The organism is uncultured Roseobacter sp. (assembly GCF_947499265.1).
GTDB lineage: Bacteria > Pseudomonadota > Alphaproteobacteria > Rhodobacterales > Rhodobacteraceae > Roseobacter.
Window position 1 is genome coordinate 172,349 of record NZ_CANMNK010000006.1, and the last position, 230,686, is coordinate 403,034.

At 59.0% G+C, this 230,686-nt stretch carries 205 protein-coding genes, 2 pseudogenes and 2 riboswitches (2 of these 209 cut by a window edge); of the genes and pseudogenes, 127 read left to right on the forward strand and 80 right to left on the reverse strand.

Going from position 1 to position 230,686, the window contains the following annotated elements; genetic code table 11:
• Window positions 1-62: the final stretch of an EamA family transporter gene (locus tag Q1A63_RS25680; protein WP_366524378.1), read on the forward strand. The gene continues 145 nt to the left of window position 1, outside the view; 62 of the gene's 207 nt are visible here — the last part of the coding sequence; its start codon lies beyond the left edge, outside the window; its stop codon occupies window positions 60-62.
• Between the two features lie 504 nt (window positions 63-566).
• Here the strand turns inward: Q1A63_RS25680 and Q1A63_RS17165 are convergent.
• Window positions 567-974, reverse strand: a complete 408-nt coding sequence (locus tag Q1A63_RS17165) for a helix-turn-helix domain-containing protein (protein WP_298972948.1) — start codon at window positions 972-974, stop codon at window positions 567-569.
• 139 nt (window positions 975-1,113) lie between these two features.
• On the opposite strand from Q1A63_RS17165, the gene Q1A63_RS17170 reads away from it, so the two are divergent.
• The 3 genes from Q1A63_RS17170 to Q1A63_RS17180 all read left to right on the forward strand — a co-directional run bounded on the left by Q1A63_RS17170 (window position 1,114) and on the right by Q1A63_RS17180 (window position 5,604).
• On the forward strand, window positions 1,114-2,346 hold the full coding sequence (locus Q1A63_RS17170) for an FAD-dependent oxidoreductase (protein ID WP_298972949.1): 1,233 nt from the start codon (window positions 1,114-1,116) through the stop codon (window positions 2,344-2,346).
• Between the two features lie 7 nt (window positions 2,347-2,353).
• Window positions 2,354-3,493: an FAD-dependent monooxygenase gene (locus tag Q1A63_RS17175; protein WP_298972952.1), complete on the forward strand. Its 1,140-nt coding sequence runs from the start codon at window positions 2,354-2,356 to the stop codon at window positions 3,491-3,493.
• Between the two features lie 416 nt (window positions 3,494-3,909).
• Window positions 3,910-5,604, forward strand: a complete 1,695-nt coding sequence (locus Q1A63_RS17180) for an ABC transporter ATP-binding protein (RefSeq protein WP_299632284.1) — start codon at window positions 3,910-3,912, stop codon at window positions 5,602-5,604.
• A 223-nt stretch (window positions 5,605-5,827) separates the two neighbouring features.
• Here Q1A63_RS17180 and Q1A63_RS17185 read toward each other — a convergent pair.
• A pseudogene (locus tag Q1A63_RS17185) lies at window positions 5,828-5,991 on the reverse strand (integrase); the annotation flags it as partial.
• 522 nt (window positions 5,992-6,513) lie between these two features.
• Between Q1A63_RS17185 and Q1A63_RS17190 the strand changes: the two are divergent.
• The 6 genes from Q1A63_RS17190 to Q1A63_RS17215 all read left to right on the forward strand — a co-directional run bounded on the left by Q1A63_RS17190 (window position 6,514) and on the right by Q1A63_RS17215 (window position 14,112).
• Window positions 6,514-7,209, forward strand: a complete 696-nt coding sequence (locus Q1A63_RS17190; RefSeq protein WP_298972957.1) for a hypothetical protein — start codon at window positions 6,514-6,516, stop codon at window positions 7,207-7,209.
• The gene (locus tag Q1A63_RS17195; protein WP_299632285.1) at window positions 7,202-8,248 is read left to right on the forward strand and encodes a hypothetical protein; all 1,047 of its coding nucleotides are present in this window, start codon (window positions 7,202-7,204) and stop codon (window positions 8,246-8,248) included. Before Q1A63_RS17190 ends, Q1A63_RS17195 begins: the two co-directional genes overlap by 8 nt.
• Window positions 8,245-9,927: a peroxidase gene (locus Q1A63_RS17200; RefSeq protein WP_299632286.1), complete on the forward strand. Its 1,683-nt coding sequence runs from the start codon at window positions 8,245-8,247 to the stop codon at window positions 9,925-9,927. Before Q1A63_RS17195 ends, Q1A63_RS17200 begins: the two co-directional genes overlap by 4 nt.
• 30 nt (window positions 9,928-9,957) lie before the next feature.
• Window positions 9,958-11,301: a cytochrome P450 gene (locus Q1A63_RS17205; RefSeq protein ID WP_298972962.1), complete on the forward strand. Its 1,344-nt coding sequence runs from the start codon at window positions 9,958-9,960 to the stop codon at window positions 11,299-11,301.
• An 11-nt stretch (window positions 11,302-11,312) separates the two neighbouring features.
• On the forward strand, window positions 11,313-12,104 hold the full coding sequence (locus Q1A63_RS17210; RefSeq protein ID WP_298972964.1) for a glutathione S-transferase family protein: 792 nt from the start codon (window positions 11,313-11,315) through the stop codon (window positions 12,102-12,104).
• Window positions 12,105-13,176: 1,072 nt separating this feature from the next.
• Window positions 13,177-14,112 (forward strand): hypothetical protein, encoded by a 936-nt coding sequence (locus Q1A63_RS17215; protein WP_299632287.1) that lies wholly within the window; start codon window positions 13,177-13,179, stop codon window positions 14,110-14,112.
• A gap of 782 nt (window positions 14,113-14,894) precedes the next feature.
• On the opposite strand, the pseudogene Q1A63_RS17220 reads toward Q1A63_RS17215, so the two are convergent.
• Together Q1A63_RS17220 and Q1A63_RS17225 are read right to left on the reverse strand one after the other, a co-directional pair.
• Window positions 14,895-15,377 (reverse strand): annotated as a pseudogene (locus Q1A63_RS17220) (acyl-CoA dehydrogenase family protein).
• A complete protein-coding gene (locus Q1A63_RS17225; protein WP_298972968.1) occupies window positions 15,377-15,721 on the reverse strand; it encodes an acyl-CoA dehydrogenase family protein in 345 nt (114 codons plus the stop codon). Before Q1A63_RS17225 ends, Q1A63_RS17220 begins: the two are co-directional and overlap by 1 nt.
• Between Q1A63_RS17225 and Q1A63_RS17230 the strand changes: the two genes are divergently transcribed.
• The 3 genes from Q1A63_RS17230 to Q1A63_RS17240 all read left to right on the forward strand — a co-directional run bounded on the left by Q1A63_RS17230 (window position 15,714) and on the right by Q1A63_RS17240 (window position 19,213).
• Window positions 15,714-15,992: a hypothetical protein gene (locus tag Q1A63_RS17230; protein WP_298972971.1), complete on the forward strand. Its 279-nt coding sequence runs from the start codon at window positions 15,714-15,716 to the stop codon at window positions 15,990-15,992. The genes Q1A63_RS17225 and Q1A63_RS17230 overlap by 8 nt on opposite strands.
• A 238-nt stretch (window positions 15,993-16,230) precedes the next feature.
• The gene (locus tag Q1A63_RS17235) at window positions 16,231-17,883 is read left to right on the forward strand and encodes a peptidase domain-containing ABC transporter (RefSeq protein WP_299632288.1); all 1,653 of its coding nucleotides are present in this window, start codon (window positions 16,231-16,233) and stop codon (window positions 17,881-17,883) included.
• A complete protein-coding gene (locus Q1A63_RS17240) occupies window positions 17,867-19,213 on the forward strand; it encodes an HlyD family type I secretion periplasmic adaptor subunit (protein WP_298972976.1) in 1,347 nt (448 codons plus the stop codon). The genes Q1A63_RS17235 and Q1A63_RS17240 overlap by 17 nt, the downstream gene beginning before the upstream one ends.
• A 13-nt stretch (window positions 19,214-19,226) precedes the next feature.
• Here Q1A63_RS17240 and Q1A63_RS17245 read toward each other — a convergent pair whose 3' ends face one another.
• From Q1A63_RS17245 to Q1A63_RS17255, 3 genes are read right to left on the reverse strand one after another with little or no spacing between them, the layout of a single operon-like run.
• Window positions 19,227-20,276 carry a hypothetical protein gene (locus tag Q1A63_RS17245; protein ID WP_299632289.1) on the reverse strand — a complete coding sequence of 350 codons (1,050 nt, stop codon included), beginning with the start codon at window positions 20,274-20,276 and terminating at the stop codon, window positions 19,227-19,229.
• A 13-nt stretch (window positions 20,277-20,289) separates the two neighbouring features.
• A complete protein-coding gene (locus tag Q1A63_RS17250) occupies window positions 20,290-21,615 on the reverse strand; it encodes a toxin-activating lysine-acyltransferase (protein WP_298972979.1) in 1,326 nt (441 codons plus the stop codon).
• On the reverse strand, window positions 21,608-23,422 hold the full coding sequence (locus tag Q1A63_RS17255) for a hypothetical protein (protein WP_298972981.1): 1,815 nt from the start codon (window positions 23,420-23,422) through the stop codon (window positions 21,608-21,610). Before Q1A63_RS17255 ends, Q1A63_RS17250 begins: the two co-directional genes overlap by 8 nt.
• A gap of 183 nt (window positions 23,423-23,605) precedes the next feature.
• On the opposite strand from Q1A63_RS17255, the gene argS reads away from it, so the two are divergent.
• The 9 genes from argS to Q1A63_RS17300 all read left to right on the forward strand — a co-directional run bounded on the left by argS (window position 23,606) and on the right by Q1A63_RS17300 (window position 34,797).
• Window positions 23,606-25,339, forward strand: a complete 1,734-nt coding sequence (argS, locus tag Q1A63_RS17260) for an arginine--tRNA ligase (RefSeq protein WP_299632290.1) — start codon at window positions 23,606-23,608, stop codon at window positions 25,337-25,339.
• 161 nt (window positions 25,340-25,500) lie between these two features.
• Complete coding sequence (locus Q1A63_RS17265; protein ID WP_298972986.1) at window positions 25,501-25,653, forward strand: hypothetical protein; 153 nt, start codon at window positions 25,501-25,503, stop codon at window positions 25,651-25,653.
• A 121-nt stretch (window positions 25,654-25,774) separates the two neighbouring features.
• Window positions 25,775-27,043, forward strand: coding sequence for a hypothetical protein (locus tag Q1A63_RS17270; RefSeq protein WP_299632291.1), 1,269 nt, complete (start codon window positions 25,775-25,777; stop codon window positions 27,041-27,043).
• 82 nt (window positions 27,044-27,125) lie between these two features.
• Window positions 27,126-29,111, forward strand: a complete 1,986-nt coding sequence (locus tag Q1A63_RS17275; RefSeq protein ID WP_299632292.1) for an SPASM domain-containing protein — start codon at window positions 27,126-27,128, stop codon at window positions 29,109-29,111.
• Window positions 29,112-29,119: 8 nt separating this feature from the next.
• Window positions 29,120-30,334 carry a glycosyltransferase gene (locus tag Q1A63_RS17280; RefSeq protein WP_299632293.1) on the forward strand — a complete coding sequence of 405 codons (1,215 nt, stop codon included), beginning with the start codon at window positions 29,120-29,122 and terminating at the stop codon, window positions 30,332-30,334.
• Complete coding sequence (locus Q1A63_RS17285) at window positions 30,331-31,365, forward strand: radical SAM protein (RefSeq protein ID WP_298972997.1); 1,035 nt, start codon at window positions 30,331-30,333, stop codon at window positions 31,363-31,365. The genes Q1A63_RS17280 and Q1A63_RS17285 overlap by 4 nt, the downstream gene beginning before the upstream one ends.
• Complete coding sequence (locus Q1A63_RS17290; RefSeq protein ID WP_298972999.1) at window positions 31,358-33,004, forward strand: pyridoxal-dependent decarboxylase; 1,647 nt, start codon at window positions 31,358-31,360, stop codon at window positions 33,002-33,004. The genes Q1A63_RS17285 and Q1A63_RS17290 overlap by 8 nt, the downstream gene beginning before the upstream one ends.
• Window positions 32,998-33,801: a hypothetical protein gene (locus Q1A63_RS17295; RefSeq protein ID WP_298973002.1), complete on the forward strand. Its 804-nt coding sequence runs from the start codon at window positions 32,998-33,000 to the stop codon at window positions 33,799-33,801. Before Q1A63_RS17290 ends, Q1A63_RS17295 begins: the two co-directional genes overlap by 7 nt.
• 66 nt (window positions 33,802-33,867) lie before the next feature.
• The gene (locus Q1A63_RS17300; protein WP_298973004.1) at window positions 33,868-34,797 is read left to right on the forward strand and encodes an NAD-dependent epimerase/dehydratase family protein; all 930 of its coding nucleotides are present in this window, start codon (window positions 33,868-33,870) and stop codon (window positions 34,795-34,797) included.
• 87 nt (window positions 34,798-34,884) lie between these two features.
• Here Q1A63_RS17300 and Q1A63_RS17305 read toward each other — a convergent pair whose 3' ends face one another.
• Window positions 34,885-36,156, reverse strand: a complete 1,272-nt coding sequence (locus Q1A63_RS17305) for a hypothetical protein (RefSeq protein ID WP_299632294.1) — start codon at window positions 36,154-36,156, stop codon at window positions 34,885-34,887.
• Window positions 36,157-36,624: 468 nt separating this feature from the next.
• On the opposite strand from Q1A63_RS17305, the gene Q1A63_RS17310 reads away from it, so the two are divergent.
• On the forward strand, window positions 36,625-37,830 hold the full coding sequence (locus Q1A63_RS17310; protein WP_299632295.1) for an MFS transporter: 1,206 nt from the start codon (window positions 36,625-36,627) through the stop codon (window positions 37,828-37,830).
• A 314-nt stretch (window positions 37,831-38,144) separates the two neighbouring features.
• On the opposite strand, the gene Q1A63_RS17315 is transcribed toward Q1A63_RS17310, so the two are convergent.
• Together Q1A63_RS17315 and Q1A63_RS17320 are read right to left on the reverse strand one after the other, a co-directional pair.
• Window positions 38,145-38,885: a class I SAM-dependent methyltransferase gene (locus Q1A63_RS17315; protein WP_299632296.1), complete on the reverse strand. Its 741-nt coding sequence runs from the start codon at window positions 38,883-38,885 to the stop codon at window positions 38,145-38,147.
• A 225-nt stretch (window positions 38,886-39,110) separates the two neighbouring features.
• A complete protein-coding gene (locus Q1A63_RS17320; protein ID WP_298973012.1) occupies window positions 39,111-39,611 on the reverse strand; it encodes a MarR family transcriptional regulator in 501 nt (166 codons plus the stop codon).
• Between the two features lie 54 nt (window positions 39,612-39,665).
• Between Q1A63_RS17320 and Q1A63_RS17325 the strand changes: the two genes are divergently transcribed.
• The 6 genes from Q1A63_RS17325 to Q1A63_RS17350 all read left to right on the forward strand — a co-directional run bounded on the left by Q1A63_RS17325 (window position 39,666) and on the right by Q1A63_RS17350 (window position 44,570).
• The gene (locus tag Q1A63_RS17325) at window positions 39,666-40,685 is read left to right on the forward strand and encodes a YHYH protein (protein WP_299632297.1); all 1,020 of its coding nucleotides are present in this window, start codon (window positions 39,666-39,668) and stop codon (window positions 40,683-40,685) included.
• A gap of 18 nt (window positions 40,686-40,703) precedes the next feature.
• Complete coding sequence (locus Q1A63_RS17330; RefSeq protein ID WP_299632298.1) at window positions 40,704-40,919, forward strand: cytochrome b/b6 domain-containing protein; 216 nt, start codon at window positions 40,704-40,706, stop codon at window positions 40,917-40,919.
• Between the two features lie 165 nt (window positions 40,920-41,084).
• Window positions 41,085-41,972 carry a YghX family hydrolase gene (yghX, locus tag Q1A63_RS17335; protein WP_299632299.1) on the forward strand — a complete coding sequence of 296 codons (888 nt, stop codon included), beginning with the start codon at window positions 41,085-41,087 and terminating at the stop codon, window positions 41,970-41,972.
• A 123-nt stretch (window positions 41,973-42,095) separates the two neighbouring features.
• Complete coding sequence (locus tag Q1A63_RS17340) at window positions 42,096-42,557, forward strand: hypothetical protein (RefSeq protein ID WP_299632300.1); 462 nt, start codon at window positions 42,096-42,098, stop codon at window positions 42,555-42,557.
• A gap of 1 nt (window position 42,558) precedes the next feature.
• Window positions 42,559-43,218 (forward strand): response regulator transcription factor, encoded by a 660-nt coding sequence (locus Q1A63_RS17345; protein WP_298973018.1) that lies wholly within the window; start codon window positions 42,559-42,561, stop codon window positions 43,216-43,218.
• Window positions 43,215-44,570: a HAMP domain-containing sensor histidine kinase gene (locus Q1A63_RS17350; RefSeq protein WP_298973020.1), complete on the forward strand. Its 1,356-nt coding sequence runs from the start codon at window positions 43,215-43,217 to the stop codon at window positions 44,568-44,570. Before Q1A63_RS17345 ends, Q1A63_RS17350 begins: the two co-directional genes overlap by 4 nt.
• A gap of 4 nt (window positions 44,571-44,574) precedes the next feature.
• On the opposite strand, the gene Q1A63_RS17355 is transcribed toward Q1A63_RS17350, so the two are convergent.
• The 8 genes from Q1A63_RS17355 to Q1A63_RS17390 form a co-directional block, all read right to left on the reverse strand.
• Window positions 44,575-45,579, reverse strand: a complete 1,005-nt coding sequence (locus tag Q1A63_RS17355; RefSeq protein ID WP_298973022.1) for a hypothetical protein — start codon at window positions 45,577-45,579, stop codon at window positions 44,575-44,577.
• Between the two features lie 446 nt (window positions 45,580-46,025).
• Window positions 46,026-46,988 (reverse strand): YHYH protein, encoded by a 963-nt coding sequence (locus Q1A63_RS17360; protein ID WP_298973024.1) that lies wholly within the window; start codon window positions 46,986-46,988, stop codon window positions 46,026-46,028.
• A gap of 23 nt (window positions 46,989-47,011) precedes the next feature.
• Window positions 47,012-47,653, reverse strand: a complete 642-nt coding sequence (locus Q1A63_RS17365; protein ID WP_298973025.1) for a PEBP family protein — start codon at window positions 47,651-47,653, stop codon at window positions 47,012-47,014.
• A 687-nt stretch (window positions 47,654-48,340) separates the two neighbouring features.
• Entirely contained in the window at window positions 48,341-49,624 is a 1,284-nt protein-coding gene (locus Q1A63_RS17370) for a TRAP transporter large permease (RefSeq protein WP_298973026.1), read from the reverse strand.
• Between the two features lie 9 nt (window positions 49,625-49,633).
• Window positions 49,634-50,161 carry a TRAP transporter small permease gene (locus tag Q1A63_RS17375; RefSeq protein WP_298973028.1) on the reverse strand — a complete coding sequence of 176 codons (528 nt, stop codon included), beginning with the start codon at window positions 50,159-50,161 and terminating at the stop codon, window positions 49,634-49,636.
• Between the two features lie 75 nt (window positions 50,162-50,236).
• Window positions 50,237-51,217 carry a TRAP transporter substrate-binding protein gene (locus Q1A63_RS17380; protein ID WP_298973030.1) on the reverse strand — a complete coding sequence of 327 codons (981 nt, stop codon included), beginning with the start codon at window positions 51,215-51,217 and terminating at the stop codon, window positions 50,237-50,239.
• Window positions 51,218-51,565: 348 nt separating this feature from the next.
• Window positions 51,566-52,081 (reverse strand): redoxin domain-containing protein, encoded by a 516-nt coding sequence (locus tag Q1A63_RS17385; RefSeq protein ID WP_299632301.1) that lies wholly within the window; start codon window positions 52,079-52,081, stop codon window positions 51,566-51,568.
• Window positions 52,082-52,209: 128 nt separating this feature from the next.
• Complete coding sequence (locus Q1A63_RS17390; protein WP_298973035.1) at window positions 52,210-52,911, reverse strand: GntR family transcriptional regulator; 702 nt, start codon at window positions 52,909-52,911, stop codon at window positions 52,210-52,212.
• A gap of 193 nt (window positions 52,912-53,104) precedes the next feature.
• Between Q1A63_RS17390 and Q1A63_RS17395 the strand changes: the two genes are divergently transcribed.
• Together Q1A63_RS17395 and Q1A63_RS17400 are read left to right on the forward strand one after the other, a co-directional pair.
• Window positions 53,105-53,848 (forward strand): SDR family oxidoreductase, encoded by a 744-nt coding sequence (locus Q1A63_RS17395; protein WP_298973037.1) that lies wholly within the window; start codon window positions 53,105-53,107, stop codon window positions 53,846-53,848.
• Window positions 53,849-53,869: 21 nt separating this feature from the next.
• Window positions 53,870-54,181 (forward strand): cupin domain-containing protein, encoded by a 312-nt coding sequence (locus Q1A63_RS17400; protein ID WP_298973038.1) that lies wholly within the window; start codon window positions 53,870-53,872, stop codon window positions 54,179-54,181.
• 217 nt (window positions 54,182-54,398) lie between these two features.
• On the opposite strand, the gene bluB is transcribed toward Q1A63_RS17400, so the two are convergent.
• Both bluB and Q1A63_RS17410 read right to left on the reverse strand, forming a co-directional pair.
• Entirely contained in the window at window positions 54,399-55,106 is a 708-nt protein-coding gene (gene bluB / locus Q1A63_RS17405; RefSeq protein ID WP_298973040.1) for a 5,6-dimethylbenzimidazole synthase, read from the reverse strand.
• Window positions 55,107-55,149: 43 nt separating this feature from the next.
• Window positions 55,150-55,344, reverse strand: a riboswitch (cobalamin riboswitch).
• A gap of 412 nt (window positions 55,345-55,756) precedes the next feature.
• Window positions 55,757-56,719, reverse strand: coding sequence for a VPLPA-CTERM sorting domain-containing protein (locus tag Q1A63_RS17410; RefSeq protein ID WP_298973042.1), 963 nt, complete (start codon window positions 56,717-56,719; stop codon window positions 55,757-55,759).
• Between the two features lie 218 nt (window positions 56,720-56,937).
• Here Q1A63_RS17410 and Q1A63_RS17415 point away from each other — a divergent pair, with 218 nt between their 5' ends.
• The 6 genes from Q1A63_RS17415 to Q1A63_RS17440 are packed head-to-tail and all read left to right on the forward strand — an operon-like array spanning window position 56,938 to window position 60,982.
• On the forward strand, window positions 56,938-57,327 hold the full coding sequence (locus Q1A63_RS17415) for a Fur family transcriptional regulator (RefSeq protein WP_298973044.1): 390 nt from the start codon (window positions 56,938-56,940) through the stop codon (window positions 57,325-57,327).
• A 29-nt stretch (window positions 57,328-57,356) separates the two neighbouring features.
• Entirely contained in the window at window positions 57,357-57,998 is a 642-nt protein-coding gene (locus Q1A63_RS17420) for a DUF2796 domain-containing protein (protein ID WP_298973046.1), read from the forward strand.
• 14 nt (window positions 57,999-58,012) lie between these two features.
• On the forward strand, window positions 58,013-58,714 hold the full coding sequence (locus Q1A63_RS17425) for an ABC transporter ATP-binding protein (RefSeq protein ID WP_298973048.1): 702 nt from the start codon (window positions 58,013-58,015) through the stop codon (window positions 58,712-58,714).
• Window positions 58,711-59,961: an ABC transporter permease gene (locus Q1A63_RS17430; RefSeq protein WP_298973051.1), complete on the forward strand. Its 1,251-nt coding sequence runs from the start codon at window positions 58,711-58,713 to the stop codon at window positions 59,959-59,961. Before Q1A63_RS17425 ends, Q1A63_RS17430 begins: the two co-directional genes overlap by 4 nt.
• A gap of 17 nt (window positions 59,962-59,978) precedes the next feature.
• Window positions 59,979-60,482 (forward strand): DUF3299 domain-containing protein, encoded by a 504-nt coding sequence (locus Q1A63_RS17435; protein ID WP_299500207.1) that lies wholly within the window; start codon window positions 59,979-59,981, stop codon window positions 60,480-60,482.
• 29 nt (window positions 60,483-60,511) lie between these two features.
• The gene (locus Q1A63_RS17440; RefSeq protein WP_298973057.1) at window positions 60,512-60,982 is read left to right on the forward strand and encodes a DUF3299 domain-containing protein; all 471 of its coding nucleotides are present in this window, start codon (window positions 60,512-60,514) and stop codon (window positions 60,980-60,982) included.
• 36 nt (window positions 60,983-61,018) lie between these two features.
• On the opposite strand, the gene Q1A63_RS17445 is transcribed toward Q1A63_RS17440, so the two are convergent.
• Entirely contained in the window at window positions 61,019-61,201 is a 183-nt protein-coding gene (locus tag Q1A63_RS17445; RefSeq protein ID WP_298973059.1) for a hypothetical protein, read from the reverse strand.
• A 70-nt stretch (window positions 61,202-61,271) separates the two neighbouring features.
• Here Q1A63_RS17445 and Q1A63_RS17450 point away from each other — a divergent pair, with 70 nt between their 5' ends.
• On the forward strand, window positions 61,272-62,177 hold the full coding sequence (locus Q1A63_RS17450; protein WP_299632302.1) for a LysR substrate-binding domain-containing protein: 906 nt from the start codon (window positions 61,272-61,274) through the stop codon (window positions 62,175-62,177).
• A gap of 392 nt (window positions 62,178-62,569) precedes the next feature.
• On the opposite strand, the gene Q1A63_RS17455 is transcribed toward Q1A63_RS17450, so the two are convergent.
• Window positions 62,570-63,307, reverse strand: coding sequence for an NAD(P)H-dependent oxidoreductase (locus Q1A63_RS17455; protein WP_299632303.1), 738 nt, complete (start codon window positions 63,305-63,307; stop codon window positions 62,570-62,572).
• A 95-nt stretch (window positions 63,308-63,402) separates the two neighbouring features.
• Here Q1A63_RS17455 and Q1A63_RS17460 point away from each other — a divergent pair, with 95 nt between their 5' ends.
• Window positions 63,403-64,287, forward strand: coding sequence for a LysR family transcriptional regulator (locus Q1A63_RS17460; RefSeq protein ID WP_299632304.1), 885 nt, complete (start codon window positions 63,403-63,405; stop codon window positions 64,285-64,287).
• A gap of 90 nt (window positions 64,288-64,377) precedes the next feature.
• Here Q1A63_RS17460 and Q1A63_RS17465 read toward each other — a convergent pair whose 3' ends face one another.
• Window positions 64,378-65,763, reverse strand: coding sequence for a DUF3179 domain-containing (seleno)protein (locus Q1A63_RS17465; protein ID WP_299632305.1), 1,386 nt, complete (start codon window positions 65,761-65,763; stop codon window positions 64,378-64,380).
• Window positions 65,764-66,010: 247 nt separating this feature from the next.
• Window positions 66,011-66,565, reverse strand: coding sequence for a hypothetical protein (locus tag Q1A63_RS17470; protein WP_298973067.1), 555 nt, complete (start codon window positions 66,563-66,565; stop codon window positions 66,011-66,013).
• A gap of 307 nt (window positions 66,566-66,872) precedes the next feature.
• Between Q1A63_RS17470 and Q1A63_RS17475 the strand changes: the two genes are divergently transcribed.
• The 4 genes from Q1A63_RS17475 to Q1A63_RS17490 all read left to right on the forward strand — a co-directional run bounded on the left by Q1A63_RS17475 (window position 66,873) and on the right by Q1A63_RS17490 (window position 74,382).
• A complete protein-coding gene (locus Q1A63_RS17475) occupies window positions 66,873-67,139 on the forward strand; it encodes a hypothetical protein (protein WP_298973068.1) in 267 nt (88 codons plus the stop codon).
• Window positions 67,140-67,239: 100 nt separating this feature from the next.
• Complete coding sequence (locus tag Q1A63_RS17480) at window positions 67,240-69,699, forward strand: M10 family metallopeptidase C-terminal domain-containing protein (protein ID WP_298973069.1); 2,460 nt, start codon at window positions 67,240-67,242, stop codon at window positions 69,697-69,699.
• A 424-nt stretch (window positions 69,700-70,123) separates the two neighbouring features.
• Window positions 70,124-71,287, forward strand: coding sequence for an efflux RND transporter periplasmic adaptor subunit (locus Q1A63_RS17485; RefSeq protein WP_298973070.1), 1,164 nt, complete (start codon window positions 70,124-70,126; stop codon window positions 71,285-71,287).
• On the forward strand, window positions 71,284-74,382 hold the full coding sequence (locus Q1A63_RS17490; protein WP_299632306.1) for an efflux RND transporter permease subunit: 3,099 nt from the start codon (window positions 71,284-71,286) through the stop codon (window positions 74,380-74,382). Before Q1A63_RS17485 ends, Q1A63_RS17490 begins: the two co-directional genes overlap by 4 nt.
• A 94-nt stretch (window positions 74,383-74,476) precedes the next feature.
• On the opposite strand, the gene Q1A63_RS17495 is transcribed toward Q1A63_RS17490, so the two are convergent.
• A complete protein-coding gene (locus tag Q1A63_RS17495) occupies window positions 74,477-75,358 on the reverse strand; it encodes a LysR family transcriptional regulator (RefSeq protein ID WP_298973074.1) in 882 nt (293 codons plus the stop codon).
• A gap of 132 nt (window positions 75,359-75,490) precedes the next feature.
• Here Q1A63_RS17495 and Q1A63_RS17500 point away from each other — a divergent pair, with 132 nt between their 5' ends.
• The 4 genes from Q1A63_RS17500 (at window position 75,491) to Q1A63_RS17515 (ending at window position 80,201) form a co-directional block, all read left to right on the forward strand.
• Window positions 75,491-75,970, forward strand: a complete 480-nt coding sequence (locus Q1A63_RS17500; protein WP_298973077.1) for an ester cyclase — start codon at window positions 75,491-75,493, stop codon at window positions 75,968-75,970.
• Window positions 75,971-76,155: 185 nt separating this feature from the next.
• Entirely contained in the window at window positions 76,156-76,362 is a 207-nt protein-coding gene (locus Q1A63_RS17505) for a hypothetical protein (protein WP_298973079.1), read from the forward strand.
• A gap of 264 nt (window positions 76,363-76,626) precedes the next feature.
• A complete protein-coding gene (locus tag Q1A63_RS17510; RefSeq protein ID WP_298973081.1) occupies window positions 76,627-78,603 on the forward strand; it encodes a tetratricopeptide repeat protein in 1,977 nt (658 codons plus the stop codon).
• A 197-nt stretch (window positions 78,604-78,800) separates the two neighbouring features.
• Window positions 78,801-80,201, forward strand: coding sequence for an IgGFc-binding protein (locus Q1A63_RS17515; RefSeq protein ID WP_299632307.1), 1,401 nt, complete (start codon window positions 78,801-78,803; stop codon window positions 80,199-80,201).
• Between the two features lie 133 nt (window positions 80,202-80,334).
• Here Q1A63_RS17515 and Q1A63_RS17520 read toward each other — a convergent pair whose 3' ends face one another.
• On the reverse strand, window positions 80,335-81,615 hold the full coding sequence (locus tag Q1A63_RS17520; RefSeq protein WP_298973084.1) for a CAP domain-containing protein: 1,281 nt from the start codon (window positions 81,613-81,615) through the stop codon (window positions 80,335-80,337).
• Between the two features lie 341 nt (window positions 81,616-81,956).
• Between Q1A63_RS17520 and Q1A63_RS17525 the strand changes: the two genes are divergently transcribed.
• Entirely contained in the window at window positions 81,957-82,835 is an 879-nt protein-coding gene (locus tag Q1A63_RS17525; RefSeq protein WP_298973086.1) for a 1-acyl-sn-glycerol-3-phosphate acyltransferase, read from the forward strand.
• A gap of 106 nt (window positions 82,836-82,941) precedes the next feature.
• Here Q1A63_RS17525 and Q1A63_RS17530 read toward each other — a convergent pair whose 3' ends face one another.
• Together Q1A63_RS17530 and Q1A63_RS17535 are read right to left on the reverse strand one after the other, a co-directional pair.
• Entirely contained in the window at window positions 82,942-83,916 is a 975-nt protein-coding gene (locus tag Q1A63_RS17530; protein ID WP_298973089.1) for an endonuclease/exonuclease/phosphatase family protein, read from the reverse strand.
• 310 nt (window positions 83,917-84,226) lie between these two features.
• Entirely contained in the window at window positions 84,227-84,493 is a 267-nt protein-coding gene (locus Q1A63_RS17535; RefSeq protein ID WP_298973485.1) for a hypothetical protein, read from the reverse strand.
• Here Q1A63_RS17535 and Q1A63_RS17540 point away from each other — a divergent pair.
• From Q1A63_RS17540 to Q1A63_RS17550, 3 genes are all read left to right on the forward strand, one after another.
• Entirely contained in the window at window positions 84,411-86,051 is a 1,641-nt protein-coding gene (locus Q1A63_RS17540; RefSeq protein WP_299632308.1) for a di-heme-cytochrome C peroxidase, read from the forward strand. The two genes, Q1A63_RS17535 and Q1A63_RS17540, sit on opposite strands and share 83 nt — an antisense overlap.
• Before the next feature lie 383 nt (window positions 86,052-86,434).
• The gene (locus Q1A63_RS17545) at window positions 86,435-88,123 is read left to right on the forward strand and encodes a calcium-binding protein (protein WP_299632309.1); all 1,689 of its coding nucleotides are present in this window, start codon (window positions 86,435-86,437) and stop codon (window positions 88,121-88,123) included.
• An 82-nt stretch (window positions 88,124-88,205) separates the two neighbouring features.
• Window positions 88,206-89,087 (forward strand): oxygenase MpaB family protein, encoded by an 882-nt coding sequence (locus tag Q1A63_RS17550; protein WP_299632310.1) that lies wholly within the window; start codon window positions 88,206-88,208, stop codon window positions 89,085-89,087.
• Between the two features lie 121 nt (window positions 89,088-89,208).
• Here the strand turns inward: Q1A63_RS17550 and Q1A63_RS17555 are convergent, their stop codons facing one another.
• Complete coding sequence (locus Q1A63_RS17555) at window positions 89,209-90,201, reverse strand: MBL fold metallo-hydrolase (RefSeq protein WP_299632311.1); 993 nt, start codon at window positions 90,199-90,201, stop codon at window positions 89,209-89,211.
• 120 nt (window positions 90,202-90,321) lie between these two features.
• Complete coding sequence (locus tag Q1A63_RS17560) at window positions 90,322-91,281, reverse strand: LuxR C-terminal-related transcriptional regulator (protein ID WP_299632313.1); 960 nt, start codon at window positions 91,279-91,281, stop codon at window positions 90,322-90,324.
• Between the two features lie 160 nt (window positions 91,282-91,441).
• On the opposite strand from Q1A63_RS17560, the gene Q1A63_RS17565 reads away from it, so the two are divergent.
• On the forward strand, window positions 91,442-92,512 hold the full coding sequence (locus Q1A63_RS17565) for a glycerophosphodiester phosphodiesterase family protein (RefSeq protein ID WP_299632314.1): 1,071 nt from the start codon (window positions 91,442-91,444) through the stop codon (window positions 92,510-92,512).
• Window positions 92,513-92,736: 224 nt separating this feature from the next.
• Here the strand turns inward: Q1A63_RS17565 and Q1A63_RS17570 are convergent, their stop codons facing one another.
• The 5 genes from Q1A63_RS17570 to Q1A63_RS17590 all read right to left on the reverse strand — a co-directional run bounded on the left by Q1A63_RS17570 (window position 92,737) and on the right by Q1A63_RS17590 (window position 99,148).
• Window positions 92,737-93,819, reverse strand: coding sequence for a pyridoxal-phosphate dependent enzyme (locus tag Q1A63_RS17570; protein WP_299632315.1), 1,083 nt, complete (start codon window positions 93,817-93,819; stop codon window positions 92,737-92,739).
• A gap of 203 nt (window positions 93,820-94,022) precedes the next feature.
• Window positions 94,023-95,255 carry an AraC family transcriptional regulator gene (locus Q1A63_RS17575; RefSeq protein WP_299632316.1) on the reverse strand — a complete coding sequence of 411 codons (1,233 nt, stop codon included), beginning with the start codon at window positions 95,253-95,255 and terminating at the stop codon, window positions 94,023-94,025.
• 83 nt (window positions 95,256-95,338) lie between these two features.
• Window positions 95,339-97,213 (reverse strand): serine hydrolase, encoded by a 1,875-nt coding sequence (locus Q1A63_RS17580; protein ID WP_299632317.1) that lies wholly within the window; start codon window positions 97,211-97,213, stop codon window positions 95,339-95,341.
• Between the two features lie 296 nt (window positions 97,214-97,509).
• Window positions 97,510-98,454, reverse strand: coding sequence for a pyridoxamine 5'-phosphate oxidase family protein (locus Q1A63_RS17585; RefSeq protein WP_298973108.1), 945 nt, complete (start codon window positions 98,452-98,454; stop codon window positions 97,510-97,512).
• Between the two features lie 73 nt (window positions 98,455-98,527).
• Window positions 98,528-99,148 (reverse strand): glutathione S-transferase family protein, encoded by a 621-nt coding sequence (locus Q1A63_RS17590; RefSeq protein ID WP_298973110.1) that lies wholly within the window; start codon window positions 99,146-99,148, stop codon window positions 98,528-98,530.
• A gap of 128 nt (window positions 99,149-99,276) precedes the next feature.
• Between Q1A63_RS17590 and Q1A63_RS17595 the strand changes: the two genes are divergently transcribed.
• Window positions 99,277-100,155 carry a LysR family transcriptional regulator gene (locus tag Q1A63_RS17595; RefSeq protein ID WP_298973112.1) on the forward strand — a complete coding sequence of 293 codons (879 nt, stop codon included), beginning with the start codon at window positions 99,277-99,279 and terminating at the stop codon, window positions 100,153-100,155.
• 93 nt (window positions 100,156-100,248) lie between these two features.
• On the opposite strand, the gene Q1A63_RS17600 is transcribed toward Q1A63_RS17595, so the two are convergent.
• Window positions 100,249-101,334 carry a glycosyltransferase family 61 protein gene (locus Q1A63_RS17600; RefSeq protein ID WP_298973114.1) on the reverse strand — a complete coding sequence of 362 codons (1,086 nt, stop codon included), beginning with the start codon at window positions 101,332-101,334 and terminating at the stop codon, window positions 100,249-100,251.
• Between the two features lie 290 nt (window positions 101,335-101,624).
• Here Q1A63_RS17600 and Q1A63_RS17605 point away from each other — a divergent pair, with 290 nt between their 5' ends.
• Window positions 101,625-103,211 carry a hypothetical protein gene (locus tag Q1A63_RS17605; protein ID WP_299632318.1) on the forward strand — a complete coding sequence of 529 codons (1,587 nt, stop codon included), beginning with the start codon at window positions 101,625-101,627 and terminating at the stop codon, window positions 103,209-103,211.
• Window positions 103,212-103,240: 29 nt separating this feature from the next.
• Entirely contained in the window at window positions 103,241-104,035 is a 795-nt protein-coding gene (locus Q1A63_RS17610) for an FkbM family methyltransferase (protein WP_298973117.1), read from the forward strand.
• Between the two features lie 17 nt (window positions 104,036-104,052).
• Here the strand turns inward: Q1A63_RS17610 and Q1A63_RS17615 are convergent, their stop codons facing one another.
• Entirely contained in the window at window positions 104,053-104,268 is a 216-nt protein-coding gene (locus Q1A63_RS17615) for a hypothetical protein (RefSeq protein ID WP_298973119.1), read from the reverse strand.
• 28 nt (window positions 104,269-104,296) lie between these two features.
• A complete protein-coding gene (locus Q1A63_RS17620; RefSeq protein WP_299632319.1) occupies window positions 104,297-106,198 on the reverse strand; it encodes a glycosyltransferase family 2 protein in 1,902 nt (633 codons plus the stop codon).
• 227 nt (window positions 106,199-106,425) lie between these two features.
• Between Q1A63_RS17620 and Q1A63_RS17625 the strand changes: the two genes are divergently transcribed.
• Entirely contained in the window at window positions 106,426-107,235 is an 810-nt protein-coding gene (locus Q1A63_RS17625; RefSeq protein ID WP_298973121.1) for a hypothetical protein, read from the forward strand.
• 2 nt (window positions 107,236-107,237) lie between these two features.
• A complete protein-coding gene (locus Q1A63_RS17630) occupies window positions 107,238-108,128 on the forward strand; it encodes a hypothetical protein (RefSeq protein WP_298973123.1) in 891 nt (296 codons plus the stop codon).
• A 49-nt stretch (window positions 108,129-108,177) separates the two neighbouring features.
• On the opposite strand, the gene Q1A63_RS17635 is transcribed toward Q1A63_RS17630, so the two are convergent.
• A complete protein-coding gene (locus Q1A63_RS17635; protein WP_299632320.1) occupies window positions 108,178-109,275 on the reverse strand; it encodes a hypothetical protein in 1,098 nt (365 codons plus the stop codon).
• Window positions 109,276-109,425: 150 nt separating this feature from the next.
• On the opposite strand from Q1A63_RS17635, the gene Q1A63_RS17640 reads away from it, so the two are divergent.
• Window positions 109,426-110,133, forward strand: a complete 708-nt coding sequence (locus Q1A63_RS17640; protein WP_299632322.1) for a class I SAM-dependent methyltransferase — start codon at window positions 109,426-109,428, stop codon at window positions 110,131-110,133.
• 107 nt (window positions 110,134-110,240) lie between these two features.
• On the opposite strand, the gene Q1A63_RS17645 is transcribed toward Q1A63_RS17640, so the two are convergent.
• A complete protein-coding gene (locus Q1A63_RS17645) occupies window positions 110,241-111,554 on the reverse strand; it encodes a sulfatase-like hydrolase/transferase (protein ID WP_299632323.1) in 1,314 nt (437 codons plus the stop codon).
• A gap of 539 nt (window positions 111,555-112,093) precedes the next feature.
• Between Q1A63_RS17645 and Q1A63_RS17650 the strand changes: the two genes are divergently transcribed.
• The 3 genes from Q1A63_RS17650 to Q1A63_RS17660 all read left to right on the forward strand — a co-directional run bounded on the left by Q1A63_RS17650 (window position 112,094) and on the right by Q1A63_RS17660 (window position 115,436).
• Window positions 112,094-113,128: a transporter substrate-binding domain-containing protein gene (locus tag Q1A63_RS17650; RefSeq protein WP_298973130.1), complete on the forward strand. Its 1,035-nt coding sequence runs from the start codon at window positions 112,094-112,096 to the stop codon at window positions 113,126-113,128.
• Between the two features lie 90 nt (window positions 113,129-113,218).
• Complete coding sequence (locus tag Q1A63_RS17655; RefSeq protein ID WP_299632324.1) at window positions 113,219-114,343, forward strand: ABC transporter permease subunit; 1,125 nt, start codon at window positions 113,219-113,221, stop codon at window positions 114,341-114,343.
• Between the two features lies 1 nt (window position 114,344).
• On the forward strand, window positions 114,345-115,436 hold the full coding sequence (locus tag Q1A63_RS17660) for an amino acid ABC transporter permease (RefSeq protein WP_299632325.1): 1,092 nt from the start codon (window positions 114,345-114,347) through the stop codon (window positions 115,434-115,436).
• Between the two features lie 22 nt (window positions 115,437-115,458).
• Here Q1A63_RS17660 and Q1A63_RS17665 read toward each other — a convergent pair whose 3' ends face one another.
• Window positions 115,459-115,818 (reverse strand): MerR family transcriptional regulator, encoded by a 360-nt coding sequence (locus Q1A63_RS17665; protein WP_298973138.1) that lies wholly within the window; start codon window positions 115,816-115,818, stop codon window positions 115,459-115,461.
• 71 nt (window positions 115,819-115,889) lie between these two features.
• Between Q1A63_RS17665 and Q1A63_RS17670 the strand changes: the two genes are divergently transcribed.
• The gene (locus Q1A63_RS17670; protein WP_298973140.1) at window positions 115,890-116,141 is read left to right on the forward strand and encodes a zinc ribbon domain-containing protein; all 252 of its coding nucleotides are present in this window, start codon (window positions 115,890-115,892) and stop codon (window positions 116,139-116,141) included.
• Between the two features lie 48 nt (window positions 116,142-116,189).
• Here Q1A63_RS17670 and Q1A63_RS17675 read toward each other — a convergent pair whose 3' ends face one another.
• Together Q1A63_RS17675 and metC are read right to left on the reverse strand one after the other, a co-directional pair.
• Window positions 116,190-116,828 carry a VOC family protein gene (locus tag Q1A63_RS17675; protein WP_298973143.1) on the reverse strand — a complete coding sequence of 213 codons (639 nt, stop codon included), beginning with the start codon at window positions 116,826-116,828 and terminating at the stop codon, window positions 116,190-116,192.
• Window positions 116,829-116,831: 3 nt separating this feature from the next.
• A complete protein-coding gene (gene metC / locus Q1A63_RS17680) occupies window positions 116,832-118,016 on the reverse strand; it encodes a cystathionine beta-lyase (protein WP_298973145.1) in 1,185 nt (394 codons plus the stop codon).
• A 105-nt stretch (window positions 118,017-118,121) separates the two neighbouring features.
• On the opposite strand from metC, the gene Q1A63_RS17685 reads away from it, so the two are divergent.
• Window positions 118,122-120,530: a molybdopterin-dependent oxidoreductase gene (locus Q1A63_RS17685; RefSeq protein ID WP_298973146.1), complete on the forward strand. Its 2,409-nt coding sequence runs from the start codon at window positions 118,122-118,124 to the stop codon at window positions 120,528-120,530.
• On the forward strand, window positions 120,496-121,266 hold the full coding sequence (locus Q1A63_RS17690; RefSeq protein ID WP_298973148.1) for an IclR family transcriptional regulator: 771 nt from the start codon (window positions 120,496-120,498) through the stop codon (window positions 121,264-121,266). The genes Q1A63_RS17685 and Q1A63_RS17690 overlap by 35 nt, the downstream gene beginning before the upstream one ends.
• Before the next feature lie 16 nt (window positions 121,267-121,282).
• Here Q1A63_RS17690 and Q1A63_RS17695 read toward each other — a convergent pair whose 3' ends face one another.
• Entirely contained in the window at window positions 121,283-121,690 is a 408-nt protein-coding gene (locus tag Q1A63_RS17695; RefSeq protein ID WP_298973150.1) for a rhodanese-like domain-containing protein, read from the reverse strand.
• A 123-nt stretch (window positions 121,691-121,813) separates the two neighbouring features.
• Between Q1A63_RS17695 and Q1A63_RS17700 the strand changes: the two genes are divergently transcribed.
• From Q1A63_RS17700 to Q1A63_RS17725, 6 genes are all read left to right on the forward strand, one after another.
• Window positions 121,814-123,088, forward strand: a complete 1,275-nt coding sequence (locus Q1A63_RS17700; RefSeq protein ID WP_298973151.1) for an FAD-binding oxidoreductase — start codon at window positions 121,814-121,816, stop codon at window positions 123,086-123,088.
• A 4-nt stretch (window positions 123,089-123,092) separates the two neighbouring features.
• Window positions 123,093-125,180, forward strand: coding sequence for a hydantoinase/oxoprolinase family protein (locus tag Q1A63_RS17705; RefSeq protein WP_299632326.1), 2,088 nt, complete (start codon window positions 123,093-123,095; stop codon window positions 125,178-125,180).
• Window positions 125,177-126,823 (forward strand): hydantoinase B/oxoprolinase family protein, encoded by a 1,647-nt coding sequence (locus tag Q1A63_RS17710; protein ID WP_299632327.1) that lies wholly within the window; start codon window positions 125,177-125,179, stop codon window positions 126,821-126,823. Before Q1A63_RS17705 ends, Q1A63_RS17710 begins: the two co-directional genes overlap by 4 nt.
• A 6-nt stretch (window positions 126,824-126,829) precedes the next feature.
• On the forward strand, window positions 126,830-127,582 hold the full coding sequence (locus Q1A63_RS17715) for an SDR family oxidoreductase (protein WP_299632328.1): 753 nt from the start codon (window positions 126,830-126,832) through the stop codon (window positions 127,580-127,582).
• Window positions 127,583-127,589: 7 nt separating this feature from the next.
• Window positions 127,590-129,506, forward strand: coding sequence for a propionyl-CoA synthetase (locus Q1A63_RS17720; RefSeq protein WP_299632329.1), 1,917 nt, complete (start codon window positions 127,590-127,592; stop codon window positions 129,504-129,506).
• A 110-nt stretch (window positions 129,507-129,616) separates the two neighbouring features.
• Entirely contained in the window at window positions 129,617-130,354 is a 738-nt protein-coding gene (locus tag Q1A63_RS17725; protein ID WP_299632330.1) for an amino acid ABC transporter ATP-binding protein, read from the forward strand.
• A gap of 249 nt (window positions 130,355-130,603) precedes the next feature.
• Here Q1A63_RS17725 and Q1A63_RS17730 read toward each other — a convergent pair whose 3' ends face one another.
• Window positions 130,604-132,529, reverse strand: coding sequence for a calcineurin-like phosphoesterase C-terminal domain-containing protein (locus tag Q1A63_RS17730; RefSeq protein ID WP_299632331.1), 1,926 nt, complete (start codon window positions 132,527-132,529; stop codon window positions 130,604-130,606).
• A gap of 316 nt (window positions 132,530-132,845) precedes the next feature.
• Between Q1A63_RS17730 and Q1A63_RS17735 the strand changes: the two genes are divergently transcribed.
• From Q1A63_RS17735 to glnT, 9 genes are all read left to right on the forward strand, one after another.
• A complete protein-coding gene (locus Q1A63_RS17735) occupies window positions 132,846-133,580 on the forward strand; it encodes an OB-fold-containig protein (protein ID WP_299632333.1) in 735 nt (244 codons plus the stop codon).
• Window positions 133,581-133,617: 37 nt separating this feature from the next.
• A complete protein-coding gene (locus Q1A63_RS17740; RefSeq protein ID WP_299632334.1) occupies window positions 133,618-135,309 on the forward strand; it encodes a flotillin domain-containing protein in 1,692 nt (563 codons plus the stop codon).
• Between the two features lie 352 nt (window positions 135,310-135,661).
• On the forward strand, window positions 135,662-135,997 hold the full coding sequence (locus tag Q1A63_RS17745; RefSeq protein ID WP_298973474.1) for a GFA family protein: 336 nt from the start codon (window positions 135,662-135,664) through the stop codon (window positions 135,995-135,997).
• A gap of 217 nt (window positions 135,998-136,214) precedes the next feature.
• Window positions 136,215-137,366 carry a helix-turn-helix transcriptional regulator gene (locus Q1A63_RS17750; protein WP_298973176.1) on the forward strand — a complete coding sequence of 384 codons (1,152 nt, stop codon included), beginning with the start codon at window positions 136,215-136,217 and terminating at the stop codon, window positions 137,364-137,366.
• Window positions 137,367-137,445: 79 nt separating this feature from the next.
• Entirely contained in the window at window positions 137,446-138,078 is a 633-nt protein-coding gene (locus Q1A63_RS17755) for an XRE family transcriptional regulator (protein WP_298973178.1), read from the forward strand.
• 97 nt (window positions 138,079-138,175) lie between these two features.
• Window positions 138,176-139,048: a glutamine amidotransferase family protein gene (locus tag Q1A63_RS17760; RefSeq protein ID WP_298973180.1), complete on the forward strand. Its 873-nt coding sequence runs from the start codon at window positions 138,176-138,178 to the stop codon at window positions 139,046-139,048.
• 3 nt (window positions 139,049-139,051) lie between these two features.
• A complete protein-coding gene (locus tag Q1A63_RS17765; protein WP_298973182.1) occupies window positions 139,052-139,732 on the forward strand; it encodes a protein GlxC in 681 nt (226 codons plus the stop codon).
• Window positions 139,732-141,060 carry an FMN-binding glutamate synthase family protein gene (locus Q1A63_RS17770; protein WP_298973184.1) on the forward strand — a complete coding sequence of 443 codons (1,329 nt, stop codon included), beginning with the start codon at window positions 139,732-139,734 and terminating at the stop codon, window positions 141,058-141,060. The genes Q1A63_RS17765 and Q1A63_RS17770 overlap by 1 nt, the downstream gene beginning before the upstream one ends.
• A gap of 16 nt (window positions 141,061-141,076) precedes the next feature.
• The gene (glnT, locus tag Q1A63_RS17775; protein WP_298973187.1) at window positions 141,077-142,384 is read left to right on the forward strand and encodes a type III glutamate--ammonia ligase; all 1,308 of its coding nucleotides are present in this window, start codon (window positions 141,077-141,079) and stop codon (window positions 142,382-142,384) included.
• Between the two features lie 197 nt (window positions 142,385-142,581).
• On the opposite strand, the gene Q1A63_RS17780 is transcribed toward glnT, so the two are convergent.
• Window positions 142,582-144,201 carry an EAL domain-containing protein gene (locus Q1A63_RS17780; RefSeq protein ID WP_298973190.1) on the reverse strand — a complete coding sequence of 540 codons (1,620 nt, stop codon included), beginning with the start codon at window positions 144,199-144,201 and terminating at the stop codon, window positions 142,582-142,584.
• 302 nt (window positions 144,202-144,503) lie between these two features.
• On the opposite strand from Q1A63_RS17780, the gene Q1A63_RS17785 reads away from it, so the two are divergent.
• Window positions 144,504-144,710: a hypothetical protein gene (locus Q1A63_RS17785; RefSeq protein WP_298973191.1), complete on the forward strand. Its 207-nt coding sequence runs from the start codon at window positions 144,504-144,506 to the stop codon at window positions 144,708-144,710.
• A 246-nt stretch (window positions 144,711-144,956) separates the two neighbouring features.
• On the opposite strand, the gene Q1A63_RS17790 is transcribed toward Q1A63_RS17785, so the two are convergent.
• From Q1A63_RS17790 to Q1A63_RS17800, 3 genes are all read right to left on the reverse strand, one after another.
• The gene (locus Q1A63_RS17790) at window positions 144,957-147,266 is read right to left on the reverse strand and encodes a DUF6851 domain-containing protein (protein ID WP_299632335.1); all 2,310 of its coding nucleotides are present in this window, start codon (window positions 147,264-147,266) and stop codon (window positions 144,957-144,959) included.
• 490 nt (window positions 147,267-147,756) lie between these two features.
• Entirely contained in the window at window positions 147,757-148,212 is a 456-nt protein-coding gene (locus Q1A63_RS17795) for a hypothetical protein (protein WP_299632336.1), read from the reverse strand.
• Window positions 148,209-149,285, reverse strand: coding sequence for a 2-oxoglutarate and iron-dependent oxygenase domain-containing protein (locus tag Q1A63_RS17800; protein ID WP_298973197.1), 1,077 nt, complete (start codon window positions 149,283-149,285; stop codon window positions 148,209-148,211). The genes Q1A63_RS17795 and Q1A63_RS17800 overlap by 4 nt, the downstream gene beginning before the upstream one ends.
• A 279-nt stretch (window positions 149,286-149,564) precedes the next feature.
• Here Q1A63_RS17800 and Q1A63_RS17805 point away from each other — a divergent pair, with 279 nt between their 5' ends.
• From Q1A63_RS17805 to Q1A63_RS17835, 7 genes are read left to right on the forward strand one after another with little or no spacing between them, the layout of a single operon-like run.
• Complete coding sequence (locus Q1A63_RS17805; protein ID WP_298973200.1) at window positions 149,565-150,650, forward strand: extracellular solute-binding protein; 1,086 nt, start codon at window positions 149,565-149,567, stop codon at window positions 150,648-150,650.
• Window positions 150,651-150,655: 5 nt separating this feature from the next.
• On the forward strand, window positions 150,656-151,726 hold the full coding sequence (locus tag Q1A63_RS17810; protein ID WP_299632337.1) for an ABC transporter ATP-binding protein: 1,071 nt from the start codon (window positions 150,656-150,658) through the stop codon (window positions 151,724-151,726).
• The gene (locus Q1A63_RS17815) at window positions 151,723-152,706 is read left to right on the forward strand and encodes an ABC transporter permease subunit (RefSeq protein ID WP_298973204.1); all 984 of its coding nucleotides are present in this window, start codon (window positions 151,723-151,725) and stop codon (window positions 152,704-152,706) included. The genes Q1A63_RS17810 and Q1A63_RS17815 overlap by 4 nt, the downstream gene beginning before the upstream one ends.
• Entirely contained in the window at window positions 152,703-153,500 is a 798-nt protein-coding gene (locus Q1A63_RS17820; RefSeq protein ID WP_298973206.1) for an ABC transporter permease subunit, read from the forward strand. The genes Q1A63_RS17815 and Q1A63_RS17820 overlap by 4 nt, the downstream gene beginning before the upstream one ends.
• Before the next feature lie 12 nt (window positions 153,501-153,512).
• The gene (locus Q1A63_RS17825; RefSeq protein WP_298973208.1) at window positions 153,513-154,127 is read left to right on the forward strand and encodes a cysteine hydrolase; all 615 of its coding nucleotides are present in this window, start codon (window positions 153,513-153,515) and stop codon (window positions 154,125-154,127) included.
• Window positions 154,124-154,846 carry a hypothetical protein gene (locus Q1A63_RS17830; RefSeq protein WP_298973210.1) on the forward strand — a complete coding sequence of 241 codons (723 nt, stop codon included), beginning with the start codon at window positions 154,124-154,126 and terminating at the stop codon, window positions 154,844-154,846. The genes Q1A63_RS17825 and Q1A63_RS17830 overlap by 4 nt, the downstream gene beginning before the upstream one ends.
• A gap of 15 nt (window positions 154,847-154,861) precedes the next feature.
• Window positions 154,862-155,107 carry a hypothetical protein gene (locus Q1A63_RS17835; RefSeq protein ID WP_298973212.1) on the forward strand — a complete coding sequence of 82 codons (246 nt, stop codon included), beginning with the start codon at window positions 154,862-154,864 and terminating at the stop codon, window positions 155,105-155,107.
• A 42-nt stretch (window positions 155,108-155,149) separates the two neighbouring features.
• Here the strand turns inward: Q1A63_RS17835 and Q1A63_RS17840 are convergent, their stop codons facing one another.
• From Q1A63_RS17840 to Q1A63_RS17870, 7 genes are read right to left on the reverse strand one after another with little or no spacing between them, the layout of a single operon-like run.
• The gene (locus tag Q1A63_RS17840; RefSeq protein ID WP_298973216.1) at window positions 155,150-155,938 is read right to left on the reverse strand and encodes an MBL fold metallo-hydrolase; all 789 of its coding nucleotides are present in this window, start codon (window positions 155,936-155,938) and stop codon (window positions 155,150-155,152) included.
• Window positions 155,935-156,105: a hypothetical protein gene (locus Q1A63_RS17845; RefSeq protein WP_298973218.1), complete on the reverse strand. Its 171-nt coding sequence runs from the start codon at window positions 156,103-156,105 to the stop codon at window positions 155,935-155,937. Before Q1A63_RS17845 ends, Q1A63_RS17840 begins: the two co-directional genes overlap by 4 nt.
• On the reverse strand, window positions 156,102-156,533 hold the full coding sequence (locus Q1A63_RS17850; RefSeq protein ID WP_298973220.1) for a hypothetical protein: 432 nt from the start codon (window positions 156,531-156,533) through the stop codon (window positions 156,102-156,104). Before Q1A63_RS17850 ends, Q1A63_RS17845 begins: the two co-directional genes overlap by 4 nt.
• Entirely contained in the window at window positions 156,523-157,767 is a 1,245-nt protein-coding gene (locus Q1A63_RS17855; protein ID WP_298973221.1) for an agmatinase family protein, read from the reverse strand. Before Q1A63_RS17855 ends, Q1A63_RS17850 begins: the two co-directional genes overlap by 11 nt.
• Complete coding sequence (locus tag Q1A63_RS17860) at window positions 157,748-158,515, reverse strand: ATP-binding cassette domain-containing protein (RefSeq protein ID WP_298973223.1); 768 nt, start codon at window positions 158,513-158,515, stop codon at window positions 157,748-157,750. The genes Q1A63_RS17855 and Q1A63_RS17860 overlap by 20 nt, the downstream gene beginning before the upstream one ends.
• Entirely contained in the window at window positions 158,512-159,324 is an 813-nt protein-coding gene (locus tag Q1A63_RS17865) for an ABC transporter permease (protein WP_298973225.1), read from the reverse strand. Before Q1A63_RS17865 ends, Q1A63_RS17860 begins: the two co-directional genes overlap by 4 nt.
• A 54-nt stretch (window positions 159,325-159,378) precedes the next feature.
• On the reverse strand, window positions 159,379-160,425 hold the full coding sequence (locus Q1A63_RS17870) for a putative urea ABC transporter substrate-binding protein (protein ID WP_298973228.1): 1,047 nt from the start codon (window positions 160,423-160,425) through the stop codon (window positions 159,379-159,381).
• Between the two features lie 79 nt (window positions 160,426-160,504).
• Window positions 160,505-160,610: riboswitch (guanidine-I (ykkC/yxkD leader) on the reverse strand.
• Window positions 160,611-161,023: 413 nt separating this feature from the next.
• Here Q1A63_RS17870 and Q1A63_RS17875 point away from each other — a divergent pair.
• The 10 genes from Q1A63_RS17875 to Q1A63_RS17920 all read left to right on the forward strand — a co-directional run bounded on the left by Q1A63_RS17875 (window position 161,024) and on the right by Q1A63_RS17920 (window position 171,404).
• Window positions 161,024-161,527, forward strand: a complete 504-nt coding sequence (locus Q1A63_RS17875) for an RNA polymerase sigma factor (protein WP_298973229.1) — start codon at window positions 161,024-161,026, stop codon at window positions 161,525-161,527.
• On the forward strand, window positions 161,524-162,300 hold the full coding sequence (locus tag Q1A63_RS17880) for an anti-sigma factor (RefSeq protein WP_298973231.1): 777 nt from the start codon (window positions 161,524-161,526) through the stop codon (window positions 162,298-162,300). The genes Q1A63_RS17875 and Q1A63_RS17880 overlap by 4 nt, the downstream gene beginning before the upstream one ends.
• Window positions 162,301-162,676: 376 nt before the next feature.
• Window positions 162,677-163,585 carry a PEP-CTERM sorting domain-containing protein gene (locus Q1A63_RS17885; RefSeq protein WP_298973234.1) on the forward strand — a complete coding sequence of 303 codons (909 nt, stop codon included), beginning with the start codon at window positions 162,677-162,679 and terminating at the stop codon, window positions 163,583-163,585.
• A gap of 216 nt (window positions 163,586-163,801) precedes the next feature.
• Window positions 163,802-165,685, forward strand: coding sequence for an SLC13 family permease (locus Q1A63_RS17890; protein WP_298973236.1), 1,884 nt, complete (start codon window positions 163,802-163,804; stop codon window positions 165,683-165,685).
• Window positions 165,686-165,821: 136 nt separating this feature from the next.
• Window positions 165,822-166,940 (forward strand): extracellular solute-binding protein, encoded by a 1,119-nt coding sequence (locus Q1A63_RS17895; RefSeq protein WP_298973238.1) that lies wholly within the window; start codon window positions 165,822-165,824, stop codon window positions 166,938-166,940.
• A 79-nt stretch (window positions 166,941-167,019) separates the two neighbouring features.
• Window positions 167,020-168,126, forward strand: coding sequence for an ABC transporter ATP-binding protein (locus Q1A63_RS17900; RefSeq protein ID WP_298973241.1), 1,107 nt, complete (start codon window positions 167,020-167,022; stop codon window positions 168,124-168,126).
• Window positions 168,123-169,502, forward strand: a complete 1,380-nt coding sequence (locus tag Q1A63_RS17905; protein WP_298973244.1) for an ABC transporter permease — start codon at window positions 168,123-168,125, stop codon at window positions 169,500-169,502. The genes Q1A63_RS17900 and Q1A63_RS17905 overlap by 4 nt, the downstream gene beginning before the upstream one ends.
• A complete protein-coding gene (locus Q1A63_RS17910; protein WP_298973247.1) occupies window positions 169,499-170,365 on the forward strand; it encodes an ABC transporter permease subunit in 867 nt (288 codons plus the stop codon). The genes Q1A63_RS17905 and Q1A63_RS17910 overlap by 4 nt, the downstream gene beginning before the upstream one ends.
• 9 nt (window positions 170,366-170,374) lie before the next feature.
• Window positions 170,375-171,061: a hypothetical protein gene (locus Q1A63_RS17915; protein WP_298973249.1), complete on the forward strand. Its 687-nt coding sequence runs from the start codon at window positions 170,375-170,377 to the stop codon at window positions 171,059-171,061.
• 52 nt (window positions 171,062-171,113) lie between these two features.
• Window positions 171,114-171,404, forward strand: coding sequence for a hypothetical protein (locus Q1A63_RS17920; RefSeq protein ID WP_298973252.1), 291 nt, complete (start codon window positions 171,114-171,116; stop codon window positions 171,402-171,404).
• Here Q1A63_RS17920 and Q1A63_RS17925 read toward each other — a convergent pair.
• Window positions 171,386-171,949 (reverse strand): tetratricopeptide repeat protein, encoded by a 564-nt coding sequence (locus Q1A63_RS17925; protein ID WP_298973255.1) that lies wholly within the window; start codon window positions 171,947-171,949, stop codon window positions 171,386-171,388. The two genes, Q1A63_RS17920 and Q1A63_RS17925, sit on opposite strands and share 19 nt — an antisense overlap.
• A 79-nt stretch (window positions 171,950-172,028) precedes the next feature.
• On the opposite strand from Q1A63_RS17925, the gene Q1A63_RS17930 reads away from it, so the two are divergent.
• Window positions 172,029-172,955, forward strand: coding sequence for a CehA/McbA family metallohydrolase (locus tag Q1A63_RS17930; RefSeq protein WP_298973257.1), 927 nt, complete (start codon window positions 172,029-172,031; stop codon window positions 172,953-172,955).
• A gap of 61 nt (window positions 172,956-173,016) precedes the next feature.
• Window positions 173,017-174,042 carry an ABC transporter ATP-binding protein gene (locus Q1A63_RS17935; RefSeq protein WP_298973259.1) on the forward strand — a complete coding sequence of 342 codons (1,026 nt, stop codon included), beginning with the start codon at window positions 173,017-173,019 and terminating at the stop codon, window positions 174,040-174,042.
• On the opposite strand, the gene Q1A63_RS17940 is transcribed toward Q1A63_RS17935, so the two are convergent.
• Both Q1A63_RS17940 and Q1A63_RS17945 read right to left on the reverse strand, forming a co-directional pair.
• Entirely contained in the window at window positions 174,039-175,742 is a 1,704-nt protein-coding gene (locus Q1A63_RS17940) for an iron ABC transporter permease (RefSeq protein WP_298973267.1), read from the reverse strand. The genes Q1A63_RS17935 and Q1A63_RS17940 overlap by 4 nt on opposite strands.
• 3 nt (window positions 175,743-175,745) lie before the next feature.
• The gene (locus tag Q1A63_RS17945; RefSeq protein WP_298973269.1) at window positions 175,746-176,726 is read right to left on the reverse strand and encodes an ABC transporter substrate-binding protein; all 981 of its coding nucleotides are present in this window, start codon (window positions 176,724-176,726) and stop codon (window positions 175,746-175,748) included.
• Between the two features lie 104 nt (window positions 176,727-176,830).
• Here Q1A63_RS17945 and Q1A63_RS17950 point away from each other — a divergent pair, with 104 nt between their 5' ends.
• Window positions 176,831-177,769, forward strand: coding sequence for an alpha/beta hydrolase (locus tag Q1A63_RS17950; protein ID WP_298973272.1), 939 nt, complete (start codon window positions 176,831-176,833; stop codon window positions 177,767-177,769).
• Between the two features lie 569 nt (window positions 177,770-178,338).
• Entirely contained in the window at window positions 178,339-178,974 is a 636-nt protein-coding gene (locus tag Q1A63_RS17955; RefSeq protein ID WP_298973274.1) for a transglutaminase-like cysteine peptidase, read from the forward strand.
• Window positions 178,975-179,124: 150 nt separating this feature from the next.
• Here Q1A63_RS17955 and Q1A63_RS17960 read toward each other — a convergent pair whose 3' ends face one another.
• The 4 genes from Q1A63_RS17960 to Q1A63_RS17975 all read right to left on the reverse strand — a co-directional run bounded on the left by Q1A63_RS17960 (window position 179,125) and on the right by Q1A63_RS17975 (window position 184,199).
• Window positions 179,125-179,601, reverse strand: coding sequence for a hypothetical protein (locus tag Q1A63_RS17960; protein WP_298973276.1), 477 nt, complete (start codon window positions 179,599-179,601; stop codon window positions 179,125-179,127).
• Between the two features lie 195 nt (window positions 179,602-179,796).
• On the reverse strand, window positions 179,797-180,552 hold the full coding sequence (locus Q1A63_RS17965) for a choice-of-anchor K domain-containing protein (RefSeq protein WP_298973278.1): 756 nt from the start codon (window positions 180,550-180,552) through the stop codon (window positions 179,797-179,799).
• Window positions 180,553-180,957: 405 nt separating this feature from the next.
• Entirely contained in the window at window positions 180,958-183,180 is a 2,223-nt protein-coding gene (locus Q1A63_RS17970; RefSeq protein ID WP_298973280.1) for an NADP-dependent isocitrate dehydrogenase, read from the reverse strand.
• A 110-nt stretch (window positions 183,181-183,290) separates the two neighbouring features.
• Entirely contained in the window at window positions 183,291-184,199 is a 909-nt protein-coding gene (locus Q1A63_RS17975) for a LysR substrate-binding domain-containing protein (RefSeq protein ID WP_298973283.1), read from the reverse strand.
• Window positions 184,200-184,314: 115 nt separating this feature from the next.
• Between Q1A63_RS17975 and Q1A63_RS17980 the strand changes: the two genes are divergently transcribed.
• Genes Q1A63_RS17980 through Q1A63_RS18005 form a run of 6 tightly spaced genes read left to right on the forward strand, consistent with a single transcriptional unit; the run spans window position 184,315 to window position 190,615 of the window.
• Complete coding sequence (locus Q1A63_RS17980) at window positions 184,315-185,376, forward strand: dipeptidase (RefSeq protein ID WP_298973287.1); 1,062 nt, start codon at window positions 184,315-184,317, stop codon at window positions 185,374-185,376.
• 53 nt (window positions 185,377-185,429) lie between these two features.
• The gene (locus tag Q1A63_RS17985) at window positions 185,430-187,025 is read left to right on the forward strand and encodes an ABC transporter substrate-binding protein (protein ID WP_298973289.1); all 1,596 of its coding nucleotides are present in this window, start codon (window positions 185,430-185,432) and stop codon (window positions 187,023-187,025) included.
• Window positions 187,026-188,099: an ABC transporter permease gene (locus tag Q1A63_RS17990; RefSeq protein WP_298973290.1), complete on the forward strand. Its 1,074-nt coding sequence runs from the start codon at window positions 187,026-187,028 to the stop codon at window positions 188,097-188,099.
• 13 nt (window positions 188,100-188,112) lie between these two features.
• A complete protein-coding gene (locus Q1A63_RS17995; RefSeq protein WP_298973292.1) occupies window positions 188,113-189,021 on the forward strand; it encodes an ABC transporter permease in 909 nt (302 codons plus the stop codon).
• Window positions 189,021-189,878, forward strand: coding sequence for an ABC transporter ATP-binding protein (locus Q1A63_RS18000; RefSeq protein ID WP_298973294.1), 858 nt, complete (start codon window positions 189,021-189,023; stop codon window positions 189,876-189,878). The genes Q1A63_RS17995 and Q1A63_RS18000 overlap by 1 nt, the downstream gene beginning before the upstream one ends.
• A complete protein-coding gene (locus Q1A63_RS18005) occupies window positions 189,875-190,615 on the forward strand; it encodes an ABC transporter ATP-binding protein (RefSeq protein WP_298973476.1) in 741 nt (246 codons plus the stop codon). Before Q1A63_RS18000 ends, Q1A63_RS18005 begins: the two co-directional genes overlap by 4 nt.
• Before the next feature lie 72 nt (window positions 190,616-190,687).
• Here Q1A63_RS18005 and Q1A63_RS18010 read toward each other — a convergent pair whose 3' ends face one another.
• The 9 genes from Q1A63_RS18010 to Q1A63_RS18050 form a co-directional block, all read right to left on the reverse strand.
• A complete protein-coding gene (locus Q1A63_RS18010) occupies window positions 190,688-193,636 on the reverse strand; it encodes an EAL domain-containing protein (protein WP_298973296.1) in 2,949 nt (982 codons plus the stop codon).
• A 449-nt stretch (window positions 193,637-194,085) separates the two neighbouring features.
• A complete protein-coding gene (locus Q1A63_RS18015) occupies window positions 194,086-194,625 on the reverse strand; it encodes a flavodoxin domain-containing protein (protein WP_298973299.1) in 540 nt (179 codons plus the stop codon).
• Between the two features lie 214 nt (window positions 194,626-194,839).
• Window positions 194,840-196,123 (reverse strand): amidohydrolase family protein, encoded by a 1,284-nt coding sequence (locus tag Q1A63_RS18020; protein ID WP_298973301.1) that lies wholly within the window; start codon window positions 196,121-196,123, stop codon window positions 194,840-194,842.
• Entirely contained in the window at window positions 196,123-197,067 is a 945-nt protein-coding gene (locus Q1A63_RS18025; RefSeq protein WP_298973304.1) for an ABC transporter permease, read from the reverse strand. The genes Q1A63_RS18020 and Q1A63_RS18025 overlap by 1 nt, the downstream gene beginning before the upstream one ends.
• A 1-nt stretch (window position 197,068) precedes the next feature.
• Window positions 197,069-198,118: an ABC transporter permease gene (locus Q1A63_RS18030; RefSeq protein WP_298973305.1), complete on the reverse strand. Its 1,050-nt coding sequence runs from the start codon at window positions 198,116-198,118 to the stop codon at window positions 197,069-197,071.
• Window positions 198,108-199,640 (reverse strand): ABC transporter ATP-binding protein, encoded by a 1,533-nt coding sequence (locus tag Q1A63_RS18035; protein WP_298973308.1) that lies wholly within the window; start codon window positions 199,638-199,640, stop codon window positions 198,108-198,110. The genes Q1A63_RS18030 and Q1A63_RS18035 overlap by 11 nt, the downstream gene beginning before the upstream one ends.
• A 6-nt stretch (window positions 199,641-199,646) precedes the next feature.
• Window positions 199,647-200,663, reverse strand: a complete 1,017-nt coding sequence (locus Q1A63_RS18040; RefSeq protein ID WP_298973310.1) for a BMP family protein — start codon at window positions 200,661-200,663, stop codon at window positions 199,647-199,649.
• Between the two features lie 147 nt (window positions 200,664-200,810).
• Window positions 200,811-202,406, reverse strand: a complete 1,596-nt coding sequence (locus Q1A63_RS18045; RefSeq protein ID WP_298973312.1) for a gamma-glutamyltransferase family protein — start codon at window positions 202,404-202,406, stop codon at window positions 200,811-200,813.
• Between the two features lie 119 nt (window positions 202,407-202,525).
• A complete protein-coding gene (locus Q1A63_RS18050) occupies window positions 202,526-203,602 on the reverse strand; it encodes a DUF2793 domain-containing protein (protein WP_298973315.1) in 1,077 nt (358 codons plus the stop codon).
• Between the two features lie 416 nt (window positions 203,603-204,018).
• Between Q1A63_RS18050 and Q1A63_RS18055 the strand changes: the two genes are divergently transcribed.
• Window positions 204,019-204,537 carry a FecR family protein gene (locus Q1A63_RS18055; RefSeq protein ID WP_298973316.1) on the forward strand — a complete coding sequence of 173 codons (519 nt, stop codon included), beginning with the start codon at window positions 204,019-204,021 and terminating at the stop codon, window positions 204,535-204,537.
• Window positions 204,534-206,360 (forward strand): adenylate/guanylate cyclase domain-containing protein, encoded by a 1,827-nt coding sequence (locus Q1A63_RS18060; protein ID WP_298973318.1) that lies wholly within the window; start codon window positions 204,534-204,536, stop codon window positions 206,358-206,360. Before Q1A63_RS18055 ends, Q1A63_RS18060 begins: the two co-directional genes overlap by 4 nt.
• Window positions 206,361-206,366: 6 nt before the next feature.
• Here the strand turns inward: Q1A63_RS18060 and Q1A63_RS18065 are convergent, their stop codons facing one another.
• The 4 genes from Q1A63_RS18065 to dctP all read right to left on the reverse strand — a co-directional run bounded on the left by Q1A63_RS18065 (window position 206,367) and on the right by dctP (window position 210,622).
• Window positions 206,367-207,146, reverse strand: a complete 780-nt coding sequence (locus Q1A63_RS18065) for an IclR family transcriptional regulator (RefSeq protein ID WP_298973320.1) — start codon at window positions 207,144-207,146, stop codon at window positions 206,367-206,369.
• Between the two features lie 14 nt (window positions 207,147-207,160).
• Entirely contained in the window at window positions 207,161-208,516 is a 1,356-nt protein-coding gene (locus Q1A63_RS18070; RefSeq protein ID WP_298973322.1) for a TRAP transporter large permease, read from the reverse strand.
• On the reverse strand, window positions 208,516-209,187 hold the full coding sequence (locus Q1A63_RS18075; protein ID WP_298973324.1) for a TRAP transporter small permease subunit: 672 nt from the start codon (window positions 209,185-209,187) through the stop codon (window positions 208,516-208,518). Before Q1A63_RS18075 ends, Q1A63_RS18070 begins: the two co-directional genes overlap by 1 nt.
• Window positions 209,188-209,389: 202 nt before the next feature.
• Entirely contained in the window at window positions 209,390-210,622 is a 1,233-nt protein-coding gene (dctP, locus tag Q1A63_RS18080; RefSeq protein WP_298973326.1) for a TRAP transporter substrate-binding protein DctP, read from the reverse strand.
• A gap of 107 nt (window positions 210,623-210,729) precedes the next feature.
• Here dctP and Q1A63_RS18085 point away from each other — a divergent pair, with 107 nt between their 5' ends.
• The 8 genes from Q1A63_RS18085 (at window position 210,730) to Q1A63_RS18120 (ending at window position 219,745) form a co-directional block, all read left to right on the forward strand.
• On the forward strand, window positions 210,730-212,325 hold the full coding sequence (locus Q1A63_RS18085; RefSeq protein WP_298973330.1) for a choline dehydrogenase: 1,596 nt from the start codon (window positions 210,730-210,732) through the stop codon (window positions 212,323-212,325).
• An 86-nt stretch (window positions 212,326-212,411) separates the two neighbouring features.
• Window positions 212,412-214,574: an esterase-like activity of phytase family protein gene (locus Q1A63_RS18090; RefSeq protein ID WP_298973333.1), complete on the forward strand. Its 2,163-nt coding sequence runs from the start codon at window positions 212,412-212,414 to the stop codon at window positions 214,572-214,574.
• Between the two features lie 127 nt (window positions 214,575-214,701).
• Window positions 214,702-214,908, forward strand: coding sequence for a hypothetical protein (locus Q1A63_RS18095; protein WP_298973336.1), 207 nt, complete (start codon window positions 214,702-214,704; stop codon window positions 214,906-214,908).
• Window positions 214,909-215,104: 196 nt separating this feature from the next.
• The gene (phnC, locus tag Q1A63_RS18100) at window positions 215,105-215,935 is read left to right on the forward strand and encodes a phosphonate ABC transporter ATP-binding protein (RefSeq protein ID WP_298973339.1); all 831 of its coding nucleotides are present in this window, start codon (window positions 215,105-215,107) and stop codon (window positions 215,933-215,935) included.
• A gap of 57 nt (window positions 215,936-215,992) precedes the next feature.
• A complete protein-coding gene (gene phnD / locus Q1A63_RS18105; protein ID WP_299632338.1) occupies window positions 215,993-216,901 on the forward strand; it encodes a phosphonate ABC transporter substrate-binding protein in 909 nt (302 codons plus the stop codon).
• 71 nt (window positions 216,902-216,972) lie between these two features.
• Window positions 216,973-217,842 (forward strand): phosphonate ABC transporter, permease protein PhnE, encoded by an 870-nt coding sequence (gene phnE, locus Q1A63_RS18110; RefSeq protein ID WP_299632339.1) that lies wholly within the window; start codon window positions 216,973-216,975, stop codon window positions 217,840-217,842.
• Window positions 217,839-219,134, forward strand: a complete 1,296-nt coding sequence (gene phnE, locus Q1A63_RS18115; protein WP_299632340.1) for a phosphonate ABC transporter, permease protein PhnE — start codon at window positions 217,839-217,841, stop codon at window positions 219,132-219,134. The genes phnE (Q1A63_RS18110) and phnE (Q1A63_RS18115) overlap by 4 nt, the downstream gene beginning before the upstream one ends.
• Window positions 219,131-219,745 carry a chloramphenicol acetyltransferase gene (locus tag Q1A63_RS18120; RefSeq protein WP_298973349.1) on the forward strand — a complete coding sequence of 205 codons (615 nt, stop codon included), beginning with the start codon at window positions 219,131-219,133 and terminating at the stop codon, window positions 219,743-219,745. The genes phnE (Q1A63_RS18115) and Q1A63_RS18120 overlap by 4 nt, the downstream gene beginning before the upstream one ends.
• A gap of 3 nt (window positions 219,746-219,748) precedes the next feature.
• Here Q1A63_RS18120 and Q1A63_RS18125 read toward each other — a convergent pair whose 3' ends face one another.
• A complete protein-coding gene (locus tag Q1A63_RS18125) occupies window positions 219,749-220,924 on the reverse strand; it encodes an alpha-D-ribose 1-methylphosphonate 5-triphosphate diphosphatase (protein ID WP_298973352.1) in 1,176 nt (391 codons plus the stop codon).
• A gap of 71 nt (window positions 220,925-220,995) precedes the next feature.
• Window positions 220,996-221,721 (reverse strand): phosphonate metabolism transcriptional regulator PhnF, encoded by a 726-nt coding sequence (gene phnF / locus Q1A63_RS18130; protein WP_298973355.1) that lies wholly within the window; start codon window positions 221,719-221,721, stop codon window positions 220,996-220,998.
• A 92-nt stretch (window positions 221,722-221,813) separates the two neighbouring features.
• Here phnF and phnG point away from each other — a divergent pair, with 92 nt between their 5' ends.
• From phnG to phnN, 8 genes are read left to right on the forward strand one after another with little or no spacing between them, the layout of a single operon-like run.
• On the forward strand, window positions 221,814-222,278 hold the full coding sequence (phnG, locus tag Q1A63_RS18135) for a phosphonate C-P lyase system protein PhnG (RefSeq protein ID WP_299632341.1): 465 nt from the start codon (window positions 221,814-221,816) through the stop codon (window positions 222,276-222,278).
• Complete coding sequence (phnH, locus tag Q1A63_RS18140; protein WP_298973359.1) at window positions 222,278-222,841, forward strand: phosphonate C-P lyase system protein PhnH; 564 nt, start codon at window positions 222,278-222,280, stop codon at window positions 222,839-222,841. Before phnG ends, phnH begins: the two co-directional genes overlap by 1 nt.
• Window positions 222,841-223,926 (forward strand): carbon-phosphorus lyase complex subunit PhnI, encoded by a 1,086-nt coding sequence (locus Q1A63_RS18145; protein ID WP_298973360.1) that lies wholly within the window; start codon window positions 222,841-222,843, stop codon window positions 223,924-223,926. The genes phnH and Q1A63_RS18145 overlap by 1 nt, the downstream gene beginning before the upstream one ends.
• On the forward strand, window positions 223,923-224,078 hold the full coding sequence (locus tag Q1A63_RS18150) for a hypothetical protein (protein ID WP_298973363.1): 156 nt from the start codon (window positions 223,923-223,925) through the stop codon (window positions 224,076-224,078). The genes Q1A63_RS18145 and Q1A63_RS18150 overlap by 4 nt, the downstream gene beginning before the upstream one ends.
• Complete coding sequence (locus Q1A63_RS18155) at window positions 224,075-224,929, forward strand: alpha-D-ribose 1-methylphosphonate 5-phosphate C-P-lyase PhnJ (protein ID WP_298973365.1); 855 nt, start codon at window positions 224,075-224,077, stop codon at window positions 224,927-224,929. Before Q1A63_RS18150 ends, Q1A63_RS18155 begins: the two co-directional genes overlap by 4 nt.
• A 5-nt stretch (window positions 224,930-224,934) precedes the next feature.
• Window positions 224,935-225,717 (forward strand): phosphonate C-P lyase system protein PhnK, encoded by a 783-nt coding sequence (gene phnK, locus Q1A63_RS18160; RefSeq protein WP_298973478.1) that lies wholly within the window; start codon window positions 224,935-224,937, stop codon window positions 225,715-225,717.
• A gap of 7 nt (window positions 225,718-225,724) precedes the next feature.
• Entirely contained in the window at window positions 225,725-226,405 is a 681-nt protein-coding gene (gene phnL, locus Q1A63_RS18165; protein WP_298973367.1) for a phosphonate C-P lyase system protein PhnL, read from the forward strand.
• Entirely contained in the window at window positions 226,406-226,948 is a 543-nt protein-coding gene (phnN, locus tag Q1A63_RS18170; RefSeq protein WP_298973369.1) for a phosphonate metabolism protein/1,5-bisphosphokinase (PRPP-forming) PhnN, read from the forward strand.
• On the opposite strand, the gene Q1A63_RS18175 is transcribed toward phnN, so the two are convergent.
• Complete coding sequence (locus tag Q1A63_RS18175; RefSeq protein WP_298973371.1) at window positions 226,927-227,592, reverse strand: DUF1045 domain-containing protein; 666 nt, start codon at window positions 227,590-227,592, stop codon at window positions 226,927-226,929. The two genes, phnN and Q1A63_RS18175, sit on opposite strands and share 22 nt — an antisense overlap.
• Before the next feature lie 53 nt (window positions 227,593-227,645).
• On the opposite strand from Q1A63_RS18175, the gene Q1A63_RS18180 reads away from it, so the two are divergent.
• Together Q1A63_RS18180 and Q1A63_RS18185 are read left to right on the forward strand one after the other, a co-directional pair.
• Complete coding sequence (locus tag Q1A63_RS18180) at window positions 227,646-228,791, forward strand: alpha-D-ribose 1-methylphosphonate 5-triphosphate diphosphatase (RefSeq protein ID WP_298973373.1); 1,146 nt, start codon at window positions 227,646-227,648, stop codon at window positions 228,789-228,791.
• An 87-nt stretch (window positions 228,792-228,878) separates the two neighbouring features.
• Window positions 228,879-229,841, forward strand: a complete 963-nt coding sequence (locus Q1A63_RS18185) for an NADPH:quinone oxidoreductase family protein (RefSeq protein ID WP_298973376.1) — start codon at window positions 228,879-228,881, stop codon at window positions 229,839-229,841.
• A gap of 47 nt (window positions 229,842-229,888) precedes the next feature.
• Here the strand turns inward: Q1A63_RS18185 and Q1A63_RS18190 are convergent, their stop codons facing one another.
• Window positions 229,889-230,686, reverse strand: the 3' portion of a protein-coding gene (locus Q1A63_RS18190; RefSeq protein ID WP_298973379.1) for a DMT family transporter. Its footprint extends 180 nt past the window's final position; the window shows 798 of its 978 coding nt (coding positions 181-978); the start codon falls outside the window, past its right edge; it ends in the stop codon at window positions 229,889-229,891.

Consider the following 230,686-nt stretch of genomic DNA (forward strand, 5'->3'; position numbering starts at 1 on the left):
TGGCCTGGGTCGGCGCGATCTGCACGGTTGCCGGGGTGGCACTGATCGTCAATGCAGGGTGATTTTGCTCGGAAGCGCGGAACATGAATGGCAGCTAAGCCGTGCGATGCGGTCATGGGCTCATGTCGCGGCGAAGGTTTCGAAAGAGCCCATTTTGATCAATGATGCCAGATCAACCGACGGCGGCCTTCATTTCACACTTTGATCCGGGACGAAGCCTGGAGGACGCCCCATGATATCCAAGGCAAATTCCGATGCTCCACATCGCTGGTCTGCGGGCTAGACGCTTGCATCAAAGAACGATCGTTTCCGGGGGGCAAAGGGCAGCAAAGTCTTGCGATCTGTGAGTTGGTCATGCCTTGGGCTTCGCGCTTGCGGCAAATGTCTCCCCTGAAGGGCGTATCGCAGCGGCATCTTGCCCTGCTGGAAGGCGGCTTTGGGCCGGCGAGGCGCTGTAACCAAACGAAGCTGAATTCAAACCAAGCAAGGGCCTTTGGCGCCAAAAGTAGCCTTCATCTGACTATTTCTACCTGCGACTGTCGTCGTTCCAAAGGTACCGGTCATTTCTAGTCCGTCTTCCGCACAAACTGTGATCGGTAGGCATCGATCCGATCCAGCGTCGTTTCATTTTTAAGGGCCCAGTCGCAGAGCATGGCCACGGGGACATACAACTGTCGTCCGAGAGGTGTAAGCTCGTAATCCGTTTTTGGCGGCACTGCCCTCAAGACCCGTCTGGTCACCAATCCGTTGGCTTCCAGCCGCCGAAGGACCTGGGTGAGCATTTTGCGGGAAAGCCCGGGAATTCGCTTTTCCATCTGTCCGAAATGCCGCGTGCCGGACGCAAGGCAGTAAAGCACGATCGGGGTCCATTTGTCCGCGATGATGCCTATAATCCGGCGCGCCGGGTACTTTTCGTCGAGTATATCGGATCTGGGATCATTGCCTGAGTTGGACTGTTTGGAATCATCGGACATTTGTCTTGCCTTCCGGGTTCATAGGTCAGAGCGCGCTGCTTTTCACGTTACCAAAAGGTGCCTACTCGCCCTTTGGTTCCTTAGGTGATATCAGACTCCCAACCCAACTCAAAACGCAGATCGTTCAGGAGCTTCATTGATGACGTCACCAAAGAACGTGTCGGCAGACAATCGGCAAGACACCATTAAGCTCCGTGGCAGCAAAAGCGATGCGAAGGGTTATGAAATGCGCGATTTCCTGCAACGCTCCGGTATCAGTTTCGAGTGGGAAGAACAGAGTGGGACGCTGACAGCGGAGATTTCCGCCGGAAAAACACTGGATGATCCCAATGTGACGGATCTGGCAAGAGCACTGGGATTGGTGATCGAGCCCAGTTGTGCCGAATATGACGTTTCGATTTATGGCGCTGGTCCTGCAGGTTTGTCCGCCGCTGTTTATGCGGCGTCAGAAGGGCTCAGCACCGTTCTGATCGAAAAACACGCTGTCGGCGGTCAGGCTGGTACGACATCGAACATCGAAAACTATCTGGGCTTTCCTGAAGGGCTGGCAGGTGTAGAGCTTGCGTCGCGTGCGCGCGAGCAGGCACTGAAGTTCGGCGTCGAAATTCTGATGATGCGTGAGGGTGTGAAGGCTGAATTTCAAGACAATCGCATTCACGCCGAACTGGCCAACGGCAAAACAATGGTCGCCCGGTCGAATATCTGCGCAACGGGAGTTGAGTGGCACCGGCTCGGACTGGAGCGAGAGCAACACTTTCTGGGATCAGGTCTGTACTACGGAGCCGGAGTAAGTGAAGCGCCACTATGCAAGGGCGAACACGTCTACGTCGTAGGCGGCGGCAATTCCGCTGGTCAGGCTGTCATGCATCTCGCCGATCATGCGGATCAAGTCACCATGGTGGTCCGGGGGCCAGGACTGGCCGCCTCAATGTCGCGTTATCTGCAGGAACGGATTGAAAAGACCAGCAATGTATCGGTGATTTACAACGCCGAGATTACGGCGCTCGACGGAGATGATCGCTTGTCCCGGATTGAATTGACGCGTGACGGTGAGAAGACGTCATGGTGGGACACCGGTCGACTTTTTGTCGCCATCGGGGGCGTCCCTCATACGGAGTGGGCTAAAGATACCGACATCATCCGCGACAAGGCGGGGTACATCATCACGGGACCGGATCTGCTCAAAAATGGAAAGCCACCGGACTGTTGGAAGCTTAACCGCCCGCCACATTTTCTTGAAAGCAGCGTACCTGGCTCCTTTGCTGCGGGTGATGTCCGGCATCGATCAATCAAGCGTGTCGCAACTGCGGTCGGCGAAGGCGCGATGGCGGTGGCATTCGTGCATCGCTACCTTAGCGAAACGTACGGATAACAGCACGATGGATAGGTATCCTTTTAAAGCTGCCATCATAGGCGGGTCCGTCGGCGGCCTTGCAACGGCGATTGAGCTTTCGGAAAGTTTGGGGGCCGAGGTCCGCGTTTTCGAACGCTCCGCCGGAGAGATGCAAGCGCGCGGGGCTGGTGTTGTCATGCAGCCTGAGGTCGATGATCTTTTGCGACGCATAGACATCGACACCGCGTCTGTCTGTGTCGCCTTGAGGGAACGTGTCAGCCTTTTACAGGACGGTACCGCGCGTGCGCAAGCGGCCCCTCAACTGATGACCGCATGGGACACGCTCTATCGGTCACTGTGCGCACGGCTTGATCCGGCGTCATACGTGCAAGAACACGAGCTGACAGATTTGACCCCGCAGGACGACCGTGTCGTGGCCACCTTCTCAAACGGTGCATCCGCAGACACGGACCTCGTGATCGGTGCCGATGGTGTCAATTCGCAATGTCGGGCCCTTTTGACAGGCGACGGCGCCGCCGCACGCTATTCCGGTTATGTCGCCTGGCGTGGGCTGGAAGACGAAATGGCCTTGCCGTCTCATCTGGTTGAGGCGCTCACGGATCGCTTCACGTCCTATACAAATCCTGGAATGCAGATGCTGTGCTATCTTGTCCCCGGGGCCGATGGCGCGATCGAGCCGGGCCGTCGCAGGGTCAATTGGGTGTGGTACTTCAATACCCCCGAAGACCAATTGACGGACGTTATGACGGGCGCGTCGGGTAAGAGCTATCGCTCATTTCTGCCGGCGAGCGATGTCTCGAAAAGCGTCAGGACCGCGGTGCATAACCTTGCCGACAGAACGCTGCCCCCTGTTTTTCAGGACCTGGTCAGCGCTTCGAAAATATTTGCACAACCGGTTCAGGATGTGGCGGCGCAGGACCGCGTTTACAGCCGCGGCCTGCTGGTCGGTGACGCCGCCGGGACCGTAAGACCCCACACGGCGGCCGGAACGTCAAAGGCCTTCGGGGACGCCAGATCCCTCGCACAAGCATTGCAAAACTGGTCGAGACAAAAGTCGTTGCCGACTGACAGGTTGGCCCAATGGGCGCTTTTGAGAAATCGAGAGTTGTTGGCGACAGCTGCTCGCGGCAAACGGCTGGCTGCAAGTTCAGGTTTAGGGTTTTAAGCACGGATCGCAAAAACCAGAGGGATGCCGCAATTCGAAGGCTACGGCGCGGCATCAGGTCGGCCCGCCAAGATCCGGCAATGCGCCGAAATACGCAAAGCATGCATGGGAATGATCCGTGGCGCTTGACTTGGGCGTACCGCTGGCCTTAACAACATCCTAGGACATGACATTGCAAGGAGGGCGAACATGATGATGACCACGCGTTTCCTCCCGGGCAACTCCCGTTTCGGAGTTCCCGTATCCTGACGATATTGGGCGATTATCGCCTCTGACGTCAGCCGCAACGTTCCACTAGCTGGACATTTCTTCATTCAGATTCAGGGCGCGGTGTCCTTGTCCGCGATCATTCCATGTTCCGTCCACCCATCAAAGGCGCCTTTGCGCGCGTTCTCACTTTCGCCACTCGCCTTTGGATGCGAAGGTGCGGGCTTGTTGCCGCGGTGCTGTTGCTCGTGCTCACGTCGACAGCAGCCGACGTCATGATCCCTGTGGTAACGGGCCACCTTGTTGCGGCCGTCGCAGAGGCGGCCTCGCCCTGGGGCGCGTTCGGGCTTTTGCTTGGTCTTGGTGTCATCTCCATCGCGGCCAAGATCCTGAGCTATTTTGCAATCATCGCCCTGACCGTCCCAACCATGCAGGCGGCTGAGGCCGAAGCATTTGCGCGCGTTCAGCGCCTGCCGGCTGATTGGCACGCCAACGCTTTCGCCGGATCGACCGTGCGGCAGATCACTCGTGGTGCCTGGGCGCTTGATGACATGGCGGACGTGTTGCTGCTGGCGCTCCTGCCATCAACGCTTGTGTTGCTGGGGACCATTGGCACGCTCACCGCCTTCCGATGGGAGGTTGGCCTCGTTGCTGCTTTGGGTGCCATGATGTTTCTTGGACTTTCTCTGACGCTGACGCTTTTCTGGGTGGCCCCCGCCGCGCGGCTGTCGAACGCGCAGGACAGTCGGGTATCCGGTGCGCTCGCCGATGCGATCACGTCGAACGCTGTCGTGCGTGCGCATGCCGGCGAGGCGCGCGAGGATGATCGGCTCGGGCAGGTCTTGTCGAAATGGGCGCATCGGACCCGGAGGACATGGCGGCGCGGCACCTGGTCTGGTCTGGCGCAAGACACGTCGCTATGGTGTCTGCGGGCCGCAGTATTGGGCGGCGCGTTGCTGGCCTTTGCCCGAGGTCTCGCCGGCCCGGGCGAAATTGCCTATGTCGTCGCAGCACTTGGCGTGCTGGATGGCTATCTGCGGCAAATCGGTCATCACGTACGGATGCTTCAGAAATCCATAAATGACGCAGAGGAACTGGTGGACCTGATGTCTGCGACACCAGAGAGTGAAGTGGTCCGTCTTCCCGCGCGCGCATTGTCCTCGCGTGCAGCTGCCTTGGCCTTCGATCATGTTGATTATGGTTACACAGGCGCGCCTACGCCGCTCTTTGCCGATCTGCATGTCGCGATACCCGCCGGGCAAAAAGTAGGGCTGGTAGGCCGTTCGGGGTCAGGCAAGACGACATTCGTAAAGCTGATCCAGAGGATCCACGAAGTCACGGATGGCGCGATCACGCTGGGCGGCGTTGACATCGCGCAGGTACCGCTATCCGAACTGCGCCAGCACATCGCAATAGTGCCGCAGGAGCCAATTCTGTTTCATCGGTCACTTGCCGAGAATATCGCCTATGCGCGTCCCGGTGCCACCTTGGCGGAAGTGCATGAGGCCGCCGCGCGGGCGGGCGCTGCCGAGTTCATCGCGCAATTGCCGAAGGGCTACGGCACCGCGGTTGGCGAACGTGGCGTGAAGCTGTCTGGTGGCGAGCGTCAGCGGGTCGCCATCGCACGTGCATTCCTTTCAGATGCGCCTGTTCTGGTCATGGACGAGGCAACATCTTCGCTCGATTCCGAGGCAGAGGCGCGGGTCGCCGAAGCCGCGGAGCGGTTGATGGAGGGGCGCACGACACTGGTCATCGCACACCGTCTGGCGACCGTCGAAAGGATGGACCGCATCCTGGTCTTTGACCGCGGCAGGATTGTGGAGGATGGTACACCCGCCGATCTGATGGCCCGAAAAAATGGTCTTTATCGTGCGCTGCGTAAACGCCAAACACTAGCAGCCTGAGGTGGCCACAGATTGTGGCGCACTCAAGTAACCTGGTGCGCCGTCGTGTCAAGCAGCAGGAGCTTCGAGCAGCGACTGCGAGGCCGGTCAGTCCAGCAGCGGGCCCTAGATTGAGCAAAAAGGTAGAAGGTCGGTCGAAGGCCCGCGCTGGCGATGCTGCATCGCGGAATGAGCGAGCTTGGTCAACACCCGCTTTGGACGGTCCGCTAGACGGACCGTGTCGTTAAATTTTAATCGCTTCGGCGATAGCAAGAGCATCCTCAAGTTCCAACGCCAAGATATCGAACGGTGCTATCCATCTTGGTATGCCCGAGCAGAAGCTGATCGGCGCGCAGAGTGCCGGTATTTTTTGTAGATCTGAGCCACCTTGGTTCGTCGCATTGAATGATTGCCAAGCTCGACGCTTATTGACGATGAGGGGCATGTCTTTGAAACATTGAAACGCGATGCCAAGCGGGACGACCGTGGCGAAGAGGAGTATCGCGGGCTAACTCGGGCAATAGACTGAAGCCGCCTGAAACGGGACCTGCCAGCTGTACGTATGACCAAGCCAAGCGTGGCCGACTTGGCCCATCGCAATCCCGAAGGGCCAATGCGCGCCGTTATACGGCTCCTTGCAGATGATTGATCTGTTTTATCACAGGACTGCAAGGAGGCTGGGTCCTCGCCTTGCTGTGCATAACACGGTTTGCAGGTTGCGGATCAGACGGCCTTTGCTGATCATACCAGCACGCCCGGCCGCAATCAGGGGATCTGCTCCTGACCACATGAATTCGTCATCCAATCGAGACCTTCGTCACGCCAAGGTTGAATTTTTTTCAACTCTGGGTCACCATCAGTGCATTGATATTTCTGACGACACGGGTGGCTCGACTGGCAGCTGCTCAAATTTGATCAAAGAGGTTTTTTATGTCGAACATTGCAGGCAAGGCATATGCGATGAATGTGGTGACGCCAAGTAATCCGAAGGTTACCTGGATCAATCGCTTGCTTTTCATGGCCTCGCGCGGCCTACCAAGTAACCTGCTGGGACTGTTGGGTCTGTCGTTGATCCACTTTGCCCGCTGGGTGATCATCAAGCCCGGCGACTGGCCCAATCTTGGCCAGGGCCAAGAGCGGTTGAAGAACGACTATGTGCTCTTTTGCTCGAATTTCAACGGCACCTGGGATCAGTACATCGACGCCTTTTCGGACGGGATTCCCAGCGGTCTGGACCTCTTCTGGTACTCATCGATCAAATACCCCAAATCGATCCCGATCACGCCGTTCAAGGACTACATCACCTTCAATCAGGTCAACACAGACTATTACTACAACGCCACGCCCGGCTCGGCGCAGCGCGACGTCAAGACCAGTCTCTTGGTCTATGATCAGGTGCTGAAGCTTGCCGAAATGCATGGGTCCGCCACGCCTGAGGCCTTTGCCGCCGCTTACGAAAAAGCCGCGCTGAAGATGCAGGCCGGGCTTGGAGACCCGGGGTTTGGCCCCGTCGCGAGCCTCGACACGGAGCGGGCAGAGGTGAACCGCCGGGACTACATCGAGGCCGCGCAAATGGCCTATGCCAGCCGCCGCGCCACCGCCGGAAAGGAGCAGCCCGATGCCTGATCTTGATTCCGGACATATCTTCCTGAACACGATGGCGCCGATCAAACCCGGGGCGCCAAAGGACAATCCGCAAACCTCCTATGAGCAGCGCGTGCGCATCGCACTGGCCAAGTTCCCGACCGCCAACCAATCGCCCGCAACGGTGGAGGACCGCTACAACAGCCCCTTTGCGCGCAATCTGCGCAACCATCTGGCGCGGATGTTTGTGCTGAATGACACCATCTACAACGGGCGTATCACGCAGAACCCCTTGCTCGCCCAGCTGACAGGAAGCAAGCAGAGCGTGCCGCAACCGGTGGACCGGCTGAACGCGCCCTATCTTATTTTCTGTGCGGACGTGGACGCGGTGACCGAGGTTGGTGACCCGTTGCCCACCGAACTCAGCCCGCCTCAGGCGCGCGCGGTGCGCGACGTCTATGCCCGCACGCTGTGGGAAACGATGGAGGAGGAGCTGAGAGACGTCTACTCCAACTGCTACGGTTTCAACGATGTCAATTCTGCGGAGGATTTTGCCAGCTACCTCAATCGCTGCCATGTCGAAACGACCATGCCGTTTCACGACTATTATCTGGAGCTGGAGACGGCGAAATTTCATAATCTGCCACTGACACCGCTGCTCGTCGGGGTGCTGGCACCCTTGGCGTTTGGCCTACTGACGCTGGCGCTATGGCTGTTTGGCGTTGGCACCGTTCCGATGCTGGGGTGGCCAACATTGCCCACCTGGATCCTGTCCATCGGGCTGGGGATCGTGCTGGCTGTGCTAGCGATCAAATTCGCCATCTCGAACGGTGAAAAACCCCTTGCCCCGGCCAAATACGACGATCTGCCATCGGTGCTGAAAGGGCTCTATATCCAACAGAAGTTCTCGCAGTTCTTCATCGAAAACCAGGGGCTGCCGCCCGATCAGTTGCATGCAGCATTCGGCACCTTTGTCGCGGAGCATGAGCCCGGCAACCTGCACGCCATGACCCAGAAGCCGGGGGTGATTTCCTCTGCCGATCCCACGAATGTCACATTGAAAGACGCGAGCCCGACATGACACGTAAATTGAACCTCAACGACATTCAGGGCAATGTCACCCGCGCCTATGGCCGCTATTCATTTCCATTTGCCCGATACATTTTTTTCCATTTCCCTGATCGCAAGGCGGGTCGCGGCTTTATTGAGAAAATCCGCCAAAAGGTAACCACCGCCGCGCGTTGGCCCGACCAGGCATCGCGCCCGAAATGCACCACAAATATTGCCCTGACGTTCCCAGGCCTGTTGGCGCTGCAGCTGCCGGTGCGAACGCTTCAGGCGATGCCTGACGAATTTATCGAAGGCATGAAACAGCGGGCCTTTATCCTCGGCGATCGGGATCAGACGAAGACCGAGGAGGAAGTTAAGCAGGAGAACTGGGACGCCCATTGGGATCCGATCTGGCAGAAAAGCCGGCAGCCGGGCACGCTGGGTTTCGGCAAGGACGACGTGCATGTGATGGTGACGCTGAACGCTCAGTGCGAAAGCCAGGATGTTTTGGACAAGCCAAATGCCGAGCTCGAGGCCCGGACCAAGTGGGTTCTGGCGACCGCGAAGGACTGTGGTGTCACGCACATCACGGGTGTCGGTAAAGATGGGGATCAACCCTATCAGGAGGCCAGCGCCGTCTTCGAGGATGTGGGTGGGACCATGCGGCCCACGCCGAAGGAGCACTTCGGTTTCACGGACGGCATCGGGAACCCGGTCTTCGAGGGGCAATTGCCGCTGGAAGTCGAGGCTGATGCGGTGATCGGTCGCGGCAAGCTGATGGGTGATGGCTGGGAACCTCTGGCGACGGGGGAGTTCATCCTTGGTCACCCCGATGAGAGCCAGGAACTGCCCCCGACGGCACGACCGCCCGAGTTCATGCACAACGGCACCTTCTTTGCCTTCCGCAAGCTGCACGAGAATGTCGGCAGCTTTGACACGGTGGTCAAGGAAGAGGCCGAGCGCTACGCCGCCGTCATGGAAATCTCCGTCGAGGAGGCTGTCGAGACGATCCGCGCCAAGATGTGCGGGCGCTGGTCTGACGGTGTGCCCCTGTCGAAGGTTCCGACCTATCAGGAATGGATCGCCTTTGGCACGAGCAAGGGGTGGCGCGGTGAAGGCGTGGACCCCAAGACGGGGTATCTGAAAAACCTTGCCTATGTCGCGTCACCAGAGGCGCGCGACTTCCGCTACGCCGACGATATGGCGGGCCTGAAATGCCCGGGCGGCGCCCATATGCGGCGGATGAACACCCGCGACTACCTCGACCCCTTGAACGAGACCGGGGTGTCGGACAGTGGCGCGCAGCCGGAGAATGCCAAGGCCACCAGCGCCCTGAACAAGCGCCGGCGCATTCTGCGCCGCGGGCTGCCCTATGGGCCATCGGATAACAGCAAAAAGACGGACAGCACCGAGCAGGGCGTGATCATGATCATCATGGGTGCCAGCCTCTTCCGCCAGTTCGAGTTCGTGCAGCAGCAATGGATCCAATACGGGCTGGATTTCCACCAGGGCAACAACACTTGCCCCTTGCTTGGCAATCACGAGGAGCACAAGCGGTTCACGATCCCGTCGGACCCGAAGTCAGGCAAACCGCCCTATGTCATGAGCAAGCTCAAGACCTTTGTTGAATGTCGCGGTGGGGATTACTTTTTTGCTCCGTCGATGACCGCGTTGCGGATGATGGCGATGGGCATCGTCGATCCGACCTGACCCCAACTCAAGACAAGTCGAGGTGTCGCCATGATTACCGCCGTCCTCAATATCTTCGTCTCGATCTACCAGCGCCTCGCGGTCTGGGGCGAGGCGCTCTTTGCGCTGGTCAGTCTCCTAATTGGCGGCATCCGTGCGCTGTTCGCCGGAGGGGTGGGGAGTTTCTTTCTCAAACCCGCCACACAGCGCCAAGTGTTTGCGCTGCTCAGAGGGGTTTGGCCAAACATCTCGCTCAGCCGGGTTGTCATGAAATGCTATGACAACACCGGCACCGCGCTCGTCACCCGGCGCGCCGATGTGGTGGATGTGCTGAACAGAAATGCCGATTTCGAGGTGGTCTACGGCCCCCGTATGCGGGAGCTGACCGAGGGGGACAATTTCTTTCTCGGGATGCAGCCCGGTTGGGACTACACGCGGGATACCTCCGCGATGCGCCTTGCCGCGCGGATGACCGATGTCGCGGAGATCGTTCAGCCACGCGCGGCGGAGCTTGCCACCAAGATCGTCGCAGACAGCGGCGGCAGCATCGATATCGTTCCCACACTCACGCTCGAAGTGCCCTGGGACATGACGGACACCTATTTTGGCTGCGGTGGTGAACGTCAGAGCATGCAAGACTGGACGACGACGCTGTTCTGGTACCTGTTCCAGGATCTCGGCGCCGATGCCGAAAAAGGGGCCGTTGCATTGCAGCAGGCGGCGGAACTGCGGACCTACCTCGATGCCCATATCGCAGACCGCAAGGCCAACCCGACGGCAGCGCCCGATATCCTGAACCGGTGTCTGGCGCTGCAATCATCGGACACGCCCGGGATGAGCGATCTGGGCATCCGCAACAATCTCCTGGGCTTGCTGATCGGGGCGATTCCGACAATCTCCAAGGCAAGCTGCCTCGTGCTGGATGAACTGCTCAACCGCCCAGACGCGCTCGCCTCGGCGCAGCGCGCGGCGCAGGAGGATGACGATGCCCTGCTGGCCCAGCATTGCTGGGAAGCGTTGCGTTTCAACCCGTTCAACCCCGTGATTTACCGTAGGGCAACTCATGACACGGAAGTGGCGACCTCGACGCTGCGCCGCGTTAAAATCCGCAAGGGCCAGATCGTCTTTGCCGCCAACTTCTCGGCCTGTTTTGACCGCTTCGAGATCCCTGAGCCCACCAGCTTCCGCACTGATCGGCCATGGGAAACCTACATGATCTGGGGGTATGGCATGCACAACTGTTTTGGCGATCAGATCAATCAGGCGGTGATCCCTGCGATCCTCAAACCGTTGCTGAAACAGAAAAACCTGCGACGGGCGAGCGGTGAGGCTGGCCAGATCAGCACCGGAGACCTCGGGTTTCCGGCACATTTTCACCTCGAATTCGATGCGTAAAAGGCAGCGGCATGGCAGGCAAACCTCTCCTCGTAACGCTTCTGCCATCGTCCGGGGTGGATCTTGGCCGCTGGCTCCTGGCCCATTACGGTGTCGACTATACAGAGCGGCCGCATGCGCCGATTTTTCATGTGCTGGCGCTGAAATCCTGGGGGCAGGGCAAGGATGACTATCCGCTCTTCGTGCATTCAGACGGCAAAACCAAGACCGCCGGTTGTCTGCAGATCGCCGAACTCTTTGATCCGGACGCTCCGGCGGAATACCGGCTTTTGCCCGATGCCAAGGCCGAGCCGAACCACGCGCAGCAGGTCGATGACATTGTCAAATATGCCTATTGGACGCTGGGTGACGATGTGGTGAATTGGTCGTATTGGAACTTCCTCAAGCACAAATCGGTTGTCTGGCCCTCGCTCACGACAAGTGTGCCCTGGTACGAAAAGCTCACCTGCGCTTTGGCCTTCGGGACCATTCGCACGTTGATGTACAAGGGGCTCAAGCTGAACCAAGGCGTGGCGGATACGTCTTTGCAGAGCATCTATGACGGCTGGGACAAATTCGATGTCATGCTGGCCGACGGGCGCCGTTATCTGGTGGGGGACCGGCTGTCTTATGCAGATCTGGCGACCGCGGCGGCTTTGGGCCCGATGATCCTGGCGCAGGGATATCATGGGATGCTGCCCAATGAGGCCAAGTGCCCCGTTTTCATGCAGCAGGTCTATAAGGAGCTGCGCCAACGCCCGACAGGTCTCTTTATCCAGCGCATCTACGATACCCACCGTCCCGCGCAACTGCTCTGCATTTAGGGCTGCGATTGCAACCGATGGCTTTGCCGGGCCGTATTGCCCGTGCAAAGGACGCAGTGGTCTCAGAAAGATGGACAGTTGGTCAAGCCTTGTCCCAAAACCGCCAGTGACCTGTCCCATATTCCGCCCTTGGGACTGGTGATTTGGGGCAGATCACTGGCCTCAGGGAAAAAGACGGTTGCACACCGCTCCGACGGCTCGGGAACATGATGTTCCGAAGCTCCCGGCCTTCACCCAACCGGCTGAAGGAGATCATGGAGAAGGGCACCCGCTAGTCCGTCGCTCCGAAGGAGCGAGCTTATTTCGAGTATGAATGACGGTTTGACGGAGCTCTTCTGCGGTCTGCCTCTCATGACATTGCTATCTCAATACACTGCCGGTCAGCGGGACCCTGCGCTTTGGGAATGTCAGGCTTTCCCTTTCAGCGAATGCACGTATTCGCCTGCCGGGATCGTTGGAAAATGGGCTTGTCCGGTTCTAGCTCCGCGGCGATCCTCCTCAGTCGAGCATTCTCATTCTCCAGGCTCTTCGTATCCATAATTGCGGGCGTTCCATCCCGCAAAAACGCTTGCGCCAGCTATATCAGCTCACATCGCTGATCCTGACACTGCTGCACGCCGATGGGATCACCGGAATTGGATGGCCCCATAGCGATGACTGCTGAAGCCCGTGCGCGCGGCGCGGAGCTGTCCCGATTGAGCCGGCCATGGCGGGACAGTTTTAGGGTCTTTTTGGTCCTGTTTTGTGGCGGGATCGTCCATAGAGACGCAAATTTCCGCCACTTTTTATTACGCATTGACACAATAATTATACTATAAATATCGGTGTTTTGTGAGTTTTGGGATGACTGATCAATTTTAACGTGTATAGATAAGCGGAAATTTGCCACCTGAGTAACTCGTCCTAGCGGGGCGCCGCCTTCCTCTCTGATCCAGCTATCCCAAGTGCCCATGTCATGAAAAAGACCCATGTCCATAGCGGTATGTACGCGGCAGTCTTATCACAGGCGGTGGGGCGGGCTGTGTTGCGGTGGTGTGCGATTATCCTGGCCCTGGTCGTTTGGCTGTTTGGCATGGCTGACATCAGCGCGCGGGCCGACACGGTTGAGACCCAGAAGCTGATGTTTCAGTTTCAAAATGCCCGTACGAAAAAGCTGGTTCTGCATCAGCCGGATCTGGTGGCCTTTCTGTCGGGGACCGGATCCGGCGCGTTGAACGCCGATATTACCGACCATCGCGGTACCTTGACCTTTTCCAGTAGCGTGGATCGGCGTTTGTGGGCGCGGGTGAACGGGCGGTGGGGCGAGGACGGCCAACGCAAGGACAAATACGGCTTTGGCGCGATGGGTCTGCATGCCTATGTTAGGCCCAGCCTGATTGTCGGCGGTATGATCGAGGCGGACTATCTATCCCAAGCGAGCACCGCGTCCGACAAGGAGGGCCTGGGCGCGATGGCCGGACCCTATTTTCTGGCCCGGAATGCCAATCACCCCCTGTTTTTCGAGGGGCGTTTTTTGTACGGGCGGGCCTCCAACGGCGTACGGCTTTTAGGTGACAGCAAGGAGCGGCCGGAGACCCGCCGTACTTTGGCGCAACTGAAGATGTCAGGCCAGCTTCGCTATGGCATCACGACTCTGATCCCGAGCATTCTGGCGTCATACGCGACGGACGATGTGTCACCGCGCGGGGGCGGATCGCTTCCGGAGCAGGGCATTCGGCTGCGCCAGATCAAGATGAGGTTGGGCTTTCGACACACGCTGCGCCAGATGAACGGAGCCCCTTTCACTCTGAATGGCGGCGGCGCGCTTTCGAGCACATCGACCCGCCGCTATGGCAGCGACGCATTGGCGACGCCGAACCAACGCGACGGTCACGGTCGGGTGAATCTGGGCGTCAGCTATTTCACGCAGGCGGGTGGCGCGATTGTGATCGACAGCTTTGTGGATGGTCTGGGTGCATCTACCTCCCAGAATTATGGCCTGAAGGCTGCGTTCAATATCCGGTTTTGACCGGCCTGCGACAGTGTTCAATGTTCCAGTAGGATTTGATTTTGAACGCCTCAATTGCGTCAAACCTCATGGGCGGAATAGGGCTCAGCCATCCTTTTCTCAGACAGCAACAGCAAACAGACCCGCGAAGAACTGACCTCGTAGAGAGCCCTCTTAGTTGTTTGTACAGCAACCCTTCACTCGGCGATGGTCGCTGTTGGCCAACAGATGCGCAAATCTCTTTCTACGAGTGGCGGATGGAAGACGAACCGGTACTGACGGTGTTCAAGGCGCTCCTAACTTCGTCCAAAGCCGATAACCTTGTTTTGAACGCCCAATTGGACCCAGAGCGCTTTAGGCTCTGGCCCGCCAAAGATCGATCAACAACGCATATTTAGGTCGCAACATGGACATGCAGGCGCGATTGCCAATCCACCAATCAGCACCCTAAAAGACCAAATGCGCTTGATCTTCCTGGCCTGAAAGGTGGCTCATTCACAGGGGCGCAAATTGAAAAATCCCCCGAAGAATTGAGCGACACCGCGCTTCGCGCAAAAGAATTCAGGTTTCCACAACTTGTCCACTCGCCGACCTCGGATGCACTGCAGCATCTTCACCCATGGGGGCGACCGGCGTGCAACGGCCCAAACCAGATACTGATTTTGCCTGTCAGCGCCGCAATGCAGCTTAACCAAAGCGGATTTTTGGCTCCTAGATTTTTGCTATCTGTTTCTCCTCGCCGCTAACCTCGCATCTTCGAGCTCAAAGAGCTCACATCAATGCAATTCAGCCACTTCTTGAGGCTAAATAGCATGCCTAGGCTCATTCAGCTGCAATGCAATGGGACCGGTATCTTCGTCGGCCTCACCAAACCCTTTAGACACCGGCAAATCAGGTAGGCTTGCCGTACGTTTCTGCAAAGCGCGGCCGATCACAACTCGCCTGATTTCAGTGGTTCCGTCCACGATCCGCAGCATCTGCGCCAGGCGGAACAGACGGTCCAGACCGTAGGGTTGCAACAGCCCCCTGCCACCCAGACCCTACGCACAGGTGTTGGCCGCCTTCACTGCGGCGTCGGGCAGAAACCGTTTGGCGTGCGCGGCCATCAACGGCCCCTCTGGTGTGCCAAGCGCCTCGGCGGCTTTGCGATAGAGCAACCGGGAGAGCCCGAGATCGGCCGTGACCTCGCCCAGCATCCGCTGGATGCCGTCCAGATCAAGGCTACGGCCACTGAACATCTTGCGGTTCTTGGAATAGAACAGCGCGGTATCCAGCGCAGCTTGCATCAGCCCGACGCAATCGAGAAACGCGCGACGTCGATCGCCATGAGCGCGCCCTGAAAGCCCTGACCGATGGGCAGGATGATGTTGTCGTCGCTGACGGCAACCTTGTCGAGATATATCTCGGACATGGGCGGGAAGTTGTAAGACGGCGTCTCATACATCGGGCCGAAGCTGATCCCCGGCGCATCATCCGGAACGGCGATCATGGCCATATCCTTGTGGCCGCGTGCGTCGCTGGTCTTCACGACGGTGAAATAGATGCCGGCCTCCCCCGAGAGGCTGACCCAGGCTTTCGCACCGCTGGTGGTCCATGTGCCATCGCCATCGTTCGTGGCGCGAGTGTACATCTACAATAGGCAACTCAACCAGCGGCAGCGCGACGCAACCATAGTAGAGATCGCCGCCGGCATCGTTGTCGAAGAACCGTCAGAAGATCAGCCGATGAATGAGCTTCGGGGTTGGGCCATCGAGCGGCTCGTGATTCATGGTGACCTGGGTGAGCAAGCGGCGGCTGAATTGAGGGAAACCGCTCTTCCACGGTCACAGGTCGCCTTCGAGGTCGATCACTCCTTGTTGGAGCTTGCTTTAATGGATGCGCTGCCCTCGCTTCGGGCATAGTTCAACTCCATCGCGAGGGGTGTCGGGAATCCGGCCATTTCGCCTCGATGACTCATTGCCAATGGGCGCCCGTCCAGAAAACCTTGGCAGTTTCTGAGGGATCGGCGGGGAGCGGGACGCAAACACCGGTCGGGTGGCACAAATCCGCACAGAGCATCCAGCCTGCTATCTCTCCAAACTATCTATGGTAGCATCGGGAAGTTCTACATTGTCTAAGAGGGCGACCTTGGCGCAACCCGTGCAAGAAGTTTCATTGGCGTGGTTTACGCCAACCCTCCGGCGGTACCTCTTCTTCTTCATCGAACTCTTGCTGCTGGCGGCCTTCGTGCGCCTGCTTCGGCTGGTTGAACCCTTTATTTTTCAAGTGGTTATCGATCGTATCCTGCCGTTTCAGCGCGAAGCATCCCTCATTGTCATCGTCGTTATTTTCCTTGCGGTCACCGCCTTTCAGGTCGCATTTTCCCTGCTGTCGAATTTGGTGGGGCTGCGCTCTGCCAATCGCGTTACCTATGATCTGGGGCGCAAGATCATTCGCAGCCTGCTCACCCGGCCTTATGCGCATTTCCGTCAATGGGACGTGGGCGAGAATATTGCGCGGATCAATGAAACCGACACCATCCGGCATTTCCTTGTCGGCGCCAGCATTTCCGGCCTGCTCGATGTCAGCTTTGCGTTTCTCTACATCGCGGTGCTCTACACGCTATCGCCGACGCTGACCGCCATCATCCTGATTTCCATGCCGGTTCAGGTGCTTGTCTATTTTTCCTTCGGTCCGATCCTGAGGCACGCGCTGCAGAACCGGTTCGATTCCGGGGCGCGGCATCAGTCAAATCTGGTGGAACGGATTTCGGGGATTTCCGTCCTCAAGGCCGTGGGCGCGGAAGAGGAAAGCTACCGACTGCTCAGTGGATCGCTGCGCCGACGTCTGGTGGCCGATTACCGTGTCGGATATCTGCAGGCGGTCAACCTCAACATCGTGTTCGCCGTCAATCAGACGATCACCATTGCGATCATCTATGTGGGGGCCAATCTGGTCTTTACGCAGGAACTGACGCTTGGCCAATTGATCGCCTTTCACCTCATCGCGTCGCGCGTGTCCGAACCGATCATCAATTTCTCGGCGATCTGGGAGGACTGGCAGAAAATTCGCATATCGCGGCGGCGTCTGGCTGACATCGTTCTGACCAAACCCGAACCCTTTGGGGAGCTGCCCCGTCTGCCGGATGTGGTCGAGCCGAGGCTTGACCTGGTTGATGTGACCTTTGGCTACGACCCGGCCAAGCCGGTGATCAAGAATTTCTCATTGCAGGTCGCGCCCTACAGCATGGCGCTGATCGTGGGGCCGTCGGGTGTTGGCAAATCGACCTTTGGCCGCTTGGCATCTGGCCTGGAGGTCCCGGACGACGGCAAAGTGGTTCTTGGCGGTCATGACATCGCAAAGTTCGATCCGCAAAGCGTGCGTGAAAACCTCGTCTACGTGCCGCAAACGACCTATCTCTTCAACGGATCCATCCGTGACAATCTGCTGTTGGGACGCGACGATATCGATGAGGCGGAGATGTGGGCGGCCCTTGATGCCGCCCGCGCCGGTGATTTCATCCGTCAGATGGCGGGCGGGCTCGATGCCTCGGTGGGGGAGCGTGGCAGTGGTCTGTCCGGCGGTCAGAGCCAACGGGTTGCCATCGCCCGCGCCTTTCTGCGCGCGCCCCGAGTGATGATTTTGGATGAACCGACCAGCGCGCTCGATGGCGCCACTGAAGCCCATATCGCCGACACGCTTGATGCGCTGCGCGCGCGGATGTCGCTGATCGTTATCACGCATCGCCCCGAGATTTTCAGACAGCCCGACAAGATGATCGACTTTGGAGGCGTCGATGAAAAGCTGGATTGAGCCTGAAACCGAAGGCGACAACCGCATTGCATCGGGGTTGGTGCATGTGACGATCTGGACATTGCTGCTTGCGCTTCTTGCGGCTTTTGCGCTGTCCTACTTCCTGCGCGTAGAGATTGTCGCGCAGGGCGAAGGGCGGGTTGTGCCCGCCGGGCGCGTGCAGATCATACAGCCGGAATTCGACGGTAGCGTTGCGGCGATCCCCGTCAGCAACGGGCAGATCGTCCAGCGAGGGGATGTGCTGATCGCCCTTGATGATACCGCGATCAAGGCACAGCTGGGGATCCTGACACAGCAGCGCCGCCGGCTGCTTGTCGAAACGGCGCGCATTGACACCGCACTGCTGATCCTGGCCGATCTGGTGCCTGCTGAACGGGATGCCGAAGTCGCGCGTGCCGCAATGCTCTATGAGGAAAAGATCGCTGGTGAAAGCTCCGCATTCGCCCGCGAGCAGGCGGCATTGCTGGAGATCGAAATTCGACGTCTCGCCAATGAACTGGCGCGCATAGAGGCGGAGCTGGATGTCGCGACCCTGTCGCAAAGAGTAACAGAGACGCGGATCGAGAAGATTGACGGCGCCATCAGGATACAGGCCGACCGACTTGGCATGCAGCAAAGCCTGAGTGACCGCGGGGTCGGCAGCAGGACCCGCTATCTGGACGAGCTGGACGAGCTGCGGCAGCTGGAGAAGGAGCGCGAGGTCCAAAGCAACCTGCTAGCGGTGGACGCGCGCAAACTGGCGCTGCTGCAGAGCGAGGAAGCTGTCGTAAGGGCCGATACCCATAATATTCTGTTGGCACGCCGGGCCGAAATCATCGCGCTGCTGGAAGAGTTGGAACAACGGGTCCTGGTTGAGCAACGCGCGCTTCAGGGCACGGAGGTGCGCGCGCCGGTGGACGGGGTGGTCGATCAGCTGGGCATCTATACCATCGGCGGGGTGGTTGCGCCGGGACAGGAGCTGATGCGCATTGTGCCTGAAGACCAGCCCGTGGAAATTGAGGCCCGCTTTCAGAACTCTGACATCGGTCGACTGGTGCCGGATCTGGCGGCGAACATCAAATTGGCGGCCTATCCCTCCGAGCGATACGGCTATCTCTCCGGCACGGTGGCCAGCGTGTCTGCGGATGCGGTGGAATTCACGCCGGGTGAGTTGGCCTTTACCGCCAAAATTGTCCCCGGCGCGCGGTATCTGGAGCAAAACGGGCAACGTCACCCCATCAAACCCGGCATGACCGCGCAGGTGGATGTGATCACTGGCGAGCGGCGATTGATCAGCTATTTCTTCGAACCCGTCTTACGCGTGTTTCAAAACAGTCTTCGCGAGCAGTAATGCAGCTTCAGCGTCACGCACAGGGTCGCAGGTCGCGCATGGCGCGCGCGAACCCGCCCGCGTCCTGTTCGATCTGGCGAAAACAGACCTCTGCAAAAATATCCAGACACCGAATTTCATCAGCACTCAAATGATGCTCAGCCTCAATCGACTGGGCAACCGGAAGGGCGGTTTTCTGCATCTGTTCAAAGGCGCTGACCAAAGGCGCCCCTTTGAAAAAGGCTTCGTCCGTGCGTGCCGCGTCGTCCGAAAACGTTGTCGCAATGCGTTCCGCAAGCTTGACATCAAGCGCCAGCGCGGTCCGCTGCTGACGCGGGCGGGCTGTCAGCAGGGAGGGGATGTTCCAGCCAAAGGCATCCGCGCCGGGGACCTTTTTGCCGCCCGTTCGGGCGCGCCAATTTTTATGAATGTGCCGCAGCATAGCCAGATCTTCCAGACATAACCCCTCATTCTCGCGTTGCGGCACCCCCCGAAGATCGGGCGCGTCGAAGGCTGTGTTAAAGAAGTCCCGCACAACGCAACCCGCTGTCAGATCTGCGCTGCTGAAGGGTCGCAGGATGAACCGGTCTCCGAAAACGGCGCGCCATTTGCCAAAGCGCGGCGCGTAGAAAAGATCGCCGCGCCGGGTGAGGTGACCGAGAAAGTCGGGCAGGCTGCCGATGTAATCACCTTTCTTGATGTTCTCGGCGTATCCCGACAACAGCCGTGCGCCATGGGGACGCACGTAGGCGATCACCGTCAGACCTGGAAGCCATTGCGCCAGATACCGCTCCAGATAGTTGGCAAGCACTTCAGGATCGACAAATTCAGCCATCTCCGCTGAGATGACGGCGACCTCGGCTTTGGCGCCAGCCAGCGTCCGCGCGGCGTCGGCAAAGACCTGGTCGGCCGAGCAGGCGTCAATGGGATCCAGCAGCGGGTCGACCAGAAAATTATGGTTCACCCGCGCCCCGTAAAAAAGCGAGGGGGCTGCACTTTCGGCCTCCGCGGCCCGCAGCGCGGCCTGGATTGAGGTGGTGCCGGTTTTGCAATCGCCCACATGCAGGATCAAACGATTTACCATCGGCGACGGCAGTTCATACCCGTGCCAGCGAAATGTTCCGGACCCGTCGGGCCGAACCATCGGCGTTGCGGACAATGGCCAGAATACGGTCTGAGTTTTTGAAGAGCGGCATCGTATGCATGTGCCGGAGCAGGGCGCGGGTGTGGTGCTTTTCGCTATAGAAATCGTTGACAAAGAGGCGCGACCCCGCCCGCCATTCATGCAGATCGAGGGCGCGTCCGCAGCCTACCACATCATCGGCCACCGGCGTCGACAGAAAGGCCCAGCTGAAGATGGCAGGGACAACGTGGCCCTGGCCTGGGCTGAGGTAACATTGGCGCAGGATCAGCGGTGGCAGCACCTCGCGCCGGAAAAAGGAATGAAATTTGAGGTGACGGTGATAGCTCGACCGGCTGTAGGCTGCGAGGCAATCGGCCAGCTCCACAAAGACCCGGCGCCAGGCAAAGACCTCGCCTGCCGCAATCGGTGCAATACTGGACTGATCGCCAAGTGCGGCGAGATAGCCAGAGTTGTCCTTACCCAGCAGCTCGGCGGCGGCCTCCGCGACGCTGACGTCCGGCCCCCCGGTACAGAGCCGGTGGAGGATTTCGCGGCCCAGGGTCTGATCCGGGCGCGCGGCGTCAGCGTGGTCGTAAATTCGAGCCATCCACCGATCCAAATACCTCTTTGCATGGCCATGAACCGCCTCGAGCGTCATGGGGTCCCGTTTTAGCAGGTCTGGCAGGTCGGCCAGCGTCAGCCCCTGTCGCAGTTCCAGCGCGCAACAGCGCGCGATGGGGTAGAGCGCATCGGGGTTCAGCTCCGATGCTTGACCAAGCATGAGCTGCAGATCGGTGTTGCGCGGTCCTAGATAGAGGCCGTTGTAATAGGCTGCTTCCAGCCATGTTCTGCCTTCGGCAGATAAGGCGCCCGTCTCGACCAGATGATCGGCAAAAAGCAACTCGCCGACAAAGGCAACGACCTCACGCCACAACGTGGGGGATCTGTCATAGGCAGGCTGCATCATGTGTAGGCCATGGGTGACCTCGTGAGCGAGCAATATGATGTGTCGCCACTTCGTCGTTTTAGGTGCACGTATTACAACGCGCCCGTCAAGCTGTCGGGTATTTGCCCGATCTGATGCGTCAGGGGTGTGCTGAAATTCGATTACCTTGCCGAGTTGACCTGTACATTCGGCCAGTGCGCCGCCCGCAGTAGCGAAATGGGTCAGTAGAAGCGTCCCTGCGTCGCCAAAGTCCTGACCCGTATCTTCCCAGGGCGGCGCGTAGGAGATCTCGTAATAGGCGACATCAATTTGCCGGGACAGTTGGTCCAATTGGGTGAGAAGCGGCTCAGTCATCCGCATCGATTGCCGGTAGGCGGCCGAAAGGGTCAGGCAGGCCGATTTCATTGCAGAGCTGTGTGATGTCACGGGCCAGATGGTCATCGGAGCAGGCCGCATTTTGTCCACCTTCGCGCAAGTAAAGCGCGCGATCCAGCAGGTGGCGCAATCGGGAAGCCAGAGAGCCAGGCACCTGCGCAAGCTGTTCCTGCGCCCTTGCGTCTGTCCCGCCATACCGGGCTGCGGCCCGCGCCAGCATGGACCGCGCTGCCTTGAAAAGATAGCTTGCCGCCTGCTTTTCAGCGGGCGGCGCGAGGCCTTCGTAAAGGCTCAGGCCTTCCCACCAGGATGTCGCCTCGGGCAATGCCTTCAAAAGCCAAGGCGGTCGTGACCCGCCCGCACCGGGCATGCGCAATTGCGACCATTCATTGGCGTCGCGTGAATGTCCGGTCGGTCCGGTCAGGTCCCGCTCTGTCGGGCGCGCTTGCGATCCCTCAGCGGGCACGTCAAGCAGGTTCAGCATGTCGCATAGCAACGCTTCCCGACCGGGATGACCCTCGGGGTGATCAACGGATGAAAATTCGAAATCCACGTCGCTTTGCCGCGACATCACCGCCTGACCGGCAGAGCCGCGCAAGAGCAGATCGGCCTGCGGCAGAAACGGGAATGCAAACTCAATCGCTGCCGCCAGCCGGATCAGCAGCTGATCCATAGAGGCCGATCTGTCCACCGCGGCCTGCCAGCCCGTCGCGGCTGAAAGCGCGGCATATTCGGCATGGCATTTGCCGAGTTTTCTGCAGTGATCCCGCGTCAAACCGTCCAGAATGCACAGCAGCAGCGCGCGCTGTTCTGTGCGTCCAAAGCCCTTCCCGAACGATTTGATCCTTGCGGAGAGATCTGCGTTCAAACCGACGAAATCATCCGCATTCTCACGACGCAGGCGCGCCATCGCAAAGGTCACAAAGACCGAAACGGGCTGCGGCAGATGTTCGTCCAGAAAATGTCCGACGTCCATCGGGGTCATTTCGCCATCGGGCCGGTGCGCCAGCGGACTTTCCGCCACAATGGTGGCATCGTCGCTCAACCCCAGCAGCGTGTCCAGATCGCAACAGCCATCCGCCAGCCTGACGAAGCACCTTTCGAAATTATCGATATCGGTGGGCGAGGTGGTCGCAGGGATCGGTATAGATGCGATACAGCGATCAAGCGGGCCGCCACTTGGGAAACGCTGCAGCCAGTTCAACCGCCATTTCAGCCGAATGCATCGTCGCAAGGTGCCGCAGGGTTCATCGTGGAAAAAAGTATCTTCCAGATCAATGAGATGCAGCTTTTTTCGGGCGCTGTCCAAGATCAGGTTGCGCGGTGCGAACCCTTTCCATTCGACCCCCGTCTTGCGTAATGTCGCGATCAGTTCGACCATGAGCTGCGCTAGATCGGGCGTCACCACATCCTTGCCTGCCTGATGCAACGTCGGGCCGAGATTCGGGGCCGTCAGCGCAAGCCGCCCATCCGCGAGCGGCACCACTTCGGGTACGCAGACACAAAGCTGCCAACCGCCAAGATGCAGACCGTTAAGCCGCGCCGCAGCCTCCCGAGCGTTGTGAAATTCCATCAGCGCTTTGTGAGCGGCACCGGCCTTCGCAACTCGGATTACACCATCGTATTGGAAGTGCCGAAAGCGGTCGTCCGTGCCGAAGACATCCGTGTCCCGCACGCACTGAAAATGCGTGCCCTTTGCCTCGAAGGCGGCGATTACATGATGCGCGAGATCGGAGTTTTGCGCAGCGGAGACTGCATTGGCAAAAATGTAATCCCTATGAAACACGGTGAGACGCTAGCTCCGACAGAATTGACCAGCGGACTATGGCCCGCGCCCCAGAACGGATCAAGCTGACCGATCCGCGTTCAGCGGTCATCCGCTTCCGGGTGGTGATCGCAGCATGCAACCGCTGATTTTGTTAGGCCTTGCGTCTGCAGGGCGTTCCTCATAATTGGAGGCGATATCAACATGGACGATGACCTCAGCATGACCTCCCTTCTGCGCCGTATCGATGCAATCTGCCGCGACGCGTTTGGCGCCGCCGGGTATGATCCGGCCTCCGGTGAGGTGCGCCTGTCCGACCGGCCCGACCTTGCCGACTTCCAATGCAGCGGTCTGTTGCGTGTCGCTAAGCAGCACAAACTGAACCCGCAAATCGCGGCGGATGCAGTCATGGGGCATCTGGCGGACAACGATCTTTTTACGGTCGAATTTGCACGTCCGGGGTTTCTGAATTTCACCGTGTCGGATGCATCTCTCATCGCGCAGGTGGCGCGGGCGCTTGACGATCCAGAAGCCTTCTTGCAGCGCAATGAAAATCCGCAGCGGTTTTTGCTCGATTATGGCGGGCCGAACCTTGCCAAGGAAATGCACGTGGGGCATCTGCGGTCATGCATTGTGGGGCAAGCATTAAAGACGGTGCTGTCTTTTGCCGGTCATCACACGATCAGCGATGTGCATCTTGGCGATTGGGGCCTGCAGATGGGTCAGTTGATCAGCCAGATTGCCGACGAACGCCCGCAGTTGTTGCAGGGGGAGGGCACCCTCGCCATGGCGGATCTGCAGGAGTGGTATCCGCGCGCCTCTGCCCGTTCGAAAGACGACACGGCGTTTCGTGAGCGTGCCAGATCCGCGACCGCCATGTTGCAGGCGGGCAAACCGGAATACGTCGCCCTGTGGCAGAAGGTTGTTGAGACCAGCAATGCAAGCCTGCAGCGCGATTATGGCCGGTTGGGCGTTTCCTTCGATCAGTGGTATGGCGAAAGCCGGTATCAGGCAGCGCTGGACGGGTTGGTGGCGCGGCTGGTCGAAGAGGGCAAGGCCGAGCCCAGCGATGGTGCGATTGTGGTTCACCTGCCGGAGGCGGAGAAGCTGCCGCCGCTCATCCTGCGCAACAGCAACGGTGGATACGGCTACGGCGCGACGGATCTCGCGACCATCGAGGACCGGATCGAGCAAGATCACCCGGACATTATCCTCTATGTGGTCGATGCCCGCCAAAAGATGCATTTCCGTCAGGTTTTCGGCGCCGCGGATCAATGCGGTATCCTAGGTGACACGCAGGCGGAACATATTCCTTTCGGGACAGTGAACGGCACCGATGGGAAACCCTTCAAGACCCGCGCCGGCGGTGTCATGCGGCTGCACGATCTGCTGGAAACGATGAACAGGGCCGCGCGAGACCGGTTGGAGGCGGCCGGTTCGGTCCCGACCGAAGATCATGCCGTGGTCGCTGAAGACATCGCCGTGGCTGCCATCAAATTCGGCGAACTGTCCCATGACCGTGAAAGCAATTACGTCTTCGACATCGACCAGTTCCTGCAATTCGAGGGCAAAACCGGCCCCTACATACAATATTCCTGTGTACGGGTCAGAACCTTGCTGGAAAACGCGGCCAAGGACGGCTTGCAACCCGGGGCGCCAACCATAATGGGCACTGGCGGGCGCGAACTTGTCTTGTGCCTTGATGAATTTGCGGCCCAGCTCAACCGCACGATCGAGGCGCGCAAACCAAGCTTTCTCGCCAATCACGTCTACAAACTGGCCAATCGCACCAACAGCTTTTATCAGGCCAACCGCGTGCTGTCGGAGGGCGTCGCACCCGCCGCGGCGGCCTCGCATCTGGCGCTGTTGCGGGTGGCGATGCAGCAGATCGAACTGTGCCTGCGGCTGCTCGGCATTAATGTGCCGAAAGCGATGTAGCGCTCATGAGATATTCAATCCTGGCGTGAATCTGCTACCGCTTCATAGCGGTGGCGCGTTTCGTTGACAGGTCTCCATTCCGAATGCTCGACTTCACGGGTGCCGCGCTTAATTCTTTGGGCGGCACGCTACACCTGTACCTATCAATATGGAGAGAGTGCATGAAGAAGACTTCAGAACTTAAAACTCTGCTGAAGGAAATGGAGTACCACAAAACCAGTGTCGTCCATGGTGGCGGCGGTGGCGGTGGCGGCGGCGGTGGAGGTGGCGGCTATAGCCCAACCAATCCCGTTGGCGGCGAAGACGTGGCCTGATTTCGATAGGCTGTCGAAAACCTGAAGCCCACGCTTTGGGTTTGAAATCAAGAAGGGCCATTCTTCCGTCCTTCTTGGTTTTTAATCAATGAGTTAATTCACCCTCCGAAGGGGTCGATATATGAGTGTCCTGACGCATATTGATGATGCGGCTGCCGCAGATTTGCGGGATGTCGAAACTGATTTCGGGCCGATTCTCAATTTCAGAAACCATGTCTTCGAAGAGGAAATGTCACTCTTGAAGGGCGCGCGGTTCATCTGGACAGCAGATGATACTTGCCCTGATCAAGTGCCGCTCAACCAGCTGGCGGTCATTTCCAAGGGCATGCTGGCGCCCAACACGGTCTGTAAACCGACGGTTTCTCAGGCCAGGCGCCACGTGCTGCGACCGACCGATTATGGGCGTGCGGCGATCGTCAATATCGATTGTGCAAACCCACCAGAAGCATGGGATTTTCACAATCATAGGTTGATCGACATCAAGGGTGTAGGTGTCCTTCCGGACAGGCGTGCCAGCCGTGCGCGGCATGCTTCCGGGGTGCTGCGTCTGGACGAGGCCGTGTTGGAAGTGCTGGTGTCCGAGTATCTGCACCGGGTCGCGCAGAAGCGTGATCTGGGCTTTGCTCCCAATCGGCCTTTGGCGGTTCTGGATGCCGGTTTCAAGACCCGAAGTCTGGCGGAACTGCGCGGCAAGCCGATGACCACTGCCACGCTGTTGGCGCGCCCTCTGTGCAAACGCCCCAAACAGGATCTGCCCTTCATCGAAGACACCGACCATGTGGCCGAACTTCTGCAGGTCGAGCTGTCATTGATCGGCGTTGGTCTCACAACCATGAGCTATATGTCCTATGCACTCGAACGCGTCGCCCCTGACGCCATCATCACGCGTGTGATGGGCAAACCGCGCCTGCGGCGCCGCGACGAAGTGCCGAACTTCGCCTTTCTTGAAAAGCTGCTGGACGGTCGGAAGAGACGGTTGTTCCGATATCCCAATGTCCAGACCGGACGCGCGCGTGACACCGATGCGGTCATGCTGATCGATCTGGGTGGCATTGATCTGGCGATTGAAGATGACATGCAATGGCTGCTGCGCGCCCATCACTGCGAATTCCAGATTGCCACGCTGAACCAGGACGTTCTGCGCAATGCGCTTGCGGCCAGCGCACCAGCGCGTGCCGCATTGACGGCAGTCACCCGCGAGATGGCGGAGCAGCACCGGACAGATCTGCGCCGGTTAGGCTGCCGCTTTGCACCAAATTGGGGCGGAGAGCTGGAGTTGATCTCTGCCGGGATCGCTTATGGGTATGACACGACCGGAGGCTCCATCGGGGCCGTGATCGAGGCCACCGCGGAACGCATGGCGCAGGCCGTTAGGCCGCATCTTTCTTGAGAAGACAGAAATTCCGACAGAGCGCAGGTCGCCCGGCCCGCCTCTCACAAAAGACAACTGACCAGATCTGGGAGAGACATACGTGAAAGACGCAAATGATATTCCCGTCCTTGGCCATCACATGCAAAGCGGCCATTGGTTCGACACCCTCAGTGGCACCATCATGCGCGATGCCCTTATCCGGGACGATCTGCCAGACCCGCCGGAAACCTTGCCCTATAAAGAGACCTTTCCGCAGTTGCAGCTGTCACTGACCTATGCTTGCAATATGGAGTGCAGCTACTGCTCTTTCAGGGCGCGGATGAATGCCGATGGCCGTCCGCTGAACATGAAGAAAAGCACGGCACTTGATGCTGTCGACTTCTTCGTCGAGGAAATCGCGGGGAAGACCCGACATGCCCGGATCGATTTCGGTCTGACCGGCGAGACTTTTCTGCGTCACAAGATACACGCGGACCTGAGGGAGAAAATTCGCGCGCGCACCGCGCCTCTGCCTCTGCGGTCTGTCAGCGTCGGCCCCAACACCACCAATGGCACCCTGTCGGATGATATCGGCCTGGAGGCGGCAATGGGCCCGCCGCAGGACATCAGCTGTGATGGCCCGCGTGAGGTACATGACGCGGTACGCCCATATGTGGACGGTCGGGGCACCTATGATGAACTGGTGCCGCTCATCGACAAGGTGCTGGCACGGCATCCCGATATCGGGGCAACGGCGGTGATCACACACCGCTGTACCGATATCACGCTGGTTTTCCGACACCTCTATGACGAGCTTGGCTTTCGGTCGATCTACATCAAGCCGGTCAATCTGCCGCCTGACGATCCGGACGGGCTGAACCCTGAAACAGTCGATGATTTTTGCCGGGGGTACACGGATTTTGTTGACTTTCTGCTGGCCGCTCCGACGGAGGACCGACTGCGCTACCTCGCCGCGCTCAATGGCGAGGACTTCTTCATGCGCTTCTTCCTCCGGGTCGTGAACCGGACGCGTAACATCTATCGCTGTGGCGCGGGCAAGAGCGGTGCCTATGTCGATACCGACGGCAATCTCTTTCCCTGCGCCCATTTCATCGGAAAGAAAGGCCATGAGATCGGCACCGTCCAAGATGGGTTTGATGAAGAGAAAAGAGATGCCTACCGTGCGCTGACGGTCGATTCCCGCGAGCCCTGCCGGTCATGCTGGGCGAAATATGTCTGCGGCGGCGGGTGCTATTATCAGGCCGTTCTGGCCAATGGCGCGATTGACGCGCCGGACGCGGCAAAATGCCAGCTGATCCGCCATCTGGTGAGCGAGGCCCTGCGGCTTTACGAGCATCTGGCCATCAAAGCGCCGGATACGCTGGCGGCGCTGGATATCCCCTTTCACCTGCCGGTCGAACGGCTGTCCGTTTCCGAGCATGATCTCTACCATCCCGCCGCGCGACTGCGTCCTGCTACAGGCGAGACAAACCTGATGACACGCCACCACCTGCGCGGCGCGCTCGCGGGTCAGGATGAAGCGCTGAACCTGCGGTTTGCTCAGAAAGACGGTCGGTTGGACCTGCAATTCGACGCTGCAGGAGCAGGGCAACTGGATCAGATCGAGATTTGGGTGGTCGATCTGGCGAATGATCCTGTGCTGATGGCTGATCTGCCCGCCTTCTCCCGCGATGTTTTCGGCCGCAGACTGTTTTGGTCGGGGGGTGATCAGTTTCGGCTAACAAAACCACCTATGGACGGGGCGTTCCGGGCCGTTCCCTATGCCGAGCCGGCCGAGATACCGGTGGCGGCGGAAAGCGTCAGGCCACTGGGACCTTGGGCGGTATCGCTTGATCTGCCCGCCTTGTTGGATGGGGCAGAGGGCACCATCGGTCTGAACATGACATGTCACTTGAAGGATGGCCGCACGGTAGATCTCATTCGCGCAGAACCCTTCGCGGTACTGGACGGGCTGCGGGACGGACCCCTGGCGCTGGAGGCTCCCCTTTGGCGATTGCCACAGGATCGTGAAACGTTGAACGCCAGCCCCTATGTGGACATGGTTTCGCTCACGGAATGGCGCGGCCTGCAGCAAAACGTTTGTTAGGGCGCGGGATGCGTATCCTGATCGTCTCACATCGATTTCCGCGCCATTCCATCGGGGGGACGGAGATACTCGCCAACGACACGGCCTGCGCATTGCAGCATCGGGGGCACCAGGTCGTGTGGCTTGCAGCAGGCCCCGATGCCACCTGCGCCCCGTCGCGGCGGCACCGCCCCGATGGGATCGAGGAATGGGAAATACCGGCTGAAAACACGCCCGGCTACCCGCTGGACTGGCGCCGGATGGAGGCCGTGCAAAAAGACCGTGCCGCACGTTGCCTGCAAGAATTTGGCGACGGTCGCAGCTTTGACGCGGTGCATCTGTTTCACTTCGCGCGGATCGGCCTGCGGTTTCTGGAGCTGGAGGCATTGGCGCAGGTGCCGCTGTTTGTGACGCTGACGGATTACACCGCGGTCTGTCCGGACTATCAGCTGCGCAATCAAGTGACGGGTGAGATCTGCAGCGGCGATGTTGCGCCACAGACCTGCCTCGCCTGCATCGGGTCCAGAGATAAAACCACCGCCGCAGAACGCCAGATTGTCGACTGGCGTCAGCGCAATATCGGGGTCCTGTCAAAGAGACCTGCGGGCATCTACGTGCAGACACCGCATCAAAGGCGGATTCTGGAGGGGTTTTCCGTCCCGCCCCGCGCATTTCGGCAAGACCGCGCCGCGTATCATGTCGAACCGGATTGGCATGATGACGGCCCACGCCCGGATGGTAACTATACCTTTGGCTACATCGGCCGGGCTTCCGAAGAGAAAGGCATTGGCGTTGCGCAGGCCGCATTCCGTGCGCTTTTTCAGACAGATACGGGGTGTCGTTTGCGCCTGATCACAGATCGCAATGCCCCGGACACCGCCGACAAGGAGTGTGCAGGGATCGACTGGCGAGGGCCGGTGCCGCATGACCAGATCGGGCGAGAGCTGCGCGGGATGGATTGCCTGCTGATCCCCAGTCTCTGGCTCGAAAATCACCCCACCATCCTGACCTATGCGCTGGAGGCCGGGCTTCAGGTCATTTGTTCCGAGGTGGCCTCGCTCACGCATCTGCGCGGCCTCGCAAACCTGCATTTCGCAGCACCTGGTGATGTGGCCGCGTGGCGCGATTGCATGACCCGGGTCCGCGATCAGCATCCGCAGCGCCGCGCCACGCCGTCTGGGCTGCCCGCTTTCAAGACCCTCATCACCGACATCGAAACCGCTTACCGGAAGGCATCAATATGAACCAGATCAAGCCAGTCGCTCATCCGCGTGATTTCATCGTCCCCAACGAGCTGGACCGCTATGGCATTACACCGGGTCAGGCGAACGATCTGACGTATCTGCAGGTGGAACTGACCGACAAGTGCAACCTGACCTGTGCCAGTTGCCCCCGGGCCGTTACCCCGTCCAGCCGGGATATTCTGAGCGTGGCCCAGTTTCAGGACATTCTGACCTCCACCCCCAGCATCCGGCAGGTCTCCTTCGTCGGTAGCGGCGAGGCCTTCATGCTGAAAAATTTCGCAGACTATGTCGCGACCTGCACGACGCGGGACATTTTTTCATCAGTCAACACAAATGGCGTGCTGATCCAGCACCGCCTGCAGGAAGCGGTGGACGCGGGCCTGGGCAAGGTGGCGATCAGCGTCGATGCGGCGGACGAGTTGTTGATGCAGATCCGCTCCGGCCTGACGCGGGAGAAGTTGGAGGAGGCGATGCGGCTTGCCGCACAGATCGTCGAAGGCACACCCACGCGCCTCTCCGCTGCGGTGACCCTGGGCAAGGGCAATCTGCATCAGTTCGCGCAGACCATGCAGTTTATCGCGGAAACCTCGATCAGAGAGGTGACGGTAGAGAGCATGCATCACTGGGCGGATGACAAGTCGCTGAACGATCAATCCCTGTTCCACGGCGATCCTGAAAAGACCATTGCGCTGATCGAGGATGGCCTGACCGTGGCTCAACACCTTGGGCTCGATGTTGAAATCTTTGACTACACCAGAATTGGTGATCCGAAAATGCAGCGGCCCATGCATTGCGCCTGGCCGTGGGATGCAACCTTTGTCACCTGCAAAGGGGAGGTGACCCCCTGTTGCATCAACCTCGAAGCTTCCGACAGCAACCGGCTGGGGCGGTTGTCTGACGCATCTCTGCCTGAAATCTGGCAGGGCGAGACCTATCAGCGGTTCAGGCGGGACAGTTTCGAAGGCCGCGACTGGTCTTTCTGCTCCGACTGCGTGTACCGGATGGAGTTCGGAGTGCCGTTTCATGAATGATCTGGATCAAGCGGTACTCTACGGCACGCCCACCGAGAGCCAGGAGGCGTTTCTGACCCGCGCGCTGGAACTGGGAATGGCCTTCATCGAAGGCCGCGCGCGCGGCGGCAAGGTGCTTGAATATCAGAACGAAGATGCGATGCGCCAATATCTTGCACAGCCCTTGCCCCGGCAGGGGATGTCGCTGGACGGGCTGATGGCAGAACTGGAAACCAACGTGGTGCGGACGTCGGTCGCCCAAAGCGATCTGCGGTATCTGGCCTTTCCCGATACCGGAAATGCGGTTGCGGGTCTTGGCGCCGATATCCTCTGCACCTTCTTGAACCAGAACCTCATCGCCTATGATCGCAGTGCGCCCTCGGGCATGTTCATCGAAATGGAGCTGATCCAGTGGTTGCGTGAGCTGGTCGGGTTTTCCCACCTCCCCATCGATATGCCGAACCTGAGCCTGGCTGATGTGGGCGGGCTTTGGACCTCAGGTGGCAATATGTCGAACCATGTGGCCGTGCTTGTGGCGCTGCATGCGAAGTTTCCGCAGATCAAGCAGCACGGCCTGCGCAGCCTGCGCAAAAAGCCGGTGATCATTCTGGCCAAGGGGATCGAGCATTTCTCGTTTTCCAGTGCGGCCCTGTCTTTGGGGCTGGGTCAGGACAGTCTGGTCTGGACGCAAGCCAATAGCGATTACACCACCGACCCCGACGCCCTGCAGCAGACCATTGCCGAGCTTGACGACGACTGCGAGCCCTTCATGGTCGTCAGCGTCGCAGGAAACTGCCGGACGACCGGCCTGGACGACATTAGTGCGATGCGGCGGATTTGCGATGACAATGATCTCTGGCTGCATGTGGATGCCTGTCACGGTGGAAACCTGTTGTTTTCTAGCAAGATGCGCACCCGGCTCAGCGGGATCGAGCATGCGCAATCGGTCTCGCTCGATCCACACAAGGGGCTGTTTGTCGGATACCCCTGCAGTTATGTCTTGTTCAAGGACCCCGCCGCGCTGGAGTTCATTTGCCGCTATCCGGACAAGTTTCGCGATCCGTCCTGTCTGGATCTGGGGCTGATCATGCCCTTCTATGGCTCGCGCGGCTTTCATTCCCTGAAACTCTGGGCGCTGATCAAACATCTGGGAGTAGAGGGTATCGGCGCGCTTGTCGAAAGGCGGCAGGCGCTGAACGACCGGTTGGTGCGGCGCCTGAACAAATGCGGCTGGTTTCAATTGCTCAATGACGGCAGTTTTTACCGGACGGCTTTCGTTTTTTACCCGCAGGATGTGCGGCGGTGCGTGGAAGCGGACGGCATGCATGTGACCGCCGCCGACACGATCCGGGCGTTGATCAACAAATACACCCAGATCGTGTCAGACCAGCTCTACCAGAGCGGAGAGGTTGTCTTTGATGCCTTTTCGCTGGGGGATCTGGACAATCGTCTGAACCTGGGTACGGCGGATAAATACGTGGCGATGGCCATGGCGGTTGGTCATCCTTCGATCCCCGTGACCAAGGAGAATGCCATCTTTGACACCGTTGACCGGATCGTCGCGCCGGTTGCTCAGGACATGATGCAGGAGCTTTTCCGGTTGGCACCGCGTGAGGCCTGCAACGCACCTGTTTCATCGAAAGGACCCGCGGGATGGTAAAGCAAACCTGGCCTGAATTTACGATCAACTTCATCTGTCATGATGAGATCGAGATCCTGCGCGAAACGCTGCCGCACAATCTGGCGCAGCTCTGTGCGGGAACAAAACGCGGTTATGACGTCATCCTGACCGTTGACGGCGTCGAGGCGGCGCCGCGCGACGATTTCCTACGATTGGCAGAGACGCATGGCGTCGACGAGGTCAGGCTCCGCAAGCGGCGGTCCAATTGCGCGTCCGGCGACGGGGCGAACAACGGCCATCTGCATGCTTTCAGCGATAAAACCCGGTATCTTTTGACCATAGAGGCCGATATCGCCTTTTTCCGAACCGATCCTGATTTCGACCCGCTTGACGCCTTTGTGCAGTTTTTCGAGCGCCACCCCAAGCGCCCGTTGATCCACCAGATGGACGATCATGACTGCTGGGTCTGGAAGCTTGAAAAAGCGGCAAAGGATGTTGAGGCCGGGGTCTGGTCGGTCAACCGGGTCGCGTCGCATTTCCTTGTCTATGACACCCTTGGTGCGCGGCAGGTAAAGGGATTTCCCGATCTTGGTGTCTATCATGATAGCCAGACCGCCTGGTTCAACTTCGAAGATGAGTTGTCACAGCTCTTTGCTGAACCGGCGGGGCCCGGCATCGCTTTTCCGACAGACTGGCCAATGCGGGTCTATCATTGCGACCGAAAGCTGCAGGAAGGCAGCGCACATTACTGCAAGTCAGCCGACGTAAAGCTCGAGGTTTTTGAGCAGCGCGTCAAAGAGGTGGCCGCCCTGACCCGGCGACCGGCGGCTGAATGAGCGCCCGGATTTTCCCGACGCTCCGGGTTGCCGAGGGTGTTGCCCGATCCCGGGAGGCACGCTGAGATGCGGGTTTTGCTGATCGGCGGCACGGGCTTTGTCGGGTCCCACGTTACCGACCGGTTCCGCGCGGCGGACCATGATGTCGTTGTTCTGGCGCGGTCTCCGAACCGGTTCAGCCCTCCACATGACGATGTGACCTATCACTCCGGGGATATGGCAGATGCCGAGACCTGTGATCAGGCTTTGAGCGGCGTTTCATGTGTGATCCATATGGCCGGTTCGACAGTGCCGGGAACCTCGGATCAGGACCCGGAGGCCGACATTCGGAACAACCTGTTGTCGCTGTTCGCTCTGCTGAAACGGATGAGACATCACCATGTGCGGAAGATGGTATATCTGTCCTCGGGTGGTGCGATCTATCAAGACAAACGCGGTGGGCCGAGCAGCGAGGCGGACCCGCTGGGCCCCCTGACATCCTACGGCGTAGTCAAGCTCGCGGTGGAAAATTATCTGCAGATCGAGGCCCGGCGCCATGGGCTGAATACCGTGATCCTGCGCCCGTCTAACCTATATGGGCCGCGTCAGGGGCGGGTGGGCGTGCAAGGCCTTATCGGCACATTGCTTTGGCGCGTTGCCCACGATCAACCCATCGAAATCTGGGGTGACGGCGAGATTCGCAGAGATTATCTGCATGTGCGCGACATCGCAGAGCTCTGCCTCCGGACTGTAGAGGCACAGGAAACCGGTATCTTCAATGTGGGAAGCGGCCTGTCGCATAGCGTGTCGGACATCATTGCAAAGGTGCGCCGTATTTCCGGGCGGAATTTCGATCTGATCCACAAGCCCGCACGCGCGGCGGATATCAAAACCAACGTTCTCTGCTGCGCCGCTGCTCGGGAGGTCTTTCGCTGGAGTCCGGCGATTGACCTGGACGAAGGCATCGCGGACACGTGGAACTGGGTGCTTGGCAACAGCCGCGCAGCGCTGATCTGACACCCTTTGCGCGGGTGAGGACCGTGTTTTGCGACACCGAGATGCACTTGCCGATGCGGACCGCGTCGACCGTATCCACACGCCCTGCTATGCAATCCCCAGCGCCTGGCTGACTTCCCACAGGATTTTTCGGCCCGCGGCGATCTCCCTGTCATGCGATTCATCCTGATAAGACCGCAGTTCATGTAGGCAAAGCGAAAGCGCGCGCAGGTAGTCGCATAGCGCATGAAGTTCCATGTCTTCCAGACATTGCCGTACGACGCCCTCCCATGCAGTCAATAGGGCTGACAGCTTTTCCAGATCTTTACCGTGACCTGCCCCGACAGCATCGGATATGTCATCAGGCGCTCGGCCGCACAGGTGATCGAGACGGGCCAAAAACGCATTCGCTGCTGACACGGTCTGGGGCGAGACATCAAGGTCGATAGGTTGCCCCGGAGGGCGGGACAGCAGCAGCCATCGCAACTGCCGTGGCGTGAAGCATAACTTTATCCGGTCTGCTTTTTCCGGTGTCAGGTGTTCTGATACCGGATCCATCACATGGATTTTTGCCAGATCGATCTTGTCCTGACCGAATGCCCGGATGCAGGCGAGAATGCGGTCGACATATGCGGCATAGTCCGCCCGGAAAATGGTCACCAGTCCGTTGAAGCCGCGGTCCACCTTGTTCTTATGATAAAGCACGTCGCTCATGAAATACGTCCACGTCCCCATGGCGGTCGTGAGCGGACGATCCTCCGTGTCGCCAAAACGACGCGTGGCAAAAAGCGTCCGCGGTGGCTGTGTCGGTTCGGCCCCCGGGGCGTTCTCGACGGTGTAGGCGAGGCCGCGGTCCACAAGCTGACGCAGCATGTCGTCCGGGCGCGGTGGGACCATCACCTGGCTCTCGTGGGTGAACACGTCGATTGTGATGCCGAAGTCGTGAAATTGTTTGCGGATGCTGGCCAGAGAAAAATCAACGGTGATCGCGCGGAGTTTGGGCAGCCAGACGGCTTCGGGCTGCTGGTCAAAATCGCCGCTGTGCTGGTCCTGAATGTGCCGGATCAATTCGGATGTGAACCTTGAAACCTCGACATGGGCAAGGTCTTCGCCGCCTGCCTTTTGAGCACACAGAAGCGCATAGACAGAACGGGCGAAGGCGTCCGCCTGCAGCCCTGAATCGTTGACGTAGAATTCGCGCGTTACCGACCAACCGCAGCGCGCAAGAATATTGGACAGCGCATCACCCGTGATCGCCGCGACGATGTCCTGAAAATCCAAATCCCGATTGGGATCGGCTGAAACGAATTCGACATTTGCGAGGGCTTTACCGGTCGCGACTTGCGGCCAGATCTCTGCGTGTTCGGTCAGATCGATCATCCGGTGGTTTTCGATCGGAACTTTTGCGGTGATCCTGCGCCGCCGCACCGCACCCTGCGTCGATTGAAATGGATCGGGTTGATCATGAACGCTCCAAAGTCATCCTGTCGCTGGTGTTTTGCCATATCACAGCATTTGCGGAGGGGAATACCAGACCCGAAAACCTCATACAACATAGCGCGGCATGCGCGGCCGGGACCGTTTGTTGATGCTTACTCCAAAGAAGACTATGCCCGCAAAATGCAATCCGAAGGCGATCTGAGTGGTCTTTCTGGCCAAGAGACAATTCAAAGAGGCGATACAGACCCAAATTCACCGACTTTTCCGGAAGGATGCTGCGGTAAGTCTCCGAGCGCATCTTGGGTTTGGTGAGTGGGCCACACCCCGGTGGTTTGGGTCATTGGTGCCGTGTCCTACACGCCAACTCTTTTGACTTGCTTTGCCTGCGGGCCCGGTCGATAGGGTGATATGTTCAAGAACCGGGCCATTGTTTTCATTCTCATAACGCTGATGATCGATGCCATCGGTATCGGCATCGTGTTCCCCATCATGCCGGATTTGATGGACCGCGTGGGCGCGGGTGACACCGGGCAGGGCGCATTCTGGGGTGGGTTGCTGATGGCAGCCTACGCAGGAGCCTTGTTCCTGTGCGGCCCTATTGTCGGAAGCATTTCGGATGCGGTTGGACGCAGGCCAATACTGATTGCGGCGCTCGTCATGCTGGCATTGGATTATGTGGTCATGGCTTTGGCGGACAGTTTCTGGCTGCTCCTTCTCGGAAGGACACTCGCCGGTCTTGCAGGAGCGACCTACATTACCGCGACGGCCTATATTGCGGACATATCCTCCCCGCAAGAAAAAGCCGCGAATTTTGGTCTCATCGGGGCAGCATTCGGGATCGGCTTTGTCCTGGGCCCCGCCGTGGGCGGTATTGCGGCTGAAATAAGCATTGCGGCGCCCTTCTGGATTGCCGCGATCTTGTCGGCGGGCAACGCTCTGTTTGGATATTTCGTGCTGCCCGAGAGCCTGCCTCCGGACAAACGTCGCCCGTTTGGCAAGCGCGACCTCAACCCGTTCAAATCGATCTTGGATGCTTTCCGATTGCCGGGTCTTGCCGTACCACTGCTGTGCATTTTCATCTTCGAGTTTGCCAACATGGTCTACCCAACGCTCTGGGCTTTCTGGACCCGTGAAGTGTTCGATTGGCCGACCCTTTATATCGGGCTGTCGCTGGCAGCTTACGGTGTGTTGTTGGCATTGGTGCAAGGAGGGCTGATGCCGATCTTTATCAGGTGGATCGGAGATTATCGTACGCTCATGCTGGGGATGATATCGGCGCTGATTGGTATGATCGGGTTCGGCTTTACAGGGTCGATTGCGGCTCTGGTCGTCTTCCTGATGCTTGCGGCGTTGTCTGATCTTGTGCCTGCGCTGATGACAGCCATGGCGTCAAACCAGGCGGATGAAGACCGGCAAGGCGTTGTACAGGGCGTCATTGCGTCGCTGTCATCCGTTGCCGCAATCTTGTCGCCTCTGGTAATGACCTGGCTGTTTCAGAAATCCGTCGATGTGGAGGGTATCTATTTGCCGGGCGCGCCTTTTCTTTTTGCGGCCTTTCTCGTTTTCGCGATGATCCCTTTGGTGATCCGCCTGCGTGGGCATGCCGCCGTCTAGGATCGATTTGGCGAAACAACCTGCCCACTTGCTGAAGCTTCGGAACCAACGATGCTGGAGCTGCCATCAACACTTGGGTGTAGATGGCGGCAGTGTCGCAACCACTTTTGTGTATCAGGGGCCGTCAGTATGGTTGTGTGTCCGGCCTTTTTGCGCCGTTGCAAATTGCACCTGGCTTTGATGGACGCCCCAATCAAATCTCAGTCGCCCTGGTGAACCACTTTGGCAGCATAGGACAGGCTTCATTCAATAGGGCTCGGATCATTTTCGCAATCTGTATGGCCTGCCGACTCCTTAGAACACACCGACGTTAGCTATTCGTCTTTGTCCATTCGAAGGATAATCTCCGGGCTGTTTGCCCGAAAGGCAGCACCCGTCCAGTCTCCGCAAACCGAACCAATGCGAAGTCCGCCTGCGCGTCCGAGGTCTTCAATGCGATCCAACGTCAGAAAGCGAAGGGTGCTGAACGACGACAGAGGATGATCTTTGTCGCTGAACTCATATGTCTCTTTGAACGAGACGTATTCGCCATCGACGTTCAAGACCTCCTGTACGACCTTTAAAGATCGACCCCCGCCGAGCGCCATCGGAGGTCTTGCTTTCTTAGGTGTCCAGCGGGTCCATGCCTTGGCGGCGGGATTGCGTGTTTCAAACCAAAACGATGCTCCGGCGTTGAGGCGCGCGGCCACCGCCTTGAAGAGCGCAATGATATCATCGTCTTCCAAGAGACATTGAAATGCATGCCCTGTCATGATGCCAACATCGAAGCGCGGTTCGGGCGCTAAATCCGAAACATATCCCGTGACCCATCTCACATGCTGCGCCGCATCTTTCGCGCGCGCTGCGGCAATCATTTGTGGCGCGGGATCAACGGCCGTCACGGAATACCCACGTTTCGACAGCTCAAGAGCAAATGTTCCAGTGCCACATCCAATGTCGAGAACAGTGCAAGGCTGACTTGGAAATTGGCTGAGATAGAAATCAAAGTCATCGCGTGAAGCATTCAATGCATCGTAGACTTCTACAAGCGCACGATTTTCGTAGAGCTGGTCCATGCGTCCTTATGTAACTGATCTTGAGCAGGGGCAAACAGCGTTTCGGCAGGGTTGCCTGCCAAGAAAACACCACGGCTGATATGCGACGCGACGTCCAACCTCTTATCGTGAACCTATCAACTGTGAACTGCGCCGCGATCAGTCGAAAAGTCGCGCGTAAGACCTGCGAAATGCCGGAAAACCAGATTAATTTCTTCTTTCAACATCCGGCACTGAAAGTCCAACTCAGGTTAAGGCATCAGTCCTCTCGGAACTGATGTCCGCGTTGGGTCTTTCCCGCTTCGCGCGGCGTGCCCGCGGGGTCCGCCCGCCGAGCGCATCACGCAGGTCATGAGCAAGATCGGCAAGCGCTGCGGCTTTCTCGGCCCCAACCGCCTGCTGCACAATACCGTCAACCGCATGCCAGGCCGCGCGCACGTCCTTGAGAAGCCGGATTCCGCTGTCTGACAGTCGCAGGATGTTGCTGCGTCGCTCGTTCGGATCCTGGCGCCGCTCGATGACCCCAGCAGCCAGGAGGCGCATTGTCATGGTGCTCATGCTGGCGGCTGTGATGTTGCACTCTTCCGCCAATTCGACCTGCGACGATGGCCCCATGCGATCGAGCGCGTCGAGAACGCGGGCCTGGCCGGGGCCGAGACCCAGAGGGCGCAGTTCGCGGCGTACCGCATCTTCGACCAAAGCGGCGGAATGCAGCAGGAAATGGAGATTGGCTTCTTTGCGGGACATAAAAATGTTAGTAAGCTAACTTAGAATCGCAGGCAAGCACAAAGCAGAAACATGATGATATTCGAGGTATACCCGAGGCTTGGCACACGAAGCCTGGCTAAATACGGTCTCTTTCTCGCGTTGGTTTGCCTGTCTTCGGCCGCCATTCCGGAAGACAGCGATGCCCGTTTGGAGAGAATTGCGCAGGTCTTTGCCGACGCTACGATCATATCCGGCCCGACGCGTGTTGAGTGCACGCTGAGTGGCGGGACGGAAACGACCTGTTTCTCCATTACCGTTTCAGATGACCCCAAGACATACACCCCGGGCCCCTGGTGCCCCCGCAGCATCGAGGATGCTGCTGACGCGGGGGGTATCTGGTTGCACGACGGCAAAGTTCACGATGTCGATGGCAGCTTCATCGAAGGCCTGGCCGAGTTCTACGGCGATACCAAGTGGCAGCTCTTCGACCCTGAGACCGGGGCGGTCCGTTTCACCGGGACGCTCGCGGCCTGCGAAGCAGCGGCGCGCCCGGATGTCGATCCGGATTATCAGAATCATTGTGTCGAATGCCTGCCGGAATACGTGCCGGATGAGGCTACGACCACCTATGTCATACCGCTTGAGCCCGGAGCACCCGAGGGTGCGTTTTCGACGCGAATGTCTGGATCGGGCGTTGCCTATAACGGCGTGCGCTTGGATGGCCCGGCGCCTTTGGACGCGATCCTAGGTGCCTACACGCTCGCCCCATTCGATGATTGTGGCGGCCACGTGAACCTACACGTGGGGTATCACTACCACGCGGTCACCGATTGTCTGAACGATGGTCCCGCAGCGAGCCTGCCTGCGCATGGCGCCCAGGTCGGGATCGCGATGGATGGCCATCCGATCGTCACGCATCTTATGGCCGATGGGTCGGAGCCAGCTGATTTGGACCGCTGCAATGGTCATGTCAGTGAGGACGGTACCTATCACTACCATGCGGGCGCGGCCGGATCGAATGCCATTCTGGGATGCCTGCGGTCGGAAGCGGGCTGCACTCTGAACGATCCTGATGCCATCTGCGACGCCACCGCGCGCCGCCCGCGTCCCTAGCAGAGGCGACCCGCGCATATGCAATACGATTTCATCTCCCGCCTGAACCACTGGATCATCGCGATCACCATGATCGGAATGCTGCTCTTTGGTCTCTGCCTTGCATATGGTGGGCTGGAGCGTGAGGCGCGGGGCCCGCTGATCGAGATCCAACGGTCGGTCGGCATTCTGGTTCTGATCTATGGTGCCTGGCGGGTCGCTTGGCGCATGATTTCGGGGCGATCACCGCCTTGAGACGGGGCACTGCCGAACATCTTGGCGGCGCCGGTCGGACAGTGAATAATCGATCTGTGGCCAGCGTTTATCCACAAAGACGCTACTGATCCCGCCACAGCTTAACCACTAACCGAGAGAATCCATTAATCCAGCAACGACAACCAGATATCAGGGAGAATTGCGATGAACCGCATGACAGCCAAAGATTTCGACCAAGAACTCTTGGATCTTTACGATTTTTACGCCCATGGAAAGATCACCAAGCGCGAGTTTCTGGACCGCGCTGGCAAGTTTGCCGTTGGCGGTGTGACAGCTGCGGCTTTGCTCAATATGCTCAGTCCGAATTATGCGATGGCCGAACAGGTCTCGTTCAATGATCCCGACATTCACGCCGACTACGTCATGTATCCGTCGCCCAATGGCACGGGGGATGTCCGTGGCTATTTGGTGCGCCCTGCGGAGGTCGAGGGGCCGCTGCCGGCGGTTCTGGTCATTCACGAAAACCGGGGCCTGAACCCGTACATCGAAGATGTTGCGCGCCGTCTGGCGAAGGCGGGTTTCATGGCGCTGGCCCCGGATGGGCTGACGTCCGTTGGCGGTTATCCGGGCAATGATGCGGACGGTCGCGAGCTGCAGCGGACGGTTGACGGCGTCGCACTGATGAATGACTTCTTCGCGGGGTTCGAACACCTCCTGACGCGCGCGGATAGCACGGGCCGCGTTGGCGCGGTTGGCTTTTGCTATGGCGGCGGCGTGGTCGGCGCCATCGCTGTCGCATACCCGGAACTGGCCGCAGGTGTCCCTTTCTATGGGCGGCAGCCTGCAACGGAAGACGTACCCAAAATCGAGGCCCCGTTGCTGATCCAGATGGGGGAGCTTGATGAGCGCATCAACGCGGGTTGGCCTGATTTTGAGGCAGCGTTGCAAGCGAACGACAAGGTGTATGAGGCCTACATCTATGAGGGTGCAAACCACGGATTCCACAACGACAGCACGCCGCGCTACGACGAAGCCAAGGCCGAGCTGGCCTGGGAACGGACGGTCGGCTGGTTCAATACCTATCTGTCCTAGGGTCAGCGCGGCATTTGGGCGGCCGCCATGGCGGACCGTTTCATCGCATGTGCTGATCCGCCTTGCGGTTGCGGCTGCCCAGATTTGCGCCATCTCGCCCGCGTCGGCACAGGAGGTCACCCGATGCATCGCGCTGCGGTCATCGTTTCCGTGCTCTTGATGACCAGCACTGTCGTCACTCCACAGGACATCCGTGGCGCTGATGATCTCCCCACCCAAGGGGATTTCGAAGCCGCCCTTGCCGCGGCAAGAAAAGTTGTCCCCGAAAGCTTGATTATTGACGCCCGTCTGATCGAGCGTGGCGGCAGCCTCACCTACGAAATTCTGTTCATGGGCGCCGACGGTGAGTTGCACACGGTGCAGGTCGATGCGGCGCAGTCGCAAATCGTGAACCACTTCGACTCCGGTGAACCTGGCGCTTTGGAGCGCGACGAGGGTCGGAGAGAGAGACCTGCGCCTGAGGGTAAACGCGACGACCCGCACCCCTCACACGGACCAGGTCCTGACAAAGGGGAGAGGCGCGGTGGTTCCGGGTCGCAGGGCGACGGGCCACGCGGCGATGGGCCTCGCGGTAAGGGGAACTGACATGCGCCTGTTGCTGATCGAAGATGAGCGCCGCGTCGCGGTTCAGATCGTTGAGGCGCTGGAGGCAGAGCGGTTCACGGTCGATACCGCCGGCGATGGCGAAGACGGGTATCACCTTGGTGCGACAGAGATTTACCGCGCCATCGTGCTTGATCTTTCGCTTCCGCGTCTCGATGGCGTGTCAGTGCTGCGCGCCTGGAGGAGAGAGGGACTGGCAACGCCGGTGCTGCTGCTCACCGCACGCAACCGCTGGCAGGATCGTGTCGAGGGATTGAACTCTGGTGGTGATGACTATCTTGGCAAGCCCTTTCGCATGGAGGAGCTGATTGCGCGCATAAACGCTCTGATACGGCGCGCGGGCGGTGCCGCGTCGCCGGTCGCCAGCGTGGGGGCGATCACGCTGGACCCACAGGCACGGCGCGTGACGCGGGACGGGCGCGCCATCACCCTGACAGCGCATGAATACAAGGTCTTCGCAACGCTGATCCAGGCGCCCGACACGGTTCATTCCAAAGCGGATCTGGCCGAAATCGTCTATGGCCTGCATGATGAGCGCGACAGCAACACAATTGAGGTTTTTGTTGCGCGCCTGCGCCGCAAGCTTGGCCCTGCGTCAATAGAGACGGTGCGCGGCCTTGGCTATCGTCTTGGTCCGGCATGAGGCTGCGCTCGTTGCGCCTGCGTGTGTTGATCAGCGCCACGCTTTGGATTGCGCTGTCGCTCGGCATCGGCGGCTACGCGATCCTGACGGTTTTCGAAAAAGCGACGCTGCGCCAATTTGATCAACGGTTGCAGGAAGAACTGGCGGTGCTTCGGGTCGCGGTTGCGACGGAACCACAGGATCCGACCCTTCGTATGACCTCCCCATCGTTTTCGCGTGTCTATTCCGGGCTCTATTTTCAGGCAGAAACAGAAGGGTTTACCGTCGCCTCGCGATCCCTGTGGGACAGGCATCTGCCCCTTGGGGCACCAGGGACGATACCTGAACAACAGCTGGTCAGCGGCCCTGATGGTCAACAATTGCGGCTTTTGAGCCAAAGCGTGCGTGTGAACGATGGGCCGCGTTGGCGGCTAGGAGTTGCGGCGGATCTCGCCAGCATGGAGACGCTGGTGGCCTCTTTCAGGCGCAGTCTTTCGTTTGGCCTCTGCGTATTTGGTGTTTCGCTGATCGTTGCCGCAGCCTTGATGCTCAACGCTGCCCTTGGTCCGCTCAAGCGATTGCATGAAGCCGTCGTCCGGCTGTCGAACACGGATGCGCGTCCCGCGCCCGATGTATTCCCAATCGAAGTGGCTCCCCTCGTGCGCGACCTCGACCGGCTCATCGAGCGCAACCGCCGCCAGCGTGATCGGGGCCGGTTGCAGGCCGCTGGCCTGGCTCACGCGCTGAAAACGCCCACAACCGTGCTGTCGGGTGAAATCCAACGCGCGGCGCAAGGTCGTCCGCTGGATCTCAATGCGGCCGAAGATGCTCTGGCGCGCCTGAAGGAGGCAACAGCGCTGCATCTTGATCATGCTGCGACGGGTCCCGAGGCGATGCTGCCCGGAGAGCGTGTCGATGTGATGGCAACGCTGGATGATCTGGTCAGGGCGGTCGGGCGGCTTTATCCCCACATCAGATTTGACATCGAGGGCCCGCATCAGATGGGCCTTGCCGTGACGCTGCCCGATCTTCAGGAGATGCTGGGCAACCTGATCGAAAACGCCGCGTATTGGGCGCAGGGTCACGTGCATGTGACACTCGAAGCCGAGGGGGAGGCTGTGATCCTCATCGTGGAGGATGATGGCCCCGGCGTGCCCTTGCTTGATCGTGCGCGGGTTTTCGACCGCGGGGTGCGGCTCGATCCAGACCGGGGCGGGTCAGGGCTTGGCATGACGATCGCGCGCGATGTGGCAAATCTCTACGGTGGTTCAATCCGGCTCGACACGGCGGGACTTGGGGGTCTGCGCGTCATTCTGCGATTGCCTTTCGACGTCGGAGAGCACGGACCAGCGACCAATCGCGCTGGTCCATGAGGTGTCAAGCGATGAGCAGCAGGGAGGACAGGTCCTCCTCGACGACATCGGCAAGCAGGACCTCGCTATCGCCATAGCTCAGCGTTGTGTCCGTATCGTCGGCCACAACATCAATGTCGCTTGCGTCAATGCCACTGAACGAAAGCGCATCCACACCGACGACGAAATCCGTCACAATGTCGGCGCCGTCCCCTTCCACAAATTCAAAGACATCCGCGCCTCTGCCACCTGTGAGGACGTCATCCTCCGTCCCACCGTTGATGGTGTCGTCACCGCCGCCACCGTCAATCGTGTCTGCGCCCGCAGCCCCGGTCAGCAGATTCGCCTGACGGCTGCCCACAATCTGATCGTCATTGTTGCTGCCAAGCACATCCACAAAGTTCTCAAGTGTCAGCGAGAACGAGTCGCCCACCGAAAAGCCGCCTGTCTCCACGACGATGGTTCCGGTATAGGCGCCGGTGGAAAGGTTCACATCCGTGGCGACCGCCCCTTGGACAGACGTGGAATCCACCACATTTCGCTCACCCTTGTCGCCGATCACGGTTTCGACGACTTCGATTGTGCCCGCCGCGACGTCGAAAATACCAACCGAATCCGTGCCAAGGTCGCCCTTGTCCACCCCGCCCGGTGAACCGATCGAGATGGGCGCGTCGAGATCGGAATAGTCTGCGGTATCCAGACCATCGCCGCCCACGAAGGCATCGTTCCCGGCGGAGCCGATGAAGGTGTCGTCGCCATCGCTGCCAACGAGCGTATTGTCGCCCTCGGTCCCTACGATCGTGACGGTATCATCGTCTGGCACCTCGACCTCGACGGTTTCGTCGGCAGTTCCGTCACCATCCGTGTCGATGTCTGCGGTCACGAGGCCATCACCATCCGGATCGCTGAGGTCCAGATCGACGTCGCTCGTCCCTGCGAGATCCTCAAGATCAATCGTATCGCGGTTGCGGTTATTGCCCTGCCCCGCGCCGCCATTCCCACCGGAGTTTCCTTGTGTATTCGATTGCATTGTCGTCGTCCTTTCCGATTTTTGAAACGATCTGCCTCGGCGCCCCCTGACCGTCAAAAGGATCGGGTCAGTTGGTTGATCGTGCCACGCTGATGCGGGCAAGAGGGCTATGGCAGGTCCGACGTGAAGCGGCGCTGAACACCGCATTCATCCGACGTTCAGCTTGGGGATTCTGCGTTGCTGCGGGCGCGTTTTTGCCGATGACACCCGCGGTGCGATGTTGTGTCACGTCATGTCATCGCAATCTAGTCCAGGGAGGATTGGAGCAAGATCAGGAGCGCCTGCAGAGGTGGCGCAAGCAATCTATGGCTGTACACGCGATGCTCGTGTGCGGTGATCTATATGTTGGACGGGCCAGCGGATAAGGTGTGGCACGGCGACGGGCAGCTTTGCCAGGCAGAGCGCGGATGGCCGCGAAGCGTTTCACCCTCAAGGTAAAAGCCGAGCTATCGGCAGAATTCGCCGCTCATCTCCTCGCCGCCGTTGGTCACGGTCCGCGTCTCGAAATCATAGCACCCAGGCTGGTCCGAGGGCGCATAGCGAATGTAGTAAGCCGCACCTTGATAGCGGTAGTCCATGCTGCGGTTGCCATCTGCGTCTTGAGTGAAGGTGAGATCTTCCACCCCACCCCGCGGCGGTCGTCCGGGTGCCACGCCGCCGCCGTCGGCGGCAGAGAGCGGTCGGACGCGGGGCAGGTTATCAAAGTCCGGCACAGCGCCCATCAGACACTGCACGATATAAGGGGCGTCAGCCGATGTATGATAGCGGTAGCCAAAGAGGGCGTCGGGCTGCCCGTTGCAGACGTCAAGATCACCCGCCGCAATCTCGGAGCCGTCGGGATTGGCGTCACCGTAGATCGGAAAACCGTCGAAGGCCCAGCCGATGATCGCGGCATCGCCCGCATTCTCCATCTGCGCGATCATACAGGTGGGTGTCGCATGGTAGTGGTAATCATCGCCGCGACCGGCGTGGCCCCCGCAGACATCCAACTGATCGGTCTGAACCGTGTCATGCTGTGCCTGATGGTGCGCAAGATCCGCCGCGCTCATCTCGCCACCCGCCGTATAGTCATAGATCGGGACCCCATTCACGGCGACCCCCAGGGCCGCATCGCGGGTCAGCGCAGTGGTCCCGAGGGTCGGCGCCAGGATGATCGGCGCGGCATACTCCGCGGGAACGGGCACCTGTTCGTTCGTGCCTTCAATCCCGGTCATTAAATCGTGGTCGGGGTAGGTGTCGGACTGAATGATCGCGTGGCTGTCCGTGCAGGTGACAGTCACCTCCGCATCAAAACCCGCCTCGGCAACGGAGGCAGTCACGGCGGCGCAGTGATCTTCGTGACCGATCGCAAAAGAGGGCAGGGTGATGGCAAGCAGCGAAATGATCGCGCGCGTGGCGGAAGAGGTCATACGAAAAGCTCCCGTTTGCGCTGTCATTCGACCGTCAGCCGGCAAAGGACAGTATTGCTTTGCTCAAGATCGGGCCCCCAGATGAGTTCGGCGTCGTTCACCCATCGAATGCGGTCATAGCCATCCTTCGGATCGACCGCCTGTTCGGAATAGGCGTTGGCCTGCGACCAGTCGGAGGCATCAAACCCAGACTGATCCCACCCCTCGGGCTCCTCCATCGCTTCGAAAGCGCAGGCACCTTGGCCCGCGACTGGGTCCGCCTCGCGCTCGCAGGATTTGTCAAGCGGTGCCGTGTGCGTGACCCTGCATTGCCAATCGGTGTTGCTGACGGCGACCATCTGGCCGGTGGCATCGGTGATCTGGAGAATGACGCCGCCGTCCCCCATTTGCTGACGCCGCGAACCGATGTATTCGAGGCCGGTGTCGTTTTCCTTGAAATCTTTCGCAACCAGACCGATCACAAAGGGCCGTTCAGCCTCAAATGCAAAGCTTTCGGCGTTGAACGACCGCTCGGTGGTGATGGGTACGCTGTCTTCGGCGACCTGCGCGCCATTGATGCGCATCTCGAACCAATTATCCGCCCAGACATCAGCCGAAAAGGTCTCGGCAGGGAGGGCGGCGGCGGATGCAGTCAGGAGGATGAGTGCGGAGACGACGCTTTTCACTGGGTGACCCTTTCACATGGCTTCAGCTATAGAACGCGCTTGATCCCGGTTTCCGTCGCGAGAAACGCATGTTTCTTTGTTTTGCCGATCTGCATGACCTGTGCGGCGTCGTCTGTGCGATTTGCAGTCAACGAAATCAGCAGGTTCGGCGAAATTTTCATATGCAGCGGAATAGGGCTCATCTCTCTCTCTCTCTCTCTCTCTCTCTCTCTCTCTCTCTCTCTGTGTCTCTGAGTGTTTCATCTTTGGACGAACAACACGATCTCTCGCGGATTTCAGCGAAAGTCTCTGGCCTGTGGTGACGGACCGGCTGCTTTGTAGACGTAGAGCTTCCGGGGCTGGTTAATACAATTGCGCCACCGCAGGTCTCACAAATGCCGATGCTGGTGAAAGGCTCTGGAAGGTGCTGAGGTCCTGTTTAGCGGTAGAATATCGCTCTCCATTCTACCGCTTTAGGCGCGTTTTGTGGGTTCTAGCGGAGTAAGCCTGAAAATCTTCCAGCCATTTCTGCGCGATGGGCTTTTGCGGCTGTCGATCGGTCTCGCTGATCCACTAATCAATTCCGCTTACGGATAGTCAATCCTTAGGCCCAACAGCGCTGTGACGCGAAACGCCGCACCGCATGTTAGGAAATTGCGAGCCGCCTGCACCGCTAGATCCATCGTTGAAAATGGGGCGTCTGAACAATCATCCGCCGATCAGCTGGGGCAATGTGAGTGAAATGGCTGGTACGAAGGTAATCAACATGAGCGCAATAAAGATTGCGATGTAGAACGGCCAGATCGTCCGAACGGCCTTTTCCATCGGTAGTTTCCCGACGGCGCAGCCCACGAACAGGCACGAACCAACCGGCGGTGTGCACAGCCCAAGGCCCAGATTGACCAATAGGATCATTCCGAATTGCAGTGGATCAATGCCAAGACTATTGGCGACAGGCAGGAAGATCGGCGTGCAGATCAGGATCAGGGCAGCCATATCCATGATCATCCCCAGCACCAGCAGCACGAGGTTGATCATCAGCAGGATCAGAATGGGGTTTTCGGTGAGCCCTGTCAGCAGATCGACCGTTTTATTGGGGACCCGGTAGAAGGTCAGCATATAGGCAAAGGCGCCCGCACAGGCGATCAGGATCATCACCATTGCCGTTGTCTTCACCGCCTGGGCGACCGCCAGGCGGAATTTGTCCCAGGTGATCGAGCGATAGACCAGAAGGGTAACAACAAAGGCATAGATCGCCCCGAAGGCACCGGATTCAGTGACCGTAAACACACCCGACAGCACGCCACCCACGATAATGACCGCCGTCAAGAGACCGGGGATTGCACCAAAAAACGCCAGCGCCAGAGCGGTCCAGCCGGGGAATGGTTCAGCCTGATAGCCACGTTTCACGGCGACGAGATAGGCCGCCAGAGCGAGGCACAGACACATCAGAATGCCCGGGACCACGCCCGCCAGAAACAGCTTGGAGATCGAAATGCCACCGCCCGCGGCGATGGCGAAAATGATCATATTGTGGCTTGGTGGAATGATGATGCCGGCGATGGACGAGGTGACCGTGACGTTCACAGCGTAATCCGCATCATACCCCTTTTCCTTCATCACCGGGACGAGGATCGAGCCAAGGGCTGAAATATCTGCGATGGCTGAGCCAGAGATGCCGCCAAAGAGCATGGACGAGAAGACATTGACGATCCCGAGCCCGCCGCGCACCGCGCCAACGGCTGCCGATGCGAACCTGACCAGCCGCATGGCGATGCCACCGTGAAACATCAACTCACCGGCAAAGATGAAGAAGGGGATGGCCATGAGGGCAAAGACGTTGATGCCGCTCACAATCCGCTGAAAGCCGATCATCAGCGGCAACCCTTCGTACCAGAAGGCTGCAATGGCGGAGATGCCAAGGGCGAAAGCAACAGGCGTACCAATCACGACACACAGTGCGAATGCCCCCAGAAGAACCAAAATTCCCACGGTATATCCCTATTCAATACTGTCGCTGCGGTCGTCGACACCCGAGAACAAGCGGATGAGGTGACCAATGGAGAAGAGGAGTATTAGCCCACCACCAATCGTCAGGGGCAGCGAACGAAGCCCTTCGGGCAGTTGGATCAGGGGGATCAGGGACCCCCATTTGAAAATCGTGAGCTGCGCGCCATACCACAGCATAAGGCCGCCGAAGACGGCCATTATGACATCGGAGATGACGACAAAGACAGCGCGCACGCGCGGTGCAACGGCACTGCGCAGCACGGACACCGAAAGATGTGTATTTTCATGCACGCCAACCGCCGCGCCGAGAAAGGCGATGAGCATCACAAGGAGCAGCGCAACCTGTTCAACCCACGTCGGCGTTGCGTTCAAGACGTAGCGGCCAAACACCAGCCAGCCGAAAATGACCGTCAGAACAACCAGTGCGATTCCTGTCAGAATGCGGCAAATAAGGGCGAGCATATCGAGGGTTGCCGTCATGCGGCGGATCGTCGGGGGAATATGGGGCGCATCGCTCATCGGTATTCTCCGGCAAAAAGCGCCCGGCTCCAAGGATCGGGAGCCGGGCGTTCTCAGGTCAGTTCAGATAGCACGTCAGTCCGTTGCCTGAATAAGCTCCACAAGCGGGCGCAGGTCGGGGTTCGTGGCGAAATAGGCCTCATAAACCGGGGCCATCGCGGCCTGGAACGGTGCCTTGTCGGAGACTTCATTCACGACGACACCTGCGGCTTCAACGGCCTTGCGGCTTGCCGCTTCGCGTTCGGCCCAAAGATCCCGCTGCATCAGTGCTGACTCTTGTGCAGCCTCTTTGACTGCGGCCTGCATTTCAGCCGAGAGCGCATTGTAAGTATCTGTGTTGATGCAGATGCATTCCGGAATGATCAGGTGCTGGGACAGCGAATAGTAGCCCGCAACTTCAAAGTGACCGGTGGATTCGTAGGAGGGCCAGTTGTTTTCCGCGCCATCCACAACGCCCGTTTTTAGCGCCTGATAGACCTCGGCAAAGGCCATGGGTGAGGGGTTGCCGCCCAGTTCAGCGATCATGCCGGTAAAGAGGTCGTTGTTCATGACGCGAACCTTCATGCCCTCGACGTCCGCAGGCGTGTTGATCGCTTTCTCACCGTTATAAAACGACCGTGCGCCCGCGTCATACCATGCCAGGGGGAGCAACCCTTTTTCGGCCATGCCCGCTGCAATCGCGGCACCGCCTTCACTGTCAAGCACACGGAACATGTGCGGGACGTCTTTGAAAACAAAGGGCAATGAGACAACATTGGCTGCCGCTGCGATCGGTCCGATGGGTCCCAGGTTGAAATTGCCGACCTCAAGGCCGCCAAGGCGCACCTGCTCGACCGCGTCAGGCTGGCTGCCCAATGTGCCGCCGTGGAACATTTGCAGCGTGATCTCGCCACCGGTTTTTTCGGCAACCAATTCGGCGAATTTATCCATGGCCACGGTGTTGGGATATCCGTCCACGTGGATATTCCAGCCCCGCCAGTTCTCGGCGCTGGCAGCACTTCCTAGTGCGGCCAGGGCCAAGGCCCCGATCAGTGATTTGGATAGTGTGTTGAACATGATGTCCTCCCTTTCGTTTTGAACTTTCTTTAACCCACCGACAGGCGCTTTGCGCCAAACAAAGGCGCGCTGTGCACTGCACCCTCCTTTGGCAGGCTTCGTTTCTTCATGATCAAAGGAAGACTAGTATACCAGAATTGTCAACTGTGAATACCGTGTACCCTGCGCGCGTCAGAGATCACGTCTGTTTTCGCTGGACAAATTGCGCGAAACTTCACCTTGCGCGAGCATTCGCCGCGACAGAAACTCATATCGGCTGCGTGCAGGCGCAAAAATAAAACCGCTCAGCGGCCATTCTGCGCCAATCGGCACGACGGGCTCTGTTTTGGTTGCCCAGCGAGCGCGGGGCTAGGCGGTTCCCCGGACGGGCCGATTGTTGTCGATGTTAAAGATCATCCCGTCCAAAAGCTCTTCCAGATCCGGGCGCGCGGCGGGGCCATTGGAAATATCAACCAGCATCAGCATACCATCGGGTGTGAGGCCGAAGGCGCCTGGTTCGGCAAACCTGCCCGATGTCTCCGCTTCGGACAAAGGATCGGATACGTATAGCCCCAGCGACCGCATTTGCGTTTCCGTCAAACCGAAACACAGATCGAAATCCCATCCGAATTCTTCTTTATCCGCAACGGCTTTCTCAGCGGTATCCGCAGAGACCACCACCACGTCCATCTTGGCCGTCCAGGCGGGCAGGGCGTCATTCAGTTTGTTCAAAAACCGCTTGCAGCGCGGGCAGTGCCGACCACGGTAGACAAACAGCATTGTCCAGCGATCCTTGGGCTGCCCGACAGTGATTGTGCCGCCATGGGTCGCGGCAAAGCTGAGTTCACCGACAGGGGCGCCGACGCGGGGTTTGGTATGGGTCATTCGATGTCCTCTGATAGGTTTTGGCCGCATGCATGTGTTTAGGATGGGGTGCGGTATGGTCTCGGCCAAATCACGGGCCGGTCAAAATGGCACGCGGTGTCCCGAGTGCGGTGTGCGCGCTTGTCGTGTTAAGTGCCTCGAACCTGTTCGCGTTCGAAGTAGTTCGCATTCGTGACCGAAATCTGCTCGATTGTATCATCAAGGCGAGACAGGTGCCGCATGCCGCTCTCGACAGCGCCTTCAGGGTCATGCGTTTTAACCGCCTCAGCAATATCTCGATGGTCCGCAACGAGCTCTGGCATCCGATCACCTTTTGACAGGCTCAGAATACACAGGCGGTCCACCTTGGACTTTTCGGCCATGATCACGTCGAAGGCAAAATCCGCCTGGGCAATATGGCACAGAACCTTGTGAAACTCGTAATCCAGAGCGCCAAACCTATCGACGTCATTGTCCTCTATTGCCCGATCCTGTGCCGCGAGTGCGGCGTCAAGTTCTGCTGCACCGCTTGCGTCGCAATATTGCGCGGCGCGCCGTAAGACTTCCCGCTCAACGGCGGCGCGCACGAAACGCGATTTGGCGATCTCCCGGGAGGAAAACCTCTTCACTTCGGTGGCACGTTGCGGGCGGATCAGCAAGAGATCAAGCGTGGCAAGCCGGTTGAACGCGTCCCGCACGGGCTGCCGGGACACGCCGAATTGGGCGGCGATGTCGGCCTCGGAGATTTTATCACCCGGTCTTAGACGGAGCGACAGGATTTCCTGGTGAAGATGGTCAAAAATGTCATCGACACTTGTGCGCCGCTCGCCGAGTTGTGTTGCCTGAGCCATTGCATCATCTCCATGGTCTTTCTGGACTTCAAAAGGTCATATCGAAACACTATCGGGAACAAAACAGAGGCATTCATGTTGTCATTCTCTCTTTCCCTCGCAAGCTTGACCAGGTCTCGCGATACATATCACACTGGTATACCAGTTAAATGACTAGTATACCAGTGTGAGTGAAAACGGAAAAGGACAGCGCATGAAACTTGCAGGGCAAACGGCGATCATTACCGGCGGTGGTCGGGACATCGGACAGGCCGCCGCCATTAAACTGGCTGCGGAAGGGGCAAACGTGGCCATCAACTATTATTCCAGCAGTGCCGGAGCGGATGCCGCAGTGGAGCAGATCAAAGCGCAGGGAGGGCAGGCCTTCGCGCTGAAGGGTGATCTAACCAAGGTGGAGGATGTTGACGCGCTTGTCGCCAAGACAGTCGATGAGTTTGGCGGGATCAACGTGCTCGTCAACAATGCCGGAGGCCTGATCGCCCGCAAGACTGTGTCGGAGATGCCGCTCGAACACTGGAACGCAGTGATGAACCTGAACCTGACAAGCACATTCATGATGACGAAGGCGTGCCTTCGCCACATGGACACCGGAACCATCGTAAACCTGGCAAGCCAGGCCGGGCGCGATGGCGGTGGGCCCGGTGCGGTGGCTTATGCCACCTCTAAAGGTGCGGTTATGACCATGACCCGCGCGATGGCCAAGGAGTTGGGGCCGAACATCCGGGTCAACGCCTTGTGCCCTGGCATGATCGACACCGATTTTCATAATGTGCATACGCCCGACGCGGGCCGACGCGGGTATGAGGCTGCTGCACCGGTAAAACGACAGGGCAATACGGACGATACGGCCAACCTGATCTTGTTCCTCGCCTGTGCGGATTCCGCGTTCATCACCGGCACAAACATCGACATCAACGGCGGGATGGTATTCTCCTGACCGCTTCTGAAAGGATCTGACATGTCTGAATTTCCGATTGTTTCGACGGCAGAAAACGTGACCCGGCAGGTCCTTTCGGATCACCCCGAACTGATGGTGGTGGCTTTCCGTTTCGGCCAAGAAGGCGCCATTGGCGCGCTCCACAATCACCCCCACGTTCAGTCGACCTATGTTGAAAGTGGCCGGTTCCAGTTCACTCTTGGCGATGAAGTACGCGAGGTCGGGCAGGGGGATAGTTTTGTTATTCCGTCCGGGATGAAGCATGGGTGCGTCTGCCTGGAACCCGGCACGCTGGTCGATTGCTTCACACCGCGCCGGGAAGATTTTCTGTGAACTGAGCCCCGCAGGGCGACCTAAACAGCCTTCTTGATAGGTCCGGTTTGTCCCGAATGCCGACCTTATCCCCTGCGATATTGACCGGTGATCCCCGTGAAAGTGCTTACATGCCCTCTTCGAGCGCAAAACCGGCAAAAGCCCCGTTTGGAGCTGACGGCTGTACCTTAAATCAAGGCGACATTGCTAAGCTAGAGTGGGGTCGGCCCAGCAGCAGTCAACTCGTTGCGCTTTCGGATGTGGCCGGGTCAATCTTGCAGCCCCAGCGGTCCGCAAACACCAGATCCGCCAGTGGTAACCGTTTGCGCCAACCTTTTGCCTCGAGCTCGGGGATTTCATGTAAGGCGTCCACATGGCCCAGACACAGATAGGCCACCGGCACCACGTGATCGGGCAGATCCAGAACGGTGCGGATGTCGTCCTCGCGAAAGATGCTGACCCAGCCAACGCCAATACCTTCGGCCCGGGCCGCGAGCCAAAGGTTTTGCACCGCGCAGACGGTTGAATAAAGGTCCATCTCCGAATTATGAGTGCGGCCCAGGACGACCGGCCCGGCCCGCTCCCGGTCACAGGTGATGCATAGATTCACCGGCGCTTCGAGAATACCTTCGAGCTTAAGTGCTGAATAAACCGGGCGGCGGTCGGCGGGAAACATGGCCACAGCCTCGGCATTGGCGCGCACAAAGGCGGTCTGCATCTGCGCCTTCACCTCTGCATCGCGGATCACGATAAAGTTCCATGGCTGCATGAACCCGACAGAAGGCGCGTGATGGGCGGCATCAAGAAGCCGCATCAAAACGGCGTCCTCAATGGGGCGGGGGGTGAATTGACTTCGCACATCGCGACGGGTGTGAATGGCGTGGTAGACGGCGGCCTTTTCTTCAGCAGAAAACGGCCCCGTCGGGGCAGGAACGGGTGGCAACATGACATATCCCCTGTCACAGACACTGGCCGCCCGGTGACCGTCGGGAAGCCCTGATATGTCTGGCCGGTCTTCTGACTTGGCATCATTTGGGGCTGCGCCTTCTCGACCGGAGCCAATGGCATGATGCAGCGCCATCCACCTTACAGCGTTGGGCACGTTGCGGAGTTCCACCGCATTCCCGATTCTCTCACCTTACCGTTTGCGGGGCTGGGCAAGCACCAGACCGTTGGAGGTTAGCATTCCGTAAGACGGGTCACAATCAGTGTTCGGTGAAAGTCGCTTTGCCGGGGCGCTTGTAGGTTGAAGCTGATGTTTGAAACTTCCTGGTTGCTGATCTTGATCCGTTGTTCCGAAACCTAGAACAACTGTGAAAATTTGACCCTCCCCAGTGTTATAAAAGTTCGAGATCGGGCGGTCCCTAGGGCGCTATCAGGTTTATCTTCTTGGCGTGACTGCGAAGCCGTGACCAGATGCGTGCCTTCGATTTCAAAACGACGCACCGTGCAAGACATCTTTGAAAAATTGTAGCACATGGCCCGCCGGTACTCACCAGACTGCTAATACAGAATAAAAGCGGTGTCGGAATTCAGGGTCTAGATGCTCGGATTGAGGCCGCTGATAAGCGGCCCCAAAACAACTCGGCTTACTCTTTATCGGGAGGGTTGGCGTCGTGCCTTTACCACTCCGAACATTCCAAAGCCCGCGAGCAGCAGGAGCGCGCTTGCGGGAAGTGGAACAGGTGCAATTTCAGGGCTGGTATTTGCCACACCGAACTGCGCGCCCGTAAGATCGGGGGCGTTGAAAATGCTGGTCAATGCGCCGGCAAGGGTGCCGGTGATTTCAAGGCCGATCCCCCCTTGTGCCGTACCGAAGGAGAAGAGGTCGAGGCCGGTCGGCCCGCCAATCACGTCTCCGAACACGGTTTCCGCCAAAGTGTCGATCACAAAGTTGCCGACAGTGACCTCGACATCATCGGTGGTGTCCAAGGTGAACAAAGTGACGCCGCTGCCGTCGTGGAGGATCTCAAGTCCCCCGCCGGCTGTGGAACCACCCGTGATGGGGAAGGTAAAGGTCGCCCCGGTCGCCGTCGCTGTTCCAAACGGCGCGCCGCCAAGCCCCAGTGTCGTAAGCGGGGCTGTCACTGTCACGGTTGTCTCACCGCCGTTGATTGTCGCTGCGTTGGCAGCACCGGTTGCTAACGCCAGGCCTAGGCCCAGGGTGAGTAGTAGCTTTCTCATTTCGTTCATCCTCTCCGTTGATATGGTGAAAGTTGTTGGTATTGCCGATCCGAACACGCGCGCCCTGTTGACGGTCATCACGTTTTGTCTGGCCTCCGAAATCTGCGGCCACCTCGGTGGTGAAACTGCCCGAAACCGGTAAAGCTTCGACCGATATTGGCCGAACATGGCAGCCGCGACTGACAACAGGCCGAACCCCCGGCAAAGGCAGCTGATTTGACAAGTAACGTGCACTTCATGCGGTTTTCCAAAATCGTGTGCATATTTCACACGAGTAGAAAGGTAGCTGAGCCTTTGCGCTATGCAAGGTTTTCGTGGAATTTTTTCACACATTGTCGGTATTCCGCCTAAAATCAGACCGATCCAGGCAGTCATCGCAGCGATTCCTAGGACCGCTCATTTGGTTCACCGTTGATGGGGTCTGAAATCGTCGCCCGCGATTACGGTAATTTTCGCCATGCACCAATCATTGCCAGATCACAGCGCAGCCTCGCCTAAGCGGGTATTTGTCAAAATACTTATCGAGAGATTTGAGGCATTGAAGATTGTTATTTTATAAAATAACAATTTGCCAAGTCTTCGGAGACCCCCTCATGCGTAAACAGGCAGCGACGCGACAATCGGACGTTCTGAACGTGCTGCGAACACATGGCAAACCGATGTCGGCCTATGACATTCTGGACAAAATGAAGGTGGCCGAGCCTGAACTGGCGCCGCCTACTGTCTATCGTGCGCTATCTGCGCTGACCGATCAGGGGCGGGCGCACAAGTTGGAATCGATCAAGGCCTTTGTGCCATGTCGCTGTGCGCATGAAGCCTCAGTGCCCGTTCTAGCCATCTGTGATGCCTGCGGTGCCGTCGAAGAACATGATGGCACGCCGCTGCTGTCGCAACTCGATCAAATCTCTACGCAGTCAGCCTTCAACGCGTCCCGCCATATCGTGGAAATTCACGGGCAGTGCCGAGACTGCTCGACGTCATGAATCCCCCCTTGCCCCATTGGAGTACGGCTATGAAAAAGATCACCTACATCGCTCTTGTCGCCATGACCTCATCATCGGTTGCCGCCGAAGAAGCCCGCCAGCTTGACGCCCATGAACATGGTGTCGGCCAGCTTGATATCGCTTTTGACGGCGCAAAAATCGCGATGGAATTTCACGCGCCCGGCGCGGATATCGTGGGCTTTGAATATGCCGCTGAAAGCGCCGAGGACCGCGCCAAGGTAGACACCGCCGTCGCAACGCTTGCCCGCCCGCTTACCCTTTTTGAACTCCCGGCGGCGGCGGGGTGCAGCGTGGTGCAGGCCAGCGCCGAGCTGGAAAGTGAAGAGGTACACGAGGACCACGACGAACACGCCCATGACGATCACAAGGAAGAAGCCCACGGTGAAGAAGATCACGCGGCGCATGAAGACCACGAGCATGATCACGACGAGCATGCAGAACATGACCATGAGGCAAGGCATACCGAGTTTCACGCAGAATATCTGCTGAATTGCGCGGATACTTCTGCGGCAGATCTCATCACATTTGCCTATTTCGAAAGTTTCCCCAATGCGCTCGAGCTTGAGGTGCAGGTGATCACCGAAAAAGGCGCGACCGCCTTCGAGGTAACGCGTGAGGCGCCGACCCTTGATCTGCGCGACATGTTCTGAGGCCGTCCGCGTCGGTGCCAGAGCAGACCTCAATTCTCGATCTGAAGGACGTCGGATACCGCTGGCCGGGACGGGCGTCTTTCGGGTTGACCATTCCCCAGTTTACCCTCGCACCTGCCGAGACAGTTTTGCTGCTGGGCGAAAGCGGGTCGGGCAAATCGACACTGCTGTCCCTGATTTGCGGGACGATCACCGCCGACGCGGGGCGCGTGCGTGTGGCGGGTACGGATATCGCTGCCCTGTCGGCGGGCAAGCGGGACAGGTTTCGGGCCGAACACATCGGCCTCATATTTCAACAGTTCAATCTGCTCCCCTTCGCCCGCGTGATCGACAACATCCTCTTGCCGCTGCGCTTTGCCCCCCAACGCCGCGCGCGGGTGCCTGCGCCGCAGGAAGACGCGCAGAACCTCTGTGCTGATCTGGGTCTGCCGACCAAACTCATCAATGCCAAGGCCGGAACGCTCAGCGTCGGGCAACAGCAACGGGTGGCCGCAGCGCGCGCCCTGATCGGGGCACCCCCGCTCATCGTGGCGGATGAACCCACGTCATCGCTTGATGCCGCGACCCAGGCGACGTTTTTGCATCTGCTCTTCACGCAGGCGCGCGCGCATGGCACCACGCTGCTGATGGTCAGCCATGACGCACGGCTTGCCGAACACTTTGACCGCGTGGTGCAGATGTCCGACATCACCCAGCCCCATTTGGCTGCGGCATGATCCTGCGCCTCGCTTTCGGATCTCTTCTGGCACGTGCGGTGACCGTGGCGATGACCATCCTGGCCATTGCCCTGTCGGTCGCGCTTTTTCTGGGGGTCGAAAAGGTGCGCACAGGAGCCAAGGCGAGCTTTGCCGATACGATCTCGGGCACGGACCTGATTGTGGGCGCGCGCTCCGGCTCCGTGCAACTGCTGCTTTATTCGGTGTTCCGCATCGGGAACGCCACCAACAATCTGACGTGGGAGAGCTATCAGGACATCGCGGCACGGCCCGAAGTGGACTGGATCGTGCCGATCTCTCTGGGCGACAGCCACCGGCAATTCCGCGTCATGGGGACAACAACCGCGTTCTTTGAGCGCTACAAGTACCGCACCGGACAATCCCTTGCCGTTGAACGCGGGGTGATCATGGAGGACCTCTTTGATGCTGTGATCGGTGCGGACGTGGCGGCGACGCTCGGCTATGATGTGGGCGATCCGATTGTGGTGGCCCATGGGTTGGCGTCTTTCATCGAACATGACGATCAACCGTTTCGCGTCTCCGGCATTTTACAAAAGACCGGCACGCCCGTGGACCGCACCGTGGTCGTGAGCCTGGAGGCGATTGAGGCGATCCACGTCGATTGGCGCAGCGGCGCCCGCATCCCCGGTCAGTCAACGCCCGCTGAGACCATTCGTCAGATGACGCTGGAACCGCAGGCTGTCACCGCCGCCCTTGTCGGTGTCAAAAGCCGGTTGCAGGTCTTCAATCTGCAACGGGCGATCAATGAATACCCCCAGGAGCCACTGCTGGCGATCCTGCCGGGCGTGGCCCTGCAGGAGCTGTGGCAGATCGTGGGGATCGCGGAAACCGCGCTCATCGCGGTCTCCGGCATGGTCATTGTCACGGCCCTGATCGGCATGATGGCCACGATCTTTTCAAGCCTCAGTGAACGCCGCCGCGAAATGGCGATCTTTCGCGCCATGGGGGCGCGACCGCGCGTCATTCTCAGCCTTCTTGTATTGGAGGCGGCGATGATGGCGGCAATCGGCGCGCTCATCGGGTTGGCGCTTCTCTACGTCAGCCTGCTCTTCGCACAGCCATTGGTCGACGCCGCGTTCGGCCTCTGGCTGCCGATTGAGGCCCCGACGCTTCGAGAGCTTTGGGTTCTGATCGGCGTGGTTGCCGCTGGCGCAATTGTGAGCCTGGTACCTGCAATCAGAGCCTACCGGATGTCGCTGGCCGATGGTATGATGGTCCGCATCTAACGCAGAGGTATCAGCTTATGGAACTCTCACGTCGCCACCTTTTGACCACCGCATTGGGATTTGCCGCCCTCCCGAATGCCGGGCTTGCTAATACGCCGAAGCTGGTTGGGTGGGACGACCTGATCCCGCCCGGTGTGCCCTATTCCGAGATCATCGGAGAGGGTGAGATTGACATGGTGCGCGACACCTGGCTGCCGGAATTTGACGAGAACGCCACCAAGCTGAACCCGGTTCTGGATGGGGCTTATATCAAGATGCCGGGCTACGTGCTGCCCATCGATATGTCGACCGCGGGTGTGACCAGTTTCATCATGGTGCCCTACGTCGGTGCCTGCGTTCACGTCCCGCCTCCACCGGCCAACCAGCTGGTCTTTGTCGATAGCGAAAAACCCTGGCCAAGTGATCAGCTCTGGGACCCGGTCTGGGTGACCGGCATCATGAAGCATGAACTGCAATCCACCACGCTTGCTCACATAGGTTATGCGATGACGGCGGAAAAGATTGAGGTCTATGAGTGGTGACGCCCCATTTGAGCCGACGACGGGCGCTCATGACAGTTTTCGCCGCCTTTGCTCTCAGACCCGGCATGGCCCGCGCCAAGGATTACATAGATCTGGAATGGACGGATCTGGTGCCGGAAGGCCAGGCCGCAATCCCCCCCTTCATTCAGGGTCTGATCCAGCATGACGGGCCCAGCCTGAGCCGTCAGCAGCCGCCCTCGAAAGGGGTACGCACCGAATGGAACGGCGAAATCGTGCGCCTGCCCGGTTTCATCGTGCCAATCGACTATTCCGGCACGGGCGTGACCGCCTTCATCCTTGTCCCATTTGTCGGCGCATGCGTTCACGTGCCGCCCCCGCCGGCCAACCAGTTGGTTTTTGTCACGACAGAAAAACCCTATGAAAGCTCCGGCATGTTTGAACCGGTGAACGTCATTGGCATGTTTGGAACGGCATCCACATCCACGCAGCTTGCAGATATCGCCTATGCCCTGTCAGCGGATTATATTGAGCCGTTCTGAGCGTTAAAGACCGCGCCCTTAAGAAGTATCCTTCAGTTATTCAGCGTCGATGCGTCCGGGATCGAATGGCAGATCCGACAACTCGCGTTTGCTCATCTGGCGCAGGGCGGGATGTGAAAGCGGATCCCGCTTCCAGTGCACTTGGGCCGCTTCGGTTTCAGCGCCTTGGCGCAAAAAGGAGCGCAGGTGAAATGTCCGGATGAGAGCTACCACGTCCATGATCTGAGGATGCCATATCAGGCGCGATGAGGGGATCGACTTTGCAAGGCTCTAGGTTTAGAAAATCTAAATGCATCCGCTCAACAAACTTCCGCTCTCTGCACTCCGTGCAGTCGAAGCGATAGGTCGGCTCGGCACCCTGGCCGCTGCCGCTGATGAGCTTGGCGTAACATCCGGCGCGCTCAGCCAACGACTTGCGAAGGCCGAGGCCCGTCTTGGGGTGCCCCTGTTCCTGCGTGAAGCCACGGGGCTTCGCGCGACCGAGGCCTGCGAACGCATTCTGCCACGCCTCAGCCTGGGCATGGAGCATCTGGCCTCTGCGCTGGAGCTGCTTGAGGATGACGAGACCACGCTCACCGTCACGGTCGCCCCCATCTTTGCAAGCCGCTGGCTTATCTGGCGCATCCACCGCTTTCATGAGCTTGAACCCACGATCAGCGTGCGTGTTGAACCCCGTGTGGATATGGTCGATTTCCGCAGTTCCGAAATCGATGTCGGGATCCGCGTCGGCATGTCGCCCGGCCGCCATGTAAGCGCATCGAAGCTTTTGGATCAGCGGGTCTTTCCGGTGTGCTCGCCTGAGATCGCGCTCCGGGTACACAAACCCGAAGACTTGTTGAAGCTTCCAATCATTCGAGAAAACGATGACCTCTTCGGTTGGAAGACCTGGCTTGCGAACACCGGACTGTCCGTTCCACCCGCCGTACCGGGGCCGACCTACGCAGATGCCTCCCTATGTCTCGACGCGGCGATGACAGGGCAGGGTGTGTTCATGGCATGGGAGACGCTGGCCTCGGACGCTATCAAAGCCGGACAACTTGTTGCCCCGGTTCCCGGGCGGTGCGAGACCGGCCAAAGCTACTGGTTCGTGGCGCACCCGCGTTCCGCAAAAAAGTCGAAGACGGTGAAATTCCGCCGCTGGCTCGAAGCGGAACTGATGCGGTCCGTGATCGAATGGCGCAGCGGCGGCGATTGACAATGCCCGCCTGTGGACAGATCGGGCAATTGTTGCTCTGCTCCATTTAATGCGACCTCAAGGCCGCAATATCGGCCCATAGCGCATCACTGCTGACCGAACGTGGTCAGCAGTGTCTTGATAGTGACTCTCCAAGTTGATCGGAGAGACCAATGAGGCGAATTCTCAGGGCATGCTACGCAGGCCGCACCGCATTCAAAACTAAAGCGCCACCAGAGAGCAGGCGGGACCCAACTGCGGTTGCCCATGTGAAGGATCATCTCCGTCGGGATATCGGTATCGACGATGCGCACAGCAGGGTTCGGACCATGTGCTGCGACCCGCTAGAGGTCGAGATCCGCAGGCTGCTTTCGCGTCTCTAAAGAAAGCCACAGATTGCCGCACTTTCCCGACTAACGATCTGGCGCAGCGATAGCGCGGCCATCGTCATCCCAGTCACCCCAGCTTGGAAACGGGATAGGCTCGGTATCGTCCAGCGCTCCAAGATACGACCGCCAATCGGAGAGGTTTTGTTCAAGCCTTTTATGCAGGCTCGCGTCGTCCTCATACCTGTAGCCATGTCCCTGCACACCGAAGGATATGAAAGGGGGCAAGACCGAGAAACCCATGTAATATAACGAATACTGGATCGGCCAAAGCATAGTCTGGAAATCACCGCCGCGACTGCCGGGGCCGAATGCCCGTTCCGGCGCACCCGTGGTCACAGAGACGATGGCCCGCGTGCCGCGAAAGTGACCTGTGTCATAGCGCTTCCGGCTGGTGTAGAGGCCGCCGTTGACGAACACGCGGTCCATCCAGCCTTTCAGAATGGCGGGCGGGCCGTGCCACCAGAGCGGAAACTGCAGGATGACCAGATTGGCGCGGTTCAGGTGCTCGATCTCGGTTTGAACCTCGCTTGGCAAGTTGCTGTTTTCCCAAGCATGACGCTGCTCTCTCAGCGCTGCGAAAGCCTCCGCGTCAGCGCGGTCGCGGTAGTGCGCCGCACACTCGACCGGATCAAAACCTGTGCGATAGAGGTCATTCACGGTTGTGCTGTAACCGATGTCTAACAGGCTTTGACGCGCTCCTTGCGTCAACGCACCGTTGTACGACGACGGGTCTGGATGGGCGTGAACAATGTGAGCGTGCATTTCGAGCATCTCCAGTGTGGATGGCTATTTGCGCTATTATTCAACGTTCATTTTCGATAAGAAATTGATCAAATAGGTAATTCGGCATTACAAAAATGAACAACATGCTTGACTGGAATGACTACAAGGTCGCCCTGCAGATTGCCGAGGCCGGGTCGCTTTCCAAAGCCGCCCAAATGGCCGGGTCAAGCCATCCGACCATGTTTCGCAGGATAAACGCTGTGGAAGCGAAGCTCGGCGTTCGCCTCTTCGACCGGCTCCGAACCGGTTACCGGCCCACGGCGGCTGGTGAAGAGGTTGTGACCGTCGCTCGTCAGATTGCCGAACTCACGACAGAAACGGAGCGCCGCGTTGGTGGGCGCGATCTTCGACCCTCCGGCACCGTGCGGGTCGCGACCACCGATGCGCTTTTGTTTGCTGTGCTGACACCGATGATTGCGCAGTTTCGGCAGGTCGAACCCGAGATCACGCTTGAGGTCGTGGTGTCCAACGAGATCTCCGATCTGTCTCTTCGGGAAGCGGATATCGCCATAAGACCTGCGCGCGCGCCGGAATTGCATCTTGTCGGGCGCAAGCTGGGCGTCATCCGTCAAGCGATCTACGGCAAACAAAGTGATCATCAGGATAACGGAATTCAGAGAGAACTCAGCGAGATGCCCTGGGTCGGCCCAAACCGATCCATGCCCTATCCCGAGCTGCATGCGTGGATGGCAAAGAACGGGTATGATGACAGGTGTGTCTGTCGGATGAATACCCTTCTGGGGATGCACGCCGCGGTCCGTTCAGGCGTCGGCATTGCAGTCCTGCCCACCTACCTTGCTGAGGCTGATACGGAATTGGTCTCTCTTGGCGCGTCAATGGATGAACTCTCGGTCGATCTGTGGCTCTTGACACATCCTGACCTGCGCAACACCGCACGCGTGCGCGCTGTACTTGATTACTTCGCTGGTCCTGACCTCATAGCCACGCGCCTGAAGTAGGGTGTGTTCAAGCTGTCGGGCCCCGCAAACTGTTCATGTCGAGATCCCGTTGAGATGGCCCGCTTTCGTGGAAAAGTGCTGCAAAGCACCCTATTGCATCCACAATTCGGTTTGAGGGTGAAATTGCGACCAGGCAAACCAGAATGCCTGATGGCTTCCCAGATCAGAGCCATCTGCATCCACCGCTTTTATCCCGCCAGCATCAAGTTCCAGCCGAATGTTTTCAAACGCGATCTCATCGCCACGCGCCAAGGCAACAAGCGCCGTGCTCCTTTGGAAGGCGACCGGCTTGCCCGAGGCCGTGACCGCGCCAATGACGTCTTCATGCACCGGTAGCCGTGGGTCGACATCCCCGACCGGGAAAATCGGGCCATTCGCATCGCGGCCATTCCGAAAGTCCGGATCGCGCCCGAGCGCATATCGTTCAAGCAGCACGGTTGTTTCCGGGTGTTCTTTCTTCCAGGTACCCCAGTCGGTGGTGATGACCGTAGCCTGTTTGAGCTGCAGTTTTTGCGCGGCCAGCGGTCCCGTCACCGCGTGACCCAGAAACGTGTCGAACACGGAGAAGGTGTTCAGATCGTACATCACCTTGTTGGACCGGCTCAGCAGCCCCGAGGTGCGCAGGATCGGTCGTTCAATGCCCTCAGGCAGACCATCCGTGAAATAGGCCTGCGCCGCGCCGCACAAGGTGCAATAGGGAATGCCGAGGTCGCGACCGCCCAATGTGTCGTTCACCATCTCGCGGACCTCCATGATGCGCCGGGGATAGGCACGATATTCACCGTTCACCCCAATACCAAAGACAATGTCATTGTCTTTCAGCCAGGTGGCTTCATCGGCACTGCTCACATCCGGATTGTCAGCTGCGGGGATGCAGTTGCACAGATCGTCCGTCCTATCAAAAGGGCGATCATCGATCAGGACACCGCCCCAGGAAACCAGCCTCCAGTCAATATCGCCTTCCGCAAAAATCCTGTCCCATCCGGGGACAATACCGGTGAAAATGGCGCGCTTGACCGCGAGGTAATCGGGTGGGGCCGGAATGTCCCACGCCATGAGATGATCGGTGACGACACCCCAATTGTTTCCTGCCGCGAACTCTTTGCCCAACAGCTCGGATGCGGCGTTCGAGAGGGCATCATGTAGCTGCCGCGAAGGCACAAAACGCATCATATCGCTGATGATCCAGACCAGCCGAGGGTCCTCGGAACTGGCAATCTCCGCCAGTGCAAGCTCCTGATTTTCATCCCAGGTCGAGAGGGTCACACTGTCAACAAATGCCACGCGCACGGCGAATTGCATCGCAGGGGATAGCGCGCCTTCCGGGACAGCGGGCGGATGACCGAATTCTTCGATCACATAGTCGGGCAGCGGATCTGCGCTCTGCGCTTGCAACGCGCTAGAACAGGCCAGAGACAGCGCCAACACCGATGCGATGCGCAGAATGCGAGGAAGAATATCACGTGCCGACACCATGAATAGGCCTTTCCAAATCTTACTTTATCCAAAATCGCGCGGCCCGGATGCCCATTGGGAACCAGCGCGCGAGGTCGCATCAAGTGTGCCCTGACTCTGCACAGGCACCCAATCACGTTTGCATCAGGGTTGGTGAGCACTTGGGGAGGCGGTGCCAGACCGAAGGCAAGTTTCCTGCAAAATTGGCCGCGCAAATACGCCGGTTTTCTGCGTTTCTGTCAGGGGATAGATGGCCACGGCCTGAGCCCTAAACGACAATCTCATCGGCGTGTTTCAGCGAGACCGGCCCGCGATGCAGGAGGTGGGGAACTCCGACAAAGAGGAGGGGCCGACAGCCCAACGCATGCATCTCTTGAAAGTATTTCTCGGTCCGGTGATGCAGCGCGTCCAGCTCGGCGACGCAACCAGGTGAATAGGGCACAATATCAGATTTTGCCGCAGCGATGTCGGCGGCCGGACCGGCATCCTCGTATCGCCAGATCACCGTGTTACCAGCAGAAAACCCTGCCTCGTCAACAGATACCCCAAAGAAACGTCGGCCGTTGTCGGGCCAGGAGTGCCCTGCTCTCAGCATAGCATCGCGTATCGCTTCGGGGTGGACCGTCGAGAACTGAACACAATCACACCAACGGCATTTTAACTCCGGCAGCGGTCGTGTCGGAATGGTCTCGCGTCCGCGATACTTTGCCATCTTTGCAGCATAAAGATCGGGGTGTTCCTTGCGCAACGCGTCGAGGGGAAGAAGGAGATTACCGCGTAAGTTTGGCGGACACATATGATAGACAACCGGTTTTCCCCTCATATGTGCTTGGCTCCTATCCTTCGCATGATGATATGCGCGCTAAAGCTGCCTGTTCGTTAGCAGATGCGAAGCAGCGATGCAGTCGCTTGCCGACATTGGGCCTGGATGAGCCATGCCTTGCCGCGTTGTGAAAACGTTGCCCCGCATCCGCAGCACTTTTGCTCTCTTTGTCGATGTTAACCGCGGGTTTCGCTGCCGATCAAAGTTTGAATGAGACAAAAGCTCTTGAGGCGCGCGCTTTCGCCTTCAACCTCATCGAAATCGCTCCTCTCTCTGATCACTCTCCTGTGAAATCAGCCGGGCCCGGATGAGCCTCGAAAATTTGAAACGACTGACTTTCATAGCAGCCATCCCAATTGCCAAGGGCTGCGCCTTGTCGATTGGCCAGGAAAGCGATTCGAGAAAATGCAGGTCAGGACCTGTATTAAATTTCGGTAAAAGCGGGCGCGTTCTGGTTGAAATATATTCCCGCAATTGGGGAGTTGCAGCGCGATTAAAATCGGCTAACGTGCTTGCGGGCAGTGGAATGAAAAACAGGGATGCCAATGTCTACAAAACCGCCCCTCCAGTATGACCACATCAACTTTGGCGAACAATCGATACCTGCTCCAGATGCTATAGCACCAGACGAGACTTTATCCGAACATCTATCGACCTGCGAATGCGCTGCCTGCATGGCGTCTGATCGTTTCAAAGATGATGTCGACAGAGCCCCAAACGTAACCAACAGCACTGCGGCGTCTGCAGCGGCAGCTGCAACACTTCAGGAGATGTCCAACTTCCTGGAGGCCGGGTATTGGAACAGCGCCAACGGTCCGCGTCACAACCTGGGCTCGACCGGGTCCGATCCCAACAATGGCGTCCTTTACTACAACGTAAGCGGCTTTGGCCCTTTAACCTATGGTGGCGGCAGTGACACCAACGGCGTATCCGCGGCACGTGCGGACCTGATCCGGGATGCTTTCGATGTCTATGAAGCCGTCCTCGGGATCGATTTCGTGGAGACCACAAGCACCGATGACAGCGTTGTTGACTTCTTCTTCTCCGACAACTCCAGCGGTGCCTATGCCGGGTCAACGCGCTTTGGCGACGGCACCATCTATTATTCCTATGTGAACATCGCGGCGAGCTGGTCAGGCGGGACATCCACCTACGATGACTACACCCTGCAAACCATCTTCCACGAGATCGGCCACGCTCTGGGTCTTGGGCACCAAGGGCCCTATAATGGTAGCGCAAGCTACAGCAACAACGCCATTTTTGAACTCGACAGCTGGCAGGCATCGATGATGTCCTATTTCTCGCAGGGCGAGAATACAGCGATTTCTGCAAGCAACGAGTTCTTGCAAACACCGATGGCGGTGGACTGGCTGGCGCTCGACAGCATCTATGGGCAATTTGGATACGGCGTTTCAAACGCGTTTCTGGGCAATACGACCTATGGGTTCAATACAACGATCTCGGCAAGTGAGAGCCGGATCTGGAACGCTTATTCCGACTATGCCAACCGCACAGCATCCACGATTATCGACGCAGGCGGCATCGATACGCTGGACGTCAGCGGGTACAGCGCGAACCAGAAAATCGACCTGACCGTTCAGTCAGAAACCCAAACATTCCAAAACACCTCTGACATCGGAGGCCGGATCGGAAACCTCACACTTGCGGTCGGGACTGTGATTGAAAATGCGATCGGCGGGTCAGGCAATGACCAGTTCATCGGCAACCAAGCCGACAATGTTTTCGAAGGTCGCGCTGGCAACGACACATTCATTGGTCTGCTCGGCAATGACACCTTCCACGGCGATGCCGGGTTCGACACCGTCATCTACTCCTCTCTCTTTGGCTCCTACACTTTCTCACTTCTTCAAAATGCGATTGAGGTGATCGGGGAGGGTATCGACCTAGTCTACGACACAATCGAGAGCCTTCAGTTCTCCGATGTCACCTACAGTTTTTCAGACATCCTGAACCTGTTTGACAACGCAGCGCCAGTGGCCAGAAATGACGCCGCCACAGTGGAAGAAGGCGCTGCCCTCACGCTCAATGTGCTGGCCAATGATACGGATGCAGACCTGGATCCTCTGACAATCACGGCCGTTGAGGGGCAGGCGATTGCGACGGGCGGATCGGTGGACCTTGCCTCGGGCGCCTCTGTGACGTTGAGGAGCAATGGCACCCTTGAGTATGCGCAAAATGGCGTTTTCGATGCGCTGATGGATGGCGAAACAGATATCGAAAGCTTCTCCTACACGGTCTCGGATGGGAACGGTGGCACAGACGACGCAACTGTCTCCGTCACGATTGACGGGGTAGGTAGTGTCGCCGCAACTCCCATCGGTCAAAGTGGCACGGTAACGGTGGTGCAGGACAACTCGGATCAATGGCATACCGTGACCTTCAGCGCAGTCATTGAAAACGCCGTTGTCGTCATGGGGCCCATGACCTTCAATGGCGTTCAACCGGGAACGACGCGCGTGCGCGACGTCACCGACACCGGGTTTCAATTCCAGATCGACGAGTGGAACTATCTGGACGGGGGCCACATCGAAGAAAGCATCGGGTGGCTTGCAGTATCTGAGGGCTCACATACGCTGGCTGGCGGCCAAACCATTGTCGCCGGGACCCAAGACATCGGCACAGACTTCACCGAGATCAGTTTCGGCGAAACACTGGGCGAAGCCGTGGCACTGGCAGAGGTCACCACTTTCAACGGCTCGGACGCGGTCACCACGCGGATCAAGAACGTGGACGGCACTGGCTTCGAAGTGCAATTGCAGGAAGAAGAAGCAGAGGGCCCCCACGTCATCGAAACCGTCTCATGGATCGCGATCGAAACGGGCAGATCTGCGGGTCTCGACGTGTTCCTTACGGACGATCAGGTAAACCAGGACGCGGATAGTTTTGTGTTCAACACAGGCTTCGGCACGGCGCCGGTTCTGCTCGCAGATATGCAAAGCACTGACGGGCCGGATACGGCGACCCTGCGTATGAGCGCGTTGAGTGATACCGGCGTGTCGCTTTTTGTCGAGGAAGAGGCCTCTGATGACAGTGAACTCCGCCACACCAACGAAACGGCAGGTTATGTCGCCTTGGAAGCAGGGCTGATCTACGACGAGTTCGTCTTGGTCTGAACTGCGGGGCGTTGTTTTGTGAACGGACGATGGATTTGGAGTGACGCGGTCATACTGCGGGCACGTCAAACCAGCTTTTTGGCCGGCTTTGACTGCACAGGAACTCCTTTACGCGAAACGCATCAACACCGTACTCAAAAGCTCTATACCTGCTTTGCTGGCAGGACAGTTACGATCCGCCGGTAAAGACATATACCCGCAGGAATTGGACATTTTTCTGCCTATTTGCCAGCGTTCAAAACGCGAAACGACCTAACTCAAAAGAAGCCGAACCCGAATTTCGCAAAAACTCACTGTTTTTGCGACGGAGAAGCTGTGCGCTTGCGTTTAACAGCCGGGTCACAGATTCTGAGAGTGGTTTCGACGGATGCGCATATATTTGACGGCTATCGGTGCTATTGCGATTCTCTTGGGATCTTATGGCATGACTTTTGGCGTTCCGGCTGGGATCAAAGCGTCACTTGGCATCGATGAGGCGGCTGTCAGTGACGCTAATCGCGGTCCCGCAGGTGCGCCGCCAAACGGCGCACGGGGCGGCGGTCCGCGGGGGGGTAACGCGGCCAGTGTCACTGCGGTGGTCGTGACCCCGCTGGAGATGCAACCCTATGAGGATGTCCTGCGCGCCATTGGCAGCGCCTCGGCCTGGCGCAGCGCTTATGTGGTTTCCGATGTCTCGGGCGAGGTGATTGAGATCAATCTGCCCGCCAATCAGCAGGTCGCTGCTGGCGACGTTCTGGTCCAGTTGGATGCCCGCACCGAAGTGCTGAACCTGGAAATTGCCCAGGCGGAGCTGACGCAAGCCCGTGATACCGTCCAGCGGTACGAGCGCCTGCAGTTGAACGGCAATTCGACGATCACGGATGTCACGCTCTCGGATGCCCGTGTGGCGCAACGTCTAGCCCAGGCGGCTGTCGGGCTTGCCGAGGTGGCGTTGGACGACCGGACACTCCGCGCCCCGATTGCAGGAAAGCTGGGGCTGAGTGAGGTCGAGGTTGGCGATATCCTGTCGGCAGATACCGTCATCGTCACAATCGACGATTCACAAGCGCTGGAGGTCGAGTTCGAACTGCCCGAACGCTCCATCGCGCTACTTGAGACAGGGCGCACCATTCTGGCGAGTACCCCATCACTCACGGGTCGGATCTTTGAGGGTGAGATCACGTCTTTTGACAGCCGCATCGACAGTGTGACCCGCAGCGTGACGGTTCAGGCACGGATAGAGAACCCCGATGGCCTGCTGTGGCCGGGCATGACCATGTCTGTGCGCCTGATCCAGCAAAGCGATCCCCTGGCGGTTCTGCCCGCAACGGCAATCACCTGGTCGCGCAATGGATCAAGCATCTGGATCGAAAGAGACGGTCACGCCGAGCCGGTCGCGGCGACCATTCTGTTTCGGCGCGGAGATCGGGTATGGATCGACGCCGACGTTCCGATGGGCACGCGGGTGGTGACGGAAGGAGCTCAGAAATTGCGCACCGGAACCCAGATCGCGGCAGTGCAGGGGTCGCAGGACGGGAATCCCCAGCCTGCCTCGGAGATTGGCGGGGCCGAAACCGCGCAGCCTGACCCACCGGGGGCGCCGACGTGAACGCGACCGTGCCGCGGCGCGACAAATCAGGGATGGCGGATCTTTTCGTGGCACGCCCGATTTTCGCGGTTGTCATCAACCTGCTTATCCTGATTGCGGGACTTGCCGCGCTGGCATCGGTGGACGTGCGGGAAATGCCCGATGTCGACCGGCCGGTGCTGTCGATCCGCACCGATTACGAAGGCGCGGTGGCCGAAACCGTGGATCAGGAAGTCACCCAGGTGCTCGAGGACGCTCTGAGCGCGTTGGAAGGCCTGTCCTATATGGAAGCAAGCTCCAGCAGCGGCGAAAGCAGCATCACCATTGACCTGTCGGAGGGCACCGATGTGGACGTTGCCGCAAATGAGGTGCGCGAGATCGTCTCCGCCACGCTGCGAGAGCTGCCCGATGACATCGACGATGATCCGACCGTCTCCAAGAACGACCGCAACGCCGATGCGATCATCCGCCTGGCCGTCATGGGGGACGCAGATTTTGACGAGTTAACCGCATTGGCGGAAGGGCCGATCTATGACCGGCTGTCCCTCATTGACGGCATTGCGGAGGTAACCATACGCGGCGACCGGGCTGATGAATTCCGAGTGACGCTAAACATGCCGTCGCTGCTCAGCCGCGGGTTGACGGTATTCGACGTATCCGATGCGCTGACCGATCTGCGTGACGATACACCACTTGGGTCGCTGGACGCGGCCTCGCAAACCCTGGCGCTGCGGGTTGGCAATGCCAATGTGACGGCAGAGAGCGTTGGCCAGATCCCGATCAATGCCACCACCCGCGTCTCGGATGTGGGATTTGTCCAGATCACGCCAGAGGACAGTGACGTCTTTGCCCGTGTTAACGGTCAGCCCGCCATCGGGCTCGACATCAGCCGCCAGTCCATTGGCAACACGCTCGACATCTCGAAATCTGTGCGGTCCGCTGTCGAGGAGTTGCGCGCGGGGCTGCCAGAGGGTGTCGATCTCATCATCACCTCCGACGATGGCGTCTTTATCGAAAGCTCCATCGAAGAGGTGGTGAAATCCATCGGTCTGGCCACGGTGATCGTGATCGCCGTTATCTTTCTCTTCCTGCGGTCGCCGCGCGCGACGTTGATCCCGGCCGTCACGATTCCGGTGGCGTTGGTGGGTACCATCGCCGCAATCTGGCTGACCGGGTTTTCCGTCAACACGATCAGCCTTCTGGCGCTGGTATTGGCGACGGGCATGGTGGTGGATGATGCCATCGTGGTGATTGAGAACATCGTGCGCAAACGCAAACAGGGCATGGGCGCGTTCGCCGCGGCAGCGGCGGGTACGAATGAGGTGTTCTTTGCGGTCATTTCCACAACCGCGACCCTCGCGGCGGTCTTTATCCCAATCTCCTTCCTGCCCGGACAGGCGGGAGGTGTCTTCAGCGAATTTGGCTTTGTGCTGGCCTTTGCGGTTACCCTGTCCTCGATCACCGCTTTGACGCTGGCGCCGGTGATGGCCGCTCTGCTGGACCCCGGCAAACCCGAAAAGGCTGGCCAACCGGCGCCGCCGGGGGCCGTTGCGCGTGCATTTGATGTGGTGATGGACCGGGCGATCCGCGCGCCGCTGCTTGTGCTGGCCATCGCGGGCAGCTTTGCCATCATCGCAGCGGGAGCGGCGGTCTCTCTCTCCTCCAGCATCACGCCCAGCGAAGACCGCGGGTTTTTCCTGATCCAGGCGCGGGGTGCCGCGGATACGACGCCTGAATACCTCGACACGCAGGTCGCGCAGATTGAGGAGATTCTGACCCCCTACCGGGACAGCGGCGAAATCTCTGCGGTACAAAGCATCATTGGCGTACGCGGTGGGACCAACGCGTTCATTATCGTGCGCCTGCCGGATTGGGCGGAGCGCGCGCGCAGCCAGCAGGAGATCATCACGGAGGTCAGCGGCGAGTTGGCCCAGGTGCCCGGGGTGCAGGTTAGTGCCAGATCCACCAACAGCCTGAACATTCGCGGTGCCGGGCGTGGTCTGCAATTCGCCGTCACTGGCTCGGACATCGCAGCAATGACCGACGCCGCCGACACCCTGATTGGTGCGATGTCCGATGATGAGACTTTCCTCAATCCGCAGCTTTCCAACGACAGCGTGCAGGCGCAGTTCGAAGTGCGGGTCGATGAAGACATGGCCCGCGTGTTTGGCCTGTCCGAGGCTGAAATCACCGCCACGGTGAGTGCCATGGTGCAGGGCAGTGTTGCCGTGAGTGTCTTTGAAGGCGACACGGAAACGGATGTGAATGTGGTGCCGGGCGGTCAGCCCATTGATGATCCTTCAGATCTGGAAGCGATCTACCTGCGCCTGCCTGATGGGGCCTATGTGCCGCTCTCTGCGACGGCAACGCTTGTCCCCGTGGTGAGCCAGTCACTGATCGAACGTCAGGGGGGCGCTTTGGCGGTGTCCGTACAGGCCAACCTGAACCGGGGCGTCGATCTGGGCACCGCGATGACAAGGCTGAGCGAGATCGCCAGTGAAACACTGCCGACGGGCATGGGCATCATCTTCACCGGGGAGGCGGCCAGCCTGAGCGATAGCCAGGCCGCTATGTATATGGTGTTTAGCGTCGCGCTTGTTGTTGTGCTCCTGGTGCTGGCGGCGCAATTTGAGAGCTTCGCAAGCGCGGTTGTCATCATGCTGACCGTCCCTTTTGGTCTTGCTGCCGCATTGATGGCGATATCCCTGACCGGCGGGTCACTGAATTACTATAGCCAGATCGGTCTGGTCATGCTGATCGGGGTGATGGCCAAGAATGGCATCCTGATCGTTGAATTCGCCAACCAACTGCGCGAAGCGGGCCAGGACATCGACAGCGCGATCCGTGATGCCTTGCGCCTGCGCATTCGCCCGGTTCTGATGACCATGGTTTCCACTGTTTTCGGTGGCTTACCGCTTGTCCTGACCTCGGGGGCAGGGGCCGAAGCACGTATCGCGGTGGGGTGGGTCATTGTTGGCGGGCTGGGCTTTGCCACGGTCTTTACGCTGTTTCTGACGCCAATCTTTTATCGCTGGATCGCCGTCTACGGAGCAGAGCCCGGCAAAGCGGCCAGGCAGCTGCGGCGCGAGAATGCGCTTGTCGCTGTTACAGAGTAGCAGGCCCAGATGGATGCGATCAGTTGGGCGCTCTTGCGTTTTCACCAGATCGCTGGGAACCGGGCTTTGACACTTCGCCAGCTGTCTTGTGAACTCAATGGGCGGCTTCGGCGAGGAACTTCACGAACAATGAAGTCAAACCTTCTTTTGGCGCGTTCGGTGGCCAAACCGCAAATACCCCAACAGGGGCCACAGACCAGTCGGGCAATACGTGCCGAACAACCCCTGCAGCGGCGTCTTCCCCCATCAGGAAATCCGGAACGATTGCCAATCCGGCCCCGGAGCGCGCCAGGTGATACAAGGCGTGCGCATCATTCACACTCAGCCGCGCGGCTGGTTTTAAAAGCTCCGGCTGATGCCCGGCTTTTTGGAATTCGGACATCGGTTTGACCTGGGTCAGTTCCACCCAATCCCAATGCTCGACATCCTTGGGCGTGTTCGGGGTGGGCCGGGTGCTCAGATACGATGAAGCGGCGACAAGGCACCGATCCACATCATAGAGCTTTCGTGCCTTCAGTGCGCTATCCTCAAGCCACCCCATGCGCAGTGCCACATCAATGCCATCCCCAATCACTTCGCGACGTAGATCGGAAAAATCGAGGTTTAGACGCACGCCCGGATAGGCAATTGAAAACTCTGCCATCCGCTTGACGATGCTGGATTGCGCCAAAACTGCGGGTGCGGTCACGCGGAGCACGCCGGAAGGCTGCGCCGCCAGGTCAGAGATTGCGTTTAGCCCCGCCTCCGCGGCATCAATCATTGCACGCGCAGCACCGATCAGTTGTTCACCATCACGCGTCAGGGACAGTTTACGCGTCGAGCGATAAAGCAGAGCCACGCCAAGCTGCTCTTCCAGATGCGTGATGTGATGGCTGACAACCGAGGGCGAGAGGCGAAGCGCTTTTGCCGCGGCGCGAAAGGAGCCGTGATCCACTGCTTTCGCAAATATTGCAATTTGTCGTAGTTGATCGATCACTACTTAACTTATCCGAACAGTTAAAATTATTAATTCTATCTTATAGAACTATTTTGCTGCGTCTATGCTCATTCTGCGGAGGTCGGCACTTCGGTCTGCGCGGTGATTTCCCAGCGTGAAGGAGCTAGAAAAATGATGATAATCAGAGCATTGGCCGTAGGTTTTGCACTACTGATCGTACCCATGGCCGAGAGCGCGCAAGCCGATGAGCAGGCGACCGTTCAGGTGTTTTACGATTTCTTGAGCAACCCGGTATCGGAAGAGAATGCCGCAGCATTCAAGGCCGCAGTTGCGGAGGATTGGGAGAGCATCGGCGACTACTCAGGGGAGACCAAATCCCGTGAAGAACTGATGGGTCAGATGGGAGGCTTTGCACAGCTCATCCCCGATCTGAACTGGGCGGTCGAGGAAATGATCCAGTCTGGCAACCAAGTGGTGGTCAGAGGCCGCGCAACAGGCACGCCAAATGGCCCCTTGTTTGGGGTTGATGGTAAGGGCAAGGGCTTTGAAATCATGAGCATCGACATCCACACAGTTGAGGGCGGCTCAATTGTCAGAACCTACCATGTGGAAGACTGGTCAGGTGCGTTGCGCCAAGTCGGGGCTGACTAAAGTCAATGTGTCAGACGGTTATAAGCATGGCCGTCTGACCAATTTGTCGGAGGAGAGATGACCATGGTGAAGCGCTACACCTTCGTTCCACCCACGGAGGGCAAGAACTGCGCCCGGCACCTGTCCTCATGTTTCGCCCGGGGTCCCAAATGTCCCTACCTCGCTGAGGGAAGAGAAAACGACATATGCTGATGATCTATCAGCCCTCCGGATTCGATCAGTATCTCGTGCAACTAAACACGATGACCGGCGCGGATGTCAGCGATCAAACCAAGATAGATGCCCTGGATGAGAAATACGCTATCATCAAATTGGGCGGCGTTCCCGACAGCACTTCAAACCGCTTGCCGATATCGCTGGCAACTTCAGTCAGCTTGATGATATTTTGGTAGTCGGATTGAACGGTTTTGCCGCTATCAAAAGTGTTCAGGATCGCAGAGTGTCGCGTTACGAATTACCCTAAATCGTTAGTCGCCCGTTGACGACCAGCCAAACCTTAGGCTTTCTGTAGCTCATATTTTATTCTAGTCTGAAACGAGATCGACGCTTCAAATAAAACAGACGTACCCCTTCGCCTGTTGAATTCGGAAACATTTAAAGCCGGATTCGAGAAGGGAGTTTGAATTTTAAAATTGAATTGAAAAGGGTTGCCAATTATGGGCTCTGGTGCTGATTTTCTCATCCTTTCCCGCATCCGTGGAAAACTTACTGGCCTGCTGTTGGCCGCGCTCTTTCTGCCCTCGGCGACGCTGGGCGCAACGCTGGATGACGTCACTGATCCCGAAACGGTGTTTGGGAGTGGCGGTTTCACAGGCGGTGATACGCTTTCCATAGGACCAGGCGTATCTGGTGGGTGGGGCGGTTTGCGCACGCCGCTTGATTTGGAAACGCAACTGCTGCGTCGGATTGAAGCGACACCTTCAGATACCGATTTGCTCAAAAACCTCGCGTTGCTCTACGTTCGCACCGGTCGGTTGGAGGCGGCGCGGACAACGCTCGAGAAAGTGCACGCACTGGAACCCGGTGATACCGCCGTCGCAATCGACATTGCCAGATTGGCGCGTATGACCGACGGTACCGCTGCCGCCCGGGCGGTGCTGGAAGGCTTCAAAAAGGACGCCGATGATAGGTTCCCATACAGGCTTGCGCTCATCCAATTGGACTATGATACAGGAGCGCTGGCCTCGGCTCGGCGCGGGCTTGAAGGGATGCTTGCAGAGGATCTGCCGCAAGCGCGGGCACATAGCCTAAGGTTGCTTTTTGCGCGTTACCTGCTGGCGGAGAATGAAACCGAAGCGGCGCGGGCACAGATCGAAACCGTACTCGAGACCACACCGCAGAACCCGGATGCGCTGGCCTTCCGTGCATTTTTCAGGCTCAAAAATCTCGATCTCGACGGCGCTCAGTCTGATATCGCAACCGGGCTTGCCGCAGAGCCTGCCAATACCTCGCTTCTGCGCCTCGCGGCGCGTGCTGATTGGCGTGCGGGTCAGCACGCACTAGCGGTAGAGCATTTGCTCGCAGCGGTGAGCGCTTCGGACTACCAGACGGATATCGTCCTGGATGCCGTCGATGTGCTGGAGGAAACGGCACAGCGCGACGAGGCGCTTCGGCAGATCGGGATCGCGGTAAAGCGCCATCCGGCGGCGGCGCAACTGGTTGCTCGGCTCGGTACGCTGCAGCTCGCCGCTGAGGACTGGGACGGCGCGGAACGTGCCGCCGCATCGCTCCGACAATTCGGAACGCCGCAGGCTGTGGGAGATTCCGAAAAGATCCGTCTCGCGGTGCTGCGCGGACGAGGCCAGGCAGAAGCGGCGCAGTCTTTGCTGAGCCAGCTCGCGGCGAGCGGGTCGGATCTCGGAGCGATTGCAGAGGTGGTCAACACACATCTTGCCCGGGAGGAGCGCGGGGCAGCAATGGACTACGTCGCTGGTCTCCTGGAAAAGGCCCCTGAAAATCCAGCTCTACTGCTCATGAATGCCTCTCTGAATGAGATGGCCGGGAATACTGATTTCGCCGAGGCAGGCTATCGCGCGGTGGTCCAAAAGATACCCGCAAGCCCAATCGCACACATCGCCCTTGCCCAGCACCTGATGCGCGAGGGCCGACCAACCGAGGCCGAAGCGGCAATTCGCGCGGGGTTGGCGCAGCGGCCCGAAGACCCGTCACTCAAGATGCCACTGGTCGAGATATTGCTGCGGCGTCAAGAGATCGAGCCTGCATTACAGAATATGGAGGAGTTGGTGCGTGCTTATCCCGACAATGCCCTTGTGGCTAACAACTACGTGGCGCTGGTCACTGATTACGCAGTCGAGGATGCCGCGCGGCTGGAGCTAGCGAGCTCGGTTGCCGGACAGCTGAAATCGTCGCCGATCCCTCAGCTGCGCGATACCTATGGCTGGCTGTTGCACAAGCGTGGCGACCACCAGGGCGCCAAAACGGTGTTGACAGCCGTGCTTGAGGAGATCCCTGAAGATGCCTGGGCTAACTATCACCTCGGCATGGTACAGGTCTCTCTGGGCGAAGATGACGATGCGATTGTCCATCTGCGGCGCGCCCTGGCGACGACGGATGCTTCCTTTGATAAGACCGATGTCGTGGTCGCCACACTTGGCTCGCTCGAAGGACAATAGCTGGGCAACGGCGAAATAGTTTCCGGGAATGGTTAATGATTTCTTGACCTGATTTTCTACGGAAGGCATTCTGTTGACGTTGCGGAAGGATAAATTTTAGTTCCGGAAGCCGACAAAAGTCATTGAGAGCGATTGGTTTTTCAGAATTTTTTGTGTGGGAGAGAAGTTACTCGCTCTCCATTTTAAAGGATGAATTTATGTCTACACGATCTCGCAGTTTGGCGAGTCTGGCCTGCGCATCTTTAGCACTGTTGCTGTCTTCGGCAGCCGCGCATGCTTCATTTATCGCCAACTTTCACGACAATCTAGTCGCTGGGAACAATACGCTGTTTATCTTTGGTGACGAAGGAACGGACGGCTCTGTAACCGGAAATGATGGGTTTAGTCAGAATTTCACGATTGATAATACGGGTGTATTCGAGTTGGGCTTAGGCCTTCGCGGTCGGGAAATGACCGGCAATGGCAATACGCCGAATAACCTCTCGCTGCTTGTCGAATCGATGGACCCGATCAGCGGGTTGGCCCTTAATCGCGGCAGAGCATCGACCGATATGACGACGCTGCTCGACACCGATGGATTAAGTTCTGAATATCTCGTGCTCACAATTGGCGGTGGCAATGATGGTGGCTCGCAGATGTCTGTCACGGCGACTGAAGACAATACTACCGTGACCATCACCGCGCCGGTCTTGATCGGCGGAAATGTGGCCAATACGCCTTTTCAGGTCGTCCTGGACGCAGGCGAATCGGTTTTTTACGAAACAGCAGTTGGCGATGATCTGAGCGGATCTATTGTATCTGCAAATAACGATGTCGCAGTATTTGCCGGTGCAAGATGTGCCGACGTACCCTCCACCGTCACTTTCTGCGACCACCTGATTCAACAGCAGTTTGGTACAGAAAACTTCGACACCGAATTTTTGCTCGTGGAGACGCCCTTTGCAGGGTCAAATCAAGATCTGGTGCGTGTGATTGCCGCCGAAGACAGCACGGAAGTGTTTTTGGATGGCGTCTCTCAGGGCACGATTGATAGCGGTGAAGTGCTTCAGATCGACAGCGTCGGAAATGCCAAGGTTACCTCTGACAAACCTGTGAGCGTGGGCCAGTTCATGCGCGGCCAGAGTGGTTCCCGGACTGTTGGCGATCCCGCTTTTGCGCTGATCCCCAGTATCGATCAACTGCTGGACGCCTACTCGTTCACCACTCCTGTCGGAAGCGATTCTTTTACTCAAAACCAGCTCAACATTGCCATTGCCGCATCCGATGCCGCTTCGCTTGAACTGGACGGAGCCATGGTCGACACCAGTGGGTTCACTTTGCTGGATGGCATTCTCTACGGCAGCATTGACGTTTCTGTCGGGTCGGGCATCATTTCCGCCGAGAACCCGTTTTTGGCGACGCTGTCTGGCTTCGATAGTTTCGACAGCTACCTGACGCCGATCGCCTCTGCGTTCTCGCCCGGCGTCTCGCCTCCACCGCCGCCACCGCCAAACCCGACAGAAGTCGTGCCGCTGCCGGCATCAGCGCTGTTGCTGCTTGGTGGCTTCGGTGTCATGGGCGCGTTGCGTCGCCGTAAGTCGCGCCGCGCCGTCACCTGATCGGTCGCGCGCTGCATCAAGCCCCCCAGCCGCAGGATTGGCTGGGGAGTGTTTTCATCTCGGGAACAGACCGCGCGATAGAAAAAGGCTCTCACATTTTGACCATCGCAGTGCCAAAACCTGTTTTGCTGCCTCAGGCAATCAGGTCGTAGGTGCCCAGATCCGCGGTCAAAACGCCAATCGTCTCCGGGATATGCGTGGTCTCAGCATCGCTGGAGGTCTCCTCGTCAACCCAAATCCGGGAACGCGCACCCATGGCATCGTAGCGTATATTCGCCGCATCACCGCCATTGCTGGTCTGCATCTGGGCGAACAATGCCTGGTCTGACTCGTGCTTGATGACCTTGGCTTGATCCGTCACCCCATTGACTTTTCTGGACCAGATGTCGCCAGATCTCCCACCTTCGATTGCGATCCAGTCGAATTTTTCGACCACATGCTGACCCTTCGCCTCTTCTTCCTGCACGCGGAATTTGAAGCTGTCCGAATCCACCAGATCGACCCGGCTGGCGACCGTATCGCTGCCGCGATTTGACGTCACCTGTGTGAAGACCAGAGGCTGGCTGTCGAAATCGTCCCCCAGATTAATCTGCTTCTCTTTGTGATCAGCCGAGCCGGACCCGGCAACAATCATGCGACCACCAGACAGCTGATGTGTGCCTTCGCTGACGGCCATCCAACTGATCGTTTCGGTGGTGTGACGCCCGTCGAGATATTCCCATTCCTCCATGCGGAACTCGAACCCGCTATCGGTCACCTTCTGGACGCGGATGGTGACGGGATCGCTGCCTTCGCTGCTGACAGACCCCATTACGACAACGGCGTCCTCGATTTTCTGGTCGAACTTAACCTTGTGCCAGATCTGAGGAGACGACTGCGAGACCGTCTCAGAGCCGATCTCAAGCGTGCCGCTGGACGGATTTGGCGGTGTCGGTCCCGGTGGTGTTGATCCGCGGCTGTCGAGCTCCAGCGGGGCGGCGGTGCGGGCAAAGTTCTGCGTGACAAAAAGCCCGTCCCACCCCTGATAGTCGCCGCGTTCAATGCCAATGCCGATCACATCCAGGTTCGGGTTCAAAATATTGGCGCGGTGGCCGGGGCTGTTCATCAGGGACTCGTGTAAATTCACCACGTCATCCGATAGCCCCGGTTGTCCGCGCACGCTCTGCCACGCGATGTTCTCTGCTGAGCGCCAACTGCCGGCAAATTCAAAATCCGCATCGCGCATCCGCTCGGTGGGGGACGATCCGCCCGCCCCGGTGTGACTGAAGCGATCCGTTTCTATCATCCAGTCGCTGTGATCTTCGGCGGCGTCGTTGAGACGCAGTTCCAGCCGCAGCAGATCCAGATCAAGTAAACTGCGTTCGGCGTTGATCAGATCCAGCATCTGCCATTCGAGGGGGCTTGCTTTTGACATGGTGTTTCAGACTTTTCTGTTATTTGCGATGAGAGAGGCGACAGCGTCGCGTAGCACGACGGGAATGGTCGCGCATATACAGCGGGCACAGAGGCGCAGAATGTCGCGCAAAGCCGGGGAAAATCGCGCATGAAGGGGAAAGTTGCCGAGAAAACGGCAAACCTCTGCCGAGAGCAAGCGCATTTACATCAGGCCGTCCAGCAGCGATGACCTGCCATCTGCCGCACCTTCAAAACTTGGCTTTGACGCGCGTGTTGCGTGACGTTTAGCGAAAGCAAACCGGATCAACCGGCCCGGAAACTGTCATCTCAGTGTCGCGTCCCTGTGCAAACACATCGGGTATGAAAGAGCGTCTCGAGCCGTTGATTGCCGAACGTGCACCGTGGCTGGTGGCACCCAAGCTCCTGCCAAGGTCTGCGCGATATGCGCTCGACAAGATTTTAAGCTATGACGCCGCAGTGTCCCTGGCCGATGATTTGGCCAGCGAGGCTGCAGGGGATGTCATGGACATAGTCGCCGCGCGCTTGGCAAAGAACATCCAGATCACAGGGTTGGAACACGTTCCGTCAAAGGGAGCTGCCCTGATCGTCGCCAATCACCCGACCGGCATCAGCGACGGGATCATGCTGTGGCATGTATTGTCGCGCATTCGCTCTGACATATTCTTCTACGCAAACTCTGATATCCTGCGCGTCCTGCCTCAGATGCACGACCTGATCGCGCCAGTGGAATGGCGTCATGACAAGCGGACCCACACGAAAACCCGGGAGACGATGCTGTACACCCGGTCAGCCTTCGATGCGGGCAAGCTGGGTGTCATATTCCCATCAGGTCGGCTTGCAAAGCGTCGCGGATTGACGCTCCATGAGAGGCCGTGGATGACCTCTGCCGCGACATTGGCCCGGAAATTCGAATTGCCGGTGGTGCCGATCAACATTCAGGCGCGAAACTCCGGTATTTTCTATCTGTTCGACCTGATCCACCCGACGTTGCGCGATATCACTCTGTTCCATGAAACGCTCAACAAGGCGCATCAGCCTTTCCGCATCGCCATCGGACGGCCGATTTTTCCTGCGTCTCTGCCTGCGGATGCGGATAAGGCCACCGAAGCAATCAGGTATGCCACGTTGGATGCGGGAAATCCCCGCGTGACCGGGCGACCCGTTTCAAAAACGGCAACGCTCCATTGGATCAGAACGCTATCGCAACGGCTGATTTGAACGTTCATCGTAAGTCGCTCAAAATCGGCCATGAGTGTATTTCGATGACACCGCGTCGCGTCTCGCGAAATGTAAGGCCCGGGGTCGCGGTGCTGAAACCATAGCGCTAATCCTTGGCTGCAGTGACTTGTGCAAAAATGCATTCATGATCCGAAAGGGGACTTTTGTTCGGTGCAAGGGCTGGCAAAATCACCCCAACCTCGCCATGCATCCCGCGATGGCAAAACCAATCCAGCTTCCTTTCCCGTATCGGTTGGGGGGTGATGCTGCTTGGCCGCGTTGTTGTTCCATCCGGCGTCAGCGACCATCCAAACCCGCGATGGCGTGCGAGGTCGAACAGGGTTTCATCCTGCCAGTTGTAATCTGGGGGCATGTGATTGCCGGTGTTCAGATCGCCGCCAATCAGGATCGGCATGTCGCCGCAAAACGCCTCGAGCTCGGTCAACAGCCGGTCGAATTCAAGGTGACGGTGGGCGGCGTCTGCATTGCTTTCCAGATGCGTGGACACGAAACACATCGACCCGCTGATGCTGGGAATGATGCCCGCCACGGCCATGCGCCCGCCAATGCGGGGTTGTTTCGGATCACCCGCGCCTGTTTCGGCGAACCAGTGGCCGGTTCGATCCAATCGGATCAGTGCCAAGGCTTCAAATCGCGCGGAAGATAGAATTGCGTTACCATGCCAGCCGTGCGCGTTGAAGTCGTCGCGGCAAAACACGCGTTCCGCGGCACCGCCCAAGTCCATTTCATAAAACTCGACGCCGTATGCATAGTGCATGCCCAAGGCTTCCGCCACGTCGGCGGTGGTGTCGCGCTGGGCGGTACGGGCCATGCCACTGTCCATCTCGCTGAGCAGAACCACATGTGGCCGATGTGGCCGCAGCATTTCGGCGCTTTCCTTGGGGAAGAGGCATCTTTCAACGTTCCAGGCGGCCACATTGACTACATGCGGCAACTGTGGCGTGCTGCCGGTGCCCCCTACCTGCAAGGACGTCATCGCCGGGATCTCCCGCAACAACGCGGCATGCGCCTCCAAAGTCTTTGGAGCCGTCAGAATCCTGGCCCTTTGAGCGTCAGTCACGTCTGGCAACTTTGCAACCAGGTTTGTCACAGCCGTTTCCCTTCGTTTTTTATCAGAGAAATTGACTTCAAGGGCGTCGCCAATGCCTAGCTTGCCTCGACGAACTTGGAAAGCGTCAACACTGTTCTGGTTGCCAACCCGTACGGCCGGAGCGGTGGAGGCGATGGACGGTGTCTCACCTTCATCGTTTGAACACAGGCGCACTGCGGTTTAAGCACGGCGCCGGGTCTTGTCGCTTCGGGAAAGGTCTCAGCAGCGCTCACGAGGCCATTTTGTGCACATGTCCCAAGATGTCCAAGACATCGGGAGGTCAATCTTCGCGCAACGTGAACAGGATCACTGACCGCAGGGCAAGAACGGTCCAATCATTCGAAGACCCTGCAATACGGCAGAGATCTGTTTTCGACCGGAACACCGCACGCTGGGCCACAACGCGGCGCGCTTTGATCACGCTTTCCAGACCGATTTTTAATGTTTTACACAGAGAGTTTTTAATGCGTGTTTTGATATTTGCCACGGCCTTGATCGCCGTTTTAATTGCCGCAGCCTTTGCGAGGTCGCCCGCCGGGCCGATCATCTATCTCGAACAGGGATGGACCAAGACTTTACGCGAGAATTTTTACTTCACGCCGCAGGGCTCTCACATGATGCCCGCGGATTGGTTTGAAGCGTTGGAACAGCCCGAAGGTCAGGGGCGGTTCGGCGACCCGGCCTACCTGCAACGCTTTGGGTTCATCGTTCCCGAAACCCCGTTTGAGACCAACGGCAACGGGTACCCCATCGGGTTTGCGGTGGAGGAGACGACGGGTCAGATCGGGCTAACCTGTGCTGCGTGCCATACTGCCAATGTAGAGGTGGAAGGACAGACCATCCGTGTGGATGGGGCACCGGCACACCTTGATTTCGACGGTTTTTATCAAAACCTGGCGCGTGCTGTGTCACGGACGCTTCTGGATCCCGAAAAGTTCACGCGGTTCGGCGCGGCGCTTGGCCTTGCGACTGACGAAGATGTGGCAGCGCTTCGGTCTGAACTGGCCGCGTTTGACCTGAGGCTTACCGGGGATGCGGCGCTACGTCGGCCTGTGCTTGCATCGGGCTTTGGCCGTGTCGACGCGTTGACGCAGATCGTCAATGCGCTGGCTGTGCGGGATCAGGAAAAGCCTGCAAACTTGTTCCCGGTCGCGGCGCCCACCAGCTATCCGGCACTTTGGCTCACGCCTGAGCTGGAATTTGTGCAATGGAATCCAATCGCGGCGAGCCCGATTGCTCGCAACGGTGGTCAGGTTCTGGGCGTCTTCGGACGGACCAACCTGGCGCATGATGCAGGTGAGGACGCTTTTCGCTCCTCAATGCTGTTGCCGCAGCTCAAGGATCTGGAAGAATGGCTGCAACTGCTGGAACCGCCGCGCTGGGATGAAGCACTTATGGGGGCTATCGATGCGGACCTTGCCGCCGAGGGCGCGGAGCTTTTCCGCGATAACTGCAAGGCCTGTCACAACATGGCGCCTTATGCGCGGACCGATCCCATTGAAAATCATTTCGGCGAGACGTTCATCAAGATTGGGCGCGTGGATTTCCGCAAGGTTGGCACCGACAGCGCCTATTCGACCAGCCTATTGACCCGCCGGATTGAAACCAACGAAACAACCGCGCCGCTCTTTGAGGGCGAAGAGATCGTGCCCGCGTTCTCATTCTTCGGAGGTCTGGTCGGCGCGGCGGTCCGGCGTGCGATCGAAGACGCAGGTTTTACGCCTGAGGAGAGCGTGGCGCTGAGCGGCTTCAAGTTCAGAACCGGCGACGACGGGCAGCCGGTCCCGTACCAGCCACCAAGCTTCACCGACCTCAAGGCAAGCCCGCTTGCGGGTGTTTGGGCGACAGGCCCCTATCTGCACAATGGATCGGTGCCCACGATCTACGAACTTCTGTCACCTGTAGAGGAGCGTCGCAGGGTCTTTTGGACCGGTGGTCGGGCGCTTGACCTGCGTAATCTCGGATATGAAAGTGATGAAGCGCTGGGGCGTTTTCGCTTTGACACGAGCCTGCAGGGCAACCGAAATATCGGTCATCTCTATCCGCCCAGAGGGTTTACGCCTGCGGAACGCATGGCGGTCATTGAGTATTTGAAAACCCAGTGACCCTGGCCGAGAAATGCAGCGTACATGACAGGTGTTCGGTCTGATGTTTGCCGCGCTTCGTGGCATCGGCCGCGCATCTATCGGGCGGATCGGATTGGACGCTAACACCCGCTTTTAGTCTCTGGCGATGAACCAGCCGCGCAAAAACAACGGTAGCACGGCGCAATTACAACGCTGCTGACAACGCTCTCTACAACGGTCACCTGCGACACTATGTGAACGCGCAGCATATCCCTGGCTGTAGCGAGCCTGCTCAATGTCTGCATGACGCTGGGCAGGCTCGTGGCTGCCGGGCTGCGTATTGAGTTTGCCTGTTCCACCGTTTGCCTGATTTGCTCAGGTGAAAGGTGCTATATCGTTAAATATTTCAAAAGGTTAACTAAATGACTTCCACACCAGAGATCTCGACCGGAGCCTTCGTCAGCAATACCACCAGCGGTGCGACGAACCCCAAAACCGTTACGCTCTCGGACGGCAGGCTGCTCGTCACCTATGCGACATTTGTGGGAGGCGGACCGGGCTTTGACGTCCGTGGTCAACTTTTCACCAAGGACGGCGAAAAGATCGGGGATGAGCTTCTGTTCGGCTTTTCACGGTTCATCGATGAACGCGCATTCGACATTACGGCGATTGAGGGCAACCGGGTCGCGATTATTGTCGAAACCCAAAAAGGCAGCGACGACATCGAGATTGACTCGCGTCTCTTTAGAATCAACGAAACCAGCGTCACCTTGGTAGATACGGGAACTGCGAGTTCGGTTCAGGGGATCGCGCGCAATTCGATCTTCAGCCCAACGATCACTGGAGGGATCGGCAATGAGGATGATTACAGAATCTTCTTTGGACAGCAGCGCGCAGGTATCGAATCTATCCAGGTCGGCGGTCTCAAAAACGGCGTGGATACCTCCAACGAGCGGCTCACATTTTTCAAGGGTAACGTCGACGCGGAACTTGTCTCGGCCACTGCGCGGGACGGCAGAACCATCCTCGTCATGGATCGGGATGGCAACGATGGCAGGGACGATGACGGTCTGCTCTTCGTGTCTTTCAACGGCACCCGCGGGAGGAACATTGGCAATAGCGACGCGGTGGTGGTCGACCCGACGGTCGCATCACTCAAGAGCGGGAGTTTTGTCGTCGCCTGGACCGAACGGGACCGGGCGGCCGATATCAAGTTTCAGATTTTCAGCACCGACGGCAGAATCGCGTCAAACGAATTTACGACCGGGTTGCAGACCAGCGGCGACAACAACAGCGAGCCAGCAATTGCGCCGCTGGAGGATGGTGGTTTCATCATCTTTTACGACAGGATCGGCAGCATCAAGGATCGCGAAAAACCGCAGGTGCGCGGCCAGCGTTTTGATAGCGAAGGCAATGAGGTTGGTGAGGATTTCCTAGTCGCCAGAGACAAGGCACTCGAGATCGAAGCGACCCTGATCGACGGTGGGCGGGTGGCCGTCGCCTACGACATCGCTGGCGGCACGACAAAGACCGTCATTATTGACAGTCAACCCGAGGTGGATTTTGGCACCATCGGCAACGACGTGATAAACGGCACCAATGCGGCGGATGTGATTTTTGGCCTTCTTGGGGATGATCGGCTTTCAGGCGGGAGCGGCAATGATACCATCTTGGGCGGTCAAGGCGACGACACCCTGTTCGGGCGCAATGGCAAAGACACCCTTAGCGGGGGCGACGGTGACGACACCATCTTTGGCAATGCCGGTGACGACATTCTCCGGGGCGACGATGGTGACGATGAAATCTTTGGCGCCGATGGCGATGACATCATCGAAGGTGGATCTGGCAGGGACAAACTCACCGGGGGCGGCGGTGCCGACACGTTTGTCATCAGCAATGACGAGGAGGAGATTGATATTCTTGATTTCAGGGTCAATGACCGGATCCATTTCAGGGATCTCCAACCCGATGTCAGTTTTGCACAGCTATTGGTAAACAATGTGACGCAGGTGGGCAGGGACGTGGTGATTAATGATGTCGGGGATACGAACGTCATCATCAGGAACGTCGATATCGAAGATCTGAGCGAAGAAGACTTCTTGTTTGGGTGACCCATGCCGACACCTGAGCAGCAACGCAGAGTTGCGCCCAGAAGTTCTTTCACTGCACTATCTTTGTCGAGGCCATTTGAAAATGATGAAACAAACCCCCGAAAAACCGACGCCGGTTTGGCGCCTGCGTCCGCCTGTGACCGACCGTATTGCAGCGCTCGATCCCGAGGTGAATTACGAGGAAATCGCGCGTCTGCTTTATGCCTATGAGTTTTCCTGGGACATCGAGCGCGCGCTCGAATTTGCCCTGTTCCGGACCTATGCAGTGCCGTCTATTTCGGGGCTCCTGGCGAAGACCCGCGAATTCGAATTGCGCACCCGTAAGCGGTACGACGATACCGAACTCATCCTCGCGGAGACCATCGAGCATGGGCAGGACAGCCGCCGCGGGAAGCGGGCAATCGCCCGGATGAACGCCATGCACGGGCGTTTCAAGATCGACAACGCAGACATGCTTTATGTCCTGTCGACTTTTGTTTGCGAGCCGATCCGCTGGCTTGACCGTTTTGGCAGCCGTTGTATGACCGCAAAAGAAAAACGCGCCTGGTTTCTGTACTATCGTGCGTTGGGCGCGCGCATGGGGATCAAGGATGTACCCGAAAACCTGGATGAAATCATGGGGTTCAACGAAACCTATGAGGCCGCGCATTTCCGTTTTGCCGACACGAACCGGCGGATCGCAGAGAAGACGCGCGACCTGCTGCTTGGCTTCTACCTGCCGCGCTGGTTGATCTGGGCCGGGCGGCCCGCGGTCTATGCATTTCTTGATCGGCCCTTGCGCGAGAGTATGGGGTTTCCGGCAGCCCCCGGCTGGCTCCGACGCCTGCTGATGGCGGCACTTTCGCTGCGTGCCCGCGTCTTGCGGCTGCTCCCGGCACGCCGGAAACCGCGCCGGTTGACGCGGGTGCCGCGCCCCACCTACCCGGATGGCTACCGGATTGAGGAGCTCGGAACCTTTCGCTAGGGCAAGCCAGAGACGCGGGCGCTTTTCCTGAAGTCGGGACCGGGGTTTCAGCGCCGTTGCGCAACATGCGCACCGATCTGCAAACTGGCTCTTTCTTTGTCTTTGACGGCTGGTTGAGAGACTATGCCGTCATGGCGTTGTGGCCAAAATACATGAACTCCCCCTCCATTTCCGTGACATCGCCCGCATTCAAAGAGAGGCTGGCACTGTCCAGCATCTTGTAGCTCTTTTGCGCTTTCACCCATTCCTCCGCGTCCTGAAGCGTGGTCAGCGTGTAGCTGGTTGTCTCGTTCAGGTAGTGGGTCGGAATGATCACTTTCGGTTTGAGACGGGACACGATGTCGTCGCCTTGCCCATAGCTGAGAATGTGCTGCGAGCCATCCACCGGCAGGGTGAGAACGTCGATCTCGCCGATGGCATCCCAAAACTCTTGCGGCGGATTGTGGCGATTGTCGCCCCATATCAGGGTACGAATGCCACCGGTCTCGATCACATAAACGACCATGTCCATATGGCTGACATTATTTGGCGGACAGGCTTCCACACCGAATTCGGCCAGGGCATTTGTCCAGTCATACCACCCCGGTGCGACACAGGCGTGCTTGTCCGCAAAACCGGTGATCTTGATGTCGGCGAATTCAAAGTTGCCGACCATCCGGTCGAGCACCATCGTGGAAACCGGGCGATGGATTGCGTCGTGGTCGAAATGCGTGTGCGTGGACATGCAAATGTCGACCGGCGTTTCGGGGAATTCGTTTTTGAACCACAACCCCCAGGCGCCGGACGGATCATCGCGCCATGGGTCAAACAGAACCGTTGCGCCCGAGGGCGAGGTGAACTTGAGCGCGCAGTGACCGTAGAAATCGATCCCCATATCGCCCTCAACCGCGTTTCCGGTGGTCTTTTGCAGCTCGATCACACCGTTGTTGTTGCCCGGCTGCGTCCAATCGGTCGATTGTGCCCGCGCGGAGGTGCTGCTGAGCATGGCGGCGGCACTGCTCACACCTGTGGCACCGGCCGCCATGAAAAAGGATCTGCGCGAAAGCCCGGGCGCCAGATCGTCTTTTTCGCCGTTTTTGAAGGTGGGTGTTAGGTTGAGATCTTCTTTGTCCATGATGTTTTTCCCTGTCCTGTTACCTTTCCGAGCGTCGCCCGGTGCCAGAACGCTACCAATCTGGTGTCGTGCATCGCCTATTGAAAAAGCATGGGGAAACTATGGGGATGACCCCCATGGTTATTGAATGGACCGCAAGGCGCTGCGCAGGTTTCGACCGCTTTTGCGCAGGCCAAGCTTTTTGCGGATGTTGTTGCGGTGGTACTCAATCGTGCTTGGTTCGCGGGACAGGGTGCGGGCAATATCTTTGGTGGTCTGTCCTCGGATGATCATCTGGGCGATGTCCTGTTCCGACGGCGTCAGACCTTCGAGTACGGAGGTCAACTGGCCCGACATGGAGGAGGTGATCGACTTCAGATTATCCTCAATCATTTCGAGATACGCGCGCGCGGCCGCATCCGCTTCCACCCGGCCACGCAGCTTCGCCACATTCGGAATGACCAGACCTTTGATCTGACGTAAAATCTGCGCGCCGTAGTCTTCTCGGGACTGCTCGATATTCGACAGCAGAACGCGCAGGGCGGTATTGGCCTCCTCCAGCTCGGAGGTGCGCGCACTCACACGGGCCTCGAGCTGATCCAACGTTGCTTGCAACTCGGCTTCCAGTTGGGTGCGCTGTTCGATTTCGGTCAGCAGTTTCAGGTCCGCCTCTATGACGCGGGAAAATTCCCGGAGCCCTTCATAAAACTGCAGCGCAGCGGTATTTCGGCGCGTGTCCAGCACGCAGATTGTCCCAAAAACGGCGCCGTCTGGCCAATGCAGCGGAAAGCCCGCGTAAAAACGCATCCCGTGTTCCATATCGTCATTGTCCGACCAGTCGGGATCACAGGTCGCATCCTCGACCAGCAACTCGCCCTCGTTCAGCACGCCGTAGCAATAAAGCTTTTCGTTCAGCGTAAAGCGCAGGCCGACCTGATAGGGGTGGTCCTGACCGTGATTGCTGACAAACACGGAATGATGCGGCGCATCCGTGCGCATCACGAGGCTGGCCGGTACGTCGGCCAGCTTGGCAATGAGGTTAACGATCCTCTGCCAGTTCGCGATTGTCTGGTCCGGAATGACGGGCTTTTGATGTGTCATCTTGCGGCAAGCATAGGTGTCCAACTGGCCGAAAGATAGCGGGTCGATGACCACGGCCAGAAGGCTTCATGAAGACGTCATCTTATTGCGACCGGACCGACATCTACCCTGTCTACGGTCGGGCGGAATTGACCACTGTTTCCGATGGAATGAGGACACCATGACAAGACACAACTACCTATCCGCCGCCGTTTTGTGCATTGCCAGCCTGATGGCGATACCGGCCCAGGCCGCGACGCTCAACTCGCCCTATAATACGCTGACGGGTGACGCACCGCTGGTGATCGGCCATCGCGGCGCACCGGCCTACCTGCCGGAAAACAGCATTGGTGGCAATGAGCTCGCGGCGGAAATGGGCTCCGATTTCATCGAGACCGATGTGATGATGACCAAAGACAACGTGCTCATCGCCATGCACGACACCACGCTGGAGCGGACAACCGATGTCGCGGCGTTTTATGCACCGCGCAACGGCGGGTATGCCGTGAGCGACTTCACCTATGACGAGTTGAAGCTGCTGGCCGTCAAACCAACCGGGACAGGGGACGAAACCTATTCTGGATTTACCCCATCCGGCGATGATCCCTACCGGATACCGACATTTGCCGACATGCTGGATGCGCTCACCGCCTATAACGACGCGAATGGCACAAGTGTTGGCATGCTGACCGAAGGCAAATACAGCGACAACATCGAGACCAGCCGCGCGGTGATCCGGACGCTGATCGAAAAGGGATACGACACCCCGGAAAAGTCTGTTGTGCAGTCGTTCGATTTTGACAATGTCAGCGACTATGCGGACCTGCTTGCGGCCGCGGGTGTCGAGATGGGGGTGGCACAGCTTGGCATTGGCTGGCCGCTGGATGATGGCACCCTGGGCGTTTTGAGTTTCGGGGGTGCTTTTGGCACCTTGTCAGAGCTGTCGTCCTATACGGATACTGTTGCACTTGGGTTTGGTACGATCACGGAAGAGCTGATCGCGGCGGCCCATGGCGAAGGGCTCAGCGTCTACGGTTGGACCTTCCGACCTGAAGATCTGGAGGATGCATTCGATCTGGCCAAGCCGTTTCTGGATTGGGGGCTGGATGGTTTCATCACTGACAATCCCGATTATCTGCGTCTTGCGATCGATGGCTACGGAAGCGACTTGGCACTGGTTCCCCTACCGGCAGGGCTGCCGCTTTTGCTTGTGGGATTGCTTGGATTGGCGGGTTTGAAACGTCGGACCTGACTTATTGCAAAAAGGTCCGAACGGAAACGCATAAGGGTTTCATGCGATGCGGCGGTGCCATTCATTGTAGGTTATGCGCTCAACGGGCGTGGAAATTGCACGCCCGTTGAGGTCAAATCCAGACCATTGTCACTTGGTGATGACAACCTTCGCATATTCACCACGATCTCTTGAGCCGCCCTGTCACCCCGCAGCGCCTCAGGCTCAGCTGCCTTGCACTTCCCTTAGCCCATCTGATAGCCGGGCGTTGATTTGGATATCGCCGTTTCGTCGTCGTCCATGTCTTCCGCAATGCCTTCAAACATGGGTGTCGACAGATAGCGTTCGCCAGTGTCGGGCAGCATACATAAGATCACGGCACCATCCGACGCGGTTTTTGCGATTTCCTGCGAGACCGCAAAGGTCGACCCGCCGGAGATGCCGGTCAGAATACCTTCCTGACTGGCCAGTTTCTGCGCCCATGCAATGCCGTCGGGACCGGCAACCGGCAGCAGCTGATCATAGCAGTCTTTGTCCAGACCTTCCTGCAGCACCGCGGGAATGAAATCCGGTGTCCAGCCTTGTATCGGATGGGGTTCAAACGCGGAGTGGCTGACCGCAGGCGCGCCATTCTCGCCACGCTCTTGCACAATGCCGCTGCCGACAAGCTGCGCATTGGCCGGTTCGGTCAGGATGATCTTGGTCTTGGGACGCTCCTTGCGCAGCACCCGCGCCAGCCCGGTGACCGTGCCGCCGGTACCATAACCGGTCACGATGTAGTCGAGCCGTTTTCCCTCGAAATCGCCTAGGATTTCCTGGGCGGTGGTCGCCTCATGCATGTCCGCATTCGCCGATGTCTCAAACTGGCAGGCCAGAAACCAGCCATTGGCCTCGGCCAGTTCGACGGCCTTGCGGTACATGCCAAACCCCTTTTCCGCGCGTGGTGTTAGCACGACTTTTGCGCCCAGCATGCGCATCAGCTTGCGCCGCTCAACCGAAAAGCTGTCGGCCATTGTCACAACCAAAGGGTAGCCTTTCTGGGCGCAGACCATCGCGAGACCGATACCGGTGTTGCCGGAGGTCGCCTCAACCACGGTTTGTCCAGGCTTGAGGGTGCCGGCCCGTTCGGCCGCTTCGATGATGTTCAGCGCCAGCCGGTCCTTAACAGAAGCCGCAGGATTGAAAAACTCGGCCTTGACGTAAAGCTCAACGCCCGCTGAGGCGAGGTTGTTGATCCGGATCGTGGGCGTGTTGCCGACGGTATCGAGCACCGAAGAGTATAACTTGCCCTGACCTGTTGTACGGCGGATGGAGGAAGGGGTTGTCATAGATCTTTCCTTTCAAGTTTGGTGCGGTGCGTCCGGCGCAAGCGCCACATGTCGGTCCGGTTCACGTATCTGTTCAGCCGCCCATACGACCCATCTGAGGGGGCAGTAAGAATAGATTTTTCCGACAAAGCAACGCAATTGTCCCCCAACGGTCAATAAATACGCCCCTGAATCGCTGAAAACTGCCACCGAGGCGGTGCCGCTTAGGTGTTGCAGATCGGTTTGGCCGTGTTTTCAACTGACGCGCCGTGCCGGAATTGCGAAGGTGTCATGCCAACCTCTTGTTTGAAAGCACGATAGAAAACCGACCGGGAGTTGAAGCCGACATCATAGGTGATCGCGAGTATGGAACTTTCGGTCGAAAGGAGCTGTCTTTTGGCGTCGTCAATCCGGAGCGCATTCACATAGTCGAAAAAGCTATGGCCAATCTTGTCGTTCAAAGCCCGAGAAACGTAATGTCGCTTTGCCCCGATTTTTTCGGACAGATCCCATAACGAAAGATCGGGGTTTTGGTAGAGCTTGTCCCTTACCATGGTTTGTTCGATCTTGGCCGCGATCCGCAAAAGCCGCGCGTGATCCAGTCCGGAGCGGCCGTATTTTCTGAAATCCCGAACGGGTTCGGTGTCCTCTGTAGCGGGCCCGCGTGGCGGCGACATGCCCGGTTTTTGACGTATGCCCCAGACCGCGATGATCCACAAAAGCGCAATCTGGGCGAAAGCGCCGATATAAAACGAGCCCGCCGCCGTGGTGGTCCAGTCAAATTCGCCGGAGGCTTCGGCCAGAATGCTGGCAAGGTTGAAGGCCCAGAAAAATGCAACCGCCGCGGTCAGACACCAGATCCACCGCAATTCGCGACCCTCAGTGCTGGCGTAGAGGTCTTTCAGTCGGGTTTTGTAAGCTAGCAGAAGCCGGACCGTCAGCACCGCGTAAATTGGAACAAGCGCGTAGAAAACCAGTGTCACGCACCAGAGGAGTGCAACAGTTGTTCCCTGCAATGCGAGCGCGTAGGCGCCGAGAGATGGTACGCCAAGGGCTGCCTGTTGTGTCAGCACGAAGAAGTAAACGAAAACTGCAAAGATGATGGGGGGCAGGTGCCACCCGCGTTTGACCGGATCATGGGGCCTTGTGGGGTCTTCGGTAAGGCGCCGCACGTAGAGCCAGAGCAGGAAGGGTTGAACGGTGCTCAGCGGAACTTCAGCCAGATCGAAAGTAATGTGGAGCAAAGACGCCGGGGTGCTGAGCGTGAGGTGCTCCACCGGCAGCGCGAGCAGACGCAAGGCATTGGACAGAAAGAACAATCCAAGCGGTAACCGGGCGCGCCGGTGGGGGCCGGGCAGCAGTAGCAGATGCGCGCAAAAGGCCGACATCATCAGCAAACCGACCGCCAGCGCCAGGCGCCAGTGTTCGATATCGGATGTGCCAGACGTATAATCCATGTCAAACCCTTTGCGATCAAACCCCGAGTTTTGGAGGTTCAAAACCCCAAAACCCTATTGTCACCGGCGCCTCAAGGCCTCCATCAGAAGATGAAGGCGTCTTCTATCAGCTCAATCTGCGACACACCGAACAGATCAATTTCATTCTCGCCATATGAGATCTGGACATGCCCGTGCGAGCGGCTTTCGATCTGGAGATCCTCAAAGCTGAGACCTGTTGCCGAAAAATCCAGAAGGTCCTGAGTTGCATTGAAACGATAGATCCGGTCTTGGCCGGAGTCGTTCTGGAATACAAAAACATCCGCGCCCTGACCACCCCACATGCGGTCGTTTCCACGCCCACCATCCAGCGTGTCATCGCCGCGTCCTCCGTGCAGAAGGTCCTGATCGGCACCGCCGGTCAAAACATCATCATCATCTCCACCGGAAAGATAATCGCGCCCCGCGCCGCCGTGTAGGGTGTCCTCCCCATATCCGCCGCGCAGCACATCATTGTCCGTGCCGCCGTTCAGCGTGTCATCGCCCGATCTGCCAAAGAGGTGATCGCGGCCAGCCCCGCCATCGATCTTATCGTCGCCGAAGCCACCGCGCAGGTGATCATTGCCGTCAAGTCCGAGGAGCTGGTTGTCCGCATCTGCGGCGTCCCCGGCATGGCGCAGCACATCAAAATGATCTCTGCCACCTGCGCCGATCCAAAGCGTCGAGCCGTCCTGAAAGCTGAACATGTTGGTGTCCAGATCCGCAAGCACACCTTCGAAGGTCAGGCTTGCGCCATCCAGAGTGAGGACCGTCTCCGCCTGACCGGTGACATCCAGCCCTTCGCTCAAGACCACGTCCGCGGCTGCCCCTGTAATCTCGAAACTGCTGTCATCGGGATCAAAGCTGGCCCAATGCGTGTCGTTGAAGATCGCGGCGAAGGCGGAGACAAAGAGATCAACCGGTTCCGCGCCGGAATGCGATGCCGCCACCGACACGATCGTGCCGCTGTCGACATGCACGAATGTCGCCGTGTTGGTGCCCAAGGTGCCGCCCTGAAAACCGATCAGCTGTTGCCCAAAGACGATACCGGATGACAGGCCGAGGCTTTCCCCGTTCGGACCTGGCGTGCCATCGGGCGCGCGAAAATCCAGCATCTCTGCCAATTGCTCGGGGGGCAACAGGGTCTTGGACAGCAGCAGCGCATCCATGAAGCGGATCATGTCGCTGGTGGTCGAGACCACACCGCCCGCTGCGCCGTAGGCCAGCGGGGCGTCGGTGACCTCGATGGTCTGCCCCTGTCCCAGATCCGCGTAAGAATGCAGCATGCTGTCAGATCCGCTATGCGGCCCGAAACTGCTGTGATTCATGCCGGAGGGGTCGAAGATTTGGTCGTGCAGCAGCGTGCCGAAATCCTGCTCGGTGACCTGTCCCACAAGTTTCTGAAGCAGCAAAAAATTCGTGTTGGAGTATTCGTAGCTTTCACCTGGGGCAAAGGAGGCCGGTTGATCCGCGGCAATTGCCAGCAAGGCGTCGGGTCCCATCGGTTCCGTCGGATTGGCCGCAAGCTGTTCGATGAAAGCCGGTAGTCCGCCCTCTCCGGGAACGGTATCAAAATCCGGAATGCCGGAGCGATTGGCCAGCAGTTCGCGCACCGTCACGGTTTCGATATTGGCGATGCCCTCCAGATCGGAGATATCCATCTGAGCGCTCAGAGGTGCATCAAAGTCAATTTTACCCTCCGCAACAAGGTTCAGAACGACAACGCTTGTCATCATCTTGGTTTGCGAGCCCACCTGGAACTGATTGTCGATGGTGGCGGGTTCGCCTGTCGCGGCATCGGCGGTACCGCGCGCCTGCGCGACAGACAGCCCATCGCGGGAGATCTCCATCAGAACCGCCGGAGCAGGGCCGTCATCATAGAAGGTGTCAATCACTGCACGCGGGGCGTTCTGCAGGGCGGAAGGGTCGAAGATAGACATGTCGTGGTCCTTGGGGTTTGGGTGTTGAAACGGTTCCTTTTCGGTGGGGGGTGTTTGCCCTGACCACGCGCCGCTGGCGTCCGGATCGGTCGGTAAGGACAAATCCGGGGGTTTTACTGCATACGGGACGGAAGCTGCGGGTGAAGTTTTGGATCAAACGCTGCAGGATTTCAGCCGAATACTCAGCTTTAGAACTGCTCTCGGCTGCAATCGAATTTCTGGTGTGGAGGGATTGATGCGGGCAGGGGAAACCAGTGTCTCAGCCATAGCTTTGAGACAAAGCAGTCAGCGTCGGCCTAGATGTCGCGCGTTGAACGGCTGCGAAAAGGCAATGCATCCGGAATGCGCAGGCCGTGGTCCAGCTTAAATCGCCAGGCGCGCTCAGCGTTCTGAAGCGTCCGCACCCTTGGGTCATCTTCCCAAAGCAGGTCCACAGTGCCGGTCAGCATCAAGACATCCCCGGTTTCAAAATCCGGAAAAATGAGCCCGGCTCTGGGGTTCAGGAGGAAATTTCCCAATGTGTTGAAAAAGAAATTACCAGCGTAATCAGGGATCGTCAGCGTATCGCCGTCAACCCTGATAAATCCCGCCTCGCCGCCGCGATGAGAAACATCAACGCCGCCCGCAATCAGGTCTTCTGCAGGCTGCGCGCTGCTGGCGACAAAGAACACATCGACGTTTTCAATGGCTGATTGCGCGGCATGATCGAGATGTTCGAAAGATTGGGTCGCTGGGTGCCCGCCTTTTGCGCCCGGGTCGCGGACATATTCGATCTCGCGGGTTTGGATGTATTTCGGGCAATTGCCAAATGACTGATCAACGCCCAGAGAAAACCCACCGATACCTGTGCGTGTGACGCGCGCATTCATGCGATTGCGCCGTCGTGTCGACATTTCAATGCCCAAAAGGCCAATGGGCGTGCCGATGCTCAGCGCGTTGCCCAGCGGGTCATCCGCCAGTGGCATCTCATTGATGTCCAATCGTTTGGGATCGGGCGAAGAGAGAAAACCGGTTTGCCCCGCAATGATCGAGGCCCAAGGCCAGCCATCCGCGTCGACGCTACCCAGAACGACAAACGGCAGTTGACCAAAGAATTCCCGATGCTGGTCCGGCATGAAAGGTCGAATGACGCGACGACCGATTTCTCGCATGCGGTCGCGCTTGCCGGCGCGGGTTTGCAGGGCCTGCTCTCCCACGTGAAACGGGTCTTTGGCAGGCGTATCTTGGGGCAGTTCGTTCATGATGAATCTCGGGTTTTCGCGGGATGATCCGACCGCATCACCCGATGCGGTCGGGAAAATCGGTTGGGCAACCTCAGGCGGAAAGCCCGGCCTTGGTGACAGGCATTGGGACAAAACCGTCCAGGGCTTCGATGTTGGCAAGAAGCCGGCGCACATTCGGATAAGGCTCCAGCGAGACATCTCCCTCCGGGGCGTGTGCCGTGTAGCTGTAAATCGCGACATCTGCGATGGTGGGCTTGTCCCCGACAAGGAAATCCCGCCCGTCAAGATGCGCATCCAGTCTGCCCAGAACCCTGGCGGCGGTTGCCTGACAGAACTCCATATCAAATGGCGCATTGAACACATTGATCAAACGCGCCGCCGCAGGACCAAAGGCAAGCTCTCCCGCGGCAAGTGTCAGGAATTTTTGCACCTCCGCTTCGCCAACCGGATCGTTTGGAATGTATGCAGGGGCGTATTTGCGGGCGAGATAGACCAGAATGGCATTTGAATCGCTGATCACCGTTTCGCCGTCTTCGATGACCGGCACCTGACCATTGGGGTTGAGGGCCAGAAACTCGGGGGTTTTGTGTGCGCCGTTTGGCAGGTCAACCGTGATGACCTCGTGATCGATCCCCGCAAGGCTGGCGAAAAGGACGACGCGGTGAGCGTGGCCGGAAATGGGAAAGCTGTGAATGCGAATGGGGTCTGACATGTCGTGGGTCCTTTTCGGGCGTTGCAGAATGTGACGGTTGCGGAGGATGTAGCGCATCCACTGGCCAGCGATAATATTCTCGTTTATTCAATCACTATGAACACGGCGGCGATTATGGGAGGTGTACTATGGACACGATCGAAGGGATGCGAACCTTTGTCGCGGTTGCGGGCGAAAGCTCGTTCACCAACGGCGCCCGCCGTCAGGGCATCAGCACGAAGCTTGCCAGCAAGTATATTCGCCAGTTGGAAGAGCGTCTGGATGCACAGCTCTTCCATCGGACCACACGCAGCGTGACCCTGACCGAAACCGGGCAGGCCTACTATGACCGTTGCCTGCCGATGCTGGACCAGTTTGATGAGCTGGAAGGGTTGGTGCAGGCGCGGCAGTCGGAATTGGCGGGACCCATCCGCATCACCGCGCCGACGGGGTATGGCGGCAATCACCTGGTCAGAGCGCTGCACCCGTTTCAGGCGGCGCATCCCAAGGTACAGATCGAATTACATCTCTCGGACCATCAGGTGTCGATCATCGAAGAGGGCTACGATCTGGCGGTGCGGTTTGGTGACCTGAAGGATTCCAGCCTTGTCGCCCGCAAACTGACCGACATGCGTATTGTCTGCTGTGCGTCACCTGAATACCTGGCGCGTCACGGCACGCCAACCGATCCGGCGGCGCTGACAAGCCATAATTGTCTGCTGCCAACAACCTCTGCCACACCCGATCAATGGGAATTCCGGGTGCAGGGGGAGGTGCGTAAATATGCGGTTTCCGGCAGCTTTCGCGCGAATTCACCGCTTGCGGTTGCACAGATGACGGCGAACGGCCTGGGGATCGGGCGCATGCCCTTCTACACCGCCGAACCCTTTCTGGAAGCGGATCGCCTGCGCGTATTGTTCCAGGATCAGGAATGCAAGGTAATCGGGCTCTATGTCGTTTATCCCCCAAGTCGCCATCTAACGGCCCGCATCCGCGGCTTGATCGATCACCTTTGCGGGGAGAGATAGTCGGAGGGTTTGATGCACTCCAGTTCTGCGACAAACGTGCTTTCCCGGAAAGTTTCACTTGGGCGACCTGCAACGCGCACCCTGGACCTGTGATCAAGGCGTCGTTGCCACCGGCACGCGGCGCATCTCTCCCCGGTTCATGCTCTGGAGGATGTTCTGAATGTCGGGTTCCTGCAGCGGATCGATAGCCGGCACATCTGCAATAAACTCATTCTCGATCAGCAGGGCGCGCAGCTTTCCAAAATCAAGCTCGCCGATTGATCGGAAATCAACGCGTTTCGCGCTTTCGTCGACCCAACTGGCGCGCAGAGCATCAAAGACGTGCACCTTGGCATCGGCAAAGAGCTCAAGCTGTTTCGCCAACCCTTCCAGCAAAGCCGAATGACGGCGCAGGATCATCCCGACACGCGCGCCCGGCTGCAAAGCATAGGCGGTCAAATGCAACGCCGATCCGTCCAGGCAAACCAACTCACGGGCGGCGCGATAGTGGGCGAGTTGGTCCGGGATGCTATGATCCTGCGGGTGAAAGATGGCATAGCCGTTGGCGCGCATGATCTCTTCGATCACTGGTTCCCCGAAAATGCCGCCGCGATTGTCCGCAAGCGCGCTGCGGGACACGTAAAGCCGTTCTGGTCCCTCCGGGTTGACCGCCTGTGCGACCTTCGCGCGCGTGTACTGGCGATACCGGGGTGACCCGGTGATCCGGCTATGGTGGCCGAAACCGGGGTCCGCAACGATCAGATTTTCGACCCGGGTCGGATCGCGCAGGATGCGAAGGGGTTTGCCGCCGCTCAAGATGTTCAGAAACGGGGCGTAGCGCTTGCGGGCCTGTCGGACACCGCCGCTGCGAAATTGGGTAAAGATGATCCCGTCAACGCGGTCCGCCAGTTCATCCAACGCCCAGAAACGTGTCGTGGATTCCAGCAGGAAGTGGCCAAAATGCGCGCGCAACCACCCGCCATAGAGATAGCACCCTTGCAGAACCGGCGCGGTGCCGGGGTCCAGCGGTTGCGGCTCCAGAGCGGCCCGCCGGGGGCCCATCACACCGCGAGAGAAGTCACAAAATGCGCCATCGCTGTCCAGCACGCCGCAGGTGTTGTCTTGCGTGTGGGGGAACACAATCGCGTTTTGCAAGGTAACAAAACTGTCGGAAAGTCCGCCAAAACGATTGTTACTCATTGCGTTTGCTCGATCGCTTGTTTTGGGCCTGCCGTATCCAAAAACGCCACAGGTTCCACAATGGTTCTAGGGACCGTTTTGACGAAAGTAAATCGTTGACATGGTTGGGCTGGGCGACCAGTTTACGGCACCAACAAACCTTGGTGACGCGTCGGATGACAAAGGTTGGGCTGCCTTCTTCTATGATGGAAACGGAATATCCAAACAGCCTTTCAGAGGCCGCCAGCCTGGACCGTTTCATTTTCAAAGGGAAACATTGCGATATCACGGCGGTCCTCCGTTCGGATACCTTGTTGGTCACCTTTGACAATCTTGCCTCGATAGATGAACGTCCCACGGATGGGCCCTGGAAGCCCTGGCTAGCCGATCGTGCCCAAGCGCTTGATTTCAGCATTCTGGGGATGCAGAGCCATCAGAAAGACTGGTACCGGACGCCGGAGCCCGCAGAGCAGATCAAAACACTGCAAAAACACGGCTTTTTTGACCAATTCCGCAATATCCTTTTTGTTGGTGCTTCCATGGGCGGGTTTGCGGCGCTGTGTTTTGCCGGTCTTGTGCCCGGCGCCCGGGTTTTGGCCTTCAGCCCGCAATCCACGCTGAACAGAAAAATTGCGCCGTTTGAGCGGCGCTACCCCTGGCCCCACCGAAAGTTTGATTGGGAAACGCCAGCCTACCTGGATGCGGCAGACCATGTGGGTGCCATAGATGGGGGGCATATTTTCTACGACCCGCGCGTGCGTGAAGACGCACTGCATGCCCAGCGATTACAGGCGCCCGCGCTGCAACAGGTGCGCATCCCTTTTGCCGATCACACGCTGATCCGCACGATTGCGAAATGCGGCGCCTTGGAACAGCTGATCAAACAGTTGGCTGAAACCGGAACTCTGGACACGGCATTCTGGAGAGAGATGCGCGCGCGTCGTGCGGACCCGCTTTGGGCGAAGCTTTTCCTGCGCGCAGCGGCGGCCCGTGGGGATGGACCCCTGGCGCGCCGTGCTTGCGATATGATGTCGGACACCTATGGGTATCCCTTTGCCCGTCGCATCCGCAAACGCATGATCGCAGCAGCCCGAGCGGAAGCTGCCGAAAGGCAAGACCGTGGCAATCCTGCGCCCCCATGGATCGACGGTTTAAGCGAAACAGAGATCAGGCAGCGAATTCCCGTTTTTGTGAATTCTTACAATCAGTTGACCTATCTGCGGGATACGGTGAATTGGTTCGCAAAGCATGGGTTTGAAAATCTCTGCGTCCTCGACAATCAATCCACGTTCCCCGATCTGCAGAAATACTTCGACAGTGAGGATTTTAAGTCCAAGGCGCGGCTGGTCGCCTTGGATGACAATCTTGGCCCGCGTCGGTCTCTTGCCGTCGCCGCCGAAGACCCGACAACTGATGGTGGGTTCATCTTTACAGATCCCGACCTCGCGTTACCGGACCCGCCTGCGCCGGATATGGTGACACGGATGTTTGAGATGGGCCTGCGCCATGACTATGTCAAAGTGGGTCTGGCGCTGAGCATTGATCCGGCGATCATCGACATTGACCGGGTCACCTACAACACCCGCACGGTGCAGCAGGTGGAAAACAAGTATTGGAAGAACGCGGTTGAGGCCGGGGTTTTTAAGGCGACCACCGATACGACGTTTTTCCTATATGTGCCCCGCGCCAGCGATAACCGCCGGTTCAACGATTATGGCACCAGACAGGCCAGAATTCCGTCCATCCGCATCGGGCAGGAAGGGTTCATCGCCATTCACCGACCCTGGTTGCACAAAGACCAGATCGACCCGGCAGAGGAGCGGTTTTACTTTGACAACACAGACGGGCATTCGACATTCGTTGTTGCGCAAAAGGCGGCTCGGGCCGGTTCAAAGTAAAGCGACAACGTAGCACCACAGGGATCACAATGGATATCGACAGCCTGGTCACAATCGACCCCCAGCGACCCCGCAAGCTGCGTGGGCCGCTGAAGACGTTTTTGCTCCAGAGCTTTGCGCAGACCTGCCGCAAACCGATCCGGCTGGTGCAGGTCGGCGCGAATGACGGCAAGATGGCCGACCCCGTCTACCCATTTATCGCGAAAGGCGGTTGGACCGGGCTTCTGATCGAGCCGCACCCGATTTACTTTGCGGAGCTACAGGCGTTGCATGCTGGCAATCCCGATCTTGTTCTGCGCAACCTGGCCATTTCCGATGCGCCGGGCTCCCTGGAGCTGTTCCATCTCAACGAGGCGGCGCGGGACCGGTACCCGCATGGGCTGCGCGGGTGCGCCTCGCTGGAGCGCGGGCGCATGGAGGAGGCCCTGCAGCGGGGCAAGAAGCGCAAGAATGTGACCGTGCGCGAGGATGACATTGCCAGCACGCAGGTTGAGGTCAGCACGCTGCAAACGGTGCTGAAAGAAGAGGGCCTGCGTCAGGTCGATATCTTCGTGATTGATGTCGAAGGGCACGAAACCCGCGTGCTGAACAGTTTTAATCTGAAAGCGCTCAAGCCAAAGCTGATGATCATCGAATGCAACGGGTCGGATGTCGGGGATGAGAATGCGATTGTCGGCGCGATGAAAGAGGCAGGTCTGCGCGTTTCGCGTTTTGGTGATGATCTGATTGGCATCCGTCCGGGTGCGATCAAAATCCCGATGGAAGCGATGCTGCACTTTCTGGCGATTGCGCCCCTGCCGCTGGATGACGCCTCGACCGATTGAGGTGCTTTAGATCCGGTTCAGATCGTCTTGGTGATCGGATAGGCATCGGTCACAGCTCCGTGCAGGGTGGAAAATCGCGGGCGCAGGTCCGTGACTTTATTCGTATATGTTTCCGCGAGGGTCAAACGCACCTTGTCGAGTAATCCCGCTGCAGCATCGCGTTCCAGAATGCTCAATTCCGCGCCACCGATGTCCAGTTTCAGAAATGCGATTTCGCGACGCCTCTGCGTCAAATCGTCGGTCCGAGAGTCTCGTTTGACTTCAAGTTTGCTTATCCTGTCGAAACATGGTGAGGGCGGCGTCGAGCGGGCGTTCTTCGAGGGGCGCAAACCCCAGAGCCATGAGCCTTTCTGCGCAGGTTGTCTGATCACACAGCCCCCCCAAAGCCCGCGCGCCGATGATAATCCGTTGCGGAAGGGCGTTCTTTTGGCTGTGCAGTGCCGTGTCGATCATCTCGGCGGTCAATCTGGGGTCGTTGATATAGAGGATCGTGCAATCGGTCTGTGTGATCAGGGTCGTCAAACCAGATGAAACATGTTGCCCATCGTTGGGATGAAAGAGCGGCGTCTTCAGAAGCTTCCGTTTTGCCGATTGCGCGATATCATTGTCATTCCAGATCCGTGCCGCCGTCACGACAAGGGGATAGCGCTCTTCTTGCGCGACAATCGTCATATCGGGGAAGAGGCACGACAGACGGGCGGCCAGGAACCCGATGCCCGCGCCAACCTCCAGATAGCGATCTTTGGGCTTGATCAGGCCCGGCAAACGCCGCGCATGGTTACGCTCGAATTTGCCATCCATGATGGCTTGCAAAGCCACCGCGCCAAATACACGCGGGTCAGCGGGCAATTTGATCTGGTTGTTGACAAAGGTGGCCACCGGCGCGCCATCCGAGAGATCGATGTTGCCGGTGACATAAGGGTTCGCCGAGGCTGAAATGGAGGGTTCCGACCGGTACTCCCGTTTCTTCTTCGGGGCTTGGGCGAGCTTTTGCTCAATCGATGACATCTGTGCGGCGATCTTCTGGGTGTCGCGCTGTTGCGGCGGTTTGGCAATCACCTGCGTAATCGGCACGTTGGACGCCTCCCTGAGGCTGCTTACCAGCTGATCATAGGCGGCTGTCTTCTTGAAGGCTTCAAGACGGTTTTCGATGTCCGTGACCGCCTTGTGATGCAGCTTTGCCAATACCTCGTCCGTCAGGAGCAGATCCATGATTTCACGCCGACGGGCGCTGTGACCCATGGCGGCGTCATCCACGGTTTCATTCCGATCCTGCAGCGACCAATAGTCGGCGTTATATTTATCCTTTTTGTTGTTCACATTGCCACGCAGTTTACGGATGGCATAGCTGTCCATCGACTTGATCGCGTAGTGGTTCATTTGCGCCCAGTCATATCCCACGGTGCGGACAATGGAGCGCCAGCCCCGGAACTTGAAGTAATCCTCCATCCAGCGCCCGGACCCGTTCAACCAGCGCACAGAATGCGGAAACTCACTTTCCAGATGTTTGTTCTTTATCTTGGGGCGATGGATGCCCAGCCGCCAGTATTCCGGGTCGAACTTGAAAAGCGTTTTGACACCCCAGCCCTTGTTCCAAAGCGGGGGCGCAGCGTTCAGGTACTGCTCCGTCACCGGCGCGCGGGACCAGTGCTGCACCCCGCTCGATCCAAATATGCGCCAGGTAATGACAATCCCGTTCGCGCCCACCTCCTGCGCGGCACCGATCATGTCATCCAGCGTTCGATTGCCGTATTTGATGCATAGGAATTCGTCCGCATCGAACACCAGAACCCAATCGCTGTTGCGCACGATGGGCTCTTCCTGTGCGTACTTCAGTGCTGAGGGTTGCGGTTTGACCCCGTCAGGAATGTCATTGCGGCGATGATGTGCGAGCCCGAGTTCCTCAAGACGGATCAGCATGTCGTCGGTGCCATCCGAACAATCGTTGGTGTAAACGACAAGATCGGTAAATCCGAGGCTAAGGTGATGCGCGACCCACTCCAATAGATAAGGTCCCTCATCCTTCATCATGGAAACAGCTGTCAGCCGACCATGAGGGCTGACATGACGCTTGAGGGGGAAATCGACAGTGCCAAAGATATCAGAGACATCTCTTCCCTGGCCGCTGTGGTCTTTCTGCTTCGGTTTGCTCATACCAGCCATCAGAATTTGCTGACCGTTTTTTGGTATTTGCTGCAACAACGGCCGTTTTTCGTTGATTTTACAATGTCAGACACCCGTGCCCATGAACAGTGGCAAATCCGTCAATGCGCCGGGTTGTGGACGCCTGGCCCCGGAAAGCGCTGGACATGCCGGACCCAACTGCGCCATCTTTGCACGCAACCAAATAACAACTGTCGGGCAGCGACAAACCTAGGTGGGAAAATTTGATGGCAGCGCTCAATCGTCGACCGGTCGCGTCTTTGTGGATTGGTGATAAGCTTCATTATATCAACCAACTCTGCCTTAAATCACACATTCTTGCAGGCCATCCGACGACGCTCTACTGCACCGATGAGGTGACGAATGCGCCCGAGGGGGTCGAAATCCGCCCGGCCTCTGAGATCATGGATATCGACATGGGTATTGTCGAGCAGACGAGCGCGTCTTTTCTGTCCAATGTCTTTCGCTACCAGATGATCCGCAAGACGGATGCGATCTGGATCGATTGCGACGCGTTTTGCCATAAGCCGTTCCCCGATGAGATGACGCATATCTATGCCGGGCATGGATTTCTGGGCGCGTTGAACTGCGGCGTGGTGTACATCCCGCCACAGGGCGAGCTGATTGATCTGCTGATGGACTACTATGAAAATCTGCCCGACGCACCGCCATGGTTCAATAAGAACCAGCGCCGGAAGCTGGACCGCATGACAGATGCATCGCACGCCGTGCGCATCTACAAGGCCGAACGGACGGCTTTTGGGCCGCAGGCCTTTACCTATTTCGCCAAGCAGACCGGCGATTATGAAAAAGCGCTCGACAACAGTTACCTCTATCCCGTGCCGTTCCAGTTGAACGATGTGTTCTTTGATCCTTACGGGCGGGTCGAGGGCCACTTTACGGAGAATACGCTTTCGGTTCACCTCTACACGAACGGCACAAAACCCTGGTGGCGCAAGAACCCGCCGCTTGAAGGATCCTATGTCTGGCGCATGTGCGAAAAGATCGGGATCGAGCCTGAAAAAGCGTTGAAGTAGAAATGGATACGAAGGTGGCTGCCGCGGACGGCAAGGATGCGTCGCTGACAATATTCTACATCGTTGAGCCACCTGAATACGAGATCATGGCCAGCTACCTCTTGGCCTCGATCCGCACGCGATTTCCTGCAAACGTCAAGGCCATCGGGTATTGCCCCAAGCACCGGTACCACGAGCTGCATCCGGCCGTGCATGTGGCGCATGAAAAAATGGGCGCGGAGATCAGAACCTTCGATACGGATGGACGGTTTGAGCCTGCCTATCCGCATGGCAACAAAATTCTGGCCTGCCTGGAACCCCGTGAGACCGAATGGTCGATGTTTGCGGATTCGGATGTGCTTTTCATTCGTGACAATACGCCGGGGAATATTCTGCGCGCGGGGCATGTGTCTTGCTCGATGGCAGCGTCGATGCTCTGGGCGGAACAATCGATCTGGGAGGACATCTACGGCGCGCTGGAGATGGACATCCCCCCTGAACGGTATCGATTGATGCGGCGCAGCAAAGGTCCGGTCATTCCCTATTTCAGCTCCGGGCTGGTGGCTTTCCCCGAGACCGACACCACCGGCAAAGGTCGGTTTCCGGATGTCTGGTACGAGACGGCGCAGATCGTCGATCAGGTCGAAACCCTGGATCGCCGCCGCCCCTATCTGGATCAGATGACCTTGCCCGCAGCAATTCGCAGGGCCGGTCTGGACTGGAATATTCTGCCCGAAGAGCAGCATTTCATCCTTGGCGGCAAGCTGAGGAACCAGCCCTTTCCCGAGGATCGGGAAATTTTCACCATCCATTACCGTAACATGGACAACCTGCGCAGATCCGGAAAACTTGGCGAAGCGCGGGACAATCACAACAGGCTGACGGGGACGAAGTTTGTCCGACGGCTTGTCTAGATCAATTGCCGGGACGAGCCTCCATTGCCTTAGAACAAAGCGTGACGCCCTAATCTTGGTTCCGTTTCAGATCGAAGGCGATTTGCAGCATAGCCTTCAGCAACGCAGGTTTGGTATCTGATCTGGCGGTCGCTTGCAGATCCGGGCTCGTCTGGCGCGGCGCGGGGAATAGTGTTTCCCGGTCGGGAAAAAACCGCTGCCGGAGCGCCGCGTCATCTGTCGCAAACCGGGCGCAAAACACCTGACGCTCTTCAGAGGTGAACAGGTCGCCTTGGCCGCTGAAACCGTTCAGGTCCAAAGCCTTTGCCGTTCGGAAAATCTTTCGCAGCTCCGCCGCTTCAAAATGCGGCGCCAACGCCAGCAGAATGTCGATGACATCCCTGCTGGGCGATACGTTATGCTCAACCTGTGCACTATCGAGATCCGTCGCGCTGAGCCCCAGAATAGCAGCGAAATCAGCGACAATATCCTGATTCACAAAACCGGCCCGATCATAGATGCGTGGTGTTATCTGCGCTTGCGGGTAGGTTTCAGACCACCCGTTCAGAAGCTTTTGGTAATTTGTGATGCGCTGGCATACACGACTTTCAAGAAACGCGTCGAACGGGATCGTAATGCGGCCATTTTTCAAACGCTGTTTGTAAAAGGCCTCGGCATATTGATCCTGCCGTCGTAAATAGACCACAATTTTCATTGGAACAGCGTCAAGCGGTGGCAGGGACCGGCGGAATTTCGACGGTGGGATGAGAGAAAAAATTTCGCTTGAGAGCAGTATTTTCTCGCCACCCTCCGCCGCCCTGGCAAACTCGGCGGCAAAAGCATCCTGAAACTTGTGATCCGCGCCGTGCCGGGTAATCGCGTTTGCCAGATCATTATGCGCCGCGCGGTGTCTGCCCGTTTTGATGAATGCGATGTTTTCTTGGGCCAACACCTCCTCATTGACGCTCATCGCGTGCTGGATCGCCGTGGTTCCGGTTTTGGGCGTGCCAATGTGCAGGATGACTTCCGTCATGTTCTGCGGACGATCAGTTTTAGGGGTCTCATGCTCTTCCTCTGCAAACGCCCGTCGCGCGTTGACGATCAAGATCAAAGTGCCAGCGGTCATCCCCTCCCGCAAGGGCGTGGTGCGATTTGGCATCAAAGCCACAACCCCCGGACATTTCTTTGGGGTGTTGGGCAATTGCAGCTAAGTTCAGTTTTCTTGGCTATAAACGAGCCAGACCGACCGGTCCCAAAGCTGCCCACACGCGGAGGCGCGACGGTGGCAGGGCAAGAGACGCATGAGAGTATAAAAGATATGGGCATCAGCCTCATTCCCGGCAAATTTTTAGCGCGTAACGCCAAACATGTAACGGACGCAAAGCGCGGTCTGGTTCTGGGTCGCCAGAAACTGCACCTCAAAGGCCATCGGCTTGTCAAACTTGCGCGTCAGCTGAAGCAATATGGCATTGAGGTTGCACCGGAAGACCTGGTCCAAGAGGACGGATTTACGGAGAAATTTCTCAGCGCCATTGGATATCCGAAGCTTGAGGCGATGGATTTCACCGCGTCGGAAGGTGCCGAGCACATCCACGATCTGAACAAGAAGGTGCCCAAGAAGCTCGAAGGCAAATTTGACCTGATCATCGACGGCGGCACGACTGAGCATATTTTTCACATCGGTACGGCGCTGGAAAACTGCCATGCGATGTTGAAACCGGGTGGTGTGATGATGAGTTTTGTGGCTGCTGACGGCTGGTTTGGACATGGGTTTTTTCAGACCGGCCCGGATGTGACATGGCGATACTGGCATCATTGCCTTGGGTATCAGGTGCTTGAGGCCGGCGCGCAGGAGCGGCGCGGCAAACAGGAATACTTCGATATCCCGGACCCGTCAGGCCAACGGCGGGGCGGTGTGAGGGCGTTCAATGGCCCGACCATGCTGCTTTATGCGGTGCGCAAGCCGTTGGAGCCGAAGCCTAAAACCTTCCCCGTTCAGGGACATTATGTCGACTACGAGCGGTAGGTCTGATTGATCGACCTTGGGCGTGCCGTATGCCAAGGCCGCAACGCGCGAGAACTGGCCCGCATGTATGGCGTCTGGTCCGCCCAGGCACTTCAAGGAGATCCAGCCTAGGGCTGGTCAGGAATGTCGAGCCCATAGGATTTGCTGCAAGCGGCCAGCGCGGCGTAGGTCTCGGCATAGTCGGGATGCTGGGACCCAAGATTTCGCAACTGCCAGTAGTCGTCTTTCAGATTGTAGAATTCGGTGGTGCCATCCTGATATCTGATCAGGCGATAGTCGCCTTTACGGATCGACACATCATCATGGTGGAAAGTGGGGACAACCCGATCAGGGGCAGCTTCGCCCCCGACTTGAGGGCGCAGGGACCGACCGACGCAATCGGCGAGGCCCGGCATTTCCGCATAATCCAGAACCGTTGGGCCGACATCGATCAGCGCCACGGGGTCGTGAACCTCTCGTGGTGTCTTCTGCGCCGGATCGTGAATAATGAAAGGCACCGCAGCAACCTGTTCCCACAATGTGGATTTCTTGTAGCGGTTCCGGTTCCCGAGGTGAAAACCGTGATCCGACAGGATAATGACAATAGTGTTTTCCGCATGTCTTGACGCCTTCAACGCCTCCATCACCCGCCCGAAATGGAAATCGCCGTGGCTGAACGCGGAAAAATAATTGCGCACACTCATTTTCCACCAGCGGTCATCGCGAATGGCGATATTCGCTGAATAGTGTTCTGCCGCGTAGGGGTTTTCATCAAACCCGTCAGACCATGACGCGGGTTTCGTAAAGTTCTTGACGTCATACGTCTCCTTGAAGCGGGCAGGGGTGTAATGGGGGCCGTGCGGGCTGTAAAAACCGATTTCCCGATAGAACGGCTCACCCCTGTCATAGTCTTCCAGGAACTTGATCGCGGAATCTGCGGATTGGTGGTCGTAGAACATGTTGTCATCTTCTTTGGCCGTCGTTCCAAAACCACGCCTGTGTCCGCCAAATTTTTTCTTCTCCACATCGGCTGGCAGGTTCATGTCGCTTCTGAACCGTTTTTGTTCATCCGAGTAGATCACCCGGTGAAAGCGTCTGCGAAGCGGTCGGTAGAGGTGATGCACCTTGCCGCCGGAGGAGCAGAAATAGCCATTCTCCTTCAGCCGGTAGGACCAGATTTCCTTGGGCGAAACGCGATCAAAGATATTCTGTTCGTTTTCGAAGATACCCAGTTCATGGGGCGTTTTTGCCGACATGAAACTGGACCGTGAAGGCCCGCAGATGGGTGACTGACAATATGCTGCGTGGAACACTGTGGATTGTTGGCAGAACCGGTCCAGATTCGGGACCTGAAGGGGCTCCTTGAAGACGTCCTTGTATTTGTAAAAGGCAATCGCGTCGTCGAAGCTGACCACGATGATGTTTTTGCGCGATTTGTTCATTTCAGGTTGGTCCTGTGAGAAAATTCGTGGGTTTTACTAGGAATTGTGGGTGGTTGTCTGTCGGCCCCGAATGAACGTGCCATGTCGAGTGTTACTACAGGATTGGAGAGGGTGCCATCGGGATGAGCCGCTTGGGTGAGCGGCGCTCAGAACCAGGGCTGGGAAGTCTTGTCGCGGTACTTTCGTGTGGCGAATGAGGGTCCTTAAGCTTTGACCCCGAGGGCGACAATCAAAGTGGTCGCGGTGCAGATACTGGCTGGCTCAGGTTTGCAGAACCGCTCCGGGTAGAGAATGCACGGTCTGCAGACGCCGGAAGATTTGCGCCCGCAGCACTCTCCAATCCGCAATGATCAGGCATTTTCCAACTGTGAATGTTAACGGCAGGGGCGGCTTCATCACTGCGCTGTGCAGATGCCTATTTGGGCGATTTGGGGGGCTGGCAGCCGGGTTTCCATAATTTTCTTGACTCGCAATTACACTCAGATCATTCTGTATGTCAGTACAAATGTGCTGATATACAGAACAACAGGGAAATCACAATGCTCACAAAAGCAACAGTAGTGAGCATGGCCGCAGCCGCGATTGCCATGCTTCCTGGCGCAGTTCTGGCGGAAAGCCCGACTGTCAAAGAAATTCAGGAACGGGGCACGATGCTATGTTCCGGCCATAACGGAAGCTACTTTGGCTTCGTCGAAGTGAACGACAAGAACGAATGGAAAGGCCTCGACATCGACATCTGTCGCGCTCTGACCACGGCGATTCTGGGCGATCCGGAAAAGGCGCAGATCGTGCCGTTGAGCTGGGCGCAGCGTTTCCCGGCTTTGCAATCGGGCGATGTCGACATCATCATCAAGGCCACCGGTTGGACCATGGGGCGCGACACGGAACTGGGCTTGCAATTCTCGCTGCCCTACTTCTTTGGCGGCACACAGTTCATGGCGCATGGTGAGCTTGGCATCACCGATGCCACGGGGCTTGAGGGCGGTACGATCTGCGTGGAAGCCGGTACGACGATTGAGCGTATCTCGGCCAACTACATGTCCACGATAGGCGTCGAACATACAATCGTTTCCTATGAAAGCGCTGCCGAACTGAGGGCCGCCTATCTGGCGAACCGCTGCGATGCCTTTGCCGGTTGGGGGCCGAACCTCGCGGTGCTGCGGGCAACCGAGATCGACAATCCGGACGCGCATATCATCCTCAGCGACAAACTGTCGAGTGAGCCGATTGCGGCCGCCATGCGTCAGGGGGACGAGGACTTCGTCGATGTCGTGAACTGGATGCTGGCCGCGCTGCTGATCGCAGAAGAAGAGGGCGTGACAAAAGCGAATGTGGCCGAGATGGCCGCAACACCGCCGAACCCGCGCGTGGCCCGTCTGCTGGGTGTGGAGCCGGGCATGGGCGAACGTCTTGGCCTGCGCGAAACATGGGCCCGCGAGATGATCGCGGCCATGGGGAACTTTGGCGAAATCTACGATCGTAACCTCGGCAAAGACAGTGCCTATAACCTCGATCGGGGCCTGAACAATCTTTGGAGCCATGGTGGCGTGCTCTACGCACCGATCCTGGACTGATCCGAAGATCCCTGGGGCCGCCTCTCATCTCGGCGGGGTGGCCTCCACACAGACTTCAGCAAGAAATCGGGGGCAGTGATGGCGACCGCAATGGAACTGCGCACACGTGCGAAACGGCGCAAACTGATCATCCAGGGCGCTTTGATCGTCCTGTCGGTCATTGTCGTCCTGGGGGCCATCCAAAGCGCGCGTGTCAATCTCGCCGCACTCGGGATCACCAGCGGGTTCGGCTTTCTGGAACGCGGGACCGGTTGGGATTACAGCTTCTCCCTGATCCCGAAAAGCATCAATGACCCCTATTCCAAGACGCTTTTCATCGGCTTTTTGAACATGATGTTCGTTGGCTTTATCTCCATCATTCTATCGACCATCTTCGGGTTTCTCTTTGGCACGGCACGCGACGCGTCAAACATCGCACTCAAAACCGCGGCCTCTGTCTATGTGCAGATTTTCCGGAACATTCCGCTCATCCTGCAATTGATATTCCTCTATTCCGTTTTGATCCATTTCCCGGGACCCCGGCAGGCAATGAGCATCGCGGATGCGGTATTCCTGTCGAACAGGGGTGTCATGATCCCGGGCCTGAATGTCCCGCCATCCGTTGCCCTGGGGCTTCTGATTGCATCGCTTTTGTTGGTTGCGGTTCTGATCCTGCTCAAGACACCCTTGATGCGCGGGCTGCTCTATTGGCTTGGCGGCACCGTGTTTGGCTGCATCGCCGCAGCGCTGATCTTTGCCCCGGCAGGAGAGAGCATCTTTTCGATCCCGGCGCTGGCTGGGTTGCGGTTCCGGGGCGGGATCACCGTGCCGATTGAGCTGGCCGCGATGATCGTCTCCATCGTGCTTTACGGCAGCGCCTACATTGCAGAGGTTGTGCGTGGTGGCCTGAACCAGGTTCCACGCGGTTTGACCGAAGCGGGTCAAGCGCTCGGCCTGACGCCACGCTATATCTGGTCACGCATCAAATTGCCCATGGCGCTGCGCAGCATCATTCCGCCGCTGGTCAACCAGTGGATTTTCATCATGAAGGCCACGACCATCGGCGTGGCGATTGGGTTCAGTGACCTTTTCATGCTGGTGTCGACCTCGATCACCCAATCGGGCCAGACCCTGGAACTGATCGCGATCCTGATGCTCGCGTTTTTGCTGGTGAACTTCGCCATTGCGCAATTCGGCAATTGGCTCAACGCACGTATGAAGCTGAAGGCACATTGACATGACCGATATGATCACAACTCTGACCGCGCGCCCCAGCCGCATGCAGGCCTTTGTCAAATCCATGAAGCGCAACGCCTTTGGCACGCCCTTGGATGCGGCCATCACAATCATCGTCTTCAGTGTTCTGGCCTATTGGGCTTGGCTGCTGGTCGATTGGGCGGTGCTGCGCGCGGTCTGGCGCGCCGAGGATGTGGGCGATTGCACTGAAGAGGCGGGTGCCTGCTGGTCGGTCATTGCCGGGCGGCACCGTCTGATCCTCTTTGGCCTTTACCCTTTCGAGCAGCATTGGCGTTCAACACTGGCCTGCCTTGCGATCATCCTGACCGTGATCTTCTCCTGTTTCCCGCAAGCGTGGTCGGGAAAGCGACTGACGCTGTTGTGGGGTGTCGGGTTTGCCGCCTATTACCTGTTGATGGAAGGCAGCCTTCTGGGCCTGCAACAAGTGACCACTGACCAATGGGGCGGGCTGGCGCTGACGCTGTTCCTGTTTGCTTCGGTCGTGCTTCTGGGCATGCCAATGGGGTTGGGGCTGGCCCTGATGCGGCGGTCCGACATGCCGGTGGTGCGCGGCTTTGCGACGCTGATCATCGATTTCATCCGCTCCCTGCCGCTCCTGACGACCCTCTTCACGGCTGCCGTGGTGGTGCCGATCCTGCTGCCCAGCTGGCTCGAAGGCGACAAGATCTGGCGGGTGATCATCGCCTTTGCGTTGTTCTTTGCCTGCTATCAGGCGGAGGTTTTCCGCGGTGGTTTCCAGGCCATTCCATCGGGTCAGTTCGAAGCGGGCAAAGCGCTTGGGCTAAGCTATTGGAGCATCCTGGGGCGTATCGTGCTGCCGCAGGTTTTCCGTCATGCGCTGCCAAGCACGATCAACATGGTGGTTGTGACCTTCAAGGAAACGGCGATTGTGATCATCATCGGGTTCTTCGATATCCTGGCCTCGGCCAAAGCCGCTTTTGGCACCGGGGAATGGGCGCCGCATTATCTTGAAGTCTATGTGTTTGTGGGCGCGATCTATTGGGTGTTCATCTTTTCGCTCGGGCAGTACGGCGAATACCTGAAAGGCCGGATGTCGATCGCGGCACGCTGATGCGGGATTGCGCCTGCTTGCGTCATTCCAGCGGCGCACGTCGCAGGGCGTCGCGGGTCTGGCGCAACGTGTCCAAAAACCGGCTGGTGGATGCGAGGCGCGCCTCCACCTCGGCGATTTTGCTGGCCAGAAAGGCGTCGCCGTCGAAGGCCTCGCTGTCCTCTGGGTTGAGCTGAGAGAGGAAGATCGAGAGATCACCAATGCTCATGCCCGCGGCTTGCGCGTCGCGGATGACCTGCAAAGTGAGCACCGCGTCCTCCGGATAGGACTTGTAATTATTGTCCCCTTCGCGGGCCGTTGCGGTCAGGAGGCCCTGTTTTTCATAGAAGCGGATAGCGTCGCGGCTGAAACCGGTTTGCTTTGCAAGTTGTCCGATCCGCATGTTTATAACCATTGACAAAAAACCATGGTTTCTAGTCTATTGTTTTTCAGATCAGGATCAAGGAGAAAGACATGGGCCAACGCTGTCAGAGTTGTGGTATGCCGCTGAACAAGGATCCAAAGGGCGGCGGGTCCGAGAAAGATGGCAGTCTGAGCACGACATATTGCTCAATCTGCTATGAGGATGGGGCGTTTCGGCATCCGGGTGTTTCCGTCGAAGAGTTTCAGGCCCATTGCGTCGATGCCCTTGCGGATAAAGGCATGCCGCGCATCATGGCCTGGGCCTTCACCCGCGGCATCCCGAAACTTGATCGCTGGGCCTGAGCCAATCGGGACCAGCGGTACCGGTCAGGTCCTGAAAAGCCCTTTGACCTAATCCAAGATGACAGATCCCTTTGGCGTATTGAGCGCAAAGGACAGTGCTGCTGGACCCTCCTGCACATCGGCAAGGTGATCGACGTTGAGGGCTTCAAGCATCTTGGTCAAAGCATCCGGATCAGGATGCGAGAGCTGTATCTGTTCAAGCGTGACCCCAAGATCCTGTTGCCCTGTGCTGGGGTGCGGACCGGGGGACCATTCGATGAACGCAGGCAGCAGGCCGCCCATGGGCAGGCTGCCGTCCCTGGGCACGGTCAGGCGCCAGGATCGGTCGCCGCGGGTAAAGAGGACAACCTCTCCCAGATCGACGGGGCTGGCTGCAAGCACACCGTCCAGATCGTCGGTGCCAACCACCCAGCACAGCGCCCGGGGGCGTTCGGCCAGGCGCTCTTGTGTCGCAGGCTCGTCGAGGGTGAACCAACGGGTGCGCCCCGGATCGGCAGGGGCCTCAAGATCGATTGCGATCAGTTCAAAGAAGCTCTCGTTGCCCGCTTGCATGACGCAGTTATGCGTGCTCATCGCTTCATGTTTGCCCCCACGGGGGACCTCGACGCCAAGCGCTTGCGCCATGGCGATGATGCCCTGGTCCAGGGTGTCCGCACCGATGGCGAAATGGTCGATTTTATTGTGCATGGGTCACTCCGACGCAGAATTCAGATGGGGAAGGGCGGCGGCGAGATCCGCCTTGAGGCTGGCGGGGTCTTCGAGGCCAATATTGAACCGCACCAATTGGCCGTCTTCAGTCCAGGGGGTTGCGGTGCGAACGGGCTTGACCGGCAGCACGAGGCTTTCGTAGCCGCCCCAGCTGACGCCAATGCCAAAGAGCTGCAGCGCATCGACGAAGGCGCGAATTTGAGCGTCCGAACAGGGGTGGAAAATCACGCCAAAAAGCCCCGCAGCCCCGGTGAAATCGCGCGACCATACATCATGACCGGGGCAGGCCGGAAAGGCCGGATGAAGCAGGGTTTTGACCTGCGGTTGCGCGGCCAGCCACGCGGCAATATCGCGTCCGGCGCGGTCGATGGTTTCCATCCGCATTTTCAGCGTGCGCAGGCCACGCAGGCATAAAAAGACTTCCTGCGCTCCGGTTTTGTCGCCAATCGCCATGACAGTTTGGCGGATTTGGGCGTGATACGTCGCATTGCTGGCAATCATGCCCATCATGCAATCGGAATGACCGCTGAGATATTTCGAGCAGGAGGCAACGATCACATCTGCGCCCAGGGTCAGCGGTTGGCAAAAGATCGGTGTCGCCCAAGTGCTGTCGATGATTGAGGGCACGCCTGCCGCGTGGGCCGTTTTGGAAATGGCACGAATGTCCGGTACCTCAAACGTGCCGGAGCCGGGCGCTTCGAACATCACGGCACAGGTCGTATCGCGCAGCCGCTTTCCCAGATCACCGTCGATCATGGGGTCGAAATACTCAACCTCGACACCCATGCGCCGCAGGACGCTTTCGCAAAACGCGCGGGTGTTGCCATAGACTTGATCTGCCACCAGCAGATGCGCACCGGGCGCGGCAAAGGCCAGGAGCGTGCAGGATATCGCGGCGACGCCGGAAGAGGTGAGGGTTACACCATGGGCCTGTTCGAGCTTTGCCAACATCGTCTCAAGCTGGAAGCTTGCCGCGTTGCCATATCGTCCGTAATACAATGTGTCAGTATCATAGCGCGCCTCGCGTGCTGCCTCGAACGCCGCAAGAGTGTCGAAGACGATGGTGGAGCCTAGTTCAACCGGCATGTTGACATGCCGACCGTCAACCCGCGAGGGGCGCCCAAGGTGCACCAGATCATCAGAAATCGCGGATTTGTCGGAGGTCATTGCGGTCTCGCCCAAAAAAGAGTTTTTGGAGGATGACACTCTCACTAAGTTGTGTCAACATTCGGAATATGTGTTCTTTATATTGGCACAAAAGGCAAGGCTAGGATGAGTACGGATCACAAACTGACGGCGAGCCATTGGGGGGTGGGGCTGGCGGTGACCGACGGCAAGACGCTCACTGCGATCCACCCGCACCCCGATGATCCCGACCCCTCACCGATCAATGACAACATCACCGGCAGTCTGAATGGTGCGGCACGGATTCTGCGCCCAGCCGTGCGGAAAAGCTGGTTGGAGAGGGGCCCGGGGGCGGGGCCAGTGCCCCGCGGGCGCGACGATTTTGTTGAGGTTGCCTGGGACGAGGTGCTTGAGCTCATTGCCGCCGAGATAAAGCGCGTGCGCCGCGACCATGGCAACGAGGCCATCTATGCGGGCTCATATGGCTGGTCGAGCGCTGGCCGCTTTCACCATGCCCAAAGCCAGCTAAAGCGATTTTTGAACACACAAGGGGGCTTTGTCCGCTCGGAAGGGAATTACAGCTATAACGCCGCACTGGGTCTGATGCCGTTCATCGTGGGCCCGTTCCGCGACCAGGTGGCCAAGGCGACACGCTGGAGCGTCATCGCGAAACACAGTGATCTGGTAGTGATGTTCGGTGGCATGGCGGAGCGTAACACGCAGGTCAGTGATGGGGGTGTGGCCCGGCACCGAATGCGGGGCAACTTGCAGGCTTGCGCGGAAGCGGGTGTCAAATTTGTCAGCATAAGCCCCCTGCGGACAGACGCAGCGCAGGGGCTAGAAGCGGAGTGGCTGGCCCCAAACCCCGGGTCGGACACGGCGCTGATGTTGGGCCTGGCGCATACGCTGCTAAGCGAAGGTCTGCATGATGAGGCCTTTCTTGCGCGCTATTGCGTCGGGTTCGACAGGGTGGCGGCGTATCTGATGGGCAATGAGGACGCGCAGCCCAAAGATGCACACTGGGCGGCGCAGCACACCGGCGTGTCTGCGGCGCGGATCGTAGGCCTCGCACGGGAAATGGCCGCATCGCGCACGATGATTTCCGTCGCAGCGGGGGTGCAGCGCACCGATTTTGGGGAACAGCCGATGTGGATGGCGGTGACCCTGGCCGCCATGCTGGGGCAGATCGGGCTGCCCGGCGGAGGCTACACCGTCGGGTACGGCGTCAATGCCAACATCGGCAATATCGAGCGCCCCTTTCGCTGGGCGGCCATGGGGCAGGGGACCAATCCGGTGACGGAATTCATCCCGGTGGCGATGGTCTCGGAAATGCTGCTCAACCCCGGTGGGTCCTACTCATATCTAGGTCAGACACGGCGCTTTCCGGACGTGAAACTCGTATGGTGGGCAGGCGGCAATCCGTTTCATCATCATCAGGACCTCAATCGCCTCCATGCCGCTTTCCAAAGACCGCAAACGGTCATCGTGAACGACATCAACTGGACCGCGACCGCGCGCCATGCGGATATTGTGTTGCCAGTTGCTGCGGCACAGGAGCGGACCGATTTTGGCGCTGGCAAATCGGACAATGCGCTGGTGCCAATGCAGCAGGTGGTGCCGCCCGCTGGGGAAGCGCGCGTGGAATATGACATCTATGCGGCTCTTGCGGCGCTGCTCGGCACCGCAGAGGCATTTGCGGCGCTGCTCGGCACCGCAGAGGCATTCACCGAGGGACGCAGCGCGCAGGATTGGGTGCAAAAGCTGTGGGACGACACGCGTGCTGCCGGAGCAACAGCAGGTGTGGCGCTGCCGGAGTGGGATCGTTTCATCGCGGGTGACGTGGTGGTGGTGCCCGATCCCTCCCCGTCGCAGGTTTTCCTGGCGGAGTTCCGGGCGGATCCGGGGACCAACCCGTTGCCAACACCCAGTGGCAAAATCGAACTTTTCAGCGATGTGATCGCCGGTTTCGATCTGCCCGATTGCAAGGGTCATGCCAGCTGGTTTCCACCGCGCGATCTGGGCGGTGCGCACACGGCGGCGCATCCGCTCTATCTTTTGTCCGGCCAGCCGAAAACCAGGTTGCACAGTCAGCTGGACAATGGCGCCTATAGCCTCAGTCAAAAGATCGCCGGGCGCGAGCCCGTATTGATCCATCCCGACGACGCTGCGGCGCGCGGGATCAAAGACGGCGATGTGGTTGAACTATTTAACGCGCGCGGGCGCTGCCTTGCCGGTGCGCGGGTGACCGAAGACATTGCGCAAGGCTGCGTCTTTTTGTGGACCGGGGCCTGGTACGATCCGGACTTCGATGCCCCACAGGCGCGCGACCGCCATGGCAATCCGAACGTGCTGACCCATGATCTGCGCACCTCAAGCCTCACCCAAAGCCCGGCGGCGCATTCGGCGAGGGTTGAACTGGTCCGTTTCACGGGCATTCCACCAGAGGTGCAGTCGCATAAACCACCTCGCTTCCGCTCCGACCCAAGACCTGATAGGCCTAAAAAAAGCGCACAGGTAACAGATGTCAGACACACCGACGAAAGAGCCAAAAGTTGATTCAACCCTGTCCAAGGGGTTGTCGATCCTGGAGAATCTCGCAGCATCCCCCAAGGGCAAAGGGGTGACCGAGCTGTCAAAGGAGCTTGGTCTCACCAAATCGAACACCTTTCGATTACTGCAGACGCTGACCACGCTGGGCTATGTCAAACACCGCGAAGACAAATCCTATTCCGCGACGCTCAAGACATGGCAGGTCGGTCGCGCCTCGCTGGACAATCTGAATTTGCGCGAACTCGCCGCACCCGAGATGTCCTACCTGTCAAATGAGACGCAGGAAACCATCTACCTCGCGGTGCCGGAAAACCTGTCGGTGATCTACATCGACAAGATCGACAGCCAAAAACCGATCCGATCCTGGAATCGCATCGGCGGCAGCGCGCCAATTCATTGTGTGGCGACCGGCAAGGCGATCCTTGCGGCCAACTACAACGCCCTGCGGGAGCAACTGGTCGGGAACCTCACCCGGCACACCGAGCTGACCCTGACGTCGATGCCAGCCTTGGACGCGGATATGGCTGAGACGCTGAAACGCGGCTATGGGTTTGATCGGGGAGAATTCAGGGATCGTATTCTGAGCTTTGGGGCGCCGATCACTTTGCCGGACGGACTGGCCATCGCCGCTCTGGGCATTTCGCTGCCTGACATCAACCTGCCCTCGGGAGGGGCCGAGCGGTTGGGCGGCCTTGTGGCCCATGCCGCTCAAAGTGTCTCGGCAAAACTCTCCCGAGGTTAAGGCCCGCCAGCGCGGATCAGTCCCTTTTTTTCGGTTCCGGCATTTCCACGGGCCCGCCCTGATCGGCCCAGGTTGAGAATCCTTTCTTGAGGTGGGCAGCGTCAAATCCCATTTGCTTCAGGCTCGCAACGGTGAGGGCGGAACGCCATCCTGACGCGCAATGGAAGACGTATTTTTTGTCCTGGCCGAACACCTCCTTGTAATACGGGCTGTCGGGGTCGATCCAGAATTCTATCATGCCGCGCGGGGCGTGCACGCTTCCGGGGATGAAACCGCTACGCTGTCTTTCCCGGATATCGCGGATGTCGACGATCACCACATCGGGGTTGTCTATCATCCCGATCAGATCCTTTGTTTCGATTTCTTCAATCTGCGCGCGCGCGGCTTTGACCATGTCAGCGGCCGCGGTCTTGAGCTTTTTCATTCCTAAATCCGTGCTGTTATATAGAATATATATTTCATATATTGACACAATGAAATGGATGCTGCAACCTTGCCCACGTCAATACGGCACCCCGAACCGGTGCTGTCTTGGAGGAGTTTCGAAATGACGGTACGAAGCCCAATTTCGCTTTGGGACGCTTCGGCGAAAGAACAGGACTATCACAGCCCGCTTGACGGTGACGCAACCGTTGATGTGGCGATTGTCGGGGGCGGGTTCACCGGATTGTCCAGTGCCCTGCATTGCGCCGAAAAGGGGATGTCGGCGCAGGTGGTCGAGGCCGCCCAAATCGGGTTTGGCGGGTCGGGGCGCAACTGTGGTCTGGTGAACGCCGCACTCTGGCTGCCGCCTCAGGAAGTGCGTGAGGAATTGGGCCGGGTCTATGGGCCGCGGTTCATCAAGAAATTCGGCAGCGGGCCGGAATATGTGTTCTCGTTGATCGAGAAACACCAGATCCAATGTGAGGTGACCAGAACCGGCACCATTCACGCCGCCCACGCCGCCAGTGGTTTTCGCGACCTGAAGGGGCGGCATGAGGAATGGGTGCGTCTGGGCGAACCTGTGGATCTTCTGAACCGCCAGGAAGTCTCCGACATGATCGGAACCGATGCATTCCACGGTGGTCTTCTGGATCACCGCGCGGGGACGATTAACCCGATGGGGTATTGTCGCGGGCTGGCGCGCGCGGCCCTCGCGGCGGGTGCAAAGATCAGCACCGGCGTCCGGGCGACGAAACTGCGCAAGGACGGTAACCTTTGGAAGCTGGAGACCAGCAAGGGCACGCTGAGCGCCAAAGCCGTGGTGCTGGGGACCAATGCCTACACCGATGATCTGTGGCCTGATCTGAAACGCGTCTTCACCACGATCCATTACTTTCAACTGGCGACCAAACCTCTGGGATCGGAGGCCGATCATATCCTGCCCGGCAAACAGGGGCTTTGGGATACCGGCCAGATCATGTTCAACATCCGCCGCGACGCGTTCAACAGGCTGCTGGTTGGCAGCATGGGCAAGGTTGTGGGTGGTGTGAATGGCGGTCTGTCCCATCGCTGGGCCAGAAAGCAGATCGCGCGTATTTTCCCGTCGCTGGGGCCGATGGAATTTGAGGAGGCATGGCATGGCCAGATCGCGATGACCCCCGATCACCTGCCGCGCATCTACGAATTGGACAAGAACCTTTTCACGCCCATCGGGTACAATGGGCGGGGCATCACGACCGGCACCATGTTCGGCCAAACCATCGCCGATCTTCTGACCGGGATGGACCGCGCGGATCTGCCCTTGCCCATGACCGAGCTTAAGACTGTACCGTCGGCCCCGATCATGTCCCGTCTTTATCAGACGGCTTTCACCGCCAACCAAATTCTCAAGAGCATCTGACCCTATGACCTCTTCCTCGATCCGCGTCGGCGTTGATATTGGCGGCACATTTACGGATGTCGCGCTCGAACATCCCGGCGGTTTGGCGACATGCAAGGTGTTGACGAACTACAGCCAGCCCGAGCAGGCCATTCTTGATGGGATTGCACAGGCGGCGGCACAGGCGGGGTGCGACCTGGCAGCGATTGATCAGGTCATTCACGGCACAACCCTGGTGACCAATGCGCTGATCGAACGGCGCGGCGCCAAGCTTGCGTTTATCACCACAGAAGGGTTCCGGGACGTTATCGAAATGCGCTCCGAGAACCGGTTTGAGCAATATGACCTGAACCTGACACTGCCCAAACCTTTGGTCGCACGCCGGGATCGTTTCACGCTGAACGAGCGCATGGGCCCGGCTGGCGAGGTTTTACTGCCCCTGGCCGAAGACGACGTGGCGGCGATGGTCGAACGCATCCTCGCAGGTGGCTACGAAGCGGTCGCCATTGGCCTGATGCACAGCTATGCAAATGACGCCCACGAACGGCAGATGGCGCAGGCGTTGCAGGCGGCAGCGCCGCAGCTGTCGATTTCGATCTCCTCCGTCATTTCACCGCAAATGCGGGAATTACCGCGGTTTAACACGGTGATCGCGAATGCCTATGTGCAGCCGCAGGTGGCCGATTATCTGGGACGGCTTGTGGAGCGCCTGCGGCAGGCAGGGGTTAGGGCGCCGGTTTTCATGCTGCATTCGGGTGGGGGACTGATCTCGGTGGAAACGGCGGCCGAGCAACCGGTGCGCTTGCTGGAATCCGGTCCTGCAGGCGGCGCAATTTTCGCGGCGCATCTGGCGCGGGGCCATGGGCTTGATAAGGTGCTCTCCTTCGATATGGGGGGCACCACGGCCAAGATCTGCCTGATTGAAGACGGCGCGCCCAAGACGGCAAACACCTTTGAGGTGGCGCGAACCTATCGCTTCAAAAAGGGTTCCGGCATGATCATTTCGACCCCGGTGGTCGAGATGGTCGAGATTGGAGCCGGTGGGGGCTCGATTGCCTCGATTGACAGCATGGGGCGCATTCAGGTCGGGCCGCGGTCAGCGGCCTCCGAACCCGGACCGGCTTGCTATCAACGCGGGGGTGAGGCGCCGACCGTGACGGATGCGAACCTGTTGCTGGGCCGTCTGGATCCCGAGAATTTCGCGGGCGGTGCGATCCCCTTGTCCACAGAGGCCGCGCGCCGTGCAGTCGCGGCGGAGTTGACGGTTTCGACCGGGCTCGAAGTGCCGGATGCCGCCTTTGGCGTGACCGAGATGGTTGATGAGAACATGGCAAATGCCGCGCGCGTTCATACGGTCGAGAACGGGCGTGACATCGAGCATTTCACGATGATCGGATTTGGCGGTGGCGCGCCATTACACGCCTGCCGCTTGTGCGAAAAGCTGGGCATTGAAGAACTGATCATCCCGCCCGGCGCGGGTGTCGGCTCGGCCATTGGTTTTCTCAAGGCGCCCTTCAGTTATGAGGCGACGCGCGGGCTGTTTCAAAAGCTTGATCAGTTCGACGCAACAGCCGTGAACGCCGCATTGAACGAGATGGAGCGGGAAGCACGCGCTTTTGTCGACGATGGGGCAAGGGGTGCGGCAACGACAACACGGTTGACCGCATTCATGCGCTATTCCGGGCAGGGCTGGGAAATCCCCGTATCGCTGCCGCATAAGGTGTTCGAAAATAGCGATCAAAAACTGATCCTCGCAGCGTTTGAAGATGCCTACCGCACGTTATTTGGCCGCATCATCGACGGGTTGAAGGCCGAGATCACCAATTGGTCTCTGGTGGTGGCAACGGTGCTGCCTGATGTGGTCAAGATCGCACGGCACGACAGCGGCACGCCGGCAGACGCAAATCGGGAGGTCAGCTTTTTTGATGCTGCGCGGCGCGCGATGGTTGCCGCGCGTGAGGTCGAGCGCACGGCCATGACACCGGGAAAGATCGTCGATGGGCCTGCCGTGATCGTTGAAAACGAGACCACGACCATCGTGACATCCGCCTATCGCGCAATCGGGCAGGGTGACGGCAGCCTGCTTTTGCGCCGCAAGGGAGAGGCCGCATGACACCCACCGCCATTGACTATCAGATCATGTGGCACCGGCTGATCGCGGTGGTCGAGGAGCAGGCTACAACCCTGATCCGCACCGCGTTCTCGACCTCAGTGCGCGAGGCCGGGGATCTGTCGGCAGGTTTGTTCGATAGGCAAGGTCGGATGATGGCGCAGGCCGTGACTGGCACACCTGGGCACGTGAATGCCATGGCAGAGAGTGTTACGCATTTCCTGCGCGAAGTCGGTGCGCAGAACATCTTTGAGAGCGATGTTTTCATCACCAATGATCCCTGGCTTGGCACCGGGCATCTGCACGACATCACCGTCGTGTCCCCGACCTTCCGTAACGGTCATCATATTGGTTTCTTCGCCTGCACTGCGCATGTCGTTGATATCGGGGGGCGCGGATTTGGGCCGGACGGGAATGAGGTCTACGAAGAAGGCCTGCTGATCCCGATCATGAAATTCGCAGAACGTGGCCGCGTGTCGGATGACCTGATCCGCATGGTCCGCGCCAACGTTCGGGCGCCTGATATGGTTGTCGGCGATATGTATTCGCTGGCCGCTTGCAACGAGGCGGGCGACCGGCGGTTGCAGACCATGATGGGCGAATTTGGCATCGATGATCTGGATGGGCTGTCGGATTTCGTGATCGAGACCAGCCGCAAAGCCACACATGACGCCATCGCGAAGGTGCCGGATGGGTCATTCGCCAACACCCTGCAGGTCGATGGCTATGACGCACCTGTGCAAATGGTTGTGCGCCTCGACGTGGCAGGCGACAGGCTGAAAGCGGACTTCGACGGCACCTCGGGAATGAGCAGGTTTGGCGTCAACGTGCCGGAAGTCTATACGCGCGCCTACGCCTGCTATGGATTGAAATGCGCCATTGCGCCGGATGTGCCGAACAATACCGGTTCGCTGGACCCCTTCGAGATCACGGCCCCCGAGGGCTGCATCCTCGCGGCCAAGCGGCCAGCGCCTGTGTCGGTGCGCCATGTTTTGGGACATCTGGTGCCGGATGTCGTGCTGGGTGCCTTGCACAAGGCGATGCCGGAGACGGTGCCCGCCGAGGGGGCGAGCGCGCTTTGGAACATCCAGATTTCTGCACGGCCAAGTGACGCGCAGAGCGATCTGCCCAATGCCGAGGTGTTGATGTTCAATTCGGGGGGCACCGGCGCGCGGCCCGGATTTGACGGGCTATCGGCCACCGCCTTTCCCTCCGATGTGTCGACCATGAGCGTTGAGGCCACGGAACATGTGGGCCCGATCACCGTGTGGCGGAAAGACTTGCGTGAAGGCTCGGGCGGGGCGGGGGCGATGCGCGGCGGGTTGGGCCAAACCATCGAAATCGAGCCGCGCGCAGGTTATGACATTTACTTCAACGCGATGTTTGACCGGGTGGAAAACCCAGCCCGCGGGCGCGACGGCGGCGCTGATGGGGCAGCCGGTCGGGTTGAACTGACAGATGGCACGAAGCTGCGCAGCAAAGGCCGCCAACTGGTCAAAAACGGGCGGCGGTTGAAACTGAGCCTCCCCGGCGGCGGTGGATATGGCGCGCCTGGGGCGCGCGACCGTGCACAGGTGTCTGCGGATTTGGCGGATGGTTTCATCACCTGGGCGCAAGCCAAAAAAGACTATGGATATGAGGGATAAACGACGATGACCGAGACACCACTTGCTCTTGTGACCGGGGCCGCTCAGGGGATCGGCTATGCCTGCGCGGAGGCTTTGGCCGAAGACGGTGCGCGGCTTGTGCTGGCCGATATCAACGCGGATGGCGTGAAGGCGGCGGCTAAAAATTTGGGCAACGGGACTGTTGGGCTGGCCTGCGACATGGGCGATCCTGCCCAGATTGCAACGCTGTTCGATCAGATCGAGGCGGCGCATGGCGCGGTCGAAATTCTGGTGAACAATGCGGGCGTCGCCATGTCTGGTGATTTCCTTGAGACACCGCTGGAGAATTTCCAGAAGGTCATCGACGTCAATCTGACAGGAACCTTTCTGGCCATGCAACGCGCGGCCAAATCCATGGTGGCTCATAAAATTGAAGGCGCGATCATCAATATGTCATCGATCAATGCGGTTGTCGCAATTCCCTCGATTGCCGCATATTGCGCCTCCAAGGGGGGTGTTATGCAACTGACCAAGGCAACCTCCCTGGCCTTGGCCCCCCACAACATTCGTGTGAATGCGGTCGGCCCCGGCTCCATCGATACCGAGATGATGGCGGGTGTGAACGCAAACCCCGAAGCCATGAAGATGGTCATGTCGCGCACGCCGCTGAAACGCATTGGCGAAGCCCGCGATATTGGCGATGCCGTGGCCTTCCTGGCCAGCAAACGCGCAAAATACATCACCGGTGAGACCATCTATGTGGACGGCGGTCGCATTGGCATGAACTACACCTGTTGAGGTTTTGATGAGTTCAAAATACGACGAAACATATACCACCTGGGCCAATGACCCCGTAGGGTTCTGGGGGGAAGCTGGTAAGGCCATCGACTGGTTCCGCCTGGCTGATCAGGTGTTCGACAAGGACAGTGGCGCCTATGGCCGGTGGTTCGTCGGGGCCACATGCAACACCTGCTACAATTGCGTGGACCGTCATGTCGAGGCCGGGAAGGGGGCCAACACCGCCCTGATCTATGACAGCCCCGTGACGGGGCAAACCGCCAGCTACAGTTTTGCTGAGTTGCAGACCGAAGTCAGCGCCTTGGCCCATGTGCTGCGCGGGCTTGGCGTCGAAAAAGGCGACCGGGTCGTCATCTATATGCCGATGGTGCCGCAGGCGGTTTTCGCCATGCTGGCCTGTGCGCGGCTGGGCGCCATTCATTCCGTTGTGTTCGGTGGATTTGCCGCGCATGAGCTGGCAACACGGATCGACGATGCCGCACCGAAGGCGATCATCTCCGCATCCTGCGGTATCGAGCCGGGCCGGGTCATCGCCTATAAGCCGCTTCTGGATGCAGCCATTGAAATGTCTGGCGCCAAGCCCGATCATTGCGTGATCCTGCAGCGCGACACGTTGCCCTGTGATCTGGTTGCCGGGCGCGATGTCGACTACGCGGATGCCGTTCAGGCCGCGAAAAAGGCGGGTCAGGGCACAGAGTGCGTGCCCGTCGCGGCAACGGATCCGCTCTATATCCTCTATACTTCGGGGACGACCGGCCAGCCGAAAGGTGTGGTGCGCGACAATGGCGGTCATATGGTCGCGCTGAAGTGGACGATGGCGCATCACTACGGTCTCGCACCGGGGGAGGTTTTCTGGGCGGCCTCCGATGTGGGGTGGGTCGTCGGACACTCGTACATTTGCTATGGGCCGCTGTTGCACGGGTGCGGAACGGTTGTCTACGAGGGCAAACCGGTTGGAACACCGGATGCTGGCGCGTTCTGGCGGGTGATCCAGGACCACAAGGTGGTGGCGCTCTTCACGGCCCCGACGGCTTTTCGTGCGATCAAGAAGGAAGACCCCAAAGGTGCGCTGATCGCCGCGTATGACCTGAGCCATTTCCGCACGTTGTTCCTTGCGGGTGAGCGCTCCGACCCGGCCACAATCGAATGGGCGCAAGAGAAGTTGCAACGCCCGGTGATCGACCACTGGTGGCAGACCGAAACAGGCTGGGCAATGTCCGGCAACCCGGTGGGCCTCGGGGCCTTTCCGGTGAAACTGGGCTCCCCGGGCAAACCGATGCCCGGCTATGACATCCGGGTGCTGGACGACGATGGCCACGAGGTCGCACCGGGTGTTTTGGGCAATATCGTCTGCAAACTGCCGCTACCGCCCTCCGGTTTCGCGACGCTGTGGAATGCCGAGGCGCGGTTTCGCAGCGCCTATTTAGACGAATTCCCCGGGTTCTACGCGACCTCGGACGCCGGGATCATTGATGAGGACGGCTATGTTTTCATCATGGCGCGCACCGATGACATCATCAATGTCGCAGGCCACCGCCTGTCCACCGGTGCGATGGAGGAAGTGATCGCCAGCCACCCCGATATTGCCGAATGCGCCGTGGTCGGCGCGGCGGATGCGATGAAGGGGCAGATGCCGCTTGGGTTCTTTGTGCCCAACGATGGGGCAGGCCGACGTGCGGCAGACCTTGAGCAAGAACTGGTGCAACTGGTGCGCTCTAAAATCGGTGCGGTTGCAGCTTTCAAGACCGCGGTGGAAGTCGCGCGGTTGCCCAAAACCAGATCCGGAAAAGTGCTGCGCGGCACCATGCAAAAGATCGCAGACGGGGCCGCGTTCAAGATGCCCGCCGCCATTGATGACCCGGCAATCCTGACGGAAATCGAAGCCGCGCTGAACGCGCGCAATCTGATCGGACGGAAGGCATGATCCCGCAGCACCCCTCCCGTGCCGTGGATCTTATGGTGATCGACCCGCGGCATCTCGAAGATCCCGCACCCGCAGCCACCAACCCGCAACTTTCTGAGAAGGACTGATCCATGACCCCTGCCGTCGAAATGATCAACGTGAACAAATACTACGGCACTTTTCACGCCCTCAAGGACATCAACCTGACCGTATCAAAGGGCGAGAAAATCGTTGTGTGCGGACCTTCCGGGTCGGGCAAATCAACGATGATCCGGACGATCAACCAACTGGAAGAACACCAGTCGGGCGAGATCAAGATCAACGGTGATATGATCAGCGCGGATGCTCCCAATATCGAGGAAATGCGCCGCGAAGTGGGCATGTGTTTCCAGCATTTCAACCTGTTCCCGCATCTCACGATCCTTGAGAACTGTACTTTGGCCCCGCTTCTGGCGCGCAAGATTTCCCAATCCGAGGCGGAGAAAACCGCAATGGGATATCTCAACAAGGTGCAGATCGGCAATCAGGCCGACAAGTATCCGGGGCAGCTATCCGGTGGTCAGCAACAGCGGGTCGCGATCGCGCGCGCGCTGTGCATGAAGCCGGAAATCCTGCTCTTTGACGAGCCAACCTCGGCGCTTGATCCGGAGATGATCGGCGAAGTGCTCGATGTGATGGTGACGTTGGCGCAGGAAGGCATGACCATGGTTTGTGTGACCCATGAGATGGGTTTTGCGCGGAAGGTAGCAGACAGAGTGATTTTCATGGATGCAGGCGAGATCATCGAGGAGAACGAGCCGGAAAGCTTCTTTACAGCGCCGCAAAATGATCGGACGCGGAATTTTTTGGATCAGGTTCTGACGCACTGAGCTGTCGTTGGCGCGCCCGTGATTTACGCAACGATCATGCGCTGGGGATCAACGGGCGCTCCTTGCGGCCTTCATCATAGGACCTGATCACCCCGCCGCACCGCTTCATCTGAAGCCTGCCCGCGATTTCGGAATGCCGTATCGCAATGCGCAAACGCCCGTCGCCGGTTCAAACTGTTGCGCGCCAGCGCAAGAGGGCGGCCAAATAGTTCTGCGACACAGAAAATTCCTTGAACGAAACGGGCGCCATCAGTCCCAGAATTCCGCCTGCCAGTTCGGGTTTGGCAACTCCTCGACCACCTCGAATGCGTACTTCTGGGTGAAAAAGCGCCCATGCCGGTCCGTTGTGGAAACCGTTAAAGTGTGAGTGCCAATGGGTAGCTCGGAGGGCAGATCCACGCGCCACAGATGCTGGCTGCTATCCGTCAGCATCCAGCGCTGGAAAGGCCCCGCCTTGCCGAACCACTCCGTTCCTTGCCAGGTCGTATAGCCTTGCGTGTCGGAGCCGCCGTCAACGGATCGCGCCGAGACGGAACTGATGGTCGACTGCTGCCAGATCGCCAGCGGATCCGCATAGTTCACACCCTCCAGCTTCTCTTCTCCAGCGCCCGCCTGGGTCCGCGTGCCCATCATCTCGTCGCCGTCGTTGATGGCAACCGACACCTGCGAGCTTTTTGATCCGTTCCAGACGTTCACGGCCACCCAGGTGCCATTTGCGAGATCGTCGAGCGTCAGCATATAGAGATCACCGAGGTCACGGTTGATCACAGGTGGTTCCTGATCAAAGGAGCGCTCATAAAGATCGCGATACGCGATCAAACGAGCCGCCCACTCGCGAAACCTTGGGGTATTGAAACTGGCGTGCAGTTGTGCGCCGTTCTGACCAAAGACGTGGTAGGTGTCGACATAGCTGCTGCCGTCAAAGGACAGCTGGTAATATCCCCGCGGGCTGCCAAGGCGCTGTGTGCCACGCGGCACGCCCGCATCATTCAGATCCCCTGCCCACCAGGAGCCGGACACAGCCCCGATGATGATCTGGTGAAAGGGCGCGCCTGCAACATTGGTATTCTCTTCCCAGCCGTGGAAATGTTCCCCCTCTTCGATGTTCTCGGTGGTGTGAGTGTGGCCCGCCAGCGCCAGAACCTTGCGGCCGTCCAGCAGGGTGGCAAGCTCATCGAGATTGTCGGTCTGATGCTTGGCAGCTGTATTGTCGGTGAACGTCTGGAACGGAATATGTGCCGTCAACACGACCAGCTTGTCCTGTAGCACGTTGGGCAGGAAATTCCCCAGCCATTCCAGCTGACGTTCGCTGATCACCCCATTGTAGGTGTGGGTCTTGTCGGTGGAGCAAAAGGGATGCGGATCGACGCCGTTGCAGGGGTAGCGGACATTGTCGAGACCGATGAACATCACATCGCCGATCTCAGCCGCCCAATATTCCGGCCCCCATTCCCGGCGAAATGTATCGAAACTGTCGGCATCCGAGGCGGCATCGAAATCCACATCGTGATTGCCGCCGACGAAGTATTGCGGGGTCTGGCCGACGGCGATGATGTCCTTGAACCGGTCATAGAGCGACAGATCATCGCCCATGATGTCCCCGGCAAAGATCAGACATTCGGTGTCGCCCATGTCGCGCTCAGCCAGCATATTGCCGGCGGTGTCGCGCACATAGCCGATTTCGCGATTGCTGTAGGGTTGCGGGTCCCCAAAGACGAGACAGTCAAAGGTGGTGTCCTGCGCATCTTCGATCAGCGGGAAATTGATCGCCGCGGGCAGGGGGCCTGTCGGAGCAAGCCCCCCAAAACGCAAATCAGGTGACCCGGCCTCTTTATGCACATAGGCGAATTGCGGGACCATCTGAGCGTTGACCGGGGTCACATAGCCAGCAGGTTTCGTTATGAAGAGGTTCATGTCGCCATAGGCTGGCAACTCATAGCTGCCATCCTCGCCGGAGATCACGACCTCGCGGCCGTTGGAGACGATCACGCCGGGCACACCGGGTTCGCCATCGTCCAGCGCGGCGTTGCGGTTGCTGTCGAGAAAGACAGTGCCCCGCGCCACATCTGTGGCCTCCCCGGCGACGGTTTCAACGGCCCCGATGTACGAGACATCTTTGGCCCCCGCTGCACTGGCGAGGACGATTGCAGTGGTCGGTGCAAGAAAACGCAGCATCAAATTCTCCATTAGATGTCAGAGGGCCAGCATCACGCGATTCCGTGACAGCAGGCTGGTTCAGCTATGAAATTTTGCCGAAGCTTCGATGACTTGCTTATGACAGTCGTTCGAATATGGCGCGTGGCTGGCAAATCGGCGCCGATCGGGCGAGATGCATTTCCCAAAATCCGCAATCCTGTGACACAATACCGTCTCAATCGGATGATTGATACACGGGAGGTCGCGCCGGGTTTTGGCCAAGCCCCCCTTGTAACATTGCCGTGAGCTCACCATATCTAATGTATACCATTGAATACAATCGAAAGGCCGGACCATGTTCGACCTCTATCTAACGGAACCCTTTGTTCCGTTCACAATCGCGCTGTCCCTGCTGTTTGGCTTGCTTGCGCTTGAAGTTATCTTATCTTTCTTCGGTGCGACGCTTTTGGGACTGGGGGCGGATGCTGACATCGATCTTGATTTGGATGCGCCCGATGTTGGCGATCTGGATATTGACATCGACGGTTTCGACGCGGGCGATTTTGACTTTGCGGATCCTGATCTTGATGCGGGACCCGGCAGCGATGCGGGCGGTGCGGCGACGGCTGGACCTGCGGCTTGGCTCGGGATCGGCAAAATGCCCGTTCTCATCTGGGTTGCTGCCGTCCTGCTTGCCTTTGGCCTTGCAGGGCTAATCCTGCAAAACATCGCCATTTCGGTAACTGGCGCAGCACTCCCCGCGCTCGTGATCGCCTTGCCCGCTGGTGTCTTTGGCATGTGGTTTGCCCGCCAGTTCGGCGCATTATTCGCGCGTGTTCTGCCCAAAACCGAGAGTACCGCGCTGTCCAATCGTCACCTGGGGCGCCGTACTGGCACGGTCACTCAAGGCGTCGCTAAACGCGGCAACCCCGCGGAAGTGCGCATCATCGACCGCTACGGCAACATGCACTACCTGCGCGGCGAGCCGCTAAAAGACGATGAAGATATCGCAACCGGTACACGCGTTCTGGTGCTGCGGCACCGGCATGATCACGGCTACCGTCTGGTGCCGCTGGAACCTGAAACCTAAGACCTAAAACGACCCGTCATTTAACAAGGAGATACTTATGGACCTCGTCACACTCGGCATAACTGTTGCCAGCATCATCGGCTTTTTGATTTTCGTGGGGCTGGTCCTGGGGCGTCTCTATCGGCGCGCGACACGCGAGGTCAGCCTCGTGAAAACCGGGGCGGGCGGCAAGAAGGTCATCATGGATGGCGGTACGATTGTGGTGCCCCTGCTGCATGAAATCAGCCCTGTGAACATGAAGACGCTGCGCCTTGAGGTCCAGCGGTCCCATGAGGGCGCTTTGATCACCAAGGACCGCATGCGTGTCGACGTGGGCGTCGAATTCTACGTCTCGGTCAATGCTACCGAAGAGGGCATCAGCCGCGCGGCGCAAACGCTTGGGGATCGGACCTTTTTCGTGGATCAGCTGCGGGAAATGATCGAAGGTAAACTCGTCGATGGTCTGCGCGCTGTTGCCGCGCAGATGACGATGGACGAGCTGCATGAGAACCGCGCTGAATTCGTTCAAGAGGTGCAAAATGCGGTGTCTGAGGACCTGCTGAAAAACGGTCTTGAGCTGGAATCCGTTTCGTTGACTGCCCTGGACCAGACCCCGTTTGAAGCGCTGGACGAGAACAACGCCTTTAACGCGGTGGGGATGCGCAAACTGGCCGAAGTCATTGCAACGTCAAAGAAGGAGCGCGCGCAGATTGATGCGGATGCGGACGTATCGGTGCGCCGGGCCGCGATGGAAGCGGAACGCCTGAAGCTGAAGATCAACCAGGACGAACAGCAGGCTGCGATTGCCCAGCGTCAGGAAATTGCGACGCTTGAAGCGGCACAGGAAGCCGAGATTGCGCGCCGTCAGGAAGACGCTGAGCGGGAGAAGGAACAGGCGCGGATCAAGCGGGAAGAAGCCATTCGCGCGGCGGATATCGAGCGGGAACGCGCGATCCGCGAAGCCGAGATTTCTCGGGATCGTGAATTGGAAGTGGCCGATCAGGAGCGTCAGATCATCATCGCGGTGAAATCGGAAGAGGAAAGCCGCGCACGTGCGTCGGCGGACGAGGCCCGTGCCGAGGCCACAAAAGCTTCCGAAAGCATTGAGACCGTGCGCTCTGTTGCCACAGCTGAACGGGCGAAACGGATTGCGCTGATCGAAGCGGAACGTGAAGCCGAGAGAGAGGCGACGCGTATCCGTCTGGCCGCTCAGGCCGATAAGGACGCAGCCCAGGATCGAGCAGAGGCGAAGCGGGAGGAAGCCCGTGCCGAAGCGGATGCACTGACCATTCGGGCTGACGCGAAGAAAGCCGACCTTTTGGCCGAGGCGGAAGGTCGCCGCGCCATCGTCGAGGCGGAAAATGCCATCGCGGAAGAGATCGTGAATATGAAAGTTGCGCTCGCACGGTTGGAGAAACTGCCCGAAATCGTGGCGCAGATGGTCAAACCAGCCGAGAAGATCGACTCGATCAAGATCCACCACGTGGGCGGTATGAACGGCCTGCCGGGCGCCGAAGGCGGCGCCAATGGCGGTAAGGCTCCGGTCAACCAGGCGCTTGATTCCATCATGGGCATGGCGGTGCAGCTTCCAGCGCTGAAAAAACTGGGCCAGGAACTGGGTGTGTCGATGGAAAACGGCGTGGCTGGCCTGGCGGATAGCCTGTTGGAAAAAGAGGACGCGCCTGTTCCCGCTGCCGAATTGTCGGCAGATGTATCGGAGCCCAAGACAGAAGAGCTTCCAGCGAAATGAAGGCACAGTCCCCCAGGGTTCTGAGCCCGGGGGATGGCGCTTAGGTGCATCGTTTCTTCGACGCGCAAGGAACGACTTTTTCGACGGGCAAGGTCAGGGCGATTGCGTTGCAGGGATGCGATGAGGTCGCCTTTTCCTGCCCGGTGCCGCGTCACCCATTTATCGTAGCCCGCAACCCTTGATCGCCGCCACATGTCCCAATCCAATGCGCGGATATGACATTGCTTCCTGCCAAATGTTCACCTAATGTTCCATCATGTGATGATGTCCACAAGGGAGGTGTATTGAGATGATCAATGGAAGCTGTTGCTGTGGGGCCGTCAAGTTTACGCTGCTGGCGGAACCTTCAATGATGGGGACATGTCACTGTTCCCGATGCCGCAAGGTTGGTGCCAGCGCCATCGTTTTTGTCAAAAGAACGGATTTGAAATGGCTTCAGGGCAAAAACCACGTCACACGTTTTGCGCCGGTGGCCCCCTATATCTACGGTCGATGCTTTTGCGAAATCTGTGGCACATCTCTGGGTGAGATTTTGTCTGAAGACGACAGCTTTCCAATTGCGGCAAATGCCATCGACAGCGCGCTTGAAGTCCGGAACCAGTTTCATGAGTTTGTCCGTGAAAAGCCGTCCTGGTACGAGATTTGCGACAACGCGAAACAGTTCGAAGGCCTCCCTGAGACGCCGTGATGTCTCAGCCCCAAAGGCCTTTGCCTGCAAAGCTCTAGCAGTGATCCGTCTCGGACCGGCGGCCAAAGGTCATGGATAATTCGATTTGGTCGATTGTCTGGATTGCATCAGACATCGGGCCGCCCATGAAAATATTTTTTGAAGAGGCGGTCGATGATGGGCTAAGTATCAGGGGTATAGATTCAAAAATTTATCTGATCGAATGGGGCATACCCCGATGTTTGGTGCTCAGCAAAGCAAGGCTCTCGAACTGATTTATGACACGGCTGTGCGGCCCGGTGGTTGGCGCCGCGCGCTTGACCAGACGACGTCCATCGTCGGTGCGCGCGGGATCGCCCTGGTCATCCGGGGCCGAAACGCAGGCGCGCCCAACCTGACAATGATGAGCCAGGTCTACCTTGATTTCTCTCGAAAACCTTCAGGGTGGTATTACGGTGCTTTTCTGGCGCGACTTCAGGAAACGGATTGGGATGCGCTCCGATCCTTTCCCGTGCACAAGGCCATTCCGGATACGGATGCGGGCCTGAGCGCGGATGAACTTGATGTGCGCGCCGACTACAGCTTTCTGCGAAAGCGCACCGGTGTTGCGCGCAGGGTCGGTGTGCGGCTCAATCCGGATGAAGTGTGGTTTGACGCGATGAGCATCGGATTTGACCGCTCGCTGAATCAAGCGCCGTCGGGCCTTTCAGAGCAAATCAAACCGCTTCTCCCCCATTTCTCCAAGGCGATTGAGATGGGTCGGATGTTCACGCTGCTCAAGGCGCGGTACCGGGCCGCTTTGAGCGCGCTTGACCATGTGCAGGCCGGTCTTGTCATTGCGCTTCCCGGGGGTGCAATGATCGTTGAAAATGCCGAAGCGCAACGTATTTTTGACCTGTCTGACGGCCTGGTAAAAGGTCGGGACGGGTATCTATCCACGCAGGATTCAGATCTGACAAAACGCGTTCGCCTCGCGATTGAGGCCGCCGCGAGCACGGCGGATGGCACGGGAAATCAACACGAGGTATTATTCGCGATCCCGAGGCCGTCGGGTGAAACCCCGATCCTGCTGGAGGTCGCACCGATCTCGGATGCGGGTGGCGAGCTGGAAACCGGGCTGCGTGGTGCGCTCATAACCCTGATTGACCCGAACCGGGCGCCCTATCTAAAGCTTGAAAGGTTTGCGGCGCTCTACAACCTGACGGCGGCGGAAACCGATGTGTGCCGTTGGGTGGCGGAAGGGGCTGGTATCCCGGAAATCGCGGATCGCAGGGGAACCTCCCCGGTAACGACGAAAAACCAGATTGCCGCTGTCTTGTCTAAAACCGGTGTGCACAGCCGCGCAGAACTGATCCGTCTTGTCTTGCGCGTCCTGCCGCCCGTGGCCTGACGCCTTCGGTGTGGTATCGGAGCAGGTGGAACAAGAACTGCATATTGAGTGATGCGATGTCATATGCGACGCTCCTTTGATGCCCGAAGAACTTCAGCAAAACCCACATAAGACCGCCGAATTCAGCGAGAATGACCTCTTGGTGGCGATTGGCCGGCAAACGCGGGTGTTTCGCCGTCAGAAAGGTCTGACAATCTCGCAATTGGCCAGAGAAATGGGCGTCTCAAATGGCATGCTGTCGAAGATCGAAAACGGTCAGACAGCCGCGTCTTTGCACACGCTTCAGGCCTTGTCGCAAGCCTTGAGTGTCCCGCTGACCTCCCTGTTTGCCGGGTTTGAAGAGACCCGCGAGGCGTCACACGTCAAGTCAGGCACGGGGATCGAAGCGGACCGCGTGGGGACCCGCGCGGGGCATCAATACAGCCTTCTGGGCAATATCGCTGGATCCTCGGGCGTGACGGTGGAGCCCTATCTGATCCTGCTGACCGAAGAATCCGACGTGTTCCCGACTTTCCAACATGAGGGCATCGAATTCCTCTACATGCTCGAAGGCCAGTTGGCATATCGCCATGGGCGCGAAATATATCTGCTGGAACCCGGCGATAGCCTGATGTTTGACGCGGATGCGCCACATGGGCCGGAACGCATGCTGAAGCTGCCGGCGCGCTACCTTTCGATCATTTGTTACCCCAAGGAAAATCGAGCCGAATAATATTCACAAAGGGAATAAAAAATTCTCATTGAGAAACTTTTGATGTGCAGTATTGGAATTTTCTCTTAGCCTCGTTGCGATTGGATGAGGTGGTGAAATGTGCGGCATTGTCGGGCTCTTTCTGAAGGATGAAGCGCTGGAAGGCGATCTGGGTCGCATGCTGACCGACATGCTGATCACCATGACGGACAGAGGCCCGGACAGCGCTGGCATCGCGGTGTATCGCGGGGATGACGCGCAACTGAAATTCACTGTGCAGTCGGCGGATCCGGACAGGTGTTTCGCAACGCTGTCTGAGGTTTTGGGCGCAGATGTGACCCGGATCGACAGTCACGCCATTGTCTCCTGTGCACCAGATCAGGCGGAGGCCTTGCGGGCTAAAATTCGCGCAATCGACGGGCTGCGCATCATGTCGGTGGGCGAGGCCATTGAGATCTACAAGGAAGTTGGTTTGCCGCAATCGGTCGCCGACCGATTTGACATTCCGCAGCTGCAGGGCAGCCATGGCATCGGGCACACGCGCATGGCGACGGAAAGCGCCGTGACAACGCTTGGCGCGCATCCGTTTTCGACCGGTCTTGACCAATGCCTGGTGCATAATGGCTCGCTATCCAACCACAATTCACTGCGGCGCAAGCTCGGCAGGCAGGGGGTGCGGGTCGAGACCGAAAACGACACCGAAGTCGCCGCCGCCTACCTCACCTGGAAAATGCAGCAGGGCGCCAACCTCGGTGAGGCGCTGGAGGCGGGATTGCAGGACCTTGACGGGTTTTACACATTCGTTGTGGGCACAAAAAACGGCTTTGGCGTGTTGCGTGACCCCATCGCGTGCAAACCTGCCGTGCTGGCCGAAACGGATCAATATGTCGCGTTTGGGTCGGAATACCGGGCTTTGGTCAACCTGCCGGGCATCGACGCGGCACAGGTTTGGGAGCCTGAGCCCGCGACCGTCTATTTTTGGGAACATTGACGCATGGAAACACTCGATCTGTCTGCTCTCGATCTGCGCGCGGTCAATGCGACGCTTCAGGCCGTGGGTGAGGGCGCAAACACCGCGTTTGAGATCACCAACCCGCGCGGCAGCCACGCGATTGCCGTTGGCCTCGATGCACCCATCCAGGTCACTGTGAAAGGCTCGACCGGTTACTATTGTGCAGGCATGAACCAGCAGGCGACCGTGCGGGTTACCGGCTCTGTCGGCCCGGGCGTGGCGGAAAACATGATGTCGGGCAAGGTCGTGGTGGAAGGCAACGCCAGCCAATACGCCGGGGCCACGGCACATGGGGGGCTGCTGGTGATCAAGGGCGATGCGTCCAGCCGTTGCGGCATTTCGATGAAGGGGGTGGATATTGTCGTGCATGGTAAAATTGGCCACATGAGCGCGTTCATGGCGCAGGCGGGCAATCTGGTCGTGCTTGGCGATGCAGGTGATGCGCTAGGGGACAGTCTTTATGAGGCCCGGATATTCGTGCGCGGCGCGGTGAAATCATTGGGGGCCGATTGCATCGAAAAGGAGATGCGGCCGGAGCATCTGGAGCTCCTCAAACATCTGCTGCGCGACGCCGAAGCGGATGCCGACCCAGGCGAATTTCGCCGATACGGTTCCGCGCGCAAGCTCTATCACTTCGATGTCGACAATGCAGGAGCCTATTGATGGACAAGACCCCGCAGACGCATCCGGTCAAATCCGCGAGTTTTGACGACTACACCACATCTTACATTCGCCGGGCGGCAGCGACGGGTATCTACGACATTCGCGGCGGGGGGGCAAAACGCAAGGTGCCGCATTTTGATGACCTGCTGTTTCTGGGGGCGTCGATGTCGCGCTATCCGCTCGAAGGGTACCGCGAGCGTTGCGACACCAGCGTCACGCTTGGCGACCGCTACGCCAAAAACCCAATTCAGCTGGACATTCCCATCACGATTGCCGGGATGAGCTTCGGGTCGCTGTCCGGGCAGGCCAAGGAAGCGCTGGGGCGTGGCGCCAATGCCGCTGGAACCTCAACGACCACCGGAGATGGCGGTATGACCAAGGAGGAGCGCGGCCATTCCAAGACGCTGGTCTATCAATATCTGCCATCGCGCTATGGGATGAACCCCGACGATCTGCGTCAGGCGGATGCAATTGAGATCGTGGTCGGGCAGGGCGCGAAACCGGGCGGCGGCGGCATGCTGCTGGGGCAAAAGATTTCGGACCGGGTTGCGCAGATGCGCACATTGCCCGCGGGGATTGACCAGCGCTCCGCCTGCCGGCACCCGGATTGGACGGGGCCGGATGACCTTGAAATCAAGATACTGGAGCTGCGCGAAATCACCGGATGGCAGGTGCCGATCTACGTGAAGATCGGCGGCGCGCGCCCTTATTTTGACACCACTCTGGCGGTCAAAGCGGGTGCGGATGTGGTCGTTCTGGATGGGATGCAGGGCGGAACGGCGGCAACGCAGGATGTCTTTATCGAACATGTCGGGCAGCCGACGCTGGCTTGCATCCGGCCTGCGGTGCGTGCCCTTCAGGACATGGATATGCACCGCAAGGTACAGCTTGTGCTGTCGGGCGGGATCAGAACGGGCGCCGATGTGGCGAAGGCGCTGGCGTTGGGGGCAGACGCCGTTTCCATTGGGACGGCGGCGCTGATCGCGATGGGAGACAATGATCCCGCGTTTGAAGAAGAGTACCGCAAGCTCGGCACCACCGCCGGCGCCTATGATGATTGGCACGAGGGGCGGGACCCTGCGGGCATCACAACGCAGGATCCGGTGTTGGCCGCGCGTCTCGATCCGGTGATCGCGGGGCGTCGGCTCGCGAACTACCTCAAGGTCATGACGCTGGAGGCGCAGACCATCGCGCGCGCCTGCGGCAAAAGCCATGTTCTCAACCTCGAACCGGAAGACCTGTGTGCTCTGACGATCGAAGCGGCTGCCATGGCGGGCGTGCCCCTCGCGGGGACAAATTGGATACCGGGCGCAGGCGAAGCCCCTTAGATAGACGGAGACTGGCATGGGAAGTGATCTGGCAAAATTCGCGGCGGACAAGGGTGTTCGTTTCTTTCTGTTCAATTTCACCGATCTCTTCGGGGTGCAGCGTGCCAAGCTTGTGCCCGCTGAGACCGTCGGGGAGATGCAGAAATCCGGCGCGGGTTTCGCGGGGTTTGCGAGCTGGCTGGACATGACACCTGCACACCCGGACATGTTCGTGATGCCGGATGCTGCTTCCGTCATTCAATTGCCCTGGAAATCCGAAGTGGCCTGGGTTGCGGGCGATCCGTGGATGGACGGGGAACCGGTGGCACAAGCCCCGCGCAACGTTCTGAAGTCGCTGATTGCCCGAGCGGATGCGCTTGAGTTGAAGATGATGTCGGGGGTGGAGCCGGAGTTTCATCTGATTTCAGAAGACGGGGCGGAGATTTCAGACGCGCGGGATACCCAGGAAAAACCCTGCTATGACCAAAGCGCGCTGATGCGCCGGTATGATGTGATTTCTGAGATTTGCGCTACCATGATCACGCTGGGCTGGGCGCCCTATCAGAACGACCATGAAGACGCGAACGGTCAGTTCGAAATCAATTGGGATTTCGGCGATTGCCTGCAAACGGCAGATCAGCACGCGTTTTTCAAATTCATGGTTAAGGCCATCGCTGAAAAACACGGGCTGCGCGCGACGTTCATGCCAAAGCCGTTCAGCACCCTGACGGGCAACGGATGTCACGTGCACCACTCGCTTTGGACACCGGACGCGAAGTCCTGTGTGTTTGCTGATGACACCGATGAGATGGGCCTGTCTGAGACAGCATATCACTTCCTTGGCGGGCTGATGGCACACGGGGCGGCGATGTGCGCGATCACGAACCCCACGGTCAATAGCTACAAGCGGATCAACGCGCCCGCTACGCTTTCCGGCGCGACATGGTCCCCGTCATCTGTGACTTACGGTGGCAATAACCGCACCCATATGGTGCGCATCCCGGATGCGGGTCGTCTTGAATTCCGCCTCGCGGATGGCGCGGCCAACCCCTATCTGCTGCAAGCGGTTTTGCTGGCGGCGGGGCTGGATGGCATTGACCGGAAACTGGACCCTGGGAAACGGTTGGATATCGATATGTACACCGAAGGGCACAAGGTGCGCGGCGCGAAGAAGCTGCCGCTGAACATGCTGGATGCCCTTCGCGAATTCCAAAAGAACAAAGCACTGACAGAGGCCATGGGCGCGGCGTTTTCGCAGGCCTATGTGACACTGCGCACGCGGGAATGGAACCAGTTCACGCACCACCTGACCGATTGGGAGAGGGATAACGCATTGGACTGCTGACGCGGTCAGGTGTCCAAGTACCCCCAATATCTGCAGATCACGAAAGGGGGTGAAAGCGTCATCGGGGCTCAGTGTCGTATTGATGCCCGGAGCTTTCCGTATTCAGACATCACCCTCTGCAAAAGCCGCAAAGCCTGATCCAGATTAGGGCCAGCATCAGCGTCTTACGAAATCTGCCACCCCAGTGACAGCGCCAGTCACCCCGTATCCCCCAGGTGATCTGGTGTTTCGAAACCTTCAACGCTTGGATCGATCTGTCGGCCCGACCACTTTGACTCCAGCAGCCAAGATACCTGTTCCGCTGGTACCGCCCGCTCAAAAAGGAACCCTTGTCCAAGTGAGCAATCCAGCGATTGCAGATACCCGAGGTCATCGGCAGATTCGATCCCTTCCGCCGTTACATCCAGCTCAAGACCGTTTGCCAGCGCCATGATGCCGGACACGATTTTCTGATTTTGCGGTTCCGCTGCGATATTGGTCACGAAGCTCCGATCAATCTTGATACGGTCAAACGGCAGCTGCCGAAGACTAGCGAGACTCGAATAACCCGTGCCAAAATCGTCCAGCGCGACGGCAACGCCGAGCTCTTTCAGGGCGTCCAGCTTGGTCCGCGCCACCCCGAAGTCATGAATGACAGAGCTTTCCGTTACTTCGATGGTCAGGCGCTTTGCGTCAAAGTTGCACTCAAGTAGAATCTCTTCGATTTGTTCGACCAGCCGTGGGTCATGAAATTGGAATGGCGAGACATTGAACGAAATGGAGAGCCGTGGATCCCATTGCGCGGCGGCCAAGCAGGCTTGCCGCAAAATGCTCAGCCCAAGTACGCCAATCTGGCCGCTGTCTTCGGCAAGTTCGATAAAAACGCTGGGCGGGATTTGGCCACGTGTCTTGTGGTTCCAGCGGGCCAGAACCTCGAAACCGATCAGGGTTTTTGTCTCGATTTGGATGATGGGCTGAAACCAGGGCTGAATTTCAGATTTGATGATGGCCTCTCGCAGGTCCGCTTCGATTTCCGCCCGTTCATGGGATTGATGATCCAATTCCGCATCATACCAGGCAAATTGCCCTCTTCCGTGATCTTTAGCGGTGTAGAGGGCTTTGTCAGCCCGCCGGATGGCTTCCGAACACGAATCCTTTGAATCCCAATTCACCAGACCGATGCTGCAGCTGATGAAAATCTGATTTTGTTCAAAGCTGACAGCGGTTTCCATGGCGTGCAAAAGCCGCCGGGCCGCGCGCTCCGCCTGAAAGGAATCTGTTGTCTTGTCAAAAATGACGGCAAACTCATCGCCCCCCAATCGTGCAACGATGCTGCCCGCGCCAGCTTCAGCTTTCAGCCGTTGCGCGACACAGCGCAGCGTTTCGTCACCTGCCGCGTGGCCGTGCAGATCGTTCACGGGCTTGAACCGATCCAGGTCAATGATTGCGATAATGCGACTGGTCAATGGGGAGACTTCAGCTTTGATCTCTTCCAGCGCCGCAGAGAATGCGCGCCTGTTCATCAATCCGGTGAGTGGGTCGTGCCGTGCATTCTGCTCCGCCCGCTGGCGTTGAAAATCACGTTCTCCCATGAGTTTTTTCAGCTTTTTCCACTGGAAGAAAATTGAGAAAATCAGGGCGATTGTCAGGTTGACGATCAGCAGGGCAAACTCATCAAGGTCCCAGTCTTCGTGCGCACGGCTGTAGTCATAAAAACGTTCGAACAACTCCATTTCCGCCATCGCTGGCCAACAGATTACAGCGGATAGGAAAAAGAGTGCTGTTACTGCGTGGTCCCGCATGAAGCGGGGCAGTGAAAAGGATGAAACGACCGCCATGGTAAACTCTCTCAAGTCAAAAAACTGTTGGGCAGATTATTGGGTCGTGGCTCTACAGCCGGTAAATCAGGCACGATAATCCCGTTTCATTTTTACTAAACGGCGCATGTACTTGCTGAGGTGAGCGTACCTTCCGCTTTCAACATACGGCGCAATCGGGCAGCGTTTTAATTGGTGCGTGGCGTCGAAATTCTCCTTGCCAATGGGTATTTCTTCAACAATCAACGCCCGCAGGCCAAGGTTTTCTCTGATCCGCGCCCGCGTTAACCATATGTTCGCAAATCAGAAACAACATGATTTCTATGAAATATGTATGGAAAATCACGCTGCGCCGCGCATTGAAGAGTGGCGACAGACAACAGGGCTATGCGCTTGCGGGCAGCATGGGCGAAGCTTTGGAACTGGCAGGCACTCCTGATGCGATCGCCGTGCCACAACCCGGAAAAGCATGGCAGGGACCGGAAGGCGCGAATTTTTTCTGGTACGAATGGCGACCCGCGACGGCTTGAAACGCATCCATGATGTCGGGGAGGGTTTGCGCAAAGGGTTTCGGTCTACCTGTGCGGCGCCGTTTTAGACACGCCGGGAGGGTCTGGCGCTCATTTTCGCATTTCTGGTGCGAACACGCCGAAAGTGACGCGGGCGCGACGCCGTTTCCAACTATGCCCAATGATCACATGCGCGCGCCGCAACAGGCTGTTTCCCGGTTGCCTCGATGCGCACTAAATATGCACATCAAGGCGGAGCCCTCCGGCCTAGACAATGAGCTCATCGATCAACAACACGTTTTGATTAATGTTCAAGGCACCTGTCGCCACACCGTTGAGCAGGGCAATCTCCTCCCCATCGACTTCAACCATGACATTGGGGCCCACGCCGATAAAGGAAATCTGCGCTTCGGGCGAGAAGCCAACCAGATGCAATTGATCTTCTGTAGCATTGAAATCCGTGACCGTGTCGAAACCGGTTTCACCGAAATTGAAGATGAAATTGTCCGCATCGCCACCGCCCTGCAGTGTGTCGAAACCATCACCCCCTGACAGGTTATCCTGTCCGCTTCCCCCTTTGAGCCCGTCGTCGCCCGATCCGCCAAGCAGCGTGTCATCCCCACGACCGCCGGCTATTTCATCATCGTCATCCCCGCCAAGCAGCGTATCATTCCCGCGCTTTCCGAGCAGATGATCATTTCCGGCGCCGCCCTCGGCGCGGTCATCGCCCAGACCACCGTTCAGATGATCATCACCCTCGCCGCCAAGCATCGTGTCGTCATCCCCACCGCCAAAGAGATGATCGTCTCCGGTGCCGCCCTCCATCAGGTCGTCGCCCCGCCCGCCATGAAGCATGTCGTCATCTGCGCCGCCCAACAACGTGTCCGCGCCGCCGTCGCCTCGCAGTTCGTCCTCATCTGATCCGCCGTCCAGCAGATCATTGCCCTGGCGTCCCCGCTGGATGTCATCGCCAGATCCGCCCTCGACGATGTCGTCGCCCCGCCCGCCCTTCACGGTGTCATCGCCTGCACCGGCGATGGTCAGGCCGCCCCCATTGCCGGTAGAAATCATATCGTCCCCGCCGCGGGTAAAGAGCGCCTCCCAGCGGATTTCGGCATTTGCAGCCACCTTTTTACCGACCTCCAGACCGTTGAGGTTTCCATCCTGGATGTGGATGCCGCCATAGATGCGCGAGATGCCGGCCTCTTCCGCCGCCTCGGTGAGCGTTGCCCATTGCAAGACCACCGGGGGGCCGTTGCCGAAATCCTCAAAAGCCAGCTCACTGGTTTCATAGCGACCCAGCAAGTCGAGGCCTGCGACCCCGTCGAGATCGTAATTGCTAAGCGACGTGCCGTCGTAATAGTTGTCCGATCCGACAAAGCTGGCGATGGTCTTTGCCGCGGCCATCGAAAAGGTCGAGTGGCCCGAGACATATTCAGGGAAGGGCGGGGTCACAAAGGTTACGTTCTGATAGGGCTGCCATTCCTGACCAAGGATCTGTTGTGTGCCCTGGTTGACGCCGCCCCATGCCTCTATGGTCTGGTCGTAATAGAGGTCGCGGATGGCGGATTGTGGGCGCACATAATCGTGGACATATTTTGCTTCCCACGTGGCAATTCCGGCGTCAAAGACTGCTGCATTCAGCGCGAAAAACATCTTGGCGTCTTCGTCGATGCCGTGCCCCTCGCGCAGGGCGATGTCCTGGGCGATCTGGTTCCAGTGGCCGGGAGGGGATTCGGTGCGTGGACCATCTGCCCAAAGCTCTGCAATCACCTTCTGCTCATCGGTCAGGTTGGCCGAGGTTGCGATCACTTCGTTGATCTGATCGCGATATGCCTGGTCATTGGTCGTCACCTTCCCGGTACCATCGACGTAGCGCGAGAAATCTCCCAGTTGCGGTGGCGCGTCGGGGCGGAATTGATCGTTTGCGGCGAGTGCAAAGCTGTCGACAGATCCCCAATGCGGGGTGAGCGCGACTTGATCCACATAGCTGCCTGGATCATTGTCATCGATGATCGGAACCCCGTTTGCGTCCGTGACGGTGCCCGTCGGGACGCGCAGCGGCTGCCAATGGTTGGGGTCGAAATTCGCGCCACCAGGCACCCGGCCCGTGTTCGGATCGGCGGAGTTCACCGGGGCGTAACCGCTGCTGTCGGCAAAATCGTTCTGCGCGTTTGATCCATCGTCGGCGCTTGCGTCAAAGACATTCTGCGCGGCCACGGTGCCCACACCCGCAGCGGTGTTGGTGGTGAGGGAGGCATCCGCCGGATCGTAGCCCAACTGCGACATGAACCCATCGAACAGGGCAATCTGTCCGGGAAAGAGTTCGATCAGGGCGGCGTAGGCGGCAAAGCTGACAGCGGCGGATTTATTGGCATCCGTATTGGCGAGGCCCGTTTCGATTTCCGAATAATGACCATAGGCCTCAGTATCGAAAGCCGCCCAGGCATCGTATATCGCGGCGCTGGCGATATGCAGTTGGTAGGTGGTGGCGGTGGGCTTGGCGCTGCCTTCGCGGATCGCTTCGAGGGTGACTTCGTTCCATTGCGCGACAATAGATTGCTGTTGAACAGTCATCGTTAAATCTCCAATAAAAATGTCTTCGTGCTAAAATGTGGAACAAGGGTACCACCAATGCCGCGATATCCAAACAACCCATTGATCTATCAAGGCTCTTGGTCGGTGCGATGGCGGCGCATCCGGAGCCTAGCGTGCGGGCCTCGATGAGATCGCCTAATTTATCGGCATGGGCTACGAAACCGCGTCAAACCTGAATGCAGATCACCAAAGCGGGCTGAAATCTGTGTAATCCCCGCATGTTGAGAGCTATTCCTTGCCCAATGAAGCACCCGGATAGCGAGCATCACTCCACCGGACCGGGTAACCCTTGGGAAAACTCCCCAGATGACGGCTCAGTGCTGCATAATTCTTTGGCACTTACCTACCTTAGAAAAAATCTGCAGGTCAGCCTCCGATGATCGACAATTGGGGTTATTTTTCCCAATGTTTTACCAAATATGATTGGTTTTGAAGGTGCACACGGTTGTGTCGTCGCCGTTCTAGTCGACTAAAGGCTTGCGTTGCTTTGGACCCGCAATTGGTAGTCGGACGGCAGTTTCCGCGTCAACCAGCCGGTGTAGAGCGGCCCAAATTCGGCAAGCAGCGCGATCCGATCAGGTCGGTCAACGATCCAGTATGTCGCCAGCCCCGATCCATGCCTGCCCATGTCCGGACTGAGGTAAGCACACCCAAGATAGGTTGCCTCCGCGTCTCGGATGACCCAGGCAAAGGACCTTTTGGCGGTGAACTCTCGATGGTGCCAGTGCAGGTCGGTCGCGTCATAGGATCTGGTCAACCCATCCGGCCATGTCGGGCCAAAGAGGCCACGTAGAACATCGGCAGATCGGGTGACTTCGCGAAAGTCTTCGTCAAGATCATCGACCGTCAGGATGTCCAACTGGAAAGCGCCCAAGGGAAAAGACGTCGGAAATTCCAGGGTTTCAAAATCCGGATGCGGTGTCATTCCGCGGCGGTCTTGGCGACCCGTTTGAACGGATTTTCCTCGGGGACATCATAGTCCAGTTTCAACACCCCCTTGGCGCGCGCGTCGGCCATGTAGCGAAAGGCGTTGACGGACATGCGCATCAAATGCTCGCCCGCTTTCAGGGGCGGGTATTTTGCGATGGTCTCCGCAGTGCGGAACTTTTCCAGGGGCTCAACGATGGCGTGGTAGTCGAGGCCGAAGAACAGCGGCAGAGAATAGCGCTCGCGCCCGATGTTGTTCACCCGGTGCTGGGTCGATTTGAATTGCCCGCCGGACCAGGTCTCGAAAATGTCGCCGATGTTGACGATGAAACAGCCCGGGATGGGCGGCGCCTCGATCCAGACGTCATCGGCGTTCATCACCTGCAATCCCGGACCGCCCTGCAGCAGAATGGTGAAACATTCGAAGTCCGAATGCGCCGCGATGCCCACCAGATCCTTGGTCGCATCCATGTCGTTTTCCACGTAGCGCAGCAGGCGCAGCTGCGAGGTCGGGTTGGTGATGTGTTGGGTCAGCTCCGCCGGATCGACACCCAGTTCAAGCGCCAGCCCGTCTAGCAGCGTCAGGCCGAGAGAGAAGATTTCATCGTAGTAGGAGGACACCGTCTCCTTCCAGCCGGGGATATCCGGCCAGATGTTCGGGCCCGTCATGCGCCAGTTTGCCAGATAGTCGGGATGATCGGCGGGCGCCTCGAACGACATGTCCCAGGCTTCGTTGAAGTTGATCTGTTTGGGAAAGGACGCGCCGTTTTCTTCCAGCGGCACATACCCGCGATGATGGGTGGTGAAACCGGACCAGTATTTCATCTTATAACTGCGCGGCATTTCGTGAAATGCCTTGGAGGCCGCAAAGACGTCGTCAATCAGGGTTTGCGGCACGCCATGCTGGGTGATGTAGAAAAAGCCGGAGGTGCGGGCAGCCTCCCCCAGGGCGTTTGCAACCTTGACCCGGTCGTTCGGATCACCGGTCCGCAGCCCGGACAAATCAATGACCGGCAGGTTCGCTTCTTCTATTTTCACGGCCTTCAGTTCGGCATCCATTACATCACTCATAGCTGGGCTCCTGCTGTGCGTCGCTTGAGCGTCAACGACATCGAGCGGGCCACGCAAGCGCCGTATTCGAATATATGCGCACCTGATGCCACTGCCTAAAAACTGCCCGGCACAAACAATTCGGCGCTGAAAAATTAACCATTTGCTGAAAGGCCCCGCGCGTTCTGTCAGATTGTTTGACTCGCAGAACGGGTCCTTTGTCCAATCGATGCAAGAGCGTTCAAATGCCGACATGCTGGCCAATTGAGCGACGCAGATAATTAAAACAGGGGAGTTAACATGACAAAAATCAATCGCCGCGCGCTATTGAAATCCACCGCCGGTGCAGGCGGATTGGCACTGGCTGGCAGCATGCTGGGCACTCCATTGATCGCGCAGACGCGCAGCCTTAAGGTGGGTTCTTACGGCGGGTATTTCGAGGACAGCTTCAAATCCTTCGTCTACCCCGCCTTCACCGAAGCCACCGGCATCGAGATCGAAAGCGTGACCCAGCCCAATTCCTCCGATTGGCTGGTCACCATGCAGCAGGCCACAGCCGCGGGCACCGTTCCGGCGGATGTGTCGCTTTATGCACGTGATGCCTTGATCAAGGCCTCCCGCATCGGCGGGCTGTTGGCGCCGCTGGAAACCAAGAACATGAAGGCGTCTGAAAATCTTGATGGGTATTTCGTGTTCGAGGACACCACCGGCGTGATCGGTGTGGGGGCGATGTCGTGGTTCACCTCGATGGTCGTAAATCCGGAATATGTGGAGACCCCGCCCGCCAGCTGGGCGGAGTTCTGGGACACCGGTCAGTATGAATCGAGCCTCGGCATCTCCAAACTGCACAACTCCAACTTCCTCGATATCGTCGCGGCCACGTTCTTTGAGGGCGAGGCCACATTCGCCAGCAACGATGGGATCGTGGCACTGGTCGAAAAGGCGCGCGAGCTGAAAGCCAATACGGCGCTCTGGTGGTCCGCCGAAAGCCAGATGGAGCAGGCGATGAAGAACGGCGATGTGATCGGCGGCATGTATTACCATGACGTCGCCCAGCTGATGGCGGCAGATGGGTTCTCGATCTTATCCCACTTCCCAAAAGAGGGTAATCCGCAAGGCTACGGCTCATGGTGTCTGTCCACCCTCTCGGAGAAAAAGGCCGAGGCCGAGGAATTCATCAACTTCTCCTCTGATCCTGCCACGCAGGCGCTGATGTCGCGGATGATCGGCACCGCACCTTTGGTCGATAAATCGAAGACCGACCTGACGGATGAGGAATTTGCCGCCGTCTCAGGCACCCCGGCCATCCAACCGGCCTATGAAGCCTATTTGGACAATGAGACCTTCATCAAGGAAACCTGGGATACGATGCTGGGCACCAGCTGATCCCGATGAGCGATCTCATTCTGAGGGGCATCCGCAAGGACTACGGTAAGGTGCGCGCGGTGGAAGGCGTTGACCTTACCTTTACACATGGCGAGTTGACAGCACTGCTTGGGCCGTCCGGTTGCGGCAAAACCACCCTGCTGCGGATGATTGCCGGGCTCGAGGACCCAACGGCCGGGAGCCTACGTCTGGGCGGTGCCGATCTGACAGATGTCCCGGCGCATAAGCGCAAATTCGGAATGGTGTTTCAGAACTTTGCCCTCTTTCCGCATCTCAATGTGCGCGAAAACGTGTGTTACGCGCTGATCATCGACGGCGTGGCGAAAGCCAGGGCGCATGAAAAAGCGCATGAACTGCTTGACCTTGTGCAGCTAAGCGCGTTTGCGGACCGCCGGATCGGCGCATTATCTGGCGGTCAACGCCAGCGGGTGGCCATCGCACGCGCGCTCGCCCAGGAGCCGGAGATCTTCTTGCTGGACGAGCCGATGTCGGCGCTTGATGCCAATCTGCGCGAAGCGATGCAGGTGGAATTGCGCATGCTGCAACAGCGCCTTGGCATCACCACGATTGTCGTGACCCATGATCAGCGCGAGGCCATGACCATGGCCGACAAGATCGTCGTCATGTCGAGCGGGCGTGTCGAGCAATTCGGCCCGCCGCAGGACATCTATCACAAACCGCAAAACGCATTTGTCGCCGATTTTATCGGTCGCGCGAATTTTTTCGATGGCGTCGTCCGGAACAACACCATCGAGGCGGCGGCGTTCAATTTAGAGGCGGCGACGTTGAATTTCACCGAAGGGGCGCCGGTGCGCGTCGCCGTGCGACCCGAACAGGTGCATCTGGATGGCACCTTGCCGCAAGGCAACAGGGTGCCCGCGCAGGTGACATTTGTGCGGGATGTGGGGGCCACGCGCGACATTCACCTCGAAACACCACTTGGCAGGTTGATCGTCGAATATGCGCTTGGTGAAAAAGCCCGCGCCTATGCACTTGGCGAAGAGGTCGAAGTACACTTGCCGCCAAAGGCCTTGTACGTCTATCCGGCCGCTGACCCCATTCCGAGTGCGGCGTGACCAGTATCGAAACGCCATCTGCGCTTGAGCCAGAGGTGGTGGCCCTGAAGCCGCCCAGAATAACCCCCTCCTTCAACACGCTTTTGCTGTGTGCGCTGATCTGCATTTTTTGCGTTGTACCCTTCTTGCTGGTTCTCGCGATCTCCTTTGGACAAAAGATCGAAGGGGCGGCGTGGGAATGGGCCTTCACTGGGGACAATTACATACGTTTCTTTGTCGGTGCCGATTGGCCGCAAAGCACCACCTTTCTCTATCTCAATCGGCTCTGGTACTCGCTCTACTACGCGGTCATCGCCTCCTGCATCGCGGTGATCACGGCCTTTCCCTTCACGTATTTCATGACCCGGATGTCGCGGGCCGCGCAAAGCCGTTGGCTGGTGTTTCTGCTGGCCACCATGTCGCTCTCCGAGGTCTTCATCGTGATGGGGTGGGATATCCTGCTGTCCAACCGCTCCGGTCTGCCGATGCTCCTGCGGGAGACTGGCGTGACGGCCTGGCTGAAGGACGTGGGCTGGTTCAACCAGCTGCGCGAATGGGGGCTGGCTAACCCGCGTGACGTCAAATTCAAAACCTCCGAATTCGCCACCATCCTGACGATGTCCTATCTGGTTTGGCCCTATGCGGTGATCCTGCTCTACCCCGCACTGTCCCGATTGGATCAGTCCATGGTTGAGGCCGCGCGGACCATGGGGGCGGGTCCCTGGACGGTGGTGCGCACCGTTGTCCTGCCCACCGTGCGGATGCCCCTGATCGGGACGCTGTTTTTGCTCTTTGTTTTCCTGCTGGGCACCTATGTTTCGGTCACCGTCTTTGCCGATCCGTCGAAACAGACACTGGCGATCTCGGTCTATGAAGCGGTGCGCGGCTCGACGCTGAACGCGCCCTTTGGCGCGGCTCAGGCGATGATCCTCTTGGTGACGGGGGCCGTTTGCCTGCTCTTGGGGCAACAGTTGGTCAACCGGACGGGAGCGCGCGCATGAAAACGCTCAGCACCCTCTTCATGGGTCTTGCTTCGATTGTCGTCCTGTTACCCATCGTGGTGGTCAGTGCCGCGGCACTGAACGGCGGGCGGTCAATGCTGTTCCCGCCGCAGGATCCGACCCTCAGCCGGTTCGCCGAGTTCTTTCTGACAGAGCCGGTCTGGCGCACGGCGATGTTTCACTCGGCCATCATCGCCATTGGCAGCGCCGCCCTTGCAGTGTTGATTGCCTGGCCACTGGCCTATGGGCTTTGGAAAAATAGGGGCAAGGCTTCGAAGGTTCTTGCTGGCCTCGGCGCGATGCCTTTTGCCCTGCCACCGATTGTCTTTGGTGTTGGCTTGGGGTTTTTCTGGGGATTTTCCGGTGGTCTGGGCGCGATCTGGTCGGGCATCATCAGCCATGCGGTGCTGTTTCTGGCCTTGCCGCTGGTCACCATTTCCATCGGCCTGCAGTCCATCGACCGGGCCCATCTGGATGCGGCGGCGACCATGGGCGCGACCGAAAAGGTGATCTTCCGCACCATCATCCTGCCCCAGATGGTGCCTTACACCGCATCCGGTTTTTTCTTCGCGCTGGTGCTCAGCTTCAACGAATTCATCGTCATGTTCTTCGTGTCGAGCTCGGCCTATTCCACCGTGACGCTGCAAATCTTCAACTCGCTGCGCAATGGTTTCACACCAACCATGGCGGTGGCCGCAATCACCTTTATCCTCGTGTCCGTTGCCGTCTTTTCCCTTGTCGCCCGCTTTGGCGACCTGCCGCGCCTGATGGGGGCGGATCAATCCAAATCCTGAAGGAGACTTGATATGCCACGCCAACCCACGCTTGTCGGAAATGTTGTTCTGATGGTCATCGACATTCAAAAAGGCGCCTTCCTCGAGGGCGATGGCGGTATCCCGCATATGCCCGGCTACACCGAAAACATGACGCGGGCGCGGCAGGTGATCGATGCTGCTCATGACATGGACGTCCCCGTTATCTTCTTTCAGGAAATCCACCGCCGGGACCGGATCGATTATGGCCGCGAGCTGGATGGGTCAGAAGGCATCCATTGCATGGAGGGGGATCCTGGCACCCCTGTCGCCGCCGTGGAAATGGACATGCGCGAGACGGATTACTTCGTGCACAAGCGCCGCTATTCGGTGTTTTTCGGGACCGAGACAGAGATCCTGCTCAAGGGTCTCAAGGCCGAAACGCTGATCCTGATTGGCGGCATGACCGACGTTTGCGTGCATTACTCTTTCGTCGATGGGCATCAGCATGATTACTACTGCCGCGTCGTGGCTGACAGTGTGGGCGGTACGTCGCTTGAGGCGCATCAGGCTTCCCTGAATGCGATGGAATATCTGCAGGCCGGGGCCGTCATCAGCACCGAAGATATCGTTGCCGCCCTGCGCGGAAAGAACCAGGCGGCTGCATGATTGGTGTCGCTGATCTTCAGGGCCACTGGCAGCGCGACTGGATAAAAGCGCCGGGATTTGAAGATCATACGACCCGCGTGCATTGGATGCAGGCAGGGGCGCTTTTCGCCGACATCCGCGTTCCCTTGGACCGGCCTGATCTCACCCGGCGCGATTGTCTCGCCGACCTGACGCAGCCTGAACTGGCGCAATTGCTGGCCGCCGAAGGGTTCGCCGGCACCATTACGGTCGCGGAAAATCGCTGCACATGGCATCGCGAAATCAATTGGCACGAGGAGCCGGATATCAACGATATCGGGCTCATGTCGTTTGAGGATGGCGCGTTGATCGAGGATGGGGTTCTGGCTGAATACCGCGAGCTATGGCGACGCAGGCCGAATGAAAAGCTGCGCGGCCACCGCCTGACATTTGGGGATCAGCGAGCCGTGTTGATCGAAAACCACAGCGTTTTTCTGGTTGCGGTCGGTCCGGTGCCGCAAGGAAACACCACCGCATTGACCGCACATCTGAAGACCGGCGATGCCTCTCCTGAAGCGCTCCGGCAGCATTTCGAAAGCACCTACTGCATGGGGCATTGGGACGGCGAAAGCGGTATCGCTGAGCTGGCAACCAATCCCTTCTGCGAAGGTCGCGAGGTTTTACAACGCGGCTCAGCGTTCCATTGGTCGGGCCCCACTTTTGATGGCGAGACCTACGCGCAAGTTCTCAGAGCAGCCTAGACGACGGAGAAACACATGCCGATCCACACCGCAGCCACATCACACGGCGAGGACAGATGCCACATCTCAAAACCCACCAACCGCGCGGGGCTTGTTTTGCTGCGTCTTGGTCATTGGATTACAGGTCTTATCAGCCCACAGGATGCGGGTCGCACCACCTGCGGGCGCAAACCGGGAAACACGGTGCCGCAGGTGTTCGTGCTGCATCGAAACGCTGTCAGTACCGGGTTCATTCAGCAGGTGCCTGAGAGGTCGGATTAGGCCACTGATCAACGTGCTTTCCACGCCAATGCGGGTCAAATCTCAGGCTTGCCAGCGGGCCAGATAGCGTTCCACAATCTCGTCAAGTCTCTGCTTGCCAAAACACGGGTCATGCCCGCCATGCACAACCGTGACCGGCAAGTCGCGGAGCCGTCGCAGGGTCCTGGCATAATCGGGAAGGCTCATCCCCGGGCCGTCATAAATCAGCGGTCCGTCATAGATGGCGTCCGCGCCAAAAAGTGCCCCGCTGTCGTGGTGGAACAGGCCGACCTGACCGGGTGAGTGACCGGGTAAATGCAGCACTTCGGCCTGCCAATCGCCAAGGTCGATCATATCCCCTTCGGTGACCATGCCCGTCGGCGGGGCACCGCGTAAAACATAGCTGTCGACGTCATAGTCAGGCGCAGGTACGGCATTGATCAGGAGCGGCCAGAGCGGTTCATACCCGGCCTCCAGAAACAGGTTTCGGAAGGCATCGGAAATGCCATCGGTGCGCAGTGAATAGGGCGCAGGGGCGGCCAGTTCATCCGCCTCGATCGGGTGCACCAGCCTTGTGTCGAATTCATGCACTGCCCCGATGTGATCCACATGGGTGTGGGTTGAAAGGCAGATCAAGGGGCGCGCCGGGTCTGGGCGGAGCGGGTCCACGAAAGGGCGGAGGGGCGCGATACCCATACCGCTGTCGATCAGCAGATCAGCGTCGCGCCCCAGCACCAAATGCATATTGGCCGAAAAAATCGGGTGCACCCGTGGCTCGGTGATGAGCCACAGGCGGGGATCTATCTGTTGCGCGCGATACCACGCGGCATCGACCGGTAGATCGGCGGTCATGAAGCGGGTCTGGCACCGCGCAGGCGCCACGCCAGGAGAGCGGCGGCGGCGATGATGCAGAGGCTGGTCACAAGACCCAGGGGCGATGCGCTGCCGATGTCGGCTTCGTGGTGGGCCAGCGCGGGTGTGCTGACGACGAGAGCGGTGAGAAGTGTTGCGTATTTCATTTTAAGATCCTTTCCGAGGCGGGGTGTTTTTGCAAGAATGTGCGCAGGTCTGTGACCTCTTTGGCGTCGAGCGAGACATAGATCAGGCCCATATTGGTGCGTTCCGTCACCATCTCGCCGGGGTAGGGCAGGTAGCTCAGTTCGCGCGAGCCGAAGGAGGGCGAGGCCGTGCCGACCTGCCATTCGGTCGTCAGTTTGACATCCACCAGTTTCATCGACGGGCCACCGCCGGGCGCATCGATTTCAAGCGGCACCCCGGCGATGCGCAGGTATGACATCTTGTCCTTGGCGGCGACGAAACCATCGATAAATTGCTCTGTCAGGACCTGCAGCTCGTCGGCTTCATCCGCCTCATGCATGTGGCTGTGCAGGTGGTCGGGGTGGTCATGGTTGTGGCCGATGTGGCCGTTCACGATATCATGTGGCATTGGACCACCGCTTTCCTGTGAACTCGCCATGGGGGATCTCGACGGGTTTGTCGATGTGCCGCTTGTGCGCGCCCATCTTGCCCGCCGCGACCAGAGAACCCAGCACATCCACGATCACGCGGGTGCCCATGAGCGCCGTGATTTCCGACTGGTCATAGGGGGGGGCGACCTCAACAAGCTCCATGCCACAGATACCTTCGGCGGCCACCTTCGAGGCCAGTGCGAGGGCCTCGCGCGGCAGGAACCCCCCCGGTTCCGGCCAGCCCGTGCCCGGCACAAACCCACAGTCGATGCTGTCGATGTCGAAGGACATATAGACCATATCGACCCCGTCCCAGGCCATCTCCAGCGCCATCTCGGCGGTCTTGTCGACACCCATCTTCTCCATGTCGCCCATGGTGATGATGTTGGTCTCGCGTTCGCGCGCGACCTTCACCGCTTCGCGCGGCACCTGCCAGCCGCCAATGCCCACCTGCACGAGGTTCTTGGCGGGCACATTGGGCAGCAGTGTCGAATGGAACCACGGCGTGGTGTGCATCCGCTCGTCCAGATCCTTTTCCTGAATGTCCGCATGGCGGTCAAAGTGCACGATGCCGATTTTCTTCGATGTGCACTCCGCAATCCCCCGCACGCAGGGAAAGCCGATGGAATGGTCTCCGCCAATCATGATCGGCAGTGAGCCGGAGGAGGCCACATGGCTCACCGCGCGGCTGATCTGGTCAAAGGTCTTTTCGATATTGGCGGGGATCGTGAAGACGTCACCCGCATCGCAGAGCGTCATCTGTTCGCGCAGGTCCACGCCCATCTCATAGTTGTAAGGCGTATAGAGCGCCGAGATCTTGCGTACCCCCTGCGGGCCAAACCGGGTGCCCGCGCGGTAGGTGGTCCCCCCGTCAAAGGGGATGCCCAGAACGGTGGCGTCGTAGTCCTTCACTTCCGTCACATCCTCGGCATAGGGCGCCTTGAGGAAGGTGTTGATGCCGGCGTAATGCGGCAGCTCGCCGCGTGCGAAGGTGGGGATGGACTTGTCCTCGATGCTGTCGGCACCGGTCAGCCCCATGCGCAGCGCCCATTTCTTTTCCTGCTCCCACCCGGTTTCGGGCAGGTCGCCTTCGGCCTGCATGGCCTTCCAACCCCGTAGTTTGGTCAGGTCCGGATGGTGGTTGCGCCGGGCCGAGGCTCGATTGTCGCGTGGATGGTGCGAGCGTGAGCGCTCAAGCGGGCTGAAAAACATGGGTATCCTCCTTCAAGGTCTGAAATGGGATGCCGCCGTCGCGGGCATCAAAATCGTAGGTGATGGTTGCGCCATAAAGGTTCGGGTCCTGCGGGTCCCAGCGCGGCTTGTCGAAAACAAGCACGCGGTCGCCGAGTTTGAACGCTTCTTCGAGATCATGGGTCACCATGAAAACGGTCATGCCGGTTTCGGCGCGCAGATCCTGCAGAAAGTCGTGCATCGACAGGCGCGTGCCCGGATCAAGCGCGCCAAAGGGTTCATCGAGCAGGAGCACCCGGGGCTTGGCGCTCAGCGCCTGACCGATGGCAAGCCGCTGTTGCATGCCACCCGATAGGGTGGCCGGATATTGGTCGGCCACGTGATCCAGCCCGATCCGACCCAACACGTCATCGGCGCGCGCCAGGGTGGCCTTGCGCTCTGCGCCAAAAAAGCGCCCACATCCACGGCGGAAGCTTTCACCCGTCACGATGTTCTCCCGGACGGTGAGGTGCGGAAAGACCGAATAGCGCTGAAAGACGATGCCGCGGTCCAGACCGGGCTCGCGCGCAGGTGCCGCTCCAGCGATGCGGATCTCGCCGCGCGTGGGCCGTTCCTGTGCCAGCAACAACCGTAGAAAGGTGGATTTGCCGCAACCCGACGCACCGACAATCGAGATGAATTCGCCTTCGTCCACGGCGACATTCACGCGCTCGAGGATCGGGCGGCGGCCGTAGTTTTGGAAGACATCCTGTACGACGACAAAACTCATAGGCCCTGCTCCGCCCAGGGGAAAAAGCGCCGCGATGCCCACCGCAGCACCCAGTCGATGGCAAAGGCGAGCAGCGTGATCCAGATCACGTAGGTCAGGATCACATCCATCGCGAGATACCGGCGCACAAGGAAGATGCGATATCCCAGCCCTGCGTCTGAGGCGATGGCTTCGGCGGCGATCAGAAACAACCACGCGGGCCCCAGCGACAGGCGCACGGCAAGGATCAGGCGCGGCATCAGCTGTGGCAGGGCCACGCGCATCGCGATCACCCAACTGGAGGCGCCGAGGGTCTGTGCCTTGACGATCAATTCCTGCGGGATTTCGAGCACCCGCTGGCTGAGATCGCGGATCAGAAAGGGCAGGGTGCCCACGACAATCAGCACGACCTTGGAGAGCTCGCCCAGACCAAAGACGATGAAAAGGATCGGCAAGAGCGCCAGGGGCGGGATCATCGACAACACGGCGACAAACTGCGCCAGGCAACTACGCACCAGAGGCAACAAGCCAATGGCCAACCCAAAGATCATCCCCACAAGGGCGGATATTCCGACGCCCAGGCCCAGACGTTTCAGGCTGGCCCAGGTATCTTGCCAGAACAGGATATCGCCGCTGCGTCGGTCCGGTTGGGTGACCAGCCGGACGGCCGTATCCCAAACGGTTGAAGGCGCGGGCAGCAATTTGTCTGCCGGGTTTTCCGCCAGCCGCAGCTCTGAGCCGATCGCATAGGCGATGAACACGGCGGCAAATGGCAAAAGCGCCAGGAACAGGGCCAGGGGACGGCCAGGGAGGATGTTTATGATACGCATGTCAGGGTGCCCTGCACCGCCAATCACCGGCGAAGCAGGGCTGTGCCCGAAGGATCAGAGCGCGCCGTCGGCGGCCATTTGCATGTAGGTCGTGTCGAAGCGGAACATCACATTGTTCTCATCCCCGGTGACCGTGCCATCCGGATAGGCGACACCCACAAAATCGGCAGATGGTGCGCCCTCGCCAAGGATCCCCTTGTCAAAGAGGAATTCCGCGACGCTGACCATCGTGTCGGGCAGCGCTGCATCAGAGGTGAAACTGACGGCCGCCGCCGGATCATAGAACATCTCGGTCGAGGCAAGCTGTGCCTGATAGCCTGCGAGATCGGTTCCCGAGGCTTCTGCCATGGCGGACAAAACCTCTTCATCACCCGCCGCCATCAGCCCCATCACCTCGTACCACGCACCGACCAGGGCCTTGCCGAAATCCGGGTTGGCCGCCAGCGTTTCGGTGTTCACCACCATCAGGTCGATGATCTCGCCCGGGATGTCGGAGCTGTCGAAAAGCTTCGTGGCTTTCGGGTCTTCGAGGATCGAGGAGACAAGTGGGTTCCAGGTGACCACAGCTTGCACATCGTCGGTGGCGAAGGCCGCAATCATATCCGCATCAGAGGTGTTGATGACGCTGTCCAGATCCACCTCCGACAGGCCGACGCTGTCCAGTCCGCGTGCCAGCAGGTAATGCGACACGGAAAGCTCCACCAGATTGACCGGCATGCCCGAGAGGCTCTTCAGATCGCCGTCGCCTTTCAGGATGACCGCATCGTTGCCGTTGGAATAGTCCCCGACAATCAACGCCGTGGTGTCCACGCCGCCGCCCGCAGGGATGGAGAGCGTATCCATGTTCGTGGCGGAGACGCCATCGAATTGCCCGGCGGTATATTGGTTGATCGATTCAATATAGTCGTTGATCTGCACGATCTCGACATCAATGCCGTATTTGTCCGCCCATTTATCCATGATGCCGCTGTCTTCGAGATAGCCCCACGGCATCCAGCCCACGTAGATTGACCACGCGACCCGGAAGTCGGTGCGGTCCTGAGCGCTGGCGCCGGACGCAAGGCATAGTGCAGCTACTGTCGAGAAAAATAGTTTTTTCATCTTTGGTCCCCATCGGTTTTCATAAATGGAATGACCGCGTGAAGTGCTATATCGGAGCGCGGGTCAAACCTGCGCAGTAGCCTCCCGGGATTTTGCCCCGCCGTGTACCGCCCGGTCTGTTGCCGGGTAGCGATATCTCTCGGACCAGACCCTCACGCGGAAGCGGAACCCTAGATATCCTGCGCCCCCATGTCAGAATGCGCGGCGCGGGAATTCAACAGAGGTTCGACATCATGGCTTTGGAAACCCGGGGACTGCTTAAAAATAGGGCGTATCAGGGTGTTTTGTCTGTTTGTGCCTAATTTATGGGCGGGTTGGGTGGCGGTTTCCGCGGTTTAGATCCGTTGCAGCGGGAGGGTATCTGACCAGCAGCACGTTATTAACGCTCTTTGGCACCAGATAAATGCATCCCGTTGGCAATCCGGAGAATTTTTTACCCTCGCTATCCGTAGTTCCTAGTGGACGACAAAAGGAGAGCGCCATGGCTGTGGGAAGAGCCAGTCCGGCATATCCGGAACCGAGTTGCGCTTTGGCGCCATTCATTCCATTACTTTCCCTGGGTGTTCTGATCATCGGGGATGTTACATGCGAGGACTGCATGTTGACTGACTTCAAGCGCGATATGATTGCCGTTTTGCCGCGTCTCAGACGTTTCGCCCGGAGCCTGACACGGTCAGTTCCGGAAGCGGATGATCTTGTGCAGGAGGCCTGTTTGCGGGCGCTCAGCAAATCGCATCAATGGGACCCTGCGCAGCCACTGGACCGCTGGCTCTTTCGCATCACCCGCAACCTTTGGATCAGCGAGATCCGCAAACGCAAGGTTCGGCTGGGTGAAGGTCACATCCCGGCGGAGGAAAGCGCTGAATTGATCACGACGGAAACGGGCGAGAGCCGCGTTGCCTTCTCTCAGCTGCAGGGCAAGATCGCGGCTTTGCCCAGCGACCTTGCAAGCGTTCTGCTGGTCGTTTCGGTGGAAGGGTATAGTTACGCCGAGGCTGCTGAACTGCTGGACATTCCGATTGGCACGGTGATGAGCCGCATCCACCGTGCCCGAAAGACCCTCGCACAGAAAATCGCAGACCCTGTGGGAGGCGTCCAATGAACCAGTATCAGGAAAAACTGAGCGCCTTTCTGGACGGTGAGCTTTCGGAGACCGAAACCCGCGCGATAGAGAAGGCATTGGAAAGCGATGCGGAACTGCAGGCAGAGCTTGAGACGCTGATGGCGGCGGACCGCGTTGCCAAAGACGAATTCGCCGCGATCCTGGGTGAGCCGGTTCCCTTTGAGCTTGCAAAAGCCATACAGGATGCACCGGAAGACATAGTTGCGAATGATCCCGGCGCGCCGCGCAAGGGGACGGGGTGGCTGACGGCTGTTGCGGCAGTCATCGCCTTGGCAATCGGTGGCAGCGGCGGATATTGGGCCGGTTTGACGCAAGGCAACGAGGTCGTTGCCGCGCCGGGATGGCTGCAGGATATTGCCGACTATCACACCGTTTACGCCGCGCAAAAACGCCATCTTGTCGAAGTTCCGGCGAGCGAACGGGACCACATCCAGACATGGTTGACCAATACGGTCGGCGCTGACGTGCGGGTTCCTGATCTGACGGCTCAAGGGCTTGAATTCCAGGGCGCGCGGCTTTTGGTGGCTGCGGGCAAACCGGTGGCCCAACTGATGTATCTGGATGCGAATGAACGCGTTGTGGCGCTGTGCCAGATCCAGACGGAAACGCCGCGTGATGGGTTTGCGGAACAGTCGATCCAAAACTTCGGCATGGTGTCATGGGGCGGAGAGAATTCGAACTTCGTCGTTGTCGGGGACGAAGGCAGAAGTGATCTTGCAGAGATTGCACAGGCAGCAGCGACGCAGGTCTGACGGGCTGGGTGGCGGTCGCCACGGACCATATGCGCTTGGATCTGACCGGCATTTTCGCGACATAAAACGCGTTGGGAAAAAAAGTTTAAAATTTTCTCGGATGCCGAGAATAATCTCCAAGGGCCATGCGTAACCCTGATGTGAGCGACCTGAACAACCGCTCAGCATAGCAGGTAGGAGCAAGGCCATGAAACGGACCGTCTCTATATCCTCCAGGGTATTTTTCGGAGGGCGCAGCAGGGCAGTAGCCCCAGCGTTTGTTTTGGTTCTAGACGGGTGTTCTGGACCGCACTTCTATCAGTTTTGATCGTCATAACGTTCGTGGGGGGCCTTCGTGCCCCCCTTTTCACGCAATGGTTTATGTATAGGAGTTCCCATGTTTTCGACCCGATTTTCAGCTTTTGTCGGCGCGCTCATATTAGCGCCCTGCGTTGCGACCGCAGCCCCGATGATTTTCTCAGCCGCCGGTTCAGACGCTGCCAGCATTCAGGCCGAGGTTGACGCCTTTCGCGATGCGCTCGGCGCGCTCAATCCAAATGAGCCGGAGAATTTCAAGGGCGGGCGTCGCCAGATCGACTGGGACGGGGCACCGGATGTCGTTTCCGATCCAAACCCGTTTCCCGGGGATTTCTTCAATCGCAATTTCGCACCTCTTGCCCGTGGTATCGAGTTCCGGCCCAGCGAAAACCCCAAGGCAGGCGCGCCCGAACAGATTGCCAAGGGCTTCCAGCTCAGCAGTACGGAAGCCTCTGGTGAGCCGGTCCGTTTTGGGTTTGAAAAGGAGCTTGATGTCTTCAGCCCTGAACGGCTTTTTGCACCCACGGGCGGCACAATTTTCGACGTGGTGTTTTTTGATCCCGCCGATCAGAAAACCCCGGCGGCGACACGTGGCCTTGGCATTGTCTTCACCAATGTGAGTGAGGTTGAGGACGAAAAAACCAAGGAAAAGACGACCGATGCGATGGTGAACTTCTTCCTGAAGGGGCAGGATATCGGCACCGACCATCCCGCGTTTTCCGTGAACGCGGAGGCAAGTGGACCGGGCGGGTTGTCCTTCATCGGCGTTCTCTTTGATGAGCCGACAATTGTTGGTGCCACGGTTCAGGCCGGGTATATCCCCTTCGATACAGCGAAAAGTGGCGCCGGTGTCGTGGCCATGGATGATTTCATTTTTGGTGAACCGACGGTCGCGGCGGTGCCCGTGCCGGCCAGCGCCTTGCTGTTGGGCTCGGCATTGTTCGGCGGGGCCGCCTTTGCACGTCGCCGCCGTCGCCAAGCGGCCTGAGGATCTGCAAAGCAACTCTTCTCATCTTCAACACAAAGCACAGCGGTCATGAATTTGGCCGCTGTTTTGTCATCCAGCGATGGCCCAAACCCGACTTGGCCGCTGCTCAAGACCTGCATCGCGCCCCCTCTTTCATTCCAAAAATCAAGCATTTCAGACATTTTGTTGCGTGAAGCGCCCGGTGAATGGTAACAAAATGTAAAAAGGATGCGTGGGTTGGAAACGATTAGTCTTACGTTGGAAATGTCGGTGGTCCTTGGCTTGCTGGCATTCACGGTTTTCCTGTTCATCTCAGAGATCGTCCGAATAGACCTCGCGGCCATCATGGTGATGGTGCTGCTTGGGCTGTTGAGCCAGATACCGGGCCTAAACTCACTGGCCGATGTCAGTCGCCTCTTTGACGGTTTGGCCTCGAATGCCGTTGTCTCCATCATCGCGGTGATGATCATCGGTGCGGGTTTGGACAAAACCGGTCTGATGAGCAAGGTGGCCTCCCTGATCCTCAAACACGGCGGTAAAACCGAAACCCGCATCATTCCGATCATCTCCGGCACCGTTGGTGTCATTTCGTCCTTCATGCAGAACGTCGGTGCCGCGGCGCTGTTCCTGCCCGTGGTCAGTCGGATTTCGGTGCGCACGGAACTGCCGCTGAGCCGCTTGCTGATGCCGATGGGGTTCTGCGCCATTCTGGGCGGGACCATGACGATGGTGGGGTCATCGCCGCTGATCCTGCTCAATGATCTGCTGCTGAGTGCCAATCAGACGCTGCCCGTAGATCAGCAAATGGCGCCTTTCGGGTTGTTTTCGGTAACGCCCGTGGGGATTTGTCTGGTGATGACGGGCATTTTGTACTTCATGCTGTTCGGTCGCTGGGTGTTGCCCAAGGGGACAAAGGCCGGCGATGGCGCAAGCGCCAAATCGCTGAAAGACTACCTGAAAAACATCTACGGGCTGAAAACGGATATCTTCGAGATCACCGTTCCCGAAGGGCATCCTTGTGTCGGTGAGACGTTCGACGACATCATGCAGCGCTATCACGTCTATATCATTGGCAGCGCCTATCAGGGAAAGCGCTGGTTCGCGCCGGTGATCCAGACGGAGATCACAGCGCCCTGCCGTCTCGCTATTCTGGGCCGTGAAAAGGTCATCCAGCAGATGGTGGAAGAGGGCGGATACATTCTGCATGACGATCTGGATGTCTTTGCGGAGGATTATGCCCCCACCAAATCTGGCGTTGCTGAAATGGTGGTCCCGCCGGGCTCTTCAGTGATCGGTAAATGCGCCCATGATCTGGTGTTTCGCAAGACCTATGGCGCCAGCCTGCTCGCCATTCACCGCGACGAAGAGACCATGAGCTACGTGGAAACCGACGAACATGCGCCGACGGCGGTGGGCGAAGTACCCTTCCACGCGGGTGATACGCTGGTCATTCACAGCACCTGGGAATCGCTCACGCGGCTGACCCGTGATCGCGATTTCGTTGTGGTGACCACGGATTTCCCGCAAGAAGAACTGCGCCCGACCAAGGTCGGCTGGGCGCTGGTGTTTTTTATCATCTCCATCTCGCTCATTCTTTTCACCGACCTGCGCCTTTCCCTGTGTCTGCTAACCGGCGCGGTCGGCATGATCCTGACCGGTGTGCTGGATATCGACGATGCCTATGGCGCGGTGAGCTGGAGCACGGTGTTTTTGCTGGCCAGTCTGATCCCGCTGGGGCAGGCGGTGCAGACCACGGGCACGGCGGAGTGGATAGCACAGCAGATCCTGTCCTTGCTGAACGGCTGGCCGCTATGGTCGCTGCAGGCCGGGGTTGCGGTTCTGGCAACCGCCTTCACCCTGATCATGTCGAATGTCGGGGCCACGGTGCTGCTTGTCCCGCTGGCGGTTTCCATTGCAATTGCAGCGGGCGGTGACCCGGCGATCTTTGCCCTGACCGTTGCCATATCGACCTCCAACTCGTTCCTGATCCCAACCCATCAGGTGAATGCGCTGATCATGGGACCCGCTGGCTACAAGGTGACCGATTTCATGAAGAGCGGTGGGGTGATGACGATCCTCTTCCTGATCGTGTCCCTGTTCATGATGAACGTGGTTTTCTGAACGACCACCGGATCGGCGCGACGGCTGTCACAAAATCTTTGTGAGATTGTCATCAACCCGATGCGTTTCCCCCTCTAGATGCGCCCGGACCCGGCCAGCCCGGGTGAAACGCATTATCAAAAAAGAGGGTTCCCCTATGAGCTTCACGCGTCGCTCCGCATTGAAACTGACAGCGGCAGGTGCTGCTGCCCCGATGATCCTGAAAGCGTCCGATGCGCTGGCATCATCCGGGACGGTCAAGGTTTTTGCCTGGCAGGATTACGTTCAGCCCAACATCATCGAGGCATTTGAGGCGGAAACCGGTATCCAGCTGGAACTGACCACCTATGGCTCGAACGACGAGGCGGAATCGACTGTGCGCGCCAATGGCGGCAAGGGGTTCGATGTGGTGTTCCCCTCCATCACCAATTCGGGCGGTTATGTGGATGACAGCGGCGACAGCTTCTTCGCGCCCATTCCTGCCGCGGTGAATACCGAGAACGTGATCCCCTCCTTCGTGCGTGACAGCGCGGGGCTGGGCGGTGTGTTCAAGGGCGAACAGATCCTGCTGCCGTTCGATTGGGGCACAGAGGGCGTTACCTATAACGCGGCGGCCATGCCGATCGAGGGTCAGGTGTCCTACGGCGATCTATGGGCCGATGCGGCCAAGGGCAAAGCGGCCTTCCGTCAGAAATCGGTCATCATGGGCACCGGGCTCTATCTCGACGCCATTGGTGCCGTGCCGTCCAACCGCATGCTCGACGTCTACAAATCGGAAGACGATGCGCGCCGGGTCTGGGGCGAAGTGACCAAGTGGATCCTGGAGCGCAAGGACAATTTCGGGGCGTTCTGGAACAACGCGACCGAAGCCACAGCCGCCTTCAAGGAAGCGGGTTCGATCATCGGTCAGACCTGGGACACCACCGGCCTGCTGCTGAACCGCGAAAACAGCGACTACCTCTACCGCGCGCCAAAAGAGGGCATTGTGACCTGGCTCGACAGTTTCGGCATCCTGAAAGGTGCGGAAAACCCCGAGCAGGCCGTTGCCTTCATGAACTTCATGCTGAAGCCGGAAACCGGCGGCATGTTTGCCAATAACACCGGTTACAACTCGGCGGTGGCCGGGGCGGCTGAGTTTGCCTCGCCAGAGTTCAAGGCCCAGTTCAACGAGGTCTATACGCCGGATGTGCTGGGCAACATGTGGTGGTGGCAGGCCGATACGCCGTTCTTTGCACCGGTGCGGAACGAGTTCGTCGAAATCATCACCAACGCCTGAGGGTTCCAAAGGCGATTTTCAAAAGACCAAGGCGGTCCCTTGTTGCGGGGCCGCCTTGGTCCAACGGTTGGAGCGGATTATGGAACGTGGCAAGGATGTTGTGCTCGACGGTGTGGAGATCACCTATCCCAACGGTTTCACCGCGGTCCATGAGACACATCTGAAGGTCGAAGCCGGCGAGTTCTTTTCCATTCTGGGGCCTTCGGGCTGTGGCAAAACGACGATCCTGCGGTCGGTTTCGGGGTTTGTCGAACCCTCACGGGGGCGCGTCCTGATCGGGGGCGAGGATCAGCGTGACAAGGGGCCGAATGGGCGCCCGACGGCGTTGATCTTTCAGAACCTCGCGCTCTTTCCGTTGATGCCTGTTTGGGAAAATGTGGCCTTCGGGCTGGAAGCGCGCGGCGTCGGCAAACGCGCCCGCCGGGAAAAGGCCGATGAGCTCTTGCAGCTTGTCGCCCTCGGGGATCAGGCGGAGAAAAAACCCTCCGAGCTGTCGGGCGGGCAGCGCCAGCGCGTTGCCATTGCCCGGGCCTTGGCGGTGGGGCCGTCGGTCTTGCTGCTGGATGAGCCGCTCTCAGCGCTCGATCTGAAGCTGCGCCAACATATGCGGGCTGAATTGCGCGCCATCCAAAAGAAAACCGGCGTGACCTTCATCTACATCACCCATGATCAGGGGGAGGCGTTGACGATGTCCGACCGGATCGCCGTGATGAACGCGGGGCGCATCGAGCAGGTCGGCGGCGCGGATGAGATTTACTCAAGCCCGCACACGGCCTTTGCTGCATCCTTCGTGGGGGAAGCCAACCAGTTTCGCGGTCGGGTGACGGCGGTGACCGGCGACTATGTCCATATCAAAACCGCGCATGGTCAGTTTCTTGGCCGCAATCCCGTGGGTTTGCGGGACGGGGATGAGGCCATACTGTTCATTCGGCCCGAGGCGATGGTGCTGGACGCCGGGGACAATCAGATGATGGCGCGGATGGAGCGCCGCGATCTGGAAGGCGCTTTTGTCAACATGATGCTGCGCACGCCGACGGGCGCGCAGATCACCGTCTGCGTGCCCAATACCAGCGCGACCCAAATGACCGCGGATGCCGCACAGTTCGGCTTTCGTTCCGAGGACGCCGTCGTGCTGCCCGAGGGGCCGCTGGCCCGCACCGGCGGTGAGGAGCTTGCCGCGCAATGACGGATCTGATCCGGGGATATGGGCGCGGTCTTGTCGCGGTATTTGTCGGCGCGGTTCTGGTCTGGGGGCTGGTGCTGATCATTTTGCCGCAACTGGCGATGCTGGAACGGGCGCTGACCAAGCCCAAACGACAACTCGACAGTTCCATCGCCGCACAGTTGGAGCGCGACGCCTTCAATTGTATCAGCATTCTGGGTCAGTACGCGGAAGCGCCCGACACACCGGCGCAAAGTGGCGGTCTGGCTGTTCCATCCGCCTCCGGCATGGCCGTGCCCTCCGCGTCGGGTATGAGCGCTCCTTCGGCGCAGGCCGGAAGCAGGCCCTACATTCTGCAATGTGACCGGGCGACCACGCGCAAGAAAATGGTGCGCGCTGCCGGGACAGAGGCGTGGTTCAACGATCTTTATGATCTGCCGCTGCTTTCGGTGACTGATGACCTGCCTATTGCGCAGCAGATCGACGTCGCCCGGCAGATTGCCGCGCTCGCCGGTGACACCTACCAATCCCTTCTGATCAGCGAGGCCAACGCGCCGCGTCTGAGCGTCGGCAATTTCGCCGCCCTGACACAGCCGGTGCTGATCCCGCTGTCGGATGCCGCGCGGGTGGCAGAAAACGCCAAACTGTCCAATCAGCTGCTCGGCGTCATCGGGCTGCGTTACAGTGTCGAGGGCGACGTCTACGAACGCATCGGCCTGATCATTCTCGTCCGCACGCTGGTCTTTGCGGTTCTCGCAACGGGGCTGGCTTTGGTGGTTTGCTATCCGATTGCCTACAAGGTGGCGCTCGCAACCCCGCCGGAACGGGCAGTCTGGCTGTTTCTGGGCCTGATCATCCCCTATGCCATTGTCGAGCTGATGCGCATCTATGCCTGGACGGCGATCATCGACAACAAGGGCCTGCTCAACCAATTCCTGCTCTGGGCAGGCGCAATCGCGGACCCGATCCAGTTCAAGCGTTCTGCGCTGACGGTTTTTGCCGTCATCGTCTACACCTATGTACTTTTCATGGTCTTCCCGATCTTCAATGTGATGTCGACGCTGGACCGTAACCAGATCGAGGCGGCGCGGGATCTTGGATCCTCGACCTGGCGGGTGCATTGGCGGGTCATCATTCCGCATGCCAAACCCGGTATTGCCGTGGGCTGTATTGCCACCTTCATGCTGGCGGCAGGCGCCTTCTCCGTGCCGCGCATCATCAGTCGCGGGTTGCAGGCGGAATGGTTTAGTCAGACGATCTACAACAAGTTCTTTGAATCGGAAAACTCCAATGTCGGCGCGGCCTATTCCTTCGCCTATACGCTGGTGTGTTTCCTGATCGTGGCGCTGTTCATGTGGATCATGCGGACGCGGCTCAAAGATTTCGCGAGTGTAAGATGACCGATACATCCGTAACCCCCTCACGCGCGCTGCGGATCAGCGCCGATACCGTGCTGAGCCTTTATACTTGGGTCTTCCTCATCTTCATGCTGGCGCCGCTTTTGTTGATGATCGTATCGAGCTTTAACAACACCTCGCCGCCCTCTGTTACCGAATGGGGCGGGTTCACCACCAAATGGTATGACTTTTTCTGGATGTCGGAGGCCGCGATCCGCGAGGATCCGGTCCTGCGGTCGCTGGATCGGGATCGGTTTCTGAGCTGTTTCGGCAATTCGCTGCAGGTCTCGGTGGTTGTCGTGCCATTGTCGCTCTTGCTGGGTCTCGCGGGGGCGGTGCTGTTGACGCGTTGGCGCAGCCGGGCAAATGGTATCCTGTGGTGGGTGCTGTTGTCGCCCATGCTGGCCCCGGGGGTGATCCTTGGCCTGTCCGCACTGGTGTTCTGGGGCAGGCTTGGCGTGAACGCGGGCCTCTTCACCATCATGATGGCGCAGGTGACTTTCATCGCGGGCTATCCGCTGCTGATCCTGATGGCGCGGTTGCAACGTCAGCCGGTGGAGCTCGAAGAAGCAGCCCTTGATCTGGGCGCATCCCCGTTTCGCGTTTTTCGGCGCATCACGCTACCATTCCTGCTGCCAGCTCTTGCCTCGGCGGCTGTGATCGCCTTCATGGCGTCGATGGAGAATTACAACACCACGATGTTCGCCAAGGGTGGGGCCTGTACCTTTGCGACGGAGATTGGCGCAATGAGCCGCAATCCCAACGGTCATCCCCCGGTGATCAATGCGGTCGGAACCATCATCATCGTGCTAACCGTGGCGGCCGCATTGACACATACGGTTCTGACCCGCCGCGAAATGCGCTAAGGCCACCGCATGAAGATCGCCGCGCGGTGCCATCCGGCCCTGGAACCTTTGTTGCCCAAACCCATACCCGCCGCGCGGATGTTGCCCGACTGGCTGCGCGACATGCCCGAAGAGGTGCAGGCAGCAAGCCTTGGCGGCGCGCCGGTGCGCACGCTCAAGCATTGCCCGCCGCTGATTGACGCGATGCGGTTGGGGGTGTTGATCCTGTGTCCCGTCGATTTGACGGTTCGTGGGGGTGAGCTGAGCTGGGAGTGGGACCCGCCCGTTCTGCCGGAGACGCTGATCACCCGCGCGCCGGTCGGCCTGCATGTGCCGGAGCAGGCCAATGGCTCCCCGCTGGCGCAGGATCACATTTTCATAAAGTTCATCAACTACTGGACGCTGGAAGCGGAGCCGGGCTGGTCGCTGCTCTTCCATCACCCGTCCGGTCATCCGGACCTGCCGTTTCAGACCCTCTCCGGTGTGGTGGATTGTGACCTCTTTGCAGACGGCTATGTGCATTTTCCTGCCGTGCTGAAGCCGGGTTTCGAGGGGGTGATCCCGCGTGGAACGCCCATCGTCCAGGTGGTGCCCGTTCAGAAAGACACATCGCTCACGGTGACCACGATGACCGAGGCTGAAATTACCAGCAACCGTGATGTGCAGGAGGCGCTGTCGGTCGCGCCCGGGGTCTACCGGAAGCGTTTCCGCAGGTAGGTCTTTACCGGTTTGAGGGAAAATGTAACACTTTCATGACAAAAGGCAGGTCATGAGAGCAGTACTTTTATCTGTTGGATTTCTGATTGCGGCAGGGGCGGCCCAGGCGGGTGCCTATGAGGATCGGCGTGCGCAATGTCTGGGCTGGATGGTTCAGGGATACCCCTCCGGGCTTGAGGAAACTGCCTGCACGGCGCAGTTTTCCCTGCCATCGCCTTTTCTCTTCAAATGCGCGCATGCGCAGCGCAAAGGATATGACAGCGAGCTGCAGCGCAACGCCTGCAGGCTGTTCTTTGAGGAGGCGTCCATTGCGACAGGTCACGGCTACGTCCGCTCGAACTGAGGCAGTTTAAGCGGCAGCGTGCCTTTCGCGGTACGGGTCAGCACGCGCAGAACAGCAGGGCGCATTTCCGGATCCCGCAAGAGTGCTGCGCGCGCTGCGGCGGTGTCTTCCCCTTGCTCCGCGGCAATGCGATACCGCGCCAGACGCGCCTCACTGTCGGTACTCTCTGCAAATCCGACCTTTGCTTTCTCCCAATCGCCCAACCGCAGCGCCAACTGTGCCGATAGCCGCCGGGCCTCGTGATCGACGGGAGCCAAACGCGCAGCCGTGTCGAAGGCCTGCGCGGCGGCGACAAGATCACCATCGTCCAGCGCCGCGCGTCCCAGTTCGAACCAGGCCATGGCGTAATCGGGGCGTTCTGAGACGGCACGTTTAAGCCAGATCTGGCGCTGCGCCGGTTTGCCGCCCGCCTCCAACACCTTGGCGAGGTTGTAGTAGACCTCGGCGGGCGCACCCTTCTTTTGTGCGGCACGGCGCAAGAGCCGTTCGGCCCGTGGCCAGTCCTGCGCCTGCAGAATGTCATGTAATGCGCTGAGATCAGTCAAAAAAGGCTCCACGTCGCGAAACTGTCACATGCTTTTCACACCCTTGCGCAACAAGCGTATGACACAAAAGAGGGCACCCATGAGCAGTTTGGCATTTGACCGTCCGGGCCGGTTTTGGCGCGGGAACCTTCATACGCATTCCAACCTGTCAGATGGCTGCCTGGAGCCCGCAGAAGTTTGTCGCCGTTACCGCGCCGAGGGCTATGACTTCATTGCGCTGACAGACCACTTTATCGGACAATATGGCTATCCGATTGCCGACACGCGCGCCTTTCGAAGCGAGGGTTTCACCACATTGCTTGGGGCCGAACTGCATTCTGGTGCAATGGAAAACGGAGAGCTGTGGCATATTCTGGCGGTGGGCCTGCCAGAGGATTTCGAGCCGCCAAACGCGCCTCATTTCAAGCCCATCGAGGGGCAGGAGAGCGGTGCGGCCTTGGCCCGACGGGCGCGCGATGCGGGTGCTTTTGTCGCCATTGCGCACCCCGAATGGTCCGGGCTGACAACAGAAGACGCGCGAACCATTGAGGCCGCCCATGCGGTTGAAGTCTATAACCATGGCTGTGCCACCGGGTGTGATCGACCGCATGGGTTCTATACGCTCGATCAGATGCTGTCTGAGGGCCGCCAGATGACCCTCTGCGCCACCGATGATGCGCATTTCACCGAGCCTGATCACTTCGGCGGCTGGGTCATGGTGAAGGCGGAGGAAAACGACCCCGACGCGCTTTTGAGGGCGTTGAAGGACGGGGCTTATTACGCCTCGACCGGTCCCGAAATCCGCGCCATTCACTGGGAGGAAAACGCTGTGGTGGTGGAGACCAATGCGGTTGCTTCGGTAATCGTGCAGGGGCGTGGGTCGGCAGCGGTTGGCGCGCATGGGGCGTCGATGACGCGCACTTCCGTGCCGCTTGAGCGCTTTGCGGCCTCGCCGTGGATGCGGGTGAGCGTCATCGACGCGGCCGGGCGGCGCGCCTGGGCCAACCCCGTTTACAGATCCGCGTGAAGTCCCGTACCCCGGCGCCGTTGATTGCTGGCACATCACGGCTATCTGGTTTCCCGAAACCATGAGCATCACGGCACGAAACCTGACAAAGCGGTTCGGCGCGCTTGCGGCTGTTGACGATGTCTCTTTCGACATCCCGCAAAACGCCTTCTTTGCGATTGTTGGCGCGTCGGGCTGTGGCAAAAGCACGCTGTTGCGGCTGATCGCCGGGCTGGAAACACCAGACAGCGGCAGCCTCGCCTTGCACGGCGCGCAGGTCGCAGGGCCGGAGGTGTTTCTGCCGCCGGAAGACCGGGCCGTGGGCGTTGTCTTTCAATCCTACGCCCTCTGGCCGCATCTGACCGTTGAGGGGAATGTGGCATTCCCCTACGAGGCGCGGGGCCTGAGCCGCGAGGCGGCGCGCGGCAAAGCCGCCGCACATCTGGAAACCGTCGCCCTTACGGCGATGAAAGACCGGCGGCCCGAGGCGCTTTCAGGAGGGCAACGGCAACGTGTCGCCCTGGCGCGCTGTCTTGCGGGAGAGGCCGATACGATCTTGATGGATGAGCCCCTCGCCAACCTCGACCCGCATTTGCGCAGCGAGATGGAAACGGAGTTGAAAGCCTTTCATCGCCGCTCGGGCGTGACCACGCTTTACATCACCCATGATCAGCGCGAGGCGATGGCGCTTGCCGATATCATGGCGGTGATGGACGCGGGCCGGTTTCTGCAGATCGGATCGCCGCAGGAGATCTATGACCAACCAGCCTCGGCAAAGGTGGCGCGGTTCATTGGACGCGGGACCGTGGTGCCCGCGATCCTGCGCGCAGGGCACGTTCAGATCGGGCACCAGAATGTCGCGCCAAGGCGTCCGCCCGACCGCGAGAATGGAACGGTGCAGGCTTTCCTGCGACCGCGTGATATCGGCATCGGGGGGCACGGGGTGCCCGCGGTTCTGACATCGGTGCACTACCGTGGCGGTGTGTGGGAGGCCACGGCCGCGGCGGAGGGCATCGACACGCCCTTGATGGTAGACCTTGATCAACCGGCCACCGTCGGCGAGGGTCTCTGGCTCACTTTCAAGGGGTGCTGGCTGTTGCCGGACTAAAGACGCCAGGGGACGACACCTCGTGGTGCAACACGGCCCAGACGGTCCAGCGCGATCATCAGCAGCACCGTGGCAACGACCGTCACCGCAGACATCGCTGCGGCCAAGGTGGTGTAGCCACCATCCTCATAGTTGAAGATCGTGGTGCCGATGGTCTCATTCCCGGAGGACCACAAGAGTGCGGAGACCGTGACCTCGTTATAGGCGGTCAGAAACACCAGAATGGCGCCAGAGGCCGCCGCCGGCGCGATCAGCGGCGCGGTGATCCGCCGCATACGTGTGCCAAACCCGGCCCCGGCGACACGCGCCGCTTCGTCCAGCGTAGGGTCGAGCTGTAAATAGGCCGCGCTGACCGGTTTCAGAGCGATGGAGAAAAAGGCGCAGAGATAGGCAAGCAGAATGATCGTCAGCGTGTTGTAGATCGACAGGTTGAGGAGCGGCAGCGGCTTGATAAAGGCGAGGATGAAGGCAATCGAGATCACCAGCCCGGGGATGGCATAGGTGATTTCGGCCAGCGTCGCCATGCCCGCGCCGAGCCGTCGGGTGCCAGGCTCCCGGGCGACCATATAGCGCGCCAGCAGGGTGCAGAGCAGGGCAATGGTGATCGCCGCGATCCCCGCGATCAGGGTGGAATTCAAGAACGCGCGCGCGGTCACGGATTGCCGAAACAGGACCTCCGCAAAGTTCTTCACCGTCAGTGTTTCAGCGGTCAATGGCACCCCGTAGGTGGTGACCAGCGCGGTGGCAAAGAGCGCGGTGAGCGGCAGGACAAGCGTGCCCAGCACGACCATGGCCATGCTCAGTTCCACCACCGGACGCGCGGGGCCCAGGGCAATCGAAAGCGGCGCCTGCGGCGGGCCGATCAGGGCGTTGCGACTGCGGCGGGCGAGCCACATCTGTGCCAGCACGGCAGCGATCGCGATGACGGCAACCAGCGCTGCAATCGCGGCAACATCCGACAGGACCGAGGGGCCGAAACTGGCGAGCCGCTGCCAGATCAGGACGGGCAGCGTGGTGTAGCGCGCGGGAATGCCCAAAAGCGCGGGGATCCCGAAATTGCCCAAAGCCGAGACGAAGGCCAGCGCAAAACCTGCAACCAGCGTGGGTGCCAGAAGCGGCAGAATGATGCGCGCCAACAGCCGCCCGGGCCCGGCACCTGCCACGCGGGCGGCATCGGACATTTCCCGCGGCAAGCTGCGCAGGGCGGCCAGAACCACCAGAAACACAAGCGGGGCATGCTGGATGCCCAGCAGAAAGATGACCCCTTCACGGGAATAGAGCGGGTGCGTGGTGCCGATCTCGGGAGCCAGGCCCAGCGTTTTCAATAGCGGAGAGGAGGGACCCAGGGCCTGCGCCCAGGCAATCGCCGTCACATGGGGCGGAATCATCATCGGGACCAGCAGGAGAAAGGTGAACGCACCTTTCCACCTGATATCCGTCAGCCCCAGCACCAGTGCGGCGGTCGTGCCGCCGAGGAGCGCGAGTACGGCAGAGAGCAGGCTGCTTTCCAGCGAATTCCAAAGCGCGCGTGGCACCGCGCGGCTGTCGAGCGCTTCGATCACAGGGGCGAGGCTCAGACCCTCATCGCCAGACAGGCCCACCCGGACCAACAAGCCAAGCGGGAAGACAAAGAGCATCAGCGCGACACAAAGCAGAGCTGCGAGGGTCAGCCCCTCGCCACTGCGCCAATAGCGGAGCAAGGCTTACCCGCCAAAAATGTCAGCGAAACGCGCTTTGTTGGCGGCGTCCTCAGACAGTGCCTTGGCCGGGTCAAAATCCAGCAGCTTGATTGCGTCGCGTGCCGGGAAGCCTTCGGGGGGCGTGATGGCGGGATGCGCGGGCAGATAGCCCATATCAGCCGCCAATTGCTGGCCCTCCGGCGAGATCAGGAAATCGATAAAGGCTTTCGCGGCTTGCGGGTTTTGCGCCGTCGACAGGATTGCCGCGGGTTCGGTCACCGCACTGACGCCTTCCTCGGGGAAGACGAATTTCACCGGCGCGCCCTCAAGCATGTTCCGGATGGGGAGGAAATCGACAACGAAACCATAGAGTTTCTCGCCCCCGGCGATTGCTTTGTAGGTGCCGCCATTGCCGCCCTGCGGGTTTGCGCCCTGATCCGCCAAGGCTTCGTAGTAGTCCCACCCCAGATCGGAAGCCCCGGTGATCGACGCCATGTGAATGGTGGCCGCCCCGCTGGTCAGCGGCGAGGGCATTGCCAGCTTATCCTTTGCATCAGGTTTCAGCAGATCTTTGTAGGAGGTCGGCACCATAGCGGCGCCGGTGTTATAAACGATGCCCGTGGTGATCAGCTTGGTCGAGAAATAGTGGCCCTCATCATCCATGAGCGCTGGATCATAGGCGGATACATCGGCGTCCGGATAAGGCATCAGGCGGCCCTCGGCCTCCAGGCCTTCCATGGTCACCATATCGGCGATCAAAAGCACATCCGGCTGCGGTGCACCGGCCTCGAATTCGGCCCGCAGTTTAGCCATGATTTTAGTGGTGCCGTCACGGATCCATTCCACGTCAACCTCTGGATGCTGGGCTGTAAAAGCATCGACAGTACGTTGCGCATCGGCATTCGGCTGCGAGGTATAAAGCACCAGCTTGCCGGAGACATCGGCGGCAAGGCTGGTTGCGCCAAAGCCAAGCGCGACAAGGGCGGCAGCAAGTATCGTTCGCATCAGGGTATCCCATCTGTTCGTGTTTCAACATTGCATGTGTGGCAAAGGACTGTGACAGGGCGATGAAATCCCCGAATGCATGCCGCAAAGACCTTTGAAACGCGATGACAGCAGGTGTTTGGGACAAGAGTAAACGCTCCATACATCGGCTGGAGCGGGTTTGGACATCCGCTGAGGCCGGGGCTACTCTGCAGGCCAACCTGGATGTATCGCATTGGATCGAACGGATGTCAGAATGGCGCTTGACTGAGGAATACCAGACCTCCGCCGGCAAGGTGGCGGCTGGCAGAGCCGGTCAAGGGCCCGCGCTGGTGGTTGCGCATGGCTGGCCGTGGTCGTCGTTCAGTTGGCACCGTGTCATTCCGCGATTGTCCCGGAAGTACTCCGTTTATTGGTACGACATGCCAGGCTACGGGCAATCTGAAAAGCGCAGCGGGCAACGCACGTCGCTTGATGTCCAGGGCGCCGTGTTTTCCGAAATGCTCGCGCATTGGCAATTGGAAAAGCCATCCGTCATGGCGCATGATTTTGGGGGCGCGACCACCCTGCGTGCGCATTTGCTGCATGGGTGTGACTACGAACGCTATGTGCTGATGAACGTCGTGGCGATGCGCCCCTGGGGATCTGATTTTTTCGATCACGTCGGCAAACATGTGGATGCCTTTCAAGGGCTGCCGATGCATATCCACCGCGCCATTGTCGAAGCCTACATCCAGGGTGCCCTGATCAGCGAGATATCGGATGCGGATTTCCAGGAACTGGCAGCGCCCTGGCTGACGGACGCGGGCAGCCAGAGCTTTTACCAACAGTTTGCGCAGGCGGATGAAAAATACACCGCTGAAATTGAACCGCTCTTTGGTGCGATCCGATGCCCGGTTCAGGTTGTGTGGGGGGAGGATGATCCCTGGATCCCCCTTGCGCGAGGCAAGGCATTGCACCGCTTGATCGGCCAGGATCGGTTGGAAATTATGCAAGGCGTCGGCCACCTGCCGCAACTGGAAGCCCCTGAACGAGTGCTTGAGGCAGTGTCTGGGTTTTTGTGAACTGGCGCCGCCGGTTGCATTTTCAGGCCTTTCATCCCGCAGGAATTGTAGGTTTTCTACCTATCAGAGAAAGCTCACCAAATTCGTGATCAATTTTACGCCGATGCCCGACGCTATTCGGCATTATGTTGCGCAAACGACCGCGGGCGATGGACAGCCCATGTCGTTACTGTTCTCATACTAAACATAATAACGCTGCGGGCAGGCTGTTGTACCGCGGAGCGAAACGGGACGGGGAAGTGACGCGAATGGGAACGGCTTTGTGGCACGGCGCCATGAAGCGAAGGCGTGATGCCAGCCCGGGTCTCATTTCGTCAAATTGAAAGTGTTTTGTGAGACTTTTGAGTCGAAATGAGGGGATTTAGATGGATCAATCCTTGGATCAAACGGGGTGGTACCGGCCCGTTTTCACGATTTGCGAAGATATGGGTGTTAGCTGTCCTGAGACATTCACAATGCTGACACCACATTGCCCGATTTGGTTGTGATGCTCGGCTGCAGCTGCATTCACAAGGGGAAATTCGCTGGTGCTTAACGCGAGTGTAAAAACTGACGACCAAGGCGATCTGATGAAGGTCGGCAAAATAACAACGCGTCGTATTCTGTCTTTGGGGTGCGCCGCCTTGGCGTTTGTGGTCGCGACCAGTCATTTGGCTCCTGCTTACGCGGGCACCGGTTCCGGCAGTTTTCTTGTGGCACAGCGGTCGATTAAGGCCCCGCCAGGTTTCTCCGGGCTTTGTGCGAAGTATAATTGGGCCTGTGCAAGCACCGGCTATTCAGCGCTCAGCAATGACGCCGTTGTCAAGCTGGCAACCAAGGTCAATCGCCAAGTGAATCGTCAGGTCCGCGAGATCGAAGATCAACAGCAGTATGGCAAAGCAGAGCATTGGGCACTGCCCACGTCGCGCGGTGGTGACTGCGAAGACCTCGTCTTGTTGAAGAAGAAAATGCTGGTTGAAAGAGGCGTGGCCTCGCAGGATCTTTTGATCGCGACGGTGCTGGATCGTAGGCTGAACAGCCATGCCGTTCTTATTCTCCGGACGCAGAGCGGAGATCTGGTGCTCGACAATCTGACCAACAAGATCGTGGCTTGGGAAGCGACAGGGTATACCTTCCTGAAGCTGCAAAATCCAAAGGCGCTCAACCGCTGGGATGCTGTGCTTGCGGGTGGGCTGATCACCGATAAACCGACCGCATCTCGTTAAGACGGCGATGTCCGATCGCGATACGCCGAATTCGACGGACCAACCGTCGTTATGAATTCAAAAAGGGCACCCCATTGGATGCCCTTTTCCTCGTATCAAACGAATGTTGAGGGTGTATCGAGCGGACCCGATCACTCATCGCAAGGTCGATCAGCCTGGCAATACGCCGCCACCGCCTGGGTTGTCACCGTTGCCGCCGGGATCATCCGGGTTGTCGCCGCCACCGCCGGGCGTGTCGCCATCGCCACCGGGCGTACCGCCATCACCACCTGGGGTGCCACCGCCGCCGCCGGGCGTGCTACCACCGGGGTCGCCTGCCGTGCGCGACGGACCATTGCCGCGTGACCGGTCAAGGGCGTCACCTTCTTCAGGATCCGCGCCCAATCCGATCGACGCTGTTGGCCGGTCCGTCAGCCCCAACGCACTTTCGGGGCAATACTTGAACATCCGTTGCAGGATTTCATTGTAGTCGGGGCGCCTTTCGATGCGGTTCAAAACCGCAGTTGGGATCGTTTCCCAGTTGCACATGTTGTATTCTTCTGCAGCAGATGTGTTTGGCGCCAAAACCGAAATTGCGGTCACGGCTGCTGCGGCGAGGGACGCGGTGAGAGAGACAGAGTTTTTCATTTTTTACCTCTTGGGGTTTTCCGAACTAGTTACCAAAAATTACAGTCGAATAGTCTTAAGTACCGGGTCGTAGAATTAAGAGTGCCCCGGAACGGCCCGGGGCATTCGAGTTTTATAACTGGTGAGACCGATGTGGCCGAGCGGTGCGGGCCGTCGAAACGACCTTGGCGCTCGATGATATCGGTCTCTGAATACTCATGCTGCCTTCTTGTCTTGACGACGCATGGCTGCAAGGCCACCCAGACCTCCCAGCAAAAGCCACATGCCCGCAGGCAGTGGGACGGTAGAAATATCTGCGTAAATACCAATTGTGGATGTGCCACCTTCGACATTGGTCCAGAACCCGTTGCCCGAGTTATAGGCGCTGCGTTTTCCGGCGTCGAAGAGGTCAAAGAAGACGGCGTCCAATGTGTGCCCGCCGCCCAGGTCGAGCGGTACGCCGAATGCGCCAACGGCGAGTTGCATGCCGCTGATCTCGTCAGCGTTGTTACCCGTCGCTTCGTTGGTGTCGGTGTTGAAGCTCACGTCTGGCGTGTTGGTGATCTCGAACGCGATAGATTCGCTCAATGCCAGTGCCAGCGGTGCAAAGAAATTCAACCCCAGGTTCACATTGCTGGTCCATTCGGACCCGGTGTGAAAATTGGACTGGTTGTTCCATGTGATCGTGCCAAGCAGAACGCTTCCGCTTTTCACGTCGCTTTTTTCAAAGCTGAAATTAGTGGTGTTGATTTCCAGGGAGCTGGAATTTCCAGACTCGACCGTATAGTCCTTGTGGTTGGGGGTGCCCCACTCCAGCTTGCTGGTACCAGCTCCAATATATTGTATCGAAGGGTCTGTTGCCCCGGAGGGTGCATCAACTGTTCCGCTGAAACTTCCGGAAATGGTGCTTGCCTGGGCGGCGCCGACGACGCCTAAAGACAAAGCACCGGCGATGGCGATCTTCTTGAACATTGTTTAACCTCGGACCTACTAATAAAACTGTTACAATTGTCACCTACGCGTTTTGCTATTCATAATCAAGACACCTCGTTGCTGCATTTTCGCCTTATTTCGCAATTTCCGTTTCTGTTGCGAAAATGATGATGTCTGATGGCCTTCATTACCGCCGAATCGGAAACGAACATAACCTATGCGGGAATATTTTCGTTGTTAACCAAGGTCATGCGGTGCGGGGTGGGATCTGGCAAGATATGCGTCGGAGCACCCGGATCTCGCGCGTTTTCCGGGATCAGACGCGCGGGTTTTTCACGTCTTTTGCGCTCACGACAGGTCGACCTTTAAGGCGCGGGTACCATTTGCAAAGAACCGCTGAGCGCCCCCACCGATGCCCGGATGGGTGGGGGCCACTTCGCATGATTAGCCGATGATCTGATTCAGCGTTGCAGACGGGCGCATCACCCTTGCGGTTTTGTCAGCATCAGAGTGATAATATCCCCCGATATCCGCAGGGGCGCCCTGAACGGACACGAAATCCGCCTGGATCGCCGCTTCATTCTCCGCGAGCGCCTGCGCCATGGGTGCAAAATGCGCTGCCATTTCCGCGTCATCGATTTGCGCGGCGAGGGCTTGCGCCCAATATAGCGCAAAATAGTAGTGGCTGTCGCGATTGTCTGTCTGGCCGACCTTGCGATTCGGAGACTTGTTATTGTCCAGAATGCCCTGCGTCGCCACGTCAACCGCATCGCCCAGCACCTTGGCCTTGGCATTGCCTTTGACCTGCGCGAGGAACTTGAGGCTTTCGCCCAGTGCGCAGAATTCGCCCAGCGAGTCCCACCGCAAGTGGTTCTCTTCGACCAATTGTTGTACGTGCTTTGGTGCGGATCCACCGGCGCCGGTTTCAAAGAGCCCGCCGCCCTTCATCAGCTTCACGATGGATAGCATCTTGGCCGAAGTGCCCAATTCGAGGATCGGGAAGAGGTCGGTCAGGTAGTCGCGCAGAACGTTTCCGGTCACGGCGATCGACGTATCCCCCTTACGGATCGTCTCGAAACTCACCCGGGTCGCTTCGCGCGGCGCGAGGATTTGGAATTTCTCGCTGGCACCCGCGGCATCCAACAGGGGCCTGACGTAGTTCAAAAGCTGTGCGTCATGAGCACGGGTTTCATCCAGCCAGAAAATGGCCTGACATCCTTCCAGCGCCTGACGGTCGATGGCCAGTTGCACCCAGTCTTCAATCGGTGCCTGACGGGTCGAGGCCGAGCGCCAGATGTCTCCGGCTTCGACCACGTGTTCGTGCAGAATGTCGCCATTGGCGGCGATCATGCGCACGGTGCCGTCGGCCGGGATTTCGAATGTCGTGGGGTGCGAACCGTATTCTTCGGCCTTCTGCGCCATCAATCCGATGTTTTGCACGGTGCCAGCGGTCGATGGATCGAGCGCGCCGTGCGCCTTACAGTCCTTGATTGCCTCGTCGTAGACGGCGGCATAGGAGCTGTCAGGAATCACGCAGGCCGTGTCTGCTTCCTTGCCATCCGGTCCCCATCCTTTGCCACCTGCGCGGATCAGGGCCGGCATGGAGGCGTCGATGATGACGTCTGAGGGCACATGCAGGTTGGTGATGCCCTTGTCGGAATTCACCATGTAGAGCGGTGGATTGTCGGCCATTGCCGCGTCAATTGCGGCGAGAATTTCATCTGCCTTCGGGGCCTCGGCAACCGCTTCCAGAACCGCACCCAGCCCGGAGTTCGGGTTGACGCCCGCCGCAGCCAGCGCATCGCCGTAGGTATCAAATACGGGCTTCAGGAAGGCCTTGACCGCATGACCGAAAATGATCGGATCCGAGACTTTCATCATCGTGGCCTTCATGTGGATCGAAAACAAGATGCCCGCCGATTTGGTCGCGGCGATCTGGTCCAGCAGGAAGGCGCTGAGGGCTTTGGCGGACATGAAGGTCGCATCAACCACGGTGCCCGCAGGGTATTCTACACCCTCCTTGAGGGTGGTGACCGATCCGTCCTTGCCGACCAGTTCGATCCGTGCGGCACCGGCTTGCGGGGCAGAGAGGGTTACGGATGTCTCATTGGAGCGGAAATCATGTGCGCCCATCGTGGCCACATGGGTTTTGCTATCCGCGGACCAGGTGCCCATCGAATGCGGGTTCGCCTGCGCATAGTTTTTGACAGCCACCGCGGCGCGCCGGTCGGAGTTGCCCTCGCGCAGCACCGGGTTCACAGCGGAGCCTTTGATCGCGTCATAGCGCGCACGGATCGCCTTTTCGGCATCTGTTGCGGGTGTTTCGGGGTAATCGGGCAGATTGTACCCCTGCGATTGCAGCTCCGTCACTGCCGCGACCAGTTGCGGTACGGAGGCAGAAATATTCGGCAGTTTGATGACATTGGCCCCTGGAGTTTTCACCAATTGGCCAAGGGCGGCGAGATCATCGGTCTGGCGTTGCTCTTCCGTCAGGTTCTCGGGGAAGGCAGAGATGATGCGCCCGGCAAGCGAAATATCACGCGTCCCCACCGAAATGCCCGCAGCAGAGGCAAACCGCTGAATGATGGGCAGGAGTGACGCGGACGCCAGTTCCGGGGCTTCGTCAACCTTGGTGTAAATGATGTCGGGATTTTTCATTTCTGTCATGCCTACATGGACCCTGTGCTGTTCAACTATCCCCTAAACGACCCAAGAAGTGAGGTCCACAGCAGGCGGGCGCATAATCTCGGGCAAAACTCATACTGGGCCGATTTGCGTCATGCTTTTTGCGAAAAAGGGTCCGGGGCAGTGTGCAGTCGCAAGTGCCGCATAAAAGCGCGCGCGATGCTGGGCGTGGGGCCATGATCCGGCGTGACAAAGTAGCTGCGATATTCGATCTGCGACGCGAAGGGCCGGAAGACCACATCGTTGGCCCGGTACTGGACGACGGGGAATGGATTGACGATGGTCAGCCCCAGCCCTTCCTTGGCCAGGTCCACCGCCGCAAAGGATGTCGATGCCTCCGCCACGATGTGGGGCGTGCTGCGGCAGCCATGCAGCACCTTTTCCAACTGGGCGCGCCGGGCGTGGCGGTGGGTCAGCGCGATCAGGGCTTGCCCGTCCAGGTCTTCGGGCTGGATCGTTTCACGGGGGGCAAAAGCGTGGTCGCTTGCCATGGCGCAGACCGCGCTGGAGGTGCGATAGGGGGTCAGTTTCACGCCATCGCGCGACAGCTCGACACCTGTGAGGCCAAGATCGAACCTCTCCTCCAGGATGCCACGGATGACATCTTCGGAAGGGGAAACCTCGAGGCTCACATAGAAATGCGGGTTCGTTTTGAGGAAGGTGGCAATATGATGCACCAGAAACCGGTGGGCGTAGGTTGGGGGGGCGACGATGCGCAGTGTTTCCTGTGCGGCTTCGGGCGGGCCATCGATGCGGTCGAGCGCTTCAAACAGCGGATCGAGCCGTCTATTCAATTGTGCGGCCTCGTTGGTCGGGCGCAGCCGACCGCCATCCCGCTCGAACAGAATCCGCCCGGTGCGCGCCTCAAGGTTGGCAATGGAGCGGCTGACAGCGGATTGCGACAGGCCAAGCCGGATGGCCGCTTTTGACGTCGTCCCGCTCTCCATCAATGCGCGCAATGCCTGATATTCGGGCAGGCTGTGCCAAGTTTTAGTCGCCATTCGGGTCTCCCTGCAAAACGCTCATAAGGCAATGATAAAATATCATACTAAAAGGGATGGTCTATGAGTAATGCTGGCGTAAGGTGGCTAGGTGGTCTTGGGGGACACTCACAGCGTGGCAAATCAAACCGCTCCCGTCATTTTTGACGGTCACAACGATGTCTTGTTGAAACTCTACCGCGCCGGTGGATTGTCAGCATCCGAAACCTTCGTTTCCGGGCGCGACGGCGCCATTGACGCGGGCAAAGCCGCGACGGGTGGGTTTGGTGGTGGGTTTTTCGCCATCTACGTGCCGTCTCCCCTGGATCTCGATTTCAAATTCGAGGAAATGGCAAAGCCAACCTACGATTTGCCCTTGCCCGATCCGATCGAATGGGAGGATGCCTTTCCCGTTGTGATGTCGCAGGCGGCAATCCTCTTCGATCTGGAAGCGCGTGGCGCATTGACGGTCTGCCGGACCGCGGCGCAGATCCGTGATACCCTGAACAAAGGCAAACTGGCAGCGATTTTCCACATCGAGGGTGCCGAGGCCATCGACGCGGATCTGCATACGCTGGAAGTGCTCTATCAAGCCGGGCTGCGGTCCATCGGACCGGTCTGGAGCCGGTCAACGATATTTGGCCACGGCGTGCCCTTCCGCTATCCCAGCACGCCCGACATTGGCAGCGGCCTGACCGATCACGGCCTGCGGCTGGTCAAGCGCTGTAACGCATTGGGGATCACGATCGATCTATCGCACCTCAATGAGGCAGGTTTCTGGGACGTCGCGCGGCATTCATCCAAGCCGCTGGTCGCGACACACTCAAATGTGCACGCCATTTGTCCGCACAGCCGCAACCTGACCGACAAACAGCTTGCCGCGATCCGGGAAAGCGACGGTATGGTCGGGGTGAATTTTGCAGTGGCCTTTTTGCGGGATGACGGGCGCATGGTATCTGATGTGCCGCTGGAACAGATGTTGCGCCACCTCGATCATCTGATCGAGCATCTGGGTGAGGACCGGGTTGGGTTCGGATCTGACTATGATGGGGCTATTGTGCCGGACGCATTGACGACCTGCGCCGGGTTGCCCGACCTGAGAAATGCGATGGCGCAGCATGGCTACAACGACGCGTTGATGGCCAAGCTTTGTCACGAGAATTGGCTGCGTGTGTTGGAGAAAACATGGGGGGCTTAACTCCCAGAGCACGCGCGGAAAATGTACTGAAACGGAACAGGAGAGGTTCTAAAATGAATGCTTTTAACAGACTACTGACAAGTGCCGCGATTGGCCTTGCGGTCAGTGTCACATCACTGACGGCCTATGCCGAGACGCCCGCCAATATGCTGGTGATCGCGCACCGGATCGATGATGTTACAACCGTCGACCCGGCAGAGAGCTTCGAATTTGCGGGTTCGGACATCAGCCGCAACGTCTATGGCCGGTTGGTCAATCTTGATCCCAACGATCTGGCCGCGGGCTACAAACCCGACTTGGCCGAAAGCTGGGATGTCTCGGAGGATGGCAAGACCATCACCTTCACCATGCGCGAAGGGGTGACGTTTCATTCCGGCAATCCGGTGCGGGCCGAAGATGCGGCCTTCTCACTGCAGCGCGCGGTGATCCTGAACAAGACGCCTGCGTTTATCCTGACGCAGTTTGGCTTCACGCCCGAGAACGTCGCGGAGACGATCAAAGCCGACGGCAACAAGCTGATCATCACGACGGATCAGAAATACGCAACCTCCTTCGTGCTGAACTGTCTGACGGCCACCATCGGCGGGATCGTCGACAAGGAAGTCGTGATGGCCAATGAAGTCGATGGCGACATGGGCAACACCTGGCTGAAAACCAATTCTGCGGGCTCCGGTCCCTACAAGCTGGACAGCTGGAAGCCCAATGAAAGCGTTACCCTGTCGTCCAACCCCGACTACTACGCAGGGGCACCCGCGATGGAACGGGTGATCGTGCGCCACGTTCTTGAAAGCGCGTCCCAGCGCTTGCTGCTGGAGCGTGGCGATATCGACATCGCGCGCAACCTCAACCCCGAGGATGTTGCCGGTGCGTCGCAGGCCGATGGCGTAAAAATCGCGGATGAGCTGAAAGGGCGTCTGATGTACCTGGCGCTGAACCAGAAGCATCCCGAGCTTTCCAAGCCGGAAGTGCGTCAAGCGTTCAAGTATCTTGTCGATTACGAAGGCATGAAAAACAGTTTTCTGAGCGGTCAGTACACGATCCATCAGAACTTCCTGCCCGCGACCTATCTGGGCGCCTCTGAGGAAAACCCGTTCTCCTTCAACATCGAGAAGGCCAAGGAGTTGCTGGCAGCCGCCGGTGTGGAAGGTCTTGAAGTCGAAATCGGCGTGCGTGAAGCGCAGGAGCGTATCGAGATCGGACAATCCTTCCAGAATGCCGCAGCTCAGGCGGGCATCAAGGTCAACATCACTGTCGGCACGGCCAAGCAGATCCTCGCGCGGTACCGTGCACGGGAGTTGGATGTCTATCTCGGTGCCTGGGGGCCGGACTATCCTGACCCGCAGACCAATGCAGGCACCTTCGCCTATAACCCGGACAATTCCGACGAGGCCAATGCCACGGGTCTTCTGGCCTGGCGCAACAGCTGGGATACCGGCGGCCTGACCGAAAAGGTCGCGGCAGCCGTGACCGAAGGGGATCGCGACAAGCGGGTGCAGATGTATCTGGATATCCAGGCGGAGTTCCGCGAGACCTCGCCCTTCGTGGTGATGTTCCAGCAGATCGAACAATCCGCTCTGCGCGATAACGTGACGGATTGGTCAACCGGTCAGGCGGTCACCTCCGCAGCCTACTGGCAGGTCACCAAGTAAATGGCCCTCACCGAGGACAACAACCGGAGGCGCCCCCAGCGGGCGCCTCTGTCAGAGCAGCTTTGGCCGATTGCCAAGACCGCGCTGCTGACGCTTGGTTCGGTCGCCGTGACCCTGCTGGGCCTGCTTTTCATTACTTTCATCATCGGGCGGGTCATGCCGATCGACCCTGTTCTGGCCATCGTGGGCGAGCGCGCGTCGCAATCGACCTATGATGCGGTCTACCAACAGCTTGGTCTCGACAAACCGCTCCTGGTGCAATTTCTCTATTACATCTGGGACGTGCTGCATCTGGATTTCGGCACCTCGCTGCTGAACGCGCGGCCGGTGTCCGAGGACATCGCCCGTGTCTTCCCCGCAACGCTGGAACTGGCGACGCTTGGCATTCTTTTCGGCATCGTTCTGGGCGTCCCGTTGGGCGTGCTGGCCGCCGTGCGCAAAGGGTCCTGGATCGACCAGATCGCCCGGGTTGTGGCGCTTGTGGGATATTCCATGCCGATCTTCTGGCTGGGCCTGATGGGTCTGCTGATCTTCTACGGTATTCTAGGATGGGTCGGCGGGCCGGGCCGCGTTGGGATTTTCTACGTTGATGTGGTGCCCAGCGTCACGGGCCTGATCCTTGTGGATGCCGCCCTCGACGGCAACTGGGACGTCTTCAAGGACGCGTTTTCGCACATCATCCTGCCCGCGTCCCTGCTGGGATATTTCTCGCTGGCCTACATCAGCCGGATGACGCGCTCCTTCATGCTCGAACAGCTCAGCGCCGAATACATTACCACGGCGCGGGTCAAGGGCATGTCAGAATGGGATGTGGTCTGGAAACATGCCTTCAAAAACATTCGCGTCCAGCTGATCACAGTGATTGCGTTGAGTTATGCCAACCTGCTCGAAGGGTCTGTCCTGACTGAGATCATTTTCTCCTGGCCGGGCATCGGCAGCTATATCACCACGGCGCTTTTGAGCGCGGACATGAACGCGGTGCTGGGCGGGACGGTCGTTGTCGGCCTGATCTTCATCCTGCTGAATATTTTCTCCGACCTGCTCTACAAGGTCTTTGATCCACGTGCAAAATAGGGAGGCGAAATAGATGGCCGACCAAACGCTCAAAGCGTGGCTGCTGACGGATACGCCGACCTCCCGGCGCCATGCCAAGCTCTCCGCCCTCTATCAGGGGTGGCTGTCGTTTCGCAGCAATACGATGGCGATGATCGGCTTGGGCATCCTTGTGGCACTGGTGCTCATCGCGGCAGCGGCGCCCTTGCTCGCCCCGCATGATCCCTACATGCAGGACCTTGGCAATCGGCTGGCCCCGCTCGGCAGTGAAGGCCATATCTTCGGCACTGACAGTCTGGGCCGGGATATCCTGTCGCGGCTGATCTACGGCGCGCGCATCACGCTCTATATCGTGGCGCTGGTGGCGCTGATCGCCCCGGTTGCGGGGCTTTTGGTGGGCACGGTGTCGGGCTATGTCGGCGGCTGGACCGATATGATCCTCATGCGCATCACCGATATCTTTCTGGCTTTTCCCCGGTTGGTGCTGGCCCTGGCCTTTGTGGCGGCATTGGGTGCGGGTATTGAGAACGCGGTGCTGGCGATTTCCCTGACCGCCTGGCCGCCCTATGCGCGGATCGCGCGTGCCGAGACGCTGACCATACGCTCCTCCGATTACATCAGCGCGATCAAACTGCAGGGCGCGGGGGCGCTGCGGATCATCACTAAACACATCTGGCCGCTCTGTATCTCATCGCTGATCGTGCGGGTGACGCTGGACATGGCGGGCATTATTCTCGCGGCGGCGGGCCTTGGATTTCTCGGCCTTGGCGCACAGCCCCCCAGCCCGGAATGGGGCGCGATGATCTCCGAAGGCCGACGGTTTATCCTGGATCACTGGTGGGTGGCCACGGTGCCGGGGCTGGCCATTTTCACCGTCTCGCTGGCGTTCAATCTGCTGGGTGACGGGCTGCGCGATGTCCTTGATCCAAAGGCGGGCGACTGATGAGCACACTTCTGGACGTCAAAAACCTCTGGGTCAAATTCCCCTCGCGCCATGGCGTTTTTGATGCGGTGCGCGGCGTATCCTTCACCCTGGGGCGCGAACGGCTGGGCATTGTCGGCGAGAGCGGTTCCGGCAAATCGATGACCGGGCGCGCGATCCTGCGCCTGATCCGTCCGCCTGGGATTGTCGAGGCCGATCACATCAACCTCGAAGGGGTCGACCTCCTGAAAAAATCTGAAAAGGACATGCGCGACGTGCGGGGCCAGCGGATCAGCATGGTCATGCAGGACCCCAAGTTTTCGCTGAACCCAGTGATGACCATCGGCGATCAGATCATCGAGGCCTACCGGTTGCACAACGCGGCCTCGAAGGCGGAAGCGTATAAGAAGTCGCTGGAAATGCTAGAAGCGGTGTCGATCCGGGATCCGGAACGCGTGATGCGCGCCTACCCGCATGAGATGTCGGGCGGCATGGGGCAGCGCATCATGATCGCGATGATGCTGATCCCGAACCCGGAGATTCTGATCGCGGATGAGCCCACGTCGGCGCTGGACGTGTCGGTCCAGCGGCAGGTGCTCGACATCATGGACAAGCTGGTGAAAGAGCGTGGGATGGGGCTGATCTTCATCAGCCATGACCTCAATCTGGTGGCTGATTTCTGTGATCGGGTGTTGATCATGTACGCAGGCCGCATTGTCGAGGTCTGCGATGCCGACAAGCTGCATGCGGCCCAACATCCCTATACCCGTGGTCTGTTGAATTCGCTGCCTCGGCTCGACGCGCCGCGCGACCGGCTCGAAGTGTTGCAGCGTGATCCTGAATGGGCGACGGCGCCCAGCGTGAGTGGACGCGTATGAACATGTTGGAAGTCACTGGCCTGAACGTCTGGTTCGGAAGCCATCGGGATCGTGTGGACGCGGTGAAAGACGCGACATTCAGCGTCGGGCAAGGCGAGAGCTTTGGCCTGGTTGGTGAGAGCGGGTCGGGTAAATCGACAATCCTGCGCGCGATCACCGGACTTGCCCCCGATTGGTCCGGCGACATCACGGTGGAAGGCACCAAGATTGGCAAGAAACGTGCCAAAGGGTTTTTCAAGACCGTGCAGATGGTATTTCAGGACCCCTACGCCTCGCTGCATCCACGCCATTCCGTTGATCAGGTCCTTGGCGAGACACTGCATTTACACGGGTTCAAGGACATTGATGCACGTGTGGTGAAACTGCTGGAAGATGTGGGCCTTGGCCAGCGGTTTCGGTTCCGCTATCCGCATCAGCTGTCTGGCGGTCAACGCCAGCGGGTTGCGATTGCCCGTGCTTTGGCGCCAGAACCCGACCTGCTGCTGCTGGATGAGCCGACCTCCGCCCTCGATGTGTCCGTTCAGGCGGAAATCCTGAACCTCTTGGCCGATTTGCGTGCGGCCCGGCAGCTGACCTATCTCATGGTCTCGCATGATCTTTCGGTTGTGGGGCACATGTGTGATCGTCTGGCGGTGATGAAAGACGGTGAAATCGTCGAAATTCTGGACGTGGATGCCTTGCGCAACATGAATGCCGGGCATCCCTACTCTCAGCACTTGCTGAAAGCCTCGTTGTAATTCACAGCAGGTTCGCAGGCTGCCCAAGCGCGGCAGGTAGGTAACCCTTGCCTGGGGCTGGCGCAGCGGCCTTCACGCGAAGCCCAGACCCGATCTGTTCTCTCGCATGTAGGCGCAAAGGCTTTTGAGATCCCGTGGCTTTGAAAAATAGTACCCTTGCAGCCGCTCCGCGCCCAATCGCGCCAGAATGCGCGCCTGTTCTTCTGTTTCCACGCCCTCGGCAATGATGCTGATTTCCAGCGCGTTGCCGATCTCGATAATCGATTGCACAAGCCGCGCTGCGCTGTTGCCTTCTTCCAGTGGCATCACAAGTCTGCGGTCGATTTTCAACCGGTCCGGCGCGATACGCTGAAGGGCGACAACGGAGGCGCGACCGCTGCCAAAATCGTCAACTTCCAGGGTAATGCCCATGTCGCGCAACTGATCCAGCTGCATCAGGAAGGCGTCGCTTTCCTCTTCAAGAAAAATGGTTTCCAGCAGTTCGAAGGCAACTTCGCCGGAATAGGCTTTCACAAGTCTGCCGATCTGCTCGATTTCTTCGAACTGGACGCGCTTTGCGCTGACGTTGAACGACAGGCTCGGCATCGGGTCGAAACCCTTGAACGCCGCCTCGCACTCCACAATTGCCTTTTCAAAAATCATCCGGTCGATGTCAGCGACAACGTTCAAATCCGACGCGACGGAGAAGAACTGATCCGGTGCCAGAACACCGGCCGACGGGTGCTGCCAGCGTGCCAGTGCTTCGATACCCACCACCGCACCGGTGCGCGCTTCGATCTGAGGTTGGTAGTAGGGCAGGAACTCGGACTCTTCGAGCGCTCGCATGATGTCATCCGCCAGGGTCTTGGTACGGCGCATCTCGTCGATGTCTTCGCGGCTGAAGACGGCGACTTGTCCGCGCCCGGCACGTTTTGCCTTGTACAGCGCCACATCCGAATTGGTCAGCAAATCCTTCTCATCGGCCAGCGGCGTGCGCGATATGCCAATGGAAGCGCCAAAGCGGCATTTGCGACCTTCAAAATACGAGGGCTGGAAGAGGTCCTCCAACAGCGCCTCGGCGAGCTCTTCCGGTCGGTTATTGTCTTCCGCCAGCCATAGCAGAATGACGAATTCATCGCCCCCGATCCGCGCAACGACGTCGTCGGGCTGCGTGTTTTTGCGAATGCGATTGGCGACGTCCACAAGCACATGATCACCGGCCGCGTGGCCGATGGTATCATTGATCTGCTTGAAGCGATCCAGGTCAATGTGCAGCGCGGCAAGCTCGCCGCCTTCGTCTCGTCGTCGACGCGAAAGGGCGTCGAATTTCTCCGACAGGAAGCGCCGATTGCCCAGACCTGTCAGCTGGTCGTGCAGGGCCTTGTGCGTAATCTGCTGATTGGCGTCTTCCAGACGTTTGGCGTATTTTTCCAGGGCGCGGCGCTGGCGAACCGCCTCCGTAATGTTCAGCCGCAGGACGACGATTTCACCGTTATCAGCCTGCGACCTGATGATGCGGTAATGCTCATCATTGTCGAATTCGAACTCTTCTTCCTCTGTCTTGGCCATATCCGGGGTGACATATTCTTCCAGCCACTCGGCTTCACGTCCCCTGGCTGCGGGCACATGCCCGTTGTGCACGGCCAGACGCACCACTTCGTCCACGCTCATGCCCGCGGTCACATCATTGGGATCATCGGTCAGCGTGGCGGCAAACGCCGGGTTCCATGTGAGCAGTTTGAGGTCACGGTCGTAGATGGCAAAAGGATCGGGGAAGGCGTTGATCGCGGAGATCAGACGATCCTGCGTCACCTCGAGCGCACGGCGCTGCCGCACCAGTTCGGTGGTGTCCAGGCGGACAATCACCAGATCGCCACCCGGTGAGCGGGAGCGCAAAATCCGGTGGTGCGTGTCGCCAGCGAGTTCGATGTCTTCGATGGCCCGGGTTTCTGCGGCAGAGGCCAACAGGTCGGCCAGCCAGTCTTCTTCCCGTCCGGCGGCCTCGGTAAAGCGCCCGTTTCTCAGACCAACGCGCATTGTGGCTTCCAGCGACATGCCTGCCTTCAGTTCGCTTGGATCATCGGTCAGCGCGGCCGCGTATTCCTCATTCCAAACGGCCAGGTTGGAGTTGTTGTCGTAGATGCAAAATGGCGCGGGATAGGCCCCGATCGCGGACAGGAGCCGCTCTTGCGCTTCCTCAGCGCTGCGCTTCTGACGCACCAATTCTGTGATGTCCAAACGCAGGATGACCCAGTCGCCGTTTTCTGCCTTGCTGCGCAACATCCGGTGATGGATGTCATTGGCAAGCTCGACGTCCTCGGTCTTGAGCGCGACCCGTTCGGGTTTCATCATCTCATCCAACATCGCAGCCCGCCCAATCGGGGGCACCGCCATGCGACCGCTGTCAAAAGCTTCATTCAAAACGTCGCGAATGTGCATGCCGGGTCGAATGGCCTCTGGCCGCGTGGAGAGAGATTCCTGATATGCGGTGTTGCAAACAACCAGCCGCATGTCCTTGTCGTAAATGACAAACGGGTCCGGATAGGCATTCATCGCCGACAGCAGCCGCGTTTGCGTGTCCATCAGTTCGTCGAATGTGCGTTCTTTTTCGACCAGGAGCTGGTTGCGCTCTGCAAGCGCCCGCGAGGCCTCCTCTTCCCGCTCGACCAGCTCTGAGATATCGCGGAAAACGGCACAGCTGTAGCGGCCTCCGCGCTCCTCATCATCGACAATGAAGAACGAGAGGCTCGCCCAGAACTTCTTGCCATCGGAGGTGATGCAACGGGTTCTTTCGGTGAAACTCTTGGCACCGGATTCGAACTTTGGCGTCACACTGGCAACATATTCATCCCAGTGTTCGGGATCGTGACCAATGTCGACGGGGGCACCAAGCACTTCGTCGGGCGCATAGCCGAAGAGCTCTGAATAGGCGGGGTTGATGTACACCACTCTGGCGGTGTCATCGCCAGGTCCGCGGTATCCCACGCCGACGGCATCCTGCGTCAGGGTCAGGAAATTCTGCAAAATTTCAGAAAGTTGCATCCGCGCGCCTTCGATTCGGTGCGCAAACCATAAAAGCGATAGGTTACTTGAAGGGTAAGCCGGGCCTTTTAGTAAAATCTGATTCAAAGGCGCCAGAAAGCAGAGTAGCGTAAATTTAAATAATTGAAAAATATGGAAATTTCTTCTGGCCAGAGAAAGTGCTGCGCATGCTTCGATGCATGCGCCGGCCTTTTTGAGAATGGTAAAATTACCCCCCGAAAAATGAACCTTGCAACGCGTCAATGTACGGGCCATCGATCCGACCGGTTTCGCTGCGCTGAAGGCGTAACCGACCCCGGAAAAATGGCAGTCTGACCGAAATTTGGCGCGGCGCTGGAACGGCCTGACCAACCCTAACCGGGACGTCTCAGATGATGTGAAGACGCCTGCGGTGGTCACTAGGAGAGCAGGGGTCGCGGATGGAATCCGCCAGCTTTCGCCGATGCGGCCTAGCTGACTCTCTCGTCTGCCCCGGTAAATTTGGCGACCTCAATCGCCAGCGCTTCCCAATCGGTGAACTCATGTTCGTCCACCGCCGGATTATAGTCCTGATCCCTGAGCACCACATGCCGCAGAACCTGCGTTGCGTAGTAGTCATAGTGACGCGACCGTACCGCGCCCGCGACCAGAACTTCTGCGCTGGGGTCAAGTTCTGTCCGCATTTTCAATTCGGTAACGTATTCCTTTGCCTCCTCCATGCCTTCGGGGAAGGCGGCGCTGAGGCTGACGGAGAGCAAAAGTGTTTCGCATTTCTGCAGTTCCTGCCTGTGTGCCGTCAGAAAAACTTCGAAGGTCTCGGGATGTCTGCGTTCATGCACCGGAGCGGCCAATATCACCTTATCGACACCCTTGAATGTCACCGGTGCCGTTTTCTCCGCCGTGTTCATAACCTCGAATTCACAGCCCATGGTGCGCAGTTGTTCCTGGACGGCATCCGCCACTTTCCCGGTCTGACCTTCAACAGTTGCGTAAACAAGTAGAATGGACATGGTTGTCTCCTGTGTGCGCCGGGGAAAGCCCTATGGCGTTTGATGCAGGTCGATTACCCGGCTCATCTGGTCGACTGCTGTCTTTCCTATGGTCTGTTGGTCTTGTGGCAAGGTACCCCGGTGAAAACTACCGGACCTTGTTTTAGATCAATTGATCGCTTCCGGCGGCACGTCGCAGCCTGCGGTCAGGGCGGCAATGACCTGTGCTGCTGGATCAGGTGATTGCTGGCCCATGGCGCCGCCGCACCGATGCGGCCCGCCCGGGGATATCCAATGCGGCGTCAGCCCGGGGGGTCTGGCTGATCAGCTTGCCCTGGGCGATGACGAAAAGCCGGTTGGCGCGCAGGCGCAGCGCCTCGACCGGGTCACCGGCGTCAAGCACGACCAGCGAGGCTTGCGCGCCGACGTGCAGCCCATACTCCTGCAAGCCCATGGTTTTGGCATTGTTCACCGTGACCATGTCGAAACAGCGCCGCATCTCTTCGGGGCTGGTCATCTGGGCCACATGCAGCCCCATGAAGGCCACGTCGAGCATGTCTGCGGTGCCCAGCGAATACCACGGGTCCAGCACGCAATCCTGACCCCAGCCCACGTTGATGCCCAGAGCCTGCATCTCCTTGACCCGCGTCAGGCCGCGCCGTTTGGGGTAGGTATCGTGACGTCCCTGCAGAACAATATTGATCAAGGGGTTCGGAATCGCGGAAATCTCAGCCTCCGCCATCAGCGGCAGGAGTTTGGAGACATAGTAGTTGTCCATCGAATGCATCGAGGTCAGATGTGACCCGGCAACCCGCCCTTGCAGGCCAAGGCGCTGGGTCTCAAAGGCCAGCGTTTCGATGTGGCGCGACATCGGATCGTCGGTCTCGTCGCAATGCATATCGACCTGCAGTCCGCGGTTGGCCGCGATCTCGCAGAGCTCTGTGACCGAGGCGGCCCCATCCTGCATCCTGCGTTCAAAATGTGGGATGCCGCCGACCACATCTACGCCCATATCCAGCGCGCGCAGTGTGTTGGTCCGGGCCGTTGGATCGCGGTAAAACCCATCCTGCGGGAAGGCGACAAGTTGCAGATCGATGTAATCACTGACCTGTTCGCGCACGTCCAGCAACGCTTCCACGCCCAACAATCTGTCGTCGCAGGTATCCACATGGCTGCGGATCGCCAGCAGCCCCATGCTGGCCGCCCAATCGCAATAGGCAAGCGCGCGCGTCACGACATCGTCTTGGGTCATGATCTGCTTCAACTCGCCCCAAAGGCCGATCCCTTCCAGCAAGGTGCCGGAGGCATTGATGCGCGGCTGACCATAGGAAAGCGTGGCATCCATGTGGAAATGCGGGTCGACAAAGGGCGGGCTGACCAGGTCGCCCGTTGCATCAATCACCTGCCCGGCGTTGGCGGTCGACAGGTCTTCGATGGCAGTAATCCGGTTGCCTTTTATGCCGATGTCCGTGATCTCGCCGGTCGTCAGCGTGCCCCCCTTGATGATCAGATCAAACATCAGCGTTCTCCTTTGTTGAAAGGGACCATCAGGGCGGCAGGCACTTCTGCGCGGCGCGACACCAATACCAGGGCGACGATGGACAAAACATAGGGCATCATCAGGAAGATCTGGTAGGGTACCGCCGCGCCCAGGCTGGTTTGCTGGACACGGATTTGCAACGCGTCGAAGGCCGCAAAGAGGATCGCGCCCAAAAGCGCCTTGCCCGGTCGCCACGCCCCAAAGACGACCAGCGCGATGCAGATCCAGCCGCGCCCGTTGACCATCTCGAAAAAGAAACTGTCGAAGGCGGACATGGTCAGGAAAGCGCCGCCCACGGCCATGAAACCGCTGCCGATGATGACGGCGCCCATGCGGATGCCGGTGACGGACAGGCCCTGGGCGGCCACGGCGGATGGGTTTTCGCCCGCGGCGCGCACCGCCAGCCCAAGCGGGGTGCGATAGAGTGTGAAACTGACGATCAGAACCAGCGCAAAAGCGGCATAGGTTAGCGGAGTTTGGTTGAAAAGGGCCGGGCCAATGAGTGGGATGTCGGCAAGGCCGGGGATCCTATAGGGTTGAAACGCCTCGATTTTCGGCGGGCTTGTGACCTCTGGCAGCGCAAGGCGGTAGGCGTAATAGGTCGCCGAGGTGGCCAATAGCGTGACACCCAGCCCCACCACATGCTGTGACAGACCAAAGGGGACGGTGAGCGTGGAGTGCAAAAGGCCAAAGAGCATGCCGACGGCCATGGCAACGGCAACTCCGGTCCAGAGCCCGGTGCCGGAATAGACCGCCATCCACCCGGCGAAGGCGCCCGCCACCATGATGCCTTCGATCCCGAGGTTGAGCACGCCTGCGCGTTCGCAGATCAACTCTCCCAGGGTGGCGAAGATCAGCGGGCTGGCGATCCGGATGGCAGCAGCCCAGAAGCTGGCAGAGAGCAGGATGTCGATGATGTCCATCTCAATCCCTCACAACGCGGAAACGTGTCAGCATGATCGCCAGCACCATGAACAGGAGCGCCGTGGCGAGCATGATGTCGGCCAGATAGGTCGGCACATTGGCCGCGCGGCTCATGCTGTCGGCGCCGACAAAAATGCCAGCCACAAAGAGCGCTGCAAAGATCACGCCGATGGGGTTCAGCAGCGCAAGCATGGCCACGATGATGCCGGTGTAGCCAAAGCCGGGCGACAGATCGAGCGTCAGGCTGCCCTTAAGGCCCGCCACTTCGGAAAACCCCGCCAATGCCGCCAGACCGCCCGAGAGCAGTGCGGTTTTCACCAGCACGGTATTGACCGGGATGCCGGCAAAGCGCGCGGCCTCGGCATTGTTGCCGACCGCGCGCATTTCATAGCCCAGCGTGCTGCGGGTCTGGAGGACCCAGACGGCGATGGCCGACAGGATGGCCAGGCCAAAGCCCCAATGCAGGCGCAGCCCCTCGACGATGCGTGGCAGCCGCGCCTCGGGTAGCACCCGGGCCGATTTTGGCCAGCCCATGCCCATCGGATCCTTGAGAGGTCCTTCCAGTAGCATGGAAATAAACAGCAGGAAGATGAAATTGAAGAGCAGCGTGGTGACCACCTCATCCACGCCGAAACGGGTTTTCAGCAGAGCAGGGATGAGCAGCAGGACCGCACCGGCCAAAACAGCGGCCAGCGCAAGGACGGGCAGCAGCAAGGGGCTGGGCCAGGCCAGCAAGCCAGTGCCCAGAACCACGGTGATCAAGGCACCTGAATAAAGCTGCGCTTCGGCACCGATGTTCCAGAATTTCGCACGAAAGGCGACGGCTGCAGCCAAACCGGTGAAGATCAGCGGGGTGGCGCGGTTGAGCGTTTCAAGAATGGCAAACTTGGACCCGAACGCGCCCTGCAGGATCAGTCCGAGCACGGAAAAAGGATTGGCGCCCGCCATCATCGCCAGCAGCGATGCGATGACAACCGTTGATCCGATGGCGAGCGCGGGCAGGCCCAGGCGGCGCGGCAATGTCGGATTGGCGATGGGTTCAAGACGCAACTGCTGCCTCCTCAAACCCGTGACCGGCCATCCAGATGCCCAGTTCCGGTGGGGTCATCTCGCCACGGGTGAAACCGGGCGAGAGTCGACCCTCCGAAATCACGTGGATTACATCTGACAGGGTTATGATCTCATCCAGATCTTCGGAGATCAGCAGGACCGCCGCCCCGGCGTCGCGCGCTGCAAGGAGTTGGCTGTGCACATAGTTGACGGCTCCGATGTCGAGCCCGCGCACCGGTTGGTTGGCCAGAATAATCTGCGGTCCCGCCTCCAGCACACGGCCCAGAATGAGTTTTTGCATATTGCCGCCCGACAACAGTCGGATGCGCGTGTCGGCACCGGGACAGCGTACGTCGTATTTCTCAATGATCCCATTGGCATAGTCGCGTGCTGAGCGCCAATTCAGCCAGCCAGAGGCGCTGAAATCAGAGGAATTGTACCGCTCGAGTATCGCGTTTTCGGTGAGGTCGAAATCGGCGATCGTGCCTGTCTTGTGCCGGTCCTCGGGAATGCGCGCGATGCCTTTTGCAACGGCCTCGCGCGGCGTCCAGGACGTGGGTGTGTCCCCATTCACGGTCAAGGTCCCGGCGTCTGGCGCCTGCATGCCGCCCACCAGATCGGCAAGCGCGGCCTGACCATTGCCGGAGACACCTGCGAGCCCGGTAATCTGACCGGCCTTGAGCGCCAGAGAGATGGATTTCAACCCCGGCGCATTCCCGATGTCGGCGGTGCTTACCCGGTCCAGTTGCAGCAACACTCCACCGGGTTGCGCGGGCACAATATCGGGCGGGGTGGCGCTGGTGCCCATCATCATCGCGGACATGGCTTTGGGATCGGTGTCCTTGGTGTTCACCTCGCCCACCAGCTTGCCATGGCGCAACACGACAACCCGGTCTGAAATCGCCATGACCTCATGCAGCTTATGCGAGATGAAAATGATCGACAAACCGTTGGCAATGGCCTGGCGGAGCGTTGCAAAGAGGTCTTCGGTTTCCTGCGGGGTCAAGACGGCGGTGGGCTCATCGAGGATCAGGATTTTTACGTCGCGGTAAAGGGCCTTGAGGATTTCTACGCGCTGACGCTCCCCCACCGTCAGGCTCCCGACGCGCGCATCCGGATTGACCTTGAGCTGGAATCGTTCCGACAGCTCGACGATCCGTTTGCGGGCAGTTTGCGTGCCGGAGCGCAGTGAAAACAGCGGCTGCACGCCAAGCGTGATGTTTTCCTGCACGGTCATATTGCCCGCCAGCGTGAAATGCTGATGCACCATGCCCACACCGGCATCCAGAGCCGCGCGCGGATTGCCCGGCGGCAGGGTCTGGCCAAAAACCTCCACCGCCCCCTGATCGGCCGTGTACTGGCCGAAGAGGATGTTCATCAACGTGGTTTTGCCGGCGCCGTTTTCCCCCAGAAGGGCCACAACCTCACCCCGGTGCAGCGTCAGGCTGACCGCATCATTTGCGATCAGCTTGCCAAACCTCTTGGTGATGTCATTCAGGCGAAGAACGCCGTCCCGTGCCATGTGAAATCAGGACGATTTGGGTTCTTCGTCGTTGATCGTGACGGTGAACGCCCCGGATTTGATTTCCTCGGTGCGCTGGGTCACCAGATCCATGGCTTCCGCCGGTATCTTGCCTTCGAAAGTACCCAGCGGCGCCAGCGAGGTGCCGCCCTGGTTCATGAAGGAATAGATGCCGTAATCCGCCGCGACAAAGGCGCCTGCCTGCACCTCGGCAATGGCCTTGTCCAGCGTCGGCTCGAAATGCCAGATCGCCGAGGCCACAACCGTGTCGGGATAATCCGCCTGCGTGTCGATCACGTTACCAATGGCTAGAATGCCCTTTTCCTTGGCCGCATCAGAAACACCAAAGCGTTCCGCATAGAGCAGGTCCGCGCCGTTTTCGATCATTGCAAAGGCGGTTTCCTTGGCCTTGGGTGGATCGAACCAGCTGCCGATGAAGCTGACCTGGAACGTGATGTCCGGGTTCATCTCCTTGGCGCCAGCCATGAAGGCATGCATCAGCCGGTTCACTTCGGGGATCGGGAAGCCGCCGACCATGCCGATGTTACCGGATTCAGTCATTGATCCCGCAATGATTCCAGATAGGTAGGAGGCGTCCTGAATGTAATTGTCGAACACCGCGAAGTTGGGCAGGGCGGCGTCTTCCTTGAAGCTGGATCCCATCAGGAAGGCAACATCAGGATATTCTGCGGCCACTTCACGGGCTTCCTGTTCGGCGCCGAAAACCTCACCGATGATCAGTTTGTTTCCCGCTTCGGCGTATTCGCGCAGCACCCGGGCGTAATCTGTGTTCGAGACGTTTTCGGAGAAGGTATAGCTGATGTCGCCGCGCTCCTGCGCGGTCAGGGCGGCCTTGTGAATACGGCTGACCCATTGCTGTTCCACGGGGACGGTATAGATGCCTGCCGTCTTGATCGGGTCGGCCGCCAGTGCAGGCGAGATCCCCATGGCACCGGCCATCAGCGATGATGCGGCGGTGGTGGCCAGAAAGCGGCGGCGGTTGATGTAATGTCTTGTGGTCATATGGACGTCCCCCAGTTGTTTGAGCAATCAAGCGCAAGAATTTACCAATTGGTCAAGGACCAAAGGGGTGGGGCGGTCCCCTGGCGGGGGATTGATCCGCGACTGCCGTAATGAAAGGCAACGGACATCAGCGGATTGCAACCGGGGCTAGAAGCCCATCGCCGCGCCGTCCTTACGTGGGTCAGAGCCAGCGATATAGCCGCGACCGGGCAAGCGTGCGATCAACTGCGCACCGCCAAAGCCAAATGCGTTGTCAGGTGCTTCCAGCGACAGCGCGTGCCCCATGCCGCGCAAGGCCTCAAGCGTTTCTGGCGGCAAAGTGGTCTCGCAGGCAACGCCCAACCCATCGGTCACCCGCCAGCGCGGTGCATCGACAGCCATTTGCGGATCCTGTCCGAAAAGCTGCGTCCTGAGCACCATCTGAAGATGGCCCTGGGCCTGCATCGGTCCCCCCATCACGCCAAAACTCATCTGCGGACCATCAGGGCCCATGAGGAACCCCGGGATGATCGTGTGAAACGGACGTTTTCCTGGCCCTACGCGGTTCCGGTGATCCGGGTCGAGCGAAAAGCCCGCGCCGCGGTTTTGCAGGGAAACGCCGGTACCAGGCACGACCACGCCAGAGCCGAACCCGGCGTAGTTGGATTGAATGAACGACACCATCATGCCGGATGCATCCGCTGCGGTCAGGTAAACCGTGCCGCCCTGTTTCGGCGCACCCGCCCCGAAATTGGTTGCGTGGCTTGGATCGATTGCGCGCGCGCGGGACGCCAGATAGCCATCATCCAGCATATCGGCGACCGTGATGTTCTTCATATGATCGAGGTCCGCGACGTAGCTTTCCGCGTCCCGCAGCGCCAGCTTCATGGCCTCGATCTGCAGATGCAGTGCGCGCGGATCATCCGCGTCCATGTTGCGAATGTCGGTCTGCCCTAGAATGCCCAGCCCCATGAGAGCCGCGATGCCCTGACCATTTGGCGGAATTTCGTGCAGGGCAACCTCATCGAAGGATTTCGAGATCGTCCCGCACCAATCCGCTTCATGGGCGGCCATATCCTCCAGCGTAAGGGCGGCGTCATGTTTGCGGGCATAGGCTGCGATCTCTTCGGCAATCTCGCCGGTGTAGAAAGCCGCTCCCCTTGTTTCCGCGATCAATCGCAGGGTGCGGGCATGTCCGGGGCTGTAGAAGTATTCCCCGGCTTTCGGTGCGCGCCCTTCGGGCATGAAAGTTTCCGCAAACCCCGGTTGATCGCCGAGTTGCTCGGCGGCGCGGTGCCAGAGCGTCGCAATGATCGGTGAGACCGGAAAACCGCGTTCGGCGTAACCAATGGCCGGCTCAAAAAGGGTCGCGAATTCGAGCTTGCCGAACCTGTCTGAAAGGCTCACCCAAGCGGAGACAGCCCCCGGTACCGTGACGCTTTCCCAACCACGAAACGGCATCGTTTCGTGCCCCGCGAAGCGCTTTGGTGTCCAGCCCGCAGGGGAGCGGCCGGAGGCGTTCAACCCGTGTAATTCCTGACCATCCCAAAGAATGGCAAAAGCATCTGACCCGATGCCATTGCCCGTCGGTTCAACCACAGTCAGGGTAATGGCTGCTGCCAAAGCTGCATCAACCGCATTGCCGCCCCGTGCCAGCATGGACAGGCCGGCTTGTGCCGCCAGTGGATGCGATGTCGCCACCATGTTGTCGGCTGCAACGGCCGACCGCCGCGAGGGGTAATGGTGGTTGGAACGTATGTGCATCGATCTCTCCCGCGGCCAAGCGCCGTGACGCTTGGTGCCTTTTCCGGAAGAAATACGCAAGAGAAGCGCGGGCGGTGGCCGGGGCGCTGGAAGCGAGGCCAACGCGCTCCGAGGGCATCCTAGCCGACCTTGAAACCCCAGAAGCTGGTTTGATCCGCGAGAAAATACCCGTCGAAGCCGCGCAACCGGCCTTGCAGTTCAACCGTGTCGCCTGCAGCAAGCGAGACCATGCATTGGATCTGCAACGAGGTTTGTTCCGACACATGGGGACCGGTGATTTCGCTTAAAGACCCTGTGATCACGCTGGTCCCGTTCAAAATCATTTGAGCGCCCATGCGCGCCTGATCCGATGCATTCTGTTTGAATGTCAGCGCCGCCCCAAAGAAATAGCTGCCTGCGACCGGCGCCACAAAATGGTTGGTTCCCGCATCGAAGGCATTCTGGTCGTTGAATTCGGTCTGGTTGATCGCAATCTTGGTCCAGGCGTCCGCAGCAGTGTAATTGTCGAAGTTGGTTACACCTTTGAACTGCGGCAGGTTGGGCTGATCCACGATGCCTGTCGCCGCATCCACAATCAGGCCATCACGAAAGGCGACCCCATCAGCAGACGTGGCCAGCCGCAGATTGTCGCTGCCAAAAAGCCCGAAGAGCCCGCGCGTGCCAAAATCCTGCTGGAACACAAATCCGGCGTCATTGCTGGTGGCTTCTTTGTTCACGGTGGTGATCAGATTGCCGTCACCGCCATCATCCAGATAATGCGCTGTCCACAATGCGGCATTCAGTTTGGCAGAAAACGGGGTGTTGGGCAGGGACATCATACCAAGGCCAAAAGCTTCGATGTCCTGCAGTTCTGCACTGTCCAGATCGATCCACTCGGTCCCGTCATGCACGACCAGCGCCTCACGGCCCGTCACATAGGCGCGCCACCCGGCATTCGGCGTGAAATACTGCCACACACCGGTTTCATAGAGGGCGACCTGGCCTTCATGACCCGTCCATGCGTCGGTGGCAGCATCACCGACGATGTAGCGATCCCCTTCCGCGGGCGAGGCAGGTGGTGTGGCCTGATCGTCCGCCAACACGCCAAGCTGGGTAACCACATCCAGAATGCGGAGGGCTTCGTTATGGGTGACGTGTTTCTGGGCCTGGCTGGGCTGGATGAACGGCAAAGACAGGCTGCTGGAGGTATCGGCCATTGGATTTCCCTGAGAAATTTTGATCAGGCCTGAAGGTGCGCTAATTCCCTTGCCGCTGGCTTAAGGCAGCGTGCGGTGCGGTTAACGGCGGCTATCCTTGACGACGAGATGTTGTTTTTGACCAGTAGCACCACAATTGCTGACCGCCCCGGAAACTTGCATCAACGGTGCTGCCCGACTATGCCCTTCGTAAGGATCGGCTACGATTTCTGAAAGCGCGCGATGGAAACTGCGGCGGTTTTGGTTGGTGGCCAGCGCGTTTTTGCGCTTGGCACAGCATCAACGCCTGTGATGTCTTTAGCGCAGATCGCTTTGGTGCTAAACCAATCATCGGCTGACGAGCTTCAGTGACCTTCTGCGCATCCGGGTGGGACCCGCAGGCGCAGGCAAAACCTAGTGTAGAAATGATATTTGTTATGAAAACTTTTTGTTACGCCGCAGCACTCTTTGCGCTTTTTTCCATGGGATTGGTTGTTCCAGCACAAGCGCAGGTACCGCCAAACTGCACAGTTGAACCAGCGACCGATCCGGACCGCGAGGTTTTGAGATGCGCATTTGGCCTGGTGATCGAGCTCGAGGCCGCTGCCGCGTTGGAAATTACCGGTGAAGTATCGCCTGACGCCCCGACCGCGATGGATCTGAACAGCGGGGCGGCCTTTATCGAGGTTGAGCCGGGGGCGGCGCGGCCCCAGATCAGGACGCCGCATGCGATCGCTGCAGTGCGTGGCACCGTCTATGTCGTTGACGTGACGGAGACGACAACATCCGTCTTTGTGGTTGAGGGCGAAGTGACCGTTTCAAAGGTCGATGATCAGAGCGAGGCAATCGTTCTGGGGCCGGGCGAGGGCGCTGACGTTGGGGGCGACACCACGCTCGAAGCCAATGTCTGGCCTGCCGAGCGGGCGCGCAGCTTGCTGGCCCGTTTCGGCAGATGACGCCATACCGCTGGACGTCGGTTCTGGCCGGCGTCCTCCTGCTCCTTTTGTCAGCGCTGTGGGCGGTGTTTGTCAGCCGCCCGAATGTGGTGGCCATCGCCAGCCCGCTGGATCGTCTCGAATCCACGCTGCTTGACGCGCGATACACGACATTTGGTCCGGTAGAGCCCGTTTCAGATGTCGTGATCGTCGCCATCGACGATGCGACGCTGGACAGCACTCAAGACAATGCGTCAGACAGTCGTCTTTTGCTGGCCAATGTTGTGCATGCCATAGCCGATGCTGACCCAAGAGCGCTGGGCCTTGATATCATTCTCGCGGATGCGGGGGATCCCGTCACCGACAACCTGCTCGCCACCGCGCTTCAACGCAGTGACACGGTGCTGGCGGCAGCTGGCCGGTTTGCGGAGGATCAAGAGGCTGCTGATCTGGCCCGGCCCGTCAGCGTCCTGAGACCGCAGGAGGTGTTTCTGAGGTCCGCAAAATCCGGTTTGGTCAACCTCTCCACCGATGCCACCGGAACGCCGCGCTACCTCCCGGCGGTGTTCCAGACCCCTCAAGGGGTGGAGCCCGCCTTTGCGCTGCTGATCGCGTCGGCCTTCGCAGAGGTGGAGCCCACGATGACAACGGACGCGGTAGCGTTGGGGGATAACCGCACGCCGCTGGACATCGGTTTCAACCTGCCGCTACGCCTGGTCGGCCCGACTGCGAGCATCCCAACCTTCTCCGCGGTGGATGTTCTGACGGGACAGGTGAGCGACGCGCTTACCGGCAAGGCGGTGTTGCTCGGATATACGGCGACCGCTTTTGGCGACCGTTTCCCAAACCCCTTTGACGAAAACGTACCGGGAGTGGAAATCATGGCAACAGCTGTGTCGCAATTGCTGGGGGGGGAAACCCTGCGGCGTGACGCGGGGACGCGCAGGATCGACACAGCGGCGGCGGTTGTGCTGGCGCTGCTTGTCACGATTCTGATCATTGCCTTGCCCTTATCCAGCGGCGTGCCTTTGGCCATTGGGGCGCTTGGACTATGGCTGGCCGCGGTCTGGTTTGCCTTTTCTGCCGGTGTCTGGCTCAGCGCGTCCATACCGCTGGCTTGCGCAAGTGTGCCCATTCTGGCGGCCTCAAGCCTGCGGTACTTTAACGAAAAGCGCAGTGCGGCACACGGCGCGCGCGCATTGGCGGCCCTGAAACAATTCCAATCCCCGGCGTTGGCGGAACGGATTGCCGATGACCCGGCCTTTCTCGCTCGCCCCACCGAACAGAGACTGTCGGTTTTCTTTGTGGATCTCAGCGCCTTTACCAATCTGTCGGAAAAGCTGGGCCCGGCGCGCACGCAGGACCTTCTCAAACAATTCCACCAGATCACCGCGCAGACGGTGGAGGCCAATGGCGGTATTGTGCTGAACTACATGGGGGATGGGGCCTTGGCGATCTTCGGGATGGCCGAGGGGGATGCAAACGGCCCTGACCAAGCCCTGCGCGCGGGGTTTGACCTCATGCGGGAAATTGAGCGACTGGGGCCGGAGATGGCAAAGGGGTTGCCTGTCGGATGCCGGATCGGGTTGCATCACGGCGATGTGGTCTTGTCACGGCTCGGCGGCGACCGTCACCAACAGGTCTCGGTCGCAGGGGACACGGTCAATCTGGCAAGCCGTCTGTTGGAGATTGCCAAGGACGAAGGTGCGGCACTTGCCGTCACGGACGTTTTGCTGGGGGCCGCCAAGCATCCGCCGGAGCGTCCGTCTGATGCCATAAAAACCGTGGATGTGAGGGGACGTGAAAGCACCGCGCAGGTGCACTTCTGGCGCGCGTCGCCCTGACACGGCTCAGCTGTTGATGAGCGCTGTGAGCTCCTGAGCCGCAGCCTTCAGCGTGTTCACGCTGCGCGACAATCCAGCCAGATCGTGTCTCTGCAAGGGCGCATGAACCGACAGGGTGGACACCAACCGCTTGCGATTGTCCAGGATCGGCACCGCGATGGCCGCCATGCCCTCCATGAATTCCTGATCATCGGTGGAATAGCCGCGTTTCCGCGTCGTTTCGATTTCCGTCTTGAGGTCGGCCTTGCTGGTGATTGTGCCGGGCGCCCGGCTGTCCAGCGTCGCCGTCGAGAGGTAGCGGTCAAAATAGGCTGGCCTGAGGGAGGACAGGTACATCTTGCCACTGGCGGTGCAATAGAACGGCACCTGCGTGCCGACAGGCAGTTGAATGCGTAGCGGCCAGTGCGTCTCAACCCGGTCCAGATAGATCATGCCGTCGCGATCCGGTGTCGCGATGTTGCAGGTCTCGCCGATTTTCTCCGCCACGCTGCGCAGAATGGCGAGACGTACGGTGCGCAAACGTTGGGATGAGACCGTATTCAGGGACAACTGGCGCAATCGCGGGCCGGGGCCATAGGATCTGCCATCGATGTCGCGTTGCAAAAACCCGGCTGCCTCGGCTGTGTTGAACAGGCGGTGCAGCGTGGGTTTTGGCAGGTTCAGGGTATCTTTGAGCGAAGATGGGGTGACTGGCACACCGGCTTTTGCGACTTCTTCAAGGAGGACCAGCAACCTGAGCGTTGTTGGTATCTGGCCCTCTCTATCCTTTCCAAAATCGTCTGGCATGCTCAGTCGTTCTGTTAACTCGGCAGTAACATAAGCGCCAGATTTGGCACCATTGCAACCAGTATCCAAACCGCCAGCAGCGAGAACAGATACATTGTCGAATATCTGAGCAGGCGGAAGTATGGAACGCCTGTGACACCCGAGGCCACGTAAAGGTTCAAACCATATGGTGGTGTGATGAAGCCGATGGAAGCCCCTACTAGGAAAATGACCGCGAAGTGGATCGGATCTACGCCAACAGACGCCGCAATGGGTGCGAGGATCGGAGCCATGATGATCGTTACCGGAAGACTTTCAAGGATCATCCCTGCAATAAACACCATCGCCATGGCCGTAAAGAGCACCGGATAATATCCGCCCATGCTGGTCACAAACCCACCGATGGTTTCCTGTGCGCCCAGAAGCGACAGGATTTGCTGCATCACCACGGAGACCGCGATCAGCGGCGCAAGGATGCCGGTGATCTGGGCCGACCGTACGACGATGGAGGGGACCTCCGGCAGGGTGAACCCTTCGACCACAATCATCGAGCCGAAGGTTTTTTCATCCACGGGAATGCTGGAATCATTGCCCATCAGCTTGTTCAGCGGGTAGCTGATCAGGCCAACGATGATACCAAACCCAACGGTGACCCCCGCCGCTTCGGTGGGGGAGAACTTGCCGGTATAGATGCCCCAGAGCACCAGACCGATGGCAAAGAAACCCAACCACGCGCCAAGCGCCGTTTTGGTCATGCGGGTGATGCTGAGGTTTGTCAGAATGCCCCACTTGTTGATCGTGCAGACCACAAAGCAGACCGACATCATGGCGAGGACCATCAGGACACCGGGGATGATGCCCGCAAGAAACAGCTGGCCCACCTCAAGGTTCATCAGGAAGCCGTAAACGATGAAGATAATCGATGGCGGAATGATGATCCCGACGGTACCGCCCGCAGCCGCTGTGGCCGCTGAGAAGCGTTCGTCATAGCCGCCCTTGACCATTTCGGGGTGCAACATCGACCCGATGGTTGCGGTGGTTGCCGAGTTCGATCCGGAGATCGCTGCAAAGAGGCCACAGGCCCCAATGGAGGCCATCGCCAGACCGCCGCGCAGCCAGCCCAGACAGGCGTAGGCGTAGTCGGACAGTCGTTTGGCGATCCCTGATTTGTTGATCAGGTCCCCGGTCAGGATGAAGAGCGGCATCGCCAGGAGAGCAAACCCGTCCTTGAAGACGTTGAGCATCTCCGAGCCAGTATTGTCGAGCGTCAGATCGAGCACGAAGCTACAGCCCACAACCCAGTAGAAGATGATGAGCAAGACAGGGGTGCCAAGCATGAACAGGAAGGTCACGCCGAGCGAGATAATTGTGATCCATGATCCGTCAGACATCAGACATCTCCCCCGATAACGGCTTGTTCAATCAACGGCTCGCCGTTGCGGTATTTCTCGAGATCCTCGAACAGGTTCTCCAGAACCCGCCCGGCCATCATGACGAAACAGATGGGCATCGTGACAATGAACCACCAGCGCATGACGTTGTCGGTGCCCAGGACGATGGCAAAGTTGTCATAGGTATTGACGGTGACGCGTGCGGTTGTCGTGACAACGATGATGCAGAAGACAAACCACAGCATATTGTCCAACAGCAGGCAGGTCAGTTGCCCCGTACGCCCCATTTTCGTGCGGAATTCGTTGAAACTGAGGTGGGTGCGCAGTTTGACGTTATAAGAACATCCGTACCACGCCATGATCATGAACAGGAGCGGGGGGATGGTCGTTGACCACGGCACCTGCGCCGAGAAAACGAATCGCTGGATCACGCCGACAAAAATGATCAGAGCGATGATGATGTAGGTATAGACGATGATCGTGCGTTCCAGATGCCGGTCAAGCCACGGTATTTTCTTGTATAGAAAAAGCACCAGAAAGGCGCCGACCACGGTGAGTGGTCCGAACACATACCATGCCGCCGGTGACCGATAAGCCTGGACCACTTTGAAATTAATATCGCCACTCAGCGTCGCCGTGACGATGGTGCCCATATCCGCCAAGATTGACATCTGGCCCCCTCCCTATGTTGTTCTCACCCGATGCTGCCCGAAGAAGCCCATCGGATCAAAGCACTTTCCGCATCCGTCGGAAGAATATCTAAGGTTTCTCCATCCCGAAAACCCGCGATACCAAGTCCCGAACCATCTGAAAGTGATGAAAAAAGCCGGCCCGCGTTGAACGGACCGGCTCAATTTCAACGCCGAGCCGGACCTAGGCTTTCCACCAGCGACGTGGTTCCACGTTTTCTGGCAGCGTATCTTCGTCGATCTCACGCGCGATGTCGTAGATCTCCTGATACGTGTCCAGACCACCGGACCAGCCGTTGAGGCGCTCGCGCCAGTCTTCCCACAATTGGGGCTGGAACTCTGGCGAGCACATTTCTTCGGCCTTGCGACGCTCTTCTTTGGAGAGGAAGGCGTTGCGCACGTTGTTTTGCGCGAAGATTGTGTTTGGCAGTTGTGGATCGGACAGACCAACGGTTTTGACCAGCGCTGCTTCGTTTGCCGCCTGGACGTGCACCTGGCTCCAGTAGGAGCTTTCCAGAACCTCGTCCTGCAACTCGCCACCCAGGCTGTCGAAAACGCCTGCGTTCATCGCTGTGTGCTCTGTGCCGCAGAAGAAGTCGAGGTGCACAGATTGGGACACAACGGGGGACATGTTGGCGTAGGCCACGGCGGACGCCCATGTTTCCGCACCATCGATCAGGCCCTGCTTCAGACCGTCGAGGGTTTCTTCCCAGGCCACCGGCACCGGGTTCAGGTTCAGCGCGGTCATTGCGATACGACCCAGCTGCGTGCCCGTGACGCGGTTTTTCGTGCCGAAAAGCTCTTCGATGCTGGTGACCGTTGGCTTGTCTTCCCACGAAAGACCCAGCTGGATGCCGCGCAATTCGGCGTGGCTGAAGAGGAACTTCAGGCCGTGACGGCGCTCATAGGGCTCGCGCAGCAGCTCTTGAGATTTCGGGTGATACAGGAAGTGGTACTGATCGGCCCGGCTGCGGAACATGAACGCATAGTCCAGAACGTTCAGATAGGGCGCGCCACCCGCAGAGTTCTGCGTCGATGCCGCATAGATGTCGACAATGCCCTGCTGCGCTTTTTCAACACAGGAAACCTGTCCGCAGATCTGATTGTCGCCGATAAACTCAACGCGAATCTCGCCATCTGTGCGGCTTTCAAGATCACGCGCAAATTCCAGAGCACCCGCGCGTTCGATCAGCAAGTTGCGTGCGTTGAAGCCCGCAGCGCCAAATTTCAGCGTGAATTTCGGCTCTTTTGCAAAGCGTTTTTCGTAGGTCGATTCGGCCGCACTTGCCAAGTTTGCAAGGCTCATCGCGCCACCGAAGCTGCCCGCGGCGAGCAATGTCGAGCTCATCCCGTAGCGCCCCGCGATCCGGAACAGATCCCGGCGCGAAATGTGGTTTAGTTTATCGTAAATTCCCATGACTTCCTCCCTGAATGTCATTTATTGAGACTATTAGTCCCAAAAAACACTAGTATAGTATTGTCTTTTTGCATAGAGTTTTTTTTAGGTTGGTTTGGGAGGTCGACATGGAAGCTGATTTTATCGTCGTCGGGGCAGGATCCGCAGGGTGTGTTTTGGCGAACAGGTTGAGCGCGGATCCCAATGCAAAGGTCATTTTGCTTGAGGCTGGTGGTCGTGATCTTAACCCGTGGATTCACATTCCGGTGGGTTATTTTAAAACAATTCACAATCCGAACGTGGACTGGTGCTACAAAACGGAGCCTGATCCGGGGTTGAACGGGCGGTCCATTGAATGGCCGCGCGGCAAGGTTCTGGGGGGCTCATCCTCGCTGAACGGGCTGCTGTACGTGCGGGGGCAACCGCAGGATTATGACCGCTGGCGCCAGATGGGTAACACCGGGTGGGGCTGGGATGATGTGCTGCCGCTTTTCAAACGCGCGGAGAATAACGAACGCGGGGCGGATGAATTCCACGGCGATCAGGGGCCGCTCTCAGTGTCGAACATGCGCATCCAGCGCCCCATTACCGACGCATGGGTCGCGGCGGCGCAGGCGGCCGGATACAAATTCAACCCCGATTACAACGGCGCCGATCAGGAAGGGGTGGGCTTTTTCCAGCTGACCTCTCGCAACGGTCGGCGCTGCAGTTCTGCTGTGGCCTATCTCAATCCGATCAAGAAACGCCCGAACCTGCAGATTGTCACCCACGCGCAGGTCGACAAGGTTGAAATAGACGGCGGGCGGGCGACCGGCGTCAGCTACACTGATCGGTCTGGTCAAAAACAGACCGTCACGGCCAACCGCGAGATTGTGTTGTGCGGAGGCGCGATCAATTCACCACAGCTCTTGATGCTGTCCGGGATCGGCGAGGCGGAACAGCTTTCTGAAAATGGTATTGAGGTCAAAAAGGACCTCAAAGGCGTTGGTAAGAACATGCAGGATCACCTGCAGGCGCGGCTGGTCTACAAGTGTAATGAACCTACCCTGAACGACGAGGTCACAAGCCTATTTGGTCAGGCCAAGATCGGTTTGAAATATGCGCTGTTCCGCGCGGGTCCCATGACGATGGCGGCCAGTCTGGCTACCGGGTTCCTGAAAACGCGCGAAGACATGGAAACGCCGGATATCCAATTCCACGTGCAACCCCTGTCGGCGGAAAACCCGGGCAAAGGCGCAGACAAGTTCTCGGCCTTCACCATGTCGGTGTGCCAGCTGCGGCCTGAAAGCAAGGGGGAGATTCGTCTGAATTCTTCCAAGCCGCGGGAATACCCGAAGATCATTCCCAACTATCTGTCGACAGAAACGGATTGCCGCACAGTTGTGGCCGGGGTGAACATCGCCCGCAAGATCGCGCGCCACGCGCCTCTGACCTCGAAGATATCCGAGGAATTCCGGCCACACGCCAGCTTGGACATGGATGACTATGACGCCACGCTGGATTGGGCGCGCAACAACACCGCTTCCATCTATCACCCGACAGGCACCTGTAAAATGGGCTCGGGCGAGGACGCAGTTGTCGACGCGCAATTGAAGGTGCACGGGATCGAAGGGCTGCGGGTTGCCGATTGCTCGATCATGCCAGAGATCGTCTCGGGCAACACCAATGCGCCTGCGATCATGATCGGGGAAAAGGCATCTGACCTGATGCGCGGCATGGGTTAAGAGTTCACAAAACTGATACAAAACTGACATCTCCATGTGTCTTGAGACTGCGTCCTTGCGCACATCTCAAGACCATGGAGTTTTCAATGACCAAACACCTGCTGCTGACCAGCACGCTGCTGGCGACCGCCGCAATTTCACCCGCGCAGGCGGAGATGAATTTCAATCGCATCGCGTCTTTTCCGGTGACCTCGAATTTCGAGGGGACGGTGCCCGATGAAACATCAGCGGAAATCATCGACGTAACGGCAGATGGCATGACCCTGGTCTATACCGACAGCCCCGCGGGCGTGATCGGTGCAATCGACATCACCGATCCGGCGGCCCCGGCACCTATGGGAACACTCGTGGTCGAGGGTGAGCCAACCGCGGTTTCCGTGATCGGCAATACCGCCTTTGTCGGGGTCAATACCTCCCCGAGCTACACGGCGCCGTCGGGTTTCATCAAGGCGGTGAACCTCGCGGACATGAGCATCACGGCCTCCTGTGATCTGGGCGGTCAGCCCGACAGCACCGCGCGGGCCAAGGATGGATCCTTCATCGCGGTGGCCATTGAAAACGAACGGGACGAAGATCTCGGTGACGGTCGCGTGCCACAGATGCCCGCCGGTGATCTCGTGATGATCGATGTGGTCGAGGGTACGCTGGACTGCAGTACGCTGCGGCGCGCGAGCCTGACCGGTCTGGCGGATGTGGCGGGCGAGGATCCCGAACCCGAGTTCGTGGACATCAACGCATTGGGCGAGGTCGTCGTGACTCTGCAGGAAAACAACCACATCGCCGTTGTGGCCCGCGACGGCAAGGTTCAGTCGCATTTCTCCGCCGGTGCGGTCGATCTGGAGGGCATCGACACCCGGGACGAACGCGGCGCGCTGATCTTCGATCAGAGCCAGAAGGGGCGCTTGCGCGAACCCGATGGTGTGCAGTGGATCGATGACGACCATTTCGCCATTGCCAATGAGGGCGACATGGACGGTGGCGCGCGCGGGATGACGATCTTCCACAAGGACGGCACGCTTGTCTGGGAAAGTGGTGCCACGCTGGAGCATGCGATTGTGCAAATCGGCCACTACCCGGACAAACGCTCCGACAGCAAGGGCGCTGAACCGGAGGGCATGGAATTCGCGGTCTTTGACGGCACGCCCTATGTGTTTGTCATGGCCGAGCGGGCATCGATTGTTGCCGTCTATGACGTGACCGATCCGACATCGCCGGTGCTGAAACAACTGCTGCCCTCGGGGATTTCTCCCGAAGGTGCGGTGGCTATCCCCGAGCGGGGCTTGCTGGCCACGGCCAATGAATTCGACGGGTTGCAGGACGGTGCCGCGCGGGCGCATGTGATGCTTTACCAATATGGCGATGCGCCCGCGTCCTATCCGCATCTGACCTCGGAAGGCATGGCGGAACTGACCGGCTGGGGGGCAATCTCCGGCATGGTCGCGGATGCGGAGGGGATGATTTACGCGGTGGCTGACAGCTTTTACGGCTACCAACCCCGCATTTTCAAAATCGACCCCACAACGACGCCAGCGCAGATCGTCGATGCCATCGATGTGACGCGCAACGGGATGCCTGCGCAAAAGCTGGACATGGAAGGCATCGCTCTGGATGCCGACGGCAACTTTTGGGTGGCCTCTGAAGGGCGGACGGATCGCGTCATTCCTCACGCGCTCTACCAAGTGAACGCCAAGGGTGAAATCAAGCAGGAAATCGGCCTGCCGGCAGAGCTGATGGCCGTCGAAAAGCGCTTTGGTTTCGAAGGCATCACACTTGTCGGCAACACACTCTGGATGCCCGTGCAGCGTGAGTGGAAGGACGATCCCAAGGACCATGTGAAGCTCGTGGCCTATGATCTGGAGCGTGAAGAATGGGGGGCTGTTCTTTACCCCAAAGCCGCATCCGCCAAGGGGTGGGTAGGTCTGAGCGACATGGCTGTGCATGGCGAGCACGTCTACATCATCGAGCGTGATAATCAGCACGGCGCAGAGGCCGTGACCAAGAAAATCTACGCGGTGCCGCTGGCCGATATGACGCCCGCCGCCCTCGGGTCGGAGCTTCCTGTCGTGACCAAGACACTGGTGCGCGACCTGATCCCGGATCTGCTGTCAACCGGTGGGTACGTACTTGATAAGGTTGAGGGAATCGCCATCTCCCCGGATGGTGCCGCATGGATTTCCACCGACAATGACGGCGTGGATGATCATTCGGGGGAGACGATGTTCTTCAGCATTGGCAAGGTCACAAAATAATTCCGCCCATTTACAGAGCGTTATCTGGCGTTTCGCGCGATAAGCGTGAAACGCCACCAAAGAATCGGTGACACCCGCCATCGCTCCCCAGTATTTTGCCAGAGAATCGGACGAGTCGGGGGACGCTATGAAACATGAACAAATTGCCGAGACGAAGATGTCTCATTCCGTGTTGGGTCTCGACGAAGCGGAGATCGGTCCCTTCATTCTGAGATGTGTGAAAGAGCGCTCGCTAAGCAAGCTGGTGGCCAATCTCAACAACGATATTCTAAACGGCACGTCGACCGAACGCGACAGCGCGGAGAAGGCATTAGGACGTATGGGCTTTCTCTGAAAGCGCAGCATCCTGCCGCCTGTCATACAGGCAAAACCTGCAAACAGATGGGTCTGGAAAACGTGGCATCCGGCGTGTCGTTTTGTCGGGCAATCCCGTGGCCAGGGTGATCCACAGGCCGTCATAAAACCTTTTTATTTCTGTCACGGTCGGTTCACACCCCGCCCATAATCAGCCCCCAACGTCGGGGGATACGATGCTGGACATAAAAGATCTGACCAAAACATTCGGGCAGAACACAGCGGTAGATGCCGCCTGCATCGAAGTTTCCAAACCTTCCATGATCGGCATCATTGGTCGGTCCGGTGCGGGAAAATCGACGCTGCTGCGCATGATCAACCGGCTTACCGAAGTGAGCAGTGGGCAGATCCTCTTTGATGGGCGCGATGTCACCGCCCTGCGCGGCGCAGACAAACGCGCCTGGCAATCCAACTGCGCGATGATCTTCCAGCAGTTCAATCTTGTGCTGCGCATGGATGTTGTCTCCAACGTGTTGCATGGCACCCTGAACCGTCGATCAACCCTTGCGACGATGTTCAACCTCTTTCCCGATGCGGACATTCAGCAGGCGATTGCCATTTTGGACCGTCTGGGCATCGCGGAACATGCGGCGAAGCGGGCCGAAGACCTCTCCGGCGGGCAACAGCAGCGGGTCGCCATTGCGCGCGCGCTGATGCAGGACCCAAAGATCATTCTGGCGGATGAACCCATCGCCTCCCTTGACCCGATGAACGCACAGGTGGTGATGCGTGCCCTGCGGCGCATTCACGAAGAAGACGGGCGTACCGTCATTTCCAATCTGCACACGCTCGATACCGCGCGGCGCTACTGTGACCGTGTCATCGGCATGCGGGACGGTCGGATCGTCTTTGACGGCACGCCGGAGCAGCTGAGCACGGCGGCGGCCCGGGACATCTACGGCGCCGATGCCGATTTCTCTGAAAGCGCGACCTCCACGGAGATCGAACAACTGGATCGCTCAGATGCTGCCGAAGCGGCCCGGCTGAGCGCGCTTGCAAACGTTTAACCCCTTCATTCAATGGCTGGCCTCGCGGGTCGGCACCAACCAAGAGAGACATAATCCATGAAAAAAATCATTTGCGCCCTGGTGGCGACAACGGCCCTGACCACCACTGCCCTTGCCGATGATCAGGCGATCAGCGAATTCCGCATTGGCATTCTGGGCGGCGAAAACGCCCAGGACCGGCTGAATTCCAACGAGTGCCTGCGCGCCTATACCGAGGAGGCGCTTGGCGTGCCGACAAAACTCTTTGCACCGGCGGACTATAACGGCGTGATCCAGGGCCTGCTGGGCGGCACGCTGGACATGGCCTGGCTGGGGGCGTCTTCCTATGCAGCCGTGCACATCCAGAACCCGGAGGCTGTTGAGCCGGTTCTGGTAAAGATCAACCTTGATGGCTCATATGGCTATCACTCCATCGGCTTTGCCCGCAAAGACAGCGGCATCGCCTCGCTCGACGACATGAAGGGCAAGACCTTTGGCTTTGGGGATCCGAACTCCACCTCCGGCTATCTGATTCCGTCGATCGAGATCCCCGAGCAGACCGGCGCAACCATGAATTCCGGTGACTATTTTGGAGAAGTGAAATTCACCGGTGGTCACGAGCAGACCATCGTTGCGGTAAACAACGGTGACGTGAATGGCGGTGTGACTTGGGCCGACGGTCAGGGCAATTGGGAAGATGGGTACAACTCCGGCGCGCTACGCAAGGCGGTTGATGCCGGTCTTGTCGACATGAACGACTTGGTTGAGATCTGGCGCTCCAAGCCGATCCCGGAAGGTCCGATCGTGTTGCGCAAAGACATGCCGGATGACGTCAAGACAACGATGACGGCGCTGGTGGATGGCTTGTATGAGGCCGACGCCGATTGTGCCTACGGGGTGGCGGCGGGTGACAGCCTTGGCTTCGACCCGATCACCCATGAGGCCTATGTCTCCATCGTGGAAGCCCGCAAAGCCAAAGCGAATTAATACAACAATTTTAAAACGAAAGAGCGGGCCCCTTTCCCGGGGCCCGCTTCACTGAATGCTGGGGGGGCGGCATGGCGGACACGACGTTTCAGGCGGATGGCCTGTCGCAGGTGCAGGACAGCTACGCGCGGCTGATCCGGACGCGCCGCATGTGGAACGCCGCCATGCTGGCGCTTTTCATTGCTTTGCTCATGGCCGGTTTCATGACCGCAGATGCACGCAATGCGGGCGGTTTCTGGGACGGTGTCACCCATGTTTTTGACTTCCCTGCAGAGGTTATTGGTGAGGCCTGGGAGAAATCTCATCTGCTGCCCGGGCATTTCCTCAAATATTTCCCGTCGCTGATCGAAACCATCAACATCGCCGCCGCCGCGACGCTTGTCGGTGTCATTGCGGGGACAGTCCTGTCTTTGTTGTCGACACGCGGGCTGGCACGCTGGCCGTCCCTGGTGGGCGTCTTTCGCCGCATCAGCGATATCCTGCGGGCCATTCCGGAGATCGTGATTGCCTTGGTGCTGATTTTCGTTCTGGGCGCCGGGCCCGTGCCCGCCATGATTGCCATCGCGTTGCACACCGCCGGGGCGATTGGAAAGCTCTATTCGGAGGTGAATGAAAATGCCTCCCTCAAACCGGTGGAAGGCCTCGCCTCCGTTGGCGCGAACTGGACACAACGCATGTTGCTGGGGATCGTGCCGCAGGTCGCCCCGAACTACCTCAGCTATGCCTTGCTGCGGTTCGAGATCAATATCCGCGCCTCGGCCATTCTCGGCTTTGTGGGGGCGGGCGGCATTGGCTACGACCTCAAGAACGCCATGAGTTGGGGGCAGGGCAAGTTCGACGAGGCCGGTGCCATCTTCATCCTGCTCTTTGCCGCCATCGTCCTTTTTGATCAGCTGTCTTCTTACGCCCGTCACCGTCTGACAACCGGAGCCCGCCCATGAGCGATGCCGCCATCCTGACCGAAACGCGGGGCCTTTTTCGGCGCAAGCGTCTGATTGCTGCCGCCCTTCCAGCGATCGTTCTGGCCTACCTGATCTACATCTTCTTTGCCTTTGGCGTGCCAGACATGATCCGCACCGCCGATACTAAAAACGCGCGTATTCTGGTCTCTGACAGCTACAGCCACAAGGTCCACGTGACCCGTGATAATCGCGACGGCAGCGTTGATGTCGCCATTGAGGGGGAGCGCAAAGGCCGCTACCCGGCAGGTGCGGCACCCGCTTGGGTGACGCTGGGCGATATGACGGAAATCGACCTAGAGGATGGGCACCTTATCACCTTCGGCCCGGAACTGATCACCTATGACATCCCCGGATACGGGCGGATCACGGCACAGCCGGGTAACCGCGGGGTGAATGCGGAACTGCCACCGGGAGATGTGCCGGATTGGATCAACGCCTCGAAAAACCGACTGTCGATTACAACTGGCGCGGGCCGTCTGACGATCACCCGAAACCGCTCGGAAGTATTCCGCTATTTCAATGGCTGGGAGCTGTTTTTCTTTACCCTCGACAGCCCGTTTCACGGCCTGGGGCCGGGCGAGGTGCTGTCGCGGGCGATGGCCGGTGATGCCGCTGCGATCTGGCGTGACTTCTGGACCAACAAGATGTGGCGTCATTCCGATGTGGCCTGGGCGATCTTTGAGACCATCCTGATGGCCTTTTTGGGCACTGTGGGGGCGGCAATCATTGCGCTGCCTTTGGCTTTTCTGGCCGCGCGGAACTTCACCCCTCTGGGGGCGGCACGTTTTGCCGCGCGACGCCTGTTCGATTTCCTGCGCGGCGTGGATGGGTTGATCTGGACCGTCGTGCTCAGCCGCGCCTTTGGCCCCGGTCCGATGACTGGCGCGCTGGCGATTTTGCTCACGGATTCCGGAACCTTCGGCAAGATCTTTTCCGAAGCGTTGGAAAACGTGGACGACAGGCAGATCGAAGGCATCCGCTCCACTGGTGCCAGACCGCTGCAGCGCTACCGTTTTGGCGTGATCCCGCAGGTCACCCCGATCCTGCTCAGCCAGATCCTGTATTATCTGGAATCCAACGTCCGCTCCGCCACGATCATCGGTGCCATTACCGGCGGCGGGATCGGTCTGTTGCTGACCCAGGCCATCATCACCCAGAAGGATTGGGAAGAGGTCAGCTATTACATCGTGCTGATCATCCTGATGGTCATGCTGATGGACACACTATCAGGCTGGCTGCGCCGACGTTTGATCCACGGGAAACCGGCATGAAGCTGGCAGGCGACGCACCGGTCCTGCAGGCCGACTGCGATGTGGTGGAGGTGCAATTCGGCCGTTTCGTTGAAATCGGGGCAGGCAGCCGCGTCGCCTACAGCATGATCGGCGATTATTCCTATTGTGACCGGGTGTGCGATATCGCGAATGCGGATGTGGGCAAATTTGCAAACATCGCCAGCTTTGTGCGCATCGGGGCGACGGACCACCCTATGGATCGCGCGTCGCTGCACCACTTCATGTACCGATCCTCTGATTACTGGGACGACGCGGATCATGATGCCGACTGGTTTGCCCATCGCCGCGCACGGCGCGCGACAATCGGGCATGACACCTGGATCGGACATAATGCGCAGATCAAGCCCGAGGTGACGGTCGGCCATGGCGCCGTGGTTGCCTCGGGGGCCATTGTCACCAGATCGGTGGATCCTTACACCATCGTCGCCGGGGTGCCCGCCAAGCCCATCCGAGACAGGCAGCCGGTGGCAATCGCGGACCGCATGGTGGCGCTGGCGTGGTGGGATTGGGACCATGACCGCTTGCGGGATGCGCTTGAAGATTTCCGCGCCTTGCCTGCCGACGCCTTTCTGGAGAAATACGAACGCTAGCGGCTATTCCGCCGCATGCGCAAGCGGGCGGGCCTCCGTGATGAACCGTTGGCCCAATTCTCCGCTCAGATGGGCCAATCGCCCCTGAGAGATCGTCGCTGCAATCCGGTGCGTTGCCTTGTCGACCACCACCAGATCCGCGCGTTTGCCGGGGGTCAGTGTGCCACGATCCGCCAAGCCCAAAATTTCCGCAGGCCGTGCGGAGATCAACGCCCAGGCGCGCGCCAAATCCAACGCACCGCTTTGCATTAGGGAAAATGCCGCCTGCGCCAGCGACGGGTAGTGGTAGTCGGAGACAAGAGCGTCGCAATCGCCCGTTTTGATCAGGTCCAGCGCTGCGATATTGCCGGATTGCGACCCGCCCCGCACCACATTCGGGGCGCCCATCAAGACCGGGTTGCGCAAAGAGCGTGCGGCCCGCGCAGCTGTCTGCGAGGTCGGGAATTCACAGATGGTTGCACCCATTTCATTGAAATAGCAGCGGGTTTCCGCGGTACTGTCGTCATGGCTGCCGTATCTGATCCCCTTGGCATCAAAGAAAGAAGCCAGATTGCAGAGATAGCGCGGCACGCGCGGCGATTGTATGTAGGCATCATCGACAATGCGCATGTGCTCTTCCGGCGTGCGCCCGGCCTTCTTCGCCCACCCCAAAATCTCCTCGGGCTTGTCCTTGGCCATTTGCCGCGCTTCGGGCAGGTGGTTGTTGAAGACGGCGTAATCCACCTCGAAATCCGCGATGGTTTTGACCAGCGTCTCGAATGTCTCAACCGTATGGGTCTCGATGCGCAGCTGGATGCGCAAATCGACCATGGCGTGGGGGCGATAGTCCTGCAGCGCGTTCAGCAGTCTTATGGTGAAGTCCGGCCCGCGTAGCCCGCCCTCCCAGGACCAGCTTTGCGCCATCCAGGCCGTTGTGATGCCATGGCAGGCCGCATCGCAGTCGGTTGCGCGCAGCGCCTGATCCAGTGGGAAGACCGCCGAGAAACGGGGGGCGATTTGACGTTCGAACGCATCACCATGTAGGTCGATGATCCCAGGCAATACGTAAGCGCCCTGCAGATCGATCTCACGCCCGAGTCGATCAGAAATAACGCCCTCTCGGAACGACAGAGGTCGGTCTGCCAATCCATCCGGTCCCAGGACGGTCGCACCTGTAAAGGTGATCGGGGGAAGTGTCATTTGCGGTCGCTGCTCAGAGGGTCGTTTTTGCCTTCATGGCAGAAAACAGCGACAGCTTTGTGACAAGGGTGTCAGGGATCGTTCAGCGTCAGCGTCACCCGGTCGCCGACAAACCACGTGCGCCCGTATTCGACAGGTGCGCCCGCCAGATCGACGTTGACACTGACGGACCGCAAGATCGGCGCGCCTTCTTCAATGCGCAGTAGGCCAGCTTGCGTCGCTGTAGCGCGTTTGGCGGTGAGGCGGGTCCAGGCGCGCGTGTAATCGGTCACGCCATCGGCGCGCATGGCCTGCGTCACGGAGCCTGCTTCGGTCAGGGCCTGCGGCAGATTGGCGAAACGACCTGCCGGAAACACGCTTTGGAAAAGCGCCAGCGGCATCCCGTCTGCCAGCGACAGCCCCTCGTAGCAATGCACCATCTCTTGTGGTTCCAGGTCCAGCGCCTCGGCTTCGGCCGCCGCGGCCCGGCGCGTGGTGACGTCCAGCACCTCTTTGGCCGGGGTGCGCCCGGCGGCTGTGATGTTCTGGTGAAACCGCACCCGTTTGCCGATGGGATAATCGGTGGGCGTGCCGGTCACGAAAACACCGGCGCCCCGACGCGAGACCACCAGCCCCTGCGTTGCCATTTCGGCCAGAGCGTGGCGGACCGTGTGGCGGTTCACCCCAAACCGTCGCGACAGCGCAGCCTCGGTCGGCAGTTTATCCCCGGTGGCGTAGATGCCTTCGGAGATTTCACCGCTGAGGGCTGTAAAGATCGCCCGCCAGATCGGTGTTTTCGAGGAGGTGTAGTGGTTCATGTCATCAAATCTTCATGCTGGTCGGGATTGCGTAAAACATCGCGCTGGGCTATATTTGTCTAGTTGTATAGTAAATCTCAAGAGTTGTCTACATGGCGCAGGCGATCAAACAGACCGAAGAAAAGCTGGACCGAAAAGAATGGATGAGCCTGCTGGCGAAAGCGCCAGCAGATCGTCTTGCAGAGCTATGGGCTGCCGCAGATTCTGCGCCGGAGCACGTGTTTCTGCGGGCACCGGAGCAGGGGGCCGTGATGGTGCGCGGCCGCACCGGGGCCACGGGCGCGCCCTTCAATCTGGGCGAAATGACCGTGACGCGCTGCACCGCTAGGCTTTCGGATGGCACGGTGGGGCATGGGTACGTGCAGGGCCGCGACAAGACCAAGGCGGTGACTGCCGCGCTGATCGATGCGCTGATGCAGACCGACCAGGCGCACGTCATCCACGATGCCATTCTGATGCCGCTCCGGGAAAATGCGGAGGCCGCCGCCCAGGCCAAAGCGGCCAAGGCGGCAGCCACTAAAGTGGAGTTTTTCACACTCGTGCGAGGAGAAGACTGATGGCGTCCGAGGCTCTGACCGGGGGCTTTGCCAATGCGCCCCATGCTGCCGCAATCGCCTTTCGCGGTGCGATGCGGGCCATGGCGATGCCAGGTGTCATCGAACATATCGAGGGCGCGGCGGGACCCGCGCCGCTCTCCCCTGCCGCCTCGGCCTTGCTCTTGACGCTCTGTGATCCGGAAACGCCGATCTATCTGGCGGGCATACATGACACGGCTGCGGTGCGTGACTGGATTACCTTTCATACCGGCGCGCCGCTCACCGACCGGGCGCGGGCGATGTTTGCTCTTGGCACATGGGATGCACTGGCCCCGCATGACGCCTATGCGATTGGCACGTCGGAATATCCGGATCGGGCCGCCACGCTCATTGTCGAGATGCCTGCGCTGACAGCAGAAGGCGCGCGCCTGACAGGGCCGGGCATCGAAAAGGAGGCCGCTTTGAACCTGCCCGACATTCCGTTCTGCCAGGCCAATGCGGCGCTCTACCCGCTGGGCGTTGATCTATTTCTCACCCATGGCAACGCGGTGGCGGCCTTGCCCAGATCGACAAAGGTGCGCTGATGTATGTTGCAGTAAAAGGCGGCGAGCGGGCCATCGACAATGCGCACGCGCTGCTCGCCGAGAAACGCCGGGGCGATACCGCCATCGCCGAATTGAGCATCGCGCAAATTCGCGAACAGCTCAGCCTCGCGGTCAACCGAGTGATGGCCGAAGGATCCCTTTATGACCCTGACCTTGCGGCATTGGCGATCAAGCAGGCGCAGGGCGATCTGATCGAGGCGATCTTTCTGATCCGGGCCTATCGCACGACATTGCCACGATTTGGCGCCTCTGAACCCATGGATACGGGCAAGATGGCCTGTACCCGCCGCGTTTCGGCGACGTTCAAGGATGCGCCCGGGGGCCAGGTTCTGGGGCCGACCTTTGACTACACCCATCGATTGCTGGACTTCAAACTGATGGCAGAGGGTGACGTGGCGGAGGCGGAGACGGGCACACCACGCAGGGAGCCCACGCCCCACATCACCGAATTTCTCAATGCCGAAGGGCTGATCCAGCAAGAGGCCCCATCGGATGAAACGCCCGGCGATCTGACGCGCGAACCGCTGGAATTGCCAGCTGCCCGACCCTTGCGATTGCAATCGCTGACACGGGGCGATGAAGGGTTTATTCTGGGTATGGCCTATTCCACGCAACGCGGCTACGCGCGCAATCACGCCTTTGTCGGGGAGCTGCGCATCGGTTCGGTGCCTGTGGAAATGGACATCCCCGAGCTTGGGTTTTCAATCGAGATTGGCGAGATAGAGGTCAGCGAATGCGAGACCGTGAACCAGTTCAAGGGCTCCAAGTCTGAGCCGCCGCAATTCACCCGCGGGTATGGTCTGATTTTTGGCCAATCGGAGCGCAAAGCGATTTCAATGGCTTTGGTGGACCGTGCCCTGCGCTGGAAGGAATTGGGCGAGGACGACATGGGCGCCCCGGCACAGGACGAGGAATTTGTTCTCTACCACGCGGATAACATCCAGGCGACGGGGTTTCTGGAGCATATCAAGCTGCCGCACTACGTGGATTTTCAGGCAGAGCTGGAGTTGGTGCGAAAAATGCGTGCCGAAGCACAGACCGGGCTACAGGAGGCTGCGGAGTGAGCTTACTGGCCGTTCTTGTCGTTTTTGTCGCGCGGGTCGCTCCGCCTGCGTTTTCTGTCGAGAATGTAGAGAGCGCAAATCCCAATAACGAAGGCGCAAAATATGGCGGTATCCAAGGCAATAACTCTGTTTTTATAGGGTCGCAAAAATGAATAGTTACAACTTCGCATACTTGGACGAACAAACCAAGCGAATGATCCGGCGGGCGATTTTGAAAGGACTTGCCGTGCCCGGATACCAGGTGCCCTTCGCCAGCCGCGAAATGCCGATGCCTTACGGGTGGGGCACCGGCGGCGTGCAGGTATCGGCCGCCATCATGACCCCCGCAGATCGTTTCAAGGTCATCGACCAGGGCTCGGATGACACCACCAATGCGGTCTCGATCCGCCGCTTCTTTGAACGCACTGCCGGTGTGGAGGTGACCGAAACCACCACAGAGGCCACGGTCATTCAGACGCGACACCGCATTCCGGAAATGCCGCTAACCTCGGGGCAGATCCTTGTCTATCAGGTGCCGATCCCGGAACCTCTGCGCTTTCTGGAGCCCTCAGAGGTGGAAACGCGCAAGATGCACAGCCTCGAAGAATACGGGCTGATGCATGTGAAGCTCTACGAAGACATCAGCCAGCACGGCGCGATTGCCACCGCCTACGCCTATCCGGTCAAGGTGGAGGGGCGGTATGTGATGGATCCATCGCCCATTCCGAAATTCGACAACCCCAAGCTGGAAAGCCCGGCCATCCAGCTTTTTGGCGCAGGTCGGGAGCAACGGATTTATGCGCTGCCGCCCCATACCAGGGTGGTCAGCCTGGATTTTGAGGATTTCCCGTTTGAGGCCAACAAGGCCGATGCCGCCTGCGAGCTATGCGCTGCCGATACCAGCTACCTCGACGAGGTGATCATGGATGATGCAGGCCACCGCATGTTCGTCTGCTCGGACACCGATTTTTGCGCAAGCAGGCGCGCGGCAGGGCACGCTGGTATCCAGGAGGCGGCGATATGAAGGACATGGCGCCGGACACGGGCGTGCTGCTCTCGGTGCGCGGCCTCTCCAAATTCTACGGGCCTCGAATTGGCTGCAAGGATGTCAGCTTTGACCTCTATCCCGGCGAGGTCATGGGCATCGTCGGCGAGAGCGGGTCGGGTAAATCGACCTTGCTGAATTGTCTGGCGGGGCATTTGCCGACGGATCATGGCGAGGTGCTGTTTTCGGGCCGTGACGGCGGCTTGCGCGACACATTGCAAATGTCGGAACCGGAGCGTCGCATGCTGGGGCGCACCGATTGGGCCTTCGTGCATCAGCACGCGCGCGATGGTCTGCGCATGAATGTGTCGGCGGGCGGCAATGTCGGTGAAAGGCAGATGGCCGTTGGTGCGCGTCACTATGGGGCGATCCGGGACAGCGCCATCGATTGGTTGGGCCGGGTCGAGATCGCGGAGGATCGCATTGATGATCGGCCAACGGCCTTTTCGGGCGGCATGCAGCAACGGCTGCAAATCGCGCGCAATCTGATCACCGGGCCGCGGCTGGTCTTCATGGATGAACCCACCGGCGGGCTGGATGTCTCCGTGCAGGCGCGGCTGCTGGATTTGCTGCGCGGTCTGGTGCGGGAAATGGGTCTGTCTGCGGTGATTGTCACTCATGACCTTGCGGTGGTGCGGCTGCTGGCGGACCGGCTGATGGTGATGAAAGACGGCCATGTGGTCGAAACCGGCCTGACCGATCAGGTGCTGGACGACCCGCAACATGGCTATACGCAGCTGCTGGTCAGCTCGGTTTTGCAGGTGTGAGGCAGCTATGATTGAACTTCGCAATGTGTCCAAGGAATTCGTGCTGCACAATCAGGACAGCGCGGTCATCCCCGTCATGCAGGGGGCCGAGTTGCAGGTACACCCGGGCGAATGTGTGGCACTGACCGGCAATTCAGGCGCTGGGAAATCCACCCTGATGCGTATGGTTTATGGCAACTACCTGGCTGATGACGGGGCTATCGTCGTGGATGGCGTGGACCTGGTGCAGGCGGAACCGCGCGCCATTCTGAGCTTGCGGCGCCAGTCGCTTGGCTACGTCAGCCAGTTTTTGCGTGTGGTCCCCCGGGTGCCCACCTTGGAGGTTGTGGCCGAGCCACTGCTACGGCTCCGGGTCGAGCGGGATGCGGCGATAGCCCGGGCGGAGGAGCTGCTGATGCTGCTGAACCTGCCGCAACGGCTATGGTCGCTCAGCCCCATCACCTTTTCCGGTGGTGAGCAGCAGCGCGTCAACATTGCCCGCGGGTTTGCTCATAGCTATCCGGCATTGTTGCTGGATGAACCGACCGCGAGCCTTGATCCGCTGAACCGGGCCGTCGTCCTGTCGCTGATCGAAGCAGCCAAGGCACGCGGTGCGGCCATTCTGGGCATTTTCCATGACGCCGAGGCGCGCGCACAGGTCTGCGATCGTAGCATCGACGTGTCGCAATTCACCCCAAGGGCCGCGTAGATGGCGGGGCGGCTCATCGGTGTTGTCGGCCCCTCAGGGGTGGGCAAGGATTCCGTGATGGAAGGCCTGTGTGCCATGCGCCCCGATCTGCATCGGGTGCGGCGCTGTATCACCCGGGCCGCGGATGCCGGGGGAGAGGATTTCCAGGCCGTAACCCCGGAGCAATTCGCGCGCATGCAGGCGCGGGGGGATTTCACCCTGTGGTGGGGTGCCCATGATCTGCGCTACGGGATACCCGCCGCGGTGCATGATGTGCTGACGCGCGGGCAGGATGCGATTGTGAATCTGTCGCGCGGCGTGTTGCGGGAGGCTCAGGCGAGGTTCGCGCATTTCCATGTGATTTCCCTGACCGCCGCCCCAGAGGTTCTGGCCGAGCGTCTGGCCCGGCGCGGGCGTGAGACCCCGGGCGACATTGCCAACCGGCTGGCGCGCGAGGCGCTGGACTTGCCCAAAACGCTCGACATCGTCGAGATCCGCAATGACCGCCCGTTGGAGGCCACGCTGGCCGAGATCGCCGCGCTCTATTTTCCGGCCAATGTGTAGCGGTGGATTTCGTGAAACATCCCCGCCTCCCCTTCGCCCACAAGTGTGAGGCTATCGACCCTGAAAGGCCGCGGCGGCAGATCGCCGAAATGCGCATTGGCGTCCGCCATCACCTTGCCTCTGAGTTCGCGGGGCAGGGGGCCGGTCAAGGTCATGTGAAATTTGAAGGCCTCCATCACATAGGGATAGCCCCATTGGCGCAGGTTTTCCTCTTGCAACTCGGTCAATCTGGATTGCTTCCGCCGCGCCAGCTCCGCATCGGTGGGGGGCGCGCGAAATGCATCGAGATCGCGCACCACACAGGCCGCCATGCCCGCCAAGGCGCGCGTATCGCCCACCGGGGTCAGCGCAAGGAACGACCCGAGCTGTGTCAGCGTCAGCCCATCCAGCGCAACGGGGCGCAACGCCTGGCTCAACTGATCCAGTGCCGACATCAGGGCCTCGACGCTTTGGCCCTGCGCAAGTCGAAACGGTGGCTTGAGCGTGCCATGAAACCCGTATTTGCGGGGCCGCGCGGTGATCTCGTCCGCCGACGCGCCGATGGTGCGTCCGCGCGCAATGTCCCACCCCAGCCAAGCGGCGCCAGCATCCGCAAAAGCCCCTGGGCGGGGCGTGAAATAGATGCCATAGCGGGTGAATTCCATCGGTCTTTGTCCTTCGTCTTCCCAACTTCCTTGCACGTCAGGTTAACACGCCCATGACATCTCAGACCATCTTCGCCAATGCCAAAATCGTGCTGCCCGACGAGGTGGTTCATGGCGCTGTGACCATTGAGGATACGCTGATCACGGCGATTGATCCGGGCGCGACGGTGCCCGCAGGTGCGATTGATTGCGAGGGCGATTTCCTCAGCCCGGGTCTGATCGAGTTGCACACCGACAACCTTGAGCGTCATCTGATGCCACGGCCCAAAGTGGACTGGCCCCATGACGCGGCGATTGTCGCCCATGATACGGAGCTTGCCGGGGTGGGCATTACAACCGTGTTTGATGCGCTGCGTGTCGGGTCGATTCTGTCCAAGTCCCCCAGCCGCTATCCGCGCTATGCCCGTAAGCTGGCGGATGAGATCGAAAACATGCGCGTCCGGGGTGCCCTGCGCATCTCTCATCATCTGCACCTGCGCGCGGAGGTCTGCTCCGAAACGCTGCCCGATGAACTCAGTGAATTTGGCCCTGACGACCGGGTTGGCATCGTGTCCCTGATGGATCACACACCCGGCCAGCGGCAGTTTCGCGACATGGAAAAGTTCGAGGCCTATATCCGCGGCAAACGCGGCATGAGCGCGGATGATTTCCAGACCCATGTGGCGCATTTGACGGATCTGCGCGCCAGATTGGGCACCCTGCACGAAGAGGCCACGGTTTCTGCCACCGCTCGGCTCGGGGCCACCCTTGCCAGCCACGACGACACCACGGCGGCGCAAGTCACCACATCTGCCGGGTTCGGCGTCAGCGTCGCCGAATTTCCGACAACGCTGGAGGCGGCGCAGGCCTGTCGCGACCGGCATATTCAGATCATCATGGGCGCGCCCAATCTCGTGCGTGGCGGATCGCATTCCGGCAATATCGCCGCCCGGTCGCTCGCTGAAGAAAGTCTGCTTGATGTCCTGTCGTCTGACTACGTGCCTGCCGCGCTGCTCAAGGGGGCGGTGAAACTGGGCGCGATCTGGGGTGATATGGCGCGCGGCCTGGCCACGGTCACCTGCAACCCTGCGGCGGGCATTCATCTGGAGGATCGTGGCAGGATTGCGCCGGGGTTACGCGCGGATCTCACGCGGTTCTGCGTGATCGGCGACGCGCCGATTGTGCGCGGCGTGTGGTCAAACGGGCGCAGGGTCAGTTGACAGCAACGCGCGTCTGAATGCCTCTTGCCAATCTGGTCCGGCTCTGGCCTGATCCGCGCAATTCAGGTCGCTTGGAAGGATCACAGAATGCGCGCGATGCAAGTCACCGAACTCGGTCAACCGCTAAGCCTGCAGGACATTCCAAAACCCGCGCCAGCGGCAGAGCAGGTGCAGGTCAAAGTGCACACCTGCGGGCTGAACTTTGGCGATCTGCTGATCATCAAGGGCACCTATCAGGAAAAGCCGGAATTGCCGTTCACGCTTGGCATGGAGCTTTGCGGCACGGTGACGGAGGTTGGTGAAGGTGTCACCGATTTGCGGGTCGGACAGCGTGTCGCGGCCTATTGTGGCTTTAATGCTCTGGCGGATTTCGCCGCCATTCCCGCCAACATTTGCGTGCCGATCCCGGATGAGATGACCGACGAGGATGCGGCCGCCTTTCTGATTGCCTATGGCACCAGCCATGTCGCGCTCGACTACAAGGCGCATTTGCAGCCGGGGGAGCGGCTCCTGGTTCTGGGCGCGTCGGGTGGCGTGGGGCTGACGGCGGTTGAACTTGGCAAACTGATGGGGGCCGAGGTCATTGCGGTTGCGCGTGGCGAGGACAAGCTGGCCGTTGCCAAATCCATGGGGGCCGATCACCTGATCAATTCAGAAACCGATGACATTCGGGAGGTGGTCAAGTCGCTGGGCGGGGCTGATGTGGTCTATGATCCGATCGGTGGCGACCAGTTCAAGGCCGCCCTGCGCGCCTGCAACCCCGAAGCGCGGTTGATTCCGCTTGGCTTTGCCTCCGGCGAGGTGCCGCAAATACCCGCCAATCATCTGCTGGTCAAAAACCTGACAGTCATTGGGTTCTACTGGGGCGGATACACACGCGTGAACCCAAAGGTGCTGACTGACAGTTTTGCAGAACTGACACGGTGGTATGTCGCGGGCAAGATCAAGCCACATGTCAGCAATGTGCTGCCGTTGGAGCAATCGAACGAAGCTTTGGATTTACTTAAAACCCGCAAGGCGACAGGGAAGGTCGTGGTTCGGGTGGACTGACGGCGGGGTGTTTTGCCTGCCCGCTGTGTAAGACATTTCCCTTGGGATCACCGGCGCCGAACCGGCGCCCGCGCGACGATCCGTGTTTTCTGGCGCTCGCGGAGGAAGACGAACAGTCCCGATCCCAGGATCAACGCGATGCCTGCCCAGACCTCCCACACCGGCAGTTCCGCAAAGATTGCCCAGCCCCAGAACACCGCCAAGGGCAGCCCGACATACTCGAAGGGCGCCACCGTGGCAGCATCTGCCAAGCGGTAGGCCTGGCTCAGGCAATAGCCGACGACGGCCGCATTGGCGCCCATGCCAATCATCCACCACCAATCCTGCGGCGTGGGCCAGACCCAGGCGCGCAGCAGAAACTGCCAGGACGGGTTATCGACACCTTCGGCAAAGCGGCCATCGCCCGCCACGACGAAAAAGCCCAGTGAGACCACAATAAACGTGGCCTGAATATAGACCGAAAGCGCGGAGGCCTTGCTTTCCACGCCCAGCTTTCGGGTCATCAGCTGGTTCAGCGCATAGGTCAGCGCGGCGAGCACCGGCAGCAGCAGCACCAGCCGCGAGGCCTGCAGGCTGTCCGCGTCCACCCAGGGGCGCTGCATGATCACGACGCCCGCAAATCCAACGAGCACGGCGCTCATGCGGATGATCCCGACCTTCTCGCCCAGGATCGGGATCGACAGCATGGTGATAAAAAGGGGGGCCGCAAAAAACAGCGCCGTGGCATCGGCGAGTGGGATCGCGGCCAGCGCTACGAAATAGCTCATATTGGCAACGACGATCAGCAAGCCGCGCAGAATGTGCAGAAACGGTCTGCGGGTTTTCAGGATGTGCCACCCGCCCTC

Bases quoted from the DNA above. Each gene is read 5' to 3' on its own strand.
- Q1A63_RS17625 (WP_298973121.1), top strand. From the start codon at position 106,426: ATGGCAGCGCTCAATCGTCGACCGGTCGCGTCTTTGTGGATTGGTGAT.
- phnE (WP_299632340.1), top strand. From the start codon at position 217,839: ATGAGCGATGCCGCCATCCTGACCGAAACGCGGGGCCTTTTTCGGCGC.
- Q1A63_RS17515 (WP_299632307.1), top strand. From the start codon at position 78,801: ATGTCTACACGATCTCGCAGTTTGGCGAGTCTGGCCTGCGCATCTTTA.
- Q1A63_RS17330 (WP_299632298.1), top strand. From the start codon at position 40,704: ATGCAATACGATTTCATCTCCCGCCTGAACCACTGGATCATCGCGATC.
- Q1A63_RS17555 (WP_299632311.1), bottom strand. From the start codon at position 90,201: ATGGACAAAGAAGATCTCAACCTAACACCCACCTTCAAAAACGGCGAA.
- phnE (WP_299632339.1), top strand. From the start codon at position 216,973: ATGGCGGACACGACGTTTCAGGCGGATGGCCTGTCGCAGGTGCAGGAC.
- Q1A63_RS17830 (WP_298973210.1), top strand. From the start codon at position 154,124: ATGATTGGTGTCGCTGATCTTCAGGGCCACTGGCAGCGCGACTGGATA.
- Q1A63_RS17510 (WP_298973081.1), top strand. From the start codon at position 76,627: ATGGGCTCTGGTGCTGATTTTCTCATCCTTTCCCGCATCCGTGGAAAA.
- Q1A63_RS18040 (WP_298973310.1), bottom strand. From the start codon at position 200,663: ATGACCACAAGACATTACATCAACCGCCGCCGCTTTCTGGCCACCACC.
- Q1A63_RS17725 (WP_299632330.1), top strand. From the start codon at position 129,617: ATGACCCCTGCCGTCGAAATGATCAACGTGAACAAATACTACGGCACT.
- Q1A63_RS17200 (WP_299632286.1), top strand. From the start codon at position 8,245: ATGACACGTAAATTGAACCTCAACGACATTCAGGGCAATGTCACCCGC.
- Q1A63_RS17215 (WP_299632287.1), top strand. From the start codon at position 13,177: ATGGCTGACATCAGCGCGCGGGCCGACACGGTTGAGACCCAGAAGCTG.
- Q1A63_RS17640 (WP_299632322.1), top strand. From the start codon at position 109,426: ATGGGCATCAGCCTCATTCCCGGCAAATTTTTAGCGCGTAACGCCAAA.
- Q1A63_RS17745 (WP_298973474.1), top strand. From the start codon at position 135,662: ATGGGGACATGTCACTGTTCCCGATGCCGCAAGGTTGGTGCCAGCGCC.
- Q1A63_RS17610 (WP_298973117.1), top strand. From the start codon at position 103,241: ATGGATATCGACAGCCTGGTCACAATCGACCCCCAGCGACCCCGCAAG.
- Q1A63_RS18070 (WP_298973322.1), bottom strand. From the start codon at position 208,516: ATGTCTGACGGATCATGGATCACAATTATCTCGCTCGGCGTGACCTTC.
- Q1A63_RS17620 (WP_299632319.1), bottom strand. From the start codon at position 106,198: ATGGCTGGTATGAGCAAACCGAAGCAGAAAGACCACAGCGGCCAGGGA.
- Q1A63_RS17500 (WP_298973077.1), top strand. From the start codon at position 75,491: ATGATGATAATCAGAGCATTGGCCGTAGGTTTTGCACTACTGATCGTA.
- Q1A63_RS17975 (WP_298973283.1), bottom strand. From the start codon at position 184,199: ATGGCGACTAAAACTTGGCACAGCCTGCCCGAATATCAGGCATTGCGC.
- Q1A63_RS17180 (WP_299632284.1), top strand. From the start codon at position 3,910: ATGCGAAGGTGCGGGCTTGTTGCCGCGGTGCTGTTGCTCGTGCTCACG.
- Q1A63_RS17800 (WP_298973197.1), bottom strand. From the start codon at position 149,285: ATGAGTGATGTAATGGATGCCGAACTGAAGGCCGTGAAAATAGAAGAA.
- Q1A63_RS17835 (WP_298973212.1), top strand. From the start codon at position 154,862: ATGCCGATCCACACCGCAGCCACATCACACGGCGAGGACAGATGCCAC.
- Q1A63_RS18180 (WP_298973373.1), top strand. From the start codon at position 227,646: ATGACATCTCAGACCATCTTCGCCAATGCCAAAATCGTGCTGCCCGAC.
- Q1A63_RS17350 (WP_298973020.1), top strand. From the start codon at position 43,215: ATGAGGCTGCGCTCGTTGCGCCTGCGTGTGTTGATCAGCGCCACGCTT.
- Q1A63_RS17300 (WP_298973004.1), top strand. From the start codon at position 33,868: ATGCGGGTTTTGCTGATCGGCGGCACGGGCTTTGTCGGGTCCCACGTT.
- Q1A63_RS17385 (WP_299632301.1), bottom strand. From the start codon at position 52,081: ATGACCCATACCAAACCCCGCGTCGGCGCCCCTGTCGGTGAACTCAGC.
- Q1A63_RS17540 (WP_299632308.1), top strand. From the start codon at position 84,411: ATGCGTGTTTTGATATTTGCCACGGCCTTGATCGCCGTTTTAATTGCC.
- Q1A63_RS17600 (WP_298973114.1), bottom strand. From the start codon at position 101,334: ATGAGTAACAATCGTTTTGGCGGACTTTCCGACAGTTTTGTTACCTTG.
- Q1A63_RS17985 (WP_298973289.1), top strand. From the start codon at position 185,430: ATGAATGCTTTTAACAGACTACTGACAAGTGCCGCGATTGGCCTTGCG.
- Q1A63_RS17550 (WP_299632310.1), top strand. From the start codon at position 88,206: ATGATGAAACAAACCCCCGAAAAACCGACGCCGGTTTGGCGCCTGCGT.
- Q1A63_RS17445 (WP_298973059.1), bottom strand. From the start codon at position 61,201: ATGGACGTGGTAGCTCTCATCCGGACATTTCACCTGCGCTCCTTTTTG.
- Q1A63_RS17785 (WP_298973191.1), top strand. From the start codon at position 144,504: ATGAAATATGTATGGAAAATCACGCTGCGCCGCGCATTGAAGAGTGGC.
- Q1A63_RS17965 (WP_298973278.1), bottom strand. From the start codon at position 180,552: ATGTTCAAGAAGATCGCCATCGCCGGTGCTTTGTCTTTAGGCGTCGTC.
- Q1A63_RS17690 (WP_298973148.1), top strand. From the start codon at position 120,496: ATGTCAGACACACCGACGAAAGAGCCAAAAGTTGATTCAACCCTGTCC.
- Q1A63_RS17710 (WP_299632327.1), top strand. From the start codon at position 125,177: ATGACACCCACCGCCATTGACTATCAGATCATGTGGCACCGGCTGATC.
- Q1A63_RS17545 (WP_299632309.1), top strand. From the start codon at position 86,435: ATGACTTCCACACCAGAGATCTCGACCGGAGCCTTCGTCAGCAATACC.
- Q1A63_RS18145 (WP_298973360.1), top strand. From the start codon at position 222,841: ATGTATGTTGCAGTAAAAGGCGGCGAGCGGGCCATCGACAATGCGCAC.
- Q1A63_RS17345 (WP_298973018.1), top strand. From the start codon at position 42,559: ATGCGCCTGTTGCTGATCGAAGATGAGCGCCGCGTCGCGGTTCAGATC.
- Q1A63_RS17455 (WP_299632303.1), bottom strand. From the start codon at position 63,307: ATGCACGCTCACATTGTTCACGCCCATCCAGACCCGTCGTCGTACAAC.
- yghX (WP_299632299.1), top strand. From the start codon at position 41,085: ATGAACCGCATGACAGCCAAAGATTTCGACCAAGAACTCTTGGATCTT.
- Q1A63_RS17650 (WP_298973130.1), top strand. From the start codon at position 112,094: ATGCTCACAAAAGCAACAGTAGTGAGCATGGCCGCAGCCGCGATTGCC.
- Q1A63_RS17560 (WP_299632313.1), bottom strand. From the start codon at position 91,281: ATGACACATCAAAAGCCCGTCATTCCGGACCAGACAATCGCGAACTGG.
- Q1A63_RS17645 (WP_299632323.1), bottom strand. From the start codon at position 111,554: ATGAACAAATCGCGCAAAAACATCATCGTGGTCAGCTTCGACGACGCG.
- Q1A63_RS17700 (WP_298973151.1), top strand. From the start codon at position 121,814: ATGACGGTACGAAGCCCAATTTCGCTTTGGGACGCTTCGGCGAAAGAA.
- Q1A63_RS17395 (WP_298973037.1), top strand. From the start codon at position 53,105: ATGAAACTTGCAGGGCAAACGGCGATCATTACCGGCGGTGGTCGGGAC.
- Q1A63_RS17995 (WP_298973292.1), top strand. From the start codon at position 188,113: ATGGCCGACCAAACGCTCAAAGCGTGGCTGCTGACGGATACGCCGACC.
- Q1A63_RS17875 (WP_298973229.1), top strand. From the start codon at position 161,024: ATGTTGACTGACTTCAAGCGCGATATGATTGCCGTTTTGCCGCGTCTC.
- Q1A63_RS17865 (WP_298973225.1), bottom strand. From the start codon at position 159,324: ATGCGTATCATAAACATCCTCCCTGGCCGTCCCCTGGCCCTGTTCCTG.
- Q1A63_RS17720 (WP_299632329.1), top strand. From the start codon at position 127,590: ATGAGTTCAAAATACGACGAAACATATACCACCTGGGCCAATGACCCC.
- Q1A63_RS17250 (WP_298972979.1), bottom strand. From the start codon at position 21,615: ATGACTGAGCCGCTTCTCACCCAATTGGACCAACTGTCCCGGCAAATT.
- Q1A63_RS17210 (WP_298972964.1), top strand. From the start codon at position 11,313: ATGGCAGGCAAACCTCTCCTCGTAACGCTTCTGCCATCGTCCGGGGTG.
- Q1A63_RS17290 (WP_298972999.1), top strand. From the start codon at position 31,358: ATGAATGATCTGGATCAAGCGGTACTCTACGGCACGCCCACCGAGAGC.
- Q1A63_RS17845 (WP_298973218.1), bottom strand. From the start codon at position 156,105: ATGAAATACGCAACACTTCTCACCGCTCTCGTCGTCAGCACACCCGCG.
- Q1A63_RS17245 (WP_299632289.1), bottom strand. From the start codon at position 20,276: ATGGTAAATCGTTTGATCCTGCATGTGGGCGATTGCAAAACCGGCACC.
- Q1A63_RS17585 (WP_298973108.1), bottom strand. From the start codon at position 98,454: ATGAACGAACTGCCCCAAGATACGCCTGCCAAAGACCCGTTTCACGTG.
- phnH (WP_298973359.1), top strand. From the start codon at position 222,278: ATGGCGTCCGAGGCTCTGACCGGGGGCTTTGCCAATGCGCCCCATGCT.
- Q1A63_RS17820 (WP_298973206.1), top strand. From the start codon at position 152,703: ATGAAAACGCTCAGCACCCTCTTCATGGGTCTTGCTTCGATTGTCGTC.
- Q1A63_RS18090 (WP_298973333.1), top strand. From the start codon at position 212,412: ATGACCAAACACCTGCTGCTGACCAGCACGCTGCTGGCGACCGCCGCA.
- Q1A63_RS17695 (WP_298973150.1), bottom strand. From the start codon at position 121,690: ATGAAAAAGCTCAAGACCGCGGCCGCTGACATGGTCAAAGCCGCGCGC.
- Q1A63_RS17950 (WP_298973272.1), top strand. From the start codon at position 176,831: ATGACAGCAGGTGTTTGGGACAAGAGTAAACGCTCCATACATCGGCTG.
- metC (WP_298973145.1), bottom strand. From the start codon at position 118,016: ATGACCTCCGACAAATCCGCGATTTCTGATGATCTGGTGCACCTTGGG.
- Q1A63_RS17430 (WP_298973051.1), top strand. From the start codon at position 58,711: ATGATCCTGCGCCTCGCTTTCGGATCTCTTCTGGCACGTGCGGTGACC.
- Q1A63_RS17730 (WP_299632331.1), bottom strand. From the start codon at position 132,529: ATGCTGCGTTTTCTTGCACCGACCACTGCAATCGTCCTCGCCAGTGCA.
- Q1A63_RS18055 (WP_298973316.1), top strand. From the start codon at position 204,019: ATGAAAACTTTTTGTTACGCCGCAGCACTCTTTGCGCTTTTTTCCATG.
- Q1A63_RS18095 (WP_298973336.1), top strand. From the start codon at position 214,702: ATGAAACATGAACAAATTGCCGAGACGAAGATGTCTCATTCCGTGTTG.
- phnG (WP_299632341.1), top strand. From the start codon at position 221,814: ATGGCGCAGGCGATCAAACAGACCGAAGAAAAGCTGGACCGAAAAGAA.
- Q1A63_RS17855 (WP_298973221.1), bottom strand. From the start codon at position 157,767: ATGTTTTTCAGCCCGCTTGAGCGCTCACGCTCGCACCATCCACGCGAC.
- Q1A63_RS17575 (WP_299632316.1), bottom strand. From the start codon at position 95,255: ATGGATTATACGTCTGGCACATCCGATATCGAACACTGGCGCCTGGCG.
- Q1A63_RS17885 (WP_298973234.1), top strand. From the start codon at position 162,677: ATGTTTTCGACCCGATTTTCAGCTTTTGTCGGCGCGCTCATATTAGCG.
- Q1A63_RS18045 (WP_298973312.1), bottom strand. From the start codon at position 202,406: ATGCACATACGTTCCAACCACCATTACCCCTCGCGGCGGTCGGCCGTT.
- Q1A63_RS18005 (WP_298973476.1), top strand. From the start codon at position 189,875: ATGAACATGTTGGAAGTCACTGGCCTGAACGTCTGGTTCGGAAGCCAT.
- Q1A63_RS17740 (WP_299632334.1), top strand. From the start codon at position 133,618: ATGGACCTCGTCACACTCGGCATAACTGTTGCCAGCATCATCGGCTTT.
- Q1A63_RS17735 (WP_299632333.1), top strand. From the start codon at position 132,846: ATGTTCGACCTCTATCTAACGGAACCCTTTGTTCCGTTCACAATCGCG.
- Q1A63_RS17750 (WP_298973176.1), top strand. From the start codon at position 136,215: ATGTTTGGTGCTCAGCAAAGCAAGGCTCTCGAACTGATTTATGACACG.
- Q1A63_RS17655 (WP_299632324.1), top strand. From the start codon at position 113,219: ATGGAACTGCGCACACGTGCGAAACGGCGCAAACTGATCATCCAGGGC.
- glnT (WP_298973187.1), top strand. From the start codon at position 141,077: ATGGGAAGTGATCTGGCAAAATTCGCGGCGGACAAGGGTGTTCGTTTC.
- Q1A63_RS17805 (WP_298973200.1), top strand. From the start codon at position 149,565: ATGACAAAAATCAATCGCCGCGCGCTATTGAAATCCACCGCCGGTGCA.
- phnF (WP_298973355.1), bottom strand. From the start codon at position 221,721: ATGAACCACTACACCTCCTCGAAAACACCGATCTGGCGGGCGATCTTT.
- Q1A63_RS17850 (WP_298973220.1), bottom strand. From the start codon at position 156,533: ATGCCACATGATATCGTGAACGGCCACATCGGCCACAACCATGACCAC.
- Q1A63_RS17265 (WP_298972986.1), top strand. From the start codon at position 25,501: ATGAAGAAGACTTCAGAACTTAAAACTCTGCTGAAGGAAATGGAGTAC.
- Q1A63_RS17705 (WP_299632326.1), top strand. From the start codon at position 123,093: ATGACCTCTTCCTCGATCCGCGTCGGCGTTGATATTGGCGGCACATTT.
- Q1A63_RS17310 (WP_299632295.1), top strand. From the start codon at position 36,625: ATGTTCAAGAACCGGGCCATTGTTTTCATTCTCATAACGCTGATGATC.
- phnL (WP_298973367.1), top strand. From the start codon at position 225,725: ATGATTGAACTTCGCAATGTGTCCAAGGAATTCGTGCTGCACAATCAG.
- phnC (WP_298973339.1), top strand. From the start codon at position 215,105: ATGCTGGACATAAAAGATCTGACCAAAACATTCGGGCAGAACACAGCG.
- Q1A63_RS17935 (WP_298973259.1), top strand. From the start codon at position 173,017: ATGAGCATCACGGCACGAAACCTGACAAAGCGGTTCGGCGCGCTTGCG.
- Q1A63_RS17305 (WP_299632294.1), bottom strand. From the start codon at position 36,156: ATGATCGATCTGACCGAACACGCAGAGATCTGGCCGCAAGTCGCGACC.
- Q1A63_RS17505 (WP_298973079.1), top strand. From the start codon at position 76,156: ATGCTGATGATCTATCAGCCCTCCGGATTCGATCAGTATCTCGTGCAA.
- Q1A63_RS17945 (WP_298973269.1), bottom strand. From the start codon at position 176,726: ATGCGAACGATACTTGCTGCCGCCCTTGTCGCGCTTGGCTTTGGCGCA.
- argS (WP_299632290.1), top strand. From the start codon at position 23,606: ATGGACGATGACCTCAGCATGACCTCCCTTCTGCGCCGTATCGATGCA.
- Q1A63_RS17570 (WP_299632315.1), bottom strand. From the start codon at position 93,819: ATGACAACCCCTTCCTCCATCCGCCGTACAACAGGTCAGGGCAAGTTA.
- Q1A63_RS17440 (WP_298973057.1), top strand. From the start codon at position 60,512: ATGACAGTTTTCGCCGCCTTTGCTCTCAGACCCGGCATGGCCCGCGCC.
- Q1A63_RS17910 (WP_298973247.1), top strand. From the start codon at position 169,499: ATGACCGATACATCCGTAACCCCCTCACGCGCGCTGCGGATCAGCGCC.
- Q1A63_RS17480 (WP_298973069.1), top strand. From the start codon at position 67,240: ATGGCGTCTGATCGTTTCAAAGATGATGTCGACAGAGCCCCAAACGTA.
- Q1A63_RS17565 (WP_299632314.1), top strand. From the start codon at position 91,442: ATGACAAGACACAACTACCTATCCGCCGCCGTTTTGTGCATTGCCAGC.
- Q1A63_RS17410 (WP_298973042.1), bottom strand. From the start codon at position 56,719: ATGACTGCCTGGATCGGTCTGATTTTAGGCGGAATACCGACAATGTGT.
- Q1A63_RS17400 (WP_298973038.1), top strand. From the start codon at position 53,870: ATGTCTGAATTTCCGATTGTTTCGACGGCAGAAAACGTGACCCGGCAG.
- Q1A63_RS17580 (WP_299632317.1), bottom strand. From the start codon at position 97,213: ATGTCTATCTTCGACCCTTCCGCCCTGCAGAACGCCCCGCGTGCAGTG.
- Q1A63_RS17895 (WP_298973238.1), top strand. From the start codon at position 165,822: ATGAGCTTCACGCGTCGCTCCGCATTGAAACTGACAGCGGCAGGTGCT.
- Q1A63_RS17590 (WP_298973110.1), bottom strand. From the start codon at position 99,148: ATGTCAGACCCCATTCGCATTCACAGCTTTCCCATTTCCGGCCACGCT.
- Q1A63_RS17630 (WP_298973123.1), top strand. From the start codon at position 107,238: ATGGATACGAAGGTGGCTGCCGCGGACGGCAAGGATGCGTCGCTGACA.
- Q1A63_RS17470 (WP_298973067.1), bottom strand. From the start codon at position 66,565: ATGAGGGGAAAACCGGTTGTCTATCATATGTGTCCGCCAAACTTACGC.
- Q1A63_RS18155 (WP_298973365.1), top strand. From the start codon at position 224,075: ATGAATAGTTACAACTTCGCATACTTGGACGAACAAACCAAGCGAATG.
- Q1A63_RS18075 (WP_298973324.1), bottom strand. From the start codon at position 209,187: ATGTCAATCTTGGCGGATATGGGCACCATCGTCACGGCGACGCTGAGT.
- Q1A63_RS17770 (WP_298973184.1), top strand. From the start codon at position 139,732: ATGGACAAGACCCCGCAGACGCATCCGGTCAAATCCGCGAGTTTTGAC.
- Q1A63_RS17355 (WP_298973022.1), bottom strand. From the start codon at position 45,579: ATGCAATCGAATACACAAGGAAACTCCGGTGGGAATGGCGGCGCGGGG.
- Q1A63_RS18010 (WP_298973296.1), bottom strand. From the start codon at position 193,636: ATGCAACTTTCTGAAATTTTGCAGAATTTCCTGACCCTGACGCAGGAT.
- Q1A63_RS18125 (WP_298973352.1), bottom strand. From the start codon at position 220,924: ATGACACTTCCCCCGATCACCTTTACAGGTGCGACCGTCCTGGGACCG.
- Q1A63_RS17795 (WP_299632336.1), bottom strand. From the start codon at position 148,212: ATGACACCGCATCCGGATTTTGAAACCCTGGAATTTCCGACGTCTTTT.
- Q1A63_RS17595 (WP_298973112.1), top strand. From the start codon at position 99,277: ATGGACACGATCGAAGGGATGCGAACCTTTGTCGCGGTTGCGGGCGAA.
- Q1A63_RS17765 (WP_298973182.1), top strand. From the start codon at position 139,052: ATGGAAACACTCGATCTGTCTGCTCTCGATCTGCGCGCGGTCAATGCG.
- Q1A63_RS17905 (WP_298973244.1), top strand. From the start codon at position 168,123: ATGACGGATCTGATCCGGGGATATGGGCGCGGTCTTGTCGCGGTATTT.
- Q1A63_RS17685 (WP_298973146.1), top strand. From the start codon at position 118,122: ATGAGTACGGATCACAAACTGACGGCGAGCCATTGGGGGGTGGGGCTG.
- Q1A63_RS17175 (WP_298972952.1), top strand. From the start codon at position 2,354: ATGGATAGGTATCCTTTTAAAGCTGCCATCATAGGCGGGTCCGTCGGC.
- Q1A63_RS17660 (WP_299632325.1), top strand. From the start codon at position 114,345: ATGACCGATATGATCACAACTCTGACCGCGCGCCCCAGCCGCATGCAG.
- Q1A63_RS17920 (WP_298973252.1), top strand. From the start codon at position 171,114: ATGAGAGCAGTACTTTTATCTGTTGGATTTCTGATTGCGGCAGGGGCG.
- Q1A63_RS17810 (WP_299632337.1), top strand. From the start codon at position 150,656: ATGAGCGATCTCATTCTGAGGGGCATCCGCAAGGACTACGGTAAGGTG.
- Q1A63_RS17270 (WP_299632291.1), top strand. From the start codon at position 25,775: ATGAGTGTCCTGACGCATATTGATGATGCGGCTGCCGCAGATTTGCGG.
- Q1A63_RS17285 (WP_298972997.1), top strand. From the start codon at position 30,331: ATGAACCAGATCAAGCCAGTCGCTCATCCGCGTGATTTCATCGTCCCC.
- Q1A63_RS18020 (WP_298973301.1), bottom strand. From the start codon at position 196,123: ATGTTTGATCTGATCATCAAGGGGGGCACGCTGACGACCGGCGAGATC.
- Q1A63_RS17375 (WP_298973028.1), bottom strand. From the start codon at position 50,161: ATGAGCGATGCGCCCCATATTCCCCCGACGATCCGCCGCATGACGGCA.
- Q1A63_RS18000 (WP_298973294.1), top strand. From the start codon at position 189,021: ATGAGCACACTTCTGGACGTCAAAAACCTCTGGGTCAAATTCCCCTCG.
- Q1A63_RS17225 (WP_298972968.1), bottom strand. From the start codon at position 15,721: ATGTACACTCGCGCCACGAACGATGGCGATGGCACATGGACCACCAGC.
- dctP (WP_298973326.1), bottom strand. From the start codon at position 210,622: ATGGGAATTTACGATAAACTAAACCACATTTCGCGCCGGGATCTGTTC.
- Q1A63_RS17205 (WP_298972962.1), top strand. From the start codon at position 9,958: ATGATTACCGCCGTCCTCAATATCTTCGTCTCGATCTACCAGCGCCTC.
- Q1A63_RS17525 (WP_298973086.1), top strand. From the start codon at position 81,957: ATGAAAGAGCGTCTCGAGCCGTTGATTGCCGAACGTGCACCGTGGCTG.
- Q1A63_RS17915 (WP_298973249.1), top strand. From the start codon at position 170,375: ATGAAGATCGCCGCGCGGTGCCATCCGGCCCTGGAACCTTTGTTGCCC.
- Q1A63_RS17315 (WP_299632296.1), bottom strand. From the start codon at position 38,885: ATGGACCAGCTCTACGAAAATCGTGCGCTTGTAGAAGTCTACGATGCA.
- Q1A63_RS17860 (WP_298973223.1), bottom strand. From the start codon at position 158,515: ATGAGTTTTGTCGTCGTACAGGATGTCTTCCAAAACTACGGCCGCCGC.
- Q1A63_RS18060 (WP_298973318.1), top strand. From the start codon at position 204,534: ATGACGCCATACCGCTGGACGTCGGTTCTGGCCGGCGTCCTCCTGCTC.
- Q1A63_RS17190 (WP_298972957.1), top strand. From the start codon at position 6,514: ATGTCGAACATTGCAGGCAAGGCATATGCGATGAATGTGGTGACGCCA.
- Q1A63_RS18025 (WP_298973304.1), bottom strand. From the start codon at position 197,067: ATGGACATCATCGACATCCTGCTCTCTGCCAGCTTCTGGGCTGCTGCC.
- Q1A63_RS17520 (WP_298973084.1), bottom strand. From the start codon at position 81,615: ATGTCAAAAGCAAGCCCCCTCGAATGGCAGATGCTGGATCTGATCAAC.
- Q1A63_RS17960 (WP_298973276.1), bottom strand. From the start codon at position 179,601: ATGAAAAACTCTGTCTCTCTCACCGCGTCCCTCGCCGCAGCAGCCGTG.
- Q1A63_RS17340 (WP_299632300.1), top strand. From the start codon at position 42,096: ATGCATCGCGCTGCGGTCATCGTTTCCGTGCTCTTGATGACCAGCACT.
- phnK (WP_298973478.1), top strand. From the start codon at position 224,935: ATGGCGCCGGACACGGGCGTGCTGCTCTCGGTGCGCGGCCTCTCCAAA.
- Q1A63_RS17320 (WP_298973012.1), bottom strand. From the start codon at position 39,611: ATGTCCCGCAAAGAAGCCAATCTCCATTTCCTGCTGCATTCCGCCGCT.
- Q1A63_RS17755 (WP_298973178.1), top strand. From the start codon at position 137,446: ATGCCCGAAGAACTTCAGCAAAACCCACATAAGACCGCCGAATTCAGC.
- Q1A63_RS17715 (WP_299632328.1), top strand. From the start codon at position 126,830: ATGACCGAGACACCACTTGCTCTTGTGACCGGGGCCGCTCAGGGGATC.
- Q1A63_RS17880 (WP_298973231.1), top strand. From the start codon at position 161,524: ATGAACCAGTATCAGGAAAAACTGAGCGCCTTTCTGGACGGTGAGCTT.
- Q1A63_RS17165 (WP_298972948.1), bottom strand. From the start codon at position 974: ATGTCCGATGATTCCAAACAGTCCAACTCAGGCAATGATCCCAGATCC.
- Q1A63_RS17840 (WP_298973216.1), bottom strand. From the start codon at position 155,938: ATGACCGCCGATCTACCGGTCGATGCCGCGTGGTATCGCGCGCAACAG.
- Q1A63_RS17240 (WP_298972976.1), top strand. From the start codon at position 17,867: ATGAAAAGCTGGATTGAGCCTGAAACCGAAGGCGACAACCGCATTGCA.
- Q1A63_RS18050 (WP_298973315.1), bottom strand. From the start codon at position 203,602: ATGGCCGATACCTCCAGCAGCCTGTCTTTGCCGTTCATCCAGCCCAGC.
- Q1A63_RS18035 (WP_298973308.1), bottom strand. From the start codon at position 199,640: ATGGCACGGGACGGCGTTCTTCGCCTGAATGACATCACCAAGAGGTTT.
- Q1A63_RS17485 (WP_298973070.1), top strand. From the start codon at position 70,124: ATGACTTTTGGCGTTCCGGCTGGGATCAAAGCGTCACTTGGCATCGAT.
- Q1A63_RS17435 (WP_299500207.1), top strand. From the start codon at position 59,979: ATGGAACTCTCACGTCGCCACCTTTTGACCACCGCATTGGGATTTGCC.
- Q1A63_RS17780 (WP_298973190.1), bottom strand. From the start codon at position 144,201: ATGGCGGTCGTTTCATCCTTTTCACTGCCCCGCTTCATGCGGGACCAC.
- Q1A63_RS17665 (WP_298973138.1), bottom strand. From the start codon at position 115,818: ATGCGGATCGGACAACTTGCAAAGCAAACCGGTTTCAGCCGCGACGCT.
- Q1A63_RS17360 (WP_298973024.1), bottom strand. From the start codon at position 46,988: ATGACCTCTTCCGCCACGCGCGCGATCATTTCGCTGCTTGCCATCACC.
- Q1A63_RS17670 (WP_298973140.1), top strand. From the start codon at position 115,890: ATGGGCCAACGCTGTCAGAGTTGTGGTATGCCGCTGAACAAGGATCCA.
- Q1A63_RS17195 (WP_299632285.1), top strand. From the start codon at position 7,202: ATGCCTGATCTTGATTCCGGACATATCTTCCTGAACACGATGGCGCCG.
- Q1A63_RS17295 (WP_298973002.1), top strand. From the start codon at position 32,998: ATGGTAAAGCAAACCTGGCCTGAATTTACGATCAACTTCATCTGTCAT.
- Q1A63_RS17170 (WP_298972949.1), top strand. From the start codon at position 1,114: ATGACGTCACCAAAGAACGTGTCGGCAGACAATCGGCAAGACACCATT.
- Q1A63_RS17870 (WP_298973228.1), bottom strand. From the start codon at position 160,425: ATGAAAAAACTATTTTTCTCGACAGTAGCTGCACTATGCCTTGCGTCC.
- Q1A63_RS17280 (WP_299632293.1), top strand. From the start codon at position 29,120: ATGCGTATCCTGATCGTCTCACATCGATTTCCGCGCCATTCCATCGGG.
- Q1A63_RS17460 (WP_299632304.1), top strand. From the start codon at position 63,403: ATGAACAACATGCTTGACTGGAATGACTACAAGGTCGCCCTGCAGATT.
- Q1A63_RS17390 (WP_298973035.1), bottom strand. From the start codon at position 52,911: ATGGCTCAGGCAACACAACTCGGCGAGCGGCGCACAAGTGTCGATGAC.
- Q1A63_RS18065 (WP_298973320.1), bottom strand. From the start codon at position 207,146: ATGCCAGACGATTTTGGAAAGGATAGAGAGGGCCAGATACCAACAACG.
- Q1A63_RS17955 (WP_298973274.1), top strand. From the start codon at position 178,339: ATGAAGGTCGGCAAAATAACAACGCGTCGTATTCTGTCTTTGGGGTGC.
- phnD (WP_299632338.1), top strand. From the start codon at position 215,993: ATGAAAAAAATCATTTGCGCCCTGGTGGCGACAACGGCCCTGACCACC.
- Q1A63_RS17760 (WP_298973180.1), top strand. From the start codon at position 138,176: ATGTGCGGCATTGTCGGGCTCTTTCTGAAGGATGAAGCGCTGGAAGGC.
- Q1A63_RS17420 (WP_298973046.1), top strand. From the start codon at position 57,357: ATGAAAAAGATCACCTACATCGCTCTTGTCGCCATGACCTCATCATCG.
- Q1A63_RS17465 (WP_299632305.1), bottom strand. From the start codon at position 65,763: ATGGTGTCGGCACGTGATATTCTTCCTCGCATTCTGCGCATCGCATCG.
- Q1A63_RS17325 (WP_299632297.1), top strand. From the start codon at position 39,666: ATGATATTCGAGGTATACCCGAGGCTTGGCACACGAAGCCTGGCTAAA.
- bluB (WP_298973040.1), bottom strand. From the start codon at position 55,106: ATGTTGCCACCCGTTCCTGCCCCGACGGGGCCGTTTTCTGCTGAAGAA.
- Q1A63_RS18175 (WP_298973371.1), bottom strand. From the start codon at position 227,592: ATGGAATTCACCCGCTATGGCATCTATTTCACGCCCCGCCCAGGGGCT.
- Q1A63_RS17900 (WP_298973241.1), top strand. From the start codon at position 167,020: ATGGAACGTGGCAAGGATGTTGTGCTCGACGGTGTGGAGATCACCTAT.
- Q1A63_RS17970 (WP_298973280.1), bottom strand. From the start codon at position 183,180: ATGACAGAAATGAAAAATCCCGACATCATTTACACCAAGGTTGACGAA.
- Q1A63_RS18015 (WP_298973299.1), bottom strand. From the start codon at position 194,625: ATGTCCATTCTACTTGTTTACGCAACTGTTGAAGGTCAGACCGGGAAA.
- Q1A63_RS17675 (WP_298973143.1), bottom strand. From the start codon at position 116,828: ATGCACAATAAAATCGACCATTTCGCCATCGGTGCGGACACCCTGGAC.
- Q1A63_RS18085 (WP_298973330.1), top strand. From the start codon at position 210,730: ATGGAAGCTGATTTTATCGTCGTCGGGGCAGGATCCGCAGGGTGTGTT.
- Q1A63_RS18120 (WP_298973349.1), top strand. From the start codon at position 219,131: ATGAAGCTGGCAGGCGACGCACCGGTCCTGCAGGCCGACTGCGATGTG.
- Q1A63_RS17415 (WP_298973044.1), top strand. From the start codon at position 56,938: ATGCGTAAACAGGCAGCGACGCGACAATCGGACGTTCTGAACGTGCTG.
- Q1A63_RS17825 (WP_298973208.1), top strand. From the start codon at position 153,513: ATGCCACGCCAACCCACGCTTGTCGGAAATGTTGTTCTGATGGTCATC.
- Q1A63_RS18185 (WP_298973376.1), top strand. From the start codon at position 228,879: ATGCGCGCGATGCAAGTCACCGAACTCGGTCAACCGCTAAGCCTGCAG.
- Q1A63_RS17535 (WP_298973485.1), bottom strand. From the start codon at position 84,493: ATGATCGGCCCGGCGGGCGACCTCGCAAAGGCTGCGGCAATTAAAACG.
- Q1A63_RS17930 (WP_298973257.1), top strand. From the start codon at position 172,029: ATGAGCAGTTTGGCATTTGACCGTCCGGGCCGGTTTTGGCGCGGGAAC.
- Q1A63_RS17450 (WP_299632302.1), top strand. From the start codon at position 61,272: ATGCATCCGCTCAACAAACTTCCGCTCTCTGCACTCCGTGCAGTCGAA.
- Q1A63_RS17990 (WP_298973290.1), top strand. From the start codon at position 187,026: ATGGCCCTCACCGAGGACAACAACCGGAGGCGCCCCCAGCGGGCGCCT.
- Q1A63_RS17790 (WP_299632335.1), bottom strand. From the start codon at position 147,266: ATGACTGTTCAACAGCAATCTATTGTCGCGCAATGGAACGAAGTCACC.
- Q1A63_RS17380 (WP_298973030.1), bottom strand. From the start codon at position 51,217: ATGTTCAACACACTATCCAAATCACTGATCGGGGCCTTGGCCCTGGCC.
- phnN (WP_298973369.1), top strand. From the start codon at position 226,406: ATGGCGGGGCGGCTCATCGGTGTTGTCGGCCCCTCAGGGGTGGGCAAG.
- Q1A63_RS17475 (WP_298973068.1), top strand. From the start codon at position 66,873: ATGAGCCTCGAAAATTTGAAACGACTGACTTTCATAGCAGCCATCCCA.